Origin of the sequence: Mangrovivirga halotolerans, from assembly GCF_026241165.1 — a bacterium.
In the GTDB taxonomy this organism is placed as follows: Bacteria; Bacteroidota; Bacteroidia; order Cytophagales; family Cyclobacteriaceae; genus Mangrovivirga; species Mangrovivirga halotolerans.
Genome location: NZ_JAPFQN010000005.1, coordinates 461371 through 692056, shown reverse-complemented (window position 1 = coordinate 692056; position 230686 = coordinate 461371). Strand labels below are relative to the sequence as shown.

Genomic DNA, 230686 nt, shown 5'->3' with positions numbered 1-230686 from the left:
ATCAACAAGATTTACGGCAAAGTTACTTTGTGCAAATACGTGCGCGATACCATTACCCATGGTGCCTGAACCAATAACTGAGATATTTTTCATTTTAATGTCTGTTTATTGAGTTTGTGGCCCTGAAATTAAAAAATCCAATGCTCTTCGAAAAGAACATTGGATAAAAGCTTTTTAATTTTGGTTGATAGATTAAGCTAATTTAAAAATATCAGAAGGTTTTTCGCAAAGGACTGCTTTTTTATTTCTTATGACAATAGGAGCTCTGATTAAGTCAGGATTGTTGTATAATACATTTAACCAACCTTCCATTGTATATGCATGTCCTCTGACCTTTTCCTGATATTTAGGATCAGCTTTGTTCAGTAATCTTTTTGGAGGAATATTAAGCATGTTAATAATTTCCTTCCACATAAGCTTACTGACCCGAGTGCGATTGTAATCGACATCATTAACATGATTAGACACTGAATAAGCATATGCTTTTGTTTGCTTACCGCTATTCGTTGCCGAATCATAGATGATCATGAGTTCATTTGGGTGAAATTGCATGGCAGTAACTATTGGTGTAGATAAATAATATAATAAATTATTTCCATATTTCAAATATTACCTTTTGCCATATGGTTATTCAATTGGTTATTTATCAGTCATTTAGCTCATTAAAAATCAAGAATTAGAGCCTGGTTTGGATTTAAGGTGATTTTATCTTCAACAATTAAACTTTGACCTGAGATTATCTCTTTGGCTTTTTCTCCTTCTTTAACTGATTCACTAAATCTGGAAAGATCGAGCGTTTGTTCACTATCATTATTATTTATTATGACCACTACTTTATCATTATCACTTCTCCTTTCATAAAAATAAATTTCATTTTCTGGGATATAGTGCTTTAAACTTCCTCTGGCAATAGCCTCTGAATTTTTTCTCCAATTGAGAATTTTCTTCATGAAGTCAAGTGATTCATTTTGGCTGTCGGAAACATTTTTACCTGTAAAGATATTGACCTTGTCATTTTTCCAGCCTCCTGGAAAGTCTTCTCTTAATACACCATGGTCTCCATGACCATCCATTAATATTTCTGTACCATATAGTATTTGTGGTATTCCCCTTGTTGTTAATAAAACGGTTAATGAAAGTTTGAATTTTTCAAAATCATTATCAAGAACATGAAAAATTCGATCCATATCATGATTGTCTACAAAGATTTTATGCATGAAAGGGTCAGTGTATATAAAATCTTTTGCCATGACTTCATATATGCTATATACACTTCCCTCAGGTTTAAAGGCTTCTTGTATTGCGAAACACACTGGAAAGTCTGAAATACTAGGTAGTTTGGAATTGTACTCACTATCACTTGAATTCGGTTTTCTCGACCAGTAAGATTCAAAGGACGCATTATTCAACCAGGTTTCTCCAACAATAAAAAATCCTGGATATTCCTTTTTAACTCTTTCAACCCAGTTAGCCATCATTACTTTATCTGGATAGGGGTAAGTATCCATTCTGATGCCGTCAATTTTAGCATATTCTATCCACCATAAACTTGTTTGTATGAGGTAATCAGCTAATAGTTCATTATCCTGATTAAGATCCGGCATTGTTTTAACAAACCAACCATTAACCATTTTTTTATAATCATAATTTGAAGCATATGGATCAGAAACAACAGAGCCTGTATAATTGGTTTGTGTAAATTCCGGCCATTGATGGATCCAATTTTCAGTTGGCAGGTCTTTCATCCAATAATGATTTGATCCGATATGATTAAAAATCAGGTCCATTATTACTTTTAAGCCTTTTTCATGGGATTTTTCAACGAATTGTTTGTATAAGTTGTTGCTTCCCAGTCTTTTATCGATGTGATAATAATCAGTTATAGAGTATCCATGATAACTATAAGACTCCATATTATTTTCCTGAACGGGGTTAAGCCAAACCGTGGTAATTCCAAGCTCCTCAAGATAGTCTAGATGATCGATTACCCCCTGGATATCACCTCCGTGTTTTCCACCAGGATTTTCTCTGTTACTTTTTTCAAGATAGCCTTCAATGTTGTTTGTTTCCGGATCACCATCAGCAAATCTATCTGGCATTAATAAATACATCACATCTGAAGGTGAAATCTGATTTATATTATGGTGCTTTTCTTTTTTATATAATTGATATTCTATCTCAGTTGTCTTTCCATTTTTAGAAAACGAGATATTAACAGGTCCCTCTTTTCTATTATTATTAATTTCCAGATAAAGGAATATATAATTTTCATTTGCTGTGGTAATTTTTCTTTTAAGGAAAACACCATCATCTTTAATTATTACTTTTGAATCGGCAATATCTTTACCATATATCATTAACTGGAAGGTTGGTTCTTCCATTCCAATAAACCAGTGCAGCGGCTCTGTTTTTTTTATATCAGGTTGGGAAAATAAAACTAGCGGAAAAATAAATGCTGTTAGTAATAAGATGTTTTTCATGATTATAATAAAAAAAGAGGCTCTTTTAATAAGAGCCTCAAATGATATTTAAAAATTTCTATTATTTGCATTTAAGTCTTCAAATGCCTGAGCTAATCGTTTTTTGAAGGAATCTTCTCCTTTGCGAAGCCAGACTCTCGGATCATAATACTTTTTGTTTGGTTTATCATCACCATCAGGATTTCCAATTTGTGCCTGGAGATATCCTTCATTTTCTTTATAGTAGTTCTTTATACCGTCCCAAAAAGCCCATTGAAGATCTGTATCAATATTCATTTTAATGGCTCCATAACCGATTGCTTCAGTTATTTTTTCAGGTTCAGAACCAGATCCGCCATGGAAAACGAAATTCACCGGGTTAGGTTCAGTATTGAATTTTTCCTGAATATATTCCTGAGAGTTTTTAAGAATTTCAGGAGTTAATTCTACGTTACCTGGCTTATAAACGCCATGAACATTACCAAAAGCAGCTGCAACAGTAAAGTTAGGGCTGATTTTTAATAACTCTTCATAAGCATAAGCAACCTCTTCAGGCTGAGTATAAAGCTTAGAGCTGTCAATATTTGTATTATCAACGCCGTCTTCTTCACCACCTGTGACACCCAGTTCAATTTCAAGTGTCATACCCAGCTTATCCATTCTTTCCAGATATTGCTTACTTATGGCAATATTTTCATCGAGGGGTTCTTCAGATAAGTCGATCATATGACTGCTGAATAATGGCTGGCCATGTTGTTTGTAATATTCCTCACCAGCATCTAAAAGACCGTCGATCCATGTTAATAGTTTTTTTGCAGCATGGTCTGTGTGAAGAATAACAGAAACTCCGTAATGCTTAGCCATCTGGTGCACATGATGAGCTCCGCTAACTGCCCCGGCAATGGCTGCTTTTTGATTTTCATTACTTAATCCCTTACCGGCATAAAAGGCAGCTCCACCATTTGAAAATTGAATGATAACAGGGCTATTAACATCTCTTGCAGTTTCGAGAACTGCATTAATGCTATCTGTTCCAATTACATTTACTGCAGGGAGAGCATAATTATTTGCATTAGCATGTGCTAGTAACTCTTTAACTTCTTCTCCCCAAAGAACACCGCTTCTTAAGGTTTTCTTTACTTCAGACATAATCTTTTTTTATTATTTAATTTTTAATAACTCTTTGGGTTGTTGTTTTTTCTTTACCTATGAAATGTACGAGGTAGATCCCCGGAGTAAACTCTGTAAGATCAATAGTAGGGGAAACATTTGCGTTGCTAATATCAATAATTTTGAGGATTTGTCCTAAGCTATTAGTGATATTGATCGATTTTATCTCTGAATTATCTATCCCGCTAACTGTAATTGTGTTATTTGTTGGATTTGGATAGATGATTAGATTCCCACTCTCAAGATCATCATCAACAGCCAAAATATTATTCACTATTGATGGAGCTCCTGTTGGTCCAATACTTTCAATTGGTAAATTTTGATTATCAGTTAAAATATGAAACTCTCCCGGAGCTAGATCAAGGTTTATGGTTGTGTTATCAAAATTAATTGACTCTTCTGCCAGGACAGAATACCATTCACCTGTTTTTGGGAGGGAGATTGTGATGGTGCCTTCAGAAACTCCAAAATTACCAAATACAACTATATTTAGATTATCTGATAAATATTTAAAGGATTTAATCGATGAAGTCAATGAAGCTGTGAAAGCATCTGGATTCCAACTTTGCGCATTGATAATATTTTTCAACTGAATAACCTGACTGAAGGTATTGTATACTTCTTTTCGGTTTTGTTCATCATAGTATTCCCATAATACTGGTTTTGGAGAAGTCCTTCCATCAAAATTAATACTGACATCATATCCAAGTTCACCAAACTGCCAAAACATTTTAGGACCCGGAGGTAGAAATAAAAATGGTGATGCAGCTTTTACTCTATCGAGAGCTATTTCTTCATTTTGAATATTATATGAACCGGAGCTATTACCATAATTTAAAGCTTCAACCATTTGTCTTTCTTCATCATGGCTCTCCATATAAGTAACAAGGTGATTGTTGTTCCAACCTCTGGATTCAGCCAATCCACCGGAAATGTTTGATTTATTATTATCATGATATCCTAAAATTGTTTCTTTATAGGCTCCATGCATATTTCCCCAAAGCATCATTCCGTAATTAGAAAGTTCTTTTTCTTCATTATTGTCAGCAAAATGCTCTAGTATAACGTAGGTTGAAGGATCATTAGACCATATGACATCAGCCATTCTTTTCAGATAACCAACCCTTTCAGAATCATATGAACTCCAAAATCCTACATTTCCATTAGTCGTTCTCTGAGAAAATCCTTTACTCAGGTCAAACCTGAATCCGTCAAAATGATATTCATTCACCCAATAGGTATTGATCGTATCTACCAGGGCCTGGGTATATGGAGATGAATGATCAAAATCAAAGAAGACACTAAACGGGTGAGGAGCCTCAACATTGAAATACGGGTTGTCTGGAGTAGGTTTAATATTATTTGGGTCGCTCTCAAAATCAAACCACATCGTTGCATATGGAAATGGTACGTCGGCGTGATTTAATACCATATCCAATACAACTGCTATCCCCATACCATGGGCTGTATCGATAAATTCTTTTAGTTTATTTTTTGTTCCATAAAACTTATCAACAGCAAAGAAAAATGTAGGATTATAACCCCAACTGTTATTTCCGGCAAATTCCATTACAGGCATCAATTCAATTGTATTAACACCCATTGATTTGAAATAACCTAAGGTATCAATTAATGTCTGATAATTTTTGTTTTGATCCCCTTCGAAAAAATCTCTGATTAATAATTCGTAAACAATTAAATTTTCTTTTTCCGGTTTTTGGTAACTGTCGTTTTGCCAAACAAATTCTTGCTGAGCAGTTTGAAGAACAGAAAATCTGTTGTAATACCATTTATCATGAGCTGCTTCTGAAGGAAATGGCTTAAGGTTAGGGTAAGTTTCAGACGGTATATATCGGTCGTCTGGATCTAATATTTTATCAGCAAACGGATCTGCAATAAATGTAGTTCCATCTACCAGATATTGAAATGCATATTCCTGTCCTGGTGTTAATCCATTTATTTCTAACCAAAAGTAGTCACCATCTTTTGTCATTTGAGTAGCCGAAGAGATAGTCCAGTCATTCCATTCACCATATAGAAAAACATTACTTTTACCAGGTGCAAATAGACATAGGGTAACCTTGGTGTCATCACCATCATGATAATTAATGCCTGGAATGATTCCAGCTGGGCGAGGAGCTGATGGTTGGACGCCCTTAAAAATAACATCTATATCATATGTTATTGTTTCACTTCCATTATTAGCTTCAATTTGTATTAGATTTATATTTGTGTCATTAAAAGTATAATCAAAAGAGAAAGCTCCTGATGTTGATAAAGAATTAATTTCAACACCATTAGCTAAAAATCTTACAGTTGATTGCTCATTAACACCACCATCGAAAATAATAGTTTCTCCTTCATTTACGAACAAATAATTTGTCACTGGATTATTTATTGTCAAAGCAAAACCAGTTTCAGCAACATAATCAACAGTTTTTCCATCAGACCAATCATTTCCCTTTAGCAACATCCCTATTTCTGTTTGACCATCAGGAATAGAAGCAAAGTGATCAGAAGGCTTTAGGGTTAAGGAAAAAGTGGTTGTCCCTCCTTCAGAAATTTTAGTAAACTTGGCAGCAGCCGTTGATGTAGGATCACTATCGGCAGGATTTTTATTAAAAGCTGCATCAGTCGCACTAGTTGTAGAAGGAAGCCACATCCATAAATAAGCATCATTTAAGTTTTCCAAACTCGTTCCTGTAACATCATAAGTGATAGTTATCTCAGTTGAAAATGAAAAGCTTGCGGGTGATATCGTGGGCTGGATATCAACACCATCCTGACCCATAGATGAAAAATATACAAAAAATATTAATAATAGAGAGTAAAAGTTTTTCATGTTTTTATGTCTATCTAGGTTTGATTAAAAATTGTATTTTAGCAATATTTTTATTTAGGTTTTAAATGTATTGACACTACTTGTATAGTGGTTGAATATTTATAATTTAATCAAAAGAATATCATTATACATAATTTTTAATGGCTTTCGGATAATGATTAATTATAGTATTATTTCAATCGTTTGCGTAAAATTGGTTTAAAATCTTTTTGTCTCTTTTTACTTGTTTTTCAAGTAAACATATTATCTTAAGGAACGATAAAATTTTATTAATATATAAATAGTACTTTTTTAATTTTTACAGTTTGTTTATGAATTTTGTATCTATGATTGATTTTATCATCAGGCATGTTTATTGATCAAAAGATATATTCATATGTAAATTAATGGACATGGGAAATTCACATCAGGTAACAATAAAAGATATTGCTAGGGAGTTAAATATTTCGCCTTCGACAGTATCCAGAGCGTTAAAAGACCATCCTGATATTTCAAAGGATACTAAAAAGGCAGTTTCTGATCTTGCAAAAAAATATAATTATCAGCCCAATGCGATTGCTCTGAGTCTGAGAAGCAGAAAAACGAATACAATTGGCGTTGTAGTTCCGCAAATCGTGCATTTTTTCTTTTCAAATGTAATAAGTGGAATAGAAGATATTGCTTATGACAAAGGGTATAATGTAATGGTCTGCCAGACTAACGAATTGCAGGAAAGGGAAGAAAAAAGCGTTCAGGCATTATTAGCAAGTAGGGTAGATGGATTGCTTGTTTCTCTAAGTAAAGAGACTAAAACTTATGACCATTTACGGAAAGTTACTGATGGAGGAACTCCTCTGGTATTTTTTGACAGAAAATCTGATGATTTTGATGTCAGCTCCGTAGTGATAGACGATTACGAAGGTGGTTATCAGGCTACAGAACATTTAGCTAAACAGGGCTATAAAAAAATTGCTCATTTGGCAGGCCCTTTAAATCTTACATTATCAAAAAGCCGTTATGCCGGTTATCAACAAGCTTTAAAAGATTATGGATTGGATTACAGAAGAGACTATGTCATCGAATGTGCCAATGGTACTATCGAGGAGGGATATCAAAAAACAAAACCACTTTTAGATTTACGAGACAAACCTGATGCAGTATTCGCTGCAAATGATCCTGCTGCAATAGGTGCTTTAAAAGCAATTAAAGATTCTGGCTTAAGAGTCCCGCAGGATATCGGAGTGATCGGATTTAGTGACTGGCAATTAGCTTCTCTGGTTGAGCCTGCCTTATCTTCTATTTCTCAACCCGGTTATGAAATGGGTGCAGAAGCAGCAAGGCTAATGTTCAAAGCACTAGAAGCTGCTAAAGGTGAGGAGGTAGAAAAAGAAAATATTGTGCTTAAAACTAATGTGATCTCAAGAGAATCTACTCAAAAAAAATAGCATCAATAAAAGAATATTTCAAACGATTTAAACCCGTCAAAACTTTGATTTTGATGGGTTTTGTTGTTTTTATAAAGTATTTATACTAATAATTTTTGTTGTTTATTTGTGCGTTATGGCTTTTTTTTAAGCTATCTTAATGCTAAAAGCACACATTAAAACAAGATTATTATGTCCCGTCTGAGTGAGTCGATAGGTTCTGTTGAAAAGGTTGAATTAAATGATTCAAAAGTATCCCTTAAACTAACTAATGGGAGTGCTGAAATAAGTTCATTCGATGAACAGGTCTTTAGAATTAGTATAAGGATCAAGGAAGAAAGGGACTTTTCATATGCGATTACTGACCCTGCCAGAATTAATAGAGAGATAAATATTGATGATCTGAAAAATGAAATCAGCATTTCCACAACTAAAGGTCATCTGAAAATTAATAAAGATCAGTTCCTGATAGATTTGCTGGATCAAAATGGAAAATCTTTACTAAAAGATGATTCGCTAGGTACCCGTTTTATCGGAAATGAATTGACTGTTTACAAAAGATTAAAGGAGGATGAAAAATTTCTTGGATTAGGAGAAAAAACAGGACCTCTAAATAAAAGAGGAAGAGCATATGTGAATTGGAACACTGATCAGTTTGCTTATTCCCCTGATGATGACCCGATGTATTGTACAACTCCTTTTTATATCGGAATTAATCAAGATGGTTTTTATGGGGTTTTTCTTGATTCTACTTATAAATCCTTGTTTAATTTCGGAGCGAGTAATGATCGATTTACCTCAATAACGGTTGAAGATGGACCTTTAAATATTTATTATATTTTAGGTGATAATCTTGCTGAGATTACTCAAGCTTACTGTAGGTTGACTGGTACACAGGCATTGCCTCCGAAATGGTCTTTAGGATACCAGCAATGCAGATATAGTTATTATCCTGAACATGAGATAAGGAATTTAGCCAGGACTTTCAGAGATAAAAAGATACCGGCGGATGTCTTATATTTTGATATCCACTATATGGAAGATTACAAAGTCTTTACCTTTCATAATGAACGGTTTCCCAATCCGAAGAAATTAATTAGTGACCTGAAAGAAGATGGGTTCAGGTCGGTGGTGATCGTTGACCCGGGAATCAAGGTGGAAGAAGGCTATGATGCGTATGAAGAAGGAAGGGATAAAGGATATTTTATGAAATATCCCGATGGTGAGGATTTTACTGCTCAGGTTTGGCCTGGATGGAGTAATTTCCCTGATTTCACTAATCCTGAAGTTCGGGATTGGTGGAAAGATAAAATAGGCTACTATACCGATCTGGATATAACAGGTATCTGGAATGACATGAATGAAATAGCATCATGGGGACAATCCACACCTGATCTTATTATCAATGACTATGATGGTGATAAGACCAGTCACAAAAAAGCAAGGAATGTGTATGGTATGCAAATGGCAAGGTCTACCGCTGAAGGAATTATTAAGAATAAGCCAAACGAAAGACCATTTGTTTTGACACGGTCTGCTTATGCTGGTATTCAGCGCTTTGCTGCAGTTTGGACTGGAGATAATGTTTCTACAGATGATCATATGTTGCTGGGTGCGCGTATGCTTGTGGGGATGGGGTTATGTGGTATGGCGTTTGCCGGAAATGATGCCGGTGGTTTTGTTGGCGAAACAACAGGGAAACTTTTTGCAAGATGGATTGCTCAATCTGCATTTACACCATTTTTCAGAGGTCATACAATGGTTAATTCTACCGATGCTGAACCCTGGTCATTTGGTGAAGAAGTGGAAGATGTATCTAGAAATTTTATCGAATTAAGATATAAATTGATGCCCTATATCTATTCTCTTTTTTGGCAAGCACATAAAGACGGGATGCCACTAGTTAGAAGTATGGCTTATTACTGGCCAGGCGATTCTCAAATTTATGATGGAGCATTTGAGAATCAATACTTGTTTGGCGATTCGATAATGGTAGCACCAATGCGTTCAGATACGGACTTTGTAAAGATTTATTTTCCGGAAGGGGAGTGGTATGATATTTTTACTGATAGAAAAGTTCAGGGTCAAAATACATCAATACTTGAATATGAAATAGCAAAGTATCCTTTGTTTGCTCGTGGAGGCTCATTTTTTACTGAACAATCCCTTGTTCAAAACACCAATGAGGATCATGATGGAACTCTTAAAATCCACCTTTACCATGGCAATATTGGCAGCAAATATGATTTTGTTCACTTTGAAGATGATAATATTTCATTTGAATATAAAGATGAGAAATATTATCAAAGAAGAATCTCATATGACCCTGCTAAAAATGAGTTGCTATTTAATATTCCTGAAGGAAAAATGGAGAGTTCATTTAAAAAGATTCAATTGATTTTTCATGGATTTGAAATTGATAATATATCCATTAATGGATCAGGGAAATCTTTAAATAAGATTGAACAATATCGGTTTATAAGCAAAATTTCAAACTTTGATCCTTTCTATAATAATGAGGATGATGGTTTGCATGCTGATGACTTGCCGTTTGTGGAGTTTGAGAATGTAGAAGGTGAAATAAGAGTAAAATGGTGATTTTCTTTATCAAAATATCTGAATAATTTATAACCTAAATAAATAACCTGAATAACATGAAAGAACGAAGTAAAATAGCCTTGCTATTATTTTTTCTACTAACCTCTTTTGGGATTATTTCCTGTGGGCAGGAAAAAACAGAGGAAAAATCTGAAGTAACTCAGGAAGTTCAAGAGAATAAGTATCCTGAGGCAGCAAAAGATTATTCCATTTATGAGGTAAATATCCGACAATATACTCCTGAAGGAACATTTAATGCCTTTTTACCACATATGGACAGGCTCAAAGAAATGGGGGTGGATATTTTATGGTTTATGCCAATTCAGCCAATTGGAATAGAAAACAGGAAAGGCCCTGAAGAGGGTAGTCTTGGTAGCTATTATTCTATTAGAGATTATACAGCTGTAAATCAGAATTTTGGAACTTTGGAGGATTTCAGGAAAATAGTTGACAGAGCTCATGAGTTGGATATGATCGTGATTTTGGACTGGGTGGCTAACCACACTGCTTTTGATCATCACTGGACTAAAGAACATCCTGATTTTTATAATCGGGATGATGAAGGGAATTTAATTCCACCTATGGGAACAGATTGGACAGATGTTGCTGATCTCAACTATGAAAATAAAAAACTGCATGAGGCTATGAGAGATGAAATGGCCTGGTGGATTAAAGAAGCTGATATTGACGGTTTCAGATGTGATGTAGCACATGAAGTGCCCATGGCATTTTGGAATCCGGCAGTTGATAGCCTTCAGAAAATCAAAGACCTTTTTATGCTTGCTGAATCAGATGTTCCGATGATGCATGATTCAGCTTTTCATATGACTTACGGCTGGGGCTTTCATGCTTTGTCCAATCAGATTGCTGAGGGAGACAAAAAAGCTTCAGATATTGGTCCTTTTCTTAAAGAAGACAGGGAGAAATATGGTGAGGAGGCTTTTCGAATGAATTTCACTTCTAATCATGATGAAAATAGCTGGAATGGAACTGTTTTCGAAAGATATGGTGATGGAACCAAAACATTTGCAGTGTTAATGTCTACAGTTCAGGGCATGCCTTTAATTTATAGTGGACAGGAAGCTGCTTTGGATGAACGGTTAGAGTTTTTTGTTAAAGATACAATTGAATGGGGTAACTATCAATTCGAAGATTTTTATACTAAACTATTGAAACTGAAAAGGGAAAATCCGGCATTATATAATGGAGAATTCGGCGCACCAGCTGAACCTGTTGATTTAGGAAATGAGAATGTATTTGCATTTAAAAGATCTAAAGATGATAATACTGTTTCTGTGATTTTAAATCTCAGTAAAGATCCTCAGTCAGTAAATGTACCTGAAGAATGGGTTGGTACTCAAAAAGAATACATGTCAGGAGAAGAAGTAGAGCTTGCAGCTGACCAAAGTCTTGACCCTTGGGTTTATTATATTTTTGTAACTAACGAAAACTAACGATGAGTACAGGAACAAAGAAAATGCCCAAACTAAGTTTTCTGGACATTTGGTTACTTAGCTTTGGATTTTTAGGAATACAATTTGGCTTTGCTTTACAAAATGCTAATGCAAGCCGAATATTACAGACTTTTGGAGCAGATGTAGAACATCTATCATGGTTTTGGCTGGCAGCACCACTAACCGGGTTAATCGTGCAGCCAATAGTTGGACATTATTCCGATCGGACATGGAATAAGGTCGGCCGAAGGAAACCCTATTTTCTTGTTGGAGCAATATTAGCATCAATAGCATTGATATTAATGCCTAATGCAGGTCAGTTTGCTCAGTTTATGCCTGCTATGTTCGTTGGGGCTGGCTTTCTTATGATCATGGATGCATCGATAAATATCGCCATGGAGCCGTTCAGGGCTTTAGTGGCAGATATGTTGCCATCCGATCAGCGAACACTTGGGTTTAGTGTACAGACCACCCTAATAGGTATAGGCGCAGTTATAGGATCAGCACTTCCTTATATTCTTAAAAATTATTTAGGAATCGATGAGCCTGCTGCCGAAAATGAGGTTCCTCTAAATGTGATATATTCGTTTTTTATAGGAGCTGCAGTTCTGATAATTTCAATTCTCATTACTGTTTCTGGTGTTAAAGAATATTCACCGGAGGAATATGAAGCGTATCACGGTAAAGCACCCGACGAGGAGGAGGAAGCCGGATTTTTCCAGATATTTAAAGATTTTGCCAATATCCCAAATAACATGTGGAGATTGGGGCTTGTGCAATTTTTCTCATGGTTTGCTTTATTTAGCATGTGGGTATTTACTACCCCTGCAATAGCTCAACATATCTATGGATTACCGATTTCTGATACTAGTTCTGCAGCTTATAATGACGCGGGGGATTGGGTTGGAATAATTTTTGGCGTTTATAATTTAGTTTCAGCTATCTATGCTTTTTTCATATTACCCTTTTTAGCAAAGATTACATCACGGAAAATGGCGCACTCTATATCTCTTATTTGTGGAGCAATTGGTTTTTTCTCCGTGTATTTTATAACCAATGAAGATTATCTGATTTTATCTATGATAGGTATCGGAATTGCCTGGGCCAGTATTCTGGCAATGCCATATGCAATTCTTGCCGGATCTATTCCCTCTGGGAAAATGGGTGTTTACATGGGTATTTTCAATTTCTTTATTGTGATTCCTCAGATTATAAATGGAATTTTCGGAGGTCCGTTAATTAAAAATGTTTTTGGGGAACAAGCAATTTATGCATTGATTATAGCAGGATGCTCGTTTACATTGGCCGCTATATTAGTAGTTTTTGTAAAAGATGAAGATGAGCCTGAAGCTGATGAAACAGTAGTAGATATATAGAACATTAAAATTATAAGTAAAAAATATAATGCCCGGTAAAACAATACCGGGCTTTTTTGTATATTAATATCATGTACATTACCGGATTAGAACTTATCGAAGCTCCATTTAATATAGAGCAAAATCAACTAAAACAAGTTCTGGGAAAAGCATTAAACCTCGATGAAAGAAATCAAAGAGCATTTAATGTACTTTACAGGGCTACAGGAATTAAAACCAGACAAAGTGTGGTTGAAGATTATTACCGTGGCAGGTCTGTCAATTTTTTTGCAGATGAAGGAGACAGGATCATTTTTCCTTCTACTAAAACAAGGATGGATCTTTACAGAAAGTCTATTTTGGAATGGCTTATACCATCACTTAAAAAGGTTCGCGATTCAAAGTTTAAAAATGTCCAATTTACACATCTAATTACCGTAAGCTGTACTGGAATGTATGCTCCTGGATTAGATTATGATATTCAATATCACCTAAATCTTGATCCTTCTATATTCAGACAGTCAATTAATTTTATGGGATGTTATGCAGGAATTTCTGCATTAAGAATGGCTAGTGATATTTGTAAAGGTATGCCTGATTCAAAAGTTCTGATCATTGACGTGGAAATGTGCAGTCTGCATTTTCAAAATTCTGTTAAACATGATGATCTGTTATCGAATAGCCTTTTTGCAGATGGGGCTGCAATGGTTGTTGTAGAAGGAGCTAATTCAAAGAATCATAAACTGGCATTAATTGATAGTTATGAGACTCAAACAATACCTGAAAGTATGAACGATATGGCCTGGGAAATTGGGGATGAAGGATTTAATATGAAGTTATCATCCTATGTTCCTCAACTATTAGGTGAACAACTTGAAAAATTTGCGGTATGCTTTGAAAAACATCCCACAACTAATTATGCCATACATCCCGGGGGTAGGAAAATTCTAGAAGCCGTTCAGAAAGCATTTGGAATAAGCTTACAACAATTAAGTCATTCATACGATACTTTGGAAAAGCATGGAAATATGAGTTCTGTTACCATTTTTTATGTATTGAAAAAAATGATCTCTGAAGGTAAAACAGGTAGGACTTTTGCTGCTGCTTTTGGACCGGGATTAACCATGGAAGCTGCAAATATGAATATTTTGGCTAATTAACAGGGAATTCAATATTACTGACTTTATCCAAAGCACTCATTTTAATAATCAGCTTTTGTCCTTCCTCTGCATCTTCAGAAACATCGGGACATTGGCTACCTGCATTCAGATAGTAATGATAGTATTTTTGGTTTCGGGTATATAAAACGATGTTATCAGGACTTCCAAGAGCTTTTTTTAATTCATGGGTAGTTAAACCAATAAGCATTCCTTTATTTAATTCAAGTTCATCAATCATCTCTAATCTTTCACCTGAACATCCTTTAATATCGTTTATCCAGGTTTCCTCATTGAAATTTGGAAGATCTATATCAGAGCCACAGGCTGAAATGAATAATGAAATCAATCCTACTAAGATAAATAACTTGCTAGACAGCAGATTTACTGAGTGCAGACTTTTCATAAGGTGTTTTACTTATTTTAAATAGCCATACAAAGCTAATCAAAGCTACGCAGATTGTGGCTATAAAACCTGCCGACATTAGATTCATATTTGCAAGAAATACATAGCTTAAGGCAATTCCGGAAACAATTCGCAATGGTTCAAGAATATAAAACCATCTCTTTTTTTCGAGAATTATTCCAGTATGCACTACACTCCATATAATAAAAGTACTCATGATGATTTTTTCCAATAAAGAAAATTGCCCTTCATTAAAAAGAAAAAGTGCAGTGACAACCAATGCAATTATGTACTGAAATATCGCATACAGATTTATTATTACCGGTGCCGGGGTATCATATTTTACATAGGTTTTTTTATCTACCTCTGGAATACCTTTTGTACCACCAAGATATGAAGGCATCCACCCAGGTTTATTAAATGTAAACTTTAATTTGTCCTTGAATTTCATTCCCTTCATGTTCGCAGCCATTTCTTTAAAATGCTTCAAATTTACCCAAACAGGGTTCCATGAATTTGTCGGTACAGTGACTCCGTATACAGGTCTTTCCTCTTCTTCCTGAAATGTACCGAACATTTTATCCCAAATAATAAATACCCCTGCGTGATTCTTATCAATATACTTTGGGTTTCGTCCATGATGGACTCTATGGTGACTCGGTGTATTAAATACCTTTTCAAACCAACCCATTTTATTGATTGTCTCAGTATGAATCCAGAATTGATAAACTGTTACTAAACCAGAAACCAGGGTGAATGTTATAACATCAAAACCAAGTATGGCTAGAGGCCAGTAAAACGGCGCGGTAAATAATATTTGAAAAGTGCCTTGCCTCAGAGCAACAGACAGATTGTAATCTTCACTTTGATGGTGAACTACATGACCGCCCCAAAAAAGATTAATTTCATGACTCATGCGATGAGACCAGTAATAGCAAAAATCAGCCGCAATGAAAAGAATGATCATTGAATACCATGTCGGTTCAATCGTAAAAATCCTTAAATTTTCATATATGAAGTGATATATAAATAATACTCCAACTTTCAGAAAAAGATTGGTGGTCTGTTGAGTGATTCCACAGCTAATGTTAGTTAAGGCATCACCAACTCGATATAATTTAATTTTCCTCACGTGCTGAATAACCATTTCAATTCCTATCAGCAGGAAATATATCGGTATAGCGATTACTACAGGGGATAGTTCCATCGTTTGTTTGGGTTTTCAACTTTAAATTTAATAAAAAAAATATTATTTATTTTCAAAATTACCTGAGGCAAAACCTGGTACGTTTAAATCTTTTAATTCAACCTTTTTTGGGTGGCACACTAATGATGAATATTTGTACCTTTGTCAAAAAATAAATAAGATGGATAAAGTACTGCGTTTACTCTGGTTTTTTTCAATTGCCGGATTTTTTGTGACTTTTTTTTATACCTATGCCGGTTTAGAAGGAATGGTAGAGATCGGTGTATATGAAGATCTGAATAAATTTTTCCTTTCTAAAAATGAATTCTTTTATTCTGTATTTGGGATTTTTATTGTAGCATCAGGAATATTTTTGGCAGCTACCCAGTTTATCAAAAATATAGATGTGAAATCTGGCTTTTTAAAAGGGAGTACTCAAAAAAGAAATAACTTTTTAAGTTCACTGTACCTAAGCGCCATAGGGATTAATATTTTATTGATTTCTTTCGTTGTATTTGTAGGATTTATAAACAGTCCTACAATTAAAGGAGATTTTAATGGTGAGATGTTATTATATTTTGGAATCCCGGTAATTATATTCGGAATATTATTTATGGTCTATTCTTTGATGAAACCATATAATAAGTAAAACAGTTTAAATATTTGTTAGCCAATGTTTTATGTTGGTTTTGCTGAATATTTTTGTATGGAGCTGGTAATTTTTAAATTTTAATATCCTGATAAATATTCCACTTCCTTTTATATATTTATGGATTGAATAAGAACTGAAATCAAGCAATAATGGCAAATTCGAAAGGTGAAGTAGTTTATAATGAGGACAGTATCAAATCGCTTGAACCAAATGAGCACATCAGGCTTAGACCTGGTATGTATATTGGTAAATTAGGTGATGGTTCTTCATTTGATGACGGTATATATGTTTTAGTAAAAGAAATTGTAGATAACTCAATCGATGAACACATGATGGGGAATGGTAAAACCATTCACATCAAGATCACCGATCATAACGTAGAAGTACGTGATTATGGTAGGGGTATCCCTCTTGGTAAGGTAGTCGATTGCGTTTCAAAGATCAATACCGGTGGAAAGTATGATTCAGGTGCTTTCCAGAAATCCGTGGGATTAAATGGTGTGGGTACCAAAGCTGTTAATGCACTTTCTTCTAATTTTAGAGTTATTTCTTATCGAGAAGGTGAAAAGAAAGAGGCTTATTTTGAACAAGGTTACCTGAAAGAGGATAAACCTGTTGAAAAAACTTCAGAAAGAAACGGAACTTTCATCAGATTTACTCCGGACAACTCTATTTTTAAGAACTACCGGTTTATCCCTGAATTTCTTGAAAATCAAATTTGGAATTATTGTTACCTGAATGCAGGATTAACTATAAATTTTAACGGGACTAAATATCATTCTGAAAAAGGTCTATACGATCTTCTTGATAAGAAAACTGACGAGGAAGCCAATAGATATCCTATTATTCATCTAAAAGGTGAGGATATTGAGTTTGCCATGACTCACGCTAATCAGTATGGTGAAGAATACTATTCATTTGTAAATGGTCAGTTTACTACTCAGGGTGGTACTCACCTTGCCGAATTCAGGTCTGCTATTGTAAAAACTATTCGTGAATTTTATAATAAAAACTACGAGGCAGTAGATGTAAGGCAAGCTATTGCTGCTGCAGTGGCTGTTAGAGTACAGGAACCTGTATTCGAATCGCAAACCAAAACAAAACTGGGAAGTACTCATGTTGGACCTGGTGGGCCGACAATGAGATCATTTGTGAATGACTTTGTGAAAAGGGTGCTTGATGATTATTTACACAAACATCCCGACACAGCTGAAGCTCTGCAAAAAAGAATTCAACAATCTGAAAGGGAAAGAAAGGATATAGCCGGAATTAAAAAGTTAGCTAATGACCGTGCAAAAAAGGCTAATCTTCATAATAAAAAACTAAGAGATTGTCGAAATCACTTTAATGATAAAAAAGGAAATAAGCAGGATGAGACGATGATCTTCATTACTGAGGGTGATTCAGCCTCTGGTTCGATTACCAAATCAAGGGATGTTCAAACACAAGCTGTTTTTTCATTAAGGGGCAAGCCATTGAATTGCTTTGGTAAAACAAAGAAGATCGTTTATGAAAATGAAGAATTAAACCTTCTTCAACATGCTCTGAACATTGAAGATGGATTAGATGGACTGAGATACAGGAAAGTAATTATTGCTACTGATGCGGATGTGGATGGTATGCATATCCGATTACTTTTATTGACTTTCTTCCTTCAGTTCTTTCCTGATCTGGTAAGAAACGGGCATGTTTACATACTTGAAACTCCATTATTCAGGGTTAGAAATAAGAAAGAGACTATCTACTGTTATTCTGAAGAGGAACGGAGAGGAGCTATTGCTAAGCTTGGAAATAAGCCGGAGATAACAAGGTTTAAAGGATTAGGTGAGATTTCCCCGGAAGAATTTGGTGGGTTTATTGGTGATGAAATAAGGTTGAGTCCTATCATTATTAATAAAGAAACGAGTATCAACAAATTGCTGACTTTTTATATGGGTACCAATACACCAGCAAGGCAAGAGTTTATCATTGATAAGCTACGGGTAGAAAAGGATGTAGTAGAAGAAGGCAAAGTGCCTTTATTGGAAACTGAAGAAAGTGTAATTGAAAAAGCATAATTTAGATGGCAGAAGATAATAACCAAAATAATTCAAATAACGAGGAAGAAGAAATTCATGATGTTATTCCCGTTGGAGGGATGTATGAGAATTGGTTTCTTGATTATGCTTCCTATGTAATTCTTGAAAGAGCTGTTCCAGCCATTGACGACGGTTTTAAACCTGTACAAAGAAGGATCATGCATTCCATGAAGGAAATGGATGATGGAAGGTTTAATAAAGTTGCTAATATCATTGGTCAGACAATGCAATATCATCCCCATGGTGATGCATCTATTGGTGATGCAATTATTAACATGGGGCAAAAGGATCTCCTGATTGAAACTCAGGGTAACTGGGGAGATATTAGGACAGGAGACTCTGCTGCAGCACCAAGGTATATAGAGGCCAGATTATCAAAATTTGCCCTTGATGTTGTATTTAACCCACAGGTAACAGATTGGCAGCTTAGCTATGACGGGCGAAAGAAAGAACCTGTAACACTTCCTGTTAAATTCCCTATGCTTTTGGCCCAGGGAGTGGAAGGAATCGCAGTTGGTCTGAGCACAAAAATATTGCCTCATAACTTTAATGAGTTAATTGACGCTTCAATTAAGGTTCTGCAGGGAAAGAATCCGAAAGTTTATCCGGATTTTCCAACAGGGGGACTAGCTGATTTTTCTGAGTATAATGATGGGCTTAGGGGTGGAAGAATAAAAGTCAGAGCTAAAATTGAGGAGGTTGATAAAAAGACTATTGCTATAAAAGACATTCCTTTTGGTACTACAACCAGTTCATTAATTGATAGCATCCTTAAAGCGAATGATAAGGGCAAGATTAAGATCAAACAGGTAACCGATAACACAGCAAAGGATGTAGAAATCCTCATTTCGCTGGCTTCAGGACAATCGCCAAATGTTACGATTGATGCTCTTTATGCTTTTACCGATTGTGAAACAAGTATATCTCCTAATGCTTGTGTGATTATCAAGGATAAGCCACATTTTCTTGGAGTTACAGATATTCTGAAGCATAATACTGATCAGACAGTTGACCTGCTTCGACAAGAGCTTGAGATTAGAAAAGGTGAATTAAAAGAAAAACTACTTTTCTCTTCTCTGGAGAAAATCTTTATTGAAAACAGGATCTATAGAGATATAGAAGAATGTGAGACCTGGGAAGCAGTACTTGAGACTATTGATAAAGGTTTGGATCCATATAAGCCTGATTTTTATCGTGAAATCACTCAGGATGACATTGTCAGGCTTACAGAGATCAAAATTAAACGTATTTCTAAGTTCGATACCTTCAAGGCTGATGAGCTTATGAAGAAATACAGTGATGAGCTTGCCGAAGTTGAATATAACCTTGAAAATATAATCGATTATGCAATCGAATATTATAAAAGGATCAAGGAGAAGCATGGGAAGGGTAAAGAAAGAAAAACTGAGATCACTACTTTCGAAACGATACAAGCTCATGTTGTTGCTGCAAATAACGTGAAGTTATATGCTAATTTGAAGGATGGCTTTATTGGTACAGCCCTTAAAAAGGATGAGTTTATTACTGATTGTTCTGATATTGATGACATCATTATATTCAGAAGGGATGGTAAAATGCTCGTTACCAAGATTGCTGATAAGACTTTTGTGGGAAAAGATATCCTCTATGTAGGTGTTTTTAAGAAAAATGACGAACGTATGGTCTACAATATGATTTATCTGGATGGTAAATCAGGTAGGTCAATGGTGAAAAGATTCCAGGTACTAGCCATAACCCGTGACAGAGAATATGACCTTACTAAAGGGCATGCTAACAGCAAAGTTTTATATTTTACTGCTAATCCAAATGGGGAAGCTGAAAAAGTCACTGTTTATCTCACTTCAGGATGCAAAGCCAGGATCAAGGTATTTGATTTTGATTTTGCTGAAGTCGACATCAAAGGCCGGGGTGCAGGAGGAAATATTCTGACTAAATACCCTGTTCGTAAAATTCAATTTAAGGAAGCAGGAGTATCTACGTTAGGTGGTGTAGATATTTGGTATGATGATGTTGTCGGGAGGTTAAATAGAGATGAACAAGGGAATTATTTAGGGAATTTCAATGGAGATGAAAAAATACTTGTGATTTATGATTCCGGTGAATACGAATTGACAAATTTTGAATTGACAAATCGTTATGAGGCAGGAAAAGTAAAGTTAATTACCAAGTTTGATCCAGAGAGACCTGTATCTGCAGTATATTATGATAGTGGATCAAAAACCACTTATATTAAAAGGTTTTTGATAGAAACCAGTACTCTCGATAAGAAGTTTTTATTTATTAGCGAAGGACGAGGGTCAAAATTACTTTTCGCTTCGACAGCTTTTAAGCCTGTGATTAATGTGAAATATCAGGACGGGAAAAGTAGAAGCGAAGAAGATTTGAAGGTGGAGGATCTGATAGATATTAAAGGATGGAAGGCTATAGGTAATAAATTCCCTCTTCAAACAGTTAAGGATATTAAGGATATAACTCCAAAAGAAGAAAAACCAAAGGCAGAATCGAAAGAAGAGGACGAGGAATCAACCGAAAAAAACAAGGATAGAGATGTATACACATCGGGTGATTCCATCGATTTCGACAGTGATGATGATAAAGAACAACTAGGATTGTTTTAACATAAATGGATAATTTTAATTCCAGAAAAGATTTTTTAAATCATTTATCAAATTTTGTAACAGAAAAGCGAAAGTCATTAATCGAAGAGATTCTTGACTTTCGCACTCGTTACCTAACTGTAGTTCTGGAAGATATTTATCAATCTCAAAATGCCAGTGCTGTTTTAAGGACATGTGAATGTCTCGGTTTACAAGATGTGCATATTGTAGAGCAGGAAAATAAATTTTCTGTAAACAGAAACATTGTAAAAGGTGCGTCGAAATGGATGGATATCTATCGCTACGATAAAAGCGATACAAATAATATTAAATATTGTATTACTTCTTTAAAGGAAAAAGGATATAAAATTTGCGCTACATCTCCTCATGAAGGAGCCTACGAATTAAATGAATTTGAGCCTGATGGTAAGACAGCATTTTTGTTGGGGCATGAAAAACACGGACTAAGTGATCAGGCTATAGAAATGGCTGACTTCAGTATTAAAATTCCTATGTATGGATTCACTGAAAGTTTTAATTTATCAGTTAGTGGTGCTTTAATATTGTATGATTGTATACAAAAACTAAAAAATAGAAAGGTTGATTTTTACCTATCTGAAACTGAGAAAGAAGAGATCAGATATAAATGGTATAAAATGTCATATAGTAAATCTGACCTTTTAGAAAAGGAGTTTTTTAAAACATGAAATTAAACCCTGTTATAAAAAAAATCTTTAAAATCAGTCTTTGGGCATTCTTGATATCACTGTTTGTTATCTTAATAACCAATTTAATGGTTGTTTGGATGAATAAACAAGATCTCGTGTTTTCAAAAAATGATCTTACTGAAACTAAAGTAGGATTGGTTTTAGGTACGAGTAAATTTCTTATTCAGGGTGGTGAGAATCCATTTTTTAATAAAAGAATAAAGGCAGCCGCGGATTTGTATCACAGTGGAAAAGTAAAGCATTTGATAGTAAGCGGAGATAATAAATACCAATCCTATAACGAGCCAAGATATATGTATCAGGCTTTGATTGAGAAGGGGGTACCTCATAAGGCCATTACATTTGATTTCGCAGGATTCAGAACGCTGGATTCTGTGGTTAGAGCAAGGAAAATATTTGGTCAGGATTCTATTGTGATTATAACTCAGGAATTTCATGCCTACCGTGCGTTACAAATCAGTAAAAAATATAATATCAAAGCACAGGCATTTGCCGCTGAAGAAGTACCTTTAAAGGAAAGTTTTTTTGTAAGGAGCAGAGAAGTCCTTGCCAGAACTGCTATGTATGCAGATCTTTATATTTTGAACACTCAACCTGAACATTTAGGTGAAAGACAACCAATAAATATTGGAAAGTAAAATTTTTTATTACTAATCTTGCTTGATGATTACAAATAAATCCAATTTTATAATTTATCCATTGTTATTGATGCTCAGCATCAGTTTCAATATGGATTTATTTGCCCAAACAACAGTTTCGGGAAGAGTGATTGATGCTGAAAACGGAGATCCAATTCCTTTTGCGAATATTTCAATTCCAGGTACAACCAAAGGGACGACTACTGATTTTGATGGATATTACGAATTAGAAATCAGTAATTCCACAGATAGTATAAAAGCCAGCTACATTGGATTCATTCCCCGCACTAAAGTAGTTCCTGAAAATGGAAAGCTGAATTTTCAGTTACAACCCGATGTGATTGCCCTTGAAGAAGTGGTTGTAACAGCAGGAGAAGATCCCTCTTATCCAATAATGAGGAAAGTAATTGAGGCAAAGGAAAAGAATGATAAAAGAAATCTTGAAGCATATGAATATGAGTCATATGCTAAAATCGAAATAGATGTTAACAAGATCTCTGAAAAATTGAGGCAAAAGAAGGTTATGCAAGAGATCGCTATCGTACTAGATAGCCTCGATCGTATTGCCGGAGAAGACGGGAAGCCAATATTGCCTGTTTTTATATCTGAGTCAATCAGTGATTTTTATGTGAAAAATAATCCATTGATTAAAAAGGAAGTGATTAGAAAAACTAAGATCACTGGTGTTGGGGTAACAGATGGTAGCTTCACTTCGCAATTCATAGGTACTTCATTTCAGGAATATAATTTTTATGATTCCTGGATGACTATAGTGGATAAAGAAGTAGTTTCTCCACTTGCAGACTCATGGAAAGGTTATTATGATTATTACCTGATAGATTCCATGATGGTGGATTCATTTTTTTGTTATCAGATAGATTTTGAACCAAAGAGGGCTCAGGATGTTGCTTATAAGGGTACTATGTGGATAACAAAAGACACCTATGCTTTAAAGCAAATTGATGCAACCATTGGTAAAGCGGCTAATCTTAACTTCATAGAGAAGATCAAAATCCAACAGGAACTTCTGCCCTCCAAGGAGGGAGCCTGGCTGCCAAAGAAAACTCGAGTTACAATAGATGTCGATGAACTGAGTAGCGGGTCAGCAGGAATGCTGGTTAAATTTTATGTGTCTAATAAAAACTGGGTAGTTAATGATCCCAGGGACCCTAAATTTTATGATCAGGCGATTGAACTTAAGCCTGAATACAGAAGTTTTGAAGATGATTACTGGGAAGAAAACAGGCATGAGCCTTTATCTGATGCTGAATTGAATGTCTATTCAATGATTGATACAATCAGAAATATACCAATTGTTAAAACTTATATTGATGTCGTCGAGACAGCTATTTCAGGTTATTACCAGGTAGGCAAAGTGGATATTGGTCCATATGCTGTTTTGATTGGAGTTAATGACCTTGAAGGGTTCCGATTGAGGGGAGGATTTAGAACTAATACCAATTTTAGTGAAAAATGGATCTTGGGAGGCTACTTAGCTTATGGTTTTAAGGATGAAAAATTTAAATATAACGCCAGTGTCAGACATATTTTTAATAAAGAAAGGTGGACCTTTCTGGAGGGAGAGTATGGTTATGATGTAGAAATAACAGGCCTGGATAAAGATGAAATTTCTTCAAACCCGGTTTTCTACACTTTTAATAAACTTGGATTTTTAAGGAGACCCTACTACCATCGTTACGGTAATTTCAAATTCAGCAGGCAAATTTCAAGAAGCTTTGAACAGCAAATAGCATTTAGATATAAGCATTTTGATCCAGAGTTTAATTTTGCCTATTACAACATTTACAGTAATGAGCCTGGAGTTGTAAAAGAAGAATGGACTACTAATGAAGTAGAGATTACAACTAAATTTTCCAAAGATGAAAGGTTCGTATATGATGGCAATAGAAGGATCAGTCTGGGTTCATATAAATGGCCAACTTTTGTATTATCATATACTTATGGTATACCTGACTTTTTGGGTGGTGATTTTGAGTATCATAAACTAAGGTTTGATGTCTCACAAAATTTGCGACTGGGTAGTTTAGGGACTTCAAGATACAAGCTTACTGCAGGGAAAATATTCAATCCATTGCCTTACCCATTATTGGAAATACATTTAGGTAATGAGAGTTTCTTTTATAGTACTGCAGCTTTTAACCTGATGAATAACTACGAGTTTGTGAGTGATCAGTTTGTTTCATTTAGATACTCACATTCCTTTGAAGGGTTGATTCTTAATAGGATACCACTTCTTAAAAAATTAAAATGGCGACTCCTATTTAATGCTAACGTTGTTTATGGGACATTAGAGCAGGATAATTTTGATATCATGGCGGAATTCACTCCTTCAGGAGAGCCAGTAAGTACCTTTGGTACCTTTAGAGAAAATAAACCGTATGCTGAGATAGGTTATGGCGTGGAAAATATATTAAAATTCATTCGAGTTGATTTTTATCACAGACTCAACTATTTATATAATCCAAACGTAGATAAATTTGGTGTTAAAGTGAGTTTCCAGTTTATTTTATAGAACATTCGATTCTATATATTATTATGCTTAAAAATCAATTTTTATTCTTTACTGTTTTAATTAACCTGATTATTATTTCAGGAACCTCATGTCAGAGGGAATATAGCTCTGAGCGGTTAGTGGAGTTTGATAAAAATGTATTTCCTGAAACTGAAGAAAAGATAAAATTCCTTGAGGAAAGAATTGCTTTGAACCCAAACAATCCCGAAAATTATTACCTTAAAGCAGAAGCTCTCAGAACAAGTGGAGAATATACAGATGCTTTAGAGCAAATTGATAAAGCTCTTGCTCTTGATAGTAGTGATGGTAATTACTATTTATTAAAAGCTGATGTTTTACACAAAAAGGGTTTTGTCACCAGGTCATTGTTTTTTGCTTTAAAAGCTGAAAATAAACTTCCTTATTCACCGGAATTGAGATCAGTGCTAGCAAGTAACTATTTAGAATTAGAAAAGCCTTCTTTAGCCAGAACCAGTATTGAAGATGCAAAAAAACTGCAACCTGCAAATGCTGAATTTCATTTATTGAGTGGAGAAATTGCTTTAGTAGAAGGGGATACCGGGAGAGCGATAAATGACTTTAATAAGGCCATTAAAATGGATTCCAAACTTATTTCAGGGCCATTAAAATTAATTCAGATAAGTCTTGAGCAAGGAAAGGTAGAAGAGGCTTTAAAATATTTCGATCAATTTCCACAATCAACAATAAGTGAAAACGAAGAATTAAATTATCTTTTTATTAAAACAAAACTTGCCTCAGGAGATGCAGATTTCTTCTTTTCAAAAGTGGATAGTCTTAAAAACAGAGGTGAATTTAATGTTTTGCTTATTAAACAAGCAGGTGACTGGATGAAGGAAAGACGGAAGTACCTTTCTTCAATTGAATATTATGAGCGCATACCTGAAACTAGTGCTCAGTGGATACCAGCATCTTTATCGAAAGCTGAATCTCTGAGTATTTTGGGCAGAACAAAAGAAGCATTGGCAGTTTATAACAACATCATAGAAAGATTTCCCGATAATGAGGAAGCGATTGCGGGGAAGGAGGCAATTGAAGAAAAAATTGCTTTATATTTGCGCTGGCAACAACGGCAAAGGAGAATCGATAGCTTGTCTTCCCAGCCGCTGAAACCAAAAAGTTTAGATTTGAATAATTAATAAAATGAGTAATACAGAGCAGATAAAAATCACTTTGCCTGATGGGACTGTAAAAGAGTTTTCCAAAGGATCCAGTAGTATGGATGTTGCTAAAAGTATAAGTGAAGGCCTGGCTAGAAACGTTCTGGCCGCAAAAGTAAATGGTGAGATCTGGGATGCAGACCGTGCGATTGATAGAGATGCCGACGTTCAGCTTCTTACCTGGAACGATGAAGGAGGGAAGTATGCTTTTTGGCATTCTTCAGCTCACCTTCTGGCCGAAGCTCTGGAAGACCTGTATCCTGGTATTAAATTAGGAATTGGTCCGCCTATCGAAAATGGATTTTATTACGACATTGATTTTGGAGATATAGAATTCGGAGAGCAGGACCTTGAAAAAGTTGAGAAGAAATTTTTGGAGCTGGCAAGACAAAAGAATGTTTTTGACCGAAAAGAAATCTCTAAGGATAATGCGATAAAATATTATCAGGAAAAAGGTGATGAATATAAACTCGAATTAATAGATGGCCTGGAGGATGGCTCTATAACTTTCTACACTCAGGGTAATTTCACTGATTTGTGCAGAGGACCACACATCCCACATACCGGATTTGTAAAAGCAGTTAAATTATTAAATGTAGCTGGTGCTTATTGGAGAGGTGATGAGAATAATAAACAGCTGACAAGGATTTATGGTATTTCTTTTCCTAAGCAAAAAGAGCTAAAAGAATACTTAGAACGCCTTGAAGAAGCTAAAAAGAGAGACCATAGAAAACTAGGTAAAGAGCTGGAGCTTTTTACATTTAGTGAGAAAGTAGGGCTAGGATTACCTTTATGGCTGCCTAAAGGAGCCGTTCTACGAGACAGATTAGAAAGCTTTCTGAAAAAAGCACAGGTAAAAGCAGGGTATGATCCTGTTGTTACTCCGCATATAGGCCATAAGCAGCTATATATTACAAGTGGTCATTATGAAAAGTATGGTGAAGATTCATTTAAGCCCATTCAAACTCCTCATGAAGGAGAGGAATTCATGCTTAAGCCAATGAATTGCCCACACCACTGTGAGATTTATAAGTCAAAGCCAAGATCTTACAAGGATCTTCCGGTAAGATATGCGGAATTTGGTACTGTTTATAGATATGAACAAAGTGGTGAGTTACACGGGTTAACCAGAGTAAGAGGATTTACTCAGGATGATGCTCATATTTTTTGCAGACCAGATCAGGTAAAAGAAGAATTCATAAAAGTAATTGACCTGGTACTCTATGTCTTTAATGCTCTTGGATTTGAAGATTATACTGCGCAGGTTTCACTGAGAGACCCTGAAAATAAGGCTAAGTATATTGGTGGTGATGAAGTTTGGGACAGGGCAGAAAGAGAAATACAGGAAGCTGCAGACGAAAAAGGGTTGAAGACTATTGTTGAGTATGGAGAAGCAGCCTTCTATGGTCCTAAGCTTGATTTTATGGTTAAGGATGCTTTAGGTCGAAGCTGGCAGCTTGGTACCATCCAGGTTGATTATAACCTGCCTGAAAGATTTGAATTGGAGTATGTAGGGTCTGATAACAACAGACACAGACCGGTAATGATCCATAGAGCTCCGTTTGGATCAATGGAAAGATTCGTAGCAGTTTTAATAGAGCACTGCGGAGGTAATTTCCCATTGTGGTTAGCTCCGGAGCAAATAGCTGTTCTACCGATTAGTGAAAAATTCGCCGATTATGGACAGGAAGTTTTCAGGAAATTACAAGCAGCGGATATTCATGGTTTTATCGATCACAGAGATGAAAAGATCGGTAGAAAAATCAGAGATGCTGAAGTGAAAAAGATACCTTATATGATCATAGCCGGAGAAAAAGAAGCTCAGGAAGGTAAAATATCTGTAAGAAAACATGGTGAAGGTGACCTTGGCTCAATGACAATAGATGAATTTATTGAGCATATTAATGATGTAAAAAGTAAGGAATTATTGAAATCTTGATATATTTATTGTCGGGAATGCTTTTAACTCAAGTAATTTATTGAGATATTTGCACCCTGAATATAATTTTTAACTAAAAAGAAGGAGGTTAATATCGCCAAAAGAGGAAGAAGGCCCTTCAGAGGAAGAGTTGAAGAGCCTTACAGAGTAAATTCAAAGATCAGAGCACGTCAGGTTCGTGTGGTAGGAGATAATGTTGACGTAGATGTTTATCCACTTGATAAGGCCTTAAAAATGGCTGAAGAACAAGGGTTAGATCTCGTAGAGATTTCTCCAAAAGCAGATCCACCTGTGTGTAAGATTATTGATTACTCGAAGTTTAAATACGAGCAAAAAAAGAAACAAAAAGAAATTAAAGCCAAAGCCCAGAAAACTGTGGTAAAGGAGATTAGGTTCGGTCCTAATACTGATGATCATGACTTTAATTTCAAGTTAAACCACGCAAAAAACTTCCTTAAGGAAGGAGCAAAGGTTAAGGCTTATGTTCATTTCGTGGGTAGGACGATCGTATTTAAGGAACGTGGCGAGTTGTTACTCCTTAGATTTGCACAAGCTTTAGAAGACATTGGAAAGGTAGAGCAAATGCCTAAACTTGAAGGTAAAAGAATGACACTTTTTGTTTCTCCTAAAGCTCAGAAGAAGAAATAATATTTAATTAATAAACAAGTAGTAAAATGCCTAAAGTAAAAACTACATCTGGAGCTAAGAAAAGGTTTAAGCTTACTGGTACTGGCAAGATCAAAAGAAAGCATGCTTTCAAAAGCCACATCCTTACAAAAAAGGAAACCAAGCAAAAGCGTAGCCTTACTAAAATGGCTTTAGTACACAAGTCTGACGTACCAAGAGTACGCGAACTTTTAAACATCTAATAATTGGTTAAATTGTTAAACCCGGGTATTGGTTAGTTAAGTTTCGCAGAGGCGAACACCACTATTCAAAAAGCAAAAATTTATGCCTAGATCAGTAAATCACGTAGCATCAAGAGCAAGAAGAAAAAAGATGCTCAAGTCGGCCAAAGGTTATTGGGGTCGCAGAAAAAATGTTTGGACAGTAGCAAAAAATGCTGTCGAAAAAGGTTGGTCATATGCCTACCGAGATAGAAAAGCTAAGAAAAGAGATTTCAGAAAGCTTTGGATCGCTCGTATCAATGCTGGTACTCGTGTTCACGGAATGTCTTACAGCCGTTTCATGGGACAGTTAAAGAAGTCTGATATCGAGCTTGACAGAAAGGTTCTTGCAGATCTTGCAATGAATCATCCTGAAGCGTTCAAAGCGATAGTAGAGAAACTTAAATAATTCGAAAATATTTCTTATTATTGAAGCCCTCATTTGAGGGCTTTTTTTATTTATATGATATGGAAAAATTAGATTCTTTAAATCAAGTAGCCGAATTTCATAAAACTTTTAAGCATCCAATCGAAAAAGATCCCGTAATCCCTGAGAAAAGTCGTTGTGATCTTCGAGTTGCCTTATTAGCAGAAGAGCTTAAAGAACTTCAGGAGGCAATTAATGATAACGATATTGTAGAGATTGCCGATGCATTATGCGACTTGCAATACGTCTTATCAGGAGCTGTTCTTGAATTTGGTCTCGGTGATAAATTCAGAGAGCTTTTTGATGAGGTTCAGCGTTCAAATATGAGTAAGGCCTGTGATACGGAAGAAGAAGCTAAGAGCACGGTGGATTATTACAAAGAAAAGAAAAATGAAGAATGCTACTATAAACAGGTAGATGGTAGATATCTTGTGTTTAGAAAATCAGACAATAAGACAATAAAGTCTGTAAATTATAGTCCTGCTGACTTAAAGAAAATACTTGACAAGTGATATTTAATGAATTCTAAAATAAAAAAAAGGCAGCGATCAGCTGCCTTTTTTTATTCCTGGTCGTTATTTTCTTTTTTCTTTATAACAAATCTATTTATAAGGAATGCCATGATCCAGCTTACCAGGGAAATGCCTACATATTGTAATTGTCCTTCGTTGATTCTAAAGCTATACATTAGAGTAAAAAGACAGGTAAGGATCAGGACCCAATAAATTACCACGAAAAATGTGTTCAGAGATCTGTTATTCATCGTCTTCTCTTTCTACCAAAAACGAACCATAGAACAGATACGACTACTATAGCCCCGATAATCAAAGCAAGCAAGTTTCCTGAAGTTATCTGGTCAATTCCGTGCATTTTATCGGTAATATTAAATGAAAATTATGAAGTTTGGTAAGTAAAAAGTAGCGAGAGGGGGATTTGAACCCCCGACCTCCGGGTTATGAATCCGACGCTCTAACCAACTGAGCTATCTCGCCAAATGGGCTGCAAATATAATGACGATATTTTTATAACTCCAAGCATTTTTCAAACTTATTTTGTTTTGGTTTTATGTTTTTTGTCCTAAATTGGAAAATAAGAAAAGAAGCCTAAATGAATAAAAATACCTTTACCACTGATTTTGAGATAAATGCATCTCCAAAAATGCTTTATCCATACTTAAATACAGCAGGAGGGCTTGCTCAATGGTTTGCTGATGATGTAAGCCTGGATGGCGATAAGAATTTTCTGTTTTCCTGGGATGGAGAGGAGAATAAAGCCAAGTTGACAGGGCAACGGTCTAACATATATGTTAAGTATGAGTTTTTGGATGAAGATGAAGAGCCGTCGTATATCGAATTTAAATTGGAAGTGAATGAACTTACCCAGGCTACATTTTTAGTGATCACAGATCATAGTAGCAATTTTGATAATGAAGAACTCTTCGAAATGTGGGAACAGATGGTAGGAGCTCTCAAAGAAATTGTCGGTGGATAATATTCAACTCTAAAAAACTTTTTATTACCCCACATAAGGCATTATTTTTGCTTTTAAATTTTGGAAAAAGCCAGCCTGAATGAAAAAAATTGACAAGCTTATTTTTAAAGCTTTTATAGGTCCTTTTATTTTGACCCTATGTATCGTTGTGTTTATACTTCTGATTCAGCAATTACTTCGCTATATGGATCAAATAATAGGCAAAGACCTTGGAACGGACGTCTATGCTGAATTATTCCTCAATTTTGCCTATGTCACAACCCCTATGGCTTTACCCTTAGCAATACTACTCTCTTCAATTATGACTTTTGGGAACCTGGGGCAGCATTTTGAATTGACTGCTATAAAGGGAGCAGGTATTTCTCTTGTCAGAGCTTTACTTCCAATTTTTATATTTTCAGTATTTCTTTCTGTCGCTGCTTACTATAGTAATTATTATCTGGTTCCACGGGCTGCATTAAATGCATATAGTTTATTATGGGATGTAAAGCAAAAGAAGCCTTCAATGGAATTGAAGGAAGGTGTTTTCTACAATGGTATACCAAATTATAGTATTAAGATCAACGGAAAAGACGATGATCGACAATTGCTTAAGGATTTAATGATATATGATCATTCGGCTCACAATGGTAATATAAGTTTGACCGTTGCAGATTCAGGGCGAATGATTTCCATCAATGAAGGTAGATATTTAAAGCTTGAAATGTTTAATGGGGCTAGATATGCAGATGGAGAATCGAATAAATCAATTTTGAAAAGGCGACGAAATGAACCAGCTGATTTTATAAAAACTGAGTTTGAAAAGACCTATTTCATTTTCGATCTGTCTTCAATGACTGATATGAAAAGGACAGATAAAGATCTTTTTGCCAGGAATCGGATAATGCGAAACCGAGAGCAATTGCTGGTAGACGTTGATAGCATACGAAAGGATGTGGTAAAAACAGAATATAGTGTTTTTCAGTATTCAAAATCTTTTTTCTTGCACCATGGAGTAAATCAGGAACTGACACCCGATTATTTGGAAGAACAGATTAAATATTATGATTCATTAGAAGACCTCAGGAAGAAAGAAGTTAAAATAGACTCTTCTCAGATTGCAAAGAAAAATGCACCTGCAGATTCACTTGCTGATAATAATTCTAAAAGAATCAAAGAAGATGATTTACCAATTTTAATAGAGGATTCTGTAACATTAAAAAATAGAAAAGAAGAAAGAGACAAAGAAAGCACAAATCGCCCAGGTTCAGTAGTTGCTAACAAGGAGATTAGTGGTGACTTAAGAAGTAAACTGGATTCTATAAGGGATAGTAAACGTATCAGAGACCGTCAAAGTCGATCCAGAGACTTAAATGTCAAAAGTGAAAACGAGAAAGGGAAGGAGGAATTACCTGCAGAGTCAGATACAAATAAAGTGGATACTTCTGATTACGATATAGCAGGTGACGAAACACCGATTAGTTTACCTGAAAAGAAATCATCAAAAAATAGTGTTGAGGATAACCTGGAGAAATTCCAGGAAAGGATAGATTCTGAAGGCACGCAAAAGCAAGTAATTAGGCGAGCATTAACAAGAGCAAGACAAAACAAGGGTAGAATAGAGGCTAAAAGTGAGAATATTAAAGAAAAAGAAGCAGAACTCAGGGCTTTTATAGTAGAGTACAATAAGAAGTTTGCTATGAGTTTTGCCTGCATAATCATGTTTTTAATAGGAGCCCCTCTTGGGTCGATTATTAAAAAGGGCGGGTTAGGTTTTCCTACTATTGTTTCGGTGATATTTTTTATCATATACTATGTGTTAAGTATTTTCGGTGAAAAATGGGGTAAAGAAGAGGTTCTTGATCCGACTCTTGGGGCATGGATGGCGAATATAATATTGTTTCCTTTGGGTATATACTTTTTACAACAGGCAAGAGTTGATGCCAGATTGTTTGATGCCGACTTTTATTCTGTTGCAATCAAAAGGTTGAAGAAAAAGTTCTTTAATAAGTGAGGGAATACTTGTTAACATTAATTGAATAACATAATTTTGCACCTCATTTAAAATTTAACTAGTCATGTATTTAACAAAGGAAAAGAAACAAGAGATCTTTGAAAATCATGGTCGGTTAAAGTCAAAAGATGATACAGGTTCTGCTGAATCACAAATTGCGTTATTCACTTACAGAATCACACATTTGACTAACCACCTGAAAAGTAACAAAAAAGATCACTCAACAAGAGTAGGATTATTAAGATTGGTAGGTAAAAGAAGAAGACTTCTTAACTACCTTCAGGAAATTGATATCGAAAGATACAGAGCGATCCTAAAGGAGCTTAAATTGAGAAAATAAACAACAAAAGAGGGGATTCTAATAGGATTCCCTCTTTTTTTATTATATTGCTCTCGTCTGAAGTCTGAACTCCATCTAATTAAAATTTTAAATATTATTTTCAATTCTTTATGATTCCTAAAGCAATTATAAAAACCATCCAACTGCCGGATGGAAGAGAAATCACTATTGAAACAGGACGGTTAGCTAAGCAGGCCGATGGATCTGCTGTCGTTCGTCTTGGAGACACCATGTTATTGGCAACTGTAGTATCGAGTAAAGAGGCAAAGGAGGGAGTTGACTTTCTACCGTTAAGTGTAGATTATCAGGAGAAGTTTGCTGCTGCAGGTAAAATACCTGGTGGATTCCTAAAAAGAGAAGGAAGATTGTCTGATCACGAAGTTCTGATCAGTAGATTAGTAGACAGAGCCTTAAGGCCTCTGTTTCCGGATGATTATCATGCGGATACTCAAGTAATGATTCAATTAATATCGAGTGATGATGATATTTCACCTGACGCCCTTGCAGCTTTAGCGGCTTCATCGGCACTTGCTGTTTCTGATATACCTTTTGGAGGTCCAATTTCAGAGGTTAGAGTAAGCAGGAGAAACGGTGAGTGGAAAATCAACGCTCCGATATCAGAAATTGAGGAAAGCGATATAAGCCTTATTGTAGCTGCTACCAAAGATAATATCATGATGGTAGAGGGCGAGATGAAGGAGGTTCAGGAAGATGAAATGCTTGAAGCTCTGAAGGTTGCTCATGAAGCGATTAAAACTCAGTGTGAAGTTCAGTTAGAGCTTGAAAAAGAAGTCGGGACTTCTGAGAAAAGAGTATATAGCCACGAAGAACACGATGAAGGCTTAAAAGATAAAATGCATCAGGAATTATATCCTAAGGTTTATGCTATTGCTAAACAACAGCATGCTAATAAGGATGTAAGATCTGATATGTTCAAAAGCATCAAAGATGAATTCATAGATAGCCTTGGAGAAGAAAGTGAATACGATGAGGTATTGATAGGAATGTACTTCAAGGATATCCAGAAAGAAGCATGTAGAAATCTGATGCTTGATGAAGGATTAAGGCTTGATGGTCGTAAGTTTGACGAAATAAGGCCGATCTGGTCTGAAGTAGATTATCTTCCTTCAGCTCACGGATCAGCTGTATTTACAAGAGGAGAAACCCAGTCATTGACTACTTGTACTCTTGGAACCAAGCTGGACGAACAAATGATTGATGGGGCTGTATATAGCGGTACAAATAAGTTTTTATTGCATTATAATTTCCCTGGATTTTCTACCGGTGAGGTAAGGCCTAACAGAGGCCCTGGCCGAAGAGAAGTTGGACATGGTAATCTTGCTCTAAGAGCGCTTAAACAAGTTGTTCCAGCTGATGAGGATAATCCATATACTATAAGAATAGTTTCTGATATTCTTGAATCTAATGGTTCATCGTCCATGGCTACTGTATGTGCAGGGGCAATGGCAATGATGGATGCCGGAGTGCCAATTTCAAATCCTGTTTCCGGAATTGCCATGGGTATGGTAAGTGATCCTGAAACTGGTAAGTACAGAATTTTAAGTGATATTCTAGGAGATGAAGATCATCTTGGGGATATGGACTTTAAAGTTACAGGTACTAAGAATGGTATCACTGCTTGTCAGATGGACATCAAGATTGATGGATTATCTCATGAGATTTTGAAAGAGGCATTAGAGCAGTCTAAGAAAGGGAGACTGCACATTCTTGAAGAAATGAATAAAACCATCTCTGCACCTAGAGAAGATTATAAAGAACACGCTCCAAGATATGAAACCATTAAAATAGGATTGGATCAAATAGGAGCTGTAATCGGGCCTGGTGGAAAGATTATTCAGGAAATTCAAAAAGAATCTGGAGCTACTATTATTGTTGAAGAAAAAGATAATCACGGTTTAGTGAATATTTTTGCTAACGATAAGGATAAAATGAAGATGGCAGCAGATAGAGTGAAAGCTATTGTTGCTCTTCCTGAAGTTGGTGAAACTTATACCGGAACTGTGAAGTCTATTATGCCTTTTGGTGCATTTATAGAATTTATGCCTGGTAAAGAAGGATTACTGCATATTTCAGAAATCAAATGGGAACGAGTAGAAAATATGGAAGGCGTTCTTGAAATAGGTGAAGAAGTCCAGGTTAAATTATTAGATATCGATAAGAAGACCGGTAAATTTAAATTGTCAAGAAAAGCACTTCTTCCAAGACCTCCGCGTAAAGAGCGTCAAAATAAGGAATAAGTGATCTGTATTATAATGAATAAAATGATTGTAAAGAGGACTTTAAGTCCTCTTTTTTTTTGAATTTTTTGTTGATTTTGATATTTCTTTAAAATATTCAAAAATATTTCGGTTGGTCAACTCCTGACCTTCAGAATTTTTTAAGTTTAATGAGGTGGAATTAATTTGTATTAATTGGTGTTTAAATTTTAATTTACCTTCTGATCGTTAATAAATTAGTGTTTATCTAATATTTTCAATTGTTTATCTCAGGAAAGATAACGTCTGTGTTATTTGAGATTATAGCAAAATTTTATTCTGCATAGTACTGTTGTCATCCCAATTAATTTTTAAATAACTTGAAATATTGCTAATTAATTGTTAGTAGAATTCGTCTTCACGGATTATATTTAAGGTGGGATCATAAAAAACAACGAATGAGACAACTTAAAATCAGTAAACAAATCACTAACAGAGAAAGTCAATCACTTGATAAATATTTGCAAGAGATTGGTAAAGTAGATCTGTTATCACCGGATGAAGAAGTTGAACTGGCTGTACGTATTAAGCAGGGAGATCAACTGGCACTAGAAAAATTAACCAAGGCAAACCTCAGGTTTGTAGTTTCAGTAGCAAAACAATACCAGAATCAGGGGCTTACCCTGGGTGATTTGATTAACGAGGGAAATCTTGGTTTGATCAAAGCTGCTCAAAGATTTGATGAGACAAGAGGATTTAAGTTTATTTCATATGCTGTATGGTGGATCCGCCAATCTATTTTACAAGCATTAGCAGAACAATCACGAATTGTCAGATTACCATTAAATAGAGTTGGTTCTTTGAACAAGATATCAAAGACTTTTTCTGATCTGGAGCAAAAATACGAAAGAGAGCCATCTCCTGAAGAGTTAGCTGATGTGCTTGAAATAACTGCCAGTGAAGTAGTTGATACTATGAAAATCAGTGGTCGCCATGTATCTATGGATGCGCCATTTAGCCAGGGAGAAGAAAATAGTTTGCTAGATGTACTCGAGAATGAGGGAGAAGATAAGCCTGACCTTGAATTAATGAGTGATTCTTTGCGTAGAGAAGTATTAAGAGCTCTTTCAACTTTGACAGCAAGGGAAGCAGATGTTATAATGCTTTACTTTGGACTTAATGGTGAGCATGCATTAACTCTTGAAGAAATTGGTGAGAGATTTAATCTCACAAGGGAAAGAGTGAGACAAATAAAAGAAAAAGCCATTAGAAGGCTTAGGCATACTAGTAGAAGCAGAGCATTGAAAACATATCTTGGATAATATGATAAAAAATTTACATTAAGGAAAAAGGTCTCAATTTGAGGCCTTTTTTTTTAACTTTACGGCAACTTTTCCGTTTAGGACTATAGTTTGTTTTAACAAAAGTGTAATAACTATTTAATTATAATGACTACAGAAAATATTGATTTAGTAATTATCGGTTCCGGGCCAGCGGGTTATACTGCAGCTCTTTATGCATCTAGAGCAGGATTAAAACCTGTTTTATTTCAAGGAGGTCAGCCCGGAGGTCAGTTAACAATCACTAATGATGTTGAAAATTACCCTGGATATCCTGATGGTATCAACGGTCCTCAAATGATGGTTGATTTCCAGAAACAAGCTGAGAGATTTGGAGCTGATATCAGGTATGGTATGGTTACCAAAGTAGATTTTTCAGGATATCCTCATAAATTAATAGTTGATGACAAGCATGAGATAACTGCAAAGGCTGTAATTATTTCAACTGGTGCATCAGCTAAATGGCTTGGACTTGAATCAGAACAAAGACTTAATAGTAAAGGTGTTTCTGCCTGTGCAGTTTGTGATGGATTCTTTTTCCGTGGTCAGGATGTAGTTGTAGTCGGAGGAGGTGATACAGCTTGTGAAGAGGCTACTTACCTGTCAAAGCTTGCGAATAAAGTATATATGCTCGTACGTCGTGATGAAATGAGAGCAAGTACGATCATGCAAAAAAGAGTTGATAACGCCAAAAATATTGAAGTGCTCTGGAATACTGAGACAGTAGAAGTTCTTGGTGAAGAGGAAGTAACTGGCGCCAGAGTCAAAAATAATGTTACTGGTGAAGAGTACGATATCGAAGCCCAGGGTTTCTTTGTAGCAATAGGACATAAACCTAATACAGAGATCTTTGAAGGTTATATCGATATGGAATCCACGGGTTACATAAAAACTCTTGGTAAATCATCTTTAACTAATGTAGAAGGTGTTTTCGCAAGTGGTGATGCGCAAGATTCTATTTACAGGCAGGCCGTAACAGCTGCCGGTTCAGGATGTATGGCTGCTCTTGATGCAGAAAGATTCCTTGCTGCTAAAGAAATGGAAGAAGAAGTAGCTAAATCATAACCTTGAATAAGATTATGAAAATTGATATTCTGGCAATAGCCGCTCATCCTGATGATGTAGAACTATCGTGTGCCGGTACATTATTAAAGCATAAGTCTCTTGGGCAGAAAGTTGGTGTTGTAGATCTCACCAGAGGAGAACTAGGAACCAGAGGGACAGATAAAACAAGAGCAGAAGAGGCCGCAGCCTCTTCTGCTATTTTAGATCTTGACGTCAGAGAATGTATCGATCTGCCTGACGGTTTTTTTGCCAATACTCCTGAGTATCAAAAGAAAGTTATAAAGGCGATCAGAAAGTTTAAGCCCAGGATCATTCTGACAAATGCGATAAGAGACCGACATCCCGATCATGGTAAGGCAGCTGAGCTTGTTAGAGATTCAGCTTTTTTATCAGGGTTGATCAAAATAGAAACTTTTGATGAAAACGGGCTTTCCCAGGAAGCCTGGAGACCTGATAAAGTATATCATTTTATTCAAAATGATTTTATCCAACCAGATTTTATTGTTGATGTAAGTGAATTTTGGGATAAAAAGATGGAGTCTGTTAAAGCTTTTAAAACTCAGTTTTTTACAGGAGATCAATCAGCTGATTCTGATGAACCTGAAACATTTATATCACGGCCGGGATTTATAGATTTCCTTGAAGCAAGAGCTAAGGAATTCGGACATAAAGTCGGAGTGAAATATGGAGAAGGATTCACTACCAATACTTCGCTAGGAATAAAAGACTTAGATTCACTATTATAAAAAGTGTTGGCTTTTAATGTGCCAACACTTCATTTTCTATTTCAGTTACAGATACTCTGCCATCATCCTCAATTCTTTCAAGCCTTACCTTTTTCAATTCATTAATTAAAACAGGATCATATTTTGCAGAAACCCTTACATAATTTTCTGTAAAACCATGCATCATACCATCATCACTAATATCATCTTCAAATAAAACAACGTGGTTTTTCCCTAGTTGAGATTCATAAAAATGTCTTCTTTTCTTTTCAGATAAAATTCTTAGCATCTTAGATCTCTTATTACGGATTTTCATCGGAACAACATCTTTGTGTTCTACAGCATCAGTATTTGCTCGCTCCGAATAAGTGAAAACATGTAAATAAGAAATATCAAGTTCATTTAAGAAATTATATGTCTCCATAAAATCCTCATCTGTTTCACCTGGAAACCCGACAATTACATCCACACCTATACATGCATCAGGCATTAATGATTTGATCTTGGCAACTCTCTCAGCATACAATTCTCTAAGGTATCTCCTTCTCATTAATTTAAGGATCTTATTGCTTCCTGATTGAAGAGGAATATGGAAATGAGGAACAAATCTTTTGCTTTCAGCGGCAAAACTTATAATGTCATTACTTAATAAATTAGGTTCAATAGATGAAATTCTAATTCTATCCAGGCCTTTTACCTGATCAAGTTCCTTAACAAGGTCGAAAAATCGATATTTTCGTTTCCCATCAACAATGCCATAATCACCTGTGTTTACACCTGTAAGAACTACCTCTTTGACATCGGTTTGAGCGATTTCGTTGGCTTTATTAAGGATGTTTTCTATGGTGTCACTTCTCGATTTACCCCTGGCAAGCGGGATAGTACAAAATGAACATAAGTAATTACATCCGTCCTGGATTTTCAGAAAAGTTCTGGTTCTGTCATTAATTGAATGAGAATGAACAAAGTCTTTTGCCTCTGAAACCTCTGAAGCGAGTACCCTTGTTTCTTTTTCTTTTATAAAGCCATCAAGCAATTCGATTAGCCTGAATTTTTCCGCAGCACCCAAAACTGCATCAACTCCTTTGATTTCAGAGATTTCTTTGGGTTTTAATTGAGCATAACACCCTATAATTGCTATATAAGAGTCCGGTGATATCGAACGAGCCTCTCTCACTATCTTTCTGCATTTTTTATCAGCATTGTCAGTGACAGAACATGTATTAATAATATAAATTTCCGGAGTGTCTGTAAATGGAACTTTCTTAAATCCTTTTTCCTCGAATTGTCTTGAAATAGTTGAGGTTTCAGAAAAATTCAATTTACATCCTAATGTATAAAATGCTACTTTTTTGCTCATGGCGCAAAATTACTAAAAATGATACTATTTACTATATAGTAAATGGTATAAGCGTGTTGGAAGATATTACATTGTTAAAAGTTCCATAATTATGTATTTCATCAAATAATATGCTTTTTCACTGTTTTCGTTATTTTTTTCATCTCTTTTCTGCTGTTTTTTTGAAAATTCACTTAAATTGGGTGAAAAAAAAGGCTGAAAGACACAATTTTTTTGCAATTGGCAAAAAATAAGGGTTAATTTTGAAACAGCTTTTTTAAGATTGCTTATTTTTAATAACTAACTGGACAATAAAATAATTTTATGGCTACATTAAGACAAAAAGCTCTTGAGCAGCTTGGTAGTAGGGGAATCGTTACTCCTGATTATCCAAACAAACCTGCTTCTACTTATTTCGGAGAGAATACATTTGGATTGAAACAAATGCAGGCAACACTATCTCCGGATGTTTTCAAAAAAGTAAAGAATGCTATTTCGAAAGGAAAAAAGATCGATGAGGAATCTGCTGATGCAGTTGCCGCTGCTGTTAAGACCTGGGCTCTGAACAAAGGAGCAACTCATTATACTCACTGGTTTCAACCATTGACTGGGTCAACAGCTGAAAAGCATGATGGATTTTTTGATCCACTTGATGAGATAGAGAAGTTTAAAGGTTCAAAACTTGTTCAACAAGAGCCAGATGCTAGTTCATTTCCTAATGGAGGTATCCGCTCTACGTTTGAAGCTCGTGGTTATACTGCCTGGGACCCGTCTTCACCGATGTTTATAATTGATGAAACATTATGCATACCGACTGTATTTGTTTCTTATACTGGTGAAGCACTGGATAATAAAGCTCCATTATTGAAAGCCATGGAAGCAGTTAATATAGCTGCAACAAAAGTTTGTAAATTATTCGATCGAAATGTTACTTCTGTAACTCCAGTTTTGGGAGTAGAACAAGAGTATTTTGCTATAGATGAAGCATTATATGCAGCAAGACCCGATCTTGTGATGGGTGGAAGAACTGTATTTGGCCATGATCCTGCAAGAGGACAGCAGCTGGATGATCATTACTTCGGATCTATTCCTTCCAGAGTAAGAAACTTTATGAAGGATTTCGAATTTGAATGCCTTAAACTAGGTATTCCTGTTACGACCCGTCACAATGAGGTTGCTCCAAGTCAGTTTGAAGTAGCTCCCGTCTTTGAAGAAATAAACATTGCAGCCGACCACAATCAATTATTAATGGATGTGATGGGGAAAGTTTCGGAAAAGCATAAGCTTAAGATCTTATTCCATGAAAAGCCATTTAAAGGACTAAATGGTAGTGGTAAGCACAACAACTGGTCACTTATTACTAATAATGGTGTAAACCTTTTTCAACCAAGCAGTAGCGCAAGAGAAAATCTGCAATTTTTGACTTTCTTTGTTTGTACTATTAAGGCTGTTGATGAGCATGCTAAGCTTTTAAGAGCCAGTATCGCTTCTCCAGGTAATGATCACAGATTAGGTGCCAACGAAGCTCCTCCTGCAATTGTTTCTGTATTTATAGGAAGCGAATTGACTGCAGTACTTAATGAGCTTGAAGAAAATGGTAATATCAAGCTGAAAAAAGGTGATAACATGTATATGAAGCTGGGAATTGATAAAATTCCTCAGATCATTCTTGATAACACTGATAGAAACAGAACTTCACCTTTCGCTTTCACAGGAAATAAATTCGAATTCAGAGCAGTTGGTTCAGAAGCAAATAGTGCTCAACCAATGACCGCCTTAAATCTTGTAGTTGCAGATCAGTTGACAAAGTTTGCTGAAGCTGTAGAAAAGGAAGTTAAGAACGGTACTGAAAAAAGACTTGCTGTAATTAATATTCTAAGAGAATATATTAAAGAATCGAAAAAAGTTAGGTTTGAGGGGGATGGATACTCAGAAGAATGGGTAAAAGAAGCTGAAAAACGAGGTCTTCCTAATATCAAAGATACTCCAAGAGCTCTTCATGCTTATGTTACAAAAGAGTCTAAAGAGCTTTTTGCAAGGCATAATGTTTGTAATGAAGTTGAGCTTGATGCTCGTCATGAGATAATGCTTGAAAACTACATTATGAAGATTCAGATCGAATCTAGAATGATTGGTGATCTTGCCTTAAATCATATTATTCCAACAGCGGTAAACTATCAGAATAAATTGATAGCAAACGCGAATGGCTTAAAAGGTCTTGGTGTTGATAATACTGAAGTGGTTAAAAATATCGAAAAGATTTCAGAACATATTTCTGCAATCAATGCCGGTATTAAGGATATGACCAATGAAAGAAAGAGAATCAATAAAATTGAAGATCTGGAAGAAAAGGCAATCGCTTATTGCGATGATGTAAAAATTCAGTATTTTGATTCGATCAGATATCATGTAGATAAGCTTGAATTGCTTGTTGATGATGAAGATTGGCCTCTTGTGAAATACAGAGAAATGTTATTTTTAAGATAAAATAATATTGAATACTAATAAAAAAAGGCTGTCTAAACTGGCAGTCTTTTTTTATTGTACATTTGTTATAAAAATTTTAATTAAAAGAATTTGGTTATATATTTGTGAAATAACATTTTGTAAATAATATGAATTTTAAGCTGCTCCTGCAGGTATTTTTTATTCTGATTTTTTCAATTTTTCCTTCAAAGTCACAGGATAAAAATGGAAGTGATCTACCATCCTATTTTTCATTATTGAATTACCAGGCAGATATTTGGAATTCGGATAATGGATTACCAAATAATTCTATCAGGGATATCATTCAAGACGAAAATGGCTTTCTCTGGTTTGCTACATATAACGGGCTATGTAAATTTGATGGATATGATATTGAGTTATATAATTTTTCAACTCATCCTTCTATAAAATCATCAGGTTTTTTATCGCTTTATTTTTCTAATACAGATAGTAGTTTGTGGATCGGAACCAATGGTCAGGGGCTGTTAAAATATAAAGATGAAAAGTTTCAATCCTTTATTCCAGAAAATGTTTCAAATGGTGTCATCACATCAATTTCCGATTCTGGAAAAGAATTTATACTTGGTACTCGTGAAGGTGTTTTATTTTTCAACAAAAATACTGGGAAGTACCGGAATGTTGATCACCCGGAGATTGCAAAGGTAACAGTAACTGATACCTACATTTTAGGGAATAATATATTTATAACCACCCTGGCAAATGGAATTTTCCATTTTGATCAATCGATGAACTTATTAAATAATTATTTACCCTCAATAGAGTGGAATGCGGTATATGGGATTTCAAATGGCTCGGTTTTATTTGGGGGAACCGATGGGTTATATACCTTAAGAAATAATACATTGGCAAAGTACACTCGAAATGATTTACCAGGAAATGAAGTTACCTACATTTTTGAAGATGTACATGGAAAAGTATTTATTGGTACAAATGCAGGTGTTGCTATATTAGATGATGGTTCAGGCTATTATGTGGGAGATAATATCGGACTAAGAACTGGAGTTATCGAAGTAATTATCGAAGATTTTGAGGGTAACTATTGGTTTGGTACTAATGATCAAGGATTAATAAGGTTTAAAAGAGGGAATTTTATAAATATCACCAAATATCAAGGGCTGCCTTCTAATAGCGTTCATTCTATTATCAGAGGTGATGAAAAAATATTTATTGGAACTCAGAATGGTGTTGCAGAGTTTTATTCAGGTGAATTTCACTTTTTAACATCTACCAAAGGAATAGATGTAAGGGATATTTATATTGAAAATGATAATTCGTTATGGCTGGCATCCTATAGTGGGTTAATTAAAGTTGAAAACGGTCAAATTGTTAAACAAATTGGGCTGCAAAGTGAATTTAAATCAGAAAAGATAAGAGACATTATCAAATATGATGATTCTTCTTTATTAATAGGTACAGTTGAAGGTCTTTACATTTACAACTTCATAAATGAGGAAGTTAAATTATTTTCAAATGATTCTGATCTGGCAGATTCTTGGATTTTAAATTTGTACAGAGATAAAAAAGGAACGATATGGGTAAGTACTAATGGTCAGGGACTTTTTAGGATAAGAGATAAAACTATATCAAAAATAGCTGACAATGATGTAAATGATGGGAATATCGTTTTTCGCGCTACTGAATTGAATGATGGTACTTTATTATTTGGTTCTATCCTAGGCCTTTTTAAGATAGAAGATGATAAACCGAAATTCATTAATGGGAATGAGAATATTCTAAAACAAACTGTTTTTCAGATTATTAAAGGTAAAAGAGGGGATCTTTGGTTTACTACGAATAACGGTTTGCTACGAATAAACGAAAAAGAGTTAATAAATTTTATTCACGGCAATACATCCACATTACCTTCTGCAAAGATGTATTCCCGAAGTGATGGAATGTTATCAAATGAAATTGCCTCTTTATCAATTGGTTTGGCTGATGATAATGGTGGGACATGGGTCTCTACCTCCCGAGGTATATCGATCATTTATCCCTCTGAGATCAAACAAAACCTTACTCCACCTGCGATTCACATTGAAAATATAATTCTGGATGGAGAAATAGTAAAAGACAGTAAAAACATACAAATCAGTCCAGGTAAGCATAGGCTTGAAGTACAATTTACTGGAATTAGTTTGAGTCAACCAGATAAAGTATCATATGAATATATGCTGGATGGCTATGATGAGACATGGATTAAAAGAGGAAATAACAGGTCTGCTTTTTATAATGATATTCCGGAAGGTGAATATACTTTTATGGTGAGAGCTATAAATGGTGACGGTGTTCAAAGTAAAAATGCTGCATCATTTTCTATTGAAAAAGCAGAATATTTTTATAAAAAACTATGGTTTATTGTTCTTCTGGCTGGAATTATTATCCTTCTTTTCCTTTTTATTCAACGCAGCAGGGTAAAGGTTCTTAAGAAGCGGAATAAAATGTTGGAAGAAATGGTCAACCAAAGAACTTCCGATTTAAATAATCAAAAAGAGCAGATTCGAGAACACAGAGATGAGCTTTTACAATTAAATTCAGTGAAGGATCGACTGTTTTCTATTATAAGTCATGATCTCAGGGGGCCTTTAAATTCCTTTGGCTCCGTATTGCGGTTATTGGCAAGTGGTAATCTTAGTGCTGATGAGTTAAAAATGCTCGCTGGTAATTTAAGCAGAGATGTAGTTAAGATTCAATCGTTTTTAGAGAACTTATTGCAATGGGCAAAAAGTCAAATGAGTGGTATTAAACCAAAACCTGAATCCGTGAATTTAAGATTAATGGTAGATAGTTGTGCTCAACTTATTGATATGGATCTTAAGTTTAAGAATATCACATTTGTAAATAATGTTGATGAAAAAATCACCGTTCGTTATGATAAGAATATGTTAAAAACAGTAGTGAGGAATTTGGTTAGTAACGCCGTGAAATTCACAAATGAAAATGGAGAAATCATTGTTACAGCCAGTGTGAGGAGTGGTATACTTTGGCTCTGTGTTAAAGATGATGGTGTCGGAATGAATAAAGAAACGCTTAATGACTTATTTAGTAATGAAGATGTTCTTTCTAAGCCGGGAACATTTCAGGAAGCAGGAACAGGACTTGGTTTAAATTTATGCAAAGACTTTGTAGAGGCTCAGGATGGTGAAATAGAAGTTAATTCTGAAGAACAAAAGGGGACACAGATATGTTTTAGTATCCCGGATTTTTCAATCTAGAAAGGATATCCAACACCAATGTTGAGAACAAATGGGTCTGCAGCTCTGGTATTGTATGGGTATTTGTTAAATCCTTCATCCCATATAAATCGTCTTCCTTCAGCTCTGCCAGGGTCATGAATTTTCACACCAACATCAAACCGAACTACAATATAGGAAAAGTCTAACCTGAGACCAGCACCACTTCCAACAGCGATTTCTTTATAAAAATTCTCAAATTCAAATTTACCATTTTCAGTATTAGCACTTCCCTCTGGATTAAGATTAACATCCTTTAGCCGCCATACATTACCTGCATCAATAAAAAACGCAATATCTATGAATCCAGCTAGATTCTGTCTGAATTCGATACTGGCTTCTAATAATATCTCACCGGGTTGCTCAAATCTGTCATCGTAAGCTAATGAATCAGTATCTCCAACAAAAAATAAAGGTTGGTAATCTCCGGGACCAAGCCTTTTTGATCGCCAGGCTCTAATAGAGTTACTTCCTCCGGTGAAAAAGTATTTTTCATAGGGGAGAGGAGCAAGGTTTTCACTGCCTGATCCGTAAGGGACAGCAACACCTCCTTTAATTTTGTAAGCTAGTTGAGTTCGTTCATCAAAAACTATCAATCGACGAAAATCTACCGATACTTTGTCGTATTTGAAAAAAGTTAAACTACTATTAAACTCCGGTATAATCCCTCCGTGTTCAAGCAATAGTCTGAAATATGCAGAATTATTATCGCTTCCTTGTCCGTATTGATTAATGTTCTTTGTAAAAGTGAAATATGTGGCGCTCACAAAAGAAGGATCAAAACTTCTTATCAAACTATTTCCTTGTAATTCAAGTTCTCTCAGCCTGGCCTGAAACAATGAGTCTTTGATTTCGGAGTCGATTAAATAAACCTCAAGTGGTGTTAGATTATAATAATTTTTTTGATGTTTGAACCATTGATATGAAATATAGGCGTTAATATTTTCCCGTTGATATTCCGGTGTGGATACATAATTATAACCCGTTAAGATTTTAGTTGTCGGATTTAGCTTACCCATATTTGTTTTTCTGGCTTCACCTAACGGAAGAATAAACTGAGGGAATGTCAAACTTAAATTCGCACCATATTCATTGTTGTTGTAAAACTCATTATTAGACTCATTTTCAGTAGCCACTCGCTCAAAACCTACCCTTGCATTTAACTGAAGTATTTCTAACCCACCAAATGTATTTCTGTTTTTAAGAGTAAGGTTGTAGAAAGGCCCCGGAACTCCCTGGCTAATATTAATACCCAGGCCAAATTCATTTGCCATCTGAAACTTTTTCAGTGGGGTAACCGATATAAATACATCAATATTTCCACCCAGGGTATCATATGTTATATTAATAGTTCTGAACATATCAAGTGTACCCAACTGTCTCTGGGTGTCGAATATGTTTTCTCTGCTATATAATTGACCTGGTTTAACAAAAATACGACTGGTTAGTACTTTTGAAGAATAGGTTTTTTCAAAATACTTATAACTGATTCCTCTATAGTAAATTTTTTGTCTCGGCTCTTCTTTATTTTTAACATCTGAATCAGTAACCATCGTTACAGAATCAATTTTATATAGACTATGGGAATTTTTATTTTCTGGATTAAGTATGTTGATGTTAATATCAACAACATTTAGTGAATCATGCTTGGTTACAGTCGCCCTAATGTATTCCCTGTTAAAATTAAAGTAACCATGGTTTTTCAGATAAGCATCAAGTTCATTTCGCTTATCTATCAGAATTGCCTGATCATAAGCTACACCAGTCTTGATTTTTCGTATGTCCTTAGCTTTTGAAAGAGTCTCCTCTAAAGTTGAATCTTGAATGTCGTATGAAACATCCCTGATCAAATATCTTGCTTTAGGATTAAGTTCATAGGTAACAATAACTTTTTCATTGTTTCTGGCAGTGTCAATATGGTAATCTACCTCTGCATTGAAATAGCCTTTATTTTTTAGAAGCTGCTCAATTGCAGCTGCGGAGGTTGAAGATAGGGAACTATCATAAACTGCTAGTGGTTCTCCCCAGCGCATTAATAAATTTCCTTCTTCCAGTTTTTTATCTATCTTCGATACTTTCTTGCGCCTTTTTCTTTGTAGTTTATTCTTTTTCTTCTCTTTTTCAGCCTCCTCGATTCTGCTATTGTACTTTTCAATTACTTCCTGCTTATCCTCAAGAATCTCATCAACATCATAATATCTTTCTCCGGTTTCATAAAACCATACATAAATAGCAAATGGAATAATGGGTAATTTTTTATTTGGCTTTTGAATAATTACCGGTTCAATGTCACTATTTGGTATATTTACCTCACCTTTGATCTTATTTTTAACTAATAGCTTTTCATTACCCTCTAAATAACGAGTGCCTAAACAGCCTGATAACAGAAGGGTAATAAGGGGCAATATTATTAGATTATACTTATTCAAATTTGGCCTATGCTATCTAAAAATGCTGTTAAACGAATAAAACAATTGCAATTAAAAAAATACAGAAAGAAAACTCAAAGGTTTTTAGTCGAAGGTGCTAAAAATATCAACGAGTTGCTTCATTCCACTGTAAAGATAGAAAAACTGTACCTTACATCTTCGTTTTTTAATACAATTAACACCTCTGATATTCAAAATGTAAGTAGTGTACTTGAAATAGTTAAAGAGAATGAACTTGAATCTATTTCATTTTACCAGACTAATAATGCAGGACTTGCTATTGCTGAGATACCAGATAGCCAGGTTGATATAAAGAAAGATTCCTGGACGCTTCTTTTAGATGATATCAGGGATCCGGGGAATCTTGGAACCATTATTCGAATTGCTGACTGGTATGGTATTAAAAATGTGATCTGTTCGCAGGAATCAGCTGATTTTTATAATCCAAAAGTCATCAGCGCAACAATGGGTTCTTTTACACGAGTAAATGTAACTTATAATGAAATCGCTGAAATTTTAAATAAAAATTCAAATATTCCATCCTATGGAGCCTTTCTTGGAGGTGAAAATATTCACTCTTTAGAACAATTACCTGAAGCTGGATTTTTAATTATCGGAAATGAAAGCCATGGAATCTCACCTGAAGTAGAAACTTTGTGTCAAAACAAAATAACTATCCCGGGATTCGGTACTACCGAATCTTTAAATGCCGCTGTTGCCACGGGCATACTCTGTGATAATATCTTTCGGTTAAAAAAGAAATAATTTATTTATCTTGTAGCTTAATTGTTTAAACGAATTTTTTATAACCCAATAGACTTAATAAATGAGAAAACTATTATTTTTTTTCTTGTTGATGAGTGGACTGAATGTTGTTGCTCAAAATCCTTTTCCAAGAAATGATGTTGAAGACGACCGTAGTGGTAGATATGCTTTTAAAAATGGCACGGTTCATATTGATCCTTTCACAGAAATTACCAATGCAACCTTATTGATAGAAGATGGGAGGGTAGTCTCTGTTAAAGAGAATGGTACTATACCAAATGGTTTTAGTATTACTGATTTGAAGGGCAGGCATATTTATCCAGCTTTCATTGATCCCTATTCAACTTTTGGAATGCCGGAAGTAAAGGATGGAGGGTTTAGCTGGGGTAAAAAAGAGCAGATAACTTCTCCCCGAAAAGGCCCTTATAATCCAAATATGGCGATAAGGTCTGATGTTCAGGCTGCAGAGCTTTTTAATTTTGATAAAAAGAAGGCTGATGAATTAAGAAAAGCAGGATTTTCTACTGTAGTAAGTTATCATAAAGATGGTATCGCACGAGGTAAATCTGCTTTAATTAATCTTGCAGGGGAACAGACCAATGAAATGATCTTAAACGCTAATGCTGCGGCTCATTACAGTTTTGATAAAGGGTCAAGTACTCAGGATTATCCAGCTTCACTAATGGGAGCGATTGCTTTGTTACGTCAAACCTTCATGGATGCCAATTGGTATAAAGAGACCAATCCTTATTTTGATCTAACATTAGAAGGGCTCAATAATTCTATGAATCTTCCTCAGATTTTTGAAGTCGAAGATAAGCTTTCAGTTCTACGGGCTGATAAGTTAGGTGATGAGTTTGGTGTTCAGTTTATAATTAACGGTGTTGGTGATGAATATCAAATGGTAAACGAAATTAAAGAAACCGGGGCATCACTGATAATCCCTGTAAATTTCCCTAAAGCGTTTGATGTGAGTGATCCATATATCGCAATGGATATAAGTCTGGCTCAAATGAAACATTGGGAAATGGCTCCTGCTAATGCATCATTATTACATCAAAAAGGAATAAAATTCGCTTTTACAGCGGATGGTCTGAAGAATTTATCAGATTTTCTAAAAAATGTACGTAAAGCTGTAGATTATGGCTTGCCCGTTGAACAAGCTCTAGCTGCAATGACAACAATTCCTGCGGAAATGATCGGAGCAAATAATGTAGGGAATTTACGATCTGGATCATATGCTAATTTTATTATTACAGATAAGGAATTATTTGAAGATGATGCAATTATTATAGAAAACTGGACAGGTGGGGATAAATTAATTGTCAATGATTTACCTGAAGTAGATTTAACCGGATATTTTACTCTTAATGTGGGAGGTGAGAAATTTCAATTAGTAGGAAAAGGAAGTCCTGCTAAAGTGAGTCATGAACTAAAGATTAATGATTCTACTAAGGTTAAAACAAAAAGCAGCTGGAAGAATGATCAGCTATCCCTCTCTTTTGATCACGATGGTTCCGTTTACTTATTGTCAGGATGGAAGTCTGATGATGGTTTTAAAGGAAAAGGGCAGATTAATTCTGAGTGGATAACCTGGTCTGCAAATCGGGATAGTACATATCAGAAAAAGGAAAAAAAGGAAGAGGAAAAGGATATAAACATTGGTGAGATGATCTATCCTTTTGTTGCTTATGGAAAAAAGGATTTGCCTGAGCAAAAAACTTATCTCATTAAAAATGCCACTGTATGGACTATGGAGGACGATGGAATCATTGAAAATACCGACATTTTAGTGGAAGGTGGGAAAATAGTTTCCATTGGTAATAATATAAATTCATCAGGTGCTGAGGAAATTGATGGTACCGGAAAGTATGTTACTCCTGGAATTATTGATGAACATTCTCATATTGCTTTGGATGGAGTGAATGATGTGGCGGTCAATAGTTCAATGGTCAGAATGAAGGATGTTGTGGATAATTCAGATATTAATATTTACAGGCAATTAGCCGGAGGTGTGACAGCAGCTCAATTACTTCATGGTTCTGCAAACCCAATTGGAGGACAGTCAGCATTAATTAAAATGAGATGGGGAATGTCTCCTGAAAAAATGTTGATAGAAGATGCTGATGAATTTATAAAGTTTGCTTTAGGTGAAAATGTAAAAAGAAGTCGGAGTAGTAACAGTATAAGATTTCCGCAGACACGTATGGGGGTTGAACAGGCCCTGGTTGATGCATTTAATAATGCACTTGATTATGAAAGAAAGTGGAATTCTTATAATGAGCTAAGCAGGAAAGATAAAGAAAGAACTAAAGCACCAAGAAAAGATCTTGCACTTGAAGCAATTCTTGAAATTATAAATGAAGAAAGGTTTATTACTTGTCATTCTTATGTACAGTCTGAAATAAATATGTTGATGCATGTTGCTGAAAGATTTGGCTTTAGAGTAAATACCTTTACTCATATTCTTGAAGGTTATAAGGTAGCTGATAAAATGGCGGAACACGGTGTTGGAGGTTCTACTTTTGCTGATTGGTGGGCTTATAAATGGGAAGTGCGTTATGCGATTCCTTATAACGCTTCTTTAATGACAGGTGCCGGTGTTACTACCGCTATCAACTCAGACGATGCAGAAATGGGGCGTCGTTTAAATCAGGAGGCTGCGAAATCAATAAAATATGGAGACATGGATCCATATGAAGCCTTAAAAATGGTGACAATCAATCCTGCCAAGTTATTGCATCTAGATGACCGAATGGGGTCGGTAAAAGAAGGTAAAGATGCTGATCTTGTTATTTGGACTGAAAGACCAACTTCTGTGTATGCAAGGGTAGAAAAGACCTTTGTAGATGGAAGAATTATGTTTGATTCGGATGAAAGTGAAGCAATGCAAGAAGAAATTGCTGAAGAGCGGAACAGGCTAATAAAGAAAATGTTGAAGGTGAAAGAAAATGGAGGCGATACGCAGGAACCTTCAAGGAACGGACAGAAAAACTTCCACTGTGATGACTTCTATTACCAATTTTAATTCAAACTCTTTCGAAATGAGAATATTATATATCGTATTATTTTTAATAATAGGGATTAGCAGTATTTCTGCACAAGTTCCTTCTCCCGGGGAAGCTCAATCGAAACCAATATTAATTACTAATATAACTGTTCATACCGGTACCGGAGATGTTATTTCTGACGGGGCAATAGTATTTAAGGATGGAGAGATTGTGTCTGTGGGGAAATCTACTGAGGTTGATGCGCCGGAAGGTGCTACAGAGATAAATGGTGAAGGGAAGCATGTATATCCGGGATTTATTTTACCAAATTCTAAAGTGGGATTAGTTGAGGTAGAGTCTGTCAGTGCAACTATTGATGCATCGGAGCCTATTACAATTTCTCCAAATATCAGGAGTATCATAGCTTATAATACCGATAGTGAGATTATCCCTACTTTAAGGTTTAATGGTATTTTGTTAGCCCAGGTTACACCAACAGGCGGATTAATACCTGGGCAGTCATCAATTGTTCAGTTAGATGCTTGGAATTGGGAAGACGCTGTAGTGAGTATGGATGAAGGAATACATATTAATTGGCCTATGGCTAAACTTCCTCCTCGATGGTGGAGAAATGAAACAGAATGGAGGGATAATGAAGATTATGACGAAAGCATAAATAAAATTAAGGAATTGTTTATTGATGCAACTGCATATTCTCAGACTGATCCTACTGATGAAAATCTTAAACTCGAAGCAATGAAGGGAGTTTTTGATGGATCAAAAACATTGTATGTCCATGCCAACAGAGCAAAGGAAATTATTTCATCACTTTCTTTTGCTGTAGAAAATGGCGCTAAAAAAGTAGTATTGGTAGGAGGTGCTGATTCCCGGTATATTTTAGATTTCATTAAAGACAATGAAATACCAATAATCTTAGCCGATGTGCACAGGCTCCCGATGAGGGCTGAAGAAGGAGTTTATGATCCATACAAGTTAGCCGGATATCTTACAAACCAGGGAGTGAAAGTTGCATTGGCTTATAATAGTGTTGCAAATAGCCGTAACCTTGGGTTTTATGCTGGAACTACAGCAGCTTATGGTTTGGATAAGGAAGAAGCACTTAAATTGATTACTGCAAATCCTGCAGAAATCCTTGGGCTGGATAATTATGGTACTATTGAAGTAGGGAAGTCAGCAACCTTTTTTATATCATCAGGAGATGCATTGGATATGTCTGGGAATGAAATCTCGCATGCATTTATAAATGGTAGAGAAGTACCTCTTGAAGCTTTGCAGCAGAGATTATATGAAAAGTATAAGAAAAAGTATGACTTAAAATAAGTGTTTTTCTTTTTCGTTTAATTAATGCCCGTTTAAGATTGCAATTTTATCTTAACGGGCATTAATTTATGTTTAAAATCTTAATCAATGAATTTTACAAGCAGGACAAAATTTATATTAATTCCATTTTTCATCTTTACATTTTTTAATCTTCTTTCCCAGGAAATTGAAAATGATAAGTCCGGCTACCAAAGCAAATTGGATCAATTGACTTTGAGAGAAAAAGTAGGGCAATTATTTATAGTTCCTGCGTATCCTGACAGAGGTCAGGATCATGTAGATTCAATCAACTTTCTTATTGACTCTTTAAATATTGGCGGATTAATATATTTTCAGGGAACCTCATCCCAGCTGGTAAATTTTCAGGAGAAGCTTTCTCAATCAAGAATTCCTTTAATCCAATCAATGGATGCAGAGTGGGGGCCAGCCATGCGGATACGCGATACCTACAGACTTCCATATGCGATGACCTTAGGGGCAACAAGAGATACTTCCCTGGCATATGAATATGGTAAGCTAGCAGGAAAAAAACTTAAATCGATGGGTATAAATGTTAGTTATGCTCCTGTAGTCGATATTAATAATAATCCTGAAAACCCGGTTATAAGCTTCAGATCTTTTGGTGAAGATAAACAAGTAGTTAACAATCTTGCCTTTGCTTATGCTAAAGGCCTGGTTGATCAGGGAGTTTTGCCTGTTTTTAAGCATTTTCCAGGTCATGGGGATACTGATTCTGATTCTCATAAAGATCTAATTACATTAAATCACGATTACAGCAGATTAAAAAGCATTGAGCTATATCCGTATCGTAATCTATCCAAAATGCCTTTAGCAGGTGTGATGATTGGACATTTGGCTGTACCTGAAGTGACGGGAAATGATGCCCCTGCTTCTATAAGTCCTGAAATAATCACCGGTATACTTAAAGATAGCCTGGGTGTTGAAAATATGGTGTTCAGTGATGCAATGGACATGAAAGGAGCTTTGAAATATGCTGAAACAGGAGATCTGGAATGGAGGGCCTTAATTGCGGGTACAGATTTTTTATTGATGAGTAAGGATGTGATAAAAGCCATAGATTTTATTGTCAATAAGATAGAAGAATCACCCTATTACGAAAACCTTCTTGATAAACACCTATTAAGAATATTAAAATATAAATCTGTTTTACCCGATATACAAGGTAATTATTATGCGGATGCCGAAGAGCAATTGGAATATGAGTATAAGGTATTTGAAAGAAAAGTATTGCAAAATGCTACGACAATTCTTGGGGACAGTTCAATAGTACCGTTAAAAGATTTGGGTAACTCAAAAACTGCTCTTGTACAACTAAGATTCAATCCTGATAATAAGACGTTGTTAAATACTATCAATAAGTATGATAGTGTGGATTTTTATCCTGTATTAAAAGGAAAGCAAATAACTGATAATATTTTAAGTCAGCTAAAATCATATGACCGAATAGTTATACATCATGCTGGTTTGTGGATGAGTACAGCGGCTAATTATGATCTTCGAGAAACTGAATTAAAATCCACTGAAAAGCTTTTGGAGCTACCAGGACAAAAGATACTGTTTGTCACAGGAAATGCTTATGCAGTTAATGTGCTGGATCCCTTAGGGAAAGCAGATGTAACGGTTTTGACTTACCAGGGTAGAAATGAGGGAGAAAGATTAGCTGTGGAGGCCCTGTATGGTGGGTTTTCTGTAAAAGGAAAACTTCCGGTTTCTTTAAATAACTATAATTATGGTGAAGGGATAAGTACAAGAAAAGTCCGATTAGGTTACAAATATCCTGAACAATTAAATATTGACTCACATTTCATAAATACTAAAGTAGACTCTATTGTTCAGTATGCCATTGATAGTAGTGCATTCCCTGGTTGTCAGATCCTTGTTGCTCTAGATGGTGATATTCTTTTCCATAAGGCCTATGGTTATCATACCTATGATAGCATCAGAAATGTATCTGTCGATGATATTTATGATATAGCTTCTATTACTAAGATTACTTCGGCGTTGCCATTATTAATGAAATTAGTCGATGAGGGTAAAATTCAGCTTGATAGCAAATTTTCACGATATAATGATTATTACGATAATAGTGTAATAGGAAATGCATCAATAAGATCAATACTTGCTCACAATGCAAGATTAAAAAGCTGGATACCCTATTATAAAGAAGCTCAAAGGAGGAATGGTAAATGGAGATGGAGAACATTCAAATCAAAGCCATCTAGAAGGTTCCCGATAAAAATTACTGATAGTTTATATATGCACAGAACCTTTAGGAAAAGGTATGTATATAAAGGAATAAAAAAGGCACCAGCAAATTCCGATTCAGGTTATGTTTATTCCGGGTTATCATTTTATTTATGGCCGGACATCATAGAAGATCAGACTGGTGGAAGAATTGATGAGAAATTAAGTGATGAATTCACCAGTAGATTGAGTGCAACCACTCTAACTTATAATCCCTTGGAAAAAGGATTTGAGTTGGATCGAATCATTCCTACAGAGAAAGATAATTATTTTCGAAATGAACAAATTCATGGTACAGTTCATGATGAGGGAGCAATCATCATGCAGGGCTTATCTGCCAATGCTGGTCTTTTTAGTAATTCGATTGACCTGGCTAAAATGATGCAAATGTATCTTAATTATGGTGTTTATGGAGGAGAAAGATTTATTTCAGAAGAAACATTAAAAGAGTTTACCAGCTGTCAATATTGTGATGAAGGCAATCGTCGTGGTTTGGGGTTTGATAAGCCCTTGTTAGAAGAGAAATGGAAAGGAACACCGTCTCCTGATGCAAGTGATTCGAGTTTTGGACATACAGGATATACAGGTACATTCGCATGGGCTGATCCTGAAAATGGATTGCTTTTTATCTTTTTGTCCAACCGGGTTTATCCTACAAGAGAATATAAAAATCTTTACCGTTTGAATATCAGGCCTTCAATACATCAGGTTTTTTATGAAGCACTAAAAAAAATAAGTTCCGAAAATTAATTCGGAACTTCACAACAAAGGTTTCATCTATGATGGTATCAAAGACCAAATAATTATTCAGTCTTATACTTGTTTATACATCTCAAGTAAGATTTGTAACCTGTCAGAGTAATTTATTTAAAATAAAATTTTTCAACTCCTTTCCAAACTCCTCAGATCTTTCATTTGCCCTGTTTATACCCTGAATAAAATTTTCTCCAAGTTTTTTTTCATTAAATACCTGAAAGGCTGCTTCAGTGGTTCCTCCTCTGGAGGAAACTTTTCGTATCAGTGTCTCGCAGGTGTCTTCACTATTTTCCAGAACTTTTAATGCTCCTTTTAAAGTTTGAAGAGCAATCATCTTAGCCTGGTCTTTTGAAAAACCTTTGCTTATAGCCGCATTTTGCAGCTGTTCAACAAAATAAAAAAAATAAGCCGGACCACTACCACTTAAAGCAGTGATAGCATTAAGGTCATTCTCATCTTCCACTTCAAGTATTTTACCTCCAAGGGTAAGAAGTTCTAGTACGCTTTCCTTTTCTACTTCAGTAAGCAGACTCTTTGACGAAATATAAAATCCTGTAAACCCCTCTTTATAAGGTATTGCAAGATTGGGCATCGTACGGATTATTTTTTTATGATTTAGATTTTCTTTTATCAATTCACAACTGATCCCTGCCATAATAGATATAAGCCACTGATTTTCCTGAATATTTTTTTCAAGAGAAGGAGCGATTGAAGGGAAATCCTGTGGTTTTACTGCCAGGATAATGTATTGGTAACAATAAAAATTTTCGGGAATATCTTTTGCACATGAAAATCCCAGGGATTTAATCTTTTTTAAATTTTCTTCCCTTTTCTCCACAATAAAAACACGGTCTTTAGCGTGATAATATTCTGAGATGGTTTTAGCATATACTAACCCCATATTTCCACCACCATAAATCAGTATCTTATTCATCACATTTATTATTTGCTTTATTCTAGGTAATTTTACAGTTATTTAAAATTCTTTTTAACGTTTTTTAGGCGTTTACAGTATTTCGTTACAATTATTTTAATTAGAATAGCTTTTCATTGAAATATATATATGACCAGGCCAAAACAAAATAAGAAAAAGAAGATCCTAAGAATAACATTTCGCTGGGCAATAGGATTATTTGCCATTGGTGTTGCAATCATCGGGTTATTTGTAGGAGCTATATATATAGGAATATTTGGTAAACTTCCTGATAAGGACGAACTAAGAGGTTTTTCAAATCCTGAAGCATCGATGGTTTATTCAGCTGATGGAGAAACCCTGGGACAATATTTTTATGTAAACAGGCAAGCGGTAGAAAAAGATGAAATTCCCGACTATTTGATCAATGCTTTAGTTGCAACTGAGGATGTTAGATTTTATGACCATGAAGGAATTGATTTTCAAAGTTGGTTCAGGGTATTGGTCAGAACAATTATTCTTCAGCAAGAATCAGCAGGGGGTGGTAGTACAATTACACAACAATTGGTTAAGAATATCTATGGTCGACAGGAATATCCTTTTTTAGCTTTACCTATAAGTAAATTTAAGGAGGCAATTATCGCCGGTCGTATAGAAGATATTTATAGCAAAAAGGATATTGTGACAATGTATCTTAATACTGTTCCATTTGGTGAGGAAGTATATGGTATTGCTGCAGCCGCTGATAGATATTATAGTAAAAAAGTTGAAGACCTGACAGTTGATGAAGCAGCAGTATTGGTCGGTATGCTTAAAGCCAATACCTATTATAACCCAAGACTTAATCCTGAAAATAGTTTTAAGAGAAAGTCAGTAGTTCTAAGTCAAATGGCTAAATACGGATATATATCTGAAGATCTTAGAAAAGAATTCAGCCAAAAACCTATTAATCTTAATTACAATAATCGAATTGTTGATACAAAAGCAGGTTATTTTGTAAATCAGGTCAAAAGTCAGGTTCAGAAGATTTTAAAGGATAAAACCAAAGATGATGGAACACCTTATGTTCTTGAAAAGGACGGTTTGAAAATCACAACAACATTAGACAGCAGGTTACAGGAAAAAGCAGAAAGATCTGTCAGAGATCATCTTTCGAGGCTCCAAAAGTTAATGAATGAAGATCAGAGTGTAAAAAACACGTTATCTCTGAATAATCCTGGATTTAAAGCAAAAGTAAAAAGAACAGAAGTATTTCAAAAACTTAAAAAGAAAGGCTTTTCTGAGGATAAAATATATGACTCGTTAAGGATTAAAAAGAAAATGAGAGTCTTCACATGGGACGGTATTGAAGATGTTAACTTCTCTGTGTTAGACAGTATAGCATATTATGAATCTTTTTTACAATCAGCAGTATTATCTATTGATCCCAGTACAGGTGATGTAAAAGCCTGGGTTGGAGGGGCAGATTTCAGATTCTTTCCCTATGATAATGTATTTGCGCGTCGTCAGGTAGGATCTACGATAAAACCATTTATTTATTTAGGCGCATTAAACCAGGGGTATAATCCGTGTGATTTTGTAGCCAACAGGGTCAAAACTTATGTGGATTATGATGACTGGTCTCCAAAGAATGCCGGGAACAATAGTAATGAGGGAAAATTTTCTATGATGGGAGGATTAGCAAATTCAGTTAATCTGATATCAATTGATTGGTTGTTGACCATTGGTCCTGAATATTTTGTAGAATTATTACGTTATAGTGGAGTTGAAAGTCCATTGGAACCTGTTCCTTCATTGGCATTGGGGAGTTTTGAGATTCCGGTTTATGAAATGGCCAAAGCATATACTACTATATTAAATGATTTTCCTGTAGATAAACTAAATCTCATAACAAAAATTGAAGATAATAATGGAGAAGTGATCTATCCTGTACAGGAGGAAGTACAAAAGATTGCCGCGTTGGAAAATGATGAAGAGTCAAATGAACCCTTATTTGACGAGTCTGATAGAAGAATCATTATTGAATTCATGCAAGAAGTAGTTAGAAGCGGCACTGCTACCAGACTTAAAAATTATAAGTTAAAAGGTGAGGTAGCTGGAAAAACAGGTACTACTCAAAACGGAGCTGATGGTTGGTTTGTGGGGTACAGTCCGGAATTACTCACGGTGGTTTGGGTAGGAGCTCCAAGCCCAGATGTACATTTCGGGAATTCTTCACTAGCTCAGGGAGCAGCAATGGCCTTACCTATATGGGGTGGTATATATTCCTCTATATCACAAGATCCTCAAATGAGTAAGGAGTACCTGGGGAGATTCAGGGATTTAACAACTAAAGAGGAAAGAATGATCAACTGTCCTATGTATAAAGAAGACAATATATTCGATGATATTGGTGATATTTTTAGAAATGATGAAGTCTCTAATGACAAATTAGAAAGAAGAAGAAAGCGAAAACAGTTTTTCAGGGATCTTTTTAAAGGTAAGAATAAAGAAAAAGATCAGGAGGAAGATGAGTTTGAACTTTAATAGATTTAGTCTGTTGACTATCCTATAAAGTTATTATCCTCTTTACGGATTTGTTATTTTAATTAATTTTTATTTGAAATTTTCACAACGATATATCTTTTTATTTGAAAAATATAGCGTTTGCGGTCTGATTTTTTTCAATTTAGATGCTTTGTGAAAGTATTATATTTTGCTAAGATACTATTTGGCAAATAATAATTTCTCCCTACCCTCGAAAATCACAAAGAATTAGTTGTTTTTGCTATTAAATTTGGAATAAAACTGCGTTTAGAGACAGATAGGGTGGTTTTTTTAAAAAAAACATAAAATATTCTGATTACAAATACCTATTTTATCATACTCATAAACCGAAACCGTTTGAATTTATAAATTATTAATAATACGTTTAAAAACACTATCAATTCGCATTAATTGCGTCAATACATTGCCAATTCCATAATTGATCTCTACTTTTGTAATATAATTCAATACCAAACAATTATGAGAAAGTTAACATTAACAATTTTACTTGCAGTAGGGGTTACGATTAGTTCTGTAGCTGCTACAAGTATTAAGGCGGACACAACAAAAAATGATGATCTGGCTTTAGAGAGAATTTCTGAAAAAAGTGTATATCATCTATCTTATTATAATAAAGCTTTTGATCTATACACTTTAATAGTAAAGAAAGGCAATACTGTAATTTTTAAGGATCAGGTAACCGGTAATGGAATCGATAAGATTTATGATTATGGTAAGCTTAAAAGCGGTGAATACAAAGTTGTTGTAAATTCTTCTAAATCAGGGAGATTGATTGAGAAAACAATCACTGTAGTTAGTGATGTGGATTTCCTTAAAAGTAGATTCATTGTTTCTAAACAAGATGATGGTCGCGTTTTGATTAAGAACAGAACAGGAGAGAAAATAGAAGTGATGATTAATATAAATGGTCAAAGAGATACTATTACTAAGTTAATTTCTTTTAATCCGCTCGAAACTAAAATTTTGAAGATTGAAGACGATGTTAATACATCTGAATTGACAGTGTTTTATAATGGTGAAAATTTAGCATCACTTAATTTCTAAAATATTTAAGATCGGTTTTTCATGTTTATTTGGGTTAAAAAGGGGAAGCAATAGGCTTCCCTTTTATTTTTTCAATAAACGTAGAAATCTTGGATATATAATTTTGTAATTTTCATTAAATAAAGCTTTTCATTAAAATAATAACAATAAAGTTTAGTTTTTGCGTTTATATTGATCTAAAAACAACCGTTTATTTGAAATATCCGCAAATAATTGCATCTTGCAATCAAACACACAGTTTTTCATGTTTATTTGGGTTAGTTAAGGGGAGCAAAGCTTCCCTTTTTTTATGTTTATTCGTCAAAGAATGATTAAATTTGATGGATAATTTTTTAAGAGTATGCTAAGTGAAGGATTTTTTAATAATTTCAGTGACGTTGCTTTAATAGTGCAGAAGGATGAGGTTATAAGTTTTAATAACGCTGCTCAATCTTTTTTTGATACTATTGATCTTCCCATTTCTTTTAATTCGTTTATAAAATCTAATCTTGATAATCAACAACCTATTGGAATTGGATTAGTTTCTTTATTCAGGGATTACCTAAAAAAGTCAGGTCAGGAGGGAAGCTCTTCTTTTGAATATTTACATAGAAATAACTGGTATGAAATTTCAATTATAAGATGTGACCAAGACACTTTTTTTATTTCATTTAAGGATATTTCATTTTACAAAAAATTCGATCCTCAAAACAAGATAAATTATAAAAGTCTTGCGGAGTGTTCTCCTGATACCATTATAAGATTTGATAAAGAATATAAATTCCTTTATGTAAGTGAAAATATTTATGATCTTCTGCATTTAAGAGCTGATGACCTCATTGGTAAATCAATATTTGAGATTGGTTTTAATAATGAGATAATTGACCTATTGTCCTTTCACGTTTCCTCTGTATTCATTCATAAGAGCAAACAGCGTGTAGAATTAAGATTACCAACAGGTGTATTCATAGATCTTTATATGGTTCCGGAATTTGCTGTGGGGGATGAAATATCTTCTGTTGTAGCAACTGCCAGAGATATTACCGAGTTGAAAGATACCCAGGAACAAGTTAGTAGAAGTCATGAGGTTCTAGCGGACGCATTTCGGATGGCAAAACTTTCTACCTGGGAAATAGATGTTAAACTAAATAAAATCACTGTTAATAATTTTCTGCAGGAGAACACCTCCAAAGATTATCATTTTAAAGATTTTTTGAATCAGTTTATTCTTGAAGAATATCATGAAAAAATTATCCAGGCTGTTAAAGACTGTATATCAGCAAAAGATGAAAATTTCAAGGCTACATTAAATTATCAAATTGTAGTTGGTCAGGATATCAGAACTTTCATGACCAATTTAAGAATTCGTAAAAATAGCGTTGGGAATACAGTTTTTATTTATGGTACCAGTTATGACATAACTGAGTTAAAAAAGGCTAAACAAGACCTGAGAGTTTCAAACGAAAAACTCTGGGATGCTATGAAAACAGCTAATTTAACTAACTGGGATTTGAATTTGATATCGGGTCGAGGTCAGGTCCAAAAGCATTTTCTTTCAAATATTGGTATTGAGGTAGACGAGGAAGTTTATAGCTTCACGCTTAAGGAATTGTTTGGCTTTGTTGTAGACGCTGATAAAGCGAGATTATTAAGAACTTTTAATGAATCTTTTAAATCTAGTGAACCACACTCTCTTAAGTTTTTTGAATTTAAAGTTAATGTGAAAGGCAAAATTTTCACAATATCAGCAAGCTTTAGACTTAAATTAAGCTCTGACGGAACAGCTATTTATTGTTTTGGTACAGCACAGGATATAACCAGATTAAAGGAAGCAGAGGAAGAGTTAAAAGACTACAGGGAAAATTTAGAATCTCTAATAGAAATCAGGACGCAGGAACTTATCAGCAGCCGAAGGAATTTACAGGATGCACTTGATTTAGCACAACTGGGAACCTGGGAAATAGATATATTAAATAATCCAGGATACTTTACGGGAAGTAAAATCTCACAAAATATTATAGGTCTAAGCAAAACTCAATGTCCGATTGAAGAATATATTTCTCTTGTTCACCCTGAGGATCTTCACTATTTCAAAAAAAGCCAGGAAAACTCTGTCAATGCTAAACCAGGTGATAAACTTGATAACATTGAATATAGAATAATTAAGCCAAATGGGGAAATAGCTCATCTTTATATATCTACTAAAGTAGCTCACGATGAAGAGGGAAATCTGGTGAAAATGTACGGAAATATTCAGGACATATCTCCGATTAAGAAAGCCCAGGAAGAAAAAGACAGGCTAACTAAAATAATTGAAAGTTCTTCTGATATTATCTGCCTTATAAATAAAGATAAAACTATTCAGTATATGAATAAGGCAGGGAAAATTTTCTATGGTATTGATTCCGAAGATGACCTGAAAGGACAATCAATAGAAAAATTCCAACCTAAAAAATCAGTTAGCCGTGATCCTGAACTTTGGGATAAGCTTGAGGAAGATGGTTTCTGGATGGGTGAAAATATTGAAGTTAAGTACGATGGAACAGAATTTCCTGTTTCACAACTTTTAATGGCTCACTATGGTAAAGATGATCAACTTGATTGTTTTTCCACTGTTATCAGGGATATATCCATGCAGAAAAATATTGAAGAAGAGCTGAGGTATAAAAATCATGAATTGGATACCTTTGTTTATAAGGCTAGTCACGATTTAAAAGGGCCAATTACATCTTTGATAGGTTTATATACCCTGGTGAAATATGATGTGAATGATGTAAAATCACTCGAATATTTTGAAAGATATAATGCACAGATCAACAGGTTAAATGATCTGCTAAATGACTTGTTAAACCTTACTAAGATAAAAGATAAGGAAGCAGAGAAATCCCGAATTGAATTGAAATCCGAAATCAATGAATTCATTGAAACATATTCTGATAAATCATCTAATCCTGACCTGGAAATAAATTTAGATATTGAAGAAAATCTTGTTATTTATTCTGATAAACTATTGATCAGAACAATTCTTCAGAACTTGATCGAAAATGCGTTTAAATATTCAGATAATAATAAGAAAAAACCTTTTATTGGAATAACTGCAAAAACAAGGGGTGGGCATCTTAATTTAATTGTTGAGGATAATGGTATAGGGATCGATACTGAACATCAAAAAAATATTTATAACATGTTTTATCGAGCGACCGAAAATAGTTCTGGGTCTGGCCTGGGTCTTTATCTTTTAAAAAATGCTATTGATAAATTAAAAGGAGCAATTAATGTGGAAAGTGAACCTGGACAAGGAACAATTTTCAAATTAAAAATCCCTTTTTCACAAAATCATAAAGAAGAACCTACCTTTTAGTTAAAGACTTGATGAATTCAAAGAAATCAGCCCTTTCCTTTTTATCAGATATAATATTTCGAGTTGTTTTTAACAAGTGGGTAAAATTTAATTTTTTACTTTCCCTGGATTGACTTTTTTGGATTTCTGCTTTTGGCTCAGGTATATCTGGTGAATTATTTTCTGAGCTTAAGTTTTGTTCAGCTGGCTTTCCATCAGCAATAGTGTCAGCACGCTTAAATGAAAGTTGAGCAGCTTCTTTTCTTCCCAGTTTTTCTTCGACTAGCCCCTTGTTGTTATATGCAATAGCATCCTCAGGGTCTAATTCAATTGCTTTGTTGTAATCTTGTACGGCGCCTTCCAAGTCACCTAATCGATCTTTTATAAAAGCTCTGGAAGAGTATCGGTAAGGATTGTCAGGGTCTAGTTCAGCTGCAAGATCGAGGTCTTTCATAGCAGCAGTCTGGTTTTTATTAAGAAAGTGAGCTAAAGCTCGTTCACTAATCACTGCAGGGTTATTTGTATGCTCGACAAGCTTATCAAAATCTGAAATTGATTTTTCAAACATGTTAAGCTTAGAATATGCTTTTGCCCTGTTGTAAAGTGCATCGAGATTTTTATCATTACCTTCCAGAATCTGGTTAAAATGACCAATAGCTTCTTCAAACCTTTCCTCGCTGCACAATTGTTTTCCCTTTGCTAAAACCTCTTCCACTGTCATATTTAATTAATCATTTTGACTCTCTTGGTTCTCTTTTTTCTTTTATGCCTTTTTGAGTCATAAAGTTTTTTTCTCGTTTTTGGTTTTACCACATATATAGTTGAACCTGAATCATTTGATTTACAGGAAACTGTGGAAAATGATAATCCACTGATCAGGATAACCACTACCAAAGCCGAAGAAAAAAATTTGTTCTTTATTCTAATACCTATTTTCATAGATGGTTGTTACAATTTTGTTGAATTTTATAAGACTACATTCTATAAAATCCTGATTCGATGCAAATATGGTAAAAACAAAGCACTTTAACTGATAATAATAGGGGGTCAACAGTACTTGTGCATAGGAATTTTTAATTCTTCTATTTTAATAATAACGAGTCAAAAAATATAAATTGTAAAAAACTGTAATATAAAAAAACCGGCTTCTGCCGGTTTAGATTTTTTTTAATTGACTGGATACCAGGTTTGAGTTCGGTATAGAAAGGCTAGATAACCCCTTACTTTCAAGGTTTTTCCTTCCCTCCATATCTTACATCGATAAACACTTCCATTTTCAGGATCTAAAATGGTTCCATCTTCGTATTCCCCATCTTCGTTCTTTTCCATGCCCTTGATGATTTCCATACCCTGCACAGGTTTCATATATCGTGGATCATCTTCATCACATTCTTTACACTTGGCATTTTTTCGGTCTTCATTTAAAATTTCAACCACCTTACCGTAATATTCACCATCTTTCTCATAGATAGAAACAATGGATTTAGGCTCACCTGTTTCATCATCTATAGTTTTCCATTTTCCGGTTATTTGAGCTGATACTGTTTGAAATCCGAAAACCAGTAATAAAAGCAATAAAAAATTTCGCATATTTTTAAAAGTTGATTAATCGATTACAAAAACGAATTAATGACTAAAATAGTTTAAATAAATTCAAATTAAAGAATTAAGATCATTGATTATAAAAAAAAACTCCGGACGAGCCGGAGTTTAAAATTTATTTTTCTGCTTGTTTAGTTTCTTTAATTTTTATCTCCACCTTCTCGATCTTTTTATCTACGTGAGAAGTGTGGTGATCATTAACAGAAATATAAGGTGCAATAACTAATGCAACGATTGACATCAGTTTGATCAAAATATTCATAGAAGGTCCCGAAGTATCTTTAAATGGATCACCTACTGTATCACCAGTTACGGATGCTTTATGAGCTTCAGAGCCTTTATATTCCATCTTGCCGTTAATTTCAACACCTTTTTCGAATGATTTTTTAGCATTGTCCCATGCGCCACCAGCGTTATTCTGGAAAATACCCATCAAAACTCCACTAACAGTCGTACCAGCAAGAACTCCACCTAGTACTTCAGGGCCAAATGATAAACCAACGATTATTGGAGTCAATAAAGCAATAGCTCCTGGCAGGATCATTTCTCTGATTGAAGCCCTCGTAGATATCTCAACACATTTATCGTATTCAGGCTCTTGTTTGTATTCCATTATGCCAGGCATTTCTTTAAACTGCCTTCTTACTTCATTTACCATATCCATTGCGGCTCTACCCACAGCAGCTATGGCAAGAGATGAGAATATAAACGGTATCATACCTCCGATAAACAATCCGGATAGTACATCGGCCTTATAAATGTCTATTGAACTAATACCGGCTATTCCTACGTAAGCAGCAAATAAAGCCAAAGCAGTTAGTGCTGCAGAAGCAATTGCAAATCCTTTACCTGTTGCTGCAGTTGTATTACCTACTGCATCAAGAATATCTGTTCTTCCACGAACTTCCTCAGGAAGACCACTCATTTCTGCGATACCACCCGCATTATCAGCAATCGGACCGAAGGCATCAATAGCTAACTGCATCGCTGTGGTTGCCATCATTCCGGCAGCTGCAATACCTACTCCATAAAGTCCTGCGAAAGAATATGAGGCATAAATACCACAAGCAAGGATTATGATTGGGAGGAAAGTAGATTCCATACCCACTGACAACCCGCCAATTACGTTTGTTGCATGACCAGTAGATGATTGTTTGATTATCGAATTCACAGGTCTTTTACCCATTGAAGTATAGTATTCTGTAACGATACTCATTAATGCACCTACAATCAATCCGGTAACTACAGCGTAGAATATACCCATTTTGGTAAATCCGGCAGACCCTTCACGCATCAATACCAATTCTCCGGCTGGTAACAACCAGTCAATGATAAAATATGAAGCTGCAACAGTTAAAATAATCGATGCCCAGTTTCCAATGTTAAGAGCATTCTGAACACTGCTGTTTTCTCCTTTAATTCTTACCATTTGAGCGCCGATAATAGAAAATATAATACCAACACCACCAATGATCATCGGAAGTAGAATAGGGGCAATGCCACCAACTGCATCATCTGATTGAATTTCTCTACCAAGAACCATCGTAGCCAATATTGTTGCTACATATGATCCGAATAAATCCGCACCCATACCGGCAACATCACCGACATTATCACCTACGTTATCAGCAATAGTAGCAGGGTTTCGTGGATCGTCCTCTGGGATTCCCGCTTCTACCTTACCCACAAGGTCTGCTCCAACATCTGCAGCTTTGGTATAGATACCACCACCAACACGAGCAAATAGTGCAATACTCTCAGCACCTAAAGAAAAACCTGCCAATACCTCAAGAGCAGTTTCCATCTCGATACCATTTGCACTGCCACCGGTAGAAAGTACGTAATAATTATAAAATACGATAAATAAACTACCAAGACCAAGAATCGCCAAACCGGCTACACCAAGCCCCATTACTGTACCACCTGTAAATGAAACATTCAAGGCTTTTTTGAGGGAGGTTTTAGCAGCCTGTGTGGTTCTGACATTAGCTTTTGTAGCAATTCGCATCCCGATAAAACCCGCCAATGCAGAGAAAAAGGCTCCAATAAGGAATGCAACTGCAATAACCCAGTCTGAATTTTCAACAAGACTTCCGGAGTAAGCCAAAAGAGCTCCGACAATCACTGCAAAAATCCCTAATACTTTCCATTCGGCTTTAAGAAAAGCCATTGCTCCTTCAGCGATGTAACCCGCCAATTTCTGCATCTTATCCTCTCCGGCATCCTGCTTGTTTACCCAAGCTGCTTTTATGTACATGACCAAAAGGCCAACCAAACCAAGCGCCGGCACCACGTAAATTATATTACTCATATTGTCTTAGTTGGATTAGTTAAAAAGTTTAAAGATGCACAAATATATAAGATGAGAGGAGAATAGAAAATAAAATTTTGTTTTCTCTGTCTGCTTTTTAAAGCAATTATCTTAAAAATTGAACATAAAAAAAGCTGCCGTTAAATAGGCAGCTTAAATATGATTAATGCATATATTATCTTGTACTATCCTTATAGATGTGATTAAGGAATTCTTTCTTTCTGTCTTCATTCAGGAACTTTCCACTGTAGTGAGTGGTTACCGTTGATGAATTGGTATCATTTACACCACGTGAAGATATGCACATGTGATCAGCATCGATTACAACTGCCACATCTTCAGTTTTTAATACCTCTTTTAATTCATTGGCTATTTGAACAGTCATCCTTTCCTGCACCTGAGGTCTTTTCGCATAATATTGGACAATGCGATTTAATTTTGACAAACCAATAATGTTACCATTTGAAATGTAAGCCACGTGAGCATGACCATAGATAGGTACAAAGTGGTGTTCACAATTGGAGTGAAACGTAATGTTTTTCTCTACCAGCATTTCATGGTACCTGAATTTGTTTTCAAAAAGTGTGATGTCTGGCTTGTTCTCAGGATTTAAGCCGCTAAATATTTCCTTGACATACATTTTTGCCACTCTTCTTGGGGTACCTTGCAGGCTGTCGTCATTCAGGTCAAGACCTAAAATCGTCATAATTTCTTTAAAATGCTTTTCGATCAGTTCGATCTTAAGTTCATCGTCTTTATCGAAAGCATCCGCTCTCATTGGCGTTTCCAGTGATGTGCCAACATGCTCATCACCCAAATCATCTATTCTTTTTTCTATTTTTTCGTCAACACGGGTATTCAACGAAGTTTCTCGGTGTTTCATATAATCTGACTGTTAAATCAAGTTTCTTATCAATTTCTTTTCTTAAAATATTCCAAATAACCACAGCAATGTTTTCTGCTGTTGGGTTAGCATCCCGAAAGTCCTCGACATCGAGATTAAGATTTTTGTGATCATAACGTTTTATTATTTTATCCTTAATTAAATCGCTTAATTCTTTCATATCGTAAACATAACCCGTTTCCGGATCAGGTTCACCGACTAATTTGACTACTAATTCGTAATTGTGCCCATGAAAATTCGGATTATTACATTTTCCAAATACTTTGTCATTCTTTTCATCACTCCAATTCCGATTATATAAACGGTGGGCAGCATTAAAGTGTTCCTTTCTATATACAGCTATTTTCATATTTCTAGCATTTTATTAAACCCCATTCCGAAAATTTTGTTTAATAATTAACATTAAAATATTAAACAAAATATGAAAAATACTGACGTTGCCATCGTGGGAAGCGGGTTATCATCATTAGTCTCTGCAGCTTTATTGGCTACTGAAGGGGTAAAAGTAAGTATTTTTGAACAAAATTACCTGCCTGGGGGCTGTACAAGTTCATATTGGAGAAAAGGATATACTTTTGATAGTGGTGCGACTACGATTGTGGGATTTGATGATGGCATGCCAATGAAAATATTTTCTGAAAAAACCGGTATTGATTTTAAGTTGAGAAAACTTGATCCTCCCATGCAAGTACATATGCCTGATAAGAAGGTGCTTACCAGGTATAATGATATAAATAAATGGATGGCAGAAGCGAAAAATTACTGGGGTAGCAATGAAGATCTCAGAAAATTCTGGGAAGAGATGTATAAAGTGAGTAAAGATGTATGGAAAGTTAGCGGACAGCAAATTCAGTTTCCACCATCGAAAACGAAAGATCTGCTTAGCCTGATAAAAAACTTTCAACCCGGTCAGTTAAAACTTGTTCCAGCTGTATTTAAAAATGTTCAGAATGAAATTGATAATTATCAGCTGAATGATCTAACGCATTTCAAACAATTTATCAATGAGCAACTTCTCATTTCAGCCCAAAATTTTGCCGAAGAGGTAAATAAACCATTTGGTGCTGCGGCTTTATGTTATACTAACTATACAAACTACTATGCAGATGGTGGATTGATGGGGTTGATTCAGCCAATAATTGATTACCTGGAAGAAAACGGAGTTGAGCTGATGTTAAGAAATCCTGTGGAAAATATTGTAAAGACAAAAAATGGTTATGAAATAATTTCAAAAAATGGAGTTTTTCGATCTAAATACCTTATTTCGGGCGTTCCTGTAAATAATACGGTGCAGTTGTGTGATTTTGAGATCAGGAAATCCAATAATTCAAAAATATTACCTTCTGAAAAGTTATATAGTGCATTTCAAATAGGGATTGGTTTTAAAGGAAAGTTAGATTTTAGGGCTATTCACCATCAGATCTTGCTTGATGGAAAGATTCCTGAACTTGATGCTGAGTCATTTTTTCTTTCAGTAAATCACCCCGAAGATAAGTCCAGAGCTCCTGAGGATCATAGTGTTGCAAATATCAGTATGCATATTCGGAATCCTGGAAATACACGATTCGATAAGGAGGCTGTAGCTAAAAGGGTGCTAAAAGAGTTGGATGAGAGAAACCTTATAAAAAGAGATTCCGTTGATTACCTTCATAGTTCTACCCAGTTTAGCTGGGAGAAATGGACGAATCGTGCTTTTGGTTTTGTCGGTGGATATCCTCAATATCATTCAATAAAACCATGGCAGATGATTGATGCCAGGATGGATGGAGATAAAGCTTATCAATGTGGAGACTCTACTTATCCGGGGCAGGGAATTCCCGGTGTCGCACTAAGTGGAATGATCGCCGTAGAAAAGCTAAAAGCTGATTGGTTTTAATTTATTGATTTCAAAAAGAATGTGGTTTAGTGTTCTTATCCGTAAAATATTACTACGGTTATTAATAAAACCATGCTCGAATTATTGAATTGTTATTGAAATCGTATATTTGTGCACTTACAAACAATGGGAGGAAATTTTGACTTTCGAAGAATTTACATCCAAGATCGAATTATATAAGCACCAGGGGAAAAAGGTATTTACCTCTTCCAGTTTTCAGACTCATAGTCTGGTAATGCTACACATGATCAGCCGAATTGATAATACCATACCGGTCTATTTTATCAATACTGGTTATCATTTTCCTGAAACCCTTACTTTTAGAGACCAGGTTGCTGAAGAATTTGGGCTTAATGTTCAGGATATAAAGTCAACAACACCTAAAATGATGCAGAAAGATGCCAATGGGAGGCTTCTTTTTACTAGTGACCCCGACCATTGTTGTTATTTAAATAAGGTTCAGCCTATGGAGCCTCTTTTAATGGAATACGATGTCTGGATAAATGGTGTTCGAGGTGATCAGTCTGCTGTCAGAAAGGCAATGACTGTGGAGCAACCGGCTCCAAATGGTGCAATTAGATTTCATCCGATGTTAGACTGGACGATGCGGGATATTTTTGCTTACATAAAAGAACATAATCTTCCGAGACATCCTCTAGATGCCAAAGGATATAGTAGTATAGGTTGTGAACCATGTACTCGCAAACCAGACCCGGAAATGCACGAAAGAGAATCCCGATGGTTTGGAATGAAAAAAGTTGAGTGTGGCCTGCACACTGATTTAGTAAAAAAGTAAAATCTATTACCACAAACACATGCGAATATTAATTACAGGAGGAGCAGGTTATATCGGTACTGCGCTTACTTCAACCTTGCTAGAACAAAATGATGTAGATGAGGTGATCGTTTATGATAACCTTTCAAAACAGAATTATAATTTTTTCCTCGGCCATACTTACCCAAATAAGAATAAACTTACATTTATACAGGGTGATCTCCTTGATTCACGCTCACTTAAAAATGCACTGGAAGGAGTGGATGTGGTTTACCATTTGGCTGCAAAAGTAACGACTCCGTTTGCAAATTCGGACCCACATTTCTTTGAGCAGGTCAATCACTGGGGTACAGCCGAGCTTGTTTATGCACTGGAGGAGAGCGATGTGAAAAAACTCATTTATTCAGGAAGTACTTCTGTTTATGGTTCATCCAAAGAAGAAGTGACTGAAGGAACAGAACCAAACCCACGTACTTTTTATGGTATCTCTAAAATGAGAGGAGAGGAGCACGTGCAAAGGCTGGTCAATAAAATGGATACTTACATCCTTCGCTGTGGTAATGTGTATGGATATAACAAATCAATGAGATTTGATGCGGTGATTAACCGATTCATGTTTGAGGCTAATTGCAACGGAAGAATAACTATTCATGGTAATGGTAAGCAGGGCCGGGCTTTTATTCATATCGATCTGTTGACCAAAGTTTTTAAGGAAATAGCCTTTAAGGATATTAAAAAAGGGATATATAACGTTGTTGACAGAAACCTGTCTGTGCTTGATCTTGTTGATGTTGTAAAGGAAATTTATCCGGAATTGGAATATTTATTCATTAACCAACACCTTAAATTAAGGGAATTAAGAGTTGCCCAGGATTCTGCTCTCAGATCACAGATTGATTATGAAAATAGCAGATCTTTAAAAGATGAATTGCTTGACTTCAAAGACAGGTTTTCCTTTTAATTTATTTTTTCATATTTACTGATCTTATTCAGATCAAAGACTGTGTGTCCGTGCCGATCTGAATAATAGGCCGGAACAAATTTACAACCAAAGGCAATTTCATCAGATATGTACGAATATCTTTGGTGAACATGTTCACTATACGTATCATCAAAAGCCTTGAAATGAATCAGTAGCTCAAACTCAAAATCATCTTTTGTGTCTTCATTAAAGCCATATAAAGGGCTTTTTTCGGTGATCTCATGTACTACTGTCCAGTTCAAAGGAAAAAACAAGATGTATTTACGTTCCAGTTTGAGATTATAAAAATTATATACAGGTCCTCCGGGACCTATTTCTTTTTTCTGCATGATCACTTCTATCTCAGCTTCCATTAGGGTGTTACTTTTTAGATTCCCAATTCGAAACTGAAGCATCTTTTTATCTTCTTTTTCAACCATCAAGGCCTGTTTGCTAAAGATTATTTTAGCCTTTGGTCTGGAAAAACGACTATATAACAGACCAGTAGCGATAGCAAACATCATAAATCCTAAAAAAGCCTCAAAGCTGGCTATGATATTGGTTGTCAGGCCGATTGGATGTAAAGCTCCATATCCAACAGTGGTAAAAGTCTGAAAACTGAAAAAATAGGAGATAAGTAATGGATTATTGGTGGAGAGTGATTCAATGCCTCCAATATGCTCAACTCCAATATTTAAATAGATCAGGGCAAATACGAGGTTGATAAATGTATAGCCCAGGATAAGGACCAAAAAGAACAAAGACCACCGGATATTAATTAGCCATTCGAAAGTGCTGACAAGGATATATGTTCTTCCAATGCGCTTAACATTAAAACTACCGTCTTTATTGATTGTTCTACCCGAACGGTATTGAACTTTATCCCCGGTTCCCGGATCTCTGCGTTGGTTTTTGATCATAGGTTTTCTGTTAGTTAAATTTATTCTGATTGTATTTTAAAAACAAATCTTAAATGAAAGGTCAATATTTAATATTAACTTTTTGTTTAGTATTGTTTAATACTGACTCAACATTCTATAAAAAAGCTTCTTTATAAAGAATAAATAAGGATATACAAATTATTTAATTTTAAAGTTGACCAATCAGTTTATTTATTTGACTCGACGTTTAATTATTTCCGATTAAGGAAATTACTTCGGTTTAAATATTATTTCACTTTTCTTGCCTTGAATTAATCAGGATTCTAAGGAATTATTTTTATGATCGTGTCCACTAAAATCAGAAAAGGAAACACATTATTAACTGTGGTCGGGTTACTATTCATTTTAACTACAGGCCGTTTGAATAATGGACCTGTAAAAATTCCTTTAGAAAACATAGACGAAAGTACCCGGTTTTATGGATCTCATATTGCAAAGGATATTTTTAGTTCTTTTTCTTCAGATGAAGGTGCGCGTTATTTATTAGACAAAAAGTATATCACTCCTAAGATTTATCAAGGGATTAATAATAGCGGTCAGGTATTTGATAAATCTTATTTTATGTTCCGAATGATGCTGGGGAAAATTGAATCATTCAAATTATTTGGAGGAGAACAACCCCATATAATCCGATCTCTCAGATATAAACTGGAAGTTGAAAACGAGGATCAAATAAAAATAGGTCTTAATACAAATGATGATCTGGCCGGGTATTATTTATTTGTTACAACCAAGCATGGCGAAATAAAACATGAAAATCTGTTACTAAGATTGGTTTACGTTGATTAATAAGTGTTCAATAGGATTATCATTAATTAAGCGACTTTATCAACGCTTTCACTTATGAAATACCCAATCTTGGGTATTGACTTTACCCATTTCACTACCTATTATTGTTTTACGCCTCAAAGAATTATCAACTAATATGAAGCTATCCGTACTGTCTGTTTAGAAGGCAGTTGAATATGCATGTGATTTGTAGTAATCTATTTATCTGATTCAAATTTTATCAATTTATTAAGGCCTGACTCACTCACCTCTTTTTATTTCTTTCATTAATCAATAGTAATATTTGGAATTTGGCAGGCGCCAGGTAAAACTATGTTAAACAATATTTATCATGGCTAAATCAAATGGAGAGTCTTTAGACAAAATGTTTGAAGTTCAGTCGAAAATGGAGCCTGAACTTCTGGAAAAAGAAAACGTTGTTGGCGTTGCGATCGGTCATAAGATCAAAAATGGTGTAGAGAAAAATGAAGATGTTATGACCTTGTTTGTAAACCAAAAACTTCCCGAGAATCTTTTATCATCCGAACAAAAGATTGAAAAGGAATACAACGGGGTGAAAACTGATGTGGTGGAAATAGGTGATATCTTTGCCGGCTTTTTAGATCCTGAAACAGGTGTTGAAGTTGATGTAGACACTGAAGTACAAGTAGATCATGAACCAATGCCTGATTATATTGTTCAAGCAGGAGCTGGATCAACTCTTAAACGAAGGGTTCGGCCTGCAGAAGGAGGCTATAGTTGTGGTCATTATAAGGTCACTGCAGGTACCATTGGTACATGTTGCTATGATCTTACTCCCTTTCCGGGTATTCCCAGTAAGTATTATATATTAAGCAACAATCACGTAATTGCCAATTCAAATGATTGCCGCATCGGAGATCCGATCCTGCAGCCTGGTCGAATAGACGGAGGCACCTATCCAAGAGATGTTATTGCCCGATTAACCAGGTATGTTCCAATTAAATGGATCAATGGGGATAAAAAACCGTGTAATTATGTAGATGCAGCCATTGGTGAAGGAAATTTCCAGGATTTGGACCGGGAGATTTACTGGCAAGGAACAGTTAAAAAGTTGTATGATGCACCAAAAATAGGAGAGATTGTTCAAAAAACAGGGCGTACAACAGGATTTACAACCGGTAAGATAACCAACATCAATGCAACAGTTAACGTAAACTATGGTAGTGGTCGTGTTGCGAAATTCTGCAAGCAGATCGTAACTACCCGCATGAGTGCACCGGGTGATTCAGGAAGTCTCATCCTTGACAGAGATGAAAATGCGGTAGGATTATTATTTGCAGGGTCCAGCACACGGACTATCGTAAATAATATTCTATATGTTCAGTCTTTATTAAAAGTAAGGCTTACTGAAAAATAATCACTTATTATGTAAATTATAAAGGCCAGGACATTCTGATGTTTTGGCCTTTTTTAAAACTAAATAATTATGGAAGATATAAAGACAGCGATCAACAAAGCAACAAAATGGATGGATGAGTATGAGGGGGTAGAAGGAGTTGCTGAAGGAAACAAAGGAGGCAGACAATGCATTACAGTTTTTGTCTCGAATGAAGAGATAAAAAACAAACTACCCAAAGAAGTTGACGGATACCCCGTAAAAGTAGAGGTAACAGATTCATTTAATGCAATAGATGATAAATTGTGAGTTTATAGAAGTTTAATATTAGGTAGTTATGAATCGAAGGGTGTTTCCTGTAATATACCTAATGTTCTCATTCTGATCTTTAATTCAAACTAAAGACTAAAGGAATTGTGATGTCTACTTTGACAGGTTTACCTTCTTTTATCCCGGGAATCCAATAAGGAGATTTTCTTAACACTCTAATAGCTTCTTCATCACAACCGGCACCTATACCTCTGACAACTTTATGATTGACAGATCTACCATTGGTATCAATTTGGAAGTTCACGTATACTTTTCCAGTGATACCCATTCTTCTAGCTGCTGGAGGATATACTATGTTTTCACTTACATATTTATAAAAATCATTTATTCCTCCCTGAGGATATGGTTTGATTATATCCTCTTCTTGTTTACGGATTTTATTTTCTATTTTAAAGGAAAAATTCCGACTGTATTTTTTGTCGTTTTGTGTCGCAGGAGACCAATAACTCAAGGATGAAAGCAATTCTATTAAATATCTTTCATCATCATTCTTAGGATTATTCTTTCCATTAATCAGAAGGTTTTCAATATTTCCATCCTGGCTAACGGTAAATGAAATCAAATAACTAAAATCATCATTTAATTTACCCAGGTAGTTTTTCCTTTTTAACCCATTGTTGATATCATAATAAAATTGCGTAATATCATCTTTATAAATTGCAGGATTTTCGAATTCAGAAATTTCATTCCATATGGATTGAAAATCAAGACTATCCATTTTTTCATCAATTAGATTAAAATCAAAGCTTCCAAGGTTTACAGGTTTCTTATTGAGTTTAATTTGAGCGGGTGCTTTTGATTCAAAACTAAATGTATTGGTACCATATTGGACGTGCGAAATAAAAATAAAATCATAAGAGGCCATAAGAAAAGTAATATTTCCGGATTCATCACTGATTATTGGTTTATTTCCGTTTGTAAACTGAATAAGTGCATCCGCAATTGGAGTATTTGTTTCTGCGTCTATTAATTGAACTTTTTGTTTTTTAGTTTGAGAAAAGCTGGAGAAAGTAAGTAGAATAAAAAGAAATAGAAATGTCCTCATCATATTACTAGTAATGGTTGATCAGAGCTGGTACTTGCAATTTAAATCCGTCTGATAAAATAAAATTTTGGTTGATTTTTAAAATTAGTTTATTCAATTTATATGCACAAATTAATAATGGTGGATCATAATAGTTTCCCCTCTAGCGTAAGCATGTGATTGTGCTATTATTGTCTGAACTAAGATTTATAGGATGTAAAGATTAAAGGATTGATATATTGACGATTTAATCCCCAAAGAGCGCAAGTTTAATCTTGTTATAGTATCAAATAGGTCAGCACTAATTCAAGAAGCCTTTTGGACCGATCATCATTAGTTTCTTTAAAACTATCCAACCTCACCGTTTAGCCCTGCATTACGTCTTCACTATCCAGAAATGAAAAAATGATTTAATTTAATTGCCGGCATGAGCAGGAAATATATTAAAATCTATAGTTTCGCTTAACGATAACGGCACAAGTGGAACCTTGCGCCAGAGGGGGGAATTCGGGTTATTAGTTTTTTTATGGAGATTAGAATTAAAAAAAGCTGTTTCGAATCCGAAACAGCTTTATATCAACAATCTAAAGTCTTTTTAGCAGTATTCTTCAAAAACGCCTTCAAGGTGTCTGGCAATTAATTCTGCCGGTGCACCTTCAATCTGGTGTCTTTCTACAAAGTGAACCAAATCTCCGTCTTTGAACAAGGCAATACTTGGAGATGAAGGAGGGTAAGGAAGTGTCATTTCTCTTACTTTGTTTACAGCTTCGCCATCAACACCTGCAAAAACTGTTGTTAAGTGATCAGGCTTAACATCAGCATCTTCAACAGCCATTCTAACACCTGGTCTTGCAGCTCCTGCAGCACATCCGCATACAGAGTTGATCACAACCAAGGTAGTTCCTTTATTGTCAGCAAAATGCTGCTCAACATCTTCTGCTGTTTTTAATTCTTTGAATCCTATATCTGTTAATTCAGCACGCATCGGTGCTACTAATTCTGCTGGATACATATCAGTATATTTCTGTTTTTATAAAAATCCTAATTCTAATTTTGCCGCTTCACTCATCATATCCTGAGTAAATGGCGGATCGAAGGTCAGTTCAACCTGAACATCATTGATACCTTCTACTTCTTTTACTGCCTTTTCTACATTTCCCGGAATTTCTTCCGCTGCAGGGCAGGAGGGAGAAGTCAGCGTCATCAATACGTGTACGTTGTTTACCGGAAAGAAGTTGATCTCATAGATCAATCCCAATTCGTAAACATCAACCGGAATTTCCGGATCAAATACAGTTTTGATTGCTGCAACTACTTTGTCTTTTAATTCTTTCTGTTCAGCGTCCATAATTCTCTAATTTGAAACTTTCTGAAGTACCATCGCATCAAGCTTCATCTGCTTGATCATTGCTCCAAAACCATTCGAGCGTTGTGTTCCGATAAACCTGTTCATGCCGATCTTTTCTGCAAAGTATAAATCAGCATTCAATATGTCCTCAGGTGTCTGATCTGAGAATACTCTGATCAACAAGCTTACCAGCCCTTTGGTAATGGCTGTGTTACTGTCTGCTTCATAAACGACTTTTCCGTCATCAAGTTTAGCATTTAACCAAACTTTTGACTGACAGCCTTTTACTATATGTTCTTCATCGCGTTTGTCTTCGGGATAATCAGGAAGTTTTTGACCTAATTCCATCAGGTATACGTTCGACATTTCCATGTCTCCGTCCAACAAACTAAATTCTTCTATTATTTTTTCTTGTGCTTCTTGTATAGTCATTGATTATCCAAAAATTTTCACCACCTTTTCAAGACTGGCGATCATTGCATCCACTTCTTCTTTAGTATTATATACGGCAAAAGAGGCCCTTACTGTTCCCTCAATGTTAAAAAGATCCATTAAAGGTTGAGTACAATGGTGTCCGGTACGTACCGCAACACCGGCAGAATCGAGCATTTGTCCGATATCAAATGGGTGAATGTTGTCAAATAAAAATGATATAACCCCTACTTTTTCAGCTGCAGTGCCATAAAATTTGATGTTTTCAAACTTTGACAGCTTTTCCATGGCATAGTCGTGCAGCTCCATTTCATGGCGCATGATGTTTTCCTTGCCGACCCTATCTATGAATGATATAGCCTCTTTTAAAGCGACTACATCAGCAATGTTAGGAGTTCCGGCTTCAAATTTATAAGGAATGTCGTTCCAGCTGCTTTTTTCAAAAGTCACCTCGCTGATCATCTCCCCGCCACCCTGATAAGGAGGCATCGATTCTAAAAGTTCTCTTTTTCCATATAAAATACCCACTCCGGTCGGACCGTACATTTTATGTCCGGAAAAAGCCAGGAAGTCACAATTGAGCTCCTGAACATCCAATGGCAGGTGAGAGGCAGCCTGGGCTCCATCGATCATTACTACTGCATTGAATTTGTGTGCTTCTTCGATGATCTGTTTTACCGGATTGATAGTTCCTAAAGAATTTGAGGCATAAACGACCGACACAATCTTTACTTTGTCAGAAAGCATCGATTTATATGCTTCGAAATCCATTTCACCCTTATCATTTACCGGGATAATTCGAAGTTTAGCTCCTTTTTCCTCACAAATCAGTTGCCATGGAACAATATTGCTATGGTGTTCCATCGCACTAATGATCACTTCATCACCTTCAGAAAGAAATTTACGTCCGTAAGAAGAGGCCAACAGATTAATGCTGTCAGTTGTACCTTTAGTAAAGATGATTTCTTCCTTTTCAGGAGCATTTATAAACTTTTGAACAACTTCACGGGTAGATTCAAATGCTGTGGTAGCCCGCTCAGCAAGTGTATGGATCCCTCGATGGATATTAGCGTTATCACGAGAGTAATAATGCTCTATAGAATCAGTAACCTGCTTTGGTTTTTGAGTAGTAGCTGCGTTGTCAAAATAGGCCAAAGGCTTATTGTTGACCAGCTGATCCAATACAGGAAATTGATCACGTATATATTTGATATCGATCGATTTAGAAGCCGTGTCTACAGACATTATTAAAAGTTTTTGTGTAAACGTTCTGAGATCAGGTTTTCAAGATAGTTTCTAACCTGCTCGTTTCCGATATGCTCTACGATGTCCATTGCAAATGCATAAAGCAGTAAAGCCCTGGCAGATTGCTTGTCCATACCACGTGATCTCAAATAGAAAAGTTGCTCCGGATCAATCTGTCCCGTAGTCGCACCATGAGAACATTTTACATCGTCAGCCCAGATTTCAAGCTGTGGCTTAGTGTTTATGGTAGCATCTTCTGAAAGAAGTACGTTACGGTTAGACTGGAAGGCATTCGTTTTTTGCGCATCCTGTCTTACGAATATTTTTCCGTTAAATACTCCTGTAGACTTATCATCAAAAACACCTTTGTAAAGTTCATTACTATCAGCATGTGGTTTTCTATGATCCACTGTTGTATGGTGATCTACATGGTGATTGTCTTTCAAAAGAGAAAGACCGTACATGTTAGCCTCACAGTGACTGGCGTCAAGCGTGATGTTAAGGTTATTTCGAACCATCATACCACCAAAGGAAAGGGTAGTAGAGGTGAAATTACTGCGTTCGTCTTGCCAAACCTGAGTATTTCCTACATGAACATTCCCATTGTGTTCACTTTGGATCTTATAGTATTTTACAACCGCACTTCTGTTTACAACGATCTCAGAAACAATGTTTGACAAGCTGTGGTTTTCACCGATGGTGTCAAACTTTTCAATGACCTCACCCTGAGAATTTTCGCCAAATACAAACAAGTTGTGTGGGTGAGTGATTACACCACCTTCCTCAGTGTAATTCAGGTAATAGATCATTACCGGTTTGGAAAGGATCTGTCCCTTTTTGATGTTAATGTAAATACCTTCATTGGTAAGTGAATCATTGATCGCAGTAAATGGATCTGATTCAGGAGTTGCATGTTTTCCGAAGTTTTCGATGCAATCTTTTTCATTTGCTTCGAATGCTTCTTTAACAGTCATCAGGTTGATTTCTTTTGAAAGCTCATCCCAATGGCTTAATTCTTTATTTAAAATACCGTTAATGAAGAAAATGCTGTAGGCATCAAGATCCTGGATAATTCGATCTTTCACCGCCTGATCTGAAATTTCAACAGAACGGTTCCAGTCGTCCTCGGTAAAGTTTTTCTCGATTACCTTATCAAGTCCGGTATATTTGTATTCTTCGTTTTTTCTTGAAGGTGTACCAACTTTAAGGTATGAATCAAAGCTTTCCTTTCTGAAAGAGTGGAAATCACTTGATTTTTCACCATTAAGTTGTTTTTCCCAATTATCAAATCGAGCCTTCAGCCCTTCTTTGTTATAAAGTTCTGGCATGGAAGTATTTCTTTTTTCAGTTAATGGAAATTAAACCGCAGCTTCAGCTTTGATCCAGTCGTAACCTTTTTCTTCAAGCTCAAGAGCAAGATCTTTAGTACCTGATTTCACAATTCGACCGTTGTAAAGAACGTGAACGTAATCAGGAACGATGTACTCGAGAAGCCTCTGGTAGTGAGTAACAACGATTGTCGCGTTATCCTCATTTCTAAGCTTATTAACTCCGTTAGCAACGATTCTGAGTGCATCAATGTCAAGACCTGAGTCAGTTTCATCGAGAATCTTCAACTTAGGCTCGAGCATTGCCATTTGAAATACTTCATTTCTTTTCTTTTCACCACCAGAAAACCCTTCGTTAAGTGCTCTGCTTAATAGAGATTGGTCCATTTCAACCAATTTCATTTTTTCTTTAACCCTTGAAAGGAAAGAAACAGCATCAAGAGGATCCTGTCCTCTGTGTTCTCTGATTTGATTTATTGATGTTTTAAGGAAGTTCGTTGTACTTACTCCCGGAATTTCTACCGGATACTGAAATGCAAGAAAAACACCTTCACGAGCTCTTTCTTCAGGATCCATATCTAACAGATCTTCACCATTATAAGAAACTGAGCCACTTGTTACTTCATACTCATCACGACCTGCAAGAACACTGGCTAAAGTACTTTTACCCGAACCATTTGGTCCCATAATAGCATGCACTTCACCTGCTTTTACTTCCAGGTTTATTCCTTTTAGTATTTCCTTACCTTCAATTGAAGCTTTAAGATCTTCTATCTTTAACATTTTTGTATGTATTGTATTCTTAAGTTGTTTAATTGATTAACCTACGCTGCCTTCTAAAGTTAGAGCTAGTAATTTTTGTGCCTCGACAGCAAATTCCATTGGTAACTGGTTAAGTACTTCTTTGCAATAACCATTAACGATCAGGGCAACAGCACTTTCTTCATCGATACCTCTTTGCTGGCAGTAGAATATCTGGTCTTCACCAATTTTTGAGGTTGTCGCCTCGTGTTCTACCATTGCCGAAGCATTTTTATTTTCAATGTATGGGAAGGTATGCGCACCGCATTTGTCACCCATTAATAAAGAATCACATTGAGAGAAGTTTCTGGCGTTTTCTGCTCTTTTGTTGATTTTAACCAATCCACGATATGAGTTTTGGCTTTTTCCGGCAGATACACCTTTCGAAACGATTCTTGACTTGGTGTTTTTACCAAGGTGGATCATTTTAGTACCAGTGTCAGCCTGCTGCATGTTATTGGTTACAGCCACAGAGTAGAATTCACCCTGGGAGTAGTCACCTTTAAGGATACAGCTAGGATATTTCCAGGTTACTGCAGATCCTGTTTCAACCTGCGTCCAGCTGATCTTTGAATGATCGCCGGCACAAATACCTCTTTTAGTTACGAAGTTGTAAATACCGCCTTTGCCATTCTTATCACCAGGATACCAGTTTTGAACAGTAGAGTATTTTACTTCAGCTTCTTTTTCAGCATAGATCTCAACGACTGCAGCGTGAAGCTGGTTTTCATCTCTCATAGGAGCTGTACAACCTTCCAGGTATGATACGTAAGAACCTTCTTCAGCTACAATAAGTGTTCTTTCGAACTGACCGGTATTTGCCGCGTTGATTCTGAAATAAGTACTTAATTCCATTGGGCATCTTACTCCCTTAGGGATATAACAGAATGACCCATCAGAGAAAACAGCACTGTTAAGCGCAGCAAAATAGTTGTCATTTTGCGGAACTACAGAACCGAGATATTTTTTTACTAATTCAGGATGTTCTTTTACAGCTTCTGAGAACGAGCAGAAAATAATGCCAAGTTCCCCTAACTTATCTTTAAACGTAGTAGCAACCGAAACACTGTCCATAACAGCATCAACAGCTACACCTGTTAATCTTTTTTGTTCTTCAAGGGAGATTCCCAGCTTTTTAAAAGTCTCTCGTAATTCTGGATCTACTTCATCAAGACTTTTTGGGGTCTTTTTCTGCTTTGGCGCTGAATAATAGATGATATCCTGATAATCGATCTCAGGATATTCCACATTCGGCCATTTAGGTTCTTTCATAGTTACCCAGTGACGATAAGCTTTCAATCGCCATTCAAGTAACCATTCCGGTTCGTCCTTTTTAGCAGAAATAAATCGAATGGTGTCCTCATTGAGGCCTTTAGGAGCAGTGTCCGCTTCTATTTTCGTTTCCCATCCGTATTTATATTCGGAATTAGTAAATTCATTAAGAATTTCGGTATCTTTCGCCATGAACTCTCTTATTTAAATTAATTCTTAATAGCAAAACTACAACATATAAACCGCATATTTGTTTAAACGCAGTAGTATTTTATAGCTATTACGAGATTTTCCGGCGTAAAGATACCATTATTTAGAATATTTATAAATAATTATCTGGATAAGATTTGAACAGGTCGGTTTAAACTCTCTTCAAGGGATATTAAAGTTTCTGTTCTTTCAATTCCATCAACTTTTTGAATTTTATCGTGAAGAACTTCCCTTAGGTGGTTAGTGTCTTTACAATATAGCTTTACAAAAATACTGTAGTTACCAGTGGTGTAGTGGATCGAAGCGATTTCAGGAATATCTTTTAATCTTGAAGCGACTTCTTCATAAAGAGATGATTTTTCTAAAAAAATACCCAGGAAGGCTGTGATATCGTACCCGAGTTTTGAGTAGTCTATGCTCAGGGTAGATCCTTTGACAATACCCATCTCTTCCAGCTTTCTCATTCTCACGTGCACTGTACCGCCCGATACATATACCTTTTTTGCGATTTCGGTATAGGGTATTTTAGCGTCTTCTGTAAGCAGGCTGAGAATCTTTAAATCAATATTGTCAATTTCGTAATTCTTACTCATTTTCTAGCTTTTGGATTAGTATTTGGGTAAATAACTCCCTCAAAATTAAAAATCTTTTAATATCTTTCAAATATTATTGATAAATTTTTAAAAATATATCTGAGATGTTAATTTTGCATAGTTGCAATGAAGGAAATACTTACACAAAGACAAGTACTTCTTGCAATATTTTGGGTTAATGTTGTTTATTGAGAAGGGCTACTTTTAGGGGGGTGGCCTTTTTCTTTTTTATATAAGCGAATATTATTCATTTCAACCGTTTGCATAAATATTTTTTGGCATAATTGTATTATTTCGCAATAATATTTTTGCATTTACCAGAAATTCGAATTTAATTACATGTCAAGTAAGAGGGTGGAAAGATTTAATCTTTACATACTCGTATTTTGGGTTAATGTTGTTTATTGAGAAGGGCTGCTCCACCGAGGACGCGGCCTTTTTTTTATGCCTAAAAAAAAAATATTCTTCATGCATACTTTTTTTTGCCTTCAAATTTATTTTATTTGCTATTCGGAAAACTGTTTTTATTAATTAATTTCATTGAGATTAACAACTAACGAAACCTGAAATAAACATGACTGAAAGCATATGGTTGAAGAACTACCCTAAAGGTGTGCCTCATACTATCGATCCGGATAAATACAGCTCGCTTGTCGATCTTTTCGAAGAATCTGTTAAAACTTATAAAGATCGAGTTGCCTATATTAATATGGGTAAATCAATGACCTTTGGAGAGCTTGATGAACTTTCAAAGCGTTTTGCATCGTATTTACAAAATGAACTGAATATTAAAAAAGGAGACAGAGTTGCTATTCAAATGCCTAATTGTCTTCAATATCCGGTAGCTATGTTTGGTGTACTTCGGGCAGGTGCGATCGTAGTTAATACGAACCCGCTATATACCGCGAGAGAGATGGAACATCAATTTAAAGATTCCGGTGTCGGGACGGTCATTATGATCGCAAATTTCGCCAGTAATCTTGAAAAAATTATTGATAAGACGAATATTAAGAATGTTATAATTACCGAGCTGGGTGATATGCTTGGTTTCTTAAAAGGTAATATCGTAAATCTAGTTGTGAAGTATGTTAAAAAAATGGTTCCGGATTACAAACTGCCAGGAGCTATTAAATTTAATACTACTTTAAAGGCTGATTCTGAGGGTTATGACAGAGTCCCGGTTTCTGGAAATGACCTTGCTTTTCTTCAATACACCGGTGGTACAACAGGTGTATCCAAGGGAGCAATGCTTACTCACAGAAACATCATTGCTAATGCTGAACAGACCCATGGCTGGATGAAACCAAAGCTGGTGGAAGGAGAGGAGTTAATGGTTACAGCTCTGCCTCTTTATCATATTTTCGCTCTTACTGTAAACTGCATTTTGATGTTTAAAATTGGCGCATCAAATCTTTTGATTACCAATCCACGTGATATGAAGGCTTATTGCAAGGAGTTGACAAAATATGATTTTACGGTAATGACTGGGGTTAATACTTTGTTCAACGGTATGTTAAATCATGATGATTTTAAAAAGATTGATTTTTCAAATCTGAAATTTTCTGTTGGAGGGGGGATGGCTGTTCAACGTTCAGTTGCAGAAAGATGGCAGAAAGAAACAAATTCCACATTGATCGAAGGATATGGTTTGACAGAATCTTCTCCTGTATTGAATTGTAATCCACTTGATGGAACAGATAAGATTGGAACCATTGGACTACCACTTCCAAGTACACTAATTAAGATCGTTGATGACGAAGGAAACGAAGTCCCTCAAGGAGATCGTGGTGAGCTGTGCGCTTATGGCCCTCAGATAATGAAAGGATACTGGCAGAACGAAGAAGCAACGGAAAATGTAATGGTTGATGGCTGGTTAAAAACCGGTGATATAGCAGAGATGGATACGGACGGCTTCTTTAAGATCGTAGATCGGAAGAAAGAAATGATCAACGTGTCTGGTTTCAATGTATATCCAAATGAAGTTGAAGATGCTATCGCTGCTCATGATAAAGTTATGGAGGTTGGAGCTATTGGAGTGCCTGATGAGAAATCTACTGAAGCAGTTAAGGTTTACGTGGTGAAAAAGGATGAAAGCCTTACAGAGGATGAATTGCATGCCTATTGTAAAGAAAACCTTACAGGATATAAGCGTCCAAAATATGTTGAATTTACGGATGAATTACCTAAATCAAATGTTGGAAAGATCCTTAGAAGAGTTTTAAGGGATAATGATCCGTTGGTTAAGGATAATTCCTGATAAAAATTTACATTTGTAAACGGTATTGAATTACAAAGTTGAGAATTCGTTTAACGAACTCAACTTTTGTAAAATATAAAGCCGGATAGTTTCTCTGAAATTATCCGGCTTTTATCTTATATGAGTTTTTATTTTTTATACGATCATTAATGAAGGATCTTTTAATAGATCCTTTATCTCTGAAGGTGGACCGAAGTGCTTGTTCTTAAATCCATTGAGCAGATCGATTGTCGGATTAGACATTAAATTGGATAATTCATCCATAACCTCACCACTAAGCATGTAAGGTGAAGTGTTTGGCATTAAGGTCTTTCCTTTACACACTGCAAACAATTGGTATTCTTCTACTTCTTTTACGTTTGTGCCTTTAATCAGGCACGAAGTAGTCTTTTGATCAATGTTTTCCGGATCAACTAATAGTTCATCATGACTTTTGCTCATCAGGTGATCCTGAAAATATTCATCAATGCTTTTTCTGCTGTCTTTTGATAATTGCTTTCTAAACATATCTGCACATGAAAGACACATAGCATATTCAAAAACTACATCTTCTGCATCAAGTTTAGGATATCGTTTGACAACTTTTTCAATAACGTATTGATTGTTAGTAAGGTATAACTCCTTATTGCATTCTATACAAAATTGAAAAGGAGCCCTTTCAGAATAAGAATAAAATTGTTTTGGAATTTCAATTAGATTGCTTTCTTGCTCAGGCATCTGTCACATTTTTGGCTTTACACACAATGCAAAATTAAGAATAATATAGGGGAATCCTAAGACTAAATTGCCTGATTTTATTACTTTGATTTATTTCAAGAATTAATTATCTTATTACAATAAAATTTATTGTTATGGTTGGATTCTTCGAAACTGAACACCTGAAATTCAAGAAAGATTACATGTCAAATTTGATAGCGTTGGCTCATGCCGATGGTCATTTACATGATAAAGAATTAGCATTTATAATCAATGCTGCCAAAAGACTGAATCTTAAGGAGAGATATCTGAAGGAACTTTTAGACAATGCTGATAATCTGAAAATTAATGTTCCAAACAGCATGAATTCGAAACTGGATCTTTTACATGATCTGACGATTGTCATACTTGCAGATGGTCGGGTTGATGATAACGAAATTGAGTTTTGCAAGCATGTAGCCAATCTAATGGGGCTTAAAGAGTCATTTGTCATTGACCTTGTTTATAAATTTGAATCAGGTCATCCAAATCTTACTCAATGGGAAGAAATGAAAGAACAGTATTTAAATGATAAAAGTATATTAGCCCCTTCGCTAAATGCCTAATTCATTCTGTAATTCCCGAAGATCTACAGGGACCACTCTTGAAACACCTTGTTCAATCATAGTAATTCCATAAATGATGTCTGTTGAGGCCATTGTTCTCTTATTGTGAGTTACAATGATGAACTGTGAGTCTTTGCTAAATGTCTTTATTATATTATTGAACTTATCAATGTTTGCATCATCCAGGGGTGCATCTACCTCATCAAAAATACAGAACGGAGCTGGTTTCAATAAGTATATAGCAAATAATAAGGATGTCGCAGTCAGAGTTTTTTCTCCTCCGGAAAGTTGATTAATGGTCAACGGTCGCTTACCTTTTGGTTTAGCCATAATCTCGATTTTTGAATCAAGTGGATTATCCGGATCAACTAATTTAAGGTCACAATCATCTTCCACTGTAAATAGAGAACGGAATACTTTCAGGAAGTTTTCTTTGATCATTTCAAATGACTCCAGGAAGCTTTCTCTGGCAACAGTATCTATCTCACTGATCGTTTCAAGTAATGATTCTTTTGCTTCGATAAGGTCATCTCGTTGCTGAGTAATGAAATCGTGTCTTTCTTTGATTTCCTGGTACGCTTCCATCGCCATTGGGTTGATCGGACCTATCCGATCCATCTTATCTTTGATCTTATGAACCCTGGCTCTCAGTTCTTCTTCATCCATTCCTGAATCAGGAAGCTCTTCTGCGCTTTTTCTTAATAAAGAATCCAGATCGACTTCGAATTCTACTGAAAGGCGCTCTTTTATACCTGTAAGATTAAGCTTTGCATCGTTGAGGCTTGATTTTAATTCCATTACAAGCGTATCAACATCTTCTTTTCTATGATGAAATTCTTTTAGTGATTTTTCATATTCATCGACGTTGCCACGAGCAGCGTAATATTCTCTTTCCGCTTCATTAACTCCTGCCTCGATCTGTTCTTTTTCCTGATACATTTCGATCAGTTCATCTTCAGCATGCTCAGATCTATCAAGAAGGCCTTTCACTTCATCCTCAGTTTCCTTTAGCTCTTCCTGGTTTTTTTCAATTCTTATTTTACTGCTCTCATAAGCTGACTCTTTAAAGGATATTTCTTGTTCAATAGAATTCAGTTTATTCTGAATCTGATGGAATTTTATGTTTTCGTCGTTATAAGCAGCTGATTTTTGAGAAAGAAGTTCGTTTTTTTCTTCCAGTTGATCACTTAGTATCGCAATTTGTTCCTCTGTTTCATTTAGTACAGCTTCCTCTTCCGAAACTTTAGGTCTTAGCGTCTCGAGATCTTCTCTGTATTCAGTTATTTTTTCCTGTATATCCTCCCTGCGGTTGGCATTGCTGCTCAGCATTTCAGTAAACTGCTCATGCTTTGTCTTTAAAGAAACGTATTCTTCATTGATCTGAGCAATCTGCTGTTTGAGTTCTTCTATTTCTTCTTTTTCGGAACTCTCAAGCAACTTATGCAGTTCTTTCTGATTTTCTTCAAGACTTTTGTTTACCTGGTGAATTTTTTTGGAGAACTTTTCGATCTGCTCCTGAAGCTTTTCCAGGTTTTTTGCCCTACCAATTCTTTTTCCTTCAAAAAGCCCTACAGATCCCCCGGTTATGCTGTTAACTCTGCGGGTGATCTTGCCACTGATAGTGATGAAAATACAATCAGGATCATCCGGGATGTCGCTTTCATCTCCATCAACTATATATACATTGTCCAGAACATGAGAAACCAGTTTTCTGTATTTCTCATCATATTCGATCACCTCCGTGGCAGGGAAAGCCTTATCGAAGAATTTATGTTCTGTATTCTTTTTCTTTTCAAAACTGTCGAGAATAAAGAAATGAGCTTTTCCTTTTGATGCCTCACTCAATAAATTGATAGCCTTGTATGCTTCTGCATAGTTGTTTACTATGTAGTAATTCATATAAGGCTCGAGAAAATTCTCTATAGTTACCCTGTATTTTTCATCTGTGGTGAGCACATCAGATAGAAGGGGAGCATCTGTTTTCCAGTTTTTGTGTTTTTTAAGGAATTTTATTGCCTCAGGAAAGCCTTCAAGGTTATCAACTAACGATTTGGTTAAATTGTATTCATTTTGTTTGGCATCAAGCTTCCTGTTGGTCTGATGCATTTCCTCTTTGATGACCTCAATAGTCTTCTTTACAGCCTCAAGTCTTTGTTGTAATTGTTCTTCCTTTGCCTGCTTTTGAGCCAGGTTATCTTTTTTCTCGTTGAGATAGTCTGAAAGTTCATTTAGCTTTTCCGCAAACTGCTCAATATTGGCAGTCTTTTCAGAGGTTTCATCAGCAGTTTTTTCCAGCTCCTGTTGAAAAGAATTGACCTGAATTTCTTTGATCTCTAATTCTTTCTTGATCTGGTAAACATTATTTTGCTTTTCTCTGAGGGTTTTATTTAAGGCAGAGACCTTTTCCTGAATTATAGCAGTTTCAGACTTTTGTTCTTCATAGGCAGCTTTTAATTCCTCAACATATGCAGTTGCTTCAGCAACACTCTTTTCAACGACTGATTTTTCTTCGCTGAGACTTTTAATACTAAAAGCAGCTCTTTCATTACTTTTCTTATCGTGATCAATTTGCTCCCTTAGCTTATCTGTTTTATCAGTAAGAAAGCGCATTCGTTCATTTTTGATCTTATTTTCACTTTCGTACTGCCTGATCTTGCCTACGTAATTGTTTAATGCCTTTTGTCTGCCGGATAAAAGCTTTTCTTTTCCAATTATATCTGCTTTGAGTTTTTCGATCTCCGCTTCCTTTTCTTTTACCTGCTTTGAAATCGCAATTTTTTTGTCATTTTCTTCCTCAAGCCTTTTTTCAATATTATTGATGTTGGCTTTTTGTTCTGATACAGATTTAACCGCCAGCTCAATTGAGAATTCTTTATACTCCTTTTTATAGTTATAGTATTTTTCTGCCTGTTTGGCTTGCCTCTCTAAAGATTTTAAGTTTTTATCTATCTCAAATAAAAGATCTTCAACTCTGTTAAGATCATCATCAGTTCCTTGAAGCTTTCTTAAAGTTTCCTTTTTCCTGATTTTGAATTTTGATACACCAGCAGCTTCTTCAAAAAGATCTCTTCTGGCATTATCCTTATCATTCAGGATGTCATCAACCATTTTAAGCTCGATGATAGCGTATGAGTTTGACGATATTCCTGTATCAAGGAAAAGGCTGGTAATATCTTTTAATCTACAGGTGACACCATTGAGAAGATATTCGCTTTCTCCAGAGCGATAATAACGTCTGGTAATAGTAACCTGAGAGTATTCTGTTGGTAATAAATTTTTTGTGTTGTTAAAGGTCATTGAGACCTCAGCCATTCCTGCTGCTTTTCTTTTTTTTGTGCCATTAAAAATGACATTTTCCATTTTATCTGATCTGAGGTTTCTTGTTCTTTGCTCACCAAGTACCCATCTGATCGCGTCTACTACATTGGATTTACCACAGCCATTAGGACCGACAATTCCTGTGATGCCCTCATCAAAGTTGATTACAATCCGATCTCCAAAGCTCTTAAATCCTTTAATCTCAAGTTTCGAAAGCTGCATGCAGGTTTATTTATTAGGTTTTTATTCCGGATTTGATTAAAATTGGCTGTTGGCTTAAAGACAACGGCAAAACAATTTAACAAGATAATAATTTTGACCCGGAGCCTTCAAAATTAATATTATTTTTTAAAAAATCTATTTAATGGACATATTAGAATTTCTTCCCTTTATAATAGCCATTATTATATACCTTGTTCAGCAGGCATTAAAGGCAAATAAAGACTCATCAAAGTCTTCACCACCAATGGATTCGGATAATGGGGGAGGCAGACCCAAGTCTTTTGAAGAGCTGCTGGAAGAAATTCAGGGGAGTAAAGAATCATCAGAAAGAGCAGAGGATTATGAGTCGTATGAAGAATATGAACCAGAACCTGTTCGACAATCTTCAAGAGAATATTCAGGGGAGGCAGAAAGCTCGGTAGTAGAACGTTTCAGGAAATCTGTTAAAGAAGCAGAAAATACTGTTAAAATAGAAGATAAACGTAGTACTGACCTGGATAAAGGATTGAGGTTTGAAGAATTCAAGATTAAAAAGAAAAAGACTGAGGGATCCAGGTATAAAAAAATGTTGAGAAATAGAAAATCTGCGAAAGACGCAATTATTCTAAGTGAGATATTGAGAAGAAAGTATTAATCAAACGTTTACTGTACTGAAGTGTTCTTTATACTTTTCTTTTAATTCAGAACCATCCTCACCGGTAATTAATGGGATATTCCTACTTTTTAAATCCTGCCCGATCTTTTCTAATTCATCTTCTCTTTTGCTTTTTTGAGAATATGTCCTGATTAATACTGCCTTTACTCTTTTAGGATATTTTCTCGCGATCTCCTGATAAATTTCCGGATCGTGCTGTGAATTATCACCAACCAGAACAAATCGGGTGTTTTTCATTAAGTGCATCACAAACATGATAGAACGGAATTTGTGAAAATCATGATCTTTATCCTTATCCTTTTTCTTAAAAAATTGTTTTACAACCTTATATTCATGAAGTAACAGAGGACCTTCGGGAAACATATGTTTCTTAATAAAAGTTGAGATCATCAGAAATAAATTCATCTGACTATTTGATATGTAAAAGATCATGCTTTTACCCTGAGTAAGAAAATTATACAGGTCAGCCATATCACTTACAGGTTTTCGGCTGTAGGGATTTTTTAAGAACAAATGCTTTATTCTTTTTCTGATTCGCGTACTGTGGGAAACTAAAATCGTATCATCGATATCTGAAATGACAGCTTCATCTGTAAAGTTATCAAGGTTGTAAATAAAAGAACTGGATACTTCAGGAACAATTACTTCAGTTCCACCGTCTAGTTTATAGTCTATATTTACCTGATTAATTTTTTTAGATTCACGAATGTCAAAATCCGTATGAAAAAATCCGTTTTCATCAATTTTAATGACTTTACAAACCTCGTCTACAGTAATACTTATTTGCTTATTCTTTGTAGGTTTTTGAGAGAAGTACCTATAAACAAGTTTAATGTTATAAAGAGGATTTGCGGATTTTTTTAATTTCAGGTGTTTAGGTTTCATCCATATTACCTGTCCCTGGATATGAATTTTATTTTCATATTTTAATACAAGTTGCGGTAAAAGATGAGGTTTTTTCACGATATTAGTTTTAGTTAATAACTGTCATTACAACAAAAATTTACCCTAAATGTTAGAGAATCCAAAGCTAGATTGGCTATTTGTTATTAATCCGGTCGCAGGAGCTGAAGATAAAACGGTTTTTGTTAAGAGAATAAAGGAAAAACTCAAAAATGCAAAAAAATCATATCGTTTATATTTTACTACAGGACATCAGGATTGTGAGGTTATTGATCTTTTTATCAAAAAATATTCACCCCAAAATATTGCTGTAATAGGAGGGGACGGAACTTTATTGGATGTCGTTACTTCCGTAAAGAATAACCCTATACCTATAGCTATTATACCTTTCGGATCGGCTAATGGAATGTCTGCAGAATTAGATATTGAACCGGATCAGGATATCAGGCTTAATCAAATAATTAATGGAAGAGAAATAAAAGATTTTGACCTGATAAAATTTGATGAAAATACTTACAGTTTACATATCAGTGATATAGGTTTAAATGCAGAGGTGGTTTCGGCCTATGATAAAGATGAAGATCGTGGCATGCGAACTTATCTTAAGCATTTGTTGTCTGTTTGGAGCACAAAAAAAGAATTCAATGTTAAAATCACTGCCGATGGAGAAACCTACGAACGAACAGTGTTCATGGTAGTCATTGCCAATGCAAGAAAATATGGGTCAGGAATGCTGATCAATCCTAAAGGCAGACCTGATGATGGTAAATTTGAACTTTGCCTGGTTACCGATGTTAGTATTGATGGTATGATCAAAGCTGGGTTGTCAAGTATAAATGAGCGATTTGTGCCTTTGGAGTCTCTGGAGACCATTCATTGTAAGAATGCCACTATTGAACTCGAAGAAGAGAAGATATTCCAGGTGGATGGAGAAGTTGTGGGGAAAGTAACTAAGATAACTCCTGAAATTATTCCTTCTGCCGTTAAATTAATGCTCTAATATTCATTTTATTCGACCAAAATCGGAAGGATCATTGTTATTCGCTTGTTGATCTTATCCTGTTGAGGAAACCGAGGACTATCATCAATTATTTGCTGTAATTGTATATTGATATTTTCATCGCTTCTATTTTCCAGCTCAGCAAAATCGAGAAAACCATCGTGATTGATTGAAAAACGGATGTGGTACTGACCTTTTTCTTTGAATTCAATCTTGTTGGTTACTTCATTTATAAACCATGATGTAACGAGTCGATTAACCCCATCATCATCTTGAGTCTTTTCAGGAATGGGATTGTTTTCAGACCCTATCAATCTTGAAATGATTTTTCTGGCCATTTCTTTATCCTGATCTGTTTTAACCGGCTTAATTATATATCTGAATTCACCAGACTGGGCAATCATCGCCTGAGATTTTAAATCATACGAAATGAATCTTGATGAGTCAGAAGCAGGTAAAATATCAATTTTCAGATCTGTGAGATTATTGGTAGGATTACCAATAGGAGGTTCAATAATACTTTGCTCTTTTTCTTTAATATTAAATGAAAAACTAAGAAATAAGACAGATAGAATTACCCATGTCCATTTTAGCTTTGGAGCTTCACTTTCCAGACCACTGTATTTCATCATTTCAACTCTTCTGAGAGTTTTATTTTTAGCAAAGAAATTCGCAAAAGGGACGCCGATTTTTATTAAAATCTGCTTTACTACCAATGCTCCGTAAGCTTCTTTATTACCCCCTCGATTTTTTAATACCATACTATCAGCGATATATTCCTGAATAGATTCTAAAGCATTTTTCTGCCAGTAAATGAATGGAGAAAACCACAATATTACAGAAGCGAACCGATGAATAAGTAAATCAATGCTATGTCTGTCTTTTATATGGTAGTATTCATGAAGTAAAATCTCTTCTTTTTCATTTTCTTTATACTGCTGAGAATTATCGAAATAAATCGTATTGATAAATGAAAAGGTTGGAAGTTTTCCTTCTGTTGTTTTGGTTTTGATGCCTTTAAAACTTAATCCATTTTTTAATTTTTTAGCTGATGAATACAATCTTAATAATTGAATTGAAAGCAAAATTAAACTAACTATCACACCAATAATGAATATTGCAAACAAAGAATTAGTGATCAGTTTTGTTGAGGAAAATAGCTCTCCGTTTTCTCCTGATAAAAAATAGTAAAGAGTTTTTTGATCTTTTACTTTAGGAAGCGAGGTATAAAAATATACCGGAATAGAAATGAGTGGGATGAGAAATGAAGCCAGCAGAGTACCTGTCAGGTACAACCTTAATTTTTGAAAATAAATTTCACCAGTCAGAAAGATCCTGTAAAACAAATAGAAAATCGCCTGACAAAGCGAAACCTCGAATACATAGAGTAATATTTCATTCATTCTTCTTTGTCAAGATCCTTCTTCACCATTTTCATCATTTTATCCAACTCACTTGCATCAACATTGTTTTCTTTTGCAAAGAATGAAACCAGATTCTGAAAAGATCCTTTGAAATATTTCCCAATGAAATTCTGAAGGAACTCATTACTGTAAGTTTCCTTATCAATTATTGGGTAATATTCGTGAGTTTTGCCGTATGCTTTGTAGCCAACAAACCCTTTCTTTTCAAGAATTCGGACAATGGTAGATACTGTATTGTAAGCAGGTTTAGGTTCGGGGATTTTTTCAAGGATGTCTTTAACAAAACCCTTTTCCATGTCCCATAAAATCTGCATTACTTGTTCTTCTGCTTTAGTAAGAACTTTTGAATCATCTTTATTTACTATTCCCATAATCCAAAAATAAAACTATTGTGTTAGTTTTCAAACTATTATGTTAGTTTATTGAGAAAGGAAGATATAGCTAATAATGTTGGCGCCCATCTGTAGGGCTTTTAATCTCACACTTTCAGGATCACCATGTATTGATGGGTCTTCCCAACCGTTACCGAGGTCTGATTCATAAGAATAAAATATAACTAGTCGTCCTTCATGAAATATGCCTAAGCCCTGAGCTGGTTTTCCATCGTGCTCATGAATTTTAGGCAGACCTTCGAAATCAAATTTCTGATGATAAATCGGATGACTATATGGTATTTCAACCAATTCTTTATCAGGAAAAACTTTTTTCAATTCAAGCCTGATAAATTGATCCAGACCATAATTATCGTCAATATGTAAAAAGCCGCCAGAGGTTAAATACACTCGCAAATTTTCAGCGTCAGAATCGCTAAAAACCACATTCCCATGTCCGGTCATGTATAAATAAGGATATTCGAATATTGATTTACTTCCGACTTCAACATAATCATAATTCGGATTTAGAGAAGTGCCCAAATATCTATTGCAAAATATAGAAAGGTTTTTAAGTCCGGTTTTATTTGCATACCAGTCTCCACCACCATTGTATTCTACCTGTGCCAATTTAAGTTGAGCACTGGCAAGATTGACGGAAAAAGCCGTCAACAGAAAAAATAAGCTAATTTTCAGGACCTTCATAGATATCAAATCTAATAAAAGCTAAGAGAATATTTAAGTCAATCTACATAATTATGACTTAAGTCATAGAGTCTATTGATTATTTTGCTTTACGTATTAATCATAAAATATTTATTATATGATATAAATTTTAATTATTTTAAAAATAGTGGTAAAAGAATTACCATTTTTAAAATAATTGGTTAGCTGTTTTGAGTTTGTAAAGGGTTATCCTTTACATTGGTTAAAATTCTTTCATTATTTGTTATTGCTCATAAACAAAATAATATTCTAGTATGATAATCGGAGCTATTAAGCAGCCTGGTGAAAGCAGGGTACCAATAATGCCCGGAATAATTTCAGGCTTTAAAAATCTAGGTCTTAATGTCTCGGTGGAATCAGGTGCCGGTAAAGGTGCCTTTGTTTCAGATGAACAATATAAGGAAGCCGGGGCTGATGTCCTTGGCAGGGAGGAGTTACTGAAAAGTGTAGATATATTGCTCGCGATTGTTCCTCCGGAGGCTGAAGACTATCGGTTAATGAAAAAAGGTGCAATAATCATGTCATCCTTTGAACCTTTTTCACCCGAAAATGACTATGTATCACTTGTAGAGGATTTTCCTGTTCATGCATTATCTCTTGATATGGTTCCCAGAACCTCCAGGGCGCAATCAATGGATATTCTTTCATCCATGGCCTCACTGGCGGGATATAAATCCGTGATCAAGGCAGCAGAACACTTACCAAAATACTTTCCAATGCTGACTACAGCAGCCGGAACAGTGGCACCTGCTAAAGTATTGGTGCTGGGTGCAGGTGTTGCCGGGCTTCAGGCTATTGCTACTGCTAAAAGACTCGGTGCCGTGGTTGAGGCATTTGATCTGAGGAAAGCAGCCAAAGAGGAAGTCGAAAGTCTTGGTGCCAAATTCGTTGTCGTGGAAGGAGCGAAAGACGATAAGGAAGCAGGTGGCTATGCGGTAGATCAGTCTGAGGAATTTAAAAAGAAGCAGGCACAAGTCATCGCTGATCATGCTGCCAAATCTGATGTAGTTATTACTACAGCATTGCTTAGAGGTAAAAAAGCACCGATTCTTATACCAACCACAACATTGGAACGAATGAAAAGTGGTTCTGTGGTCGTGGATCTTGCTTCTTCAGCTGGAGGAAACTGTGAGTTGACAGTTGATAATGAAATTGTAAATGAAAAAGGAGTAACGATAATCGGGGCAGGAAATTTATCTGCAGAGCTATCTGTTCATGCCTCTGAACTTTACGCCAAAAACATATTAAATCTGCTAAAATTATTTGTGTCTGAAGGAGAGATCGATCTTAAAGTCGATGATGACATCATTCAGGCGATAAAAATCAAAAAAGAAGAATCATGGATGCAATCATCAGTTGGATAGGAGAAAACATCCTTTTCATATACTTATTAATTTTTGCTATTTATCTCGGAACAGAGATTATTGGGAAAGTACCCGTCGTACTCCATACTCCCTTAATGTCTGGAGCAAATGCAATTTCTGGAGTTGTGGTTATCGGAGGTATCATTCTAGTCCGTTTAACCCCTTCCGATGACTATTTTGGACTGTTTATCGGTTTTTTAGGTATCACCTTTGCAACCATCAATGTTGCCGGAGGATTTGCTGTTACTCAGCGTATGTTGTCCATGTTCAATAAGAAAAAGAAATCATGATATATTCTTCCATTACTGATCTATGCTATCTTATAAGTACCGTATTTTTTATTATCGGTCTGAAAAGATTAAGTAGTCCCAAAACTGCGACTAAAGGGAACGCCCTTGCAGCAACCGGAATGATTTTAGGTATCCTTACTGCATTATTTGGTGCATTAGGTGGAGAACCAGTAAACAACTATGGAGTTATTGCAGTAGCACTTGCACTGGGAATTACAATAGGATTAATAGCGGCAAAGAAAGTCGAGATGACTGCTATGCCTGAGTTGGTTTCACTCTTCAATGGTTTTGGAGGTGCTGGTACTCTGGCTTTAGCAGTAGTTGAATTAGTTGGTTATTTATCTGGTGTTGAAGTGCCATTCGGAGTGTTGCTTACAGTTTTATCCGCCCTCTTCATAGGGGCAGTTTCATTTACAGGTTCATTGGTTGCATTTGGAAAGCTTAAAGGAATATGGAATGAAAAATTAAAATTGCCTTATTCCGCCTACATAAATGTTTTATTGCTTTTGATTGTTGTTATAGCAATGGTCTTTTATTCAATCAATCCATCTGCGATTAGCCTTGGGTTTGTGCTGGGTTTGATTTTTCTGAGTCTGTTTTATGGATTTAGTTTTGTATCCCCGATAGGAGGAGGAGATATGCCGGTGGTAATTGCATTTCTTAATAGTTTGACTGGTATTGGTGCTGCTTTGGCTGGTATCGTTTACACCAATAATGTAATGCTGTTTGGCGGTATTCTGGTCGGAGCATCAGGTATAATATTGACTGTATTGATGTGTAATGCAATGAACAGGTCTCTGGCACAGGTTCTAGTAGGTAATTTTGGTGGAACTTCCTCATCTTCTTCTGATGATGGAGATAGGGTTGTGAAAGAAGTATCAATGTCTGACCTAGCTGTACAACTTAAATATGCTAAAAAGGTATTGGTTGTTCCAGGTTATGGACTTGCGGTAGCTCAGGCACAGCATGTTTGCCGGGAACTTGAAGTGCTGCTTGAAGATGAGGGTGTAGAAGTGAAATATGCTATTCATCCCGTTGCTGGCAGAATGCCAGGTCATATGAATGTTTTATTGGCTGAGTCTGATGTTCCATACGAAAAACTTCTGGATCTGGATGATGCTAATAAATCATTAGAAGGTGCTGATGTTGTTTTAGTTATCGGGGCAAATGATGTGGTCAATCCTGCAGCTAAAACTGACTCTGGGAGCCCAATTTACGGAATGCCAATATTAGAAGTGGAAAATGCTCACCAGGTTGTTGTGTTTAAACGAAGTATGAACCCAGGATATGCTGGGGTTCAAAATGAGCTTTTCTTTAAAGATAAAACTAAGATGTTATTTGGTGATGCCAAACAATCACTTTCTGGCTTGGTAAAAGAATTAGCTGAGGTATAAAGATAATCTTGATAGATTAATAGAGTTGTGAATCTGATGGCGAATAATTATTGTTGTTCGCCATCTTTTTTGATTTCCAATTCATTTCTGAAATTTATATCTCGTTGAGGGAAAGGAATTTCGATGTTTTCTTCTCTGAACCTCTGAAAGATGGCATAATAAAGTTCGCTTTGCAGAAAGGCTGGACGATCGACATATTTAGTTGACCAGACCAATAGCGTAAAATCAATACTACTGTTCCCATATTCTGTAAATAATAGAAATGGTTCCGGATTGGAAAGCACGTTTTCATTTTTATTCGCAACTTCCAGCACTATTTGTCTTACTCTGTCAGGATCTTCCTTGTAGCTTACCCCTAAAGGGACTTTAATTCGTATTCTCCGGTCATTGTGCGACCAGTTTATCACCATTTTCGAAATAAATTCGGAGTTTGGTACAATAACAATAATATTATCATTTGTTCGGATTGTAGTTGCACGACCACCAATTTTAATGATATCTCCTACAATTGTACCTACTTCCACACGATCACCCACTTTTATTGGTTGATCAAACAAAATGATCATACCTGAAACGATATTATCTACTATAGTTTGTAAACCAAAACCAATACCGACACCTAAAGCACCTACTACAATACCAAGGGTGGTGAAGTTAATTCCGAAAGAATTCAGGATTATCAGTGTACCAATAGTAAGGACAAATAATCTGAATATATAACCGTATGTTTGCCTGATGCCATATTCGATATTGTACCTGCCCATTACCTTTGTGACCAGTAATTTTCGGATCAGATTAGAAATATAAACAAGGGCGACAAAACTAAGGATTAGTGATAGAATAGTTATGAGGGTGAATTCAGTCTGACCCAGATTAAAAACAGGATATGATAAAATATCCATTACAGGTTTGAAAATTTCGCCTAGTTTATCTAATATTTCCTTAAAATCCATTCTTTATTTTTTTCTCCATAGCAGGGAACTGTCTCCATAGCTAAGGAATCTGTAATTATTATTTAAAGCATAATCATAAACTTTTTTCCAATCTTCTCCAATAAATGCTGCAACAAGTAATATTAAAGTTGAGTCAGGCTGGTGAAAATTAGTTATAAGTCCATCTGCAAAATGAAATTCATAACCGGGGAAAATAAAAATTTCTGTTTCCCCATGAATAATTTTGAGATTGTTAGAATTCATGTAATCAAGTATCGCTTTTAACGATTCTTCTCTAGTAGGGACGTCATTGTTTTCGTAAGCGATAAGTTTTGGTATGAAAAAATTTTTCTCACCATTCAACAATTTCACACCATACCAGAACAAACTTTCAAGGCTACGCATAGAGGTTGTTCCTACGGGTATAATTTTTCCCTTTTTGTTTAACAGCGATTCGATAACTTCTTTTTTGAACAATATTTGTTCCTTATGCATCGGGTGATCTTCGGGAGTAGCAACTTTGATCGGACTAAAAGTTCCAGCACCTACGTGCAGTGTGATATATTCTTCATCTATACCTTTATTCTTCAGAGCACTTATAACTTCTTTTGTGAAGTGAAGTCCAGCTGTCGGAGCAGCTACTGCTCCATCTTTTTCCGCGTATACCGTTTGATATCTTGGAACATCCTCTTCCGTTGCGTCCCGATTTAAATATGGAGGTAGAGGAACCTGTCCCATATTTTTCACCAGATCGGCAAAAGGAGTATTAGTTTCCCACTCGAAACTTACTAGTTTTTGCTCTCTGTTTACCCATCGAGCACTAATTTCTATATCTTTTCCGTCAACTTCAATAGTTCTTTTCAAGATCTCATCATCTTTCCACTTTCTGGCATTTCCTACCATACAAAGCCATGAGGCTGAATCTGTTATAGTCATTGCGTCATCTATAACCACAGTTGGACTGTATGGTTGGAGAAGAAAAATTTCAATAATAGCACCGGTTTCTCTTCTGAAAAGTAGCCTTGCAGGAATTACTTTAGTATTATTAAAGATCAGAGTTGAATCCTGTGGGATGAGTTGAGGTATATTTTTAAATATTTCAGATTCAATTTTACCGGAATTGTAAACAAGTAATTTAGCCTCATCACGCTTTTGCAAGGGATGTTTGGCAATTTTTTCATCCGGTAATTCGTAAGTGTATTTAGAAAGATCTACTGATTTCACAATTAATTATTTTATGCAAATATAAAATCGCGATAACAAAATAATGAGGAAAACTATTTATTGTTTATTCTTATTGAATGTTTCTGTAGTTATTAATGCTCAAAACGATGTTGATTTTTGGGACATCCTTGGAGAGGTTAAATTTGAAACAGGGTATATGGAAGGATCAGAAGTTCCATTTGATGTTCCTGTATTTTCAAAAAAACTGAAGAGTTACGAAGGGCAAATTATTAAGTTAAAAGGATATATTTTACCTGTGGAGGTTGGTTCAAGTGATCACTATATATTATCCAAGCTTCCATTTAATGTTTGTTATTATTGTGGTGGAGCAGGACCTGAAACCATAATAGAAATTATTTCTGATGAGGAATTAGAAGCTTCCGACAACAGGGTGGTTATAGAAGGAATGCTCATGCTAAATAATAGCGACATGAATTACCATATGTATGTTTTAAGAAATGCTGAATTAATTGATTAATAATTATATATAAATAAAATGAAAAGAATTTTATCTGCTTTAATTTTTTCTACTCTTTTTTTTTCTATTCAGGCTCAGCAGGATAAAGCCTTTATAGATAGCCTTTTTCATATTGCATTAACAAACGGCAGGGCGTATGAGGATCTGAGATTTCTAACTAAGAATATCGGAGGAAGGCTTACCGGTTCTCCAGAAGCAGCAGCAGCCGTAGAATTTACCAGGCAAAGAATGGAAGCCTATGATTTTGATACTGTGTGGTTACAGCCTGTAATGGTGCCGCATTGGGTAAGAGGAGAGCAACCTGAAAAAGGCCGGGTGATTTCCAGCACTTTCGGAACCATAGAGTTACCGGTGACAGCTCTTGGAAATACTGTTGGAACAGGTTTTCCAGGTGTAACTGCAGAAGTTATCGAAGTGAAAAGCCTTGATGAAGTACTCGAATTAAAAGAAAAAGATGTAAAGGGTAAGATAGTTTTTTTTAACCGGCCTTTTGATGAGACAGAATTCAGTACTTTTTCAGCTTATGGAGGTGCCGTGGATCAGCGTGGTAGTGGGCCTGCAGAAGCTGCCAAAAAGGGAGCTGTTGCCGTGGTTGTTCGTTCAATGGGAAATAAGATTAATGAGGTTTTACATACTGGTATGACTAGATATCAGCCAAATGTACCCAAGATTCCTGCTGTGGCTATAAGTACCTATCATGCTGAGGAATTGAGTACCATGTTAAAAACAGATAATGAACTAAATATTTATCTAGAAACTCATTGTGAATTTTTGCCTGATAAATTATCATATAATGTGATTGGTCAGATAAATGGAACGGAGTTTCCCGATGATTATATAATAGTTGGCGGACACCTGGATAGCTGGGACCTTGGTGAGGGAGCCCACGATGATGGAGCAGGATGTGTGCAGTCTATAGATGCATTAAGAGTACTTAAGCTTTCAGGTTATAAACCAAAGTATTCAATTAGAGCTGTTATGTTCATGAATGAAGAGAATGGATTGAGAGGAGGAAGGAAATATGCTGAATTAGCTCAAAAATATAATGAAAATCACCTTGCTGCTATCGAATCTGACAGGGGAGGATTTTCGCCCAGAGGATTTACCTCGACCGGTACTGAGGAACAAGAGAAGATGATCCAAAGCTGGGCTCCGTTATTAATTGATTGGGGATATTATGATTTTAGTAAGCCTGGGGGGGGAGCAGATATTTCACCGCTAGCAATTCAAAACACTTTACTCATTGGGTTATATCCTGATTCTCAGCGATATTTTTACATTCATCACACACCCAATGATGTCTTCGAAACAGTCAATCAACGAGAATTAGAACTGGGAGTTGGAGGGTTAGCTTCAATGCTGTATTTACTGGATCAAAATTTAGAGAAAAAAAATAAAAAATAATTTTCATCTGATTTCAGAAATTTACCAGATTGATTATTATTACTATATAATCTACCAGTTAAAACAAATCGTCATGGAAAAAAAACGCATTGTAAAAGATTACGATAAATTGCCTGAAGAGGTGATCAATCAAGTCAAATTAGAATATCCTTATGGTTTTGCTGAAAACCTTGTTTCTTTTGTCAATGCAAAAGGAGAAAAAGTATCTGCTCTGCCTTTTGATACCGATGATGTATATTATTTGATCAGAATGACTAAACAAGAGGCTGTGCAGCTAATTGAAGATGATGACGATTACGATGAATTTGGTAAATTATCTGAAGAATTTATTGAAGATCAGGAAGAAGATGAAGGAGATGAAGATTAAAAAATAAAAATAGTCGAATCAAAAAAAAGAGTGGCTAGCCACTCTTTTTTTTGTCTTATCTAAATATATAGTTTCTAACTATTCGTCTGTTGCCTTTTTATCTTCTAGTTCTTTTAGAAAGGACTGAGCCTGGTCTATATCTCCGAATTCATAATGATGGGGGTGTCCTTCATTATCAAAAACTTCCATCCTTATGAGCTGTATAGCGTACTGTTTTTCTGAAATAGCTTCTCCAATATGATCTTTGAATCTCAGGAAGAAACTTTCTTTATTGGCTTCTAATTGAGCTATTTGCTTGTTTTCATGTTTTACCCTGTTGCAATAACTACATTTATAATGCTTTACAATTTCTCCGGGCTCAGTATCAGTCGGTTGTTTTAAAATTTCCTCCTTTTTCAATTTTAAAGTTTGCATACCACATCTGTCGCATTCAAGGGCGACAAGATGACCTGGATATTTTTCAATTTTAACATAGTCTGAATCATCATCTACCCAAACATCATAATCCACTGAGAAAATATTTTCCTCTGCCTGCATGGCTTCATCAAGATGTACATCTTCTTCCTGTTCAGTAAGCAACCTCATTTGTTTTCCCGATTTAGGAGAAGTTCTAGGTTGAAATCTTAATTTTTTAAGCCTTCCTTTTTGATTAGCAGGAAGCATATATTTTAATAATAAAGATGGAATGTATCCTACCAAAGTACCGGCACAAATAGCTACTGCAAAACGAATAAAAATCCACCCTTTGGATTCAGCTACTGGTTCTCTAAACAATGTATTCAGATAAAAGAAAACTGCAGCACCAAGACCAATGAAAAAATAAATGTACATTTTCTTTTCACGGGAAGAAATGTAATCGTATTTCAGTTTTGGATCTTTAAATCGTGCAAGATTCAAAAAATTAATAAACAGAGATCCCAGAGCAAATAACAAGGAGATTGCAATGGCTACGTACATCACGGAGTGAAAACCGGATAAAAATGATTCGTAAGACATAGTTAAATATTTAATTTTCCAAAATATAAGGTGAATTGACCGTATTGTCAATATAAAATTTCATTCATGGTATTTTTATATATAATCGATTAAAAATATGTAAAAAATTATAATTATTTGAATTATATTAATATACAAATAAAATTCAAATCTAATTTAAATATGGCTACTAAAATCACTGAAATCGAAGGAATTGGTCCGTCCTACGCAGAAAAATTACAAAAAGCTGATATTACAACAGTTGAAGGACTTCTTGAAAAATGTGCTTCACGATCCGGTAGAAAAAATGTTGCTGAAATAACAGGAGTTGAAGCTTCACATTTACTAAAATGGGCAAATTTGGCCGATTTGTTTCGAATAAAAGGCGTTGCAAGTGAAATAAGTGAACTACTGGAAGCTGCCGGTGTGGATACTGTCAAAGAACTAAGAAACAGAAATCCTGAGAACCTGCATAACGCTTTAGTTGAAGAAAGTAAAAGGAAAAATCATGTTCGACAGGTACCGTCTTTAAGCCAGGTAGAAAAGTTTGTCAACGAAGCAAAAGAACTTGATCCTGTTATAACTTATTGAATAAAAAAATCCTAAAAAATACACCGGGAGAATTTATTTCTGCCGGTGTATTTTTATATTGTGTCATGAAAGAAAAATTTATCAGTGATATACAAACAGGGTATTATTTTAAGGGAAAGGATTTTGTAATTGGAGCAGGTGTCCTTGATAATGAGATAATATCTGATGCAAAAGTCAGAATTCCACTTTCAACTATTAACCGACATGGTCTGATTTCCGGGGCAACAGGGACAGGTAAAACCAAGTCTTTACAGGTTTTTGCAGAATGTTTAAGTGATAACGGGGTTCCTGTGTTAATGATGGATATTAAAGGTGACCTGAGTGGTATAGCCAAACCAGGAGAGATCAATCATCATATAACAGATAGACATAAGGCAATTGATTTAAAATATAATCCTTCAGGTTATCCTGTAGAACTATTATCACTCACAGGTAAAGAAGGGGTGAAGCTACGGGCAACTGTTTCAGAATTTGGACCTGTGGTTCTTTCGAAAATGCTTAATCTCAATGATACACAATCGAGTATTTTATCAGTGGTTTTTCAATATGCTGATAATAATGGTCTTCCTTTACTCGACTTAAAAGATCTTAAAAGATTATTGAGGTTTATTACTGAGGAGGGAAAGGAAGACATTCAAAAGGAATATGGCAGACTAAGTGCAGCCTCCATCGGAACTATTATGAGAAAAGTTATTTCGCTTGAACAAGAAGGGGCGGAGCAATTTTTTGGAGAGCCTTCTTTTGATATTAAAGACCTTTTAAATAAAGATGATAAAGATAGAGGGCAAATCAGCGTTTTAAGAGTAAATGATATTCAGGATAAGCCTAAGTTGTATTCCTCATTTATGCTTTCGTTGTTAGCAGAAATTTTCACCACATTTCCTGAACGAGGAGATAGTGACATGCCAAGGCTTGTGATGTTTGTTGATGAAGCACATTTGCTATTTAAAGAGGCCGGGGACGAACTTCTCGAACAGATTGATACTGTGATAAAGCTAATTAGATCTAAAGGAGTGGGGATATATTTTTGCACTCAAAGTCCAACAGATATTCCTGAATCAGTTTTAAGTCAATTAGGATTGAGAATTCAGCACGCTCTTCGTGCAGTGACAGCTAAAGATAGAAAGGCTATACGTTCTGCAGCAGAGAATTTCCCTTTAACGGAATATTATGACACCGATAAAATTCTAACTTCACTTGGAGTGGGACAGGCTCTTATTACTGTACTAAATGAAAAAGGAATACCTACGCCGTTGGTAGTTACTCATCTGCGGGCGCCTGCATCAAGAATGGGGGTATTAAAAGAAGATGAAATCTCGGCTTTATTAAATAATTCAGAGTTGGTAGACAAGTATAATCAACCGGTAGACAGAGAAAGTGCGTATGAATTGCTTGAGAAAAAGTTATTTACAGAAGAGAAACAAATAGAAGAGTCTGAAGGAGTCAATAAGCCACAAAAGCCCCTTACAGATGAATCTGTTTGGGAGGAACTTTCAAAAAATACCATGGTGAGGCAAATGGGTAGAACGTTGATCAGAGAACTATCGAGAGGGCTTTTAGGAGCCGTGTCCGGAAAAAAGACATCATCAAGAAGAAAAGGAAGTTCTATTTTTGATCTCTTTTAGAAGTCTTGCTTTTTAATAAGAGCATTTACAGCTTCTTCTTCGCTGCTGAAGACTTCCCATTTCATAATATGAACTAACCCTATTTCATTTATTCCTCTGGACTCAGCAGGTTTGTCAGTGTATGAAGCAATACTGATTTTGTTAGGCTGTAAATCTGTCCCGGCTATATAAACAGCCTGGCCTTCTTCGGGTAAGTTGTTCTCTTTGAATTTCATTGGCTCTTTTTTATATATACAAGTAGAAGCGCTTAGGAAACCCCTTTTATTTAAAAAAAATATGATTGGAAATGGCTTAATTACATTTGATTTTTAATTATTAGTTGTATGAAGATTGATTTTTTAGAGCATACCCTTCAATTTAAATTTGATGCCGGGACATCGAGAGGTGTAATGAGGGAGCATAATGTGGTTTATGTTATTCTCACTGATCCGGAAACTGAATTAAAAGGGATAGGAGAATGTGCTCCATTACCAGGATTAAGCGTAGATAATAAAACTCAGGTTATCGATTTTCTCAAAAGTTTAAAGAAATCAGAAGAATATCTGAACATTCCGTTAGCTTCAGCGGAAGCTTTTGAAATAGTAGAAGAATTAGTACCTGAAGATCTTCCTTCTGTTAGATTTGGGTTGGAAACTGCATTACTGGATTTAATTTCCGGAGGAAAAAAAGAAATATATGAAGGAGAATTCTATCAAGGTCAGAAGCGTATTCCTATTAACGGATTGATCTGGATGGGGGATGAAGAATTTATGCTTAGTCAGATTCGAAAAAAAATTGATTCGGGCTTCAATTGCCTTAAAATGAAAATAGGTGCAATAGATTTTGAAACTGAATTGAATGTTTTAAACTTCATCAGAAGAAACTTTTCAGAAAAAGACCTTACAGTTAGAGTGGATGCCAATGGTGCTTTTTCTACTACTGAAGCTTTGAGCAAGCTAGAGAAATTATCAAAATATGACCTTCATAGTATAGAACAGCCTATTAAACCGGGGAATATTGAAGGTATGAGAATGCTTTGTAAAAAAACACCCCTTCCTATTGCTTTAGATGAAGAATTGATAGCAGTAGATGCAAAAAAAGGAGAAGAATTTTTAACCGCAATAGAGCCTCAGTATATAATTCTTAAACCGACATTATTAGGTGGACTTAAAGTTTCAGATAAGTGGATCAAAAATGCTGAGAAATTAAATATAGATTGGTGGATGACTTCGGCCTTGGAATCAAATATTGGTTTAAATGCAATTTCTCAGTTTACAGCGTATAAAAACGTCATCCTTCCACAGGGTCTGGGGACAGGTCAGCTCTATCACAATAATATTGATTCTCCTTTAACTATTGAAAATGGAGAAATATTTTATGATAAAAACAAAAAATGGGATTTGAGTTTATTTAAGAAAACTCGTTGATCAATATGTCTTTTAATTTAGGTAAACCGGTTGATGCAGGTTCTTCGAAACATTTGACCCGGGTTGCCCTGACTCCATCTGGTATTTTAGGGTCCACAAGATAAACCGGAGTATCATAAGTGCAATATTGAAACAGTCCTGCAGCTGGATAAACCTGAAGTGATGTTCCTGCTATGACAAAAATATCCGCCTCTGCAGCAGCTGCCGTCGCTGGTTGCATCATAGGAACTAATTCTCCAAACCAAACTATGTGAGGCCTTAATTGAGAGCCTTTTTCGCAAAGGTCACCTTTATTGATGAGTGGCTGGTCAAGATCATAAATCAGACTTTCATCGACAGAACTTCTTGCTTTCATAATTTCACCATGTAGGTGTATGATGTTCGATGAACCAGCCTTTTCATGCAGGTTGTCTACATTTTGAGTGACAATAGTTACATCAAAATGGTCTTCTAGATCAACAAGAGCTTTATGGCCGGGATTTGGTTCTGCTTTTAAAACTGCTTTTCTACGTTCGTTGTAAAATTTCAGGACCAGGTCTTGATTTGATTCCCAACCTGCAGGTGATGCTACTTCCATAACATCATGACCTTCCCATAGTCCGTTGGCATCCCGAAAAGTCGGGATGCCACTTTCGGCACTAATACCAGCCCCGGTTAGAACTACGAGTTTTTTCATATTATTTCTTTTTTCTTCCTCTTGGCTTTTTCGGCTTGTTTTTAGCCTCTTCAGCCAATTTTAAACATTCTTCGAGGGTCAGTGCCTCAGGTTTTTTGTCCTTCGGTATTTTAACGTTTTGTCTTCCTACTTTTATATAAGGACCGTATCGGCCATTTAAGACTTGTACTGAATCATCTTCATCAAAAGTTTTGATGTATTTATTGGCTTCAGCTTTTCTTTTTTCCTCGATCAATTCGATAGCTCTGTCCAGTTCGATCGTATAAGGGTCATCATCTTTATGTAGTGAAGTGAATTTACCTGCGTGTAAAATGTAAGGACCATATCGTCCGATATTGACGGCAACAGGTTCGCCTTCGTATTCACCAATTTCGCGTGGTAATTTGAAAAGTTCAAGAGCTTCCTCGAGAGTAATATTTTCAATAAACTGATCCTTACGCATACTAGCGTATTTTGGCTTTTCTTCATCATCGCTTTCTCCAAGCTGTACTATAGGTCCGAATTTACCTAGTCTGGCGATTACCGGTTTACCTGTTTTTGGATCCGTACCCAGTTCTCTTGAAGTATTGATCTCTTGTCTCGAGATTGCTTCGGTATCTTCCACCTTTTGATGAAAATTTCCATAGAAAGCATCAATCATGGCGTCCCATTGTTTTATTCCATTGGCAATTTCATCAAATTCTTTTTCTACAGTAGCAGTAAAGGAATAGTTAGTGACATTTGGAAAATGTTCAACGAGGAAGTCATTAACCACCATTGCTGTATTTGTAGGGAATAATTTGTTTTTTTCAGCTCCTGTAGTTTCAGATTTTTCTTCTTTTTTTACTTCGCCATTTGTTAGTGTGATCAGATTATAATTTCTTTCTTTTCCTGGTCTTGATTCTTTAACGACGTAACCCCGTTTCTGAACAGTGCTAATTGTCGGAGCATATGTAGAAGGCCTACCAATACCCATTTCTTCCAATTTCTTAACCAGTGAGGCTTCAGAATATCTCGCCGGAGGTCTTGAGAAAGTTTGTTTGGAAACTATTTCTTTAGGGTCTAATGATTGCCCCTGTGAAAGAGGAGGTAAAATTCCTTTAGCTTCTTCTTCTTCATCTTCGTCTGTAGATTCCAGGTAAACTTTAAGAAACCCATCAAACTTAATTACCTCACCGGTTGCAGTGAAGTGTACTTCGTCATTATTACTGATGTCAATTGTAGCAATTGTTCTCTCAATTTGAGCATCAGACATCTGGGAAGCAATTGCACGTTTCCAGATCAGTTCATATAGTCTTTGTTCATTTCTGTCTTTGCCAGCATCCTGCTCCGAGAAGTTCGTAGGTCTGATAGCTTCGTGTGCCTCCTGTGCCCCCTGGCTTTTAGATTTATACTTTCTTACCTGCGAATATTTATCTCCATATTCGCTTTTAATGGCCCCAGTAGCACTGGAAACAGCCTCATCCGAAAGATTTACAGAGTCTGTTCTCATATATGAGATTTTACCGGCTTCATATAGTCTTTGAGCCAGAGTCATCGTCTGAGATACAGAAAAGCCCAGCTTTCTACTTGCTTCCTGCTGAAGGGTAGAGGTAGTAAATGGAGGAGCCGGACTCTTTTTGGATGGCTTTGTTTCCAGTTTACTTATACTAAATTGAGCGTTAGTACAATCATTTAAGAAGCTGACAGCTTCGTCATAGGTACTGAATTTTTTATTCAGCTCAGCTTTTATCTCCTTATTATTGTCATCTTTAAATATGGCTGTGACACGGTATGAATCCTTGGATTTAAACGCTTCGATTTCTCTTTCTCTTTCAACAACTAACCGAACGGCTACAGACTGTACTCTACCTGCTGAAAGACCTCTTTTGATTTTTTTCCAAAGGATAGGAGAGATTTCATATCCAACAATTCTATCCAGGATTCTTCTAGCCTGTTGAGCATTAACCAGGTCTAGATCTATCGCACGAGGATGATTGATCGCGTTTAATATGGCATTTTTAGTAATTTCTCGAAAGACAATTCTTTTCGTTTTATCGTCTTCCAGTTTTAAGGCCTCCTTCAAGTGCCAGGATATTGCTTCTCCTTCGCGGTCATCATCCGATGCCAGGTAGATTGTATCTGCATCTTTTGATAATTTCTTCAGCTCCTTGATCACATCTTTTTTATCACCTGTGATCTCATAAGTTGGTTTAAATCCATTTTTTATATCGATAGCTTTATCTCCTTTGGGAAGATCTCTTACGTGTCCATATGATGAGGTCACTTTGTAGTCTTTACCCAAAAAGCCCTCAATGGTTTTTGCTTTTGCCGGAGACTCAACTATAACTAAATTTTTTGCCATATCCTGTTTTCTTTCAAAATTAAAGTGCCAAATATCTGTAATAAAATGCGAAAAATAAAAGTTGATTTATTGCATTTGAATTATATAATTTACTTACAATTTATATTTTTTGTTTCTTAAACACTTATATTTAGGATAAAGAGTTCTGATTAAAATTCAGATTGTACTGTAAAACAGCTAATTAATAACAAACACAATATGAAGAAATTGATCTTGATCAGACACGGAAAGGCTCAGGAAGCCGGAAGTGCAGAAAAGGATATAGACAGAACATTAACAGGAACGGGCTTTGCTGATTCCAATCGGTTAGGAAGAACCCTGGAGAATAAAGAGCTATTTCCTGACGTGATCATTTCTTCAAATGCCGAAAGAGCTGCTCTGACTAGTAATATTATAGCAGAAGCTGTCAAATATGATTCTTCTCAAATCAGACATAACGATATGATTTATAATGCCTCAGTCAGAAACCTTCTCGATCTTATAAATAATTTTAAGGAGGCCTGGGAGTGTGTTTATATCATTGGTCATAATCCAAGTCTTAGCTATTTAGCTGAATATCTATCAAATGCTGAAATTGGATCTGTAAGCCCTGCAGGAGCAGTAATCCTAAGAGCTGAAGTTGAGCTTTGGAAGGAGATTTCTCAGAATACTATGTATTTTGAAAATTATTTTTCTCCAGAATCTATTAGTAATGGTTGATCAATTAAACAGATTAATTATTTCTTCACTATCATAATTAGCAATTCCTTCTTTTTCATAAATAATATTCCCCTGATTATCCACTATCACAGTATATGGTATGCTAGAGTGTGATAATTGGGATGGAATGCTGGATAATGGACTGTAAATTGAGAATGTGAAATTCTTTTTATTCTTTAACTGGGTCGCTTTATCAAAATTTTGATCAGAGGAGATCATTAAAAATCTTATATTTCTATTCTCTGTTTTCTGATATAGTTTTTCAATTGAGGGCATTTCAGCCAGGCAGGGGGGGCACCAGCTAGCCCAGAAGTTTATAAAGGTATAATCATAATCAGAAAAATCATGCTCTATTCTATTTCCTGTTTCATCTAACAGATAGATATTTTCATTTATTTCTTTTGAAGTAGCCCCAGAATTATTTACTGAAGCCTCATAAAAGGGTATTTTTATTAAAAGACTTTGCAACGAACTCATTACAAATAATCTAATAGGGGGAACTAAAAATATTATGGCAATAAGTAGTATTAAAAAATTATTTTTTATTGCTTTAAGAAGTTTTGTTATCTTGCCGTTTATATGAGAAAGCATTTTTTAATTTATCTGGTATTTTTTGTATTAATTTCTTTCAACGTTAAAGGACAGAAAAAGGATTACAAAGATATATCTCCTTTGGTTATTTCAAGACAATATAAGATAGCTAAGCCTCTTCTGTCTGAATTGTTAAAAGAACATCCTGATTTCCCTGTTGCAAACTTATATGCAGGAAAGATATATCATGATATTTTCTCTGGTTATGATTTCATCGCTGATAGTAGTGGTTTTTTCAGTTATTATGACTCGGCTAAATATTATTATCAACGGTATAAAACTCTAGGTAATGAAAAGGATATAAGGAAGAATGATGATTTTTATAAAGAGTTTTACCGAAGAGACCTCAGAACCGGGGAATATGATATTAAACTTTCAGACATAATTGTTGAAATTGATCAGTCAATTGATAAAATGGATGATCATAAAAGGGAAGTAGTAGATCTTCATAGGTTTAAAATGGAAGTAGAAAAAGAATATTCTGTTCTTCTAAAGAAAGTCAAAGGGCATATTTCAACTTTTTTAGATTATAATGAATTCATATTACTGGAAGATTCAACATTAATACCTGAATTTCAAAAGTTGTCAAATCTCTATGTAGAGAATCTCGAAAAAAGAAAGTTAGCAAGTAACAAGGTGATTATCCTGGGACAAGAGCAATATGCCAATACTTCAGCTGATATTAAAACCCTGAAAATTGAAGAGATCAAAGGAGTAAATTTCCCTGGTATATTTATTAATGAAAAGATTTATTATCCTGATTTAGGTTATTTTTTAAAAACATCAGTGAGTGATTTAGATAGAGTTTTACAGGCAAAAAACATACTATATTCCGCTTTTGACACTGAGCAATTCAATGAAAATGATATAAATGATGCTCAACATACTCTGGATGAGTTCAATGAAAATGGATTGATAAGCAGTCTTATTAAATTTAAGGTTCACAAAAATGAAGTCTCAGATTCTTTTAAAGATGAAGTTTTTGATAGCCTGTCATCAAAAGAAATTATACCAATTCTCCAGGAACATGTAGTAGCTCTTGCAGAAAGTAAGATTCTTTTATCTGATGTAAGTTCTAGGAATACTGATTTTGAGCGCTCAATTCATTTAAATTTTATTTATAAAGAGTTTTACGGAAAGGTGGAATTCAATAAATGGATCAAAAAAAATCTATCTACTATTGAGAATGCTATTGATTCATTAAATTCTGAAATCGATAATCATTATTTTAGATCGAGATACGTTGTGTATGAGTCAGATACTTTTCCGATATATTCAACAAATGATATTGAAAATAAAGAAGTGATGTATAATTACAATGAAGGTGAAAGAACAATCAGTCTTGGTTTCTTTTCTACCCAGGATAGTTCTGCTTCACGCTTGGGGATTTATTTACTGGATTCTGATAGTTTACTTAAAGATTATAAATTAAAAACTGAGTTTATTAATGATTCTCTAGCTACAGAATGGAATATTAAATCGTTTAATGAGAAAATACATTATAAAGAAGGCACAGCCTTTATTCATGTTTTAAGTATTAAGGGTGATACTCAAAAGTTTCTAAAAATAATCTACAATACTGATCCTTTACTTGTACCAATAGAATATATGGTAATTCGAAAAGAAGAATTTGAAGAAGTTAGAAAAAAGAAAGTTAAAGAAAAATCACCCGAATATGAGGTATTGAGATAAAAAAAAGCCGCATCTAGCGGCTTCTTTTTTTATTCTATTATTTTTTTCCAGTCATTAAACCTCTCTGTAATCTTTTTAGAGATCTTTTCGAAGTTTTCCCAGCTATCTTCCACATGATATATAGAAGGAAGATCTCCAGCAAGTACTGTTTGATAATCTTTTTTGTAAATTCCACCACCATAATAGTAGTAGGTAAACATATTTCCTTTTTTATTAAAAAGCTCAAAACCAAGATAACCGTCCCATAATTCACTTAACAAAGCAGGGGAGATCACTTTATTGTTGAATCTGATGATTTGAATTTCACTTTCATCTTCAAAATATTCCGAATACAATTCATTTTGAATGATCCATCCAAGATACATTCCGATATGGACGTATGCCTGTTCAATTGGTAAAGTTTCAGGGAAATTACCTAAAAAATGATTTCGCGCATTATCATAAATGGTCTTTTGCTTTGCAGACTTTTCTGAATTCATAATTTGGCTTCTAGAGAGTTTAAAAAAATAAAACGGACTCTAAGTTAATCAAAGGTTAGGTGATTACGTTCCGCTTGTAATTTATTTCTTTAATTTAAATAAAATGAACAAACAATTTAAACTTTATCTCCAAAAAATAAATAAGCACACATGATAGCAGCAACGATTCCTATTAAATCTGCTATCAATCCACCAGCTACAGCATATCTTGTATTTCTTATACTGACAGATCCAAAATACAGGGCAAGTACATAAAAAGTGGTTTCAGTACTTCCCAGCATAACTGATGATAATAGAGTTTGAAAAGAATCAGGGCCAAACTGGTCAGCCATCACCTGTATTGTAGCCAATGCTCCACTTCCGCTTAAAGGCCTTATAAATGCTGTTAGAAGTGATGGTACGAAGGATGTGTCTAGTGAAAGTGATTCAAACAGGTATTCAAACATCACAATAATATTTTCCAGGATAAGGCTGGATTTTAATAAAGCAATTGCAGCAAGAATAGCCACGAGATAAGGAATGATTTTTACACTGATCTGAAATCCTTCCTTAGCACCATCGATGAAGCTTTCATATACGTTTATTTTCTTTTTCCATGCAATAGATATAAAAACAACTACAATAAGAAGAATAATAAAGTTTCCGGCAAATGTGCTGACTTGCTGTACCTGATCCGAAGAAAGTTTGGTAAAGAAGTAGAGAATCCCTACAACAAAAACGGTCATAGATCCAAGGTATAGGAGGATAACTCTATTGAGTAAATTAATTTTCTGCCAGATAGCCATAACGATCAAACCACCCATAGATGAAAAGAAGGTCGCAATTATAATTGGCAGGAAAATCACTCCTGGATTTTCTGTTCCTGCTTTTTCAAGTACAGCCAGGGCTGTTATTGGAATGACAGTAAGTCCACTAGTATTCAAAACCAGAAACATAATCTGGGCATTTGAAGCTTTGTGCTTATGTGGGTTTAACTCCTGGAGTCCCTGCATAGCTTTTAATCCAAGAGGAGTGGCTGCATTTCCTAACCCGAGAAAATTAGCAGAAAAATTCATTACTATATTACCAATTACCGGGTGTCCACTTGGTATTTCAGGAAAAATTCTAATAAAAAAAGGATTTACCAACTTAGAAATGAATCGAATCATTCCGGCTTTTTCACCAACTCTAAGTATTCCAAGCCAAAGAGCAATAGTACCTGTAAGGTAAATAGCCAATTCAAAACCGTTCTGAGCTGCTTCCATCATACTGTTAACCATTGCAGTAAAAATGGCTACGTCTCCGAATACTATAAACCGTAGCACAGCAGCAACAAAAGAAAGAATGAAAAAAAGTATAAAAATGTAATTTAAAATCATAAGAGGTGGTGCCCTAAACAGATTAACAGATTAACATTATAACGATAATAACTTATTAATAATTATGTTTTTACTATATTTTTTAAAACAGCGATTTGAACAGCCGATATGCCGGCAGTTTCTGTTCTAAGCCTGAATTCTCCTAAAGATACAGGCTTGTAACCATGATTAATCGCATTATTGTATTCATCTTTTGAAAAATCACCTTCAGGTCCGATTAGTATATCAGTATCCTGTCCCACTACAATAGCATCATACAAATGTATGGGCTGTTTTTCCTCAACGTAGCAGATAAACTTTTGACTATTTTCATTCTTATCCAAAACATCAGAAAGTTTTACAGGACCTTCAAGTTGTGGTATATGAAATCTGCCTGCTTGCTTAGCTGCTGAAATAATCTTTTTTTCTATTCTGTCCGTTTTGAATTTCTTTCTTTCTGTATTATCAGTTAAAATAACTGTTATTTTTCCTACACCCAATTCTACTGCTTTTTCACTAAACCATTCCATTCTATCAGAATTTTTAGTAGGAGCAATGATTATATTAATTTCGGGAAAGTCATTTTTAAAATACTTTTCATCAAGGATCTCAACTTCACAAGATTTTTTAGATGTATCTGTAATTCTACAAGTATACAAATGACCTTTACCATCCATCACATGTATTTCATCTCCTGTAGTTTTTCTAAGTACTTTAACACAATGAATAGCTTCTTGTTCAGGAAGCTTATTATCAGTCTTTATTTCTGGATGATAAAATAGCTGCATATTGGTATTAGACGACAGACATAAAAAAAGCCCCGATGTACGGGGCTATAAATTTATAATAATATATCTATTATCGCTTACTCATTTCTACATATTCTCTAAGATTTTCACCTGTATAGATCTGACGAGGACGACCGATCGGTTCGTTGTTCTCTCTCATCTCTAACCACTGAGATATCCAGCCTGGCAGACGTCCCATTGCAAACATTACAGTGAACATTTCTGTAGGGATACCCATCGCTCTGTAGATTATACCACTATAAAAGTCTACGTTAGGGAATAGTTTTCTTTCGATGAAATATTCGTCCTTAAGAGCAGTTTCTTCAAGCTTTTTAGCAATTTCAAGAACTGGGTCTTCAACACCAAGTTTTGAAAGTACTTCATCAGCATGCTTTTTAATAATCTTCGCTCTCGGGTCAAAGTTTTTATAAACCCTGTGTCCGAATCCCATCAGTCTGAACGGATCGTTTTTATCTTTTGCTTTCTTAATGTATTTCTCAACATCACCACCATCTTTTTTGATGTTGTCAAGCATTTCAATCACAGCCTGGTTTGCTCCACCGTGAAGAGGCCCCCAAAGAGCATTCACTCCAGCTGAAATTGAAGTATAAAGTGATGCGTGACTCGAACCTACCATTCTTACTGTAGATGTAGAACAGTTTTGCTCATGGTCAGCATGTAAGATCAATAATGTGTCCAGGGCATTACTTATTACAGGATCAACTTCATATTTTTCTGCCGGAAGGGCAAACATCATTTTAAGGAAGTTTGATACGTAGTCAAGAGTATTGTCAGGATAGTTAACAGGATGGCCAACTTCATTTTTAAAGGCCCACGCAGCCATTGTAGGAAGCTTTGCCAATAATCTAACAATGCTTAGTTTAACACCGTCTATCGATCTGTTAGGATCAAGACTTTCAGGATAAAATGCGGTTAGAGAAGTAATTAAAGAAGATAAAACGCCCATTGGATGAGCATTTGAAGGGAATCCTTCTAAAATACGCTTGATATCTTCATGCACCATAGTGTGCATTTTAATATCATATATCCATTGATCATATTCTTCAGCTGTAGGAAGTTTACCATAAATAAGTAAATGAGCTACCTCAAGGAAATTAGATTTGTCACATAGGTCCTCGATTGAATATCCTCTGTATCTTAAAATACCTTCTTCACCATTAAGGAAAGTGATCTTACTGGTAGTAGATCCTGTGTTTTTAAATCCATAATCCAAAGTGATGTAGCCAGACTGAGCACGTAATTTACTTATGTCAAGCGCCTTTTCACCTTCGGTTCCTTCTATGACAGGTAAATCATATTTTTTACCCTCTATAATTATTTCCGCAGATTTAGACATATTTATTGCGATCTTATTTATTGTTAGACAAAAATCAAATTCTCTTTCTGTGCTTTATGAGGTGCCACTACTTGTGCATACTTAATTGCCTCTATAAAGTTTAATTCCAGTGCAAAAATTTATTCAACCAACCGATTGTTAGGTTTTGCTTGAATTGCAGCGAAATTAATTAAAAGTGACTCAATTTGAAAGTTGTTTAAACGAAATCTGTAACGTTTTCTGAAACATTTATCATGTCCCTCGGAACAGATTACTGATTTTTCCTGCAAAAAGCAGTATTACCCCCAGGCAAATAATTATTAACAATTGTTATTAATACATTATATAGACCTATTTATAAATATAGTCTGGTTTAAACGAAATTTACTATGTAAGTAGGGTAGGTAAAGAACAGGTATGATATTATGGTTGCTAAAGTCGCCGAATTTTATACCTTAAGAATCAAAATTATTGATTTAGATATTCCAAAAGTATTTCTAAACACCAACTTTCATAAGGAAGCGCTTAATAGTAGTAAATAATAAGATACAATGGGCAGTAGTTTTTCTAGGCGTGTAAACATTTGAAAAGTTTTCTTTCTTTCACAGAGTCTTAGTCTTATTCAGCGCCATAGAAAACCTGTGGGGTTTTCGGAATACTCTTCAGGTGAGAAAGGATAGCGATGGGATTCTGAAAAAATATACTGTCAAATGCAGAAGGGTATAAGTCGGTACGTTATATTAAATTTGTTTTGATGAATGAGGGAATTATTTTTTTTCATACTGGTGATGTCCACCTTGATAGTCCTTTAAAAGGAATTAAAGCAAATAATAGAATTCTGGCAAAGAAGCTCGCAGATGCATCTTATGATACTTTTAAAACATTAATAAAACATGCCGTACAAGATAAAGCGGATTTTGTATTGATATGTGGCGATCTTTTTGACTCTGAAAAGAAGAGTATTAAAACCATTTTATTTTTAAAGGAGCAATTTGATGAACTTCTGGAGAATGATATTAAAGTGATTGCTATTGCAGGAAATCACGATCCATATTTCTCATGGCCAGAAGATCTTATTAGGCATAAAGCCCTGTACCTTTTCGATCCAGGAAAAGTTTCCTCTTTAATTGTTGAGTCCAGAAAAGGTATAAAAGTTAATTTCACAGGTTATTCATATAATTCTAAAGCATTAAGAGAATCAATACATTCTCAATATGAAATTTCGAAAGAAGCTGATTTTAATATTGCATTACTTCACGGGAGTGCTGGAGATATTAAAAATGAGCACCATCGATACGCACCATTTAATATTAGCGAATTAAAAAATTCGGAATTTGATTATTGGGCTTTGGGACATATTCATAAGCCTGAAATACTTGGCGAACGAATGGCTTATTGTGGAATTCCGCAACCAAGAAATTTTAAGGAGTTATCGGGTGGTAATTATTTAAGGGTGAATTTAAAAAGTAATATTAAACCCGATCTCAATTTTGTTAATATCAGTAAGATTGAATTTAGAAATCTGGAATTGAATGTCTCTGAAAATGAATCTATTACCTCATGTTTAAAAACTATTAAAAATGTGCTTAGAGATGCTGATGGAGAGAAATTCTATGTCAATAGAGTGAATTTAACCGGGGAGTCAAAATTACTCTACGATTTCTTTAAAATAGATTCAAACAAGGAGGAGTTTATTGATAATTTAAATGAATTTTTAGCGGATCAATTGGTTGATAATATTTACCCCCGCCTTGATCAATATATTGAAAGGGAGATATTTTTTAATTCAAATCCATTTTTCAAGGAGTTAAAAAGACTTTTGGAAGAATATCCGATCACCAAACATATTGAGGAAGCATACTTAAAAAATAAAACTTTGAAAAAAGTTACAGACCAGATCCTGGATGAGGAAGAAATACCTATGAGCAAACAAGATATAGAAAGGATTTTGATTGATCTATTTAAAGCAGAGTTTGATGAGAATAATTGAAATCCATATTGAGGGCTTTGGTAAGCTTTCGGACTTTAAGATTAAAAATCTATCTGATGGCATCAATTTGATTTTTGGTGAAAATGAAGCTGGAAAGTCGACTTTGATGAAGTTCGTTATTTATACTTTGTTTGGCTATCCGACAACAAAGCGCTCTTTATCTAATATGGAACCAGTTAATGGCGGTGCTCACGGAGGCAGGCTTTTAATTGATCATTCTACCCATGGAATACTTTGGTTTGAAAGATTTTATGGTCCAAATGGAGGACAGTTAAGAATATATAATCAGAATGGTGATCTGCATCAGGAGGCAGAAGATCTTTTATATGAAATATCGGAGCATCAATTTAGAAATATCTATGCTATAACAATTGATGAACTCAATTCATCCGGATCAATAGCCGGAAGTGAGTTTTTCGAAATGCTTATTAGCAGAAATATGGGCTTGCGAAATGTGAATTTAACGGAAGTAAGAGACGAATTGAAATCTAGAAAAAAGGCTTTGCTGGGACATGGAAAAAAAGGTTTGTTAAATGAAATTCTTGAAGAGAAAGAAGGGCTGGAACAGATTAAAGAGTCTCAAAGGCAGGAGTATGAACAGTATTACGCTTTAAAAAATAACATTAAAACACAAAAGAAGGTTTTAATAAGTAAACGGGAACAACTGGAGAAAAAAGAAAGTGAATTAATAGATAATCAAAGGATATTGGATATGTATCCTGAGTATTTAAGATTTTCAGACAACGACAGGGTAATATCAACTCTGCCTCTACATGAATCATTGAATACCGATAAGCTAAAACAGGTGATTTCACTGAAAAAAAATATTGATAAACTAACAGCTGAGATAGATGTTTTGGATCAGGAATTAACAGAAGCTGATTCTGAACGAAGACAACTACAATTTGATGATTCATTAATTTTAAAAAAGGATGAAATTGAAGAGTTAAAGTCTAATTATAAATACATTGAAAATCTGATCTCCCAAGTAAAAAGTGAAAAAATCAGGTTGACGAATATGAAAAAGGAGATTGATTATGAAGCAAAGCAACTAGGGTTCGATGAGAAAAAGATACTTCATTTAAAATCAAATAATAATTTAGATCGGTCTCGTTCATTCGTTAATGAATATAAAAACATTAAAACAGAGTTATCTGTAAAGGAGAAGGCTCAAAATGAAAAGTTAAGAATTATTCAGTCAGATCCTTCATCTAAAAAATTTAATATTTTCCTTATTACACTGTCGCTTTTGTCTTTTCTTACCGGATTTATTTTTTATGGAAAAAACATGGTGATCCCTTCTGTTGGAAGCTTTTTCTTATCAATCAGTTTTGTTATTTATCTCATATTAAAGCAAAGGAATCGAACAGCAATCATGTCCGGTTTGTATAATGAAATTGAAGAAGAAAGAACAATTTTAGATTCCAGATTTGAAAGTCATCTGAATACCTATTTAAGAGGAAGGGATTTTGCAACAATTTATGATCTTGAACAATGGGTAGACAAATCGGAAAATTTACTCAAAAAAGTAGGAGAGTGGATAAGCAATGTGAAAACCTATAAATTTCAAGAGTCTGAATTACATCAGTTTGAGGAACAAGTTGAGCAAATACATCAACAGAAAATTAATAGGGATGATTTATTTAGTGAATTGAAAAATTTATTAAATGAATATGAGGAGGCCCTATTAAAGGAGAGGAAATTATTTGAAATCAAGCAAAAAGTTTCTGATAAAGAAAGGTTGTGGAACGATAAATTAAGAGAGAGACAACAATATATTACAGAGTATAATTATCTGTTAGAAGCATTTGGGCTGGATAGTGATTCGGATTTTAATCATCTACTTGAAAAATCCGAATTAAGAACTGAATTAGAAAAACAAAATTCAGAGATTCTCTTTGCTTGTGGAAAAGTATTCGGTTTAGAACGAATTACGAGCCTTGATGATATTTTTAAAGGAATAGATCCGAAAGAACTTGAAAAAAATATTGATTCAATAAAAGAGATATGTACTCAACTAAAAAAAGAAACAGATATTCTTACAGAAAATTTGGCGAGGAATTCCCAAACTATTGAAAATCTGGAAAAAGGATCTGAAGAATTTTCAATACAAAAATTGGCAATAAACGAAGCCAGATTATTAGAGAAAACCAGGGGATATTATCAGATAGATTACCTTCAATGCCTAATAGAAAAGGCTACTGAAAATCTGGAGAATTCTATTAAACCAACTATTATAAAAGAAGCAGCAAAGATCTTTTCCAGAATCACAAAAGGGAAATATTCGTTTGTGCAAGAGGAGGGTAACCAGTTTGTTAGTGTCTCAGGCAGCGATGGTAAGAAAATTAAAGTTGATGACCTAAGCAGAGGTGCTAAAGAGCAGTTGTATTTGTCTATCCGACTAGCCATGATAAAAGCAAAAGCAGAGCCTGTTCCTATTTTACTAGATGATATTTTAGTAAATTTTGATGATGTCAGATTAAATGCTACTATAGATGAACTCAGAAGAATTTCCAGATCTCATCAGATTCTTCTTTTTTCATGTCACACTTCTATGAAGAAATGTCTGGATGAAAATGTCATTAAAATATAAATTCAAAAAATGGTGGTAATGACGATTAGTTCGTAACTTATTTAAGCCTCGCAATAATTTGTTAGGGATTATTTATTTAAAATGAATGTTAATTTGATTGCATTCCTTAAAAAATACCGAACTCCAGCTAAAATCGTAATATTACTATCAATAGTGTATGTTTTAAGTTTTTTGCTAATTGATTTTTATGGTAAAAAATTTATAATAAAGACTGTAAAGGAACAAACTTCAAGAAAAGTAGATATAAGTAGTTTTCATGTAAACCCATTTACTACAGCATGCTCTATTAATGACATGGTTATTTATGAAGAGGATGAGAAGACGCCATTTCTTTCTATTAAAAATCTTACTATTGACGCTTTATTTTTTTCATTATTTAGTGATGATCTACACATATCCGAAATTTCAATAAATGGATTAAATGTTAAAATAATTCAGGGAACAAATGAGATTAATATAGATGATCTAAGAGAATCCGCGGAAAGGATTTTAACTGAAAATGGATCTGAGAAAATAAAATATAAAAATATTCGTGTAGATAATTTAGTTTTTAAAGAGGGGAAGATTGAGTATAGAAATACGCTTTTTAATGGTCAGGCAGGCATTCTTGATATAAATCTTAATGTTAAAAATAATCCCTATGATGTGAATGAATATCTCTTATCGGGGAACTGTCAGTCTGTAACAGGAGGAGATATTGAGTTTTCCGGAGTTTTTAACCAGTCCACAGGTGTTTATAATAATAAATTTATTGTAAGTGAGTTTAAGATAGGTTTTTTGACACCATTTATTGACAAGGCGTTATATGCTAAAGAATTAAATGGTAGGATGGATTTTAAAATTTCTTTAGGTGGTAATATTGATTCTCTTGTTTCAGAAGCTAGTGGGGTTTTTCATCTCTATGATTTTTCAATTGAAGGAGAAAATGATATTGAATTAACAGCCTTTGATGAAATAGAATTAGAAGTGGATACAATCTCCGCTTATCAGGGGCAATATCATATATCTAAAATCAAAATTAATAAGCCTTCAATGGGAATATACAGGGTTAGATCAGGAAATAATATCATTAGAAAGTTTTCTATGGATATGCTAACAACTTCCAATTTTGATTCTTTAATAACTCTGAAACATCCTGATCCGGATAGTTTAATTATCCATTATGATAAACTAGATTATATTCATAGTGCTTATCTGAAATATTACAATAATCTATATATTAATATTAATGATGTGATCAAGCAGTTTTCTTTTAAAGAGTTAAGATTAGATAGTTTTAATGTTGATAAAGGAAGATTAGAATATAATGATTATTCCTCTGATGAACCTTTCCATTTGTTATTAGCTGAAGGTATGGCTAAAATGGATTCATTTAACTCCAATAAGGATGATTCTCATTTATTTTTTGATGCACAAATGAATTATTCAGGACAATTGTCAGGTACTGTTGTATTCAAATCTTTAAAAGACAGGAGATTTTATGTATCACATAAGATTAAGGATATAAAGATAGTTGACTTTTCACCTTTTACAGAGTTTTATATTGACCAGCCATTTTGGGATGGTGTAATTAATCTTCAGGCAGAAACGGAAATAGAGAATGACTACATGAATAGCATCAATGAGGTAGTTATTTCACATTTGGAGGTAGGGGAAAAGATCCATGGGGCAAAAAATAAAAAGATTCCTTCCAAATTTGCTGTAGGATTAATGAAGGATGTAAAAGGAGAGGTGAGATTATCTATTCCAATCAAGGGTAAAGTAGGGCACCCTGAGACAGATTTTATACCAAACGTAGGTAAAGTAGTCAAAGATCTGATTGTAAAAACAGCGGCGACACCTGTAAAATTGATATCAAAGCCATTTAAAAATAATTTAAATAATCTCCATGAGATCAAATTCAATTATTTGGATAGCGTTATATCTGCGAAACAGAAAAAAGAGCTAAATGCCATTTCAAAATTATTGAAAAAAGATGGGGTCAAAATCCAATTAATCCATATCTATAATAAAGACTGGGAAGCGAGACAGTATGCATTGTTTCAATTAAAAAATCTTTATTATAAACAAAGGATAAATAGTGAATCAGATCTAACCTTAATTGATACCTTAAAAATTGTTAGTATAGGAAAAATGGATCCTGATTTCAATAAATTCGTTTCAGATTTGATGCAACTAGATGGTATCATATATAATCCTGAAGAAGTAGCTTTAAATTATTTAGGTAAAGAAAAAATATATTCAATAGTTAATTCATTAAAGGATGCCAGGGAGATTAATACTATGAATTATTTAGCAATGAAATCTGGTATTGGTAAAAAAGAAAGTAGATATTTTATTACCTATCAGGATGAAAAGGAAACTAAAAAATATCAGGATAGACCAAGTTTTAAGGTGGTTATTCACACAGGTAAATGATTTGAAATAGGAATTAATCTAGTTACGTAAAAAAAATAGTTAATAAAAAATTGTATTTTTCTTCATTCGTAATCTGATAATTAGGATTTTTGTGCCAGAATTGAACCAGGGTCTAATGATGTATTACGTGACTGCATTTTTTTATTATTTATTTATAAAACCGCTATCCTTATTACCACTAAGAGTTCTATACATACTATCTGATTTTTTATTTCTGCTATTGTATCATCTTATTGGTTATCGAAAAGAAGTAGTTTTCGGTAATATGAAAAGGGTTTTTTCAGATAAATCAGAAAAAGAGATAGAGACTATTGCTAAAGAGTTTTACAGGCATTTTTGTGATCTGATAATAGAAAGTCTAAAATTATTTAGCATTTCAAAGAAAGAAGTGATTGAGCGATGTAAAATTGTTAATCCTGAAGTTTTAAATAGATATTTTGAAAAGGGTAGAGATGTTTCTCTTGTTTGTGCCCACCATAATAATTGGGAAATGGCTGCAGTTGCATTTCCACCACAAGTTGGGGATGGTTTGATTTCTGTAATTTATTCTCCCTTATCTAATAAATTTTTTGATAAGGTGATTCAGGAATCAAGATCAAAATATGGAATGTATTTAATTCCAAAAAAAGATGTATTGAAGTTTTTTACATCTAAAAAAGATAAACCTACAATGATTGCCTTTGCAGCTGACCAATCCCCACAATGGTCAAATAAAAACGTTTACTGGATGGATTTTCTTGGTCAGGAAACCGCTGTTATGTACGGAACAGAAAGGTATTCAACCAGGTATGATTATTCCGTTGTCTATCTGCATATTAAAAAGGTTAAACGGGGATATTATGAGCTTACATTTGAAGATTTAATAGAGGATCCAAAAGCCACAGAGAAAGGTGAGATAACCGAAAAATACACCAGACTTATGGAACAAGATATTTATGATCAACCTGCATATTGGTTATGGACTCATAAGAGGTGGAAAAAGAAACGTTCCGAAGATCAAGCTTAGATATTCTAATACATTATTCATAAATAATTTTTTTAATGTTTAAAACTTATTTCGCAGGTCAATTATGCATAGCGATTATAATCACATTGATTTGTGGACATCCTGCTTTGGCACAAAATCAGGATACAACATCAACTGCTGATGATAAAGAATTAAAAAGAGGGAAATTATATATCACTCCTTTACCTGCGATTGCATCCAATCCAACTTCCGGGTTTATTTATGGTGTTGCAGCATCTGCCGGTATGTATCTTGGAGAACCAGAAGACACACGGATATCTTCTGCTTTTCTTGCTTTTACTTATTCAACAAAAGAACAGCTGGCTCTTATATTAAAGAGTAATGTCTTTTCAAATCAAGAAAAATGGAATCTGTTAGGTGATTGGAGGTATTTGGTTACCAATCAACCTACTTATGGTTTGGGTACAGGGCCTCAAAATGCAAAACCTATTGGGGATGGGATAGTAATAAATGGTATAAGGGGAAGAGCTGATCTTGATGATCAATTAATGTATTTTAATTTGTTCAGGTTCCATGAAACGGCTTTTAGAAAGGTAAAGGATAATTTTTATCTGGGCCTAGGCTATCATTTGGACTACCATTTTAATATCGATGATGTGGAACTTGATTTGAGCACTGATGATGGGGATGGTGTAAAATATACAAGCCATTATAAATATAGTATAGAGAATGGTTTTGATCCGGAAAAATATTGGTTATCAGGAGTTAGTTTAAATGCAGCTTATGATAGCAGGGATAATGCAATTAACCCGTATTCCGGTATGTATTCTTTACTCACTTTCAGGATTAATCCAGAGTTCTTGGGAAGTGATGCTAATTCAACGAGCCTCTGGGCAGAATATCGTAATTATTACAATCTGTCGAAGAGGAGGCCACGACATTTACTTGCATTATGGGTTTTCACACATATTCAAACAAGTGGAACGCATCCTTATATGAATCTTCCAGCGATTGGCTGGGATGTTTATGGCAGGTCAGGAAGAGCATATACTCAAGGAAGGTTCAGGGGTGAAAAGATTGGTTATGCCGAACTTGAATACAGAGTTCCACTTCCACCGATAATTAAAAAGTATCCCGAATTATTTGGCCTGGTAGCTTTCGTTAATGCAACGACTGCAACCAGTAAACCTGCAGGCATCCAATTTATGGAGTATATAGATCCAGCTGCCGGAGTAGGATTAAGGTTTATGCTTAATACCAAAAGCAGAGCTAATGTTACCATAGATTATGCGTGGGGCAGGTATGGTGAAAGGGGATTGTACTTTAATTTAAATGAAACTTTCTAAACCATGTACAGATCGTCGTAACTGTAAATGTGTTTTTGAAGTTTCCATTTAACCCATTCAATAATTTCCGGATGCTTATCATTTTCCAATAAGTTAGTTTCCAGCACTTCTAGTAAATGATCAAACTGATTAATTGTGATTTGCATTGAATCTCCTTTTTTAGGATCAATGATAAAATAATAAAAATCGTATTCTTGCTTCTTTTTATAATCCGTCAGTTTTATTAAAAGTAAATGTTCACTTTTCCAACAATTTATTTGATCCATAACTCTCTTTTTTTGCAAAATTGGTGACTGAACATTAATAAACAGGAAATTTAATGTTGTAAATACTTTATCAATTTCCATTTTATATTAAGTGTTTGCTTTATTAAATAAATAGGCTTTTAGGGTAAAATGAATTAAGAATACTTAATACTGTTCTTAATAAATTTATTTTAGATTCTATATTACAATATTTATATTGTAACTTATGTTGCTAATATTTTCATATTCCAGACTATAGTTTAAAAAAGAATATAAACTGTATCTTTGGATTAAAGACATTGATGAATTAAATGGGAAGTATCAGATTTTTTAGGACACAAAATGGGTTTTGTTATTTAAATGATGAGGAGATTATTGTCTCTGATAAGGATAGTGCAAGTATTATCCTTGCCAATGATTTTAAACTGACAAAGACCTTCAATTTACTTTTCTATGGAGTATTTTCTATAGGGATGCTTTTTCTTGCCTATGAATTTTATAAGAGTGGAAAATTAATACCTGTGGGAATATTTACAATGGTCAGCATATATTTTGCTTATGGCCTTTTTGATTGTATTATAAATGTTTCTATAAAGAAGATCCAGAAGAAGAATATTAGTCATGTTTCTTTTCATAAAGGAATTACTGGCCTGACAAGATCGAAATTTGTTATCCATTTTACGGACGAGGAAGATAAAGAGCGAAAACGGAATATTTATTTAGCAGATACTTTATTTAACATGACCGATTATAATCCAGTTATTGACCTATTGAAAGATGCAGGCTATCTGGACGATGATCAATTATAAGGACAGTGCCTGCATTGATTTTTACAGCAATACCCTTTTTTCAAATGAAAATATTCCGTAAAAACCATTAAACCATTTTCATTATAATAGTCTAATCCCTCTATAAGCTTATTTTTATTCCAAAGCGGATCTTTTAATATATTTTCTAATTCGCCTGCTTTGATTGATTTAATTTTTTGATCCAATTCATTAAATAAGCATTGCCAGCAAGTATGAGGTTTAAGTTTTAATGTTTCCTCAATATTCTCCGGAAATTTTCTTTTTAGAGGATTAAATATATTATTCCTGCACTCAGGACAAATTTGATTAGCCATTTAGAAAAGACGATATTTTTATTCAAAAATATTCATTAATTCTTATTCCAACCTAATAATCTCTATATCTGGTTTAAACAAAGTAAAAAAACCAAGTCCATTTATGACATTACTTTTGTAATTGATGGGTTCGGACAATTCATCAATCAATATTAGTCTTTGGCTATCTTTCTGTTTTAAATAATCGAAGTAACTTTTTTCAATATTGGATAGAGATACTAAAATGGTGTCATTTGGGGCAAAGTCCTCAAATGGAATGGTAAAAGAACTGGATATAATATGTTCAGATGAATCTGAATTGTCTTCAATTAATTCAACATAAGGAGATTGCAGTAAATAATAATCAGATGATACCTTTTGAGTATTTATCATATAATAATTCTTCCCTAAAGGGTCATTAATTGTAAACTCAATATTAAGTAAAGTATCAAATTCAGTATATAGTAAAGTTGTTTCAAGTTCAGAAAAACTAATTTTTTCCATTAAGGTAGCTTCAGCTTTGACTGAATCCTGACTGTAAGGATCTAAAAAACTTAATTTATATATATTCCCTTCCTTTTCGGGAATCTCAGGATTGAAATAAACCCCCTCGAGGTATTCTGTGAGAAGAAATTGCTGATTATTTGTGGTGATCATAATTTCCAGATCTTCTACAAGAAGAGATTGAATAAGTGAATGGATATTATCTCCTGAAACCCTTGATTCTACTGTGAAATTTTGAGTAATTATCAGATTGAGGAAAGTTTCATTAAAGTTTACTGAAGTTATAACCGGTTGCTTTTTAAGAGTTGGTATGTTATCTACCTCAAGAGGTTCCGGTAAGCAACCTTGAATAACCAAAATTAATATGAAGCAAATTAATGTTCTCATTTCAAAATTTTGCATTAAAAGTTAATGAAGGTAAAAATCCAAGAAGTCCAGGTTGTTCATATTTATAATTTTTATTTTCCTCATCATAGACTACATCGATTGCCACAGGTGATGTCCTATTATATATATTATAAAGGTTTAACTTAACTGACCAATCAAATTTATTTTTATTTGTGTGATCATAAGTTATGCTCAGGTCTAACCTATGACTATCATTTAGCTTTACACTATTTCTATCAGGATATTGAGGCGTGAGACTAACTCCTGTAGAAGAGGAATTTATCATAGCATAATATCCAAGAATAGGAGTGAACCGTGCACCACTTAAATATTCCCAGAGCACAGAAACTGACCATCTATCATTGAATGAGTATTGGTTTACAAATATTAAGTTATGACGACGGTCATATCTTGATCGGAAGGATTTCCCGTTATTAATCTCTTTGAAATTTCTGTTAGACCAGGATAATGTATAAGATAAATTTCCGAGCCATTTACCTTCATTCTTTTGAATAAATAATTCCCATCCATACGAATTTCCAAATCCCTGGACCAACTTTGATTCAAAATCGTTACTTAAAGTTAAGTTTGTGCCTTCCTCAAATTCTATAAGATTTTTCATGTACTTATAATAAATTCCTGATTTTACCACAAAAGGAAGACTTCCTGGATTCCATGATGTGCCAAAAGTTATTTGATCTGATTTTTGCGGTTTGATTGACTTGGTAACTGGATACCACAGGTCAGTAGGTAACGTGAACGCATTACTGGAAACTCGGTGCAGATACTGAACCATTCTTGAATATGTCAGGTTCAATGTCATTCTATTATTGACTTGATAATTAAGACTAAACCTGGGTTCAGGATTGAAATAGAATATATTTTTAGACAAGATGATGTTGCTCAACCTCAATCCAATGTCAATTTTTAATTTATTAAAATGGTATTCACCTGTACCATATATTGACCATTCGGGTACTTCTCTTGATTTTCCTTTTGACGAAGAAATAAAATCAGAGATTTCTCCGGATGTGTTTAAGAGGTTAGGAGAGATATCATGATTGATTATTTCATATCCAAACTCTGTTTTAATTTTATTATTGATTGTATAAACTAAGTTATGTTTTATACCATATTCCTTAATATCTGAAACGGCAGATAGCGAATTGTCTTCAAATTGGCTATTGATCTTATATTTGAATTCTGTGTAATATATATTAAGTATACTTAATAAATTTTGATTTAGATTTCCTCTAATTGATAGGGTGTGGGTGAAATTTTGAAGAACAAAATCCGTTTTATTAGTTGAGGAAGTATCATTTCGGTTTCTTCTTAATTTCATAATATCTTCTCCCATATAAAAATGATACTGTGCGGAGAATCTTTTATTAATATTAAAGTCAAATTGTGTATTTACATCAGTAAAATAATAGGGCACTTCTGACGAAAATACTTTTGCTAACTGATCAATATAAGTTCTTCTAACAGCGCCCATAAAACTTAATTTATTTTTAATAACGGGGCCTTCTGCTTTTATTGAAGTAGAAATCGTACCAATATTTAGATTATAATTCCATTCTGATGTGTCTGCTTTCTTAGAGTTAATCGCAATTATGGAGGAAAGTCTTCCTCCGTAATTAGCCGGAAAGCCTCCGGTGTGCATTGTTACATCACCTAATATATCCGGATTGAAAACAGAGAGAAAGCCAAATAAATGCCCGGTAATAAAGACAGGGGCTCCATTGAAAATTATTAAATTCTGGTCAGCATCCCCTCCTCTGACGAATAGGTCTGGCGAGCCCTCGATACCTTTTATTGTACCTGGTAAAATTGTTAATGATTTAATGATATCAGATTCACCAGAAATAGAAGGGAGGTTTTTTATTTGTTGAGCATTTATGGAATATTGATTATTGGAGATTGAATTAATAAATTGCTTTTTATTTATTCTTTCTGCAATAACAGCAACCTCATCCAGATTTGTACTTAAGGGTACCAGATAAATATTGATATCATTCCTATTTATTAAATCTTTGATTACCAGTAATTTTTTGGAATATCCAATTGAAGAAATGATGATTGAATCCTCTAATGACTCAAACTCTAATTTGAAATTTCCATTTAAGTCACTAGTGGTTCCTTTATTATTCTTTACAAACCGAATATGAGTATATGGTACCGGGACATTAGATGTTTTATCAATTATTTTACCTTTAACAAAAGAGTCTTGAGCATGCAATATAAAATTGATGCCAGATAATAAAATTATACAAATGAGGAATCGACCAATGTATCCCATTCGTTAAAATTTAAAAGTAAAAAGGTCTGGTATAAAGGTTAGGTCTTATTAATAATTTAACAATAAAAAAGGGCAACTGATAACAGCTGCCCTTATATATTTTTATTGAGATTATTTAATTACTTCCCTGCTGTTGATTATTCTGTCCTAAATTCATTTCATCAAGCTTTTTAAGAACATCCATAAATTCATCAGCCTTTCTGAATCCTGGTACAGGAAAAATCGTTGTCATTTTTTCGTCCATAAAAACAATAGTGGGATATGAATTCACCTTAAAAGATCTGGCAAGACCGACGCCGCTTGCTTGCTGGCCCATAAAGTTAAATGTTTCCTGGCTTTCAGCATCTAGCTTTACAGCATAAAAGTTTTCGTTGACATATTCTACAACTTCAGGATCAGAAAAAGTCTTCTTATCCATTACTTTACACCATCCACACCAATCAGTATAAACATCAAAGAAAATTTTCCTTGGTTCTTCCTTTACTTTAGCTTCAAGTTGTTCAGGAGTCAGCCAGTTTATGTCTGAATCTTGAGCAAACAGGCTATTTATATTTAATGTAAGTGTAAGTGCTAATAGACTAAATAGTAATTTCATGTTATAATAATTTGTTTTTATAACGGGTATAGTTCAAAAAAGATACCAAAGAAAGTCAGATTCCCTGAAGTAAAGTAAGTTTTTTCTTGATTTCTTCAATTATTATAGGTTCAACAGCAATAATTTCTTCAATTTCTCCAATTACTTTCTCAAGTTCCCCTCCATCTGACAGGTGATCCTGTACTTTTTTAGCAAGGTCTCCGTAATGTACTGATCCGAGTGTGTAAAAAGTAGGTTTTATTTTATGAACAGCTTGTTTTGAAGCTTCTGTATCTTTATTGTTAAGGGCAGTCCTTATTTCACTAGTAATCTTAGGTATTTCCTGTATAGAAATATTTAAGATCTCCTTGGTAAAATCAGGATCCTGATATGCAACTTTTCTTACCTGGTTTAAATCTATTAACTCTTTATCAGCCATTTAACTATAATTTTAATACAAATTACAAATTTTATTAAAATTCTCATTCGCTTTTTGACATTATAACCTTCTTATTATACCGATTGGATAAATAAAATACTAATAAAAAGATTGTTCCACTAATTGTTATCATTGCACCGGCAACGGATACATTAAGCAGGAATGCAAGATAATATCCTAATATAGAAGTGATTAACGCTATAATTGTTGTGTAAATAAGCATTTTATTTAACCTTTCTGTGATTAAATAAGCAGTAGCTGGCGGAATAATTATTAATCCGACTACGAGAACTGCTCCGACAGATTCAAAACTGGATACTGCGGTATAGCTGACAAGTCCCATTAATACATAATGCCAGACTATCGGTTTTATTCCGATTGAGTCTGCAAAATCGGGATTAAATGAGGTAATAAGTAACTCCTTGTAAAAACTTAATATAACAATTAATACTATAAATGTATTCAAACCGACAATCCATAGGGCAGTAGGCCCCAAATGAAGGCCACCCTGGGTTACCCAAACATTAAAAGGAATATAAATTATCTCTCCATACAAAACGCATTGTTCATCTATGTCAACATCATCTGCAAATGCAGTAAGTAAAATGATCCCTATAGCAAAAAGGAAAGTAAAGCTATATCCAATTGCTGCATCAACCGGAATTTTACCTTTTCTGGTTAATACTTCAATCATTATAGTCACAAATACTCCTATTACACCAGCGCCTATCATCATGAATATATTTTCCCTGCTACCGGAAAGCATAAATGCAATGACGATTCCTGGCAGTACAGCATGAGAGATCGCATCACCGATCATAGCCATTTTTCTTAGTACTAAAAAGCTACCGAGAATACCACAATTAAATGCGACCAGGAAACCAACTGTTATTATTATCAATGCGTCCATTAAATTTTCTTTTTCCTTGGAATTTTAGCTTTATGTGGATCAGCCTCAGGATAGTCAAGTAGCCTATCTAACTTCGCCTCCAGTTCAGGAGTCAGTACATGTTCTATAGCCTCAGCATCATCATGAACATGATCGGGAGCAATATTAAGATAGGTAGCCAAATAAGCTTCCCATAATCTATGCAGTCTTACAATACGTTGTCCCTCATCAACTCCTTTTTTAGTAAGTTGAATTTGATTGTTTATTTGGTATTCCAAATAACCTTTCTTGTTTAGTCTATTTAATTTATTGAAAAACTCTTTTTTACTTAATGAATATCTATCTGCTGCTTCATTTTTATCGATGCTACATTGGACATTGCCTCTTTTTTCGCAAATCTTATAAAGTAACTTCAGTATGTTTTCATTATGTATTTTTTGCTTATTCTTTCTTTGATTGAACCATTTGCTAATAATTCCAGTTTGTGGTGCTATTAAAAAAGAAATTAGAGCGATGACACTTAATACAACAACCACCCAAGGACCAGTAGGCATTTGAGGAGCGGAGTAGGAGATAAGCACACCAATTCCACCACCTAATCCTGCAATCAAAGAAGAAATAATCAGTAATTTATTGATGTTGTTAGTCCAGAACCTACCAGCTGCAGCTGGTGTGATCACCAAAGCAGACATTAAAACTACGCCTACAGCCTGAATACCGGATACTATTGCCATTACATACAGGCCGGTCATAACCTTATTGATCATTGAAACATTCATTCCGGAAGTATGGGCGAAATCCTCATCAAAAGAAACGATGGTAAATTCTTTCTTCATTAGTAAAACCACAATGATTATAATGACAGAAAGGGCAATAAATAAATTGATGTCTTTTTGAACAAGTGTTGCTGCTTTACCAAAAATAAAATCTTCTAATCCACTTTGTCCTGCGTGACCAGATTGCTGAATAAAAGTCAATAATACGATTCCGATTCCAAAGAAAAATGTTAATACAAACCCGATGGCTGTATCTTTACTTATTTTAGGATGCTCAGACAGCTTTACAACAAGGTACTGGGAAATTATCCCTGATACAAAAGCCCCTGTTAACAAAACAGGCAATGATTTAACCTCAATCAGCATGAAAGCAATCGCCACGCCTGGTAAAACTGAGTGTGAAATAGCATCTCCAATGAGAGCTTTTTTCTGCAAATAGGCAAAGCAACCTATCAATCCGGCAGAGAAACTCAATAAAATACACCCCCAGAGAACATACTGGAGATTAGGGTCTTTCAGAAATGATAGAAATTCGATCATCTGATTACTTTTCTCTTTGTGGCATTTGGTTTTTACTTAATATCTGTCCAACCTCATTAAGGAGTGTCAGTTTTCCTCCATATGTGTCATTAAGATTCTTTTCTATGAATACGTCCTGGGTTTTTCCGCATGCTACCAATCGTTGATTTAACATCATTACCCAATCGAAAAAGTCCATTACAGTTTGAAGGTCGTGGTGAACCACTATAACAGTTTTCCCTTGTTCACCCATTTCTTTCATTAGTTTCAGAATAGCTTTTTCAGTCGAAGCATCAACACCGGCAAATGGTTCGTCCATTAAATAGATATCAGCATCCTGGATCAAAGCCCTGGCAATAAAGACTCGTTGTTGCTGTCCACCACTTAGCTGGGAAATTTGCCTGTCCCTAAATTGATACATATCAACCTTCTCTAATGCCTGTTTTGCTTTTTCTTTATCACTCTTTCCGGGATTTTTAAAAAGGCCAACTTTTTTGTATCGTCCCATTAAGACTACATCAAATACTGTAACAGGAAACTGCCAGTCGACTGATTCCCTTTGAGGTACATAGGCTACTCTTTCCCTCACCTCATCCAGGGGATTATCAAAGAAAAGTATTTTACCACTGGCAGGCTTTAACAGCCCCATCATTGCTTTGATCAATGTACTTTTGCCAGCACCATTGGGGCCTATGATTCCAATTATTTTTCCAGCCGGGAGATGGGCATCGATGTTCCATAATACCGGCTTACGGTTATAGGCAACAACCAGGTCGTGTATTTCAACTGCTGTTTTAGTCATTTGAGTGAATTAACTATTGTGTTAACATTATGTCTCACCATCCCTTCATAGGTTCCTTCCGGAGTACCGGCTGCTCCCATTGCATCAGAAAAGAGAGTTCCTCCAATTTGAACATTATGTCCTTTTTCCCTGCAACCTTCTACCACAGCACGGAGACTTTTTTCAGAAACTGAACTTTCTACGAAAACAGCTTTTATATCATTTTCAGTGATATATTCTGTCAGTCTGCTTATATCCCGAATGCCAGGTTCAGACCGTGTGGATATTCCCTGTAATCCGCGAACCTCTATATTATATGCATCTCCAAAGTATCCGAAGGCATCATGAGCCGTGATCATAACTCTTTGTTGTTCAGGGATGGTAGCTATTGATTCCTTAACCCAGGCATCCAGAGCACTCAGAGCTGAAAGATAATCCTTCGAATTGTTAAGATAGTATTCTTTATTTTCCTCATCTGATTTTATCAATGTGTTTGTAACAATAATAACAGCCTGTTTCCAAAGAGAAACATCAAACCAAATGTGTGGATCATAAACCCCGCCAAAATCTTCGCTTTCTTTTAATAATGATTTTTTTATACCTGAGGAAACAGGAATTACAGGTTTGGAATTGCTTATCTTTTCAAGGGTTTCCTGCATTTTTCCCTCAAGGTGCAATCCATTATAAAAAATGATCTCTGCTTCTCTCATTTTAGAAAGATCGTTTTGTGTCGCCTTATATAAGTGAGGATCTACGCCAGGTCCCATAAGATATTGAGCATTAACCTTTTCTCCGCCTACATTTAAGGCTATATCATAGATCATTCCAGTGGTTGAAAGCACGTTGATCTTATCACTGTTTTCCTTTTTTTCAGTATTACTACAAGAAAAAAGAAAGGCAGAAACAAATAATAAAAATATTAATCGGTTACCCATATATTTTCTGATACTTCTTTTGATACATTTATTTTTTGATCTCCATCAAGTAAAAGCTGCATTGAGTTATCAAATTCCAGCTTGTCTATTGCTTTAAGAGGAGTGCCTATTTTTATGCCTAGCTTACTACAATATTGAAGAAAGGCAGGGTTATCATCAGAAACCGCCACAACTATAGCTTCATTCCCTTCTTCCAGATCCTTTAAGAGTATCTTGGCTTTATCTTTTATAACCCCATACTCGTCCGGAATAGGATCTCCATGTGGGTCAAAGCTTGGGTAGCCGAGGAATTCATCCAGGCGCTTTATAAGCAGGGGAGACTTTATATGTTCCAGCTGTTCTGCTACTTCGTGGACCTCGTCCCAGTTAAACTTTAAATTGTTTACAAGAAAGACCTCCCAAAGTCTATGTTTTCTGATGATCTTTAAGGCTTCTTTTTTACCTTCCTCTGAAATGTTTACTCCCTTATAACGACGGTATTCCACTAATTCTTTCACCGACAGTTTTTTCAACATATCACTTACTGAAGCCGCTTTAGTTTGAAGTGATTCGGCAATAGAATTTGTTGATACCTCATGCTCTCCACCGGAAGAGAGGTGGTAAATAGCTTTAAGATAATTTTCTTCAGTGTAACTAAGCATTTACTTAAAGTTGTTTTCGTAAAAATATAAATTTAGATTAACCTAAAAAAATATTTTAACATAAATAAATCTAAAGAAAATATGCTATTTCAGTTAGGAAATCCATTTTTAGATAATAAGTAAAATTATTTAAGATATGTCTAATTTATTAAAAAACTCCTTTAAGTCTCCTTTGTCCACAGTATAACGATCAGAATTATATTCTTCTCTTTCGAACTTTAGAACACTTTCTTTTTGATTTAATTTATCATTCGTGTCAAAATCTGTTTCAATTAACCAGGCATCCTTAAAGTACATATTCCAGGTGGCATTTTTTCTTGAAATAATAATTTTCTGATGTGCTGCCGCCTCAAACAGCTTAGTAGGCATTTTTCCTTTAAATGCTGCTGAGTTTTGATAAGGAGATATAACATGAGTAGAACTGAATAGCTTTTCTTGTATAAGTTGATGAGGGATGGGGTTTTTTGACAAGAAAAGATCTACATTATTGACTTTAGCTGCTAACTCTAATAGCTCATTCATAAGTGAATAATCGTGATACTGACCAATTACAGTAAGTTTTACTTGTGTATTAGGATATAAATTAACAAACCATTTAACTGCATCTAAAGTACCATGTAATTTAGATAGTGTACCAGATATGAGAAAGTGAGGGGACAGGTCGATATGTCTATCTGATTTTAAAAGGGATTTATTTTCGAATAAAAGAACGGGGGTCGTTTCAGGTATATCGAATTGCTCAGAATAAACCTTTTCAGCCAGAATTAGGGCATCCGTTTTTTTAATAAGCGATCTTTCCATCGTACTTGATGCTTCGAGCATTTTCATTATAAAGCTACTCTTATGACCATTTCTTGCCTTTCTGTTAAGGGAATAGTTTTCTTGTATATCGTATACTAAATACGCGCCAAATATTATTTGGTATACCTTCATAACCAGCAGTGTTTCAGTATTAGTAGCTATAATTATCTCAGGTTTAACTTTAATAAGTATTCTTAATACATAAAGTAAAGCTTTAAGTCTTTTTGCTAACGATAAACCTGCCTTCGGAATACTGAAAAAATTTATATTTGAATAGACGGGTTTGAATTTTGATGGGAATCCAATAACGTAAATTGTATATTTGTGCACCTCTGCCAGCGTGGCTGCAATCTTGTCTGTCATCCTGGTATCGTCGACTGGTTTGGTGGTTGACGCAATAAGAATTTTTCTATTCATGGAATAAAAGTAAAAACAATGACTGAATTACAAAAAGTAATTGAAGAAGCCTGGGAAAACAGAGAGTTATTGAAAGAGCAGAAAACTCAGAAAGCGATCGAAGAAGTTATCGAAGGACTTGACAAAGGAACTATGAGAACCGCTGAGCCTTCAGGTGATGACTGGCAAGTAAACGACTGGATCAAAAAGGCAGTAATATTATACTTTCCGATTCGTAAGATGGAAAGGATAGAAGTTGGTCCTTTTGAATTCCATGACAAGATGATGCTCAAAAGCGATTATGATAAATTAGGCGTAAGGGTAGTTCCTCATGCAGTGGCCAGATATGGAGCCTACATATCGAAAGGTGTCGTTATGATGCCTTCGTATGTAAATATCGGGGCATATGTTGATGAAGGGACGATGGTTGATACCTGGGCAACAGTAGGAAGTTGTGCTCAAATAGGTAAAAATGTTCATTTGAGTGGTGGTGTTGGAATCGGGGGAGTTCTTGAGCCGGTGCAGGCAGCTCCAGTGATTGTTGAAGACGGAGCTTTTATCGGATCGCGCTGTATATTAGTTGAAGGAGTTAAAGTGGGGAAAGAAGCCGTTCTGGGTGCGAATGTTACACTTACAGGATCTACTAAAATTATAGATGTTACAAAAGATGAACCTGTGATCTACAAAGGTTATGTTCCTCCAAGATCTGTTGTAATTCCAGGCTCCTATACAAAAGAATTTCCTGCCGGGAATTACCAGGTTCCAGCAGCCCTGATAATCGGGCAAAGGAAAGCAAGTACAGACCTGAAAACCTCACTTAATGATGCTTTACGCGAGAATGATGTAGCAGTTTGATAATTAATAACTTAAGAATTAAGACCGGCAGGGAGACCTTCCGGTTTTTTTTATTTTCAATATAATTCTGTCTTTGTAATTAATATTTGAATAAACACTGCTATTTCATTAAAATAATCTTATCTTTGCGCTTTCAAAAATATAAATATTCTATTGAGACAATTCATTGATTTGGGTCTTTCTCCTGTAGTTGTTCAAGGTATTGAAAAACTAGGATTTGAAGAACCCACTCCGATTCAAAGGGAAGCAATCCCTTTCTTATTAGCAAACCAAAAGGATATAACAGCGTTGGCACAGACCGGCACCGGTAAAACGGCTGCATTCGGTTTACCGTTGCTTGAGAAGGTTGATTCAACCATCTCCAACACCCAGGGCTTAATCCTTGTGCCGACGCGTGAATTGGGGCAACAGGTAGCTCAACAACTTAAACAATTTGCTGCTTTTGCGAAAGCTGTAAATATTGAAGTTGTTTATGGAGGTGCCTCTATTGAGCAGCAAATTAAAGCGCTGCGCAAAGCTCCACATATATTAATAGCAACGCCCGGAAGACTTATTGATTTGATTAACAGAAAAAAAGTTAATCTTTCTAAAGTAAATTATGTAGTACTGGATGAAGCCGACGAAATGTTAAACATGGGCTTCAAAGAGGATATTGATACTATCCTCGAGACTACACCAAATGAAAAGAATACCTGGTTATTCTCAGCGACAATGTCAAAAGGTATCAGACATATCGCTTCAAATTATTTGAATGATCCACACGAAATTAAGGTCGATAAAAGAGAAACAGTAAATGAGGGAATCACTCATGCTTATATCGAAACTAATCGTGAAACAAGGGTTGATATTATCAAAAACATCCTTCATGTTGAAAAGGAGGCTGGAGCAATTTTATTCTGCCGTACAAAAGCAGAATCTGAAGATGTAGGTTTAGCTCTGCAAAACGCAGGGATCCATACTGAAGTATTACATGGTGGCTTTACTCAGGCTCACCGGGATAAGGTAATGCGTAAGTTCAGAGAAAAGAAAATCCAGCTTCTGGTTGCTACTGATGTAGCGGCAAGAGGTATTGATGTAAAGGATATCGGATATGTATTTAATTTTGGTATTCCTGATAATATCGAATTCTATACTCACCGAAGTGGTCGTACGGCAAGAGCAGGTTCTAAAGGAACTTCTGTAGTTTTCATTGGTCGAAGAGATCGTTCAAAGCTTAAAAACCTGGCAAAAAGATTAAGAATTGACTTTGAGCCTTTCAAAATGCCTGATGTCAATGAGATCATCCAGGAAAAATTAAGTGATTGGGTAGGAGGATTACAGAAAAAGGTTGATAAAGCTGAAAAGAGAATACCAGCTGAAATAACTGAAAATGTAGCTAAGCAATTAAATCACTTTTCAAGAGAACAACTGGTTGCTATGCTAGTGGATTCTGAGTTTGGTAAAATGTATAAGGCAGTTAACCAAATTGATAAACTAGAAGAGAACAGAAAGAATAGTGAAGTAAGTGGAAGAAGAAGTGATCGAAATGATCGCAGTGACCGTAGAAAGGATAACAGATCTGAAAGAGCGAGAAATTCGAACCAGCCTTCCAGAGGAGATAATGATTACCCTAGGTACTTTATCAACATTGGAAAGATGGACAGTATGAACAAGAAAGATCTTGCAGTGTTTATCAGCCAGCAGGCGGGTATACCTCAAAGAGACCTTGTTTCTATTGATATTTTCAGAACACATTCTTACTTCTCTGTTAATAAAAAGTTCACTGATCGTATTTCTTCCTCAATGAGAGGAGTGGAAGTCAATGGGCGACCTCTCAGAGTAAATAGAGACAATATTAAGTAAACTTAATATAGATTTTTTTAAAGCCCCTTTTTTAGGGGCTTTTTTTATTTCAATATTTTTTTGATCTCACTTGCCCTTGTCATTAGCTTCAGGAGTTCTTCTGAATTTTCATTTTCCAGGGCCTTTTGAAGATTACTAAGTTGATTTTGATACTCCTTTACTGCAACCAAAAGGTTTTCTTTATTAGCTAAAAAAATTGACTTCCACGTGTCAGGATTACTTTTGGCGAGCCTTACTGTTGAGGCAAAACCAGAACCGCTGAGATTCAGGATTTGCTCATGGCTTTTTTCAATTTCAAGAGCTGTTAAGCTCAAAGCGAAAGAAGAAACATGTGATAAGTGTGAGACGTAAGCCAAATGGATATCGTGTTCATCTGAGGGCATATAGATGAGTTCCATCCCCAGCTCAGTAAACAGACTCCGAGCAATCTGCAGTGACCTCTTATTTGATTTTTCGCTATCACACAATATCATTTTTTGCCCGGTAAATAAATCTGAAATTGCAGCAGCAGGACCGCTGAATTCCGTACCGGCAATAGGGTGGGCTGCAACAAATCTGTCTCTATTAGGGCATAAATTAGCTATTTCACAAATAGATTTTTTAGTAGAGCCACAATCGATCAATACCTGATCTGACCTTGAAGATCTCAATAAGGTGGTGACCAATTGTTCAATGGCAGTAACCGGCGTAGCTATTATAATTACTTCAGCTTCATTAAGTAATAGTTCAATATCAGCAACACCCTTATCAATTAATCCATATTTTAAAGCTGCCGAGCGATGGATTGGATTATTGTCAAAACCCAAAATTTTATAATTAAGCTTTTTAAGGGCAAGTCCTAAGGACCCACCAATTAAGCCCAGTCCAATGATACCAATCGTCATATTATATAGCTATTTTATTAGGTATACTTAATATTCTATTCAATGCATCCTCAAATGTATTAACAGAGGAGCAAAGCGAAATTCGAATAAATTTATCTCCTTGTTCGCCAAAAATGAATCCTGGAGTGAGAAAAACTCCTGTTGCATTCAGAATATGATCTGATAAGGCCTCTCCATTGGAAAAAGTATCCGGTATTCTGGCCCAAATAAACATACCCGAAGCTTTCGTGTCATACTTGCATTCCAATTGGTCCAGTAGCTTCATAGCTACAAGTTTTCTTTTTTTATATTCCTTGTTTAGGTTGTCAAACCAGGTTTTTGAGCTTTTTAATGCTTTAGCTGCAGCAATTTGAACAGGTAAGAACATACCTGAATCCATATTTGTTTTAAATTTCAGAATGTTGGAAATGTGTTCTTCACTCGTTACCATGAAACCTATTCTCCACCCGGCCATATTATGTGATTTTGAGAGGGAATTAAGTTCAATCAAATTGGGATGAATTCCATAAGCTTGTAATGCGCTAATAGGACTATCATTTAATATGAACGAATAGGGGTTATCATTTATTAATAATATATTATTCTCTTCGGCTATTTTTAAAACCCTTTTGAACATATTTATCGTTCCGCTTGCTCCGGTGGGCATATGCGGGTAGTTCATAAAAATAACTTTAACTGGAAAGCTTTTTATTAGGTTTTCTAAATAACCAGTGTCAATTAGCCATTTATTTTTTTCGTTTAATTTATATTTTACGGGGGTGGCTTCTGCCATGCGAGTAACAGCTTCATACGTTGGGTATCCCGGGTCGGGCACCAGTGCAATATCTCCTTTTTCCAGGTAGGTCATTGCTATATGCATCAGTCCTTCTTTAGAGCCTATCAAAGGAAGTACATTATTATCTGATATTTGAGAATGGTAATGTATTTGGTAAAACTCCTGAACAGCAGTTCTGAATTCAGGTAAACCACGATAACTTTGATAGCCATGAGTTTCACTTTTACCAGCTTCCCTGATTAATGATAAAACTGCATTTTCAGGAGGAGCCATATCAGGACTTCCGATACCCAGGTTAAGGATATCGATGCCATTTTCTTTCATTTCAGAAAGCTGTTTTAATTTGGTTGAGAAATAATATTCTTTACTTCCCGATAACCTTCTTGCGATTTTAATACTCATAACCTCAAAGTTTAGGCAAAAAAAAAAGAGGCCTCTTGGGCCTCTTATATTAATAGTATTTTTAATACATATTATCTATTACGAGAACCCTGGTGGCTTCGGTAAATAGTAATAGTAGTAATATGTAGTTGTGTTCATTTTCATTGATTGCAATAAAGGTAATTAAAGTTAATAATAAAAATAAATTCACTAATTAATTGCGTAAATATTTAATATTTATGTAATCTAACGGGTGTTAGGTTAATTAAATCGTAAAAATTCCAATAATTTATACGAAAATAATAACAGAATAATTTTTGAAAAAGGGGTGTATTTATCAGTCATTTCGCTATTCAATTGTTATTTTTAACTTAAATAAGATCATAAAAATGATATGGCCGGATCAATATATTTAACTACCTCAGAATCAGGATGTGGCAAATCCCTTGTATTACTTGGCATATCCGAAATCCTTTTAAGAAAGACTAATAAGATTGGTATTTTCAGACCCTTTATCAGTAGGCAAGCAGGGCAACGTGATAAAAACATCGAATTAATATTAAAACACTTTAATCTTCAGATCAATTATGAAGATACTTATGCCTTTTACCTGGATGAAGGATTAAAATTAATCCAGGAAGGTAAAAAGGATTGGGTGATTGAAAAGGTTATAGCAAAGTTTAAGCACCTCGAACAGAAGTGCGATTTTGTCATATGTGAAGGGTCGGATTTTTCAGTCGATAGTGTTTCATTCGAATTTGATATTAATGCTACCCTCGCTAAAAACCTGGGATGTCCGGTTATGGTGGTAGGAAAGGGCACAGGGAGAAATATCGATGAGACTCTAAATCCTTTGTTTTTAGCATATGATAGTTTTATTGATAAAGGATGCCGGATAATGGGGGTAATCATAAATAAAGTATCTGAAAAAAATATTCAACCGCTATTAAAGAATCTCAATAACAGAATTCCTGATGAGTCAATTATCAAGGCTGTAATACCTAATAATAAGATATTAGAAAGCCCGACTATGAAGGAAATCGCAGAACAACTTAATGCTGAAGTTCTATATGGTGAAGATAATTTAGATAATCAGGCATTTCATATTACTACTGCAGCAATGCAGGTACAAAACTTCCTCCCGAGGTTATTAGAAAATTCTCTGGTTATTACACCAGGAGACAGGGCAGATGTGATATTAGGAGTTCTCCAGGCGCATGCTTCGGTTAACTATCCGGCAGTTTCAGGTATTTTATTGAGTACAGGTTTTAAACCTGATCATTCTATTGATAATTTATTACGAGGTGTTTCTGATTTAATTCCGATTATGTCTGTCAAGACAAATACCTACGAAACTGTATCTAATTATAATAAGATTCACTCATATATCACACATGATAATGCACTTAAAATAAAAAATAGTCTATCAATATTTGAGAAATATATTGATACTGATAAACTTGAAAAAGAGCTAGCGGACATTAAAATCGAAGGACTAACACCTAAAATGTTCGAGTATCAGTTAATTCAAAAGGCTAAGTCAGATATAAAAAGGATTGTTTTGCCTGAAGGAGATGATCCAAGAATTCTGCGTGCTGCATCAATTCTGGCAGAACGAAATATAGTGGAATTGATACTTATAGGTAATGAAGAAGAGCTCAAGCTTAAAGCCAATAAATTAGCTATATCACTTGATTCAAAGCATATTATTATAACAAATCCGAAAATAAATGCGAAAACTCCGCAATACATTAATAAGATTGTAGAATTGAGAAAGCATAAGGGTGTAAATCATGATATGGCTCGTGATTTGATCAATGATGTTTCTTATTTTGGAACAATGATGGTTCTGGAAGGAGATGCCGATGGAATGGTAAGTGGAGCAGTACATACTACACAGCATACAATCAGGCCCGCGTTACAGTTAATTAAGACAAAACCGGATTACAATGTGGTTTCCTCAGTTTTCTTTATGAGCCTGTCTGACAGAGTTTTAGTTTATGGTGACTGTGCGGTCAATCCAAATCCCGATGCGGAAGCATTAGCCGAAATTGCAATAGCATCAGCAGAAACGTCCTTAAATTTTGGGATACAACCACGTGTAGCTATGTTAAGTTATAGTAGTGGTTCCAGTGGGAAGGGTGAAGAGGTTGAAAAAGTACGAAAGGCAACAGAAATAGTTAAGTCAAAATTTCCTGACTTACCGATTGATGGGCCAATCCAATATGATGCTGCAGTAGATGCTTCAGTTGGTGATAAAAAATTGCCAGGTTCACCTGTGGCAGGTAAAGCTACTGTTCTGATTTTCCCGGATTTAAATACAGGTAACAATACTTATAAAGCCGTACAACGAGAAACTGGTGCAATTGCGATAGGGCCAGTTCTTCAAGGGCTTAATAAACCGGTTAATGACCTAAGTAGAGGTTGTAAGGTAGATGATATAGTGAATACAGTTATAATAACAGCAATACAGGCACAAGAGAAATAATGAAAATTTTAGTTTTAAACTCAGGTAGTTCATCAATAAAATATAAGCTTTTTGATATATATAATTCATCTTTTGATGTTTTGGCAGAAGGAATGGTAGATAGGTTAGGCCAGGAAGGTTCTGTTTTAAAATATGACAGGAGAGTTGAAGATAATATCATATCTGAAAAATTAGAAAGAGAAATCAAAGATCACCGGGATGGATTAAAACAAATATCTGATTTATTAATTGATCCAAAAATTGGGGTTTTGGAATCTTCAGAAGATTTAAATGCTATCGGACACCGGATTGTTCATGGAGGAGAAAAATTTTCAGGTCAAATGGTAATTGACCAAGAAGTCAAAAATCAAATAAAAAGCTTATTTGATCTTGCTCCCTTGCATAATCCTCCTAATTATACAGGTATTGAGGTATGTGAAGAAGTATTTCCTGGCATTCCTCAGGTTGGGGTTTTCGATACTGCATTTCATCAAACAATTCCTGAAGTCGCATATCGGTATGCAATACCCGAATCATGGTATACAGATCATCATATCAGGGCATATGGCTTTCATGGTACTTCACATCGTTATGTAACTGAAAAGGCCCGGGAATTCCTGGGAAATGCAAATTCAAAAAAAATCATCACTCTTCATTTAGGTAATGGGGCTAGTATGGCTGCTATAAAAGACGGTCAATGTGTTGATACCTCTATGGGCTTTTCTCCTTTAGCCGGATTAATAATGGGCACGAGAAGTGGAGATCTGGATCCATCAGTTCCGATTTATATGATCAACAATCATAATCTGTCAGCGGGGGAAGTAGATAAGATTCTCAACAAAGAAAGTGGGTTATACGGGATAGGAGGAGATAGCGATATGAGAGATTTGGAACAACGAATGAAAAAAGGTGACAAATCAGCTTCTCTGGCTATTAATATGTACACTTACAGAATTAAGCAATACATAGGCAATTTTACTGCTATTATGAATGGACTTGATACATTGGTTTTTACAGCCGGAGTAGGAGAGAACAGTGATTTTATCAGGAAGGAGATTTGCCGGAATCTTGATTATTTTGGCATAGAGTTAGACAAAAATTTAAATTCAAACAGAAGTGAGATGGTCCGGAAAATTAATTCTGAAAATAGTAAAATAAATATTTTGATAGTTCCTACGAATGAAGAATTAGCTATTGCCCAAAGAACTTATGATGTATTGGAAAGATGATGTTGGGTTAATCGAGTAATTCATCTGCTGGCAATTCAACGAAAAACGTAGTACCTCTATTGGTCCTGCTGGTTACAGAGATATTTCCGTGAATTTTGATTAAAGCTTCTTTTACTATGTAAAGGCCAAGCCCTGATCCATTATTAATATCAGAACCACGGTAAAACATATCAAATATTTTGTCCAGATGTCCTTTTTCTATACCAGTTCCATTGTCTTCAATTTCTATAATTACTTTTTCCTGATCTGAGGATATGTATATATCAATTTTGATATATGGTATTTCATTTCGATGATATGCATGAAATTTAATAGCATTAGAAATGAGGTTATTAAGAATTATTTTCAATCGAAGCTGATCACAAGTTATTATTTTTAATTCATCTGGAATCGAAACCTTGAATTCAATTTTTTCGAAATTATTATTAAAAGACTGGTTATCGATTATTGAATTAATCAGATCTTCCAGGTTGATCTTTTCATATTCAATTTCCTGTCGAGTGTTTCGGCTGAAATTTATTATCTCTACAATAAATTCATCGAGCTTATGAACACTCTTTTCCATTAACTGCAGGTACTGGATCATTTGATCATCTTTGGTATCTAATTTTGCTACATTAATCAGACCCAGAAGAGATTTTAAAGGAGCGCTTAAATCGTGGGAGGCACTATAAACAAACCTATCAAGTTCCTGGTTGGTCTTCTGCAATTCATGGTATTGCTTTGTTAATAATTTATCAGCCTCTTTTTTAGCTTTGACAAGACTCCACTCTCTTAGCGTTCTGTTTACAATCCTTGGTAATTCCTGGAAAACAGATTCTGATTTAACCACATAATCAATAGCACCTTTCTTGATAGCTTCTACAGCAATGTGTTCATCTCCCTGACTAGTCATTAAAATAACCGGAAGCTCAGTTTCTGTATTGCCTTTAAATTTAATTAGTTCAGTACCGTCACCATCAGGTAAGAGGTAATCTGTAATTATTAAATCCAGGGAATTATTATTGATTTGTTTTATTGCTGACTTTAAATCATATACGGTTAACACATTAAAATTTTCAGATCTTTCCAAAAATCTTTTTATCAATTCAGCATGTGCTTCTTCGTCTTCGACTAAAAGTATATTTACTGTTTCCTGCATTAGGGTGAATGAAAATAACTAACTCCTATATTCAAATATGTTGAATATTATTGAAAATAGATAGATTATGGTGGTGAATTGTATTCTGTATAGTTAATAAACATCCCGTGTAGGATTAATTGATGTTTCTATTGTGTTTTAACTATAAGATTGTGTTATGTCTTCTGTTTTAGATTCTGATGAATTAACAGATTCTTTTAAATCAATTGTAAAAAAGAAAGTTGACCCTTTTCTTGGACCATCAGACTCAACCCAAATGTTACCATTATGCATCTTGACAATTTTTTCTACAAGGGCAAGACCGATACCGGTTCCTTCGACGTTTTTCTCGAGTCTGTCAAATAAATTAAATATTCTTTCCTGATGTTCCTTTGCTATCCCAGCACCATTATCCTTAACATAGAATATCCTTTTTACTCCATCTTTAATGCCTATCTCAACTCGTGGTTCATCTTGTGACCCCATATATTTAAGTGCATTTTCTATCAGATTCTGAAAAACCTGAAGGAGTCTTGATTTATCACCATAAACTTTAAGATCAGGAGAATAGGATTTGACGATCGTGGCATTTTTATTATGAATATGTCCTTTTACAGCAGAAAGAGATTCTTCAATAATGTCATCCAACAGGCAATAATCAAAATGATTAACAACCATACCTATTCTTGAAAGCTCCAGAAGATCATTGATTAGAGTTTGCATTCTACCAGTGGCTCTTTCTAGCTGGTCAAGGTCACCATCTACCTGGGATAAATTTCCATTAGTGAGATCGTGTTTGAGAATTGAAACAAACCCTTGCACAGTAACCAATGGGCTTTTCAGATCATGAGAGACGGTGTATGTGAATTTTTCCATCTCATCATTTTTGATTTGTAATTCCTTATTTATTTCTTCCAACTGATCTTTTTGAAAAGCTAATTCATGAGTGTGAATTCTTATTTGCTTTTCAAGGTGAAGTTTTTGGGATTTAATTTTTCGTATTCTAAAATATATAAATGAGGTTATTGAAGTTGAAATAACAATGAATACTAAAGCATAAAACCATAATGTTTTCCAGAATGGAGGTTTTACTAAAATTACAATCTCAGTAGTTTTGCTATCTTCAGGTTGAAGCTTATTTATTGCTTTTACCTGGAAAATATATTTACCAGGAGCCAGATTGGTATAAGTAACTTCACTTTTTTCTCCTGCTTCTATCCAATCTTTATCGAAGTTAACCATTCGGTATTCATAGCTTATATTTTTATCAGGATTGGTAATAATAGAGGTCCATTTTAAACTAATAACACTTTGATCGTAATTCAGAAATAAGGTATCAATGTGGCTTAGCGATTTGCTAATAATGCTACTATCTGATGGAATTATTCTTTCATTAAAAAGGTAAAGATCAGTAAATATTGGCTTTGGAGAATTGGAATAGAAATTTACCGAATCTGTGTTCAGATAAGTGATTCCACCCAGGCCACCAAAAAAGATATTGTTAGTCTCAGGATTAAAATAAGATGCATTTTCATTAAATTCATCAATGCTAATCCCATCTTTTTTATCAAAGTTTATAAAAGTCTTATCTTTATCATTAAAACGCGAAATTCCCAAGTCAGTCGTGACCCAAATTTGTTCGCTATTGTCAATTAAAACATCATAAACAATATTTACCGGTAAACCTGATTCTTTATTATATATTGATATATCTCCATCCTGTTGATCGTATATCGCTAATCCAAAATCAGTTGCGATGAGTAAATTGCCTTTTGAATCTGCAGTTATATCAAAAACATCGATATCCTTCAATGAGAATTTTTCAGATTCAATAAAACTAAAAGTATTTCCTTCTTTATAGTCTCTTTTGATAAGCCCCATTGGCGTACCAAGGTAAACTACCGAATCAGTAGAATTGATATATGCTGTATTAATTCCATAGTTAAGCAAGAGTGTATCTAGCGAACTATCAAAGAGTATTTCTTCCAGCTTTCCTGTTTTCTTATTAAGCTTATTGAGGTTAAAAGATGATATGGTATAAATATTTCCTTTATCATCTGAGATCACATCTCCGATATAATTGAGATAACTACCCTTAAAAGTAGCTTCCTCATGAAAGATATTCTGAATCTCTCCTGTTTTTTCATTATAAAAGTTTAATCCTTCTTCAGTACCAATGTAAATTCCATTTTCTTCAGGCACTCTTTTTAATATCGTAACAGCATCAAATGACAAACTATTTTCTTTAGTACTATCATGAAGCAGATATTCAAATTCACCTGATTTCTTATTATAAATGTTTACACCATGATTTTGAGTACCAATGAAAACTTTATCTTCATTTTCGACTACACCCCATATTATTTTATCATTGAGTCCCTTATTCTCATTTGGAGAATAACTGATATTTTCAAAACCAAGTTGATTAGCATAGCAAACATGAACACCATTTGTTGTAGCAAACCAAATGTTATCGTTTGAATCCTGATATATATTGTATACCTGGTCACTCTTTAATGAGAATGAAGCTTCTTCATCATGATGATAATTTTTGGTTTCTTTTGTTTTAGGATCATAGGTTATCAAACCACTAGACTGGGTTCCAAATAAAAACAAGTTTCTTAAACTATCATAATGAGTTTCAATAACCTGGAAAGATTCTTTTTCATAAATCGGTTCAATTTGAGCCGAACTAACATTTAAAAGATATGCTCCCTGGTAGTAAGAGGTTATTATTGCTGTAGAATCAGTGATTTTATCAAAATCAGCTACAAGAAGGTTTTTATCTGCTAAGGAATTTTCTTTTAAAGTATCAAAATCAAAAGTCTTAGTATTTATAAACTTTAATCCATTACTGGTGCTTACTACCAGGTCATCTTTAAAAAGAGCAAATCCTATTATGGAAGGATATTTATGTTTGATTGCTTTTTTATCTGAATTATTAATAGTTTCGACTTTATTGTCCTTTCTGTCAATTATGGATAAATATCCATTGTAACCAGCCACAACCAGCCTGCTGTCAGGTAGCTCTTCCACATCTACGATATATCGGCCACTAAATAAGATCGAATCAGTATTAAGATTTTTATAGTGTTTGAAATAGTCATGTTTATTATCATAAATACTCAAACCATTATGCGTACAGATAGCTAATTGGTTACCGCTTAATGGTTTTATTTTCCGGATACTATTATTGGGTATTGAATGCAGGGAATCGCTGCTATGCCTGAAAATCTGGAAATTTTTTCCATCGTATTTATTCAAACCATTTTGAGTGGCTATCCAAATAAATCCTAAATCATCCTCTGCAATATCAGTAACAGCAGTTTGAGAAAGACCATCTTCCACGGACAAATGGTGGAATTTATACTCATTTTGAGCATAAATATCCGTAGTTCCTATCCCTTGGAAAAGCAAACAGAATAAAAAATTTAAAAAATGTACTTTATAAAAATATTTTGGCGCCATCAATTTGTTAATACCGAAACTTAATAATAGGTAAACCCTTATTTCCAGAATTTTTGGCACGAAATCTGAAAAAGAATAATTTTTCACTGATTATTTAAATCTTATTTTAGCAATCAAAATGCTAATATAATGACAATAATCAGTTAATCAAGACTTTACAACGGAAGTATATATTTGTTCAAAATATTTCAAAAAAAATGAAAAAATTAATAGAAAGAGTTTTTATAAGTACATTTTCTGCAGCAATTGCTTTTTTGTTTATCATTCTTTCTTTTGCTGATAAGATTTTGCTGAAGGATGAATTAATTAACGAAACCTCATCTTAAATACAGGTTTTCTTTAAATTTTTCATTGTTAATCGGCACAGATTAATTTAATTTAAAATATGTGTGGCCGATACGTTCAAGTTTTTACAGCTGAGCAGGTGAAAAAAACATTGCCAGCGATAATTGTACCCTCTTCATTTAAAGGAGTCCAAAATTACAATACTTCTCCTACTCAAAATGTATTTATTGTGAACGAGGATTCTAAACCACAACTCCTGGAGTCCAGATGGGGTTTATTACCACCTTGGGAATCAGATAAGAAAAAAACAGGTCTGTTTAATATTCGTTCTGAAACTATTACTGAACCGTGGAATCAAAAACCCGGTTATGCCCGTTTTATCGGTTCGATTTTAAAAGAACAAAGATGTTTATTTTTGGCAAACGGATTTTATGAATGGGCCGAAGGATCAAATCCAAAGCAACCTTATTTTATTTATTCAAGAAGAGAATTAGAAGAAAATAATCTGATGACTTTAGGTGGTTTAAGTTATGAATGGGTAAATAAACAAACGGGAGAGGTTTTTAAAACAAGCGGTATCTTAACCCAGCCTGCTAATGATTTACTAAAAAAAGTAAAGCATCACAGGATGCCTCTGATTATTAGTGATGAACTGCGAAATTCTTGGCTAAATCCTGATATTGATCTTGGGGAAATAAAGCAGATTGTAAAAAATACAGTCTCCTCTAAAGAAATGAATGCTTATCCGGTTGGTAAAATTGGGAGAGAAAATTCTCCTTCATATGTTATGCCCACTGGTGAAACAATTTTCCCTGAAGAAGAAACAAAAATTAATCATCAATTAGATCTCCTCGGAATGGGGGGTAGACGAAATAACCCTAGATAAAATATATGAGAAAGCATTTCATTTATTATTCAATTTTTTTCCTGATTCTATTTATCATTCTTGGTTTATGGGTAAGCAATGTTTTTTTTATTATTCTGATTGCTATTTCTCCAATTTTAGTTTTAGGGTGGTACGATATTCTTCAACCCTGGCACTCAATTAAACGCAATTTCCCGATCTTTGGAAGATTGAGATACTTACTTGAATCAATGGGGCCTAAGGTTTATCAATATTTTATTGAAGGTGAAACCAACGGGACACCGATTAACAGAAATTTAAGATCACTTGTATATCAACGAGCTAAAGAAGAAGTTGATACCTTGCCATTTGGTACCCGGGAAATGGTTTATGAAGAAGGATATGAATGGATGCACCATTCAATGAATCCATTACCTTTAGAAGAAGTTCCAGCTGACCAAAGAGTCATGATTGGAGAAAAAAACTGTAAAAAACCATATAATGCTTCAATTCTAAATATATCGGCTATGAGTTATGGTTCCCTTTCTTCAAATGCAGTGTTGGCATTAAATGGAGGAGCCAGTTTAGGAGGTTTTGCCCATAATACCGGTGAAGGAGGAATAAGTAGGTATCATTTAGCTTATAAAGGAGACCTGATTTGGCAGATCGGAACGGGTTATTTTGGATGCAGAACACCTGAAGGAGACTTTGATGAAGAAGAATTTAAAAAAAATGCTTCGAATGAAACGGTAAAAATGATAGAGGTTAAACTTTCTCAGGGAGCTAAGCCTGGCCATGGAGGGATTCTTCCGGCCAAAAAGAATAATTATGAAATAGCTAAAATTAGAGGGGTTGAACCTCATACACAGGTAGTGTCTCCACCATATCATAAAGCTTTCAAGGGTAAAGGAAATAAAGGCTTACTGGAATTTGTTCAACGGCTTAGAGATGCTTCCGGAGGAAAACCTGTTGGTATAAAATTGTGTATGGGTAATCCTTCAGAGTTTGAGGAACTGTGTGATGAAATAATAAACACCGGTATATATCCCGACTATATAGCTATCGACGGTGGTGAAGGAGGGACAGGAGCTGCACCTTTAGAGTTTAGTAACGCAGTAGGTATGCCGTTTAAGGAAGGATTGGCAACTGCTTATGATATTTTAGTAAAAAAAGATCTTAAAAAAGATATAGTGCTGGGTGGGTCTGGTAAAATTGTTACCAGTTTTGATTTATTCAGAGCATTTGCTTTAGGAGCAGATTTTTGTTATTCTGCTCGTGCCATGATGCTTGCTATTGGATGTATCCAGGCGCTTGAATGTAATTTAAATACATGCCCGTCAGGGGTAGCGACCCAAGATACTTTTCTTGCTCAGGGATTAGTGGTCAAGCATAAGATTAAAAGAGTTAAAAATTTTCATCATGAAACGATTTATAGTTTCAGGGAATTATTAGCTTCAGCAGGGGTGAAGTCTCCTTTAGAATTGACCAGGGATCATATTTATAGAAGAATAAGCTTATCTAAGATCAAATCTTATACGGAAATTTATGGTAAAGTAGATAATTGATATGGAAATTTTAAATACTTACGAGGTTAGATGGTTTTGGAGGTCAGAAAGAGAATATGAGAAAATAGTTTCTTTTTTTGATAGGCTTGAATATCCAAAAGAGCCAGAAACACGGATAGATAAATATCTAGTAAGTAATAATAAAAGCATATCATTTAAATTAAGAGAGGGAGCTTTTGAGGCAAAATATCCGACTGGGGATCATTTTTCATTATTCAATATGAAACTAGACTCCTTTAGGAAATATTCTATAATACCTCAAAAAATGAATATTGATACGGAATTGAGTATTGAAGTTGAAAAAGACAGAGTCTTATTACTTGCCATGGATGGGAGGTTTCGGATGGAGAGATCCTCGTTAGTGGTTAAAGATCAAACTTATTATAGTCTGAATATCGAAATTGATTCAGCTTTATTTTCAAATATTACAGAATTAACAAAACATAGCCCTCCAATAAGCGGTTTAGTTGAGCAAGTAAAAAGTATAACTACTGTAAAAAGATGTAGTTATTCAGAGTTTATAAGTCACTATTATTGAGATGGAAAAAATTACTTTAGGTGCAGGTTGCTTCTGGTGCATAGAAGCTGTTTTTCAAAGAATGAAAGGAGTTGAAAGTGTTAAATCCGGATTCATGGGAGGGACAGTAAAAAACCCACCTTATAGAGAAGTAGTCACTGGAACCACCGGACATGCTGAAGTCGTCCAGATTAAATATGATCCGGATGTAGTGTCGATAGAAGAAATACTTGAAGTATTTTGGAATACACACGATCCTACAACTTTGAACAGACAGGGGTATGATGTTGGAACACAGTACAGGTCAGCGGTCTTTTATCATAATGAATACCAGAAAAAAGTAGCAGAAGCTTATAAAGAACAACTAGACGCATCAGGAATTTTTGACAATCCGATTGTTACTGAAATTACAGAAGCTGGTGAGTTCTATCCAGCTGAAGCAGAACATGATAATTTTTATAATGAACATCCTGACCAGCCTTATTGTAATGTTGTAATTCAACCTAAAATTGATAAGTTTAATCGATTATATGGTGATAAGGCAAAATAAAAATAAGTGAACCAACCGGTTTTAATAATAGGAGCAGGCCCTGTAGGAATGATAACAGCCTTATTTTTAGATAGGCTGGGAGTTCCAAGCTTACTAATAGAGAAAAGAAAGCAGCTTCCGGATATACCTCGTGCAATACATCTGGATAGTGAGATAATTAATATTCTCAAGCTTGTCGGTCTTGATGATTTTATAACAAATCAAATATATCCATCAAAAGGATTATTTTTATTTGGTAAGAACACTAATAAAAAGTTTTTACAGGCAAATCTGAATTTTAATAATGAATGTTCCTCTTTCTTGTTTGATCAGAACCATTTAGAGCAAGAACTGTTGCGAGAGATTGAAAAATCAATAAATATAAGCTTAAAATATAATTGTGAGTTTATTAGCGCTTATAATCAAAAAGCTGAATTAGCAGTTCAAGGGCAGGTTATTGACCAGTCGTTTAGCTATTTAATTGGAACGGATGGTGCAAATAGTAAAGTGGCTGACGTTTCAGGTATTAAGTATACTGAATATCCTTATCGTAAAATTAATTATAAGGTAGATTTTATAACAGATCAACCGCCAAACTATCAAAACAGGATTGAAAAGTTTTGCTCCACTAATGGCAGTTTTGTTCGAATGGCATTTAAGGATCGTGTGAGAGTAGAAATAACAAACAACCCGAATGGAGAAGCTGAATATTCAATTAAATTAATCGAAAAACTGGCTCAAACGAGAGTTAAAAAGGTACTGCATGCTGATAAATATTACTTTAACACTAGAATTGCTAACAAATGGATTGTAGATAGAACGATCATAGCAGGAGACGCGGCTCATACTATGCCACCATATATTGGAGAAGGTTTATGCAATGGAATACGAGACGCTTTTAATTTAAGCTGGAAGGTAGCTTTCTGTTATTACAATGGCCACCATGATTTCCTTATTAAATCTTATTCAAAAGAGAGAAAGAACAATGTTAAAAAATACATTGGTTTAACCTTATTAACAGGTTTTTTATTTACGACATCCTTAAGATACATTCTAAAACCATTTGAACTACTTGGCATTCCTTTAAAAATTAATCAGAAACCGGTAAAAAAAGGAAAGAGTGATTTAATTATCCCCAAATTTGACCTATTAGCAAATGTAGCTACAGTTGGAAGGGAATGGGATTATATGCGTCATTTATATAATTCTTTTACAATTATCACTTCAGAAGATCTATCAAAGGGGGCTATCAAGGAAATCACCAGATTATTTACTCCTTTCAACGTTAATTTTTATTCACCGGAAGATAAGATTGCACAATCTGTCTTGAGAATACTTAAAATAAAAAAGGTCAAATCTGTTATAATCAGACCCGACCTTTCAGTTTTATTTTCTGGTATTCTGAATGAAGCAAGTAGAATTAAGATTCAGAATACCTTTAAAAAAGAAATTATTTCATAGATAGTTTTTTTCTTAATTCGTCAACAGTATTTCGCTGATCCTGTAATTCACGCATAATTTTGATTTCCTTTTCCTGAGTTCTCTGCCTGAAATCCTGAAGTTCATCCTCTTTGGCGTTTAAATTCTTCTTGGCTTCTTTAGTAAGAGAATTGCTTCTTTTGAATTGCCAGAAAAAGAATCCTGCTAATAATGCCAATACAGCAAACAACAATAAACTAAATGTAACATATCCTGTTTTGCTTACTGGCATTCCTAAAAACATAAGGTTGTCAACCTTAGTTTGTAATTCCTCATTTTGTGAGGTTAGGGAAGCTACCTGTGATTTTAGCGTTTCAATTTCTGAAGACTGGGTTTGAATAACACTCTGAAGGCTGTCAATTCTTGAATTAAAAGAATTTAAAGAATCATTCAGAGACTGCTTAAAATATGCAAGTCTATCCAACCTCACTGTTTTAACTGTATTATATGTTTTGGACTTATCTAAAAGATCATTATACTGACCTTTAAGATCACCCTCTAACAGTTCTTCCTCTTCATCCTGTGCTACTGTATTAAATCCTGTTACTAAAAAAAGGATTAATAATGCAAGTCTAAATTTTAAGCTGGTCATTATTTAAGTTAGAATTATGTTTTAAACTTTAAGTCAATGCAAAGATAATAAGTGCCTTAGACTATATTAATATAATAAATAAAAATCTGTGCTTATAACTATGCACAACATTCTTTTATTTTATATTTAATCAACTTTTTAACCTTTCAGGGTGAAAAAATATTGATTTTAACCTTTTGATATAACTGTGCTGCCTTTTCAAATAGTAATAGGCAGCAAAAAGTAAAATTTTTCCTCGTTGCTAATAAAAGGTTCACTCAGATCATAATCAAATCAAGATCGGTACCTTATTCTGTCTGATATTTCATTATCAGGGCTTTCAGAAGCCGGAAATCTATGTTCTTTTAGCAAGGTTTCAGATTTTTGAATGGCCTTAACCATAGAGTTAGCCAGATCTTTCCGTTTAATACCCTCAACAACTATTTCAACAATTTCCTTCCAGTCCTCAAATTTGACTTGTGAGTTTATTCCTGAATCTCCCATAATCAAAACTTGTTTTTCAGCGACAGAAATATATAGTAATATTCCGGTTCTATTATCAGTTTTAAAAATTTCTTCCTCAAGAAATGCTGTTTCACCAGCAGAAACTACTCTCTCATATTTTTTATCCAATGGGACAAATAGTAAGCGTACCGGAATGCTAAATTTTGCCAGGAGAATACTAAATGCCATTAAAATTAAAGAGTATAAACCGAGTTCGAAAAAGGTTATCCTGGCAGGGATTAACCAAAGGTAACTCGCAACTGCAGTAAAGGCAAAAATAATTAAAGCCAGAATAGTAGCTAAAAACCAGGTTCCTTCATCGTAATCATCAGATTTGTTTGCTATATAAGGTACAAACTCACCTGAAGTATTCTTTTCCAGGTCTCTGATAGCTTTCAGGATCTTTTCTTCTTCTTCTTTATTAAATTTTTTCATGTTTTTCAGTTTTATTACCAACCACCAGATGCACCTCCGCCGCCGAAGCCGCCTCCACCGCCGGAGAACCCGCCAAAGCCTCCTCCGCCGCCGGAAAATCCGCCTCCACCACCGAAGCCACCGCCATAGCCGCCGTAATATCTTCCTCCACGACCTCCGTGTCCTCCACTACTATCGAGAAATGCAGCGAAAACACCGGCGATCAGGCCAGCAACCAGGTTAAAAATAATAGTGACAATAATGACAGTTATAATGAATACGATAATTCGACTAGCTGTTTTACCTACAGTTTTTCTTAAAATAGCTTTCAAGATGGATAAGAATATCAGTCCAAAGATTATTATAATGGGTAAGAATTTAAAAATATTGTTATCCTCTGCAGACTCCGTTACTTCTGGCATGGGTAATTCTTCACCTCTTATTAATTTGAAAATTGCATCAGTAGAATGATTTATACCTTCGTAAAATTCTCCGTTTCTAAAATCAGGTTTAATAATACCTTCGATAATCCTTTTTGCATAAATATCAGGTATAGCCCCTTCTAATCCATAACCAACTTCTATTCTAACCCTTCGGTCATCCTTAGCTATTAAAAGAATCACTCCATCATCTATTCCTTCACGTCCAACTTTTAATTTTTCAGCAAGTCTTATAGTATATTGAGCTATATCTTCCGGCTTGGTAGATTTTACCATAACAGCAATTACCTGGGAGCCGGTCTCTTTCTCAAAATTTGCTAACTTAGTATTTAAAGTTTCAATCTCAGATGAAGAAAGTGTATTGGTTTTATCTACTATAAATCTTTCTACCTCAGGTAGTTCTGCTATTTGAGCATAGGTATTAACCTGTGTTAAGTGAAAAGCAGAAATAAATAAAAAGAATAAAATATATCTATTGAGGTAAAAAATAGTCGAAGAGCTTTTATTTATCATTGTTCAGATTGAATTTTGTCAGTAATTTATAGCATCAAAAACAGGTTACAAAATAAAAAAGTATGAAAAAAGGATTAATAATATTTTTAGCAATAGTAGTTGTCCTGGGGATTCTTGGATATAACTTTTTCGCAGGTAATTACAATAAAATGGTTACTTCGCAGGAATCAGTTGAAGAACAATGGGCCCAGGTGGAAACTCAGTATCAAAGGCGGGCGGACCTTATACCAAATCTGGTAAATACTGTTAAAGGTTATGCAGATTTTGAAAAGGAAACTCTAACCCAGGTGATAGAAGCCAGGGCAAAGGCGACCAGTGTTAATATTGATGCTAATAACCTGAATGAGCAAACAATGGCTCAATTTCAACAAGCCCAGGGTGAATTGAATGGAGCATTATCACGATTGTTAGTAGCAGTTGAGCGATATCCGGAACTCAAAGCCAATCAAAACTTTCTTGAATTACAAGCTCAATTAGAAGGTACTGAAAATAGAATCCAGGTATCAAGAAGACGTTACAATGAACAGGTAAGGATGCATAATGCATTAATAAAGACTTTCCCGAGAAATATGCTTGCAAATATGTATGGATTTGAACCTAAGCCATATTTTGAAGCAGCTGAGGGAACAGAGAGTGTACCTGAAGTACAATTTTAATTAGAAAATTGTAACCTTTTAGATTGAAATTCAGTTATTATATTATCGAGGTGAGGCTCACTGATTTATTCAGTGGGCTTTTCTTTTTTTATGGAAACATTTGCATTATCCACACATTATAAAGAGACCTGGGATAAGATCAAATATCTCTATGGTGATACTTTTACCTTTTGGGAAAGTTTAAAGTTAGGGGGAATTGGAAGTCCAAGACTAATTTTAATCAATTCTACCGATGAGGAAACACAAAAATTGATTAATAGAACCAATGCATCCAAAAACTGTAATATTCAATTATTAAAGAATGGATTTCTGATTAGATTTCGCTCCAAAAATGACGAATATGGTATAGGGATTAATTTTAGTGAGATTAAAGTTTTGAAGATCAGTAGGTTTAAAGAAGATGAAAGTCTGGAAGATGCAAGAATAGCAACTTTTTTCATTAAACCTGATCAGAAGATAGATCTGATTGTCAGAAGATTTGAGTTAAACAGGTTTAATCGGTTTATAGAAAATTTCTTGAGTAAAAAAGATTTCGATATTATTAAGAATACTTAAAATAAATAATATGTTTATAGTTTTCTTAATAAATAATTAAAAAGCTTGTTTATTAAGTATACTTATTATTATATTTGAATTATTAAGTATACTATTAAACAATGCCAAAGGGAGAACATTTTAAGAAAGATAATCCAAGGATTCACCAGGTTAGCTTTAAAGTTAACGCTACTGAGTTAAGTTCGTTAAAACAGATTCTCGAAAAAGAAAATATGGGAATGGCTGAATGGTTCAGGCATCAGATAATTCAGTACTCTGATAATGGAAGCGCGGTTGTAGATAGTAAACTAAATGGCAGATCTGAAAAGACTGACAAAAAAGAGAAAAAAGTAAAAATTGAGAAGCCTATTGAAAAGGTAGCCAGCAAGAGTGAAAATAAAGAATCAGAGAAAAAACAACCAGTTTCTCAACAAGATCAGTCTCAAATGTCTCTTTTTTAAGAAAAATTCAATTTATTCGGTCTTTTTTCCTATAGTTTATTTTAATTGAATAATTGTTATATCAATACTTTTTGATAAAGTATTATATTCCAATTGTATTTTATAATTTTGAATAGTATCCAAAAGGGTAGAGTTGTGGGAGCAGAATTAACATTAGAAGTATATAAATATCGAAATGTACTAGAATCGATTGCTTACAAAATGGTAGGCTCGTTAGAGGATGCGCAGGATATTGTCCAGGACGCCTTTCTCAAGTGGTTTACTATCGATAAATCTAAAATTGACAATGCGAAGGCATATCTTGTTCGAATCGTTACAAACAAGTGTCTGAATCATCTGGAATCTCTTAAACATAAGAAGACAGAATATTTCGATAATCTCCAGCAAGCAGAGTGGGTACAGAAGATTAAAGATAGCGATATATTAAAATTTGATCTGGATACAGAAGTTTCTTCAGCCCTTAATTATTTACAACACAAATTAGAACCAGTTGAAAAGGCGGTTTTTTTAATGCGTGAGGTATTTAATTTTGAGTATGAAGAAATTCAGGAAGTAATAGATAAGAAAGTTGATAACTGTAGAAAGCTATTTAGCAGAGCCAGTAATAAATTGAAAGAAAAATCTGATTATTCAGAACCAAAATCAATTAGTAATTATTCACATCTTACAGATAGTTTTAAAAATGCCTGTTCAGGCAATTCATCTGCATTTTTAGCTGATCTTAGAAAAGATATAGAAGCTAAATTCAGAAAAAAATAAATTTTTCACATTATTTTGTCACAAAGTCCATAGTTGTCTGTCTTATTATAAAGGGATAGATATATTTAAAATTTTACTATTTTATTCTATGGAAGTTATATTAACGTTTTTTGTGGCTCATTGGTACTTGTCACTATTTTTCCAGACATTTTTCCTTCATCGCTACGCGTCACACGCAGCATTTACAATGTCGAAGGGGATGGAAAAAGTTTTCTTTGTTTTAACCTGGATTTTTCAGGGATCTAATTATTTAAGTCCTTATGGTTATGGGGTAATGCATAGAATGCACCATGCATTTGCAGATACTCCAAATGATCCTCATTCTCCTAAGTATGATGAAAGCATATTTAAGATGATGTGGAAAACAAAAACTATCTACTCTGCAATTGCAAACAAAAAAATGAAAGTAGACTCAAGGTTTACTAAAGATGTTCCTCAGTGGGAACCTTTTGATGTCTTTGCAAGATCGTGGGTATCAAGAATTTTCTGGGGTGCTATATATGTATTTATATACTGGCAATATGCAGATGTATGGTGGTTATGGTTACTATTACCTCTTCAGTTTGCATTTTCTCCTATACATGGTGCTATCATTAACTGGTTTGCTCATAAATATGGTTATACCAATTTTAAAGTAGGTGATACTTCTAAGAACTTCTTACCGTTTGATTTTCTTATGATGGGAGAGAGTTATCACAATAACCACCATAAATACGGAAACCGTGCTAATTTTGGTGGGTTCAGATGGCATGAGATAGATCCGACTTACTTAGTAATAAAGGGTTTTGATAAAGTCGGTATCATTAAAATAAAAGAACAAAAGCACGTTTCTATATCTGAGCAAGAAAAAAGAAAAGCTGCATAAAAAACGTATCTATTAAATAAAGCAAAAGGCTACCTGACATCAGGTAGTCTTTTTTTTTGCTAAACCTAACTTGATGTCTTTAAATTTGATCTGTTTTAATGATCAAATATTAAAATGGTTGAATCAATAATAATAAAATTCTATTTATAATAATTTAAATAAGGCCCGGAGTCCTCTGTTTTCCTATTGCCTTATTCCTATCAATTTATGAATTATGATAAACTTATAGTAATGACAACAAGAAGGATCTTTATGATTATTGAATGAGTAACCTAGGTCTCTAATTCTATTTAAGAAAACTATAGTAAGGAGGATTTTATAAAGAATCAGTAACAAATTAATGGGGTGCATTCTTACAGGATAAAAAAAACCGAAGAAGAATGAAATCCCCTTCGGTTAAAACATTTAGTTTCTAATTACTTCAGTTCTTTAGATACCTGCAGTAATCAGGAAATATAATATTTTATGCAGCAGCTTTCTTATTTACTTTTTTACTCTGATCGTTCTGTCTTTCAGATTCAAATGAAGGAAGTTTACCTTCTTCCTGAAGTTCACTAATCCTTGTTGGAGAACTAAAGGTAAGCGTCCAGGCTTGCTTTATAGACTTGGCTTTTCTAATATCGCGGATTATATCCATCCATTCATGAAAGCACAGATAAACAGGGTTATATGGCTTTTCAAGTTCTTTTGTAATTCCATATACAGGCTTTTCTACTTCAGGTTCAAAAGTTCCAAACATTCTGTCCCAAATAATTAACGTTGATCCGTAGTTTTTGTCAATATACTGAGGATTCGTTGCATGGTGTACTCGGTGATGTGATGGGGTAGTGAAAATGTATTCAATCGGCCTTGGTAGTTTATTAATATAAGCACTATGAATCCAGAACTGGTATAATACTTCAATCTGATGACAGATAAAGAAAACTACCGGATTAAACCCAACTAAAAATACAGGAATAAAAAAGATAACTTTAAGGTATTGTGTCCAGCCTAATCGGAAGGATACAGACAGGTTATATTTTTTTGAACTATGGTGTGTAACATGAGTAGCCCACCAAAATCTGCTTTCGTGACCAATTCTATGTGATACATATCTCCAGAAGTCAATCCAGACGATACATAATATAAATGACCACCATGTTGGAGGTACATTCCAAGGAACTAAATTATAGAAAAATATAGCTAATCCGAATGTAACTATTTTTATTGATGCTCCTAACGCCACATTTACTAACCCTACAGCAGTTGCTGCAATGGTATCCTTTCCGTCGTATTTATCTTTATTCTGATAATAACTAATTACCCACTCAATTATGACCAAGGTTATCATTACCGGAGCTGCGTAAGCAATGATATTCGGTAAGCCCATATTTTGGACCATTTCATAGGTCAATTTCTCTTCCTGCATAAAATGTGTTTTGTTTGTATTAAATTAGTTCAGCTTAAGTCTTAAAAATAATAATTAATGTTTTTGAAATAAAGTCAGCATGCATAATAATTTACAGCTAAGCTAAATTAGTCAAAAAGTCCAATTACATATGGTTTCTATCCACTTTGAAAATGTAAGTAAGTCCTTTGATAAAACTCAAGCCATCAGCAATTTATCATTCAAAGCTGATAAAAGCCAGAAAATTGTATTTTTAGGTACGAGTGGAAGCGGTAAAACTACAGGGCTTCGCCTTATAAACAAGCTTATTACTCTTGATAGTGGAGATATCTATATTAATGGCACATCGATTAAAAATATAGATCCTGTTTCTCATCGACGGAAAATTGGCTATGTAATTCAAAAAGGTGGACTCTTTCCTCATAAAACAGTGGAAGAAAATATTTTAACCATTCCTAAACTTGTGGGAATGGATGAAAAAATAGCACGTGAAAGGCTTACCCAATTATTGAAGCTTATTAAGCTTGAAAATTCTTATTTAGATAAAATGCCTGCCCAGTTAAGCGGTGGTGAACAACAGCGAGTAGGAATAGCCAGAGCTCTGATTAGTCAGGCTAATTTAATACTTATGGATGAGCCTTTTGGTGCATTGGATCCAATCACGGCAGATTCTGTATTGAGAGATTTTCTTGCAATTCAAGATGAATTAAAGTTCACTGCAGTAATTGTGACTCATAATATTATGGAGGCAATTAAAGTATCAGATTTAATCATCTTGTTACATAAGGGGAAATTGCAACAAAAGGGAAGTGCTAAAGACTTATTATTCAATCCATCGAATGATTTTGTCAGAAGTTTTTTTAATTCAAATCGATTTGAGCTCGAATTAGAGGCAATTATATTGAGTGATCTTAAACCCTATATTTCTCAAGAGGTAATTTCTGATCTTGGAGAGGAGTTAAGCGTAAGAGAATGCATGAATAAAGGATTACATAGAGAACAATTACTTAAAGCAACCGAAGAATATAAGGCAAATTATAATAATTGATGGATATAGGTAAGTTTTTTGAATTTGTTAAAAATCAGTGGCTTGAGATCTGGTCTCAGACTTATGAACATCTTTATTTGACTATTATCAGTTTGCTCATAGCTTGCTTTCTTGGAATTATGGCTGGAATATTTATTTCTCAAAAGGAAAAATATGCCTCGTCAGTAATTTCGATGGTTAATGTAATACAAACTATTCCTAGTCTTGCATTATTAGGATTTATGATACCCTTACTGGGAATTGGTAAGATACCTGCAATAACAGCATTGTTTCTCTATGCTTTACTTCCCATTGTGAGAAATACGTATACCGGAATAACTAATGTCGATCCTGCAATTATCGAAGCGGGCAGCGGTATGGGAATGACTGAAAATCAAATTCTCTTTCAGATTAAGATCCCTATCGCTCTTCCTGTGATTTTTGCGGGTATCAGGACCGCATCAGTTATAAACGTTGGTGTTGCCACATTGAGTGCTTTGATAGGAGCAGGCGGACTTGGCGAGTTCATATTTAAAGGGATACAATTAAATAATAGTTACATGATACTGGCGGGAGCCATTCCTGCTTCTTTATTAGCCTTGATATTTGATTTTTCTTTAGGGAAACTGGCAGATCTTAAGATCCGTACTCTTACTAAAATATCCGGTTGGATAGTGGTTATTTTAATCACTTTGTTCTCTCTTATTTGGTATTTACAGCTTGATGGTAAAAGAACAGAATTCCTTGGTGGGTTTCCTTCTGAATTTATTGAGAGAGAAGATGGTTTAAAAGGACTGTTCGAAAAATACAATTTTGAAATTGATTATATCGAAATGGAAATCGGTTTAATGTATAAGGCATTAAATGAAAAAGAGGTCGATATAATAAGTGGGTTTTCAACCGATGGCCGCATACTTGAATATGGTTTATCATCTCTAAAAGATGACAGGTCTTATTTTCCGCCTTACTATGCAGCTCCTGTGATAAGAAATGAGATCCATCAAAAATATCCGTTTATTAAAACTATTCTTAGTCAACTTCACATTGATGACAGTACTATGACTGCTTTAAATTATCAGGTAGACATTGAAAAGAAAACCCCACTTGATGTTGCCAGGAATTTTCTAGAAAAAAAGAATTTATTGAATATTCATTCAAAAAATAAATATGTAGGTAGAGGCGTGATTAAAGTAGGTTCTAAGGCCTTTACTGAGAATTATATACTGGCAAATATATTCGCATTGATAATAGATCATCAGTCAACTTTAGAAGTGGAAAAGTTATTGGGATTCGGTGGTACGAAATTGATAATCGAAGCAATGAAAAATGATGAATTGGATATTTATCCGGAGTACACAGGAACTGCTTTATTGTTGATGCTCCAGCCTGAAGATCACGTGATCGATTCTTTAGGATATGATCGTGAAAAAGTTTTTGATTATGTCTCTGAAAAGTCACTTGAGAGATTTGATCTCAAATGGCTCAATGAACTAGGTTTGAATAATACTTTTGCTTTAATGGTAAGAGATGAATTCGCGGATAAGTACAAATTGGGGTCAATATCAGATTTAGCGGAAAGATCAAAATAATCAATTTTTTTTCATTTCAGTTTTTCTCATAGGCATTTGATCTATTTTGTCAAACCAGTATTTGCTTTCTCTTATTTGATGAGTAATATCTTTTACCCCGGTATCCTTTCCTATTAAAATAATGTTCAGTTTACTACTGTCTAGTTCGAATTTATGAATTAGCTTTTTGTTGGGCACAAAATGTGTTTCAATATCAGCCTGATTTGAAATTATCATCCATTTTGCTTCTTCAGGAGCGATAATTATAAGGTCTCGGTCAATCAACCCAGGTAGATCTTTTTTCCATTTGGTATATTGCTCTCTGATCAGTGAATGCTTATCACTGCTTGAAGAAATGATTAAAACTCTCTTTTGCCATGCAGCATCTTCTAATATCTTATTCAGATTATTAAATGTACTCATAGATGTCAAAGCAATTACGATTACTATATAATAAAGAACAAAATATTGTTTCATCTAAAACTTTAATTTAAATCCAACCCCATTTTCATTAAGGCTAATCATTTCAACAATATTATTTAGCTGTTCACCATGGCTATTATGTATAAAGTATAGGACCAGGTCAAAACTCAATAGAAAACCACCCTGAAGTATTAACGATTTTCCATAGCCTTTCCATCTTTCGGGGTTTTCAGTAGAGCGTTTACTTTTTTCCATTAGCCAAAAACCTCCAGCTATATAGGCCACATCGAGGCCTGTATTAAGTAATAATATTTTTTCTATACTGGATTGTTCGTTAATTGAATTTGCCAGGCTCAGGTTTTGATCTCCATTTATTGCTGAGTAAAGTCCTAAGCCTCCTATTACTAAATTTACAGTATTCCAATAAATATTCATCTGCATAAAATATTTATTTTCCTTTGAAAAGGAATCAGAGCCAAGCAGAATACCCCCATTGACAGCAACATTAGAGATTGCCCATGAACTTAGAATAATCATTCCGGTTTTAGTAATGTTATTTCTCTCTTTATTGTAGGTAGCCAAATCAGGGAGGTTTATGTCGTCTGAACTATTTTGAGAATAGGTGGCGAAAAATAAGAAGGAGAGGAAGAAAAATAGATTTATTTTAAGTTTCATATACAATGTAATAAGATTAATATTGGTGACAGATGATACAATTTAAATTTAATCCGTTTAAATTTGTAGACTGAGCATCAATAGTTTGATATTAGCTTAACAACTTTTTGGTAAATCAGATAAATATTTTAGGTTATAGATTTACACTAATAAATAATTAACATTTGAAATTTCAAGAACTTAAATTAAATGAAAGCCTGCTGGACGGATTGATGTCCATGGGTTTTGAAGAAGCAACCCCTATACAAGAACAGGCTATTCCTAAAGTACTTGAAGGCAGGGACCTTATCGGATGTGCCCAAACAGGTACAGGTAAAACAGCTGCATATTTACTACCGGTTTTAAACAGGATAGCTGAAAGTAATTCCAATAAAATAAATACTTTGATTCTTGCACCAACGAGGGAGCTAGTTCAGCAAATAGATCAACAGTTACAAGGATTTGGGTATTTCGTCAACACCTCAAGTATTCCAATTTATGGAGGAGGAGATGGTGCTACCTGGACGAGACAGAAGCATGCAATGAAGCAAGGTGTCGATATAATAGTTGCTACACCCGGCAGACTTCTTTCTCAATTGAATACTGTTGATTTTGATTTTTCAGGTCTGGAGCATTTAATTCTCGATGAGGCTGACAGAATGCTAGATATGGGATTTTATGATGATATTATCAGAATCATATCATTTATCCCTAAAAAGAGGCAAACACTTCTTTTTAGTGCTACCATGCCTAGAAAGATCAGAGAACTGGCCAATAAAATTCTTCATAATCCGGCAGAGGTAAATATCTCAATTTCTAAACCAGCAGCCGGAGTTGATCAGGTAGCTTATTCTGTATACAATAAGCAAAAGACCCCACTTTTAATGAATCTTCTTGATGAAGGTAATTATGAAAGTATAATCATCTTTGCTTCAAGAAAGGAAATCGTGAAGGATCTGGAGAAAGAGATGATCAGGAAAAAATATGATGTACGGGCATTTCATTCAGATCTTGAACAACCTGAAAGGGAATCTCTAATGAGGGATTTTAAAAATAAGCAGGTAAGAGTGTTGATCGGTACAGATATTTTAGCCAGAGGAATTGATGTTGAGGGAATTGATCTTGTTGTCAATTACGATTCACCATCGGATCCGGAAGATTATGTACATAGAGTGGGAAGAACTGCCAGAGCGTCCCGAACAGGTAAAGCGGTAACATTTATCAATGAGGATGATCAGCGAAAATTTTATAAGATCGAGAGAATGATTGAGACAGTAGTTCCAAAGGGAGAATTACCAGCGGAACTTGGTGAAGGTCCCGCATACAATCCTCAGCCTTTCCGCAAGAATAAAAGGAAAAACTTTAAGAAGTCAAACAACAATAAAGGGAAAGGAAATTATAAACATAAAGGATACCAGGGAAACAAAAACTCAGGACATAAGTCGCATAATAAAGGAAGAAATAAACAGCAGCATAAGAAAAGCGGAGAATGAAAAAATACAGAGTACTGACAAAAACTGAACTGGAAAAATTAAAAGATGAGTTTATAGAGTTTTTATCAGTCCAAACTATTACAGCAGAAGATTGGAAAAAGATCAAGGAAGAGGAACCTGATAAAGCAGATGAAATCATAGCCTGGTTCAGTGAAGTGATGTATGAGCAATGGATGCGAAAGATACATTTTGCTGTGAAATTTGATCCTCAAAGCATCACAGCATTCAGATTTTCAGCATCGAATATGGTATTAGTTTCTCTGAATACTGAAAGTGATAAGATCAACTTTACTGAAATGCCTCTTTCAGATCTTAGTAAAGAAGATATTAAAAAACTGAAGGTATTTACCTCTACAAAAAATTACGAAAAGAGCAGGGAAGAAGAAATTTTTCAGTTGATCGAGAAAGGATGTGTTCCGGATGAAGGAAACTATTTTAAAACATTATTACAGTTATTACCTAACTGACCCAAAAAAGCCGGATTTAATAACCCGGCTTTTTCATTTTCAGATGATATTTTTTTTATTGATGTAATGCTTCTCTCTGTTCAGAGATCTTAGAATCTTCTATATAATCATCATATGTCATTAATTTGTCCAGCATTCCATTTGGTCCGATCTCAATAATTCTGGTAGCTACTGATTGAGTAAAGGCATGGTCATGAGACGTAAATAAAATAGTACCCGGGAAGTCAATTAATGCATTGTTCAATGCAGTGATCGATTCAAGGTCAAGGTGATTGGTTGGCTCATCTAGCAAAAGAACATTACCACCTGTAAGCATCATTTTGGATAGCATACAACGGACTTTTTCACCACCGGATAATACATTTACTTCTTTAAGTACTTCCTCACCACTAAAGAGCATTTTTCCGAGAAATCCTCTAACGTAAACTTCTTCCTTGTTTTCGGAATATTCTCTCAACCAGTCAATAAGATTATCATTACCAGTAAAATAATCTTTATTTTCATTTGGTAAATATGCAGGAGTGATAGTTTGACCAAATTTATAATTCCCGGCATCAGGCTCTATTTCACCAGCCAGTATCTGGAAAAATGATGTTGTTGTTAAACTATCTTTAGCAAGTACAGCTATTTTATCACCTTTATTTACATTCAGGTTTATATTATCAAATAGTAGCCTTCCTTCTCTTTTTTTAGTCAGGTTGTTTATTTCAAGAATTTGATCTCCCGCTTCCCTGTTTTGAGAAAAAATGATAGCAGGGTACCTTCTGCTTGAAGGTTTAATCTCATCGAGGTTGATCTTATCTAATAATTTTCTTCTACTGGTAGCTTGCTTTGATTTTGCTGCATTTGCAGAGAATCTGGCAATAAATTCCTGAAGTTCTTTCTTCTTTTCTTCAGCTTTTTTATTTGCAGAACTTCTTTGTTGTGCAGCCAGCTGAGAAGATTCATACCAGAAAGTATAGTTTCCTGTAAAAAGATTAATTTCTTTATAATCGATATCGACAATATGGGTACATACAGTATCCAGGAAATGCCTGTCGTGGGAAACTACTATGACTGTATTTTTAAAATCAAGGAGAAAATCTTCTAACCATGATATTGTATTAAGGTCAAGGTCGTTGGTAGGCTCATCCAGAATAAGCACATCAGGATCGCCAAATAAAGCTTGGGCTAATAAAACACGAACCTTAAGAGTACCAGGCAGATCTTTCATCAATGAATAATGATGATCTTCATGAATACCGAGTCCACTTAATAATGCAGCTGCTTCTGGTTCTGCGTTCCAACCATCCATTTCTGCAAATTCAGCTTCAAGTTCAGAAGCTTTTATACCATCTTCTTCAGAAAAATCTTCTTTTGCATAAATGGCATCTTTTTCCTGCATGATAGACCATAATTTTTGGTGTCCCATCAACACAGTGTTCATTACAGTTTCTTCGTCAAACTCAAAATGGTTCTGCTTAAGAACGGCCATTCTTTTTCCGGGCTCCATGGCAACTTGCCCTGCTGTAGGTGATATTTCACCGGAAAGAATCTTTAAAAAGGTAGATTTTCCTGCTCCGTTAGCACCTATTACACCATAGCAGTTTCCATTAACGAATTTGATGTTAACATCATCGAAAAGAATGCGTTTACCAAACTGTAAGGATAAGTTATTTGCTGAAATCATTCGTAATTATTTGTTAGCCCTAAGGCATTTGATAATTTTAAAGCTGCAAAGGTATAAAATTCAAACGGTTCGGCAGTACATCCTGTAATAATTAATCGATATATAAATGAAATATCCTCCCAAACATTATAGTGAATCCTCAATGGCCATGTCATTGAAAGTGATGCGGTTATTTCCACTCGCTACTGTTATCACTTCAAATACTGATTCATTACCTGACGTAACCCTGATGCCTTTATTGGTAGACCAAATTTCGGATAGAATGGTATTATTAGGACATATAGACAATAATAATCCACAAACCAGTGCACTAAAGGGAGGAGAGGTTAAAATTCTTTTTAAAGGACCTGATACATATATTTCCCCATTGAATTATGTAAGTGAAAATCAGTTACCCACATGGAATTATGCGTACGTTGAAATAGCGGGTAGAGCAGAATTTATTTCAGATGAGGAATGTAGGAATTTATTAGTTAGAATGGCTGATGAATTGGATACCAGGGACTGGAAACTAGATTACAATGACCCGAGGATTGACAGGTTATTACCTTTTATTCAGGGGTTTAAAATTACAATTACAAGGATTAAAAACAGATTTAAGCTTTCACAGGACAAATCACCTGAAGACCAGGAAGCTGTAAATCAAGTAATGATGGAAGATACAAGAATGAAAAATTTTGTTACTGATCTTAAAGAGATCATACCTTGATAAATTCTATATCATTTATTTAGTTAACTTAATATAATTAATTGATATTCAGTATACTTATTCACCTTTTTTTGTAGGTGAGATTAAGGATAAATAACAATGGATTTGGAAGAGATTAAGAGCATAAAGCGATATCAAAAGTATTTTAAAAGACTGATCGATCTTGAGCGGGAAGAAGAAATGATGGCTCAGCTTAATGAGATCAGGGTTTTGTCCGGGCCGGAGCGTCAGAGAAAAGGTCGGGCCTTGCTGGATCTTCGCGGTAAAGATGCCGGGGCAGGTCTGGGTGGCACTTATCTGGTTCGATTAGGTGGAAGGGGAAAGTTGCCTGATACACAGATCAGTGTAGGTGATCTTGTTATATTAAGTAGCGGAAACCCCTCTGGTAGAGAAGAACATGCGGTTGTTCATGAGCTAACTAAGGGAACGATTACTGTTGCCTACCAGACCCTACCGCCGCATTATGTTTATGGCAGGGGTGTCAGAGTAGATCTTTTTGCTAATGATGTTACTTTTAAAAGGATGCAGGAGGCTGTGGGAAAACTAAAACCGCATCAGATCTTGTCCGATCTTTTACTTTTCCACAGAGAGCCACGGGAAGAAAATGAAAAGCAACAGGAAGTATTGACCTATTCAAATTCTCAATTAAATAGTAAGCAAAAATTTGCAATTGAGAAGTGTCTCCAGAGTAAGGATTTATTTTTATTACACGGCCCTCCTGGAACGGGTAAAACAACTACTTTAACAGAAATAATTTATCAGCATGTGCAGGCTGGTAAAAAAGTATTAGCAACAGCAGACTCTAATACTGCCGTTGATAATATGGTTGAGAAACTAATGAAATCGGGATTGAAAGTTCTGCGAATTGGTAATCCGGCAAGAATACATCAGGAACTCATTCCTGTATGCCTGGATTATAAAATACAGAATACAGAAGGATTTCAGTCTGCCACTGCTATGTGGAATACTATACATGAATTAAAACAGGACCAGGATAAATTTACTGTTCCTAACGGACAAAATAAAAGAGGATTGTCTGATCAGGAAATTCTTAAACTATCGAAGAAAAAAGCATCTACCAGAGGAATTCCTATTCAGAAGATTCATAGAATGGCAAATTGGTTAAAGCTACAGGAGAAAGTAAACAAACTTGTAGAAGAAGCTAAAAAAGCTGAAGATGAAGCTGTAAAGCAACTCATTGGACAGTCTGATGTAGTGCTTTCAACCAATAGTGCAGCCGGAAGCGAGGTACTAGAGCCATTTAGTTTTGATATTTCTGTAATTGATGAGTGTACCCAATCTGTTGAACCTTCCTCATTAATCGCTATGACAAAGGCAAAGAAGTGGATTATGGCAGGAGATCATAAGCAGTTACCACCCACTGTAATTTGTAAAGAAGCAGAAGATCTTTATTTGTCTTTGTTCGAACGCTGGATCTCAGGATATAAAGAATGGAGTGTAATGCTGGAAGTGCAATACAGAATGAATTCTGAAATTATGAAGTTCTCTAATAGATCATTTTACGGAGGTCAATTGGTAGCCGCTGAGCAAGCTAAGAACAAGACTCTTAATGATCTGAATGGATTTATGCCACCTGATGAACAATATGACCCTGAAAAATTCAAAATATTGAGTTCCAATAAGCCAATAAGCTTCATTAATGTAGAAGGTAAAGAAGATAAGAAAGAGGGAGCTTATTCATATTTTAATATGGAGGAAGCTGAAAAAGTGAAACAAGTTATTGAGGCTTTATTGTTTTCCAGGGTATTTCCTGAAGATATTGGAATTATAAGCCCTTATGAAGGGCAGGTAACTCTGATGAAAAAGATGATCGATATTGAGGGTATAGAAATAAAATCCATTGATGGATTTCAGGGAAGGGAGAAAGAAATAATCATTTTATCGCTGGTTAGATCAAATAATAAAGGGAAAATAGGATTTTTAACTGATTACAGACGGTTAAATGTTGCTCTGACGCGAGCAAAGAAAAAGCTGATCATTATTGGTAATGAAAATACTCTTAAGGATAATAAATATTATTCAGCTTTGATGAAGCAGATCCGGCAATCAGATAGATCGGTTTTGGTCAACGACTGAACTGATAGTATTGATATAGTTTGAAATATAGTCTTTTAGGTACCTTCTTTTGTATTGCATTATGTACCTGGGATGAGGAAGAGCAACTATTTCATCAGCTATTTTTTCCTTTTTATTAAGATCTTCCAGGTATTTTTGGTTTTTCCCTCCACCAAGACTAATAATTGATTTTTGGGGCCCGACTATATTAATTAGTTTTTTTAACTGATATACTGAATAATCATAAATGGCATTTTTAAGATTTTTATCATCGTAATAATTTAAATTTTTTCCCTCTTTTTCAAATCCAAGAGGAGAAACAGCACTAACGACAACATCTCCGTAGTATTTTTGAGGTCCACCGTAATCATTAATCATTTGATAGATATATTGAGATGAAAGCTCATGTCTTTTATTATAATTATTAGGAATACCTAATTCAGTATCCATATAGATAGGGTCGGTGAATGGAATACCAGTCACTCCAGCACCAAATCTTCCAGGATTAATACCTAGAATAATCGTACGGTGCTCATTATCCTCATAATATTTATCAAAGAAGACTTCTATATTTTCTATTGTTTTATCGTCTTCATAAGGATCAAGAACATTAATAGATGAATCTATTTTGCTTGAAGGAAACTTTTCCTTGAGTTCTTTATGATATTCAAAAAGTAGTTTATTATTCATGAGTAATAATAATATGCCGGTAAAGTATTAATGATTTTAAAATTAGGCATTTGGTCAGGATTTGATAAAGATAATGGAGGTATTTTGATTTTAAATTCAGTAACTATATCATTAGAAAGCTTAATTTTATCGTAAAAGATAGATGCATTTATTTTTTTTGCTGCCTGTTTGGATATTGACAAACCGATACCGGGGCCTTCCGATTTTGAGGTTCCCCTGAAATAGTAATCAAATATTTTAGATCTGATTTTTTCTTCAATTCCAATTCCGTTGTCATAAACATGAATATAATAGTCATGATCCTTTTTGTAGGCAGTGATCAGGATAAATGAGTCTTCGTTATTTTTAGAATATTTAAATGCATTTTCTATAATATTCTCAAGTATGATTCTTAAAAGCTGTTCATCAGTATAGACAACAAGGTTTCGTTGAAAATCATAGATCAAATTAATTCCTGTACCTTGATGTTGAATTCTTTCAACACTGCAAATCGTCTTAATCAGGTCTCGTACATCTATTTTTGAAGGCATAGGGTCTATATTTTTAATATTATTAAGACTAAGCAGCCTCTTTAAATTATGGTCGAGAACTGTAGCAGTATTTTCAATTAGCTCTGAAAATTTCTTTGCTTTACCTTCATCCTTCTTCATTATATTAGAAAGTCCTATAATTCGCGCCAGAGGTCCCCTGATATCGTGCGATGCCCGATAAACAAAGTCATTCAATTCATTAATAGAGGCAGTCAGTTTTTTATTTGCTTCTAAACGGGAAGTCACATCTATGATTATTTCCAGAATCGCATCTTTATTTTTGAATTTAACTTTATAGGATCTTTTTTCAACAATTAATTCATCCTTATCTGAACTATAGTGAGTCCAGGTTTTCTTATCATTTTGATTTGGCTGATTCAGACCAAAATAATTTCTGTATGCACCACTTTTATCTGCTTCTTTGATAATATCCAAAAGACTCAAGTTGAGAAATTCTTTTCGCGTATATCTATATTTAGATAATGCTGCTTCATTTACATCAAGAAATTGAAGGGTTTTAATAGAATAAATCCACATTGGACTGGGATTGAAATAAAACAAAGTTTTGTGATTATTGACCGACCTTTTTCTGTATTTGTTGTGAGACCTGATAATTGACATCGTGGATGCGAGTAAAATTACACTACACGAAACAATTATAATGGCACTGATGAAATGTGAGTAGGTATAAAAATTGAAAAAGAAAAGAGTAAGAATTGTTACAACGCATAGTTTTATCACGATGCAATGCCACAATATGGTCTTGGATTGGTAGAATACAAGCATACAATGAAGTGGTTGATAAAAAATGATTTTGGTTGAGTTTAAATTAATGAATTATTATTTCTTTATGAAGAAAACTTATTGGAAAGCTTAAATGTTTAAAAAATGAATCGAAATAAACCTATGTTTGGAAATGGTAAATTATGATAATAAATGTTCAAACAATAGTTTTGATTAATCGTATCTATGTAGAGTTAAAAACAGATTTGTGGAAGATACTATAAAGAATATAAAAACTTCAGTTACGGGAATGACATGCGCTGCATGTGCTAATTCGCTAGAAACATTTCTATCTGAGCTTGAGGGAGTGGATTCTGTTAAAATAAATTATGCCGATCAGTCTGCAAATATTTCATTTTATAAAGATCTCATTTCTGAAGATGTTCTTAATGATGCAGCTGCCAAAATAGGTTATGGATTAATACTTGGCACAGCACAAAATCAGGTAGAACAAACTGAGCACCTGGAAGAAGAAAGATTAAACTCTCTTAAAAAGAAGTTAATAATTGGATTAGCACTTACTACTCCGATATTTGTTATTTCCATGATTTTAAATAACAGTATCGCATATGCTAACGAGATATCTTTACTCCTAAGTATTCCTGTACTGTTTTATTCAGGAAATGAATTTTTTATAAATGCTTTTAAAAGAATACGCCATGGGCAGATGAATATGGATACTCTGGTAGCTTTAAGTACAGGTATTGCATTTATTTACAGTTTATTTAATACCGTTTACCCAGAGTTTTTAATTTCCAGGGGATTAGAATCACATGTTTATTATGAATCGGCTGTAGTTATCATTTCATTGATTTTATTAGGCAGGTATCTGGAAGAAAGAGCAAAGTCTAAAACTTCCTCTTCGATAAAAAATCTGATAAAGCTTCAACCTTCTGTGGTGACCATTTTTCGTAATGGTGAAGAAACTGAAGTTCCGGTTGATGAGGTGATAACTGGTGACCTGGTGATAATTAAACCTGGAAGCAGAATACCTGTTGATGGAAAAATTAAAAAAGGGGAGACCTATGTTGATGAGAGCATGATCACAGGAGAACCTATACCTGTTTTTAAATCTAAAAAAGATAAAGTTTTTACAGGAACCATTAATGGTAATGGTACATTAAGAGTATTGGCTACAGGTGTAGGAAATGATACCCTACTTTCACAGATCATTGAGATGGTAAGGAATGCTCAGTCTGAGAAACCTAAAGTTCAGAAAATTGCAGATAAAATTGCATCAGTATTTGTTCCTGTAGTGATTTTAATAGCTCTACTTTCTGCTTCCGTCTGGTATTTTATTGGTCCTGAACCAGTATTAACACATGCAATTTCAGTATTGGTCACCGTATTAATAATAGCCTGCCCATGTGCTCTTGGACTCGCCACCCCCACTGCATTAATGGCAGGTATAGGAAATGGTGCCGAACAAGGTATTTTAATAAGAAATGCAGATAGTCTGGAATCTTTACAAAAATCTGATATTCTTGTTTTAGATAAAACCGGCACAATAACAGAAGGGAAACCAAGATTAAAAGAAATTATATGGGCCGGAAATGTCTCTGATGAAGATAAAGTGTTCTATAAGAATGTTTTTCTTAGTATAGAGAAAGAATCAGAACATCCACTAGGAAAAGCAATAATCAGTGGATTTTTAAAAGACCTTAATAGTCCTGAGGTTTTTGAAATTGAAAATCCTCAAAACGTACCTGGAAAAGGCATGGTAGCTGATTGCAAAGGCAGTAAATATGTTATTGGTAATTTGAAAATGATGGACGATCATGATGCCTTTACCAATGATCCGATAATTAAATCACGGCATATAGAATATGAACATAAGGCCGGTACAAAAGTCTATATGGCCAAGGGCAGGGAAGTGGTATGTTTTGCTGTTATTGAAGACATGGTCAAGCCAGGAGTAAAAGAGACTATCCTTCAACTAAGAAAGGAAGGTATAGAAGCAGAAATGCTTACTGGAGATAATGAAGTAACTGCGAAAGCTGTTTCAAGAGAAGTGGGGATTGAACATTACAAAGCAAATTTATTACCTGCTGACAAAGGTAAAATTATAAAAGAATTGCAGTCAAGGAATTTTAAAGTTGCAATGGCGGGCGATGGAATAAATGATGCTGAAGCGCTGGCATTAGCGGATACAGGAATTGCAATGGGGACTGGTACTGATATCGCTATTGATAGTGCCGGTATCATTTTAATGAAAGGGGATCTTTCAAAAGTTCTTCAGGCGGTTAAATTAAGCCGAAATGCCTCTAAAACGATCAAACAGAATCTGTTTTGGGCATTTATATACAACATTATAGCCATTCCGATTGCTGCTGGAGTATTATACCCGTTTACCGGGTGGCTTCTTAGTCCAATGATTGCAGGAGCAGCAATGGCTTTTAGTTCTGTTTCAGTCGTATTAAATAGTTTATTATTACGAAACAAAAGATAGATTTATATAAAATGGAGAGTGTAAAATTTAAGACTAATATTAATTGTGGAAATTGTATAAAATCAGTTACCCCGCATTTAAATGACCTGGACGATGTAGATTTCTGGAAAGTTGATACTGATAATCCTGATAAAATCCTCGAAGTTACTTTTGATGAGGTAGCAAACGAAGAAGAGGTGATAAAAGCTGTTGAGAAAGCAGGTTTTAACATAGAAAAAATTTAATATATTAAGTTTACCTAATAACATGTTGAGAATCTTACCATATTTGGTTATTACTGTATGCGTATTATTATCGTGTACAAGTAAGATAGATTCTTTAACAGAAAATAAGATAAAAATCCGGGGTGTTAATCTTGTGGCGCCTCCGGAGCCATTTGATCCAGTTTATTTTGATTCCTTAGTTGAGCTGGGAGTTTCTCATGTTGCAGTTGTCCCGTTTGGGTTTTCTCGTAAGGGTTCCCAGCGCGTAATTTATAATCATGAAAAACAATGGTGGGGAGAAAAGGATGAGGGTGTCTTTAAAACCATCGAACTGGCTCATGAACACGGTCTGCAAGTTCTCCTGAAACCTCATATGTGGATATCAGGCGAGGGTTGGCCAGGTGATTTTTTTATTGAAGATGATTTTATTGACCAGTGGTTCAATGAATATAATCAGTATATTCTTCACTATGCTAATATTGCAGATTCAATGAATGTGGAAATGCTTTCTATTGGCAATGAACTTAGAAAGCTGGCAATAAACTACCCCGCATATTGGAAGAATTTGATTGAAAAGACCCGAGCGGTTTATAAAGGAAAATTGATTTATTCAGCTAACTGGGATAATTACACTCAAATCAGTTTTTGGCAAGATCTCGATTATGTAGGGATCAATGCTTATTTTCCATTACCAAAGAATAGAATTGAAGAATTAACAGACCTTGAATCAATTAAAGATTCATGGTCTCCATGGGTCAGGGAGTTAAATGAATTTAATTCAAAAGTTAATAAACCAATTATATTTACTGAGTTTGGATATATGAGTAAAGATGATTCATATAACGGACATTGGTTAGTATCAGATTCAGCATATGACGAAGAAGATCAGGCTCTTGCTTACGATGCTCTTTTAAGTGTATTCAGGTCAAAGGACTGGTGGAATGGAGGATACAGCTGGAAATATTTCATGAAATCTATCCCTCGTGAAGAATATTATCGCCGTGATGCTTTTATCTTTCAGGGCAAGAAAGCGGAAAAAATTTTAAAAAAACATTATTCTACCGGTTATTGATTGGTTTAGTTTTTAGGGATGAAGTCTAAAGCTACTGAATTGATGCAATATCTTAATCCAGTCGGTTGAGGCCCATCATTAAAAACATGGCCTAAGTGCCCTCCACAAGTAGCACAAACCACTTCAGTTCTTACCATGCCCATCGACCGGTCCTCAACGAGCAATACATTTTCTTCATCATAGACATCATAATAGCTTGGCCAGCCAGTACCACTATCAAACTTGGTTTTCGAACTGAAAACTTTTGTTCCACAACCTGCACAGGTATACACGCCTTTCTTTTTGAAGTCATCATATTTTCCTGAGAAAGCTCTTTCAGTTCCTTTCTCTCTTAAAATATTATATTCTTCTTTGGTAAGTTCTTCTTTCCATTCCTTTTCAGTTTTGACGACCTCAAAATCATAGTTGTTTACAGATTCCACAGACTGTGTACCCTCTTGCCCACAGGCTGATACAAAAATAAAAGTAGTTAGAAGTATGATGACATTAAAACGAATCATATTAGTCTTTTTTATTTATTAACATGTTTAACCTAATTGTGTTTAACGGATATAGAATATAATCAGATAAATAAAATGATAACATTTGTATCACATTTTATCACAAAAGAATTGTAATGGCATGGTGTTTGAATTTTAGCAATCGGACAAACAATAATCATTCACTTATGACAAACACCAAATTAAACTTTTTCGGAATTTTGGCATTTGCCTCATTACTTACTTTTTCATCTTGTGATGATGAAGAATCAACCAGACCGGAAGATAATAAACTTATTTATGAAGTTTATATGGATCCGCAGGGAACTACATTAAACTCAGGTCGTGTGGCAGCCAGTGAAATTATTTTTACTTCAGGAACTCTTAATCTCGAGGAAGTAGATTTTGAAGCAGAAAGTTCAAATACTGAAATTGAGATTGAGAGCAATAGAAAAACTTCCATTAATCTGATAACAGGTGAATCAACTCCTGAATTACCTCAGGTTAGTTTAGCTGAAGGAATCTATGATGAACTTGAATTAGGATTAAAGCTTGATGGAAGTTCCTCAAACGATGCGTTTATACTAGAAGGAACATTTACCGATTCTGAAAATAATTCGGTACCATTTAAGTTTTTATTTAATGAATACCTTGAAATTGAATTGGAGGCTGAAGGACAATTTACATTCGATGGAACCGGGTTAGTGGAAATAGAATTATTCCCATATCAATGGTTTAGCCAGATCGATCCTTTAGCATTTGAATCTGCTTCAAGAAACCAGGATGGGGAAATAATTATTAGTAAAGATCAAAATAATGCGTTATTTCAAACAATATCAGAAAGTTTTAAAACGAATGTTATTTCAAATTCAGAGGTCAAATTGGAGATCGAAATAGAAGATTAAAATATACTTGTTTGATGCTTGATTACTTGCACGTAAAGAGGTCCAGATTGGACCTCTTTATTTTTTTATTGATTTTAATTTATAAAGAATATCATCAAGTCCATTAAGTTTGATTTCATATGTAGTTTCAAGCCATATACCAAGTTTACCATCAGGGAATCCTTTTCTTTTAAACCATTCCAGGTAACTAACAGGAAGATCTGCAATAAGTCTTTCTTTGTACTTCCCAAATGGCATCTTTTTAGTTACTATATCGATTAATATCTGTTTATCAAACATCTCTTATTTTAACATCTTATTGTAAAATGACTTAATATTTTCTGGTGAGTGTCCCAGCAAAAAGCGAAGTAAAGCTATTGCATTAATAATATTTACTTTCCACCAGCTATTATTTATATATTTTCTTGAAGAGACGAATATTTCTTCCTGAATAATATGATAACCGAATCTATCCTTATTTCTTAGATAAAAGTTGAAATCTTCCATAATGCAGAATCTTTCATCAAACTTCCCGCCTTTGTAAAAATCGTTTTTACTTATAAATAATGATTGATCACCTCCGCCATTAAAAATTCCCTTTTTACCAGAAAAATAAGAATTGATTACCAGCAATTTTGAATTTTCAGGATCTAGGTTCATTTTAAAGCCGCCCATTTTATGACCTTGATCAAGGGCATTCAAAATCATTTTTCTAAAGTTTTTGGGTGGAAAAGCATCGGCATGTAAAAAATACAGGATATTGTTTTTTGCTTTAATTGCACCGAGATTTAATTGAATTGCCCTTGAGCAATTATCAGAACTAAAATACTTAATTGAAGAATAATCATGTATAATTTCATTGGTGTTATCCGAACTTCCACCATCAACAATAATTATTTCATCCTCTACTTCGATATTCTTTAAAAGATAAGGAAGCAGTTTTCTTAAGTTTTTCTCTTCGTTAATTACCGGGATTACTATGGAAAAATTATTTCTCATTCAGGGTCCAGTCATATTCCATATATTCAATATCGGCATCTTCTCTGATAGAAGTTTCAGCGAATTTATTAAGGTAATCGATTAAAGTTCCTTTTTTTGTAAAGTCACCTGTGAACCATTTGAAAATCTTTGAAATTTCAATCTTGTCTTTGGTAAGTTTATTTCTTTCCTGATCATTTATGAAATGGCGTGCTTGTTCATCTAATTGTTTGTTGAGTATTGAGGGAAAAAAAGCTTCATTTCTAAGAGGAGGGCACGAAATGGAAGCACAATTTATGGCAAAATGAATTCTTGGTTCTTTAAAATCGTTTCTAAGAATAGAATGTTCAATAGCATCCAGGTTGAAATCAACCCCGTTTATTTTAAAGAACTTTTTATGCCAAACAGTATTTACCCCTGGGATTTTAACAGTAGGATGGAGGTCTTTGATACTTTTCACAGGATAATTATCCAGAATTAACTTTAATGTGAAACCATTATAAGCATTGATCCAGTAGGCTAATTGTTCTTCTCTAGTCCAGTCTTTAGAAGGGGGATTGCTACTCAATTTATTCAGATAAGATTCGAGTGTTTCTTTTTCTGTCAGCATACTTTTATAATCTACCATCCCTTCTTTATCAACATATTTATTAAGCAGTTTGGAAAAAGCAGAATGATCTGGAGGTACAGTATTTTTGGCATACTCAAAATCCTGACTATTACAATTAATGAATAACAGGGAAATAGATAGTACTGTAATTAATTTATTCATAATTCTCTTTTATGCAAGTATATGATTATAAGCTGAATCATTCCTCATTAATTTGTTAGCATACGGACAAATGGGTATAATTTTCTTATTTTGGTCTTCTGCCAGTTTTACGACTTTGTTAACTAACATTTCCCCTATTTCTTTTCCTCTCAATGAATTAGTCACAAATGTATGTTCTATAACTATATATTTTTTACCAGTTTTAGAATAGGTTATTTCAGCCAATCTTTTTCTTACCTTTCCCGGGATATAGAAAACACCCTTTGATTGACCATCGCGATGAATAAAATCGAATGAGGTATTCATATGTGATATTCTTGAATTAAATTATAAGAAGTAATTACTAAATAGCAGCGGGTTATTTACTGTAACCGTTTGCATAAATCGTAAAATCAGCATAGATATTTACTATAAATTAACGAATCATAAAATTTTGTCAGTGATAATGCAAAAAAAATAAAATTCTTTGATTTATGATAAAAAGGCTTTTAATCAAATATCAATCGTTTGCATAAAATTAACAGTCAAATTGTCGAAATTCATATGCCCTTAAGTTTTCCAATGAATGCTTGCTGAATTTAACCTACGTTATATATTTGACAACTGTATAACCTAAATAAACATTATTACGACAGCTTAACATGGATGTGAAAGCATGTATATTTGACCTGGATGGAGTCATTGTAGATACAGCTAAATATCATTATTTAGCATGGAAAAGACTGGCTGAAGAACTTGATATTAATTTTACGGAAGAAGATAATGAAGAATTAAAGGGAGTTTCCCGCATGGACTCTCTTGATATCATTCTGAGGAAGGGAAAAAAGGAAATATCACAAGAAAAGAAAGAAGAATTAGCAGCCAGAAAAAACGAATGGTATCTTGAATTTGTTAATGAAATGAAACCTGGTGATGAATTGCCGGGAGCACGTCATTTTCTGGATACATTGAAAGAAAATAACATCAAAATTGGCTTAGGATCTTCCAGTAAAAATGCCAAGTTGTGTCTCAGTTTACTTGATATGACAGATTATTTTGATGTCATAGTAGACGGTACAATGATCACTAAAGCTAAGCCGGATCCTCAGATATTTTTAATGGGGGCGGAAAAGCTAAGCGAAAGAGTAGAAAATAGTATTGTATTTGAAGATGCCATTGCTGGAATTGAATCTGCTCAAAATGGTGGATTTAAAGTAGTAGGTATTGGTGATGCAAAAATTTTAGACAAAGCAGACATTGTGAGAAGCTCTTTGGCTGAAGTATCACTTGATGAATTAAAATCCTTGAATAACCCCAAATAAGATAAATTCTAAAACTGTATGAAAGACTACATCATCCATGATGAATGGAATATAATCGAGGAAGGCTTTGTACCTGAACTCAATCGTGTTTCTGAGAGTATTTTTTCGATTGGAAATGGCCGAATGGGACAAAGGGCAAATTTTGAAGAACATTATAGTGGCGACTCTTTACAAGGTAATTATATAGCAGGTGTTTATTATCCGGATAAAACCCGAGTAGGATGGTGGAAAAACGGATATCCAGAATACTTTGCCAAAGTGCTTAATGCCAGCAACTGGATTGGTATAAACATCTGGATTGATGGAGTCGCTCTCGATTTAGCCAAAGCAAAAGTGTCTGATTTCAGAAGAATACTTAATATGAAAGAAGGCTATCTGGAAAGGTCTTTTACAGCTACTTTGGAAAATGGCAACCAAGTAGAAGTTAAGTCAACCAGGTTTTGCAGCATTGTTGACGATCAGACAGGGGCAATTGAATACGCAATCAAAGCAAAGAATTTTTCGGCTCCAATTAAGATAGAGCCTTATATAGATTTTGATGTCGTTAATGAGGATTCCAATTATGATGAAAAATTCTGGAATACTATTGATCAGTCTGCATCAAATGGTGGTTCCTGGGTTAAAGCATCCACTAAAAAAACGAATTTCGTTGTATGTTCAGCGATGAAGTATTCTATATTTCACCAGGGAAAAGAGCTTACGCTAAATCCTGAATTGGTTGAAAAAGAGAAATATGCTTCAAATCTTATTGAGTCAGTTATAAAAGAGGGAGAAACCTTAACTATATTTAAATATGCTGCTAATATTTCTTCTCAAAATCACGATGAAAATAAACTTGTAGATGTAGCAGGAGAAGAACTTTCCGGAATTTATGCCAAGGGGTTTGCAAAAATGAAGGAAGAGCAGGCTGAGGCCTGGAAAAATAAATGGACTGAGGCAGATATTGTCATAAAAGGAGATGTAGCGGCTCAACAGGGTATCAGATTTAATATATTTCAATTATACCAGACTTATACAGGAGAAGATCCAAGGTTAAATATAGGGCCTAAAGGGTTTACAGGTGAAAAATATGGAGGAAGTACCTACTGGGATACTGAAGCATATTGCCTGCCATTTTATATGAGTACTGCTGATAGTCATGTAGCCAGGAACTTGTTGGTTTATCGCTACAATCATCTTCAAAAAGCGATTGAAAATGCGGAGAAACTTGGTTTTACGAATGGGGCTGCCTTATATCCAATGGTGACAATGAACGGTGAAGAATGCCATAATGAGTGGGAGATTACCTTTGAGGAAATACACAGAAATGGAGCAATTGCTTATGCCATTTATGATTATGCTCGATACACTGGTGATCAGGCGTATCTTGCAGAATATGGACTTGAGGTTCTCATAGGGATATCAAGATTCTGGTCTCAACGAGTAAACTGGTCAGAAGCAAAGCAAAAATATGTCATGCTAGGTGTTACGGGGCCAAATGAATATGAAAATAACGTTAACAATAACTGGTATACCAATTATATAGCTTCATGGACTATGAAGTACACATTGGATGCATTGGATTATGTTAAAGAAAATCATTCTTCAGATTATAATCGGGTTTTAGAAAAGGTCAGTTTTGATCCGGATTCAGAAAAAAGTAAGTGGAATGAGGTAATTGAAAAGATGTATTATCCTTATGATGAGGAAAAGCAAGTTTATCTGCAGCAAGATGGTTTTCTTGATAAAGTATTAATGCCAGTCAATGAACTTGATAAAACAAGCAGACCAATAAACCAAAACTGGTCCTGGGACAGGATCCTACGATCATGTTTTATTAAGCAGGCAGATGTTTTACAGGGTCTCTACTTTTTTGAGGATAACTTCTCAAAAGATGAAATTAAAAGAAATTTTGAGTTTTATGAGCCAATGACAGTACATGAGTCCTCATTATCTCCTTGTGTTCATTCAATCCTTGCTTCTAAACTTGGAATGGAAGAAAAAGCATATGAAATGTATTTGCGTACAGCACGGCTTGATCTTGATGATTACAATAATGATACAGAAGATGGATGCCACACTACTTCAATGGCTGGAACGTGGATGGCTGTAGTGAAAGGATTTGGAGGTATGGTAATTAAAGAAGGTATGTTGCACCTTGACCCATTCTTACCTTCTAAATGGGAAGGATATTCATTTAAAATTAATTTCAGAGATATAGTTCTGAAAGTAGATGTATCTAAAGAAAATGTAGAAATCATTAATGAGTCGGAGAACGATCTTACATTAATTCTCAAAGGTAGAGAAACTACTATTTCAGGAAAAGACAAGAAAGAATTAGCGATTTGATTAAGAAAGTCTTAATAATATTTTAAAACCCGGTTAGTCCGGGTTTTTTTATTATAGTCCATTAAAGATTTCTTGTCAGAAAGACAGATAGGAATTAGTTTTAAAATCTTAAAATTTGAATTTTTAAATAATTATATAATGGCATTAAATATTGTATCCTGGAATTTAAATGGTATAAGAGCCGCAGTAAGAAAAGGTTTTTTAGATTCATTATCTAATATAGGGCCTGACATAATTTGTCTGCAGGAAACAAAAGCCCAGGATGACCAGGTAAAAGAAGCATTAAGTGATCTTGAAGGATATCATATATATTCAAATAGCGCTATTAAAAAAGGATATTCTGGTACAGCTATTTTATCAAAGGAAGAGCCAATCAGCTTAAATTACGGTATTGGAATAGAAGATCATGACAACGAAGGACGAGTTATTTCAGCTGAATATGGAGACTTTTACTTAATTAGCGTTTATGTGCCAAACTCTTCTTCGGGCCTTAAGAGACTACCATACAGAACCGAATGGGATAAAGATTTTTTAAAGTATCTTAAAAAGCTTGAAGATCATAAACCTGTAGTAGTTTGTGGGGACTTTAATGTCGCACATCAACCAATAGATATTGCCAGGCCTAAATCTAACTACAATAAAACAGCGGGATATACCCAACAAGAAATTGATGGGATGACTGCTTTTCTCGATTCAGGATTGGTCGATACTTTCAGGCATTTTAACCCTGAGGAGGTAGCCTATAGTTGGTGGAGTTATCGAGCCAATGCCAGAGAAAAGAATATTGGATGGAGATTGGATTATTTTCTTGTCAGTGATTCATTAATAGGAAATGTTAAAGATACCGGGATTCATCCGGATTATTTCGAGTCAGATCACTGTCCTGTTAGCATAAAACTGGAGATTTAAATGTACTCGAAAGAGGCAGCATCGGCAAAACGAAGAGAGTTCTGGACTAAACTTGGTCAGTTTATGCAACCAGTACCTTCTGCTGATGGTTTTAAAGTAAACTGGATCAATTATAAAACTGGTGTTAAAGGGGTTAGATTTAAACTCGATGCTATAGATAAAAAAGCATGGTGTGGTATTGCAGTTGATCACAAAGATCCGGATATCAATTCATTACTTCTTGAACAGCTGAAAGAACTGAGAAGGATGCTTGAGTCTGAAACCGGAAAAGAATGGATATTTAACGATACGGGTGATAATAAATACGGAATACCACTTCCAGGATATTACCAGGTGTTAGAAGGTGTAAAGGTGATGAATGAGAATGACTGGCCTGAACTAATTTCTTTTTTTAAGCAAAATCTGATTGACCTTGATGAATTCTGGTCGACAGCTAATTATGCATTCGAAATATTTAAATCTTAAAAGTCACTTAGTTTTTATACCGTAGCTGCCAAATTTTTTTTGGATGATATGAAAATGCTCCTTGAAATGCCTCTAAGAATAGGTATGCCAATTAAATTTCCAGTATAAAGTCATTACTTTCGGTAAAAAGTTCTCCTGAAATTAAATATTCATAGGTTTCAAGCATTTCTTCATACCCCGGAGTATCTACATATTTTGGGATTTTATATAGCCGATCATCTTTTTTCTCAAATGGTGGTTCAACTTTTGAGTTAAATAGAAAAGGAAGAATCGTTTTATTACAACTCAAGGCTATTATATCAATAGAATATTCATCCTCATACTCATTTAAACGAGTATTAATGTTTTCGAAAAACTCCAGGGCATTAGCTAACCTGACTCGTGAGCCTGCTCTGGATTTTCCTTTGGTCTTTAGGTATTTAAGTTGGCTTTTACCTTGTTTTTTCCTTACCATATATGATTTGAAAACTTTATGATTAAGAATTTCTTCTTCATCACATAAAGCAAGTGCAGCATGTCCTGTTTCTATCAAAGCTATGATAAAGTGTCTTGAGACAGGGATAACTTCATTTTTTTCAAAAATAGTTGTTATGGGTATTCTTAAATAATCTTTGCTGCCATTTTTTAAAATTGTAAAACGCCATTTATCATCTTCAAATATCAATTCTGTATCAGAATCATTTTGGAGTTCAAATAGTAATTCATTGATCTCATCGATCTCTAATTCCTTGCGCTTCATACCCTAAAATTATAGACAATATTTCATTTATTCATACCAGTTCTTTCTTCACAATTGTACACTTATGAACAAAACGTGTACACAAATGAATACTTTTTAAAAATCATTGATTGTTAATTAACTGATTAATAGTTGGTTATGAGTTTGGTTTGATAGTTGGACTATAGCTGGTGAACAAACTAATGAGTTATGAGAACATTTTTAGGAATTTTGCTTTGGTTGATTTTATTGGCAATCTGCTGGCCACTAGCTTTATTAGTATTCTTTTTGTTTCCCATAGTTTGGGTATTATCCCTGCCATTTACAATCCTGGGTCTTTCAATTGAATTAGCATTCGATCTGTTAAAAGAATTAATTATGCTTCCATTTAAAATTCTTAATATGGCCTTTAAATAATTCCAAAAATTTAATTTTCAAACAATCATTAATAAATAGAGTTATAAAATTGAATTATTTTAATTTTAATTTTAAATTATATAATATCTACTATTTGCTAATTCAACTAAGACACTTATTTAATATTTAATTTCCAGCACTCTGTAATAATGTATTTAATTAAATATCAAATCGATCATTTAGACAACATCTGCCAAAGCATAATGGACAGATTTACAAGCGAATGGAAAAATGATTGCCTTTTGGTTGAAGATGAAGGTGTAAATGGATTTACCTATAAACTAAATTTAACTCCGGAGTTATCTTTTATGTATAATAAATTCATTACTAATGCTCCTGTAAATATTATGCGAAAATCAAATAGTTCTTCTTTTCTAATTCAAATTGATTTTCATTTAAAGGGGCAGAGTGATATAGTTTATCTTCCGGAACCTAATACCGACATTGGAAAATTAACTTCTAAAAATTTCAATGTTTTATTATCAAATTCTTATCTGGATTGCGAATTAAAGTATCACGAAGATCAGGATCATCACAATTTTTCTATAGTAGCTAATCAGGAATATATTCAACGAAATTTTCTGGATTTAATGCAGCTCAAAGAAGAATTACATAATTTGTTGACTTACCGGGATAAGCTATATTTAGGAGGTAAGGTACAGTTAAATGTCGTGGAGATTATCCATTCAATAATATCAAATTTAAATGAAGAAAAGCGAAATTATCCTTTGTTAAAATCAAAAGTTGATCAAATCCTGGCTTTATATTTTGAGTACCTTAATGATTATGATTTTAAAAGTTTACGCTTTAAAGATGTAGACAATGATTTATTGAATCATGCCATTCATATCATTAACGAAAATCTAAAAGAGGTAATTACTGTTGAAGGGCTGGCAGAAGAGCTTAAGATAAGTTCAGCAAAATTAAAAAAAATATTTTCTGAAAATCTTGATATAAGTGTTGGTAGATATATTCGTAAATCCAAACTAAAAAGAGCATATCAATGGATTGAATCAAATGAGTGTAATGTGACAGAAGCAGGAAAAAAGATAGGTTATGCTAATTTAAGTCATTTCACATCAGCTTTTAGGAAGGAATTTGGAGTATTGCCCAAAGAAGTTAAAAGTCAGGACCTTAAAAAATACTTTTAAAAAATAATTTTAAGAAGAAATTAAGTTTGGTGATCTTAAACTCACCATTTACAATTTTTGCAATCTCTTTTCCTTTGTGAGTGATTATCACCAGCTCTTTTGCTTTTTTAAGTTGATCATTGTTTTTAAGGCTTGACATCAATAGTTTAAAGGGGAGGTCAGGTGTTTTTTCTGACAAAATATCAATGTGAATTTTATCCGTTATTGTAGTATAAACTGTAATTGATTTATCCGATTTAGGAAGTCTTATTGCTGAACCTATTTCGATCTGGTTTTTTTCGAGATTATTATCCATTTTAATCACACTCTGTTTTTTGGTTAGAAATAGAATATTTCCTGGCGTTATTAAAATTATAATGCCACCATTCAGTATTAATGTGCTTAAACCCGTGTTTAGCCATTACCGTTTTAAGTAACAACCTGTTTTTTAAGACATCTTCAGGTAGATTTTTATATGTGTGATTAGCTTTCTTACCGAAAAAATCAAAATCTGTACCCATTTCTAATTCGTTTCCCTCTTCATCAACAAGAGTGATATCAACTGCTCCGCCACGATTATGAATGGAACCTCCATTATAAGGATTTGCTACATAACCCGGCTTTGGATAAATTTTCCACATTTCTTTCTGAACATCCAAAGGTCTGTAGCAATCAAAAAATTTAATCCTGTAACCTCTTTGCATAAATTCTTTATTAGCCTGGATTAATGCTTTGGCCACTTCTTTACGGATCATGCACCTGTTACAATCATAAACCTTTTTATTAATGAAGTTATTTTCGGTGGCATATCTCATGTCGTAAGCGAAATTATCTGATAGCTCGTCGATGAATACGAAAGAAGATTGGTCCTGATCATTGATGGGATACTGGACATCAAAGGAAAAAGCCAGGAGTACAAAAAAAGAAAATATTATTTTCATAGAATAAGAATAAAATGATTTCAGTCTGTTATTACAAACTTACAAATATTTAATTGACCATTTATTTAGTTAATGTAATTGTTAACTTCAGGGTGAATAATTAGTTATAAATTTTATTTTTGAAAAGAAATAATTAGTGCCGGCATAATGGAAATAAATAAAATCCCTGTTTTACCAGGCGAAGAGAAGAAGATTGATGTAAATATTGCGAAGTTGCCATCTCATTCACCAATAGATATTACGATAACAACTTATCGATCTACTAATCCCGGACCGGTATTGTTGTTAACAGGAGGGATGCATGGAGATGAGATAAACGGGGTTGAAATAATCAGAAGAATTATAGAAAGAGGCCTTCACCGGTGCTCTGCCGGATCCGTCATTTGTATTCCGGTTATTAATATATACGGATTCATTCATTTTTCAAGATATGTACCGGATGGAAAAGACGTAAATCGCTCATTCCCGGGAAATAAAAACGGGTCGTTGGCTTCCAGAATTGCTTATTACCTCATGAAGGATATTATTCCTTTGATTGATTTTGGTATTGATTTTCACACAGGAGGGGCAGACAGAACGAATTATCCCCAAGTAAGATGTAAATTAGATGATGAACGTAACAAAAAACTAGCTGAAGCCTTTTGTGCTCCATTTACACTTAGTAGTCCTTACAGACCTAATTCACTACGAAGATCTGCCGCTAAAGAAGGAAAGCATATTATAGTATATGAGGGAGGGGAGTCCTCACGATTTGATGAATTTGCCATTAACGAAGGAATACATGGTACCGTAAGATTAATGAATAAGATGGGTATGACTGATCAATATATCGATCCTGTGGATGAAACACATATTATAAAAAATTCATCTTGGGTTAGAGCAGGTAACTCAGGTGTATTTCTGTCAACCGTAAAATATGGTGAATTGGTACAGAAAAATCAGGCTGTAGGAAACATATTTGATCCATTTGGGGATTTCGAATTAAAAGTTAAAGCTCCCGCTACTGGCTACGTAATAGGTCTCAATCATAATCCTATTGTTCATCAAGGTGATGCTTTAATGCATATCGGTGTAGTAAAGCGTTGAGTAAATGTGACATTTTACTGCAAATATTTCCACATAAAACTGACAAATTTAACTTTTTAACAGGTTGATATTAAGGGTTTTGTGTCATTTTGACATTTAAAGAGACCTTCTGTCAAATTGGAATATTTTTTGCCTTAATATAAGTGTAATAGTTATGTTGAACCAAAACCAGCTAAATATGACACTTATTAGATCTAGAAGAGACATGTTTCCGACATTAAATGGATTATTTGATGATTTCTTCAATCAGGATGAAAGTTGGGGAACTGGAAATGTAATGGCGAACCGAACCTCGCTTCCGGCAGTAAATGTTAAGGAATCTGAGGACAGCTACAATATTGAATTGGCTGCACCGGGTATGAAGAAAAAAGATTTTAATATTGAGTTAGAAGATAATGTTCTAACCATATCTGCTGATAAAAAAGAACAGGAAACTGATGAGGATGAGAATTATACTCGTCGTGAGTTTCTATATACCTCATTCTTAAGAAAATTCACCCTTCCTGAATCAGCAGATGGAGAAAAAATCAAAGCTTCATACAATGATGGAGTACTAGATATCTATGTTCCTAAAAAAGAAGAGGCAAAACCAAGACCTCCAAAGAACATTGATGTATCATAAAATATTATGAGCGGGATAAAATTGTCCCGCTCTGTTTTTATATGATTATTCTCACATTAAAAGACGGGCAATATGGTCCGTTTTTTTTGTTCAATTTATTAACTTTAGTATAAACCTTTCAAGATGGATTATAAGGATTACTACGATATTTTGGGGGTAGATAAAAAGGCATCTCAGGATGAAATAAAAAAAGCATACAGGAAGCTTGCAGTTAAATACCATCCTGACAAAAACCCTGATAATAAGGCTGCTGAAGATAAATTTAAAGACATCAGTGAAGCTTATGAGGTTCTGGGTGATCCGGAAAAGAGGAAACAGTATGATAAATTAGGTAGAAACTGGAAACAGTATCAAAACGCCGGCTTTGACCCGAATGCTGCTGGAGGACCATTTGGGGGCCGGGGAGGAGGCTTTGAATATCAATTTCAGGGTGATCCATCTGAATTCTTTGGTGGAAGTGGATTTTCTGACTTCTTTGAATCTTTCTTCGGAGGTGGTGGCAGACGATCCTCAGGAAGAAGCCGTGGAGGTTTTGGAGGCTTTGGTGAACAAAATGTTCTAGGAAGTGACTTGTCTGGAGATCTGAACATCTCACTTCATGAGGCATATCAGGGTACTGAGCGGATCATTACGGTGGGCTCTGAAAAGATCAAAGTGAAAATTAAGCCCGGTGCTTACGAAGGACTCAAGTTAAGAATAAAAGGTAAAGGTCAGCCAGGCCCTACGGGAACACGAGGAAATCTGATCTTAAATGTTAAAGTCAGGGAAGACAGCAGGTATAGCAGAAAAGGTGATGATCTTTATCTCGACCATGAAGTAGATATTTTTACGATGATGCTTGGTGGTGGTACTGAAGTGGATACTTTATCTGGTAAAGTGAAGATCAAACTTCCTGAAGCGACTCAAAATGGCAAAACTTTTCGACTTAAAGGAAAAGGTATGCCTGTGTATGGAAAGCAAAGCAAAGGTGATCTTTACGTTAAAATACAAGCGAAATTACCAGAAAAATTAAATAGTGAGCAAAAAGAAATTCTTAAAAATTTTAAAGCAAGTTTTAGTGAACAATATGTATAAACAGCAACCGAATACAAATTATGATCTATGAAATTATAAATTACGGAACAGTGCGGGCTAATCCTACTTTTAGTCGGTTTGAAGAGGCGCTAAGGGATAAAAACTTGTCTTATAATGCTTCAAATATAATTGAAATAACTGGTAAAGATGTCTCGCAGGATATGTCTGAGGCAATAAATAAAGCCATTAAAGTCTGTATGAATAGCGGTATTCCCGTAGAAGAACACTTCAGGAAATATTTTATTTCTGATGATAACATGCATACCCTTTCACCAGACTGGAAACTTTCTAAATTTGCTTATACGTTGGTGTTATTAAATAAAGCTCCTGATCATCCATATGTAAGTCAGTTACAGGCACAGATGATCAAAGAATTTATTGACAGGCATTAATTATTAGATTTAAAGATCATCTATTCTTTCTCCTAATGTGGGGATTAGTTCATGGATTTTATTGACCAGAAATTCCCTGAGATTAGTGCCTGTTTTATTTTCTATTTTCCTTCCATCTATTTCTTTAACAGGAGTTAATTCACCCATTGTGCCTGTGCAGAAAACTTCATCACCATTGTAAAATTCATTGATTGAAAGGTTTTTCTCGATTACTTCATGGCCCGAGTCTTTTGCTACATCAATTACTAAACCACGGGTAATTCCCGGTAAGCACGCATCAGCATGAGGAGTATAGATTTTGTTTTTATGGACCATAAACAGATTTGTGTCATTTAGTTCTGATACAAAACCATTTGTGTCCAACATTACCCCGGCATCGACACCTGCAAAATTTGCCTGGACTTTGGCAAGAATGTTATTTAACAAATTATTATGATGAATTTTACTATCAAGATGTCTTGGTGAATTTCTTTGAATAGAGGAGGTGATCACTCTTATGCCATTTTCATTATCATACACCAGTGGTTTCCATTCTGCAAGGATAATCAGGTTAGCGCCCATCGTGTTTAACCTTGGGTCCATTCCTGAAGTGATCTTTTCTCCTCTTGTAAGGGTAAGCCTGACATGAGTTTGATCCGTCATACCATTTGCTTTCAAGGTATCAGCAAGGGCTTTTTTAATATATTTTCTATCGGGGATATCCTCGAACGCCAATGCCTTTGCTGAATATTCAAGCCTCTCAAGATGTTGGTCAAGACAAAATACATGACCATCGTATATCCGCAGTCCTTCCCACACGCCATCTCCGCCTTGTACAATGCTGTCAAAAACAGATACTTTAGCTTCATTACGTGGATACAGCTTATTTCCTACCCAAACTTTAATGTCCTTGTTCTTTGGATTAAATTCTTGTAACATGAGTTATTTAATAGCGTGTTTTAATAATTCTTTATAGTATTCAATCGACTGCAAATAAAGAGAATAATATTTTTCATCAACATCTTTAGGCTTTTCCATCTTATGCTTTAATCCTGCGCTTTTATGGACATTATTATACCAGTATTTTGCCCATATGCCATCTTCCTGACGTGGGCCAGGTTGCCAGGTTAGCATAGAACTTTGATATTCAATACCAAGAGCATCACAAATTTTTATTAATGAAGACTCAGGATCTCCAAGAACAATTCCCGAATCAATAACCAGTGGATTTTGTTCTTTTTTGATAAGCTGTTCATAGAGCCTGAGTGAGTAACTATAACCGATCTCTTTTTCCGGAATATGATCCACAACTTTTGAAAATGAAGCAATAATGTGAGATGGTTCACGGATAAGAAAGACATTATGCATTTTATTCATAAAGTCCGTATTAAGCCCTTGAATATGTTTTGCCATATCTTTTATAAACAAAACCGGGGTCTTTTTAGCAGCAGAATATAGATTTTTGATCACTATTTCAGGATCAGTTTCCATTGAATTCAATATCTCTTCCTTTCCAGGGTGATCTATATCAGAATGTTTTAAATAATAACCATAAAAAGGTTCGTCGATTACGGTGGTATCACTTCGTTGTGCAAAGGCATACATCATTGCTGTGGAGATATTCCGGGGACCGGAAATCAGATGGATAATCTTCATTTACAGGTGATTAAAAAGTTTTTGAAGTCTGAAAGTTTTTAGGAGTATAGCCGGTTTCGTGTTTAAATGCTTTTATAAAATGAGAAAGGTTTTCAAAACCACAGGCATAACAGACAGCAGTAATATTTTGAGATGTGTTTTTCAATTCATTTTTAGCAAGTTTGATTCTTTCTTTAAGAATATACTGAGCAGGCGTAATGCCCATAGATTCTTTAAATTTTTTAAAAAATGTAGCTCTGCTCATGCAGGCAGTTTCTGCTACTTTTGCAAGATCAATATTATTTCTGAGGTTAGCTTTTATAAACTGGATTGCAGCAGCAAGACTATTATTTCCTGCTAATTGAGTATATGAGGACTCAAAAACGACCCTGGCCTGAGTCTGCATTAGTCTGACCAGCATTTCTTTTAAAGTAAGATCGATCATTATATCCTTAATTTTACCTTTTTCACTCTTTGTGATTCTGACAATTCGGTTAATTGCATCAGCAAGGTCAAAATTATTATTAAGATGGAAAATTGACGGATCAACATCCCAATCACCCCATGAATCTTCTTTTGGATGAAGTTCATTCAGTTTATCTATTGTGTCCAGAATAATCTCATCTGATATGGTTAAAGCGATACATTGAGTTGGGTTTCCCTTTTGAGCTTCAGGAAAATCGATATTCATTAATTCACCCGGAGGCAATATTACAGATTCACCTGGCAGGTATTCAAATGAAGGTTTATCGGGTAATGTCATGATTTTCTTTCCACTAAGCATACTTGTAAACACAAAATGATCAAAAACCAGGTTTACATTTTCAACTGTCTGATGAGTTTCAAATAAGTTTAATTCACATGAATCGAATGAATAGGAAGTCCTGTTTTCCACAAGAGTGAGTAAAGACCTTTTTTCATTAAAAGGGAAAGGATCTATCAGATGCTTTTTCACAGGTTTTAGCAGGTTAGGATTTATTTTAATGTAATATTTTTTTTGATCATAATCCACTAATTATAGGTTTTTGGTTGGAATATAATATTGAATTTCGGGTCAAATGCAGACTAATAGAGTATAGAAACAGACTGTGGGCAAAGTTTAGATTAAATAATTGGATGATATTGGAATATTTAATACTAAAAATAACCCCAAACATGAAAACAGCAACTAAAAAACAAACGGTGGTCGACCGCCCCCAATTTAAACCTCATTATGATCATTTCATAGGAGGTAAATGGGTGGCACCGGCAAGCGGAGAATATTTTGATAATATCAGTCCGATTGATGGAGAGGCGTTCACCAGGGCAGCACGTGGTAATAAAGACGATGTCGAAAAAGCAATTGATGCTGCACATAAGGCATTCCAAACATGGTCCAAAACGCCTGCAGCTGAAAGAGCAAAAGTACTTCTTGATATCGCGGATATCATTGAAGAAAACCTCGAACATCTGGCCAGGGTAGAAACTATCGACAATGGTAAAGCATTAAGAGAAACAAGAGCAGCAGATCTTCCATTGTGTGTTGATCATTTCAGATATTTTGCCGGAGCAATTCGTGCTGATGAATCAACTATTTCAGAGCATGATCCAAATACGGTTAGTATTAACTTGCAGGAACCTCTAGGTGTTGTTGGTCAGATAATACCCTGGAATTTCCCATTATTAATGGCGACCTGGAAAATCGCTCCTGCACTTGCTGCCGGATGCTGTACTGTAGTTAAGCCTGCAGAGCAGACCCCTACGAGCATCATGATACTTATGGATCTTATTAAAGATATAGTTCCTGACGGAGTAATTAATATCGTTACCGGATATGGTCCTGAGGCAGGAAAGCCCTTAGCTACATCTTCAAGAATTTCGAAAGTAGCCTTTACAGGGGAAACCACAACAGGTAGATTAATTATGCAGTATGCATCTGAAAATCTAATTCCTGTAACAATGGAGTTAGGAGGTAAATCTCCTAATATCTTCATGCCGAGTATCATGGAAGCCGATGATGAGTTTTTTGATAAATGCATCGAAGGGGCCGTAATGTTTGCGCTGAATCAGGGAGAGGTATGCACCTGTCCATCAAGAATACTTGTTCATGAATCCATTTATGATGCTTTTATGGACAGAGTAGTTAAACGTACAAAGGCTATCAAAATGGGACATCCTCTTGCTGAAGATACAATGATGGGTGCTCAGGCTTCCAATGACCAGTTTGAGAAGATTCTTTCTTATCTGGATATAGGTAAGCAAGAAGGCGCAGAGGTTTTATGTGGGGGTAAGAAAGCTAAATTAGATGGAGATTTGGAAAATGGGTTTTATATCGAACCGACAATTTTCAAAGGGCACAATAAGATGCGTGTTTTTCAGGAAGAAATATTTGGTCCTGTTACATGCGTAACAACCTTTAAAGATATGGATGAGGCGATAGAAATTGCCAATGATACCCTGTACGGCTTAGGAGCAGGATTATGGACAAGAGATGCACATGAGATCTATCAAATGCCACGTGCGATTAAAGCAGGAAGAGTCTGGGTGAATTGTTACCATGCTTATCCGGCACATGCTCCGTTTGGAGGTTATAAAAAATCCGGTTTTGGTAGAGAAAACCATAAGATGATGTTGAATCACTATCGCAACACCAAAAATATGTTGATTTCATACGACAAGAATAAGTTGGGTTTCTTTTAATAGGGTGAATTTGCGTGGTAAGTAAAAGAATGAGAAGGTTTATTGCCTTCTCTTCTTTTTAATTTATAACAATCATGGGAAAAGTAGAAAAAATCGGAATAACAAAAGATGCTTCAAAGGTTATTGATCAATTAAAAGATCGATTTGGCCCCTTAATGTTTCATCAGAGTGGAGGATGCTGTGATGGGTCATCACCGATGTGCTTCGAAGATGGAGATTTTAAAGTAGGGGAAAGCGATATTTTGCTGGGTGAGGTAGATGATTGTAAATTTTATATGTCTAAAGATCAATATGAATACTGGAAACATACCCATTTGACACTTGATGTTACCAAGGGTAGAGGATCGAGTTTTTCATTAGAAATACCACTTGGGATCAGGTTTATAATCCGTTCAAGGTTATTTACAGAAGATGAAGTGAACCAACTAAAAGAAGCCGGTGAACTCTGAGTAATATTTAAGGTGAATCAGACAATTAATATTTAATAATAAAGTTCTTTATTTAAGATAAATATTTGTACATTTGCAACGTAGTAATATTATTAAACAATCAAACCTATTTTGTATTTCAGGTTTTTTGATTAGATTTATTCCTACCAGGACATAATTGATTCACAGGATAAGCTCTCTCAATTAATATTGTTTCAAGTATTATTTTCTGAATCCCCGGAAGCTGGTTTTACCAGAAATATTCCATATGTCAATAATCCGGAAAAGCCGGGTTGTTTATTTAAAATTCAAAGAATAGTTCATGGCAAGATCTCAAAACAGCTTTATTAAAAGGCAAAAAGAGAAAAAGAAGTTACAAAAGAAAAAAGAAAAAGAAGAGAGGAAGAAGGAACGCCAGGAAAATAATGACAAAGGTGGTGATTTGGAGGATATGTTAGCTTATGTTGACGAAAATGGAAATATAACAACTACTCCACCCGAGGAAAGAGAAGAGAAAAAGGAGAAGAAAGAGCAGAGAAGGGATCAATCAAGGCCTAATAGAAAAGAGAATTACTAATAACAATTAATATATAATGGAAGGTACAGTTAAGTTTTTTAATGAAACCAAAGGTTTCGGTTTCATTAAACCATCAGATTCAAGTGAAGACATTTTCGTACACGCATCAGGTTTGATCGATGAGATCAGAGAAGATGATCACGTAGAGTTCGAACTTGAGCAAGGAAGAAAAGGCATGAATGCAGTAAATGTTCGAGTTATTGATTAATAACTCCACTAGTTTATATATTCAAAGTCATTACAAAGCAGCCTCAGGCTGCTTTTTTTTATTTAGTATAGATTAGATAACATTTGTTAATGTCCTAATTCTCCAAATTTCCCTTTTCCCAGGATCTGACTTTTTTATTTGCTTCATCAAAAAGTCTGATATAATTTTCTTTGGTTACTTTATTTTTAGCTTCAGGAGTTAATTTATCCCAAAGTGGTTGATACATATTATATACTGCTAAATACATCTCTTTAGAATCTGGTGCTACAACATCAGTTCCAAATAAAAACCTATCCGGATATTTATTTATTAGATCAGCTGTTTTTTGTAAGTTTTCCGGACTCGAAACTACGTATTTAGCTACTTCATCCCATGATATATCAAAATGTAAATTTTTAAACTCATCCAAAGTCAACGCTTTTTCGATGATTTCCAGGTGCCCCGGAGTTCTTTCGCCTGGTGAAACGGCACCGCTTTTTGCAGGATGAACTACTCTTCCCAAACCTGTGTGAGCCCATATTATTGTAGTATTTGGATGCCTGCTAAACAGATCACGCATTTGCTTTACATAGGTAGGTAATTGATTTGGCTTTTGAAACGGAACATCTATATCACTATGTAAAATAATAAGTAAGCCAGACTCTTCACAAAAATCCAAAATCTTATCAAGCGCAGGATTATTAAGACTTGCTGTTGGACCTGCTACTTTAGCAGAAACAAATTCCTTATGAATAGAAAATTCTCCAATACCACTGAATACACCCGGAAAAGTTTTTAATACTCTCTTTATGTGATCTACGGCATACATATCAGCCGGATTAAATCCAGTAATCATTGGATCAAATCTTTTCTTCTGTTCCTCAGATAAAGATTTATAGGCCATCGCAATATGTGCATCAGTAAATGAATAGTAATAAAGGGGGGCGTCGGTTTGAAGATAATATCCCGGTGCATAGTCACCTGTATTTTCATATGCCCAGGTTTGCTGTAATGGTATTCCAAATAAAGCCACTCTACCGACATCGTCACCCATTATTTTTAGGAATTCCTCGATGTCCGTACCTTTTTGAATATAGTTAGTCAGGTGAAAATGAGAATCATTGTATAAGTAATCATTCTGTGCATCGATGTATTGGACAGAAATAAATAATATTCCAATGAAAAAAGCAGTGATTTTCATAATAGAATTATTTAACTGTGAAAAGATTAACTCCTAATTTTCTCGAAACCTCTATTATAGCTCGTACCCCACGAACGCTATTGCCAGCAACATCAAGTCGGGGAGAAAATGCTGCAATTCCAAACCTGCCAGGAGCTACGGCAATTACACCTCCACCCACACCGCTTTTTCCAGGTAATCCTACATAATATAGCCAAAGCCCAGAATCATCATATAATCCCGCAGTACACATTACTGCCATAATATGGGGTAGGTATTTTTCATCAATTATTTTCTCATTTGTTTGTGGATTAACTCCTCCATTAGCCAGGGTAGCACTCATCACTGCTAAATCATGAGAATTGACGCTGATAGCACATTGTTTTGTGTATATATCAGTAGCTTCCACAGGATCATAATACATTCTGCCATATGCTTCCAGTAAATGAGCAATAGCACGGTTTCTATTATTTGTTGCTGCTTCTGATTCATAAACTTCCTGATCCACATCGAGGTCTCTTCCTGCAAACTTGCTGAAAGTTGAAATTATGTTATTCCATTTTTCATCATAGGTATTACCCTCGACTAAGCTTGTTGTAGCGATTGCCCCTGCATTCACGCACGAATTCGATGGTCTGTCAGGTTGAGTTTCAATAGCGACAATTGAATTAAATGGTCGACCAGTAGCGTTTACTCCAATCGTATCTGGAATAGCATTAATGCCCAATCTTTGCATAACCATTGCTAAGGTGAAAACTTTACTGATTGATTGGATGGAAAAACGGTGTTCGGAATCTCCAATGTCATAAATTTCTCCATCTACAGTGCAAATTGAAATACCGAATAAATCAGATGGAACTTCAGCTAGCACGGGTATATAATCCGCATTAGCCCCATCCTTATTTTGAAGTAATTTTTCATGAGCCTCTTGCAGGGCTTCATTATATTCATCTGCAGAAAAGGTAGCTTTTTGAGCTAGAGAAGGTATTATGCAAAATGTACAAAGCAATAATACAATTATGTGCCTGTAAAGACTGATTTTGAATTGAATATTATCCATAACTTTTATATTTAAAATTTAGAAACCGAATTGTGCTTGAAATCTTATTGAACTTTGAGGTCCGTAAGAAGATTCGATAACACCTAACTGGCCATCGGGCTGAACTAAGGTGTTATTGACTGGATTGGTTAAATGATTATATTCCAGTGTAAATCTATAGCGATTTGACCATGTAAAAGGGTAGAGGCTAATACCTATTCCCGGGCTGACATAATCTTCGGTGATATCTTCCCTGTCTCCATCAGAAATGTAATCAAATCGTACATATGAAAACCATTTTTTAGAAAGCCAGTAGCCAAAAGTGCTATATACACCACCAGTAGTATTGTCATTTGCGACACCTTCATCAAATTGAAGGCTAGTCAAAATTCCCTGCGTAAAGAAATGAAATCCATCACCAGAAATACTAAGGTCTAAATTCACCTGGGTACCACTCTTTGGATCGGTAAGTCTGGCCTCATCATCCCTTCTAAATAACTGGCCTACACCAAGACCGGCCATCACTCCATAAGGTTGACCCTTTCTCCCAAGCATATCTCCCCAGATACCCCAATTATCTCCGACAATGTTATATTCAAGTCTTGTAGTAAGAGTCAGATCGGAATCTCTTGGTGCCGGGAAAGTTCTTCTTCCTCCATATGCACCATTTCCTATCCCAAACCAATATCTGAATTTATCTGAAGTGGTATGACCAAATTGAAATCCAAAGGAGGACCAGAGGGCATAGGTAAAATCATTTGCTGAAAATTCTATTGCAGCTAGATCCTGGGGATATATCCAGTCTTCACGACCCAATGCCATAAATTGACGTCCTATTCTTAAATACATGCCATTTTCAATATTATATTGAAGGTATGCAACAAAAAACTCGAAATTTCCTGATGGATTAATATTTGTTCTGAAGTGGTAATAAAATTTGTCGGTGTAATTGCCTTCGAAAAATAATCTTGTCCTGGCTAAATTATAACCCCTGCTAATATTGTCAATAGAATCGGGGACATCATTTCTAATATTAAAATTGTAACGAAACTGGGTATATAATCCCAGGTTTAAAGTAAAATCCCCATTGTTTGATTTAACATACATCGGGTGAAATTGTGTTGTGTCAAATCCAGCATTTTGAGCTAATAGGCATGGGGATAGAAGGAATATGAAGGTACAATATAGTACAACTAGAAAATTGTTATTTTTACATGTCTTCATTTTGATACTGATTTAGCGTTATTATTAAAATCTTATTTCTGCTGTGACCATCAATGTATTTCCTGTGGCTCCAAGTAATAGAGGATAGCTTAAGTAGCCTACAGGACTATTTTTCACATACATGAATTCAGGGTTGATTCTAAAAACTTCATTATTAAAGGGATAAATATTTAACCCGACACCATAATCATAAGGATCTCCATTATTTCCATAGATTTTGGAATAATAGCCATAAAGCATTAATGTTTTCTTAATGATCATTTTTGATGCCTGAACCTGAAAACCATTATCTTCAAATTCAGTGTATGGAATACGCCCATTAGCTTCAATATTAGATATCCAGCGGAAATAAAATTCACTAAATAGTGAAAATCCATGATATTTTATAGCGAAATGGGGGGATAACATTTCATATTTGGCTTTTGTTACCAGAATATTTTGTTCAAATGTACCATTGGAAAAAAGGGTTCTTCCATCGGAAAGTCTGATTTGTGAATTTTCAGGATCTTCAGTTCCTGGTTGCGACTGGTCAGTCTCATTGCTTCGTGTGAAGGCTGTTGAAATTTTAAAGGCGGGTTTCTCTGAGTAATTAAAATCGCCAAATCTAGCTATTCGTCCAAAATTTTCAGTTGCGTAATAGATCAATCCACTAAAAGTATCAAAACCATCATCTAATTGTCCGGCATCAATACCCAATTGAGAAAGATTGTTACCAAGCATTGCCTTGTAATATAAATTATCTATGATCTTGCCCTGAGCCCAAATACCGGTTGTAAATGATGCCCGAAAAAACTCTTCACTAATTGGTCGTGCATCGGTCCTTAACCACCCTGGAAATTGACCATGTAAAGATCTGGTGCTTGGCAAGCCTGTTATCCCAACACCAATATCCAAATATTCATTAATTTTATACTGTAAATTACCTCCTACAACAACCTGTGCTCCTAATCCTAAACTGGTATTAGATGTCCAAACATATAATATATACCTGAATTTAGGAGTGTGAACAAAACCATTGAAGTAAATCATTATTTTTTGAAATTGAATATCATTTCTGGGATCGAGTGTTATTTGGTTCCCATTATTAAATGTGTAGGTGTCATTTTTATAAAATTGATTTAGATATCTTATTTGTCCATAAAAGCTGAAATTTGCAGAAGCAAATTTCCCTTTATATATACTAACTCCTTCTCCGGGCTTATGTAAATCAATATTCGATGTATCCGAAGAATAGGGTACAGAAGGTATTTGTGAATAGACGGGGCATGAGAATAAAACAAAAAAAATAATATTCCAGCGTAAATTCATATGTGTAGAAGTAAATGTTATTTTCCTATGAATTGTTATTTAATATAAATAATTATGATTATTAAAAAAATTAAATTATATATTAATTTACTTATATTAATTATAATAACTCTATCGATCTACACTACATTGGTTATTATTTAGTTAAATAAATTTTGAATAAGTGATTAAATGGGAATATTGAAAAAAATCATAAAAAAGACCGAAAGCAAAATAGACCTTATCCAATACGAAGTCAAAGAGAAGTTCGGATTATTCGACAAGGTAATTATCTATCCTTACAGAGGGTACGGAAATCAAAACAGAGCAGTAATTCATGGCAGAATCTTAGAGAAAGAACCAATTATTCATGAAGAAAATGATCTTCCTGACTCTTTCTGGACAAATCTTAAAAAGACCTGGAAGCGTTATGAAAGTGACGAAATTCCTGGAGTAAGCTTAAAGGGGGAACTGTATGGTTATGAAGCTCACTGTACCAGTGATAATGAAGGTTATTTTTTTATGGAATTTAATGATCTTGAATCTACTTCACTGGTTAATGGCTGGCATGAGGTTAAATTAGAAATTACTGATATGCCTTTCGATCTGGAATATGATAGTACAGCTACTGGTGAAATATTGATCTGTGAACAGCAAAACCCTTTTGGTGTAATTTCAGATGTTGATGATACGATAATAGTTTCAGATGCCATGCATTCTATTAAGCGCATAATAACAATGATTTCTAATGATGCCCCATCTCGTACTCCGTTTGAAGGGGTTAGTGAGTTATATCACAAGTTAATCCATCACAATAAGAACCCTCTATTTTTTGTTTCAGGGAGTTCATACAACTTGTATGATATGCTAATTTCATTTTGTAACCATCATGATATTCCGAAAGCTCCATTTATTTTGAGAGATCTGGGAATTGATAAAGATCAATGGATACGTCAGGATTCAGAACCGTACAAAGTTTCAAATATTGAAAAGATATTTGAGATGTATCCCAGGTTAGAATTTATCCTAATTGGAGACAGTGGTCAGCACGACCCGGAAATTTATTTTAAAATTTATAAAAAATATCCAGACCGAATAAAGGCAATATACATAAGGCACGTTCATACCGAAGAACGAAGAAATGAAGTTTTGTCACTATCAAAGCAGGTTGATGTTCCTTTTCTTCTCATGGATAATTCTCAAATGGCAATCGATCATGCTAAGGAAAACGGTTGGATTTACTAGAATAGTGATAAACAAAAAGAGGGTGTCTGGGTTTTGATAAACAAGCATAAAATATTATAATTATATAAACCAATTTTACACTTATGATCAGGACAAATCAAATAATTCTAATATTTGCCTTCTTATTAATTGTTTCATCTTGTGGTCAGAAATCTGACGATTCAGGAAGCTTTGAAGAAACATCGGAAGAAGCTGCAGAAGATATGGCAGAGTCGATCGCCACAGAAGAAGTAACCTATGAAACTGATACGACCAGTATGGTAGGGTATATTGCTTACAACGAAAGTATTGAAGATAAAAGACCAGGTATCATTATCGTGCACGAGTGGTGGGGCCATAATGAATATGTTCGGGAAAGAGCTGATATGTTAGCTGGTTTAGGTTATACAGCAATGGCTATCGATATGTACGGAAATGGAAAGCAGGCAGCTCACCCGGAAGATGCTCAAAAGTTCTCGGGGATGGTAATGAGTAATATTGATGCTGCCCAAGCTCGTTTTAAAGCTGCTATGGACATGTTAAAAGATCATCATTCAGTTGATTCATCAAAAATAGCTGCAATTGGTTATTGTTTTGGTGGGAGTGTGGTTTTGACAATGGCTAATGCAGGAATGGACCTGGATGCTGTTGCTGCATTTCACAGTGGAGTTCAACTTCCAATCATGCCCAATGAAGATTTAACAGCAAAAGTCTTAGTTTGTAATGGAGCAGCTGATCCATTTGTGACGCCGGAATCTGTAGCCGCATTCACATCAGCAATGGATGAAATTAAGGCTGATTACAAGTATGTGGCCTATGAAGGTGCTAAACACGCTTTTACTAGCAAAGGCGCAGATTCTTTAGGTCAGAAATTTGAACTGCCTCTTGAGTATAATGCTGAAGCTGATGAACAATCTTGGGATGAACTACAGGAATTATTAAATGAAACGTTTAATTAAGAATACTTAATATAAAAAGAGAAAAAGAGGATTTCGTGGTCCTCTTTTTTTATATTTTTTCCCGATATTCATCATCGGCAAATGTATTTTCGATCTGTATGGTGGTGTGGTCAATCCCAAATTCATCCTTGAGCTTATTCCTTATTTCAAAGATATATTCATCATTACAGCCATCAGGAATAACCAAATGAGCTGTTAAAGCTGTTTCTGTGGTACTCATAGCCCATATGTGTAAATCATGGACTTCTTCAACATGGTCTAGTTCGGATAGCATTTTATGCACTTCCTCAATATTAATATTTCCGGGTACAGCATCTACAGCCAGTTTAATCGAATCAGATAATAGCTCCCAGGCACCGTAGAAAATAACCACTACTATGATTATACTTAAAGTAGGATCTACCCAGTATGCTCCGGTATGCTTCATTACGAGTCCTCCTATTAAAACTCCCAATGTAACTGCGGCATCTGCAGCCATATGGAGAAAAGCACCTTTAATGTTTAAGTCATCTCTTCCTTTCATAAAGAGCAAGGCAGTGCCGCTATTAACAATTAACCCGATTCCTGCAACGATCATTAAGGTATCCCCGGGTATTTCAACCGGAGATTTAAATTTCTGAATGGCATCATATAAAATAAAACCTGCTGCTCCAATAATGAGTAGTCCATTGAACATTGAGGCGAGTATGGTTGTTTTACGCAATCCAAAAGTGTATTTACCGGAGGGTTTTTTATCAGACACCCAAATAGCTGCCCAGGCAAGTATCAAACTAAAAACATCTGAGGCATTATGACCTGCATCAGCTAACAATGCAGAAGAATTTACTGTTAATCCATAGAAAGCTTCAACCCCTACGTAGACGGTATTTAATACAATGCCTATCGCAAAGGCTTTTCCAAAGCTTTTTGGAGTATGAGAATGACCATGACCGTGTCCCATGCCTTATAAATTCAACTTTTTTAAAGTACTTAATTTATAATTTAAATTACTACTCTTATAAGTTTAAAAATCAATGGTGATGTCCGCCTCCTTCACCTTTGTCCATCTCAGCAAGTAAATAATACGCATTGTTCCAGGCGAATTCCGCATCATCAGGAATAGTTTCCAAAGGTTTTATTTCTACCCATCCATTATTCTTAATTCCTGTTTTGACTTCAACAGGTTGATACTCCCATTCACCTGATCTTTTTCTTGCAATGAACACGATGTGATTATTACCTTTTCGCACAATAGCCTCTTCGGGAAGGGCAGTTGTTTCCTCATCACCGGTCAAAATTCGTCCTTTTACATACATTCCTGGAATTAGCAAACCTTCTTTGTTTTCTATTTCCGCATGTAAATGAATGGCTTTTGGATCCTGTTCAAATGTTTTTCCCACAGAATATACTTTTGCAGTTAATTCTCTCTGTATGGTTTCAACATTGAAGATTACTTTTTGCCCAATTTTAACTTTATGGACATCTTTTTCAAATACCATTAAATCTGCATGGATATGATCAATATTGACGATCTCAAACATCACTGCTTGTGGAGATACATATTGCCCGGTCATCACTTCTACACTTCGGATAGAACCTTTAATTGGGCTATAAACTGGAATTCTCTCATAAATGGTACCATTTTGAATACGTTTTAAGTTTAGTCCCAGTAATTTCATTTGAGCTTCATAACTTTTCACTAACGCATTAGTCGAATTATAATCGGCCTTTATTTTCTGATATTCTCTTCCGGAACCAACTTTTTCTTCATACAGGTTTTTTTGCCTGTTGTATTCATCTTCCAAATATTGAAGCTGATTCCATTTTTCCAGATATTGTGCCTGTACCTTAATCAGATCAGGGTGAGTTAGCCACGCTAATATTTCTCCTTTCTTAACTATATCTCCTTCAATTATCTCAATAGAGGTAATATTAGCACCGATAATCGCAGTGACCTTTGCTTCATTTTGAGGTGGTACTTTTAATTGACCATTCGATTCAACATAGTCTGACATATTTATCATTGGAAGCTTTCCTGTTTTCATTCCAAGCGCTTCCACTTGCTGATCAGATAAATGGACAACTTCTACTGAGTTTTCTTCATGTCCATGATGGTCTTCTTCTTCGGAAACAGCTGATTTGTCACTACACGAAATCAGGCCAACAATCGCTGTTATAAATATTATTGATCTATTTAAATACATTTTCATCTAATTTGAATCATTGATTAATTAAGAATTCCAGTTGATACCTGCTTTTAACATAATTGGAAAAAGATTTCCATGCATTGATTTCTATTTGCATGGCATCTTTAACATTCTGTAAGAAGGTAACGTAATTTATGGCTCCTTGCTCGTAAGCGATTGACGCCCCATTAATCTGTTCATTTGCAAGTTCGAGGGCTTCCTCCTGATAGTAATTCCATGAATTTTTCCACTTTAAGTATTCATTCAAGGAACTTTGATATTCTGCTTTTAGCTTAAGTCTGGTATGTGCCAGATGTTGTTCTGCTTTAAGTTTTTCTATTTTGGCTGACTGAACCCGCCCACTGTTTTCAATAAAAAACAAAGGGATTGACAAACCGATCTGATATTGGTAGAAACCAGACTGGTTATTTATTTCCTGAATACCGTATTGAAGGTTTAATTCAGGTAAATATTCAGAATTAGCCGTTTTGATCTTTTGATCTGCAAGGTTATTCTTTTGCTGGCTATATCTGAGGACAGGATGATCCTCTGAAATTTCACCGATTGACATGTTCGCTTCCAATTTTTCAGGTAGATTTTCATCAACAGTAAATAATGTATCACTGGCCATCCACAGATTGAATTTTGCCAGGGCTATTTTATAGTCATATAAAATTTGATCCTTTTGAATTTTAATCTGTTGAGTCTGGTTAACAGCCGCTAAATATTCAAGACGTGAGGTGGCTTCATTTTCATACCTCAACTTAGCAGCTCTTTCAAAATCTGAGAATACAGAATCCAGGTTTCTGTATAGCTGAAGATTCTTTTCGGCTGCAAACAGATGGCCATAGGCTGTTTTTACTTCACGTTCCAATTCAATCATATCTAATTCAAGTGCAGCTGCAGCTAATGCTATCTGTTCCTCCTGATATTTTGTTTTTGAAGGGACACCAAGTAAGTTAATATTCTGAATTTGGATACCCACTATTGTGTAGACTCCCTGACCTTCATCACCAATTTCTTCTCCATTTGTGAAAACGCGGGTATTACCTAAGTCCCAGGCAGTTTTTTTCAGGGCTTCCTGATTTTCTATTTCCAATCTGGAAGCTTGTATTTGAGGAAATTTACTTTTCGCTCTTTCAACAGCTTCTTCAATCGAAATTGTTTGTATAGAATCCTCTTCCTGAGCTATCAATGGCAATGATGAGATTATAAACACCAATATAAGTGACGATGATTTTGAAATATTTCCTTTTTTTAGTGTTCCTGTTTCAATGAATCTGTACAAAACAGGTAATACCAGTAAGGTTAATAAAGTAGCAGAGATCATTCCACCGATCACTACTGTTGCCAATGGCCTTTGTACTTCTGCACCAGCAGAAGCAGATAAAGCCATTGGTAAAAAACCCAGAATATCTGTCAGAGCAGTTAGCAAAATAGGCCTGATCCTTCTCTTAGATCCGACAAGAATTCGTTTATCCAGACTCATATCTTTATCATTTTTTAAATCATTCCAGGAACTGATTAGAACTAAGCCGTTTAATACAGCTACGCCAAATAATACAATAAATCCGATGCCAGCTGATATACTAAAAGGCATTCCCCGAAGTGCTAATGCAAATACACCACCTATGGCAGCCATCGGAATTGATAAATAGATCATAGCGGTTTGTTTTACTGATCCCAAAGCAAAATAGATTAATAGAAAAATGAGTCCGAGTGCCATTGGTACTACCAGCCGAAGCCTCTTTGTTGCTCTTTCCAGATTTTCAAATGCCCCGCCGTACCTGATATAATAACCGGCCGGAAGGTCTAATTGCTGATCGAGCTTAGTTTGAATTTCTTCAACCAATGATTTTACATCCCGGCCACGTACATTGATCCCAACATATACCCTGCGGTTAGTGTTGTCTCTACTGATCTGCATCGGACCTGGCTCATAACTTACTGAAGCTACTTCACGCAGTGGAATCTGATATCCGGAGGGTTGATTTATGTAAAGATTTTTCAGGTCATCAATACTTTCTCTATTTTCTTCACTTAGTCTGACAACAAGATCAAATCTTCTTTCCCCTTCGAAAATAACTCCTGCCGAAATACCTGCAAAAGCTGATTTTATTGTTTGGTTTACCTCTTCAATATTCAGTCCATATTGAGCGATTTTTGACCTGTTATAATTAACAGTCATTTGCGGAAGTCCGCTGGTGGCTTCCACGCGCATATCTCCAACTCCATCGATGGTAGATATAATCTGACCCATTTCCTCTGCTTTCGTGGCGAGAACACCCAGATCCTCACCAAAAAGTTTCACCGCAATATCTTCTCTCACCCCGGTAATCAGTTCATTGAATCTCATTTCTATCGGTTGAGTAAACTCATAATTGATCCCGGGAACAACACTGATTTTTTCTTTTATTTTGCTGATTAGTTCTTCTTTTGATTCAGCTGATTCCCATTCACTTTGAGGCTTAAGAATTACAAAACAATCGGCTATATCCATCGGCATCGGGTCCGTTGCAACATCAGCCACACCAAACCGGGAAATAGCATGTTCAATTTCAGGGAAATTTTCGAGTAAAATATTCTCTATTTGAGTGGAAGTTTTTACTGATTCATCCAGAGAGCTTCCCGGTCTCAATATTATGTGGAATGCGATATCTCCTTCATCCAATTGAGGGATAAACTCACCACCCATTCTGGTGAACGTTAGAATAGCACTTACCAATAGAAGAACAGAGATTCCGATTAGTACCAGAGAATGTTTGATGGTTTTTTGAAGTGTTGACTCATAAAAATTTTCTATGGATTGTATTATGCGATCGCCATAAGAAACCTTTTTCTGATCTTTAATTCGCAATACCAATGCAGACATCATCGGTACATAGGTCAGGCACAAAATCATTACACCCATCATGGCAAACATAAAAGTTAATGCCATGGGCTTGAACATTTTACCCTCAACACCTTCCAGAGCTAAAATTGGAATAAAGACTATAAGAATGATTAATTGACCAAAAAATGCCGCATTCATCATTTTACTAGAGGCCCGGTAGGCTACTTCATCTCTCTCTTTTTGATTTAAGTATTTCGTTTTAAATAACTTGTCATGAAAGATGAATACTGTTCCTTCTACAATAATTACTGCACCGTCGACGATAATACCAAAGTCTATTGCTCCCAGGCTCATCAGGTTAGCCCAGACGTCAAAAATATTCATCAAAATGAACGCAAAGAGTAATGATAAAGGAATGGTTGAAGCAACGATTAATCCACCACGCCAATTACCCAGTAGGAAGACAAGCACGAAGATCACGATAAGTGCTCCTTCAATCAGATTTCTACTGACAGTAGAAGTTGTATTGGAAATTAATTCACTTCTGTCAAGAAATGGTTCAATTGATACTCCCTTAGGTAACGATTTTTCTATTTCTTTCATTCGGGCTTTAACCGCATCGATTACCTCATTTGAATTGGCTCCCTTTAACATTAGGATCATTCCGCCAACTGCCTCTCCCTGACCATCTTTTGTTAACACACCATATCGTATAGAATGACCATATTTTACTGTGCTGATATCTCCAATAGTTATTGGTATATCATCTTTGGTGGTAACAGCTATCCTGCGTATTTCTTCAAGGCTTCTGATCAATCCTTCACCCCGAATAAAATTAGCCATATGATTTTTTTCAATATAGGCACCACCTGTGTTTTGATTGTTTTTCTGTAAGGCCTTATATACGTCTACAATTGATATACCCATAGCATTGAGTTCGTCAGGATCTATGGCTACCTCGTATTGCTTGATTTTTCCACCAAAACCATTGACTTCGACAACACCAGGAACCATGGCCATTTGTCTTTTAATGATCCAGTCCTGGATAGTCCTTAATTCCGTGATAGAGTAATCATCTTTGTATTCAGGTTCTACATCTAAAGTATATTGATAGATTTCACTCAAACCGGTTGAAATCGGCCCCATATACGGATTCCCAAAACCTTCTGGTATATTTTTCTTAACAGCGTCGAGTTTTTCACCCACTAACTGACGGGGCAGATAGGTTCCAAGGTCATCATCAAATACCAATGTTACGAGTGATAAACCAAACCTTGAAACTGATCTGATTTCTTTAACGCCTGGTATATTGGCCATTTCAATTTCGATAGGATAGGTAACAAACTGTTCTATATCCTCAGTGCCAAGATTTGGAGAACGGGTAATGATTTGTACCTGGTTATTGGTAATATCCGGTACCGCATCCACTGGCACCTTTGTCATGCTCCAAACGCCGGCAACTATCATTCCCAATGTCAATAAACCAATAATTAACTTATTATTGATTGAGAATGAGATGATCTTATTAATCATATATCATTTCATTAGAATTGAAAAATGTGAATTAATTAAACGTTAAATAACGATTAAAAAAGAAATAAACTGGAAAGGATACTATGATCTTGGAGGTTGAAGGGGGAGGCCTTTATATCCTTCAATAATCGAAGTTACATATATTGAATTTCCTGAAGAATTATACGCAGTTGCCTCTGCAATAAAATTAAATCCGTTAAAAACCAGATTGGTATGACAGCAATTACATACACATAAGGGTGAGCAGTTTTCACTGTCTTCAGCATGGTCATGATCATTAGAATTAACTACGATTTCCTCATCCTGATGCGAATCATGTTGATCATTGCAGGGAATGAATGAAATCGATATCATTATTATAGTTAATATGTAGGCGATCAGTTTCACTTCTTAAAGGTACAAAAAATTTAATGCAACCAGATTGCAAAATCAGGAACATGATAAACATATGCCTTTAAAGACCAGGTTAGCCGAATTGGAGATAAATCCTTTGGGTAGGGTGAGCTGAGGTATTCCGATATTTGTAATGCAATATGTACTAAGACATTTTTCGCAATGGAAATGCACATGCTGATCTTTTGAATCACAGGTACAACCTTCATCACAAAGGGCATATTTTATAGATCCACTGCCATCGTCTATACTATGAATTAGCTGGTTTTCCTCAAATTTTTTAAGGGTACGATATAGTGTCGCTTTATCTGAATTTTCCAGTTTAAGTTCCAATTCTGAAAGACTCATCGCCACTTCACTTTCATATAATTCTTTAAGAACTATTAGCCTCATGGCTGTGGGTCTGATATTTCGCTTTTTTAATCGATTTTCGAACATAATTAAGACACAAAATTAATTTATTGCTTTTATTATTTTGTGATTTAGGTCACCTAAAATGATTAATAAAGAGATTATCTTAATGCTATGAAAAAACTCGGATTGATCGGCGGCACTTCCTGGCATTCAACAATTGTTTATTATCGTGAAATTAATAAAGGGGTAGGGGAAATAATAGGTCATCAGGCAAATCCCGAGCTTATCTTATATAGTATCAATATTGAATTAATGAGGGAAATGGATAAAGATAAGATTCGTGCCAAATATCTCGATGTAGCTTATAAATTACAGGAAATGGGTGCTGAAGGAATTATTATCTGTGCTAACACCCCACATCTGGTATATGATTACGTTCAACCGAAAATTGATATACCAATTTTACATATTGGTGATGCGATTGGTAAAGAGGCTAAGAAAAGAGGTTTAAAAACTTTAGGTCTATTAGGTAATAAACCTACTATGACAGGAGATTTCATATCCGGTTATTTAAAAAAGAATTTTGATATAAATGTAATTATTCCCAATGGTCATTCACTTGAAAAAAGTCACTATTATGTATCAAAGGAGCTTACGCAGGGTGTTTTTTCAGATGAGGCAAGAACGTTTTATAATAATCAAATGTTGACATTAAAGGAAAATGGAGCCAATGGGATAATACTGGGCTGTACTGAATTGCCAATATTAATAAATCAGGAAGTTGATGACTTGATAACGATTTCATCGACTGATTTGCATATAAAGATGGCAATAGATTTTATATTAAGTTAAAGCAAATCATAATTGGGAGCTTTTATGAAAGGTAAAATTGTACTTTTTTTAAAGGATTAAACATAAAAAAAACCCGATTAGCTCGGGTTTTTTAAAGATTTTTTGTCCGGTTGATTACCAAACTTTCTTTGTTAGGTATTTACCAACTTCTTTTCCTGCTTTTGCGTATGCTTCAGAAATTCTCAATCCAGCATCGAAGTCATATCCCATTGCTCCTGCACCAGGTGCTTTTAAAACTTCCATCTCAGCAATCAATTCGTTGTTAGCATAAAATTCAATGCGTAGATCGATCATTGCAGATTTTCTCATTACACCAACATTCCAACCTGGTTCAGTGAAAGTTGTATATACTTTCATAGTAACAGGTGCTTCTCCTTTATGGTCTGCAGAAACATCTGATTTTTCAAGATACTTGTTAATAAGTTCTAAGAATTTAGGATGATATCTCTCTGCTCTGTCATTATACCAGTTTTCTTTCCATTCGTCACCTTTTCCTGGCTCATCTTCATTGTATTTGGTCACCTTTTCTTCGATATACTCTTCTTCATTATCGAACTTACCAACACTCATATCCTCATAATAGTATTCAATCTTGATTTGAGAATACTCTGTTAGCTTATCCAAGTCACCATCTACTTTGATTTTTTGTCCATATGCTGATAAACTAACTAGGAATGCTGTAAAAAATAAAAATGCTCTTAAAATTTTCATTGTGTTTAAAAAGTTTGTATTTCGGCGCAAATAAGAATATTCGTATTAAAAATCAAAAATTTTAATTAAAAATTGATCATTTAATTTCAGTGTTATTATTCCTTAATCATTGTTTAATACAATTTATTAATATTTAAAGCATTTTCAATCTATCAATTTTTGCTTTTTATAAATAGTGGGATTAATAATATTACAATTAAAATATTATTAATCCCTCTGTTAAATATATATTCGTATCCGTTAGATGTTGAGATATTTTTTTGTATTTTAATTAATATTTATCGAGTCAAATTAATTTTTCTGATTTCAATATTTAGTTGTATATCAAAGGATAATCTTAATAAATGCGAATCTCTAATAAAGGCTGGATTGTATTATCAACACTCGTATTAATCATACTTGCATTTATGTTTTATTTCCTTGTGTATGTAAAAAACAAGGAAAAAGAGATTATCGAAGATAATTACAGGGTACTAACACAAATGACTGATAATATAGATCAGGTATTAGAGGGTGTTAAGAGACAGGTTGAAACAAAAATAGTAGATAAGGGTGGTGGAGTTAGTTTCGATTCCATAGCGGTAGATTTTAATGCTGAAAGTTTAAAAGTGTTTGTGCCTGGTGATAGCTTATATAAAGAGTTTAGTTACCCGGATTTATTTAAAAATGACCTAATAGAACGTAAAGATGTTTTTGACTTTATCGCAATTTCACATTTTAAAGATGGTGCGTTGGAAGTTATTTACACAAATAGAAAAGGGGGGAGTATTTTGTCTTTTGGAGATACTATTACTCAAAAATCACAATTAAAAGAGGTCTTTCCTATTAATCTGGGAATATCTGAATTTCTTACCTTTAATACATCATTGCGAAAAGAGAGCAAAACCGAAGTAATTCTCACAGGATTTATTAGCCAGGAAAGAATGAATGATATGAAAAGACAGGTTTCTGTTTTTTTTCTGTCTTTGTCAATTATTATTACTGTATTTATTTTGATCGGATTACCATTGATCAAACTTAAAGTAATGAGCACCTTTGAAAGGTTATATATACGAGATGTTTCTATGACCGGTATCTCTTTGGTAGTAGGATCTTCTATTCTCGTAATCATGTTGATCTTTTTTATAAATAATTTCTATGAAATCAGAAGTCATGTTAAAGATGATCTCAAGAATTTGAATTCTGCCATTGCTAAAAGCTTTAAAAATGAACTAGATGTAGCAATTGATCAGATGATCAAATTAGACAAAATTGAAGAACTCAAATATTCTACTGAATTTGATATAAAAGAAGAACAACATCACTATAAAACATCACCTGCAAATCCAATCCTTAATGATAATTTTAATTATTTTAATTCCATATTCTGGGCAGATTCAAAGGGTAATTTATTAAAGCTGATCACATTTGAAAAAGATCCCAAAAAGATTCCAAACCTGAGTCACCGAAAATATGTTACCGGACCAATCACCGGTAAGGGTATTAAATATTCAGGAGGAAAAATTCCAGCATATATAGAATCTATAAGATCTGTTACCGATGGTAATTATGAAATTGGGATGGGAGCTAAAACTGTTAATGACACGTTACCAGTAATGGCAACCAGTTTTTCTTCAGCTACTGTTATGGAACCCGTTTTGAGAGAGGGGTATGGATTCTGCATTTTTAACTCTACTGGTAAAACAATATTACATTCAGAGATATCAAGAAATTTAAATGAAAACTTTTTATTAGAGACAGATAATCAACTTACCAGTTATATAGCAAGTTCAGATGAGCAGTTTTTAATAGTACCGTATCATAGAAGTGAATATTTTATTTACGTTCAGCCTCTTGAAAATTTTCAAAATTTATACCTGGCAACATTTGTAAGCCGAGATAATGTTAATACACCCAATACAATTGCATTAGCTGTCACTTTTATTTCACTTTTAGGGTATTTTGTATTGATATACTTAATATATGTGCTTATTAATTTCTTTACTAGAAATTCATTAAGACTTAAACAACAATTCTTTCTGTTTAACTGGTTAAGGCCGTTTATCAGTGATCCCGTAGCTTTTAGAAGAAATTTTATTTTTCTGATAATTATAAACTTGATTTCTTTAGTATTTATGATTTGTTTCTGGTTACTGGTGCCTGAAGCGGCATTACTGTTATATAATATTTTATTTATCAATCTATTAACAGTTTTAACTCATTATTTTATTTTATCTCCTCAGATGCCTTATCAAAAGAATTTGAATATTTCAAATAAGACCTATAGGCATATTTATTATAAAGTAATGGCCTTATTCATATTGATTTGGCTTGTAACAAAAATAAATATATACCGATCAATTGAATTTGAAAGTGGTGTTAAATTGATTTCTTTCGATGTGATACTTTCTTTATTTTTTCTAATAGCGTTCATATTAACTATCAGGTCGCGAGCATATAAGAAAAGGCAGATAAATATAAAGCAGAAATATAGTTTTAAGTTGTATTATCTGTTTTTAACTACATGTATGCTGATTATTTCTATTATCCCAACTCTTTCTTTTTATTCAGTATTTCAAAGTAAGGAGATATTAATTCAAAAACAATTTTCAAATCACAAGTATGAAAAGAGAAAGGCTAGTTGGGATGATAAAAAGATATCTCAATATGAATTAAATGATCCGGATAAAATAGGAGAAACCACTCTTCGTGATGTTGATGTTTTTATTGAAAATATGAAAGTTAACAGGTTGGATTATAAAAATCAGGATTCATCTTGGGTAAATCAAAATACTTCAGATTTATTTCAACCTCATTTTAGTAATATATTCAATCAGCTTTATAAAATTATACGAATAAAGTTTAATGAATACTCTTCTGTTACCACTGCTTTTACCGGGAAAAACAGTATTGTTTCAAGTTCCAAATCAGACGTGAAAGGAATTACATTTTCGGGGTTTATATCTAGCTTTGGAAATAGTGCTTTAATAATAATTAGTGGTATTATAATTATAGTATTTTTTATACATAACCTTAATCATTTTGCCTGCTTGAAAATATTCGGCCTGGATTTTAAGAATTATGCTGATAACCTGGTGCCCAGGCAAAAATTAGGATATGTAGCAGAAAGATTGAAGGTATTATTTAATCAAAACACACCTGGTCCCAATTCATTTAATAATACCATGCTAACTGGAGTCAATGCTTCACATATTTTTGAAATTAGAAATAATTTTAAAAGTTGGAAGAATGATGAATTCTATTGCCTTGATTTTCTGGAATTGAAAAATTTAAATCTCGATCCTTTAACCCTAAAACTTAATGCTGAATCTTTATCATTATTCTTTAAAGAAGATGCGAAAAGAACAAAAAGCCTTGAGTTAACTCTAGATGAAAAAACAGGGGATCAGGACAATTGGATTATGATTTTCATAGAGCATTTTGAGTTTGGATATAATGATTTGGAATTTAACAAAATCAAATTGCGAATTTTGGAAAGGCTTGTCGATAACCCTAACATCCGTGTTATTATATCTTCTGAAATTAGTCCTGCTAAGATATATGACTTTTATGAGGGGTCGATTAGAAGATTAGAAGGTTCGATCAAGAAAGGAGATGATGCATTTATTGAGAAGCGAAATGAAATAGCCCGTTATAAAATTGATTATAAAATGTGGCTGCATCTTCTTGGAGGATTTTACCGGTTGACAATTCCTTTTGAGTATAATTCACAATTTGAATCAAACAACAAATTATTAAAGGCTGAACTCGATCATGGTAGATATTTGTTTAAAATAAATGAAGCTTTTAAAAAAGGTCCTTTGAACAATGATATTTCTCCCGAACATCAAATATTGTTAATCCAGGAGATAGCCTATCCGTACTATTTTTCTATTTGGAATTCACTCACTAAGGAAGAACGATACACCGTCTATGATATAGCAAAAGACAAATTTGTCAATACAAATAACGTGGATGGAATAATAGATCTCTTGCATAAAGGAGTTTTAGTTTATGATCATTCACTCAGATTAATGAATGAAAGCTTTACAAACTTTGTTTTATCTAAGGTAGATAGCGATGAAGCCCTTGCAAGAGAGCTGGAAAAACGTAAAGGAGGATTGTGGAGTACTACTTCAACTGTATTATTTCTGGTTGTAATCAGTTTAATAGTTTTCATAAGCTTTGGAGAGGTTAGTTTTCTCAATGACATCAATGCATTGATCGGATCATTAGCTGCTGTATTTACTTTGATTTTAAGGATAGGAGGGATATTTACCTTTGGGAAACCCAATGGATAATAACTGAATCCTTATCTTTGAAAAATGAAACCTGCATCATTAGCCCAAATAAAAAAAGAATTAATAACCCGGGACCCACAAGAATTATTTGAAATTTGCCTTCGGTTAGCCCGATTTAAAAAGGATAACAAAGAGCTCTTAACCTATTTGCTTTTTGAAGCAGCTGACGAACAGGGATATATTAATCTGATAAAGGAAACGATCGATGATGAGATCTCGGAGATAAACAGATCGCATATTTATTATGCTAAAAAAAGTCTCAGGAAAATCCAGCGAAACCTCAACAAGTACGTTAGATATTCTGGGAATAAGCAAACCGAGATAGAGATACTCATTTATTTTGCAAAATCAATCAAAGACTCCGGGTTGGATATCAGAGGGTATACAGCCCTGTTCAATATGTATGAGCGTCTATTGGTAAGAATCAATAAAGTAAAGAAAAAGCTTCATGAGGATCTACAGGCCGATTACCAGGTAGAGATTGATGAACTGGTAAGTATTTGATCAGATATTTTTTGATTTGATGTATGGTTTTCTGATCTTTGTCAGGATTTTTTGAGTTATTATTTTTTTGATTATCAACCAATAGAATGAATAGGGCGAAATTATTACTAATAGGATTTTATACTCTTATATTTTCTTTTTCAATTAATGCACAATGGAAGGAGATAGGGAGGATAAATGATGAATTTGCTATTACAGAATTAAAATTCATTAATGATCAACTGGGATTTGCAGCAAGTCATGAGGGGGTATATAAGACTATTGATGGTGGTATTAATTGGGATTTAATACCTTATTTTCCGGAGAGAACTTCACCATGGTATACCGATACAAGCTATTATTCTACTACAAATCGTTTTAAATTTGAATTTCTAAATGATTCTATAGGTTTTATATATGGAAGACTTGGTAAATATGATGCTGAAGTTATTTTTAAAACTAATGATGCCGGAAAAACTTTGGAAAGAGTACACTATAAAAGAGCTGAAAACCAACCTTCTTATATAATAACTAACATAAATGATCTTGAAATACTATCAAAAGATTCGATTATTGCTGTTGGTGAAGATGGAATAATATTAACTTCTTTAGATGGTGGAGAAACCTGGGACAGGAAATTACATATTTTGCGAAAAGATTTAAATTCGATTGAGTTTTATAACGATAAAATCGGATATATCGGAGGAGATAAATGTTTACTAAAAACTGAAGATGGAGGCCATAGTTGGGTCAAAAATTATTTTCCTGGAGAAGCAACTGATATTTCTTTAATAAATAAAGATGAAATGATTATTCTGGGGGAATATGAATTTTATTCATCCTATGGAATATATAAAGCAAGTTTATCAGGTAATGGTGGTATCAATTCCTCATTTATTAAACCTTTTGGGTTTTTTGATGAAATATTCTTCATAAATTCTTCCTTGATTTATATCGATGGGTCAGCAGGTATTTTAAAGTTAGAAAAGGATTTATCTTATTCTATTTCAAATTATGATGTAGAAACTTCTGGTAAAATCAGAGGTAGATCTTCTGTGATTTCTGAAAATACAGCATTTAAGGTATTTGGTGATTTTAAGTTGTTTAAGAACGAAAATTTATCCTTTGAACAGCCTGAGCACCCTGTTGTAATTGATAGTCTCTCAAAAGACACTGTTTACTACCAAAATGCTATTTTTGCTTATGGAAAAAACTTCTCTTCAATTACAAATATTGATGTGGGGGGCAAATTGCCGTTATATGAGATATATGATGATGGCTTATTAGAAATTAGAATTCCATATGATGTAGATTCAAATTTTATAAATTTTCATTGGGGTGATTCGACTACAAGTTATCCTTTATACGTTAAAGACTTTGTAAAATTAGAATATTCTTATTTTGATAGTGAATTATTTTATGATCACAATTATTCTTTCAAAGGACAGAATTTAGATAGTATTCATCATGTTGAAATAACTCAAATTAATACAAATGAATTTAAAGATTATGAGATAATAGGAGATTCTATTTTCAACTTTTCTATACCCAGAAATGATTACAGCTATTATGCAAAATTAACCTTTTATGACGTAAATAATGTACAAGTGACTACGCTCACCTTAAGGATGTCATCTCTTCCTGTTATTTCTCGTGTACAGGGTTTTTTTTATGATCCGTATCATCTTAATTATAATACTTTAGAAAAAGACTATTTCCAGGATTACCATGCCAGTTATGGCAGTTATGTGGAAATAAAAGGAGAACATTTTAAGAATATTAAGAAAGTATTAATAGGAGATCAAAATGTTTCCTATTCACTTCAATCTGAAAATGAAATTCTTTTAACAATTCCAGAAAACACAAAATCAGGTTTAGTTAAAATAATTACCAAATCCGGAATTGTTATCAATTCGAAAGAAAAGTTAATAATTAATCCTCCCCCAAATATTGATTATATTTTTAATTTAAACCCCATTTCTGGAGATACTATTATTGCATTTGGTGAAAGGCTCATAGAAACAGGGTACCGGGCTAAAGCACTGATAGGGTCTACCAATCCCGATCCTTATTATGAGGGTCAAAATGAAATGATAATAGATAATAACCCTTCTAAGTTATCAATATTCTATCAATCCGGTTCAGGGAAATTGTATCATACAAATTACTATGGCGAAACGATCTCTGATAGTATAATTAATAGTTCTCGCGAAATTCAACCCAAGCGTTTCTATCTTTCCAGTGTCGAACCAGCAGTTTGGAGTCCGGACTCTTATGTTAATATTAAAGGTAGCTTTGGATCGGAATTAGATTCTATTAGATTAAATAATACTACGATAGTTGATTTTGGTAATAGTTTTCCCGGTTATATTTATGATAAATACAACAACTTCCGATATTTAGTAGAAGAAGGGTTGCAAAGTGGAGTTCTTAAATTTTATTATGGTGATTCTGTTTATTATACGAGTGATACTATTACCTATTTTAATAAGCCTGTACCTGTAATAGAATCAGCATCAACTTATACAGTAAATTCTGGATCTATAGTATATTTAACAGGATCACATTTAAGTCTAATTGATAGTATTCTAGTTGGAGAACAGAATGCATTATTTACCACGGAGCATTATAATAAATATAAAATCTTAATACCATCCGGTTTAAAAGATGGCAAGGTTTCATATTATGGAAACGGAGAACAATTTCAATGGGATAAAGAATTTAAGATTGTAAATAATAGTTTACTTGATGTTAGTATTACAGGAGTAGATTATGATTCTAGTTTCATTGTCTATGGTAAAAATTTCGATAAAATTGATAATGTAATTATTGAAGGTATTGAGGTTAGTAATTACCAAATTCTAGGTAATGACAAGCTAATATTTGATTTGCCTAATGTTCTATATAAGAATATTAATAGACCGGTTTTATCTCTGATTTTTGGTGATAAATCAGTCCAAGCTGAGCTAATGAGATTTAATGGCAGAGATTGGTACAATTTAAACATTGATAGTATAAGTACAACCAGGGCTTCTTATTCTAGTAATTTTGATATTTATGTAAGTGCTGAGGACAAAAATAAGGATATATTTAAAAATATATATATCGGAAATAGATCTTATGACTTTACTGTTAATGAAGTAGATTCATTAGGTATACTGCAGGTTACAGTGCAGATTCCTGATTTTGATGAGACGATAAAATCAGGCTTTATTTCTATAGAAGACTTCAAAGGCACCACGGAGACTGATATATACCTTGATATAATAGATCAGTATTGTGAGCAACAAGGACTTTTATATAATCCTGAATTACAAGTGGGTATATCTAAAGTCCGGTTAGGCAACTTTGAAAAGTTAAACGAAGCCAGTTGTAAACTGTATAGGGACTTAAAATCGCAGCCAATTAATGTATCTGCAGGACATAAGTTGCCATTAGAGGTTTGGAAGTCTAATTGTAGTGCACCAATAGAAGATTTTTGGACTTTTGTAGTTATAGACTGGAATGGCGATGGTCAGTTTAGTGAAAATGAAATTGTCTTGAAGTCTAATTTACCGAAGATGTCTTATTTTAATTTGACTGTACCTGAAACAGTTAATGCAGGGGATTCAATTTTAATGAGAGTCCTTGTGTCTAAAAGCCATGAACTTGCTAATTCGTGGATCGATGACACTGAGGCATGTGGTGAAATAGGCCAAATTGTGGTCAATGATTATACATTAGTTATTAAACAATTAAATGAACCTTCAGTAGATGACTTCTATCCAAAAAACGTAAGTGATAGCGCAATAATATATGTAAATGGAAATGGGTTTGAATCTCTAAATAGTATTTCGCTGAATAACCTTAATATTCCAATAGAGCAACAATCAGATCATTTTCTGAAACTAAGAATTCCCGAAAATTCATCTACCGGTAAATTAATTTTTGAGTTTAGTGAGGGTATTGTGGAAACTAAAGACTCACTTATTGTTGATGGTCCTTATGGAGCTATCGAACCTATAAAAGATTATCAGTATTATGGGCCAGCTTATTTATTAGAAGGGATTTATTATGAATTAATGGATACTTTAATAAATGATGTTTTTGATATAACTGTGGCTGGTAAAGCAGTGGCTTTTGACAGAACGATACCATTGGCTAGAAGATACTGGTCTTTTCAAAAAGGGCAAATGGCCGGTGAACTACAAATATATACTAAGGGAAAAAATAATGGGATAATTGGTCTTCAATCTTCGGGCCTTAGAATTATAGAAAATCAAGACATGTATGGATATTGGGGTGATACTGTTTATCTGGATATAGAATCCTATACTCCAGTCAAATCTTTATCTTTGGATAGTAATGCAGTCGATTTTAAACAATTATCTGAGTTTGAATTATATTTTATAGTACCTGATAAATCTGATACTTCCAGAATTATAATTGAAAATCAAGATTCAAAATATATTACATCTTTTAAATTTATAGCCCGTAAACCTGAACCATTAGTAAATACTGAGAACTTGTTGAAGGATGATTTATTGTCTAGTATCCAGATTAATGGCCAGAAATTTACAGAATTTGATACCTCTGGAATAACAGATTTTTCTTCGATACCTGTTGATATCTATGCAGGGTGGGATAATGTAATAATTATCGATAGTAAGGATTCTATTTATACTCAAGTAATTTCGCATTATTTAAATACTTTCGGGTATTCAAACTTTTTTAAGGAAAAAGTAAATAAAAATTCCTATGATATCGGGAGGGAATTTGAAGGGATTATTCGTGTGGCCAGAAAATCTTCACCAGCTATTTATCACGAGTTGAAATTTAAGTTTAAACTTTCCATACCGGAGTATGAACCTATAGTAGTTGATAGTTTAAATCTTGATTTTGATTATTACTTGGATTGTAATAATCATGTAGTTGCCTTTGAGCACAATCAAAATGATATTGAGGGAATATCCTGGGAATGGGATTTTGGTGATGGTAACTCTAGTGTTAAATCTGCACCGGTGCATGAATATGCTTCTTCCGGAAATTTTTCTGTTAGATTAAACGCAATATATGGTAGTGATACTTTTTCAATTACTAAAAACATTTATTTAGGAGACCAAATTGCCAAGCCAGTTATTATAGCTACGAATAATGAGGTGTTGGTTTGTGAAAATGAAGAGGTGAACTTAAAACTTGATAAAAATTATAATTTTTATCAGTGGAACACAGGGTCAAATGAGAGTGAGATTATTGCTGACAGAAATGCAAAATATACTGTTCGTGTATCAATGGATGGTGTTTGCTGGAGTGAATATGCCGATTTTGTAACTGTAAACAAGGCACCACTACCCGAGAAACCAATATTGGATAAAACTGGTGATTTGCAGGTATGTGACAATGAATATGTGAAAATAAATATTGAAAATTCATATAGTGATGTGTACTATCCTGATTTTCATTTTTATACAGAATGGGTTTACCCGGGAGATGTGGGATATACTAAAATAAGGTCAATGCCAGTAAATTGGGATGGTGAATATAAAGTCAGGGTTTCATTTAATGAAGGTTGTTGGAGTGAGTATTCAGACCCGGTTGTCGCTGAAAAATTGAAAACACCACTTATTCCTGAATTAGATAAGGAAGGAACGAAAAGATTATGTGAAAATGAAGAACTTCAATTATCATTAGATTCAAATTATGTAATTGAATCAGGCCAAATATTTGAATGGAATAATGGAGAAACCTCTAATGCAATTATTGTTTCAGATACTGGAGAATATAAAGTGAGGTCTTCATTTAGTAATGGCTGCTGGACTAATTATTCTCAACCTTTCACCATAAACTATTTGCTAAGCGCCCCAATACCAGTTTTAATTAAAAATGGAGATTCCCTGCTTATTGATCTGAATAGTATTACGGATAACGTTTATTATTCTCCAAAATTTAACTGGTACAAGAATAATAATCTAATTGAAAACGAATCGAATCCAGTATTAGAAATTAGTGAAGGAGGGTATTACTCAGGTGAAATTCAATACTTAAATGGTTGTTTTGGAAGATCGGATGAAATCTTTGTTGATTATAATTTAAACAATTCCATCATTTATCCGAATCCTGCTTCTGAAGACTTTATAACCTTTAAGGAGGTTGAAGAAAATAGTTTGGTGGCAATCTTAGACGAATCTGGCAAGATCGTAATGCAAACTAACCTTAAAAACTTTACACTTGATATTACTTCACTAAATCCGGGAGTTTATTCAGTGAGGTGTGAAGTAAATGGTGAGATTGTTATTTTGAGATTTATTCGATTGTAAAATTATGGGACACGAAAAAAGGCGCTGAATTCAGCGCCTTTATTATTTCTTCATATTTTTATTTCTTAAGCCATATTGTGATAAACATTCTGCACGTCATCGTCTTCTTCTAGCTTCTCCAATAGTTTATCGACATCAGCAGTTTGTTCTTCATTAAGTTTTTTGGTCACATTAGGAATACGTTCAAATCCGGATGATAAGATCTCGATTCCTTTTTCTTCAAGCGCCTTTTGTATTGCACCAAAGCTTTCGAATGATCCGTAGATCATTATTCCTTCCTCATCATCAAAGATCTCTTCAGCACCGTAATCGATCATTTCCAATTCAAGTTCTTCAATGTCAATTCCTTCTTTTTCAACTCTGAAATGGCATGAGTGATCGAACATGAATTCTACCGATCCTGAAGTCCCCAGGCTGCCATCTACTTTGTTAAAATAGCTTCTTATATTGGCTACAGTACGATTATTATTATCAGTAGCCGCTTCAACCAGCACAGCAATACCATGCGGTGCGTAACCCTCAAATAATACCTCTTTATAATCACCTTGTTCTTTAGATGAAGCCCGTTTTATAGCCCTTTCAACATTATCCTTCGGCATATTTGCAGCCTTGGCGTTTTGTATTACAGCTCTGAGCTTTGCATTGGTCTCCGGATCCGGGCCACCTGCTTTTACTGCAATTACAATGTCTTTACCAATACGGGTAAATGTTTTGGCCATGTGGCCCCAGCGCTTTAGTTTTCGCTCTTTTCTGAATTCAAATGCTCTTCCCATGATGTAAAATAAAATAAGCAGGCAAATATAATATTTTACCTCTATTAAAGGATACTATGAAATCTGAATTTTTAATTAATTCCTCTATAATTAGCTCATTGATGATTTTAAACAATTCAATTTTAACATGGTTATGATTAAGTAAAAAGACTTGTAATCAGGTTGAAATAATTTTTATCGTATCTATAAATAACTTAAATTAAAAGTGTATCTGTATTAAAGAAATCTGGGTTTCTATTAATCTTCAAAATTTGAAATGCCCCCAAATAAAAATATCAACTTTTTTAAAAGGAACTGTATTTTTCAGTCTCTTCACAGTCTTTTTTGTTTTTCAAAGTTGCTCACCTAAAGTTGCCAAAGTAGATCTCCCTTACGATAGTTTAGAAAGCTTTACGGTTTCCGGTGATTCTCTTCAACCCGATCGTTGGTGGACAGCCTTTAATGATGACACTTTAAATATATTGATTGACTCAGCCCTGGAGGATAATTTGTCATTAAAGACTGTCTGGTATCAACTAATCGAATCAAGAGCATCAGTAGCTGTTGTTAATGCTGGTGTTTTGCCACAAATTGATTTGCAATTACGAAGTGGTATTAGCCGACCGGAGCCTGATTTCGTTGGTGGTGAGAATACGCAGCTTTCTCTTGGAGCCAATTATGAGCTCGACCTGTGGGGAAGAATAAGATATAGTATCCATGCTGAAGAATACCGGTTTAAAGCATCTTATTATGACTATAAAACAGCTGCAATAACGCTTTCTTCACAGATAACTTTGAATTGGTTCAGATTAAAAGCCTGGAACCAGCAGTACAAATTAATAAAGAATCAAATAGCTACTAATGAAAAAGTCCTCGCACTGATCCGGGCAAGATTTGCAAGTGGACAAGTAAAAGGAGTGGATATACTCAGGCAGAAGCAGTTGATCGAGTCGACGAAAGCTCAAAAGGTATTTATAGAAACGCAGATATATACTTTACAAAATCAATTATCCGTATTACTTGGGCAGCCACCGGAAGGGACTGTTGATAGTATTAGTTCTTCGCTTCCTGAACTTCCTGAATTGCCGAGTACAGGGGTTCCACTAAAACTGGTAAACAGGCGGCCTGATGTTCAAAGTGCCTATTTCAATCTTCAGGCTTCCGATCGGGATCTGGCAGCAGCGATCAGTAATAAATATCCCAGGCTTCAATTTTCATTAACGGCGGCAATACGATCGAATACTTTTGAAAATTTGTTTCAGAATCAGGCAGTTGCAGTAACCGGTAGTTTGCTGGCTCCTTTATTTTATGGAGGGCGACTACAGGCTGAGGTTGACAGAAATGAGGCAGTGAGGCAGCAACAGGTAAACAACTACGCAAATGTTGTTCTTACAGCCTTTCAGGAAATAGAAAACTCATTAATTAGAGAACAAAAGCAAATAGAAAACATTTCATTGATAGAAAATCAGATAGATCTGCTTCAAAAAACAATTGGGCAGTTGAGATATGAATACCTTAACGGTTCATTGCCTTATCTGGATGTTTTAGTAGCAATAAACCAGGAACAACAATTAAGAAGAGATCTTATCAATGCAAAATTACAGTTATTAGAAATTCGAGTAGGTTTATACAGGGCTCTTGCTGGTGGGTTTGAAACAGATAGAGAATCAGAACTTGAAGAAGAACAACTTTAGATGACGAAAAAGAAAACGATATTAATATCAATAGTAATTCTGGTAGCAGCAGTAGTGACTACTGTGGTTATTTTTTTAACAGAGCCCGAAGCTGAGAAAGAAGGAGCCACTAAAAAAACTGCCATGCTGGTTAATGTAGAGGATGTTGAAAGAGGTGATTTTAACCCGGTAGTAGTGGCCACCGGAACAGTACAGGGATCCAAAGATATCATCATAAGCCCTGAGGTGCGGGGACTTATAGTTTCTATGTCCGATAAATTTACACCTGGGACATTTGTCAGAAAGGGAGAGCTTCTTGTTCAGATCGACCCTGCTGATTTTGAAAATAATCTGATGCTTCGAAAAAGTGATTTGAAACTGGCTAAAGCTAACCTCGCAATTGAAAAAGGTCGCCAGGATGTTGCTGAAAAAGATTATGAACTGATAGGGGAAGATATGTCTCCGGAAAATAAATCCCTTGTACTGCGTGAACCTCAGCTTGAGATAGCCAAAGCTAATGTTGCCGCTGCTGAAGCCGCTGTTAAGCAGGCTCGGGAAGATTTAATAAGTACTTCAATTAAAGCTCCGTTTGATGCGCAAATTATAGACAGGAATGCGAACAAAGGGTCTATGGTTTCTCCAGGTGATAACCTGGGCAGGTTGGTAGGAGTGGAAGAATATTGGATTGTCGCCAATATTCCGGTTAATAAGGTAAGATATCTCAGGTTTCCCGGAGATGATGACCAGGCTGCTTCTACAGTAGAAATCAAAAGTAGTTCGGGAGGTGTGATTAACAGAAAGGGAAAACTTTATAAACTAATCGGGGCCTTAAATAATGAAACGCGTTTGGCCAGGGTATTAATTACCGTAGATGATCCGCTAGGGTATGAAGCTGGAAAACCAGTGGAAGATCCTTTACTTATAGGTTCTTTCGTTGAGGTTCAAATACAGGCCAATGAGATAAAAGATGTGGTCAGACTTAACAGGGATTATTTAAGAAAAGAGAATACAGTCTGGGTTATGGAAGATGGGGAATTGAAGATCAAAGAAGCAGAAGTGATTTTGCAAGATTCTAAATATGCTTACATTTCTAATGGTCTTGAGGATGGTGATAAGGTCGTCACTACTAATATTTCCACTGTAGTCGAAGGGTCAAAA

At 34.7% G+C, this 230686-nt stretch carries 196 protein-coding genes and 1 tRNA gene (2 of these 197 running past the window's edge); 106 read left to right on the top strand and 91 right to left on the bottom strand.

What is annotated here, in order from left to right:
• The 5 genes from OO013_RS10830 to OO013_RS10810 all read right to left on the bottom strand — a co-directional run.
• On the bottom strand, window positions 1–93 hold the 5' portion of the coding sequence (locus tag OO013_RS10830; protein ID WP_266056822.1) for a 3-hydroxyacyl-CoA dehydrogenase family protein. 798 nt of this gene lie to the left of the window's left edge; 93 of the gene's 891 nt are visible here — the first part of the coding sequence; the start codon lies at window positions 91–93; its stop codon lies beyond the left edge, outside the window.
• 99 nt (window positions 94–192) lie between these two features.
• On the bottom strand, window positions 193–552 hold the full coding sequence (locus OO013_RS10825; RefSeq protein ID WP_137090566.1) for an arsenate reductase family protein: 360 nt from the start codon (window positions 550–552) through the stop codon (window positions 193–195).
• 110 nt (window positions 553–662) lie between these two features.
• The gene (locus tag OO013_RS10820; RefSeq protein WP_266056821.1) at window positions 663–2480 is read right to left on the bottom strand and encodes a glycoside hydrolase family 13 protein; all 1818 of its coding nucleotides are present in this window, start codon (window positions 2478–2480) and stop codon (window positions 663–665) included.
• 48 nt (window positions 2481–2528) lie between these two features.
• Entirely contained in the window at window positions 2529–3608 is a 1080-nt protein-coding gene (fbaA, locus tag OO013_RS10815; RefSeq protein ID WP_266056820.1) for a class II fructose-bisphosphate aldolase, read from the bottom strand.
• Window positions 3609–3624: 16 nt separating this feature from the next.
• The gene (locus tag OO013_RS10810; protein WP_266056819.1) at window positions 3625–6471 is read right to left on the bottom strand and encodes an alpha-amylase family glycosyl hydrolase; all 2847 of its coding nucleotides are present in this window, start codon (window positions 6469–6471) and stop codon (window positions 3625–3627) included.
• 392 nt (window positions 6472–6863) lie between these two features.
• Here OO013_RS10810 and OO013_RS10805 point away from each other — a divergent pair, with 392 nt between their 5' ends.
• The 5 genes from OO013_RS10805 to OO013_RS10785 all read left to right on the top strand — a co-directional run bounded on the left by OO013_RS10805 (window position 6864) and on the right by OO013_RS10785 (window position 14441).
• On the top strand, window positions 6864–7895 hold the full coding sequence (locus OO013_RS10805; protein ID WP_369414888.1) for a LacI family DNA-binding transcriptional regulator: 1032 nt from the start codon (window positions 6864–6866) through the stop codon (window positions 7893–7895).
• A 171-nt stretch (window positions 7896–8066) separates the two neighbouring features.
• Window positions 8067–10472, top strand: coding sequence for a glycoside hydrolase family 31 protein (locus OO013_RS10800; protein WP_266056817.1), 2406 nt, complete (start codon window positions 8067–8069; stop codon window positions 10470–10472).
• A gap of 56 nt (window positions 10473–10528) precedes the next feature.
• A complete protein-coding gene (locus tag OO013_RS10795) occupies window positions 10529–11926 on the top strand; it encodes an alpha-amylase family glycosyl hydrolase (RefSeq protein WP_266056816.1) in 1398 nt (465 codons plus the stop codon).
• A gap of 2 nt (window positions 11927–11928) precedes the next feature.
• The gene (locus OO013_RS10790) at window positions 11929–13302 is read left to right on the top strand and encodes an MFS transporter (protein ID WP_266056815.1); all 1374 of its coding nucleotides are present in this window, start codon (window positions 11929–11931) and stop codon (window positions 13300–13302) included.
• Between the two features lie 56 nt (window positions 13303–13358).
• Entirely contained in the window at window positions 13359–14441 is a 1083-nt protein-coding gene (locus tag OO013_RS10785) for a type III polyketide synthase (RefSeq protein ID WP_266056814.1), read from the top strand.
• Here OO013_RS10785 and OO013_RS10780 read toward each other — a convergent pair.
• On the bottom strand, window positions 14434–14844 hold the full coding sequence (locus OO013_RS10780) for a hypothetical protein (protein ID WP_266056813.1): 411 nt from the start codon (window positions 14842–14844) through the stop codon (window positions 14434–14436). The genes OO013_RS10785 and OO013_RS10780 overlap by 8 nt on opposite strands.
• Window positions 14810–16051 carry a sterol desaturase family protein gene (locus OO013_RS10775; protein WP_266056812.1) on the bottom strand — a complete coding sequence of 414 codons (1242 nt, stop codon included), beginning with the start codon at window positions 16049–16051 and terminating at the stop codon, window positions 14810–14812. The genes OO013_RS10780 and OO013_RS10775 overlap by 35 nt, the downstream gene beginning before the upstream one ends.
• Window positions 16052–16211: 160 nt before the next feature.
• Between OO013_RS10775 and OO013_RS10770 the strand changes: the two genes are divergently transcribed.
• The 12 genes from OO013_RS10770 to OO013_RS10715 all read left to right on the top strand — a co-directional run bounded on the left by OO013_RS10770 (window position 16212) and on the right by OO013_RS10715 (window position 30199).
• Window positions 16212–16679 (top strand): hypothetical protein, encoded by a 468-nt coding sequence (locus OO013_RS10770; RefSeq protein ID WP_266056811.1) that lies wholly within the window; start codon window positions 16212–16214, stop codon window positions 16677–16679.
• Between the two features lie 152 nt (window positions 16680–16831).
• Window positions 16832–18739, top strand: a complete 1908-nt coding sequence (locus tag OO013_RS10765; RefSeq protein WP_266056810.1) for a DNA topoisomerase IV subunit B — start codon at window positions 16832–16834, stop codon at window positions 18737–18739.
• Between the two features lie 5 nt (window positions 18740–18744).
• Window positions 18745–21378, top strand: a complete 2634-nt coding sequence (locus OO013_RS10760) for a DNA gyrase/topoisomerase IV subunit A (RefSeq protein WP_266056809.1) — start codon at window positions 18745–18747, stop codon at window positions 21376–21378.
• Between the two features lie 5 nt (window positions 21379–21383).
• Window positions 21384–22064, top strand: coding sequence for a TrmH family RNA methyltransferase (locus OO013_RS10755; RefSeq protein ID WP_266056808.1), 681 nt, complete (start codon window positions 21384–21386; stop codon window positions 22062–22064).
• A gap of 98 nt (window positions 22065–22162) precedes the next feature.
• The gene (locus tag OO013_RS10750) at window positions 22163–22723 is read left to right on the top strand and encodes a SanA/YdcF family protein (RefSeq protein WP_266056807.1); all 561 of its coding nucleotides are present in this window, start codon (window positions 22163–22165) and stop codon (window positions 22721–22723) included.
• A gap of 91 nt (window positions 22724–22814) precedes the next feature.
• On the top strand, window positions 22815–25256 hold the full coding sequence (locus tag OO013_RS10745) for a DUF5686 and carboxypeptidase-like regulatory domain-containing protein (protein WP_266056806.1): 2442 nt from the start codon (window positions 22815–22817) through the stop codon (window positions 25254–25256).
• Between the two features lie 23 nt (window positions 25257–25279).
• Window positions 25280–26413 (top strand): tetratricopeptide repeat protein, encoded by a 1134-nt coding sequence (locus OO013_RS10740; protein ID WP_266056805.1) that lies wholly within the window; start codon window positions 25280–25282, stop codon window positions 26411–26413.
• Window positions 26414–26417: 4 nt separating this feature from the next.
• Window positions 26418–28373, top strand: coding sequence for a threonine--tRNA ligase (gene thrS, locus OO013_RS10735; RefSeq protein ID WP_266056804.1), 1956 nt, complete (start codon window positions 26418–26420; stop codon window positions 28371–28373).
• A gap of 93 nt (window positions 28374–28466) precedes the next feature.
• On the top strand, window positions 28467–29021 hold the full coding sequence (gene infC, locus OO013_RS10730) for a translation initiation factor IF-3 (protein ID WP_137090586.1): 555 nt from the start codon (window positions 28467–28469) through the stop codon (window positions 29019–29021).
• A gap of 26 nt (window positions 29022–29047) precedes the next feature.
• Complete coding sequence (rpmI, locus tag OO013_RS10725) at window positions 29048–29242, top strand: 50S ribosomal protein L35 (RefSeq protein WP_266056803.1); 195 nt, start codon at window positions 29048–29050, stop codon at window positions 29240–29242.
• 82 nt (window positions 29243–29324) lie between these two features.
• Complete coding sequence (gene rplT, locus OO013_RS10720) at window positions 29325–29669, top strand: 50S ribosomal protein L20 (RefSeq protein WP_266056802.1); 345 nt, start codon at window positions 29325–29327, stop codon at window positions 29667–29669.
• A 59-nt stretch (window positions 29670–29728) separates the two neighbouring features.
• Complete coding sequence (locus OO013_RS10715; RefSeq protein WP_266056801.1) at window positions 29729–30199, top strand: pyrophosphohydrolase domain-containing protein; 471 nt, start codon at window positions 29729–29731, stop codon at window positions 30197–30199.
• Between the two features lie 50 nt (window positions 30200–30249).
• On the opposite strand, the gene OO013_RS10710 is transcribed toward OO013_RS10715, so the two are convergent.
• Entirely contained in the window at window positions 30250–30450 is a 201-nt protein-coding gene (locus OO013_RS10710; protein WP_266056800.1) for a hypothetical protein, read from the bottom strand.
• 155 nt (window positions 30451–30605) lie between these two features.
• A tRNA-Met gene (locus OO013_RS10705) sits at window positions 30606–30679 on the bottom strand.
• Between the two features lie 115 nt (window positions 30680–30794).
• On the opposite strand from OO013_RS10705, the gene OO013_RS10700 reads away from it, so the two are divergent.
• From OO013_RS10700 to bshB1, 7 genes are all read left to right on the top strand, one after another.
• Entirely contained in the window at window positions 30795–31178 is a 384-nt protein-coding gene (locus OO013_RS10700; protein ID WP_266056799.1) for an START-like domain-containing protein, read from the top strand.
• Between the two features lie 79 nt (window positions 31179–31257).
• The gene (locus OO013_RS10695) at window positions 31258–33171 is read left to right on the top strand and encodes an LptF/LptG family permease (RefSeq protein ID WP_266056798.1); all 1914 of its coding nucleotides are present in this window, start codon (window positions 31258–31260) and stop codon (window positions 33169–33171) included.
• Window positions 33172–33235: 64 nt separating this feature from the next.
• Complete coding sequence (rpsO, locus tag OO013_RS10690) at window positions 33236–33511, top strand: 30S ribosomal protein S15 (RefSeq protein WP_266056797.1); 276 nt, start codon at window positions 33236–33238, stop codon at window positions 33509–33511.
• A gap of 110 nt (window positions 33512–33621) precedes the next feature.
• Window positions 33622–35769 carry a polyribonucleotide nucleotidyltransferase gene (gene pnp / locus OO013_RS10685; RefSeq protein WP_266056796.1) on the top strand — a complete coding sequence of 716 codons (2148 nt, stop codon included), beginning with the start codon at window positions 33622–33624 and terminating at the stop codon, window positions 35767–35769.
• A 416-nt stretch (window positions 35770–36185) separates the two neighbouring features.
• Complete coding sequence (locus tag OO013_RS10680; protein ID WP_137090595.1) at window positions 36186–37049, top strand: sigma-70 family RNA polymerase sigma factor; 864 nt, start codon at window positions 36186–36188, stop codon at window positions 37047–37049.
• A gap of 126 nt (window positions 37050–37175) precedes the next feature.
• Window positions 37176–38132 (top strand): thioredoxin-disulfide reductase, encoded by a 957-nt coding sequence (trxB, locus tag OO013_RS10675; RefSeq protein ID WP_266056795.1) that lies wholly within the window; start codon window positions 37176–37178, stop codon window positions 38130–38132.
• Window positions 38133–38146: 14 nt separating this feature from the next.
• Window positions 38147–38878: a bacillithiol biosynthesis deacetylase BshB1 gene (gene bshB1, locus OO013_RS10670; RefSeq protein ID WP_266056794.1), complete on the top strand. Its 732-nt coding sequence runs from the start codon at window positions 38147–38149 to the stop codon at window positions 38876–38878.
• A gap of 13 nt (window positions 38879–38891) precedes the next feature.
• On the opposite strand, the gene mtaB is transcribed toward bshB1, so the two are convergent.
• A complete protein-coding gene (gene mtaB / locus OO013_RS10665) occupies window positions 38892–40217 on the bottom strand; it encodes a tRNA (N(6)-L-threonylcarbamoyladenosine(37)-C(2))-methylthiotransferase MtaB (protein ID WP_266056793.1) in 1326 nt (441 codons plus the stop codon).
• Window positions 40218–40520: 303 nt separating this feature from the next.
• On the opposite strand from mtaB, the gene OO013_RS10660 reads away from it, so the two are divergent.
• Window positions 40521–42683: a glutamine synthetase III family protein gene (locus tag OO013_RS10660; protein WP_266056792.1), complete on the top strand. Its 2163-nt coding sequence runs from the start codon at window positions 40521–40523 to the stop codon at window positions 42681–42683.
• A 128-nt stretch (window positions 42684–42811) separates the two neighbouring features.
• A complete protein-coding gene (locus OO013_RS10655) occupies window positions 42812–45916 on the top strand; it encodes a sensor histidine kinase (RefSeq protein WP_266056791.1) in 3105 nt (1034 codons plus the stop codon).
• Here OO013_RS10655 and tamL read toward each other — a convergent pair.
• Window positions 45913–48363, bottom strand: coding sequence for a translocation and assembly module lipoprotein TamL (gene tamL, locus OO013_RS10650; protein WP_266056790.1), 2451 nt, complete (start codon window positions 48361–48363; stop codon window positions 45913–45915). The genes OO013_RS10655 and tamL overlap by 4 nt on opposite strands.
• Window positions 48364–48372: 9 nt before the next feature.
• On the opposite strand from tamL, the gene OO013_RS10645 reads away from it, so the two are divergent.
• From OO013_RS10645 to OO013_RS10630, 4 genes are all read left to right on the top strand, one after another.
• On the top strand, window positions 48373–49128 hold the full coding sequence (locus OO013_RS10645) for an RNA methyltransferase (RefSeq protein WP_266056789.1): 756 nt from the start codon (window positions 48373–48375) through the stop codon (window positions 49126–49128).
• 61 nt (window positions 49129–49189) lie between these two features.
• Window positions 49190–52156 carry an amidohydrolase family protein gene (locus tag OO013_RS10640; protein WP_266056788.1) on the top strand — a complete coding sequence of 989 codons (2967 nt, stop codon included), beginning with the start codon at window positions 49190–49192 and terminating at the stop codon, window positions 52154–52156.
• Window positions 52157–52172: 16 nt separating this feature from the next.
• The gene (locus tag OO013_RS10635; RefSeq protein WP_266056787.1) at window positions 52173–53459 is read left to right on the top strand and encodes an amidohydrolase family protein; all 1287 of its coding nucleotides are present in this window, start codon (window positions 52173–52175) and stop codon (window positions 53457–53459) included.
• Window positions 53460–53546: 87 nt separating this feature from the next.
• Window positions 53547–56474, top strand: a complete 2928-nt coding sequence (locus OO013_RS10630) for a serine hydrolase domain-containing protein (protein ID WP_266056786.1) — start codon at window positions 53547–53549, stop codon at window positions 56472–56474.
• Between the two features lie 103 nt (window positions 56475–56577).
• On the opposite strand, the gene proC is transcribed toward OO013_RS10630, so the two are convergent.
• On the bottom strand, window positions 56578–57414 hold the full coding sequence (gene proC, locus OO013_RS10625) for a pyrroline-5-carboxylate reductase (RefSeq protein WP_266056785.1): 837 nt from the start codon (window positions 57412–57414) through the stop codon (window positions 56578–56580).
• A 129-nt stretch (window positions 57415–57543) separates the two neighbouring features.
• Here proC and OO013_RS10620 point away from each other — a divergent pair, with 129 nt between their 5' ends.
• The 3 genes from OO013_RS10620 to OO013_RS10610 all read left to right on the top strand — a co-directional run bounded on the left by OO013_RS10620 (window position 57544) and on the right by OO013_RS10610 (window position 64324).
• Window positions 57544–59919, top strand: a complete 2376-nt coding sequence (locus tag OO013_RS10620; protein WP_266056784.1) for a transglycosylase domain-containing protein — start codon at window positions 57544–57546, stop codon at window positions 59917–59919.
• 480 nt (window positions 59920–60399) lie between these two features.
• The gene (locus OO013_RS10615; protein ID WP_266056783.1) at window positions 60400–60984 is read left to right on the top strand and encodes a hypothetical protein; all 585 of its coding nucleotides are present in this window, start codon (window positions 60400–60402) and stop codon (window positions 60982–60984) included.
• A 340-nt stretch (window positions 60985–61324) separates the two neighbouring features.
• Window positions 61325–64324: a PAS domain S-box protein gene (locus OO013_RS10610; protein WP_266056782.1), complete on the top strand. Its 3000-nt coding sequence runs from the start codon at window positions 61325–61327 to the stop codon at window positions 64322–64324.
• Here OO013_RS10610 and OO013_RS10605 read toward each other — a convergent pair.
• From OO013_RS10605 to OO013_RS10585, 5 genes are all read right to left on the bottom strand, one after another.
• Window positions 64314–65024 carry a tetratricopeptide repeat protein gene (locus OO013_RS10605; protein ID WP_266056781.1) on the bottom strand — a complete coding sequence of 237 codons (711 nt, stop codon included), beginning with the start codon at window positions 65022–65024 and terminating at the stop codon, window positions 64314–64316. The genes OO013_RS10610 and OO013_RS10605 overlap by 11 nt on opposite strands.
• Before the next feature lie 446 nt (window positions 65025–65470).
• Entirely contained in the window at window positions 65471–65893 is a 423-nt protein-coding gene (locus tag OO013_RS10600) for a DUF2147 domain-containing protein (RefSeq protein ID WP_266056780.1), read from the bottom strand.
• Window positions 65894–66020: 127 nt separating this feature from the next.
• Entirely contained in the window at window positions 66021–68216 is a 2196-nt protein-coding gene (locus tag OO013_RS10595; protein ID WP_266056779.1) for a sodium-translocating pyrophosphatase, read from the bottom strand.
• A 175-nt stretch (window positions 68217–68391) separates the two neighbouring features.
• Window positions 68392–69099, bottom strand: a complete 708-nt coding sequence (folE, locus tag OO013_RS10590) for a GTP cyclohydrolase I FolE (protein ID WP_266056778.1) — start codon at window positions 69097–69099, stop codon at window positions 68392–68394.
• A complete protein-coding gene (locus OO013_RS10585) occupies window positions 69062–69469 on the bottom strand; it encodes a 6-pyruvoyl trahydropterin synthase family protein (RefSeq protein WP_266056777.1) in 408 nt (135 codons plus the stop codon). Before OO013_RS10585 ends, folE begins: the two co-directional genes overlap by 38 nt.
• A 72-nt stretch (window positions 69470–69541) precedes the next feature.
• On the opposite strand from OO013_RS10585, the gene OO013_RS10580 reads away from it, so the two are divergent.
• The 3 genes from OO013_RS10580 (at window position 69542) to OO013_RS10570 (ending at window position 72732) form a co-directional block, all read left to right on the top strand.
• The gene (locus OO013_RS10580; protein WP_266056776.1) at window positions 69542–70996 is read left to right on the top strand and encodes a phytoene desaturase family protein; all 1455 of its coding nucleotides are present in this window, start codon (window positions 69542–69544) and stop codon (window positions 70994–70996) included.
• 139 nt (window positions 70997–71135) lie between these two features.
• Window positions 71136–71792 (top strand): phosphoadenylyl-sulfate reductase, encoded by a 657-nt coding sequence (locus OO013_RS10575; protein WP_266056775.1) that lies wholly within the window; start codon window positions 71136–71138, stop codon window positions 71790–71792.
• A 19-nt stretch (window positions 71793–71811) separates the two neighbouring features.
• Window positions 71812–72732 carry an NAD-dependent epimerase/dehydratase family protein gene (locus tag OO013_RS10570; RefSeq protein WP_266056774.1) on the top strand — a complete coding sequence of 307 codons (921 nt, stop codon included), beginning with the start codon at window positions 71812–71814 and terminating at the stop codon, window positions 72730–72732.
• Here the strand turns inward: OO013_RS10570 and OO013_RS10565 are convergent.
• The gene (locus OO013_RS10565; RefSeq protein ID WP_266056773.1) at window positions 72729–73652 is read right to left on the bottom strand and encodes an ion channel; all 924 of its coding nucleotides are present in this window, start codon (window positions 73650–73652) and stop codon (window positions 72729–72731) included. The two genes, OO013_RS10570 and OO013_RS10565, sit on opposite strands and share 4 nt — an antisense overlap.
• A gap of 306 nt (window positions 73653–73958) precedes the next feature.
• Here OO013_RS10565 and OO013_RS10560 point away from each other — a divergent pair, with 306 nt between their 5' ends.
• The 3 genes from OO013_RS10560 (at window position 73959) to OO013_RS10550 (ending at window position 76128) form a co-directional block, all read left to right on the top strand.
• Window positions 73959–74462 carry a hypothetical protein gene (locus OO013_RS10560; RefSeq protein WP_266056772.1) on the top strand — a complete coding sequence of 168 codons (504 nt, stop codon included), beginning with the start codon at window positions 73959–73961 and terminating at the stop codon, window positions 74460–74462.
• Between the two features lie 331 nt (window positions 74463–74793).
• Complete coding sequence (locus OO013_RS10555) at window positions 74794–75840, top strand: hypothetical protein (RefSeq protein ID WP_266056771.1); 1047 nt, start codon at window positions 74794–74796, stop codon at window positions 75838–75840.
• A gap of 69 nt (window positions 75841–75909) precedes the next feature.
• Window positions 75910–76128: a hypothetical protein gene (locus OO013_RS10550; protein WP_266056770.1), complete on the top strand. Its 219-nt coding sequence runs from the start codon at window positions 75910–75912 to the stop codon at window positions 76126–76128.
• Window positions 76129–76207: 79 nt separating this feature from the next.
• On the opposite strand, the gene OO013_RS10545 is transcribed toward OO013_RS10550, so the two are convergent.
• The 9 genes from OO013_RS10545 to OO013_RS10505 all read right to left on the bottom strand — a co-directional run bounded on the left by OO013_RS10545 (window position 76208) and on the right by OO013_RS10505 (window position 84402).
• On the bottom strand, window positions 76208–77197 hold the full coding sequence (locus OO013_RS10545; RefSeq protein WP_266056769.1) for an energy transducer TonB: 990 nt from the start codon (window positions 77195–77197) through the stop codon (window positions 76208–76210).
• Between the two features lie 571 nt (window positions 77198–77768).
• Complete coding sequence (locus OO013_RS10540) at window positions 77769–78185, bottom strand: BrxA/BrxB family bacilliredoxin (RefSeq protein ID WP_266056768.1); 417 nt, start codon at window positions 78183–78185, stop codon at window positions 77769–77771.
• Window positions 78186–78203: 18 nt separating this feature from the next.
• Window positions 78204–78521, bottom strand: coding sequence for an SUF system Fe-S cluster assembly protein (locus OO013_RS10535; protein WP_266056767.1), 318 nt, complete (start codon window positions 78519–78521; stop codon window positions 78204–78206).
• A 6-nt stretch (window positions 78522–78527) separates the two neighbouring features.
• Entirely contained in the window at window positions 78528–78953 is a 426-nt protein-coding gene (locus OO013_RS10530) for a SufE family protein (protein WP_266056766.1), read from the bottom strand.
• Between the two features lie 3 nt (window positions 78954–78956).
• Window positions 78957–80198, bottom strand: a complete 1242-nt coding sequence (locus OO013_RS10525) for an aminotransferase class V-fold PLP-dependent enzyme (RefSeq protein ID WP_305067216.1) — start codon at window positions 80196–80198, stop codon at window positions 78957–78959.
• 2 nt (window positions 80199–80200) lie between these two features.
• Window positions 80201–81526 carry a Fe-S cluster assembly protein SufD gene (gene sufD / locus OO013_RS10520; RefSeq protein WP_266056765.1) on the bottom strand — a complete coding sequence of 442 codons (1326 nt, stop codon included), beginning with the start codon at window positions 81524–81526 and terminating at the stop codon, window positions 80201–80203.
• 30 nt (window positions 81527–81556) lie between these two features.
• On the bottom strand, window positions 81557–82309 hold the full coding sequence (gene sufC / locus OO013_RS10515; RefSeq protein WP_266056764.1) for a Fe-S cluster assembly ATPase SufC: 753 nt from the start codon (window positions 82307–82309) through the stop codon (window positions 81557–81559).
• A 36-nt stretch (window positions 82310–82345) separates the two neighbouring features.
• Window positions 82346–83791, bottom strand: coding sequence for a Fe-S cluster assembly protein SufB (sufB, locus tag OO013_RS10510; RefSeq protein ID WP_266056763.1), 1446 nt, complete (start codon window positions 83789–83791; stop codon window positions 82346–82348).
• A gap of 140 nt (window positions 83792–83931) precedes the next feature.
• The gene (locus OO013_RS10505; RefSeq protein ID WP_137090634.1) at window positions 83932–84402 is read right to left on the bottom strand and encodes an Lrp/AsnC ligand binding domain-containing protein; all 471 of its coding nucleotides are present in this window, start codon (window positions 84400–84402) and stop codon (window positions 83932–83934) included.
• Between the two features lie 574 nt (window positions 84403–84976).
• On the opposite strand from OO013_RS10505, the gene fadD reads away from it, so the two are divergent.
• Window positions 84977–86659 (top strand): long-chain-fatty-acid--CoA ligase FadD, encoded by a 1683-nt coding sequence (fadD, locus tag OO013_RS10500; protein WP_266056762.1) that lies wholly within the window; start codon window positions 84977–84979, stop codon window positions 86657–86659.
• A 135-nt stretch (window positions 86660–86794) separates the two neighbouring features.
• Here the strand turns inward: fadD and OO013_RS10495 are convergent, their stop codons facing one another.
• Complete coding sequence (locus OO013_RS10495) at window positions 86795–87376, bottom strand: hypothetical protein (RefSeq protein WP_266056761.1); 582 nt, start codon at window positions 87374–87376, stop codon at window positions 86795–86797.
• A 134-nt stretch (window positions 87377–87510) separates the two neighbouring features.
• Here OO013_RS10495 and OO013_RS10490 point away from each other — a divergent pair, with 134 nt between their 5' ends.
• Complete coding sequence (locus OO013_RS10490) at window positions 87511–87960, top strand: hypothetical protein (protein WP_266056760.1); 450 nt, start codon at window positions 87511–87513, stop codon at window positions 87958–87960.
• On the opposite strand, the gene smc is transcribed toward OO013_RS10490, so the two are convergent.
• Complete coding sequence (gene smc, locus OO013_RS10485; protein ID WP_266056759.1) at window positions 87949–91500, bottom strand: chromosome segregation protein SMC; 3552 nt, start codon at window positions 91498–91500, stop codon at window positions 87949–87951. The two genes, OO013_RS10490 and smc, sit on opposite strands and share 12 nt — an antisense overlap.
• A 142-nt stretch (window positions 91501–91642) precedes the next feature.
• On the opposite strand from smc, the gene OO013_RS10480 reads away from it, so the two are divergent.
• Window positions 91643–92134, top strand: a complete 492-nt coding sequence (locus OO013_RS10480; protein WP_266056758.1) for a hypothetical protein — start codon at window positions 91643–91645, stop codon at window positions 92132–92134.
• On the opposite strand, the gene OO013_RS20285 is transcribed toward OO013_RS10480, so the two are convergent.
• Entirely contained in the window at window positions 92135–93118 is a 984-nt protein-coding gene (locus OO013_RS20285) for a phosphatase domain-containing protein (RefSeq protein WP_266056757.1), read from the bottom strand.
• 49 nt (window positions 93119–93167) lie between these two features.
• On the opposite strand from OO013_RS20285, the gene OO013_RS10470 reads away from it, so the two are divergent.
• On the top strand, window positions 93168–94058 hold the full coding sequence (locus OO013_RS10470) for a diacylglycerol/lipid kinase family protein (RefSeq protein ID WP_266056756.1): 891 nt from the start codon (window positions 93168–93170) through the stop codon (window positions 94056–94058).
• Between the two features lie 8 nt (window positions 94059–94066).
• Here OO013_RS10470 and OO013_RS10465 read toward each other — a convergent pair whose 3' ends face one another.
• The 3 genes from OO013_RS10465 to OO013_RS10455 are packed head-to-tail and all read right to left on the bottom strand — an operon-like array spanning window position 94067 to window position 96558.
• Window positions 94067–95461 (bottom strand): M56 family metallopeptidase, encoded by a 1395-nt coding sequence (locus OO013_RS10465; RefSeq protein WP_266056755.1) that lies wholly within the window; start codon window positions 95459–95461, stop codon window positions 94067–94069.
• Window positions 95458–95853 carry a BlaI/MecI/CopY family transcriptional regulator gene (locus OO013_RS10460; RefSeq protein WP_266056754.1) on the bottom strand — a complete coding sequence of 132 codons (396 nt, stop codon included), beginning with the start codon at window positions 95851–95853 and terminating at the stop codon, window positions 95458–95460. The genes OO013_RS10465 and OO013_RS10460 overlap by 4 nt, the downstream gene beginning before the upstream one ends.
• Window positions 95854–95901: 48 nt before the next feature.
• Window positions 95902–96558, bottom strand: a complete 657-nt coding sequence (locus OO013_RS10455; RefSeq protein WP_266056753.1) for a DUF4159 domain-containing protein — start codon at window positions 96556–96558, stop codon at window positions 95902–95904.
• A gap of 275 nt (window positions 96559–96833) precedes the next feature.
• On the opposite strand from OO013_RS10455, the gene OO013_RS10450 reads away from it, so the two are divergent.
• Genes OO013_RS10450 through OO013_RS10440 form a run of 3 tightly spaced genes read left to right on the top strand, consistent with a single transcriptional unit; the run spans window position 96834 to window position 99627 of the window.
• Window positions 96834–97943 carry an NAD(P) transhydrogenase subunit alpha gene (locus OO013_RS10450; protein ID WP_266056752.1) on the top strand — a complete coding sequence of 370 codons (1110 nt, stop codon included), beginning with the start codon at window positions 96834–96836 and terminating at the stop codon, window positions 97941–97943.
• Window positions 97919–98233 carry an NAD(P) transhydrogenase subunit alpha part 2 gene (locus OO013_RS10445; protein ID WP_266056751.1) on the top strand — a complete coding sequence of 105 codons (315 nt, stop codon included), beginning with the start codon at window positions 97919–97921 and terminating at the stop codon, window positions 98231–98233. Before OO013_RS10450 ends, OO013_RS10445 begins: the two co-directional genes overlap by 25 nt.
• Entirely contained in the window at window positions 98230–99627 is a 1398-nt protein-coding gene (locus OO013_RS10440) for an NAD(P)(+) transhydrogenase (Re/Si-specific) subunit beta (protein WP_305067215.1), read from the top strand. Before OO013_RS10445 ends, OO013_RS10440 begins: the two co-directional genes overlap by 4 nt.
• Before the next feature lie 47 nt (window positions 99628–99674).
• On the opposite strand, the gene OO013_RS10435 is transcribed toward OO013_RS10440, so the two are convergent.
• Both OO013_RS10435 and OO013_RS10430 read right to left on the bottom strand, forming a co-directional pair.
• Window positions 99675–100580 carry a mechanosensitive ion channel family protein gene (locus OO013_RS10435; protein WP_266056750.1) on the bottom strand — a complete coding sequence of 302 codons (906 nt, stop codon included), beginning with the start codon at window positions 100578–100580 and terminating at the stop codon, window positions 99675–99677.
• Between the two features lie 3 nt (window positions 100581–100583).
• Window positions 100584–101783: an S-adenosylmethionine:tRNA ribosyltransferase-isomerase gene (locus OO013_RS10430; RefSeq protein WP_266056749.1), complete on the bottom strand. Its 1200-nt coding sequence runs from the start codon at window positions 101781–101783 to the stop codon at window positions 100584–100586.
• 43 nt (window positions 101784–101826) lie between these two features.
• On the opposite strand from OO013_RS10430, the gene OO013_RS10425 reads away from it, so the two are divergent.
• From OO013_RS10425 to OO013_RS10415, 3 genes are all read left to right on the top strand, one after another.
• Window positions 101827–102261, top strand: a complete 435-nt coding sequence (locus OO013_RS10425; RefSeq protein WP_266056748.1) for a hypothetical protein — start codon at window positions 101827–101829, stop codon at window positions 102259–102261.
• Window positions 102262–102279: 18 nt separating this feature from the next.
• Window positions 102280–103665: a M28 family peptidase gene (locus OO013_RS10420; RefSeq protein WP_266056747.1), complete on the top strand. Its 1386-nt coding sequence runs from the start codon at window positions 102280–102282 to the stop codon at window positions 103663–103665.
• A gap of 73 nt (window positions 103666–103738) precedes the next feature.
• A complete protein-coding gene (locus OO013_RS10415) occupies window positions 103739–104032 on the top strand; it encodes a hypothetical protein (RefSeq protein ID WP_266056746.1) in 294 nt (97 codons plus the stop codon).
• Window positions 104033–104110: 78 nt separating this feature from the next.
• Here the strand turns inward: OO013_RS10415 and OO013_RS10410 are convergent, their stop codons facing one another.
• Window positions 104111–105028: a hypothetical protein gene (locus tag OO013_RS10410; protein ID WP_266056745.1), complete on the bottom strand. Its 918-nt coding sequence runs from the start codon at window positions 105026–105028 to the stop codon at window positions 104111–104113.
• Window positions 105029–105190: 162 nt separating this feature from the next.
• Here OO013_RS10410 and OO013_RS10405 point away from each other — a divergent pair, with 162 nt between their 5' ends.
• Both OO013_RS10405 and OO013_RS10400 read left to right on the top strand, forming a co-directional pair.
• Window positions 105191–105598 carry a DUF4332 domain-containing protein gene (locus OO013_RS10405; protein ID WP_266056744.1) on the top strand — a complete coding sequence of 136 codons (408 nt, stop codon included), beginning with the start codon at window positions 105191–105193 and terminating at the stop codon, window positions 105596–105598.
• A 65-nt stretch (window positions 105599–105663) separates the two neighbouring features.
• Complete coding sequence (locus OO013_RS10400) at window positions 105664–107223, top strand: helicase HerA-like domain-containing protein (protein WP_266056743.1); 1560 nt, start codon at window positions 105664–105666, stop codon at window positions 107221–107223.
• Here OO013_RS10400 and OO013_RS10395 read toward each other — a convergent pair.
• Complete coding sequence (locus OO013_RS10395) at window positions 107220–107438, bottom strand: hypothetical protein (protein ID WP_266056742.1); 219 nt, start codon at window positions 107436–107438, stop codon at window positions 107220–107222. The genes OO013_RS10400 and OO013_RS10395 overlap by 4 nt on opposite strands.
• A gap of 108 nt (window positions 107439–107546) precedes the next feature.
• On the opposite strand from OO013_RS10395, the gene OO013_RS10390 reads away from it, so the two are divergent.
• Entirely contained in the window at window positions 107547–108629 is a 1083-nt protein-coding gene (locus tag OO013_RS10390) for an o-succinylbenzoate synthase (protein WP_266056741.1), read from the top strand.
• Here the strand turns inward: OO013_RS10390 and OO013_RS10385 are convergent.
• Both OO013_RS10385 and topA read right to left on the bottom strand, forming a co-directional pair.
• On the bottom strand, window positions 108613–109305 hold the full coding sequence (locus OO013_RS10385) for an SIR2 family NAD-dependent protein deacylase (protein WP_266056740.1): 693 nt from the start codon (window positions 109303–109305) through the stop codon (window positions 108613–108615). The two genes, OO013_RS10390 and OO013_RS10385, sit on opposite strands and share 17 nt — an antisense overlap.
• 1 nt (window position 109306) lies before the next feature.
• Complete coding sequence (gene topA / locus OO013_RS10380) at window positions 109307–111628, bottom strand: type I DNA topoisomerase (RefSeq protein WP_266056739.1); 2322 nt, start codon at window positions 111626–111628, stop codon at window positions 109307–109309.
• 198 nt (window positions 111629–111826) lie between these two features.
• Between topA and OO013_RS10375 the strand changes: the two genes are divergently transcribed.
• Window positions 111827–112327, top strand: a complete 501-nt coding sequence (locus OO013_RS10375) for a SixA phosphatase family protein (RefSeq protein WP_266056738.1) — start codon at window positions 111827–111829, stop codon at window positions 112325–112327.
• On the opposite strand, the gene OO013_RS10370 is transcribed toward OO013_RS10375, so the two are convergent.
• Entirely contained in the window at window positions 112328–112804 is a 477-nt protein-coding gene (locus OO013_RS10370) for a TlpA family protein disulfide reductase (RefSeq protein ID WP_266056737.1), read from the bottom strand.
• A gap of 102 nt (window positions 112805–112906) precedes the next feature.
• Between OO013_RS10370 and OO013_RS10365 the strand changes: the two genes are divergently transcribed.
• Window positions 112907–114610 carry a hypothetical protein gene (locus tag OO013_RS10365; RefSeq protein ID WP_266056736.1) on the top strand — a complete coding sequence of 568 codons (1704 nt, stop codon included), beginning with the start codon at window positions 112907–112909 and terminating at the stop codon, window positions 114608–114610.
• A 29-nt stretch (window positions 114611–114639) separates the two neighbouring features.
• Here the strand turns inward: OO013_RS10365 and OO013_RS10360 are convergent, their stop codons facing one another.
• The 4 genes from OO013_RS10360 to OO013_RS10345 all read right to left on the bottom strand — a co-directional run bounded on the left by OO013_RS10360 (window position 114640) and on the right by OO013_RS10345 (window position 118571).
• The gene (locus OO013_RS10360) at window positions 114640–115089 is read right to left on the bottom strand and encodes a DUF7832 domain-containing protein (RefSeq protein WP_266056735.1); all 450 of its coding nucleotides are present in this window, start codon (window positions 115087–115089) and stop codon (window positions 114640–114642) included.
• Between the two features lie 116 nt (window positions 115090–115205).
• On the bottom strand, window positions 115206–116447 hold the full coding sequence (locus OO013_RS10355) for a nucleoside recognition domain-containing protein (protein WP_266056734.1): 1242 nt from the start codon (window positions 116445–116447) through the stop codon (window positions 115206–115208).
• Between the two features lie 62 nt (window positions 116448–116509).
• Entirely contained in the window at window positions 116510–117214 is a 705-nt protein-coding gene (locus OO013_RS10350; RefSeq protein WP_266056733.1) for a 16S rRNA (uracil(1498)-N(3))-methyltransferase, read from the bottom strand.
• A 70-nt stretch (window positions 117215–117284) separates the two neighbouring features.
• A complete protein-coding gene (locus tag OO013_RS10345; RefSeq protein ID WP_266056732.1) occupies window positions 117285–118571 on the bottom strand; it encodes a citrate synthase in 1287 nt (428 codons plus the stop codon).
• Window positions 118572–119304: 733 nt separating this feature from the next.
• On the opposite strand from OO013_RS10345, the gene OO013_RS10340 reads away from it, so the two are divergent.
• From OO013_RS10340 to OO013_RS10320, 5 genes are all read left to right on the top strand, one after another.
• Window positions 119305–120540 carry a metallophosphoesterase family protein gene (locus OO013_RS10340; protein ID WP_266056731.1) on the top strand — a complete coding sequence of 412 codons (1236 nt, stop codon included), beginning with the start codon at window positions 119305–119307 and terminating at the stop codon, window positions 120538–120540.
• Window positions 120527–123133 (top strand): ATP-binding protein, encoded by a 2607-nt coding sequence (locus OO013_RS10335; RefSeq protein ID WP_266056730.1) that lies wholly within the window; start codon window positions 120527–120529, stop codon window positions 123131–123133. The genes OO013_RS10340 and OO013_RS10335 overlap by 14 nt, the downstream gene beginning before the upstream one ends.
• An 81-nt stretch (window positions 123134–123214) precedes the next feature.
• Entirely contained in the window at window positions 123215–125551 is a 2337-nt protein-coding gene (locus OO013_RS10330) for a DUF748 domain-containing protein (protein ID WP_266056729.1), read from the top strand.
• A 115-nt stretch (window positions 125552–125666) separates the two neighbouring features.
• Window positions 125667–126557, top strand: coding sequence for a lysophospholipid acyltransferase family protein (locus tag OO013_RS10325; RefSeq protein ID WP_369414887.1), 891 nt, complete (start codon window positions 125667–125669; stop codon window positions 126555–126557).
• A gap of 35 nt (window positions 126558–126592) precedes the next feature.
• On the top strand, window positions 126593–127864 hold the full coding sequence (locus OO013_RS10320; protein ID WP_266056728.1) for a BamA/TamA family outer membrane protein: 1272 nt from the start codon (window positions 126593–126595) through the stop codon (window positions 127862–127864).
• Here OO013_RS10320 and OO013_RS10315 read toward each other — a convergent pair.
• Window positions 127861–128130, bottom strand: coding sequence for a hypothetical protein (locus OO013_RS10315; protein ID WP_266056727.1), 270 nt, complete (start codon window positions 128128–128130; stop codon window positions 127861–127863). The two genes, OO013_RS10320 and OO013_RS10315, sit on opposite strands and share 4 nt — an antisense overlap.
• Window positions 128131–128420: 290 nt before the next feature.
• On the opposite strand from OO013_RS10315, the gene OO013_RS10310 reads away from it, so the two are divergent.
• On the top strand, window positions 128421–128918 hold the full coding sequence (locus OO013_RS10310) for a hypothetical protein (RefSeq protein WP_266056726.1): 498 nt from the start codon (window positions 128421–128423) through the stop codon (window positions 128916–128918).
• Here OO013_RS10310 and OO013_RS10305 read toward each other — a convergent pair.
• The 11 genes from OO013_RS10305 to OO013_RS10255 form a co-directional block, all read right to left on the bottom strand.
• A complete protein-coding gene (locus OO013_RS10305; protein WP_266056725.1) occupies window positions 128909–129232 on the bottom strand; it encodes a C1orf53 family protein in 324 nt (107 codons plus the stop codon). The genes OO013_RS10310 and OO013_RS10305 overlap by 10 nt on opposite strands.
• Window positions 129233–129274: 42 nt before the next feature.
• A complete protein-coding gene (locus OO013_RS10300) occupies window positions 129275–130102 on the bottom strand; it encodes a DUF4249 family protein (protein ID WP_266056724.1) in 828 nt (275 codons plus the stop codon).
• Between the two features lies 1 nt (window position 130103).
• Window positions 130104–132401, bottom strand: coding sequence for a TonB-dependent receptor (locus tag OO013_RS10295; RefSeq protein WP_266056723.1), 2298 nt, complete (start codon window positions 132399–132401; stop codon window positions 130104–130106).
• A gap of 115 nt (window positions 132402–132516) precedes the next feature.
• A complete protein-coding gene (locus OO013_RS10290) occupies window positions 132517–132996 on the bottom strand; it encodes a thioredoxin family protein (RefSeq protein WP_266056722.1) in 480 nt (159 codons plus the stop codon).
• A gap of 55 nt (window positions 132997–133051) precedes the next feature.
• Entirely contained in the window at window positions 133052–133414 is a 363-nt protein-coding gene (locus OO013_RS10285; protein ID WP_266056721.1) for an Hpt domain-containing protein, read from the bottom strand.
• A gap of 43 nt (window positions 133415–133457) precedes the next feature.
• Window positions 133458–134324, bottom strand: coding sequence for a metal ABC transporter permease (locus OO013_RS10280; protein WP_266056720.1), 867 nt, complete (start codon window positions 134322–134324; stop codon window positions 133458–133460).
• A complete protein-coding gene (locus OO013_RS10275; RefSeq protein ID WP_266056719.1) occupies window positions 134324–135619 on the bottom strand; it encodes a metal ABC transporter permease in 1296 nt (431 codons plus the stop codon). The genes OO013_RS10280 and OO013_RS10275 overlap by 1 nt, the downstream gene beginning before the upstream one ends.
• A gap of 4 nt (window positions 135620–135623) precedes the next feature.
• Entirely contained in the window at window positions 135624–136400 is a 777-nt protein-coding gene (locus OO013_RS10270) for a metal ABC transporter ATP-binding protein (protein ID WP_266056718.1), read from the bottom strand.
• Window positions 136397–137314, bottom strand: coding sequence for a metal ABC transporter solute-binding protein, Zn/Mn family (locus OO013_RS10265; protein ID WP_266056717.1), 918 nt, complete (start codon window positions 137312–137314; stop codon window positions 136397–136399). Before OO013_RS10265 ends, OO013_RS10270 begins: the two co-directional genes overlap by 4 nt.
• Window positions 137299–137955, bottom strand: a complete 657-nt coding sequence (locus OO013_RS10260; protein ID WP_266056716.1) for a metal-dependent transcriptional regulator — start codon at window positions 137953–137955, stop codon at window positions 137299–137301. The genes OO013_RS10265 and OO013_RS10260 overlap by 16 nt, the downstream gene beginning before the upstream one ends.
• Before the next feature lie 129 nt (window positions 137956–138084).
• Complete coding sequence (locus OO013_RS10255; protein ID WP_266056715.1) at window positions 138085–139173, bottom strand: glycosyltransferase family protein; 1089 nt, start codon at window positions 139171–139173, stop codon at window positions 138085–138087.
• A gap of 18 nt (window positions 139174–139191) precedes the next feature.
• Here OO013_RS10255 and OO013_RS10250 point away from each other — a divergent pair, with 18 nt between their 5' ends.
• A complete protein-coding gene (locus OO013_RS10250; protein ID WP_266056714.1) occupies window positions 139192–140007 on the top strand; it encodes a 2,3,4,5-tetrahydropyridine-2,6-dicarboxylate N-succinyltransferase in 816 nt (271 codons plus the stop codon).
• Between the two features lie 153 nt (window positions 140008–140160).
• The gene (locus OO013_RS10245) at window positions 140161–141849 is read left to right on the top strand and encodes a DEAD/DEAH box helicase (RefSeq protein WP_266056713.1); all 1689 of its coding nucleotides are present in this window, start codon (window positions 140161–140163) and stop codon (window positions 141847–141849) included.
• A 44-nt stretch (window positions 141850–141893) separates the two neighbouring features.
• Here OO013_RS10245 and OO013_RS10240 read toward each other — a convergent pair whose 3' ends face one another.
• Both OO013_RS10240 and OO013_RS10235 read right to left on the bottom strand, forming a co-directional pair.
• Window positions 141894–142733 (bottom strand): prephenate dehydrogenase, encoded by an 840-nt coding sequence (locus OO013_RS10240; protein WP_266056712.1) that lies wholly within the window; start codon window positions 142731–142733, stop codon window positions 141894–141896.
• A gap of 1 nt (window position 142734) precedes the next feature.
• Window positions 142735–143910: a pyridoxal phosphate-dependent aminotransferase gene (locus tag OO013_RS10235; RefSeq protein WP_266056711.1), complete on the bottom strand. Its 1176-nt coding sequence runs from the start codon at window positions 143908–143910 to the stop codon at window positions 142735–142737.
• Between the two features lie 373 nt (window positions 143911–144283).
• Here OO013_RS10235 and pta point away from each other — a divergent pair, with 373 nt between their 5' ends.
• Together pta and OO013_RS10225 are read left to right on the top strand one after the other, a co-directional pair.
• The gene (gene pta / locus OO013_RS10230) at window positions 144284–146377 is read left to right on the top strand and encodes a phosphate acetyltransferase (protein WP_266056710.1); all 2094 of its coding nucleotides are present in this window, start codon (window positions 144284–144286) and stop codon (window positions 146375–146377) included.
• Complete coding sequence (locus OO013_RS10225) at window positions 146377–147585, top strand: acetate/propionate family kinase (RefSeq protein WP_266056709.1); 1209 nt, start codon at window positions 146377–146379, stop codon at window positions 147583–147585. Before pta ends, OO013_RS10225 begins: the two co-directional genes overlap by 1 nt.
• Before the next feature lie 7 nt (window positions 147586–147592).
• Here the strand turns inward: OO013_RS10225 and OO013_RS10220 are convergent, their stop codons facing one another.
• Together OO013_RS10220 and OO013_RS10215 are read right to left on the bottom strand one after the other, a co-directional pair.
• Entirely contained in the window at window positions 147593–148726 is a 1134-nt protein-coding gene (locus OO013_RS10220; protein WP_266056708.1) for an ATP-binding response regulator, read from the bottom strand.
• Window positions 148727–148864: 138 nt separating this feature from the next.
• Window positions 148865–152122, bottom strand: coding sequence for a sensor histidine kinase (locus OO013_RS10215; protein WP_266056707.1), 3258 nt, complete (start codon window positions 152120–152122; stop codon window positions 148865–148867).
• Between the two features lie 436 nt (window positions 152123–152558).
• Here OO013_RS10215 and OO013_RS10210 point away from each other — a divergent pair, with 436 nt between their 5' ends.
• The 5 genes from OO013_RS10210 to OO013_RS10190 are packed head-to-tail and all read left to right on the top strand — an operon-like array spanning window position 152559 to window position 157374.
• Window positions 152559–153344 (top strand): SOS response-associated peptidase, encoded by a 786-nt coding sequence (locus tag OO013_RS10210; protein ID WP_266056706.1) that lies wholly within the window; start codon window positions 152559–152561, stop codon window positions 153342–153344.
• A 5-nt stretch (window positions 153345–153349) separates the two neighbouring features.
• Window positions 153350–154867: an FMN-binding glutamate synthase family protein gene (locus tag OO013_RS10205; RefSeq protein WP_266056705.1), complete on the top strand. Its 1518-nt coding sequence runs from the start codon at window positions 153350–153352 to the stop codon at window positions 154865–154867.
• 1 nt (window position 154868) lies between these two features.
• Complete coding sequence (locus OO013_RS10200) at window positions 154869–155405, top strand: hypothetical protein (protein WP_266056704.1); 537 nt, start codon at window positions 154869–154871, stop codon at window positions 155403–155405.
• A gap of 1 nt (window position 155406) precedes the next feature.
• The gene (gene msrA, locus OO013_RS10195; protein WP_266056703.1) at window positions 155407–155934 is read left to right on the top strand and encodes a peptide-methionine (S)-S-oxide reductase MsrA; all 528 of its coding nucleotides are present in this window, start codon (window positions 155407–155409) and stop codon (window positions 155932–155934) included.
• Between the two features lie 6 nt (window positions 155935–155940).
• A complete protein-coding gene (locus tag OO013_RS10190) occupies window positions 155941–157374 on the top strand; it encodes an FAD-dependent monooxygenase (protein ID WP_266056702.1) in 1434 nt (477 codons plus the stop codon).
• Here OO013_RS10190 and OO013_RS10185 read toward each other — a convergent pair.
• The 3 genes from OO013_RS10185 to OO013_RS10175 form a co-directional block, all read right to left on the bottom strand.
• Entirely contained in the window at window positions 157364–157984 is a 621-nt protein-coding gene (locus tag OO013_RS10185; RefSeq protein ID WP_266056701.1) for a coiled-coil domain-containing protein, read from the bottom strand. The two genes, OO013_RS10190 and OO013_RS10185, sit on opposite strands and share 11 nt — an antisense overlap.
• A gap of 273 nt (window positions 157985–158257) precedes the next feature.
• Complete coding sequence (locus OO013_RS10180) at window positions 158258–158902, bottom strand: TPM domain-containing protein (protein ID WP_266056700.1); 645 nt, start codon at window positions 158900–158902, stop codon at window positions 158258–158260.
• 14 nt (window positions 158903–158916) lie between these two features.
• Window positions 158917–159834, bottom strand: coding sequence for a TPM domain-containing protein (locus OO013_RS10175; protein WP_266056699.1), 918 nt, complete (start codon window positions 159832–159834; stop codon window positions 158917–158919).
• Between the two features lie 62 nt (window positions 159835–159896).
• Between OO013_RS10175 and OO013_RS10170 the strand changes: the two genes are divergently transcribed.
• The 5 genes from OO013_RS10170 (at window position 159897) to OO013_RS10150 (ending at window position 163109) form a co-directional block, all read left to right on the top strand.
• Complete coding sequence (locus tag OO013_RS10170) at window positions 159897–160490, top strand: LemA family protein (protein WP_266056698.1); 594 nt, start codon at window positions 159897–159899, stop codon at window positions 160488–160490.
• Window positions 160491–160580: 90 nt separating this feature from the next.
• Window positions 160581–161045, top strand: a complete 465-nt coding sequence (locus OO013_RS10165) for a hypothetical protein (RefSeq protein WP_266056697.1) — start codon at window positions 160581–160583, stop codon at window positions 161043–161045.
• Between the two features lie 101 nt (window positions 161046–161146).
• Complete coding sequence (locus OO013_RS10160) at window positions 161147–161485, top strand: hypothetical protein (RefSeq protein ID WP_266056696.1); 339 nt, start codon at window positions 161147–161149, stop codon at window positions 161483–161485.
• Window positions 161486–161593: 108 nt separating this feature from the next.
• Entirely contained in the window at window positions 161594–162244 is a 651-nt protein-coding gene (locus tag OO013_RS10155; RefSeq protein WP_266056695.1) for a sigma-70 family RNA polymerase sigma factor, read from the top strand.
• A gap of 88 nt (window positions 162245–162332) precedes the next feature.
• Window positions 162333–163109, top strand: a complete 777-nt coding sequence (locus tag OO013_RS10150) for an acyl-CoA desaturase (protein WP_266056694.1) — start codon at window positions 162333–162335, stop codon at window positions 163107–163109.
• Between the two features lie 463 nt (window positions 163110–163572).
• Here OO013_RS10150 and OO013_RS10145 read toward each other — a convergent pair whose 3' ends face one another.
• On the bottom strand, window positions 163573–164517 hold the full coding sequence (locus OO013_RS10145) for a sterol desaturase family protein (protein ID WP_266056693.1): 945 nt from the start codon (window positions 164515–164517) through the stop codon (window positions 163573–163575).
• Between the two features lie 130 nt (window positions 164518–164647).
• Here OO013_RS10145 and OO013_RS10140 point away from each other — a divergent pair, with 130 nt between their 5' ends.
• Together OO013_RS10140 and OO013_RS10135 are read left to right on the top strand one after the other, a co-directional pair.
• Complete coding sequence (locus OO013_RS10140; RefSeq protein WP_266056692.1) at window positions 164648–165544, top strand: ATP-binding cassette domain-containing protein; 897 nt, start codon at window positions 164648–164650, stop codon at window positions 165542–165544.
• On the top strand, window positions 165544–167112 hold the full coding sequence (locus OO013_RS10135; RefSeq protein WP_266056691.1) for an ABC transporter permease/substrate-binding protein: 1569 nt from the start codon (window positions 165544–165546) through the stop codon (window positions 167110–167112). Before OO013_RS10140 ends, OO013_RS10135 begins: the two co-directional genes overlap by 1 nt.
• On the opposite strand, the gene OO013_RS10130 is transcribed toward OO013_RS10135, so the two are convergent.
• Complete coding sequence (locus OO013_RS10130; protein WP_266056690.1) at window positions 167113–167568, bottom strand: DUF4174 domain-containing protein; 456 nt, start codon at window positions 167566–167568, stop codon at window positions 167113–167115.
• Complete coding sequence (locus OO013_RS10125; protein WP_266056689.1) at window positions 167569–168189, bottom strand: DUF6992 family protein; 621 nt, start codon at window positions 168187–168189, stop codon at window positions 167569–167571.
• A 164-nt stretch (window positions 168190–168353) separates the two neighbouring features.
• Between OO013_RS10125 and OO013_RS10120 the strand changes: the two genes are divergently transcribed.
• Complete coding sequence (locus OO013_RS10120) at window positions 168354–169661, top strand: DEAD/DEAH box helicase (RefSeq protein ID WP_266056688.1); 1308 nt, start codon at window positions 168354–168356, stop codon at window positions 169659–169661.
• Complete coding sequence (locus OO013_RS10115) at window positions 169658–170128, top strand: DUF6495 family protein (RefSeq protein WP_266056687.1); 471 nt, start codon at window positions 169658–169660, stop codon at window positions 170126–170128. Before OO013_RS10120 ends, OO013_RS10115 begins: the two co-directional genes overlap by 4 nt.
• Window positions 170129–170183: 55 nt before the next feature.
• On the opposite strand, the gene OO013_RS10110 is transcribed toward OO013_RS10115, so the two are convergent.
• The gene (locus OO013_RS10110; RefSeq protein ID WP_266056686.1) at window positions 170184–171797 is read right to left on the bottom strand and encodes an ABC-F family ATP-binding cassette domain-containing protein; all 1614 of its coding nucleotides are present in this window, start codon (window positions 171795–171797) and stop codon (window positions 170184–170186) included.
• 106 nt (window positions 171798–171903) lie between these two features.
• Here OO013_RS10110 and OO013_RS10105 point away from each other — a divergent pair, with 106 nt between their 5' ends.
• Window positions 171904–172506, top strand: coding sequence for an FMN-binding negative transcriptional regulator (locus OO013_RS10105; protein ID WP_266056685.1), 603 nt, complete (start codon window positions 171904–171906; stop codon window positions 172504–172506).
• Window positions 172507–172605: 99 nt separating this feature from the next.
• Entirely contained in the window at window positions 172606–174603 is a 1998-nt protein-coding gene (locus OO013_RS10100; protein WP_266056684.1) for an IGHMBP2 family helicase, read from the top strand.
• Here the strand turns inward: OO013_RS10100 and OO013_RS10095 are convergent.
• Together OO013_RS10095 and OO013_RS10090 are read right to left on the bottom strand one after the other, a co-directional pair.
• Window positions 174574–175272: a uracil-DNA glycosylase family protein gene (locus tag OO013_RS10095; protein ID WP_266056683.1), complete on the bottom strand. Its 699-nt coding sequence runs from the start codon at window positions 175270–175272 to the stop codon at window positions 174574–174576. The two genes, OO013_RS10100 and OO013_RS10095, sit on opposite strands and share 30 nt — an antisense overlap.
• Window positions 175269–176339, bottom strand: a complete 1071-nt coding sequence (locus tag OO013_RS10090) for a PAS domain-containing sensor histidine kinase (RefSeq protein WP_266056682.1) — start codon at window positions 176337–176339, stop codon at window positions 175269–175271. Before OO013_RS10090 ends, OO013_RS10095 begins: the two co-directional genes overlap by 4 nt.
• A gap of 454 nt (window positions 176340–176793) precedes the next feature.
• Here OO013_RS10090 and OO013_RS10085 point away from each other — a divergent pair, with 454 nt between their 5' ends.
• Genes OO013_RS10085 through OO013_RS10075 form a run of 3 tightly spaced genes read left to right on the top strand, consistent with a single transcriptional unit; the run spans window position 176794 to window position 180309 of the window.
• Window positions 176794–179034, top strand: coding sequence for a heavy metal translocating P-type ATPase (locus OO013_RS10085; protein ID WP_266056681.1), 2241 nt, complete (start codon window positions 176794–176796; stop codon window positions 179032–179034).
• An 11-nt stretch (window positions 179035–179045) separates the two neighbouring features.
• Window positions 179046–179258 carry a heavy-metal-associated domain-containing protein gene (locus OO013_RS10080; RefSeq protein ID WP_266056680.1) on the top strand — a complete coding sequence of 71 codons (213 nt, stop codon included), beginning with the start codon at window positions 179046–179048 and terminating at the stop codon, window positions 179256–179258.
• A gap of 22 nt (window positions 179259–179280) precedes the next feature.
• Window positions 179281–180309 (top strand): glycoside hydrolase family 113, encoded by a 1029-nt coding sequence (locus tag OO013_RS10075; RefSeq protein ID WP_266056679.1) that lies wholly within the window; start codon window positions 179281–179283, stop codon window positions 180307–180309.
• Between the two features lie 5 nt (window positions 180310–180314).
• Here the strand turns inward: OO013_RS10075 and msrB are convergent, their stop codons facing one another.
• Window positions 180315–180809 carry a peptide-methionine (R)-S-oxide reductase MsrB gene (msrB, locus tag OO013_RS10070; RefSeq protein WP_266056678.1) on the bottom strand — a complete coding sequence of 165 codons (495 nt, stop codon included), beginning with the start codon at window positions 180807–180809 and terminating at the stop codon, window positions 180315–180317.
• Between the two features lie 167 nt (window positions 180810–180976).
• On the opposite strand from msrB, the gene OO013_RS10065 reads away from it, so the two are divergent.
• Window positions 180977–181693, top strand: coding sequence for a hypothetical protein (locus OO013_RS10065; RefSeq protein WP_266056677.1), 717 nt, complete (start codon window positions 180977–180979; stop codon window positions 181691–181693).
• Between the two features lie 57 nt (window positions 181694–181750).
• Here the strand turns inward: OO013_RS10065 and OO013_RS10060 are convergent, their stop codons facing one another.
• From OO013_RS10060 to OO013_RS10045, 4 genes are read right to left on the bottom strand one after another with little or no spacing between them, the layout of a single operon-like run.
• The gene (locus OO013_RS10060; RefSeq protein WP_266056676.1) at window positions 181751–181972 is read right to left on the bottom strand and encodes a DUF3820 family protein; all 222 of its coding nucleotides are present in this window, start codon (window positions 181970–181972) and stop codon (window positions 181751–181753) included.
• A gap of 3 nt (window positions 181973–181975) precedes the next feature.
• Window positions 181976–182671, bottom strand: a complete 696-nt coding sequence (locus OO013_RS10055; RefSeq protein WP_266056675.1) for a TIGR04283 family arsenosugar biosynthesis glycosyltransferase — start codon at window positions 182669–182671, stop codon at window positions 181976–181978.
• Window positions 182661–183422 carry a DUF547 domain-containing protein gene (locus OO013_RS10050; RefSeq protein ID WP_266056674.1) on the bottom strand — a complete coding sequence of 254 codons (762 nt, stop codon included), beginning with the start codon at window positions 183420–183422 and terminating at the stop codon, window positions 182661–182663. Before OO013_RS10050 ends, OO013_RS10055 begins: the two co-directional genes overlap by 11 nt.
• Window positions 183423–183431: 9 nt before the next feature.
• Window positions 183432–183728 carry a GNAT family N-acetyltransferase gene (locus OO013_RS10045; RefSeq protein WP_266056673.1) on the bottom strand — a complete coding sequence of 99 codons (297 nt, stop codon included), beginning with the start codon at window positions 183726–183728 and terminating at the stop codon, window positions 183432–183434.
• 335 nt (window positions 183729–184063) lie between these two features.
• On the opposite strand from OO013_RS10045, the gene pgmB reads away from it, so the two are divergent.
• The 4 genes from pgmB to OO013_RS10025 all read left to right on the top strand — a co-directional run bounded on the left by pgmB (window position 184064) and on the right by OO013_RS10025 (window position 188425).
• Entirely contained in the window at window positions 184064–184723 is a 660-nt protein-coding gene (gene pgmB, locus OO013_RS10040) for a beta-phosphoglucomutase (RefSeq protein ID WP_266056672.1), read from the top strand.
• An 18-nt stretch (window positions 184724–184741) separates the two neighbouring features.
• The gene (locus OO013_RS10035) at window positions 184742–187051 is read left to right on the top strand and encodes a glycoside hydrolase family 65 protein (protein WP_266056671.1); all 2310 of its coding nucleotides are present in this window, start codon (window positions 184742–184744) and stop codon (window positions 187049–187051) included.
• A 138-nt stretch (window positions 187052–187189) separates the two neighbouring features.
• Window positions 187190–187960 carry an exodeoxyribonuclease III gene (locus OO013_RS10030; RefSeq protein WP_266056670.1) on the top strand — a complete coding sequence of 257 codons (771 nt, stop codon included), beginning with the start codon at window positions 187190–187192 and terminating at the stop codon, window positions 187958–187960.
• Entirely contained in the window at window positions 187961–188425 is a 465-nt protein-coding gene (locus OO013_RS10025; RefSeq protein WP_266056669.1) for a DUF4268 domain-containing protein, read from the top strand.
• A 91-nt stretch (window positions 188426–188516) separates the two neighbouring features.
• On the opposite strand, the gene OO013_RS10020 is transcribed toward OO013_RS10025, so the two are convergent.
• A complete protein-coding gene (locus OO013_RS10020; protein ID WP_266056668.1) occupies window positions 188517–189164 on the bottom strand; it encodes a VLRF1 family release factor in 648 nt (215 codons plus the stop codon).
• A 189-nt stretch (window positions 189165–189353) separates the two neighbouring features.
• On the opposite strand from OO013_RS10020, the gene OO013_RS10015 reads away from it, so the two are divergent.
• Together OO013_RS10015 and OO013_RS10010 are read left to right on the top strand one after the other, a co-directional pair.
• Complete coding sequence (locus OO013_RS10015; protein ID WP_266056667.1) at window positions 189354–189560, top strand: hypothetical protein; 207 nt, start codon at window positions 189354–189356, stop codon at window positions 189558–189560.
• Between the two features lie 203 nt (window positions 189561–189763).
• A complete protein-coding gene (locus tag OO013_RS10010) occupies window positions 189764–190711 on the top strand; it encodes a helix-turn-helix transcriptional regulator (RefSeq protein ID WP_266056666.1) in 948 nt (315 codons plus the stop codon).
• On the opposite strand, the gene OO013_RS10005 is transcribed toward OO013_RS10010, so the two are convergent.
• The gene (locus OO013_RS10005; RefSeq protein ID WP_266056665.1) at window positions 190695–191006 is read right to left on the bottom strand and encodes a hypothetical protein; all 312 of its coding nucleotides are present in this window, start codon (window positions 191004–191006) and stop codon (window positions 190695–190697) included. The two genes, OO013_RS10010 and OO013_RS10005, sit on opposite strands and share 17 nt — an antisense overlap.
• Before the next feature lies 1 nt (window position 191007).
• Entirely contained in the window at window positions 191008–191631 is a 624-nt protein-coding gene (gene ddpX / locus OO013_RS10000; protein ID WP_266056664.1) for a D-alanyl-D-alanine dipeptidase, read from the bottom strand.
• A 147-nt stretch (window positions 191632–191778) separates the two neighbouring features.
• Here ddpX and OO013_RS09995 point away from each other — a divergent pair, with 147 nt between their 5' ends.
• From OO013_RS09995 to OO013_RS09980, 4 genes are all read left to right on the top strand, one after another.
• Window positions 191779–192717, top strand: a complete 939-nt coding sequence (locus tag OO013_RS09995; protein WP_266056663.1) for a succinylglutamate desuccinylase/aspartoacylase family protein — start codon at window positions 191779–191781, stop codon at window positions 192715–192717.
• Window positions 192718–192895: 178 nt separating this feature from the next.
• A complete protein-coding gene (locus tag OO013_RS09990) occupies window positions 192896–193339 on the top strand; it encodes an Hsp20/alpha crystallin family protein (protein WP_266056662.1) in 444 nt (147 codons plus the stop codon).
• 123 nt (window positions 193340–193462) lie between these two features.
• Window positions 193463–194413: a DnaJ C-terminal domain-containing protein gene (locus tag OO013_RS09985; protein ID WP_266056661.1), complete on the top strand. Its 951-nt coding sequence runs from the start codon at window positions 193463–193465 to the stop codon at window positions 194411–194413.
• Window positions 194414–194433: 20 nt separating this feature from the next.
• Window positions 194434–194805 carry a hypothetical protein gene (locus OO013_RS09980; protein WP_266056660.1) on the top strand — a complete coding sequence of 124 codons (372 nt, stop codon included), beginning with the start codon at window positions 194434–194436 and terminating at the stop codon, window positions 194803–194805.
• A gap of 9 nt (window positions 194806–194814) precedes the next feature.
• Here OO013_RS09980 and OO013_RS09975 read toward each other — a convergent pair whose 3' ends face one another.
• Genes OO013_RS09975 through OO013_RS09965 form a run of 3 tightly spaced genes read right to left on the bottom strand, consistent with a single transcriptional unit; the run spans window position 194815 to window position 197374 of the window.
• Window positions 194815–195723, bottom strand: coding sequence for an aminotransferase class IV (locus tag OO013_RS09975; protein WP_266056659.1), 909 nt, complete (start codon window positions 195721–195723; stop codon window positions 194815–194817).
• A gap of 3 nt (window positions 195724–195726) precedes the next feature.
• Window positions 195727–196440 carry a sulfotransferase-like domain-containing protein gene (locus OO013_RS09970; protein ID WP_266056658.1) on the bottom strand — a complete coding sequence of 238 codons (714 nt, stop codon included), beginning with the start codon at window positions 196438–196440 and terminating at the stop codon, window positions 195727–195729.
• A gap of 10 nt (window positions 196441–196450) precedes the next feature.
• Window positions 196451–197374 carry an AraC family transcriptional regulator gene (locus tag OO013_RS09965; protein WP_266056657.1) on the bottom strand — a complete coding sequence of 308 codons (924 nt, stop codon included), beginning with the start codon at window positions 197372–197374 and terminating at the stop codon, window positions 196451–196453.
• Window positions 197375–197574: 200 nt separating this feature from the next.
• Between OO013_RS09965 and OO013_RS09960 the strand changes: the two genes are divergently transcribed.
• From OO013_RS09960 to OO013_RS09945, 4 genes are all read left to right on the top strand, one after another.
• Window positions 197575–199098 (top strand): aldehyde dehydrogenase family protein, encoded by a 1524-nt coding sequence (locus OO013_RS09960; RefSeq protein ID WP_266056656.1) that lies wholly within the window; start codon window positions 197575–197577, stop codon window positions 199096–199098.
• Window positions 199099–199172: 74 nt separating this feature from the next.
• Window positions 199173–199547: a DUF779 domain-containing protein gene (locus OO013_RS09955; RefSeq protein WP_266056655.1), complete on the top strand. Its 375-nt coding sequence runs from the start codon at window positions 199173–199175 to the stop codon at window positions 199545–199547.
• A 301-nt stretch (window positions 199548–199848) separates the two neighbouring features.
• The gene (locus tag OO013_RS09950) at window positions 199849–200103 is read left to right on the top strand and encodes a cold-shock protein (RefSeq protein WP_266056654.1); all 255 of its coding nucleotides are present in this window, start codon (window positions 199849–199851) and stop codon (window positions 200101–200103) included.
• Window positions 200104–200116: 13 nt separating this feature from the next.
• The gene (locus OO013_RS09945) at window positions 200117–200311 is read left to right on the top strand and encodes a cold-shock protein (protein ID WP_137090742.1); all 195 of its coding nucleotides are present in this window, start codon (window positions 200117–200119) and stop codon (window positions 200309–200311) included.
• 94 nt (window positions 200312–200405) lie between these two features.
• On the opposite strand, the gene OO013_RS09940 is transcribed toward OO013_RS09945, so the two are convergent.
• The 4 genes from OO013_RS09940 to OO013_RS09925 are packed head-to-tail and all read right to left on the bottom strand — an operon-like array spanning window position 200406 to window position 205041.
• Window positions 200406–201491 carry an amidohydrolase family protein gene (locus tag OO013_RS09940; protein WP_266056653.1) on the bottom strand — a complete coding sequence of 362 codons (1086 nt, stop codon included), beginning with the start codon at window positions 201489–201491 and terminating at the stop codon, window positions 200406–200408.
• 7 nt (window positions 201492–201498) lie between these two features.
• Window positions 201499–202530, bottom strand: a complete 1032-nt coding sequence (glsA, locus tag OO013_RS09935; RefSeq protein ID WP_266056652.1) for a glutaminase A — start codon at window positions 202528–202530, stop codon at window positions 201499–201501.
• A gap of 18 nt (window positions 202531–202548) precedes the next feature.
• On the bottom strand, window positions 202549–203733 hold the full coding sequence (locus OO013_RS09930) for a putative porin (RefSeq protein WP_266056651.1): 1185 nt from the start codon (window positions 203731–203733) through the stop codon (window positions 202549–202551).
• Between the two features lie 24 nt (window positions 203734–203757).
• Window positions 203758–205041: a hypothetical protein gene (locus OO013_RS09925; protein ID WP_266056650.1), complete on the bottom strand. Its 1284-nt coding sequence runs from the start codon at window positions 205039–205041 to the stop codon at window positions 203758–203760.
• Window positions 205042–205221: 180 nt separating this feature from the next.
• On the opposite strand from OO013_RS09925, the gene OO013_RS09920 reads away from it, so the two are divergent.
• Both OO013_RS09920 and OO013_RS09915 read left to right on the top strand, forming a co-directional pair.
• Window positions 205222–206265: an App1 family protein phosphatidate phosphatase gene (locus tag OO013_RS09920; RefSeq protein WP_266056649.1), complete on the top strand. Its 1044-nt coding sequence runs from the start codon at window positions 205222–205224 to the stop codon at window positions 206263–206265.
• Between the two features lie 83 nt (window positions 206266–206348).
• Window positions 206349–207203 (top strand): dienelactone hydrolase family protein, encoded by an 855-nt coding sequence (locus OO013_RS09915; protein WP_266056648.1) that lies wholly within the window; start codon window positions 206349–206351, stop codon window positions 207201–207203.
• A gap of 49 nt (window positions 207204–207252) precedes the next feature.
• Here OO013_RS09915 and OO013_RS09910 read toward each other — a convergent pair whose 3' ends face one another.
• From OO013_RS09910 to OO013_RS09890, 5 genes are all read right to left on the bottom strand, one after another.
• Window positions 207253–208143 carry a cation diffusion facilitator family transporter gene (locus OO013_RS09910; RefSeq protein WP_266056647.1) on the bottom strand — a complete coding sequence of 297 codons (891 nt, stop codon included), beginning with the start codon at window positions 208141–208143 and terminating at the stop codon, window positions 207253–207255.
• Window positions 208144–208213: 70 nt separating this feature from the next.
• Window positions 208214–209386, bottom strand: coding sequence for an efflux RND transporter periplasmic adaptor subunit (locus OO013_RS09905; RefSeq protein WP_266056646.1), 1173 nt, complete (start codon window positions 209384–209386; stop codon window positions 208214–208216).
• Between the two features lie 16 nt (window positions 209387–209402).
• Entirely contained in the window at window positions 209403–213734 is a 4332-nt protein-coding gene (locus OO013_RS09900; protein ID WP_266056645.1) for a CusA/CzcA family heavy metal efflux RND transporter, read from the bottom strand.
• Window positions 213735–213815: 81 nt separating this feature from the next.
• Entirely contained in the window at window positions 213816–214121 is a 306-nt protein-coding gene (locus OO013_RS09895) for a DUF6660 family protein (protein ID WP_369414886.1), read from the bottom strand.
• Window positions 214122–214163: 42 nt separating this feature from the next.
• On the bottom strand, window positions 214164–214565 hold the full coding sequence (locus OO013_RS09890) for a Fur family transcriptional regulator (RefSeq protein ID WP_266056643.1): 402 nt from the start codon (window positions 214563–214565) through the stop codon (window positions 214164–214166).
• 87 nt (window positions 214566–214652) lie between these two features.
• Here OO013_RS09890 and OO013_RS09885 point away from each other — a divergent pair, with 87 nt between their 5' ends.
• Entirely contained in the window at window positions 214653–215333 is a 681-nt protein-coding gene (locus OO013_RS09885; protein WP_266056642.1) for an aspartate/glutamate racemase family protein, read from the top strand.
• 114 nt (window positions 215334–215447) lie between these two features.
• Here the strand turns inward: OO013_RS09885 and OO013_RS09880 are convergent, their stop codons facing one another.
• Window positions 215448–216044: a hypothetical protein gene (locus tag OO013_RS09880; protein WP_266056641.1), complete on the bottom strand. Its 597-nt coding sequence runs from the start codon at window positions 216042–216044 to the stop codon at window positions 215448–215450.
• A gap of 344 nt (window positions 216045–216388) precedes the next feature.
• Between OO013_RS09880 and OO013_RS09875 the strand changes: the two genes are divergently transcribed.
• From OO013_RS09875 to OO013_RS09865, 3 genes are all read left to right on the top strand, one after another.
• Window positions 216389–220324 (top strand): cache domain-containing protein, encoded by a 3936-nt coding sequence (locus OO013_RS09875; protein ID WP_266056640.1) that lies wholly within the window; start codon window positions 216389–216391, stop codon window positions 220322–220324.
• Window positions 220325–220348: 24 nt separating this feature from the next.
• Window positions 220349–220828, top strand: coding sequence for a hypothetical protein (locus OO013_RS09870; protein WP_266056639.1), 480 nt, complete (start codon window positions 220349–220351; stop codon window positions 220826–220828).
• An 86-nt stretch (window positions 220829–220914) separates the two neighbouring features.
• On the top strand, window positions 220915–227103 hold the full coding sequence (locus OO013_RS09865; RefSeq protein ID WP_266056638.1) for a YCF48-related protein: 6189 nt from the start codon (window positions 220915–220917) through the stop codon (window positions 227101–227103).
• Between the two features lie 65 nt (window positions 227104–227168).
• Here OO013_RS09865 and OO013_RS09860 read toward each other — a convergent pair whose 3' ends face one another.
• Entirely contained in the window at window positions 227169–227876 is a 708-nt protein-coding gene (locus tag OO013_RS09860) for a YebC/PmpR family DNA-binding transcriptional regulator (protein ID WP_266056637.1), read from the bottom strand.
• A gap of 251 nt (window positions 227877–228127) precedes the next feature.
• Between OO013_RS09860 and OO013_RS09855 the strand changes: the two genes are divergently transcribed.
• Window positions 228128–229549 carry a TolC family protein gene (locus OO013_RS09855; protein WP_266056636.1) on the top strand — a complete coding sequence of 474 codons (1422 nt, stop codon included), beginning with the start codon at window positions 228128–228130 and terminating at the stop codon, window positions 229547–229549.
• Window positions 229550–230686, top strand: the 5' portion of a protein-coding gene (locus OO013_RS09850; RefSeq protein WP_266056635.1) for an efflux RND transporter periplasmic adaptor subunit. It continues 54 nt past the right edge of the window; the window shows 1137 of its 1191 coding nt (coding positions 1–1137); the start codon lies at window positions 229550–229552; its stop codon lies off the right edge, out of view. It begins immediately after the preceding gene.

Coding starts and splice junctions, on each gene's coding strand:
- OO013_RS10825 (WP_137090566.1), bottom strand. CDS start 552: ATGCAATTTCACCCAAATGAACTCATGATCATCTATGATTCGGCAACG.
- OO013_RS10820 (WP_266056821.1), bottom strand. CDS start 2,480: ATGAAAAACATCTTATTACTAACAGCATTTATTTTTCCGCTAGTTTTA.
- fbaA (WP_266056820.1), bottom strand. CDS start 3,608: ATGTCTGAAGTAAAGAAAACCTTAAGAAGCGGTGTTCTTTGGGGAGAA.
- OO013_RS10810 (WP_266056819.1), bottom strand. CDS start 6,471: ATGAAAAACTTTTACTCTCTATTATTAATATTTTTTGTATATTTTTCA.
- OO013_RS10805 (WP_369414888.1), top strand. CDS start 6,864: ATGGGAAATTCACATCAGGTAACAATAAAAGATATTGCTAGGGAGTTA.
- OO013_RS10800 (WP_266056817.1), top strand. CDS start 8,067: ATGTCCCGTCTGAGTGAGTCGATAGGTTCTGTTGAAAAGGTTGAATTA.
- OO013_RS10795 (WP_266056816.1), top strand. CDS start 10,529: ATGAAAGAACGAAGTAAAATAGCCTTGCTATTATTTTTTCTACTAACC.
- OO013_RS10790 (WP_266056815.1), top strand. CDS start 11,929: ATGAGTACAGGAACAAAGAAAATGCCCAAACTAAGTTTTCTGGACATT.
- OO013_RS10780 (WP_266056813.1), bottom strand. CDS start 14,844: ATGAAAAGTCTGCACTCAGTAAATCTGCTGTCTAGCAAGTTATTTATC.
- OO013_RS10775 (WP_266056812.1), bottom strand. CDS start 16,051: ATGGAACTATCCCCTGTAGTAATCGCTATACCGATATATTTCCTGCTG.
- OO013_RS10770 (WP_266056811.1), top strand. CDS start 16,212: ATGGATAAAGTACTGCGTTTACTCTGGTTTTTTTCAATTGCCGGATTT.
- OO013_RS10765 (WP_266056810.1), top strand. CDS start 16,832: ATGGCAAATTCGAAAGGTGAAGTAGTTTATAATGAGGACAGTATCAAA.
- OO013_RS10760 (WP_266056809.1), top strand. CDS start 18,745: ATGGCAGAAGATAATAACCAAAATAATTCAAATAACGAGGAAGAAGAA.
- OO013_RS10755 (WP_266056808.1), top strand. CDS start 21,384: ATGGATAATTTTAATTCCAGAAAAGATTTTTTAAATCATTTATCAAAT.
- OO013_RS10750 (WP_266056807.1), top strand. CDS start 22,163: ATGAATAAACAAGATCTCGTGTTTTCAAAAAATGATCTTACTGAAACT.
- OO013_RS10745 (WP_266056806.1), top strand. CDS start 22,815: ATGGATTTATTTGCCCAAACAACAGTTTCGGGAAGAGTGATTGATGCT.
- OO013_RS10740 (WP_266056805.1), top strand. CDS start 25,280: ATGCTTAAAAATCAATTTTTATTCTTTACTGTTTTAATTAACCTGATT.
- thrS (WP_266056804.1), top strand. CDS start 26,418: ATGAGTAATACAGAGCAGATAAAAATCACTTTGCCTGATGGGACTGTA.
- rpmI (WP_266056803.1), top strand. CDS start 29,048: ATGCCTAAAGTAAAAACTACATCTGGAGCTAAGAAAAGGTTTAAGCTT.
- rplT (WP_266056802.1), top strand. CDS start 29,325: ATGCCTAGATCAGTAAATCACGTAGCATCAAGAGCAAGAAGAAAAAAG.
- OO013_RS10715 (WP_266056801.1), top strand. CDS start 29,729: ATGGAAAAATTAGATTCTTTAAATCAAGTAGCCGAATTTCATAAAACT.
- OO013_RS10710 (WP_266056800.1), bottom strand. CDS start 30,450: ATGAATAACAGATCTCTGAACACATTTTTCGTGGTAATTTATTGGGTC.
- OO013_RS10700 (WP_266056799.1), top strand. CDS start 30,795: ATGAATAAAAATACCTTTACCACTGATTTTGAGATAAATGCATCTCCA.
- OO013_RS10695 (WP_266056798.1), top strand. CDS start 31,258: ATGAAAAAAATTGACAAGCTTATTTTTAAAGCTTTTATAGGTCCTTTT.
- rpsO (WP_266056797.1), top strand. CDS start 33,236: ATGTATTTAACAAAGGAAAAGAAACAAGAGATCTTTGAAAATCATGGT.
- pnp (WP_266056796.1), top strand. CDS start 33,622: ATGATTCCTAAAGCAATTATAAAAACCATCCAACTGCCGGATGGAAGA.
- OO013_RS10680 (WP_137090595.1), top strand. CDS start 36,186: ATGAGACAACTTAAAATCAGTAAACAAATCACTAACAGAGAAAGTCAA.
- trxB (WP_266056795.1), top strand. CDS start 37,176: ATGACTACAGAAAATATTGATTTAGTAATTATCGGTTCCGGGCCAGCG.
- bshB1 (WP_266056794.1), top strand. CDS start 38,147: ATGAAAATTGATATTCTGGCAATAGCCGCTCATCCTGATGATGTAGAA.
- mtaB (WP_266056793.1), bottom strand. CDS start 40,217: ATGAGCAAAAAAGTAGCATTTTATACATTAGGATGTAAATTGAATTTT.
- OO013_RS10660 (WP_266056792.1), top strand. CDS start 40,521: ATGGCTACATTAAGACAAAAAGCTCTTGAGCAGCTTGGTAGTAGGGGA.
- OO013_RS10655 (WP_266056791.1), top strand. CDS start 42,812: ATGAATTTTAAGCTGCTCCTGCAGGTATTTTTTATTCTGATTTTTTCA.
- OO013_RS10645 (WP_266056789.1), top strand. CDS start 48,373: ATGCTATCTAAAAATGCTGTTAAACGAATAAAACAATTGCAATTAAAA.
- OO013_RS10640 (WP_266056788.1), top strand. CDS start 49,190: ATGAGAAAACTATTATTTTTTTTCTTGTTGATGAGTGGACTGAATGTT.
- OO013_RS10635 (WP_266056787.1), top strand. CDS start 52,173: ATGAGAATATTATATATCGTATTATTTTTAATAATAGGGATTAGCAGT.
- OO013_RS10630 (WP_266056786.1), top strand. CDS start 53,547: ATGAATTTTACAAGCAGGACAAAATTTATATTAATTCCATTTTTCATC.
- proC (WP_266056785.1), bottom strand. CDS start 57,414: ATGAATAAGATACTGATTTATGGTGGTGGAAATATGGGGTTAGTATAT.
- OO013_RS10620 (WP_266056784.1), top strand. CDS start 57,544: ATGACCAGGCCAAAACAAAATAAGAAAAAGAAGATCCTAAGAATAACA.
- OO013_RS10615 (WP_266056783.1), top strand. CDS start 60,400: ATGAGAAAGTTAACATTAACAATTTTACTTGCAGTAGGGGTTACGATT.
- OO013_RS10610 (WP_266056782.1), top strand. CDS start 61,325: ATGCTAAGTGAAGGATTTTTTAATAATTTCAGTGACGTTGCTTTAATA.
- OO013_RS10605 (WP_266056781.1), bottom strand. CDS start 65,024: ATGACAGTGGAAGAGGTTTTAGCAAAGGGAAAACAATTGTGCAGCGAG.
- OO013_RS10600 (WP_266056780.1), bottom strand. CDS start 65,893: ATGCGAAATTTTTTATTGCTTTTATTACTGGTTTTCGGATTTCAAACA.
- OO013_RS10595 (WP_266056779.1), bottom strand. CDS start 68,216: ATGAGTAATATAATTTACGTGGTGCCGGCGCTTGGTTTGGTTGGCCTT.
- folE (WP_266056778.1), bottom strand. CDS start 69,099: ATGAAACACCGAGAAACTTCGTTGAATACCCGTGTTGACGAAAAAATA.
- OO013_RS10585 (WP_266056777.1), bottom strand. CDS start 69,469: ATGAAAATAGCTGTATATAGAAAGGAACACTTTAATGCTGCCCACCGT.
- OO013_RS10580 (WP_266056776.1), top strand. CDS start 69,542: ATGAAAAATACTGACGTTGCCATCGTGGGAAGCGGGTTATCATCATTA.
- OO013_RS10570 (WP_266056774.1), top strand. CDS start 71,812: ATGCGAATATTAATTACAGGAGGAGCAGGTTATATCGGTACTGCGCTT.
- OO013_RS10565 (WP_266056773.1), bottom strand. CDS start 73,652: ATGATCAAAAACCAACGCAGAGATCCGGGAACCGGGGATAAAGTTCAA.
- OO013_RS10555 (WP_266056771.1), top strand. CDS start 74,794: ATGGCTAAATCAAATGGAGAGTCTTTAGACAAAATGTTTGAAGTTCAG.
- OO013_RS10550 (WP_266056770.1), top strand. CDS start 75,910: ATGGAAGATATAAAGACAGCGATCAACAAAGCAACAAAATGGATGGAT.
- OO013_RS10545 (WP_266056769.1), bottom strand. CDS start 77,197: ATGATGAGGACATTTCTATTTCTTTTTATTCTACTTACTTTCTCCAGC.
- OO013_RS10540 (WP_266056768.1), bottom strand. CDS start 78,185: ATGTATCCAGCAGAATTAGTAGCACCGATGCGTGCTGAATTAACAGAT.
- OO013_RS10535 (WP_266056767.1), bottom strand. CDS start 78,521: ATGGACGCTGAACAGAAAGAATTAAAAGACAAAGTAGTTGCAGCAATC.
- OO013_RS10530 (WP_266056766.1), bottom strand. CDS start 78,953: ATGACTATACAAGAAGCACAAGAAAAAATAATAGAAGAATTTAGTTTG.
- OO013_RS10525 (WP_305067216.1), bottom strand. CDS start 80,198: ATGTCTGTAGACACGGCTTCTAAATCGATCGATATCAAATATATACGT.
- sufD (WP_266056765.1), bottom strand. CDS start 81,526: ATGCCAGAACTTTATAACAAAGAAGGGCTGAAGGCTCGATTTGATAAT.
- sufC (WP_266056764.1), bottom strand. CDS start 82,309: ATGTTAAAGATAGAAGATCTTAAAGCTTCAATTGAAGGTAAGGAAATA.
- sufB (WP_266056763.1), bottom strand. CDS start 83,791: ATGGCGAAAGATACCGAAATTCTTAATGAATTTACTAATTCCGAATAT.
- OO013_RS10505 (WP_137090634.1), bottom strand. CDS start 84,402: ATGAGTAAGAATTACGAAATTGACAATATTGATTTAAAGATTCTCAGC.
- fadD (WP_266056762.1), top strand. CDS start 84,977: ATGACTGAAAGCATATGGTTGAAGAACTACCCTAAAGGTGTGCCTCAT.
- OO013_RS10495 (WP_266056761.1), bottom strand. CDS start 87,376: ATGCCTGAGCAAGAAAGCAATCTAATTGAAATTCCAAAACAATTTTAT.
- OO013_RS10490 (WP_266056760.1), top strand. CDS start 87,511: ATGGTTGGATTCTTCGAAACTGAACACCTGAAATTCAAGAAAGATTAC.
- smc (WP_266056759.1), bottom strand. CDS start 91,500: ATGCAGCTTTCGAAACTTGAGATTAAAGGATTTAAGAGCTTTGGAGAT.
- OO013_RS10480 (WP_266056758.1), top strand. CDS start 91,643: ATGGACATATTAGAATTTCTTCCCTTTATAATAGCCATTATTATATAC.
- OO013_RS10470 (WP_266056756.1), top strand. CDS start 93,168: ATGTTAGAGAATCCAAAGCTAGATTGGCTATTTGTTATTAATCCGGTC.
- OO013_RS10465 (WP_266056755.1), bottom strand. CDS start 95,461: ATGAATGAAATATTACTCTATGTATTCGAGGTTTCGCTTTGTCAGGCG.
- OO013_RS10460 (WP_266056754.1), bottom strand. CDS start 95,853: ATGGGAATAGTAAATAAAGATGATTCAAAAGTTCTTACTAAAGCAGAA.
- OO013_RS10455 (WP_266056753.1), bottom strand. CDS start 96,558: ATGAAGGTCCTGAAAATTAGCTTATTTTTTCTGTTGACGGCTTTTTCC.
- OO013_RS10450 (WP_266056752.1), top strand. CDS start 96,834: ATGATAATCGGAGCTATTAAGCAGCCTGGTGAAAGCAGGGTACCAATA.
- OO013_RS10445 (WP_266056751.1), top strand. CDS start 97,919: ATGGATGCAATCATCAGTTGGATAGGAGAAAACATCCTTTTCATATAC.
- OO013_RS10440 (WP_305067215.1), top strand. CDS start 98,230: ATGATATATTCTTCCATTACTGATCTATGCTATCTTATAAGTACCGTA.
- OO013_RS10435 (WP_266056750.1), bottom strand. CDS start 100,580: ATGGATTTTAAGGAAATATTAGATAAACTAGGCGAAATTTTCAAACCT.
- OO013_RS10425 (WP_266056748.1), top strand. CDS start 101,827: ATGAGGAAAACTATTTATTGTTTATTCTTATTGAATGTTTCTGTAGTT.
- OO013_RS10420 (WP_266056747.1), top strand. CDS start 102,280: ATGAAAAGAATTTTATCTGCTTTAATTTTTTCTACTCTTTTTTTTTCT.
- OO013_RS10415 (WP_266056746.1), top strand. CDS start 103,739: ATGGAAAAAAAACGCATTGTAAAAGATTACGATAAATTGCCTGAAGAG.
- OO013_RS10410 (WP_266056745.1), bottom strand. CDS start 105,028: ATGTCTTACGAATCATTTTTATCCGGTTTTCACTCCGTGATGTACGTA.
- OO013_RS10405 (WP_266056744.1), top strand. CDS start 105,191: ATGGCTACTAAAATCACTGAAATCGAAGGAATTGGTCCGTCCTACGCA.
- OO013_RS10400 (WP_266056743.1), top strand. CDS start 105,664: ATGAAAGAAAAATTTATCAGTGATATACAAACAGGGTATTATTTTAAG.
- OO013_RS10395 (WP_266056742.1), bottom strand. CDS start 107,438: ATGAAATTCAAAGAGAACAACTTACCCGAAGAAGGCCAGGCTGTTTAT.
- OO013_RS10390 (WP_266056741.1), top strand. CDS start 107,547: ATGAAGATTGATTTTTTAGAGCATACCCTTCAATTTAAATTTGATGCC.
- OO013_RS10385 (WP_266056740.1), bottom strand. CDS start 109,305: ATGAAAAAACTCGTAGTTCTAACCGGGGCTGGTATTAGTGCCGAAAGT.
- topA (WP_266056739.1), bottom strand. CDS start 111,628: ATGGCAAAAAATTTAGTTATAGTTGAGTCTCCGGCAAAAGCAAAAACC.
- OO013_RS10375 (WP_266056738.1), top strand. CDS start 111,827: ATGAAGAAATTGATCTTGATCAGACACGGAAAGGCTCAGGAAGCCGGA.
- OO013_RS10370 (WP_266056737.1), bottom strand. CDS start 112,804: ATGAGTTCGTTGCAAAGTCTTTTAATAAAAATACCCTTTTATGAGGCT.
- OO013_RS10365 (WP_266056736.1), top strand. CDS start 112,907: ATGAGAAAGCATTTTTTAATTTATCTGGTATTTTTTGTATTAATTTCT.
- OO013_RS10360 (WP_266056735.1), bottom strand. CDS start 115,089: ATGAATTCAGAAAAGTCTGCAAAGCAAAAGACCATTTATGATAATGCG.
- OO013_RS10355 (WP_266056734.1), bottom strand. CDS start 116,447: ATGATTTTAAATTACATTTTTATACTTTTTTTCATTCTTTCTTTTGTT.
- OO013_RS10350 (WP_266056733.1), bottom strand. CDS start 117,214: ATGCAGCTATTTTATCATCCAGAAATAAAGACTGATAATAAGCTTCCT.
- OO013_RS10345 (WP_266056732.1), bottom strand. CDS start 118,571: ATGTCTAAATCTGCGGAAATAATTATAGAGGGTAAAAAATATGATTTA.
- OO013_RS10340 (WP_266056731.1), top strand. CDS start 119,305: ATGAATGAGGGAATTATTTTTTTTCATACTGGTGATGTCCACCTTGAT.
- OO013_RS10335 (WP_266056730.1), top strand. CDS start 120,527: ATGAGAATAATTGAAATCCATATTGAGGGCTTTGGTAAGCTTTCGGAC.
- OO013_RS10330 (WP_266056729.1), top strand. CDS start 123,215: ATGAATGTTAATTTGATTGCATTCCTTAAAAAATACCGAACTCCAGCT.
- OO013_RS10325 (WP_369414887.1), top strand. CDS start 125,667: ATGATGTATTACGTGACTGCATTTTTTTATTATTTATTTATAAAACCG.
- OO013_RS10320 (WP_266056728.1), top strand. CDS start 126,593: ATGTTTAAAACTTATTTCGCAGGTCAATTATGCATAGCGATTATAATC.
- OO013_RS10315 (WP_266056727.1), bottom strand. CDS start 128,130: ATGGATCAAATAAATTGTTGGAAAAGTGAACATTTACTTTTAATAAAA.
- OO013_RS10310 (WP_266056726.1), top strand. CDS start 128,421: ATGGGAAGTATCAGATTTTTTAGGACACAAAATGGGTTTTGTTATTTA.
- OO013_RS10305 (WP_266056725.1), bottom strand. CDS start 129,232: ATGGCTAATCAAATTTGTCCTGAGTGCAGGAATAATATATTTAATCCT.
- OO013_RS10300 (WP_266056724.1), bottom strand. CDS start 130,102: ATGAGAACATTAATTTGCTTCATATTAATTTTGGTTATTCAAGGTTGC.
- OO013_RS10295 (WP_266056723.1), bottom strand. CDS start 132,401: ATGGGATACATTGGTCGATTCCTCATTTGTATAATTTTATTATCTGGC.
- OO013_RS10290 (WP_266056722.1), bottom strand. CDS start 132,996: ATGAAATTACTATTTAGTCTATTAGCACTTACACTTACATTAAATATA.
- OO013_RS10285 (WP_266056721.1), bottom strand. CDS start 133,414: ATGGCTGATAAAGAGTTAATAGATTTAAACCAGGTAAGAAAAGTTGCA.
- OO013_RS10280 (WP_266056720.1), bottom strand. CDS start 134,324: ATGGACGCATTGATAATAATAACAGTTGGTTTCCTGGTCGCATTTAAT.
- OO013_RS10275 (WP_266056719.1), bottom strand. CDS start 135,619: ATGATCGAATTTCTATCATTTCTGAAAGACCCTAATCTCCAGTATGTT.
- OO013_RS10270 (WP_266056718.1), bottom strand. CDS start 136,400: ATGACTAAAACAGCAGTTGAAATACACGACCTGGTTGTTGCCTATAAC.
- OO013_RS10265 (WP_266056717.1), bottom strand. CDS start 137,314: ATGGGTAACCGATTAATATTTTTATTATTTGTTTCTGCCTTTCTTTTT.
- OO013_RS10260 (WP_266056716.1), bottom strand. CDS start 137,955: ATGCTTAGTTACACTGAAGAAAATTATCTTAAAGCTATTTACCACCTC.
- OO013_RS10255 (WP_266056715.1), bottom strand. CDS start 139,173: ATGAATAGAAAAATTCTTATTGCGTCAACCACCAAACCAGTCGACGAT.
- OO013_RS10250 (WP_266056714.1), top strand. CDS start 139,192: ATGACTGAATTACAAAAAGTAATTGAAGAAGCCTGGGAAAACAGAGAG.
- OO013_RS10240 (WP_266056712.1), bottom strand. CDS start 142,733: ATGACGATTGGTATCATTGGACTGGGCTTAATTGGTGGGTCCTTAGGA.
- OO013_RS10235 (WP_266056711.1), bottom strand. CDS start 143,910: ATGAGTATTAAAATCGCAAGAAGGTTATCGGGAAGTAAAGAATATTAT.
- pta (WP_266056710.1), top strand. CDS start 144,284: ATGGCCGGATCAATATATTTAACTACCTCAGAATCAGGATGTGGCAAA.
- OO013_RS10225 (WP_266056709.1), top strand. CDS start 146,377: ATGAAAATTTTAGTTTTAAACTCAGGTAGTTCATCAATAAAATATAAG.
- OO013_RS10220 (WP_266056708.1), bottom strand. CDS start 148,726: ATGCAGGAAACAGTAAATATACTTTTAGTCGAAGACGAAGAAGCACAT.
- OO013_RS10210 (WP_266056706.1), top strand. CDS start 152,559: ATGTGTGGCCGATACGTTCAAGTTTTTACAGCTGAGCAGGTGAAAAAA.
- OO013_RS10205 (WP_266056705.1), top strand. CDS start 153,350: ATGAGAAAGCATTTCATTTATTATTCAATTTTTTTCCTGATTCTATTT.
- OO013_RS10200 (WP_266056704.1), top strand. CDS start 154,869: ATGGAAATTTTAAATACTTACGAGGTTAGATGGTTTTGGAGGTCAGAA.
- msrA (WP_266056703.1), top strand. CDS start 155,407: ATGGAAAAAATTACTTTAGGTGCAGGTTGCTTCTGGTGCATAGAAGCT.
- OO013_RS10185 (WP_266056701.1), bottom strand. CDS start 157,984: ATGACCAGCTTAAAATTTAGACTTGCATTATTAATCCTTTTTTTAGTA.
- OO013_RS10180 (WP_266056700.1), bottom strand. CDS start 158,902: ATGAAAAAATTTAATAAAGAAGAAGAAGAAAAGATCCTGAAAGCTATC.
- OO013_RS10175 (WP_266056699.1), bottom strand. CDS start 159,834: ATGATAAATAAAAGCTCTTCGACTATTTTTTACCTCAATAGATATATT.
- OO013_RS10170 (WP_266056698.1), top strand. CDS start 159,897: ATGAAAAAAGGATTAATAATATTTTTAGCAATAGTAGTTGTCCTGGGG.
- OO013_RS10165 (WP_266056697.1), top strand. CDS start 160,581: ATGGAAACATTTGCATTATCCACACATTATAAAGAGACCTGGGATAAG.
- OO013_RS10160 (WP_266056696.1), top strand. CDS start 161,147: ATGCCAAAGGGAGAACATTTTAAGAAAGATAATCCAAGGATTCACCAG.
- OO013_RS10150 (WP_266056694.1), top strand. CDS start 162,333: ATGGAAGTTATATTAACGTTTTTTGTGGCTCATTGGTACTTGTCACTA.
- OO013_RS10145 (WP_266056693.1), bottom strand. CDS start 164,517: ATGCAGGAAGAGAAATTGACCTATGAAATGGTCCAAAATATGGGCTTA.
- OO013_RS10140 (WP_266056692.1), top strand. CDS start 164,648: ATGGTTTCTATCCACTTTGAAAATGTAAGTAAGTCCTTTGATAAAACT.
- OO013_RS10135 (WP_266056691.1), top strand. CDS start 165,544: ATGGATATAGGTAAGTTTTTTGAATTTGTTAAAAATCAGTGGCTTGAG.
- OO013_RS10130 (WP_266056690.1), bottom strand. CDS start 167,568: ATGAAACAATATTTTGTTCTTTATTATATAGTAATCGTAATTGCTTTG.
- OO013_RS10125 (WP_266056689.1), bottom strand. CDS start 168,189: ATGAAACTTAAAATAAATCTATTTTTCTTCCTCTCCTTCTTATTTTTC.
- OO013_RS10115 (WP_266056687.1), top strand. CDS start 169,658: ATGAAAAAATACAGAGTACTGACAAAAACTGAACTGGAAAAATTAAAA.
- OO013_RS10110 (WP_266056686.1), bottom strand. CDS start 171,797: ATGATTTCAGCAAATAACTTATCCTTACAGTTTGGTAAACGCATTCTT.
- OO013_RS10105 (WP_266056685.1), top strand. CDS start 171,904: ATGAAATATCCTCCCAAACATTATAGTGAATCCTCAATGGCCATGTCA.
- OO013_RS10100 (WP_266056684.1), top strand. CDS start 172,606: ATGGATTTGGAAGAGATTAAGAGCATAAAGCGATATCAAAAGTATTTT.
- OO013_RS10095 (WP_266056683.1), bottom strand. CDS start 175,272: ATGAATAATAAACTACTTTTTGAATATCATAAAGAACTCAAGGAAAAG.
- OO013_RS10090 (WP_266056682.1), bottom strand. CDS start 176,339: ATGTGGATTTATTCTATTAAAACCCTTCAATTTCTTGATGTAAATGAA.
- OO013_RS10080 (WP_266056680.1), top strand. CDS start 179,046: ATGGAGAGTGTAAAATTTAAGACTAATATTAATTGTGGAAATTGTATA.
- OO013_RS10075 (WP_266056679.1), top strand. CDS start 179,281: ATGTTGAGAATCTTACCATATTTGGTTATTACTGTATGCGTATTATTA.
- msrB (WP_266056678.1), bottom strand. CDS start 180,809: ATGATTCGTTTTAATGTCATCATACTTCTAACTACTTTTATTTTTGTA.
- OO013_RS10065 (WP_266056677.1), top strand. CDS start 180,977: ATGACAAACACCAAATTAAACTTTTTCGGAATTTTGGCATTTGCCTCA.
- OO013_RS10060 (WP_266056676.1), bottom strand. CDS start 181,972: ATGTTTGATAAACAGATATTAATCGATATAGTAACTAAAAAGATGCCA.
- OO013_RS10055 (WP_266056675.1), bottom strand. CDS start 182,671: ATGAGAAATAATTTTTCCATAGTAATCCCGGTAATTAACGAAGAGAAA.
- OO013_RS10050 (WP_266056674.1), bottom strand. CDS start 183,422: ATGAATAAATTAATTACAGTACTATCTATTTCCCTGTTATTCATTAAT.
- OO013_RS10045 (WP_266056673.1), bottom strand. CDS start 183,728: ATGAATACCTCATTCGATTTTATTCATCGCGATGGTCAATCAAAGGGT.
- pgmB (WP_266056672.1), top strand. CDS start 184,064: ATGGATGTGAAAGCATGTATATTTGACCTGGATGGAGTCATTGTAGAT.
- OO013_RS10035 (WP_266056671.1), top strand. CDS start 184,742: ATGAAAGACTACATCATCCATGATGAATGGAATATAATCGAGGAAGGC.
- OO013_RS10030 (WP_266056670.1), top strand. CDS start 187,190: ATGGCATTAAATATTGTATCCTGGAATTTAAATGGTATAAGAGCCGCA.
- OO013_RS10025 (WP_266056669.1), top strand. CDS start 187,961: ATGTACTCGAAAGAGGCAGCATCGGCAAAACGAAGAGAGTTCTGGACT.
- OO013_RS10020 (WP_266056668.1), bottom strand. CDS start 189,164: ATGAAGCGCAAGGAATTAGAGATCGATGAGATCAATGAATTACTATTT.
- OO013_RS10015 (WP_266056667.1), top strand. CDS start 189,354: ATGAGAACATTTTTAGGAATTTTGCTTTGGTTGATTTTATTGGCAATC.
- OO013_RS10010 (WP_266056666.1), top strand. CDS start 189,764: ATGGACAGATTTACAAGCGAATGGAAAAATGATTGCCTTTTGGTTGAA.
- OO013_RS10005 (WP_266056665.1), bottom strand. CDS start 191,006: ATGGATAATAATCTCGAAAAAAACCAGATCGAAATAGGTTCAGCAATA.
- ddpX (WP_266056664.1), bottom strand. CDS start 191,631: ATGAAAATAATATTTTCTTTTTTTGTACTCCTGGCTTTTTCCTTTGAT.
- OO013_RS09995 (WP_266056663.1), top strand. CDS start 191,779: ATGGAAATAAATAAAATCCCTGTTTTACCAGGCGAAGAGAAGAAGATT.
- OO013_RS09990 (WP_266056662.1), top strand. CDS start 192,896: ATGACACTTATTAGATCTAGAAGAGACATGTTTCCGACATTAAATGGA.
- OO013_RS09985 (WP_266056661.1), top strand. CDS start 193,463: ATGGATTATAAGGATTACTACGATATTTTGGGGGTAGATAAAAAGGCA.
- OO013_RS09980 (WP_266056660.1), top strand. CDS start 194,434: ATGATCTATGAAATTATAAATTACGGAACAGTGCGGGCTAATCCTACT.
- OO013_RS09975 (WP_266056659.1), bottom strand. CDS start 195,723: ATGTTACAAGAATTTAATCCAAAGAACAAGGACATTAAAGTTTGGGTA.
- OO013_RS09970 (WP_266056658.1), bottom strand. CDS start 196,440: ATGAAGATTATCCATCTGATTTCCGGTCCCCGGAATATCTCCACAGCA.
- OO013_RS09960 (WP_266056656.1), top strand. CDS start 197,575: ATGAAAACAGCAACTAAAAAACAAACGGTGGTCGACCGCCCCCAATTT.
- OO013_RS09955 (WP_266056655.1), top strand. CDS start 199,173: ATGGGAAAAGTAGAAAAAATCGGAATAACAAAAGATGCTTCAAAGGTT.
- OO013_RS09950 (WP_266056654.1), top strand. CDS start 199,849: ATGGCAAGATCTCAAAACAGCTTTATTAAAAGGCAAAAAGAGAAAAAG.
- OO013_RS09940 (WP_266056653.1), bottom strand. CDS start 201,491: ATGAAAATCACTGCTTTTTTCATTGGAATATTATTTATTTCTGTCCAA.
- glsA (WP_266056652.1), bottom strand. CDS start 202,530: ATGGATAATATTCAATTCAAAATCAGTCTTTACAGGCACATAATTGTA.
- OO013_RS09930 (WP_266056651.1), bottom strand. CDS start 203,733: ATGAAGACATGTAAAAATAACAATTTTCTAGTTGTACTATATTGTACC.
- OO013_RS09925 (WP_266056650.1), bottom strand. CDS start 205,041: ATGAATTTACGCTGGAATATTATTTTTTTTGTTTTATTCTCATGCCCC.
- OO013_RS09915 (WP_266056648.1), top strand. CDS start 206,349: ATGATCAGGACAAATCAAATAATTCTAATATTTGCCTTCTTATTAATT.
- OO013_RS09910 (WP_266056647.1), bottom strand. CDS start 208,143: ATGGGACACGGTCATGGTCATTCTCATACTCCAAAAAGCTTTGGAAAA.
- OO013_RS09905 (WP_266056646.1), bottom strand. CDS start 209,386: ATGTATTTAAATAGATCAATAATATTTATAACAGCGATTGTTGGCCTG.
- OO013_RS09900 (WP_266056645.1), bottom strand. CDS start 213,734: ATGATTAATAAGATCATCTCATTCTCAATCAATAATAAGTTAATTATT.
- OO013_RS09890 (WP_266056643.1), bottom strand. CDS start 214,565: ATGTTCGAAAATCGATTAAAAAAGCGAAATATCAGACCCACAGCCATG.
- OO013_RS09885 (WP_266056642.1), top strand. CDS start 214,653: ATGAAAAAACTCGGATTGATCGGCGGCACTTCCTGGCATTCAACAATT.
- OO013_RS09880 (WP_266056641.1), bottom strand. CDS start 216,044: ATGAAAATTTTAAGAGCATTTTTATTTTTTACAGCATTCCTAGTTAGT.
- OO013_RS09875 (WP_266056640.1), top strand. CDS start 216,389: ATGCGAATCTCTAATAAAGGCTGGATTGTATTATCAACACTCGTATTA.
- OO013_RS09870 (WP_266056639.1), top strand. CDS start 220,349: ATGAAACCTGCATCATTAGCCCAAATAAAAAAAGAATTAATAACCCGG.
- OO013_RS09865 (WP_266056638.1), top strand. CDS start 220,915: ATGAATAGGGCGAAATTATTACTAATAGGATTTTATACTCTTATATTT.
- OO013_RS09860 (WP_266056637.1), bottom strand. CDS start 227,876: ATGGGAAGAGCATTTGAATTCAGAAAAGAGCGAAAACTAAAGCGCTGG.